General features: G+C 62.0%; 197 protein-coding genes, 3 tRNA genes, 1 rRNA gene, 1 other RNA gene and 4 pseudogenes (1 of these 206 cut by a window edge). 84 read left to right on the top strand and 122 right to left on the bottom strand.

The genetic code is table 11. The features are described 5' to 3' along the window. The 6 genes from DNK59_RS04250 to mreB form a co-directional block, all read right to left on the bottom strand. A protein-coding gene (locus tag DNK59_RS04250; protein ID WP_110722382.1) for a YhdP family protein crosses the window boundary here: on the bottom strand, positions 1-277 show its start. The gene continues 3,527 nt to the left of window position 1, outside the view; the window shows 277 of its 3,804 coding nt (coding positions 1-277); its start codon is at positions 275-277; its stop codon lies off the left edge, out of view. A 75-nt stretch (positions 278-352) separates the two neighbouring features. Beyond that, a complete protein-coding gene (gene rng, locus DNK59_RS04245; protein WP_060837539.1) occupies positions 353-1,810 on the bottom strand; it encodes a ribonuclease G in 1,458 nt (485 codons plus the stop codon). Between the two features lie 56 nt (positions 1,811-1,866). Then, positions 1,867-2,472: a nucleoside triphosphate pyrophosphatase gene (locus tag DNK59_RS04240; RefSeq protein WP_110722381.1), complete on the bottom strand. Its 606-nt coding sequence runs from the start codon at positions 2,470-2,472 to the stop codon at positions 1,867-1,869. A gap of 43 nt (positions 2,473-2,515) precedes the next feature. Next, on the bottom strand, positions 2,516-3,007 hold the full coding sequence (mreD, locus tag DNK59_RS04235) for a rod shape-determining protein MreD (RefSeq protein ID WP_016963426.1): 492 nt from the start codon (positions 3,005-3,007) through the stop codon (positions 2,516-2,518). Then, positions 3,007-4,080 carry a rod shape-determining protein MreC gene (gene mreC, locus DNK59_RS04230; protein ID WP_110722380.1) on the bottom strand — a complete coding sequence of 358 codons (1,074 nt, stop codon included), beginning with the start codon at positions 4,078-4,080 and terminating at the stop codon, positions 3,007-3,009. The genes mreD and mreC overlap by 1 nt, the downstream gene beginning before the upstream one ends. Before the next feature lie 142 nt (positions 4,081-4,222). Beyond that, on the bottom strand, positions 4,223-5,260 hold the full coding sequence (gene mreB / locus DNK59_RS04225; RefSeq protein ID WP_002555108.1) for a rod shape-determining protein MreB: 1,038 nt from the start codon (positions 5,258-5,260) through the stop codon (positions 4,223-4,225). 211 nt (positions 5,261-5,471) lie between these two features. On the opposite strand from mreB, the gene gatC reads away from it, so the two are divergent. From gatC to DNK59_RS04195, 6 genes are all read left to right on the top strand, one after another. Next, on the top strand, positions 5,472-5,759 hold the full coding sequence (gene gatC, locus DNK59_RS04220; protein WP_011059250.1) for an Asp-tRNA(Asn)/Glu-tRNA(Gln) amidotransferase subunit GatC: 288 nt from the start codon (positions 5,472-5,474) through the stop codon (positions 5,757-5,759). A gap of 16 nt (positions 5,760-5,775) precedes the next feature. Further along, complete coding sequence (gene gatA / locus DNK59_RS04215; protein WP_110722379.1) at positions 5,776-7,227, top strand: Asp-tRNA(Asn)/Glu-tRNA(Gln) amidotransferase subunit GatA; 1,452 nt, start codon at positions 5,776-5,778, stop codon at positions 7,225-7,227. Between the two features lie 10 nt (positions 7,228-7,237). Beyond that, the gene (gatB, locus tag DNK59_RS04210) at positions 7,238-8,683 is read left to right on the top strand and encodes an Asp-tRNA(Asn)/Glu-tRNA(Gln) amidotransferase subunit GatB (protein ID WP_092319606.1); all 1,446 of its coding nucleotides are present in this window, start codon (positions 7,238-7,240) and stop codon (positions 8,681-8,683) included. A 186-nt stretch (positions 8,684-8,869) separates the two neighbouring features. Beyond that, the gene (locus tag DNK59_RS04205) at positions 8,870-9,244 is read left to right on the top strand and encodes a septal ring lytic transglycosylase RlpA family protein (protein ID WP_110722378.1); all 375 of its coding nucleotides are present in this window, start codon (positions 8,870-8,872) and stop codon (positions 9,242-9,244) included. Between the two features lie 50 nt (positions 9,245-9,294). Continuing rightward, positions 9,295-10,356, top strand: coding sequence for a calcium/sodium antiporter (locus DNK59_RS04200; RefSeq protein ID WP_110722377.1), 1,062 nt, complete (start codon positions 9,295-9,297; stop codon positions 10,354-10,356). Next, on the top strand, positions 10,353-10,733 hold the full coding sequence (locus DNK59_RS04195) for a carboxymuconolactone decarboxylase family protein (protein WP_110722376.1): 381 nt from the start codon (positions 10,353-10,355) through the stop codon (positions 10,731-10,733). The genes DNK59_RS04200 and DNK59_RS04195 overlap by 4 nt, the downstream gene beginning before the upstream one ends. A gap of 68 nt (positions 10,734-10,801) precedes the next feature. Here DNK59_RS04195 and DNK59_RS04190 read toward each other — a convergent pair whose 3' ends face one another. Beyond that, entirely contained in the window at positions 10,802-11,743 is a 942-nt protein-coding gene (locus tag DNK59_RS04190; RefSeq protein ID WP_110722375.1) for an AEC family transporter, read from the bottom strand. A gap of 165 nt (positions 11,744-11,908) precedes the next feature. Between DNK59_RS04190 and DNK59_RS04185 the strand changes: the two genes are divergently transcribed. Further along, on the top strand, positions 11,909-13,549 hold the full coding sequence (locus tag DNK59_RS04185) for a phospholipase (protein ID WP_110722374.1): 1,641 nt from the start codon (positions 11,909-11,911) through the stop codon (positions 13,547-13,549). Positions 13,550-13,562: 13 nt separating this feature from the next. Then, positions 13,563-13,754, top strand: a complete 192-nt coding sequence (locus tag DNK59_RS04180; protein ID WP_110722373.1) for a hypothetical protein — start codon at positions 13,563-13,565, stop codon at positions 13,752-13,754. A gap of 145 nt (positions 13,755-13,899) precedes the next feature. Here the strand turns inward: DNK59_RS04180 and DNK59_RS04175 are convergent, their stop codons facing one another. The 3 genes from DNK59_RS04175 to DNK59_RS04165 all read right to left on the bottom strand — a co-directional run bounded on the left by DNK59_RS04175 (position 13,900) and on the right by DNK59_RS04165 (position 17,541). Then, positions 13,900-15,627, bottom strand: coding sequence for an ABC transporter ATP-binding protein/permease (locus DNK59_RS04175; protein WP_110722372.1), 1,728 nt, complete (start codon positions 15,625-15,627; stop codon positions 13,900-13,902). 98 nt (positions 15,628-15,725) lie between these two features. Then, positions 15,726-16,286: a response regulator transcription factor gene (locus DNK59_RS04170; protein WP_016968400.1), complete on the bottom strand. Its 561-nt coding sequence runs from the start codon at positions 16,284-16,286 to the stop codon at positions 15,726-15,728. Then, positions 16,279-17,541 carry an ATP-binding protein gene (locus DNK59_RS04165; protein WP_092319591.1) on the bottom strand — a complete coding sequence of 421 codons (1,263 nt, stop codon included), beginning with the start codon at positions 17,539-17,541 and terminating at the stop codon, positions 16,279-16,281. Before DNK59_RS04165 ends, DNK59_RS04170 begins: the two co-directional genes overlap by 8 nt. A gap of 230 nt (positions 17,542-17,771) precedes the next feature. On the opposite strand from DNK59_RS04165, the gene DNK59_RS04160 reads away from it, so the two are divergent. The 10 genes from DNK59_RS04160 to DNK59_RS04110 all read left to right on the top strand — a co-directional run bounded on the left by DNK59_RS04160 (position 17,772) and on the right by DNK59_RS04110 (position 30,798). Continuing rightward, positions 17,772-18,488, top strand: a complete 717-nt coding sequence (locus DNK59_RS04160) for an SIMPL domain-containing protein (protein ID WP_110722371.1) — start codon at positions 17,772-17,774, stop codon at positions 18,486-18,488. A gap of 193 nt (positions 18,489-18,681) precedes the next feature. Beyond that, positions 18,682-19,245, top strand: a complete 564-nt coding sequence (locus DNK59_RS04155) for a helix-turn-helix domain-containing protein (protein ID WP_092319587.1) — start codon at positions 18,682-18,684, stop codon at positions 19,243-19,245. Between the two features lie 814 nt (positions 19,246-20,059). Further along, complete coding sequence (locus DNK59_RS04145; protein WP_092319583.1) at positions 20,060-21,685, top strand: ABC transporter substrate-binding protein; 1,626 nt, start codon at positions 20,060-20,062, stop codon at positions 21,683-21,685. A gap of 308 nt (positions 21,686-21,993) precedes the next feature. Continuing rightward, a complete protein-coding gene (locus tag DNK59_RS04140; RefSeq protein WP_110722369.1) occupies positions 21,994-23,595 on the top strand; it encodes an ABC transporter substrate-binding protein in 1,602 nt (533 codons plus the stop codon). 166 nt (positions 23,596-23,761) lie between these two features. Then, positions 23,762-25,168 (top strand): OprD family porin, encoded by a 1,407-nt coding sequence (locus DNK59_RS04135; protein WP_092319579.1) that lies wholly within the window; start codon positions 23,762-23,764, stop codon positions 25,166-25,168. Between the two features lie 77 nt (positions 25,169-25,245). Then, positions 25,246-26,841 (top strand): ABC transporter substrate-binding protein, encoded by a 1,596-nt coding sequence (locus DNK59_RS04130; protein ID WP_110722368.1) that lies wholly within the window; start codon positions 25,246-25,248, stop codon positions 26,839-26,841. A 73-nt stretch (positions 26,842-26,914) separates the two neighbouring features. Then, entirely contained in the window at positions 26,915-27,925 is a 1,011-nt protein-coding gene (locus DNK59_RS04125; RefSeq protein ID WP_110722367.1) for an ABC transporter permease subunit, read from the top strand. A gap of 11 nt (positions 27,926-27,936) precedes the next feature. Further along, on the top strand, positions 27,937-28,848 hold the full coding sequence (locus DNK59_RS04120) for an ABC transporter permease subunit (RefSeq protein ID WP_016968408.1): 912 nt from the start codon (positions 27,937-27,939) through the stop codon (positions 28,846-28,848). 10 nt (positions 28,849-28,858) lie between these two features. Continuing rightward, positions 28,859-29,827: an ABC transporter ATP-binding protein gene (locus tag DNK59_RS04115; RefSeq protein ID WP_110722366.1), complete on the top strand. Its 969-nt coding sequence runs from the start codon at positions 28,859-28,861 to the stop codon at positions 29,825-29,827. Continuing rightward, the gene (locus tag DNK59_RS04110; protein WP_092319571.1) at positions 29,827-30,798 is read left to right on the top strand and encodes a peptide ABC transporter ATP-binding protein; all 972 of its coding nucleotides are present in this window, start codon (positions 29,827-29,829) and stop codon (positions 30,796-30,798) included. The genes DNK59_RS04115 and DNK59_RS04110 overlap by 1 nt, the downstream gene beginning before the upstream one ends. A 104-nt stretch (positions 30,799-30,902) precedes the next feature. Here the strand turns inward: DNK59_RS04110 and DNK59_RS04105 are convergent, their stop codons facing one another. Together DNK59_RS04105 and DNK59_RS04100 are read right to left on the bottom strand one after the other, a co-directional pair. Next, positions 30,903-31,145 carry a hypothetical protein gene (locus DNK59_RS04105; RefSeq protein WP_177431202.1) on the bottom strand — a complete coding sequence of 81 codons (243 nt, stop codon included), beginning with the start codon at positions 31,143-31,145 and terminating at the stop codon, positions 30,903-30,905. Positions 31,146-31,486: 341 nt separating this feature from the next. Further along, positions 31,487-33,070, bottom strand: a complete 1,584-nt coding sequence (locus tag DNK59_RS04100; protein ID WP_110722365.1) for a peptide chain release factor 3 — start codon at positions 33,068-33,070, stop codon at positions 31,487-31,489. Positions 33,071-33,419: 349 nt separating this feature from the next. Here DNK59_RS04100 and DNK59_RS04095 point away from each other — a divergent pair, with 349 nt between their 5' ends. The 5 genes from DNK59_RS04095 (at position 33,420) to DNK59_RS04075 (ending at position 38,719) form a co-directional block, all read left to right on the top strand. Next, positions 33,420-34,136, top strand: coding sequence for an ABC transporter permease (locus DNK59_RS04095; RefSeq protein ID WP_110722364.1), 717 nt, complete (start codon positions 33,420-33,422; stop codon positions 34,134-34,136). A gap of 24 nt (positions 34,137-34,160) precedes the next feature. Next, positions 34,161-35,057, top strand: a complete 897-nt coding sequence (locus DNK59_RS04090; RefSeq protein WP_110722363.1) for a glycine betaine ABC transporter substrate-binding protein — start codon at positions 34,161-34,163, stop codon at positions 35,055-35,057. 15 nt (positions 35,058-35,072) lie between these two features. Further along, positions 35,073-35,726: an ABC transporter permease gene (locus tag DNK59_RS04085; protein ID WP_110722362.1), complete on the top strand. Its 654-nt coding sequence runs from the start codon at positions 35,073-35,075 to the stop codon at positions 35,724-35,726. Continuing rightward, positions 35,723-36,880, top strand: coding sequence for a betaine/proline/choline family ABC transporter ATP-binding protein (locus DNK59_RS04080; protein WP_110722361.1), 1,158 nt, complete (start codon positions 35,723-35,725; stop codon positions 36,878-36,880). Before DNK59_RS04085 ends, DNK59_RS04080 begins: the two co-directional genes overlap by 4 nt. A 675-nt stretch (positions 36,881-37,555) precedes the next feature. After that, positions 37,556-38,719, top strand: a complete 1,164-nt coding sequence (locus DNK59_RS04075) for a type III PLP-dependent enzyme (RefSeq protein WP_103740907.1) — start codon at positions 37,556-37,558, stop codon at positions 38,717-38,719. 65 nt (positions 38,720-38,784) lie between these two features. Here DNK59_RS04075 and DNK59_RS04070 read toward each other — a convergent pair whose 3' ends face one another. The 4 genes from DNK59_RS04070 to DNK59_RS04055 form a co-directional block, all read right to left on the bottom strand. Continuing rightward, complete coding sequence (locus DNK59_RS04070; protein WP_256596291.1) at positions 38,785-39,384, bottom strand: fimbrial protein; 600 nt, start codon at positions 39,382-39,384, stop codon at positions 38,785-38,787. A 10-nt stretch (positions 39,385-39,394) separates the two neighbouring features. Beyond that, positions 39,395-41,767, bottom strand: a complete 2,373-nt coding sequence (locus tag DNK59_RS04065) for a fimbria/pilus outer membrane usher protein (RefSeq protein ID WP_256596290.1) — start codon at positions 41,765-41,767, stop codon at positions 39,395-39,397. Positions 41,768-41,810: 43 nt separating this feature from the next. Beyond that, on the bottom strand, positions 41,811-42,509 hold the full coding sequence (locus DNK59_RS04060) for a fimbria/pilus chaperone family protein (protein ID WP_110722359.1): 699 nt from the start codon (positions 42,507-42,509) through the stop codon (positions 41,811-41,813). A gap of 86 nt (positions 42,510-42,595) precedes the next feature. Beyond that, a complete protein-coding gene (locus DNK59_RS04055) occupies positions 42,596-43,258 on the bottom strand; it encodes a DUF1120 domain-containing protein (RefSeq protein WP_110722358.1) in 663 nt (220 codons plus the stop codon). Between the two features lie 699 nt (positions 43,259-43,957). On the opposite strand from DNK59_RS04055, the gene DNK59_RS04050 reads away from it, so the two are divergent. After that, positions 43,958-45,022, top strand: coding sequence for an IS630 family transposase (locus DNK59_RS04050; RefSeq protein WP_110722357.1), 1,065 nt, complete (start codon positions 43,958-43,960; stop codon positions 45,020-45,022). 164 nt (positions 45,023-45,186) lie between these two features. Here DNK59_RS04050 and DNK59_RS04045 read toward each other — a convergent pair whose 3' ends face one another. Together DNK59_RS04045 and DNK59_RS04040 are read right to left on the bottom strand one after the other, a co-directional pair. Beyond that, positions 45,187-45,975, bottom strand: coding sequence for a tetratricopeptide repeat protein (locus DNK59_RS04045; RefSeq protein ID WP_110722356.1), 789 nt, complete (start codon positions 45,973-45,975; stop codon positions 45,187-45,189). 3 nt (positions 45,976-45,978) lie between these two features. After that, complete coding sequence (locus tag DNK59_RS04040) at positions 45,979-46,659, bottom strand: Fe2+-dependent dioxygenase (RefSeq protein WP_110722355.1); 681 nt, start codon at positions 46,657-46,659, stop codon at positions 45,979-45,981. 207 nt (positions 46,660-46,866) lie between these two features. On the opposite strand from DNK59_RS04040, the gene DNK59_RS04035 reads away from it, so the two are divergent. Both DNK59_RS04035 and DNK59_RS04030 read left to right on the top strand, forming a co-directional pair. Next, entirely contained in the window at positions 46,867-49,122 is a 2,256-nt protein-coding gene (locus DNK59_RS04035) for a TonB-dependent siderophore receptor (protein WP_110722354.1), read from the top strand. Between the two features lie 156 nt (positions 49,123-49,278). Beyond that, entirely contained in the window at positions 49,279-51,810 is a 2,532-nt protein-coding gene (locus DNK59_RS04030) for a sulfite reductase flavoprotein subunit alpha (protein ID WP_110722353.1), read from the top strand. Positions 51,811-52,071: 261 nt separating this feature from the next. Here the strand turns inward: DNK59_RS04030 and DNK59_RS04025 are convergent, their stop codons facing one another. The 6 genes from DNK59_RS04025 to ptsP form a co-directional block, all read right to left on the bottom strand. Then, positions 52,072-52,452, bottom strand: coding sequence for a hypothetical protein (locus tag DNK59_RS04025; RefSeq protein ID WP_110722352.1), 381 nt, complete (start codon positions 52,450-52,452; stop codon positions 52,072-52,074). Positions 52,453-52,884: 432 nt separating this feature from the next. Next, the gene (locus DNK59_RS04020) at positions 52,885-54,426 is read right to left on the bottom strand and encodes an alkaline phosphatase (protein ID WP_110722351.1); all 1,542 of its coding nucleotides are present in this window, start codon (positions 54,424-54,426) and stop codon (positions 52,885-52,887) included. 219 nt (positions 54,427-54,645) lie between these two features. Then, positions 54,646-55,026, bottom strand: a complete 381-nt coding sequence (locus tag DNK59_RS04015; protein WP_110722496.1) for a hypothetical protein — start codon at positions 55,024-55,026, stop codon at positions 54,646-54,648. Between the two features lie 603 nt (positions 55,027-55,629). Beyond that, positions 55,630-57,375, bottom strand: coding sequence for a PTS fructose-like transporter subunit IIB (locus DNK59_RS04010; protein WP_110722350.1), 1,746 nt, complete (start codon positions 57,373-57,375; stop codon positions 55,630-55,632). 11 nt (positions 57,376-57,386) lie between these two features. Continuing rightward, entirely contained in the window at positions 57,387-58,328 is a 942-nt protein-coding gene (gene pfkB / locus DNK59_RS04005) for a 1-phosphofructokinase (protein ID WP_110722349.1), read from the bottom strand. After that, entirely contained in the window at positions 58,328-61,189 is a 2,862-nt protein-coding gene (ptsP, locus tag DNK59_RS04000) for a phosphoenolpyruvate--protein phosphotransferase (RefSeq protein WP_110722348.1), read from the bottom strand. Before ptsP ends, pfkB begins: the two co-directional genes overlap by 1 nt. A gap of 302 nt (positions 61,190-61,491) precedes the next feature. Here ptsP and cra point away from each other — a divergent pair, with 302 nt between their 5' ends. Together cra and DNK59_RS03990 are read left to right on the top strand one after the other, a co-directional pair. Next, the gene (gene cra / locus DNK59_RS03995) at positions 61,492-62,487 is read left to right on the top strand and encodes a catabolite repressor/activator (RefSeq protein WP_110722347.1); all 996 of its coding nucleotides are present in this window, start codon (positions 61,492-61,494) and stop codon (positions 62,485-62,487) included. Between the two features lie 3 nt (positions 62,488-62,490). Then, positions 62,491-63,282 (top strand): TatD family hydrolase, encoded by a 792-nt coding sequence (locus DNK59_RS03990; RefSeq protein ID WP_110722346.1) that lies wholly within the window; start codon positions 62,491-62,493, stop codon positions 63,280-63,282. Here the strand turns inward: DNK59_RS03990 and DNK59_RS03985 are convergent. The 6 genes and pseudogenes from DNK59_RS03985 to DNK59_RS03965 form a co-directional block, all read right to left on the bottom strand. Further along, positions 63,268-63,639 (bottom strand): hypothetical protein, encoded by a 372-nt coding sequence (locus DNK59_RS03985; protein ID WP_110722495.1) that lies wholly within the window; start codon positions 63,637-63,639, stop codon positions 63,268-63,270. The genes DNK59_RS03990 and DNK59_RS03985 overlap by 15 nt on opposite strands. 194 nt (positions 63,640-63,833) lie before the next feature. Next, complete coding sequence (locus DNK59_RS32395) at positions 63,834-64,538, bottom strand: methyl-accepting chemotaxis protein (protein ID WP_371920252.1); 705 nt, start codon at positions 64,536-64,538, stop codon at positions 63,834-63,836. Between the two features lie 153 nt (positions 64,539-64,691). Further along, a pseudogene (locus tag DNK59_RS32390) lies at positions 64,692-64,895 on the bottom strand (HAMP domain-containing protein); the annotation flags it as partial. 1,124 nt (positions 64,896-66,019) lie between these two features. Further along, positions 66,020-66,856, bottom strand: coding sequence for a regulatory signaling modulator protein AmpE (gene ampE / locus DNK59_RS03975; protein WP_092319534.1), 837 nt, complete (start codon positions 66,854-66,856; stop codon positions 66,020-66,022). After that, on the bottom strand, positions 66,853-67,413 hold the full coding sequence (ampD, locus tag DNK59_RS03970) for a 1,6-anhydro-N-acetylmuramyl-L-alanine amidase AmpD (protein WP_092319532.1): 561 nt from the start codon (positions 67,411-67,413) through the stop codon (positions 66,853-66,855). The genes ampE and ampD overlap by 4 nt, the downstream gene beginning before the upstream one ends. 63 nt (positions 67,414-67,476) lie before the next feature. Continuing rightward, positions 67,477-69,699 carry a DUF1631 domain-containing protein gene (locus tag DNK59_RS03965; protein ID WP_110722344.1) on the bottom strand — a complete coding sequence of 741 codons (2,223 nt, stop codon included), beginning with the start codon at positions 69,697-69,699 and terminating at the stop codon, positions 67,477-67,479. A 363-nt stretch (positions 69,700-70,062) separates the two neighbouring features. Between DNK59_RS03965 and nadC the strand changes: the two genes are divergently transcribed. Further along, positions 70,063-70,911, top strand: a complete 849-nt coding sequence (gene nadC, locus DNK59_RS03960) for a carboxylating nicotinate-nucleotide diphosphorylase (RefSeq protein ID WP_110722343.1) — start codon at positions 70,063-70,065, stop codon at positions 70,909-70,911. A gap of 40 nt (positions 70,912-70,951) precedes the next feature. Here nadC and DNK59_RS03955 read toward each other — a convergent pair whose 3' ends face one another. The 18 genes from DNK59_RS03955 to rlmE all read right to left on the bottom strand — a co-directional run bounded on the left by DNK59_RS03955 (position 70,952) and on the right by rlmE (position 87,796). Then, entirely contained in the window at positions 70,952-71,248 is a 297-nt protein-coding gene (locus DNK59_RS03955) for a DUF6388 family protein (protein WP_042942084.1), read from the bottom strand. Positions 71,249-71,517: 269 nt separating this feature from the next. Further along, on the bottom strand, positions 71,518-72,039 hold the full coding sequence (locus DNK59_RS03950; protein ID WP_110722494.1) for a hypothetical protein: 522 nt from the start codon (positions 72,037-72,039) through the stop codon (positions 71,518-71,520). A gap of 283 nt (positions 72,040-72,322) precedes the next feature. Continuing rightward, positions 72,323-72,398, bottom strand: a tRNA-Thr gene (locus tag DNK59_RS03945). 118 nt (positions 72,399-72,516) lie between these two features. After that, the gene (gene pnp / locus DNK59_RS03940; protein WP_110722342.1) at positions 72,517-74,622 is read right to left on the bottom strand and encodes a polyribonucleotide nucleotidyltransferase; all 2,106 of its coding nucleotides are present in this window, start codon (positions 74,620-74,622) and stop codon (positions 72,517-72,519) included. Between the two features lie 197 nt (positions 74,623-74,819). Beyond that, on the bottom strand, positions 74,820-75,089 hold the full coding sequence (gene rpsO / locus DNK59_RS03935) for a 30S ribosomal protein S15 (protein ID WP_011059205.1): 270 nt from the start codon (positions 75,087-75,089) through the stop codon (positions 74,820-74,822). A 115-nt stretch (positions 75,090-75,204) separates the two neighbouring features. Further along, complete coding sequence (gene truB / locus DNK59_RS03930) at positions 75,205-76,122, bottom strand: tRNA pseudouridine(55) synthase TruB (RefSeq protein WP_110722341.1); 918 nt, start codon at positions 76,120-76,122, stop codon at positions 75,205-75,207. Positions 76,123-76,125: 3 nt separating this feature from the next. Continuing rightward, a complete protein-coding gene (rbfA, locus tag DNK59_RS03925; protein ID WP_011059203.1) occupies positions 76,126-76,527 on the bottom strand; it encodes a 30S ribosome-binding factor RbfA in 402 nt (133 codons plus the stop codon). 159 nt (positions 76,528-76,686) lie between these two features. Further along, entirely contained in the window at positions 76,687-79,203 is a 2,517-nt protein-coding gene (gene infB, locus DNK59_RS03920; protein WP_060837489.1) for a translation initiation factor IF-2, read from the bottom strand. Between the two features lie 27 nt (positions 79,204-79,230). Further along, positions 79,231-80,712: a transcription termination factor NusA gene (gene nusA, locus DNK59_RS03915; protein ID WP_011059201.1), complete on the bottom strand. Its 1,482-nt coding sequence runs from the start codon at positions 80,710-80,712 to the stop codon at positions 79,231-79,233. A 47-nt stretch (positions 80,713-80,759) separates the two neighbouring features. Next, positions 80,760-81,218 (bottom strand): ribosome maturation factor RimP, encoded by a 459-nt coding sequence (gene rimP, locus DNK59_RS03910; RefSeq protein ID WP_041120545.1) that lies wholly within the window; start codon positions 81,216-81,218, stop codon positions 80,760-80,762. A gap of 130 nt (positions 81,219-81,348) precedes the next feature. Then, positions 81,349-81,425, bottom strand: a tRNA-Met gene (locus DNK59_RS03905). Between the two features lie 96 nt (positions 81,426-81,521). Further along, positions 81,522-81,607, bottom strand: a tRNA-Leu gene (locus DNK59_RS03900). A gap of 29 nt (positions 81,608-81,636) precedes the next feature. Further along, positions 81,637-82,020 carry a preprotein translocase subunit SecG gene (gene secG, locus DNK59_RS03895; protein ID WP_092319502.1) on the bottom strand — a complete coding sequence of 128 codons (384 nt, stop codon included), beginning with the start codon at positions 82,018-82,020 and terminating at the stop codon, positions 81,637-81,639. A gap of 4 nt (positions 82,021-82,024) precedes the next feature. After that, a complete protein-coding gene (tpiA, locus tag DNK59_RS03890; RefSeq protein WP_110722340.1) occupies positions 82,025-82,780 on the bottom strand; it encodes a triose-phosphate isomerase in 756 nt (251 codons plus the stop codon). A 66-nt stretch (positions 82,781-82,846) separates the two neighbouring features. Further along, positions 82,847-84,184, bottom strand: coding sequence for a phosphoglucosamine mutase (glmM, locus tag DNK59_RS03885; RefSeq protein ID WP_092319500.1), 1,338 nt, complete (start codon positions 84,182-84,184; stop codon positions 82,847-82,849). 16 nt (positions 84,185-84,200) lie between these two features. Next, the gene (folP, locus tag DNK59_RS03880) at positions 84,201-85,052 is read right to left on the bottom strand and encodes a dihydropteroate synthase (protein WP_110722339.1); all 852 of its coding nucleotides are present in this window, start codon (positions 85,050-85,052) and stop codon (positions 84,201-84,203) included. 8 nt (positions 85,053-85,060) lie between these two features. Continuing rightward, entirely contained in the window at positions 85,061-86,965 is a 1,905-nt protein-coding gene (ftsH, locus tag DNK59_RS03875) for an ATP-dependent zinc metalloprotease FtsH (RefSeq protein WP_092319496.1), read from the bottom strand. A gap of 201 nt (positions 86,966-87,166) precedes the next feature. Continuing rightward, complete coding sequence (rlmE, locus tag DNK59_RS03870) at positions 87,167-87,796, bottom strand: 23S rRNA (uridine(2552)-2'-O)-methyltransferase RlmE (RefSeq protein WP_016967229.1); 630 nt, start codon at positions 87,794-87,796, stop codon at positions 87,167-87,169. A gap of 105 nt (positions 87,797-87,901) precedes the next feature. Here rlmE and DNK59_RS03865 point away from each other — a divergent pair, with 105 nt between their 5' ends. Next, positions 87,902-88,210 carry a YhbY family RNA-binding protein gene (locus DNK59_RS03865; RefSeq protein ID WP_007920867.1) on the top strand — a complete coding sequence of 103 codons (309 nt, stop codon included), beginning with the start codon at positions 87,902-87,904 and terminating at the stop codon, positions 88,208-88,210. Between the two features lie 12 nt (positions 88,211-88,222). Here the strand turns inward: DNK59_RS03865 and DNK59_RS03860 are convergent, their stop codons facing one another. The 8 genes from DNK59_RS03860 to grpE form a co-directional block, all read right to left on the bottom strand. Continuing rightward, the gene (locus DNK59_RS03860) at positions 88,223-88,627 is read right to left on the bottom strand and encodes an MFS transporter (protein ID WP_092319494.1); all 405 of its coding nucleotides are present in this window, start codon (positions 88,625-88,627) and stop codon (positions 88,223-88,225) included. A gap of 28 nt (positions 88,628-88,655) precedes the next feature. Then, on the bottom strand, positions 88,656-89,132 hold the full coding sequence (greA, locus tag DNK59_RS03855) for a transcription elongation factor GreA (protein WP_060837484.1): 477 nt from the start codon (positions 89,130-89,132) through the stop codon (positions 88,656-88,658). After that, on the bottom strand, positions 89,129-92,350 hold the full coding sequence (carB, locus tag DNK59_RS03850; RefSeq protein ID WP_092319492.1) for a carbamoyl-phosphate synthase large subunit: 3,222 nt from the start codon (positions 92,348-92,350) through the stop codon (positions 89,129-89,131). The genes greA and carB overlap by 4 nt, the downstream gene beginning before the upstream one ends. Positions 92,351-92,480: 130 nt before the next feature. Further along, the gene (carA, locus tag DNK59_RS03845; RefSeq protein ID WP_110722338.1) at positions 92,481-93,617 is read right to left on the bottom strand and encodes a glutamine-hydrolyzing carbamoyl-phosphate synthase small subunit; all 1,137 of its coding nucleotides are present in this window, start codon (positions 93,615-93,617) and stop codon (positions 92,481-92,483) included. A 256-nt stretch (positions 93,618-93,873) separates the two neighbouring features. Beyond that, entirely contained in the window at positions 93,874-94,680 is an 807-nt protein-coding gene (gene dapB / locus DNK59_RS03840) for a 4-hydroxy-tetrahydrodipicolinate reductase (RefSeq protein WP_110722337.1), read from the bottom strand. Between the two features lie 10 nt (positions 94,681-94,690). Next, positions 94,691-95,815: a molecular chaperone DnaJ gene (dnaJ, locus tag DNK59_RS03835; protein WP_016967224.1), complete on the bottom strand. Its 1,125-nt coding sequence runs from the start codon at positions 95,813-95,815 to the stop codon at positions 94,691-94,693. Positions 95,816-96,137: 322 nt separating this feature from the next. Next, the gene (gene dnaK / locus DNK59_RS03830; protein WP_110722336.1) at positions 96,138-98,054 is read right to left on the bottom strand and encodes a molecular chaperone DnaK; all 1,917 of its coding nucleotides are present in this window, start codon (positions 98,052-98,054) and stop codon (positions 96,138-96,140) included. A gap of 102 nt (positions 98,055-98,156) precedes the next feature. Further along, on the bottom strand, positions 98,157-98,723 hold the full coding sequence (gene grpE / locus DNK59_RS03825; RefSeq protein WP_047301678.1) for a nucleotide exchange factor GrpE: 567 nt from the start codon (positions 98,721-98,723) through the stop codon (positions 98,157-98,159). A gap of 250 nt (positions 98,724-98,973) precedes the next feature. Here grpE and recN point away from each other — a divergent pair, with 250 nt between their 5' ends. Further along, complete coding sequence (gene recN / locus DNK59_RS03820; protein WP_092319484.1) at positions 98,974-100,647, top strand: DNA repair protein RecN; 1,674 nt, start codon at positions 98,974-98,976, stop codon at positions 100,645-100,647. Positions 100,648-100,741: 94 nt separating this feature from the next. Here the strand turns inward: recN and fur are convergent, their stop codons facing one another. Beyond that, positions 100,742-101,146, bottom strand: coding sequence for a ferric iron uptake transcriptional regulator (gene fur / locus DNK59_RS03815; protein ID WP_011059185.1), 405 nt, complete (start codon positions 101,144-101,146; stop codon positions 100,742-100,744). Positions 101,147-101,244: 98 nt separating this feature from the next. Here fur and DNK59_RS03810 point away from each other — a divergent pair, with 98 nt between their 5' ends. Beyond that, a complete protein-coding gene (locus DNK59_RS03810; RefSeq protein ID WP_060837477.1) occupies positions 101,245-101,772 on the top strand; it encodes an outer membrane protein assembly factor BamE in 528 nt (175 codons plus the stop codon). Positions 101,773-101,826: 54 nt separating this feature from the next. Here DNK59_RS03810 and DNK59_RS03805 read toward each other — a convergent pair whose 3' ends face one another. The 3 genes from DNK59_RS03805 to DNK59_RS03795 are packed head-to-tail and all read right to left on the bottom strand — an operon-like array spanning position 101,827 to position 103,979. Continuing rightward, positions 101,827-102,141 carry an RnfH family protein gene (locus DNK59_RS03805; RefSeq protein ID WP_110722335.1) on the bottom strand — a complete coding sequence of 105 codons (315 nt, stop codon included), beginning with the start codon at positions 102,139-102,141 and terminating at the stop codon, positions 101,827-101,829. Continuing rightward, positions 102,134-102,568: a type II toxin-antitoxin system RatA family toxin gene (locus DNK59_RS03800; protein WP_016967218.1), complete on the bottom strand. Its 435-nt coding sequence runs from the start codon at positions 102,566-102,568 to the stop codon at positions 102,134-102,136. The genes DNK59_RS03805 and DNK59_RS03800 overlap by 8 nt, the downstream gene beginning before the upstream one ends. Before the next feature lie 7 nt (positions 102,569-102,575). Beyond that, positions 102,576-103,979: a sodium-dependent transporter gene (locus DNK59_RS03795; RefSeq protein ID WP_110722493.1), complete on the bottom strand. Its 1,404-nt coding sequence runs from the start codon at positions 103,977-103,979 to the stop codon at positions 102,576-102,578. A 117-nt stretch (positions 103,980-104,096) separates the two neighbouring features. Between DNK59_RS03795 and smpB the strand changes: the two genes are divergently transcribed. Continuing rightward, on the top strand, positions 104,097-104,579 hold the full coding sequence (gene smpB, locus DNK59_RS03790; RefSeq protein ID WP_022642145.1) for an SsrA-binding protein SmpB: 483 nt from the start codon (positions 104,097-104,099) through the stop codon (positions 104,577-104,579). Between the two features lie 81 nt (positions 104,580-104,660). On the opposite strand, the gene DNK59_RS03785 is transcribed toward smpB, so the two are convergent. Next, positions 104,661-105,428 carry a GntR family transcriptional regulator gene (locus tag DNK59_RS03785; protein WP_092319477.1) on the bottom strand — a complete coding sequence of 256 codons (768 nt, stop codon included), beginning with the start codon at positions 105,426-105,428 and terminating at the stop codon, positions 104,661-104,663. Positions 105,429-105,689: 261 nt separating this feature from the next. On the opposite strand from DNK59_RS03785, the gene DNK59_RS03780 reads away from it, so the two are divergent. The 8 genes and pseudogenes from DNK59_RS03780 to DNK59_RS03745 form a co-directional block, all read left to right on the top strand. Next, the gene (locus DNK59_RS03780) at positions 105,690-107,384 is read left to right on the top strand and encodes a lactate permease LctP family transporter (protein ID WP_110722334.1); all 1,695 of its coding nucleotides are present in this window, start codon (positions 105,690-105,692) and stop codon (positions 107,382-107,384) included. Positions 107,385-107,525: 141 nt separating this feature from the next. Beyond that, on the top strand, positions 107,526-108,350 hold the full coding sequence (locus DNK59_RS03775) for a (Fe-S)-binding protein (protein WP_110722333.1): 825 nt from the start codon (positions 107,526-107,528) through the stop codon (positions 108,348-108,350). After that, positions 108,347-109,801 carry a LutB/LldF family L-lactate oxidation iron-sulfur protein gene (locus tag DNK59_RS03770; RefSeq protein ID WP_110722332.1) on the top strand — a complete coding sequence of 485 codons (1,455 nt, stop codon included), beginning with the start codon at positions 108,347-108,349 and terminating at the stop codon, positions 109,799-109,801. The genes DNK59_RS03775 and DNK59_RS03770 overlap by 4 nt, the downstream gene beginning before the upstream one ends. Beyond that, positions 109,801-110,472 carry a lactate utilization protein gene (locus DNK59_RS03765; protein WP_110722331.1) on the top strand — a complete coding sequence of 224 codons (672 nt, stop codon included), beginning with the start codon at positions 109,801-109,803 and terminating at the stop codon, positions 110,470-110,472. Before DNK59_RS03770 ends, DNK59_RS03765 begins: the two co-directional genes overlap by 1 nt. Beyond that, positions 110,469-113,279, top strand: a complete 2,811-nt coding sequence (locus DNK59_RS03760) for an FAD-binding and (Fe-S)-binding domain-containing protein (protein ID WP_110722330.1) — start codon at positions 110,469-110,471, stop codon at positions 113,277-113,279. The genes DNK59_RS03765 and DNK59_RS03760 overlap by 4 nt, the downstream gene beginning before the upstream one ends. Before the next feature lie 211 nt (positions 113,280-113,490). Next, a complete protein-coding gene (locus tag DNK59_RS03755) occupies positions 113,491-113,778 on the top strand; it encodes a hypothetical protein (RefSeq protein WP_110722329.1) in 288 nt (95 codons plus the stop codon). An 87-nt stretch (positions 113,779-113,865) separates the two neighbouring features. After that, positions 113,866-114,259, top strand: a transfer-messenger RNA (tmRNA) gene (gene ssrA / locus DNK59_RS03750). 212 nt (positions 114,260-114,471) lie between these two features. Next, positions 114,472-114,798 (top strand): annotated as a pseudogene (locus tag DNK59_RS03745) (tyrosine-type recombinase/integrase); the annotation flags it as partial. Positions 114,799-115,199: 401 nt separating this feature from the next. Here the strand turns inward: DNK59_RS03745 and DNK59_RS03740 are convergent. Genes DNK59_RS03740 through DNK59_RS03690 form a run of 11 tightly spaced genes read right to left on the bottom strand, consistent with a single transcriptional unit; the run spans position 115,200 to position 131,482 of the window. Further along, complete coding sequence (locus DNK59_RS03740) at positions 115,200-116,609, bottom strand: serine/threonine-protein kinase (RefSeq protein WP_218281267.1); 1,410 nt, start codon at positions 116,607-116,609, stop codon at positions 115,200-115,202. Between the two features lie 59 nt (positions 116,610-116,668). Further along, positions 116,669-117,247 (bottom strand): hypothetical protein, encoded by a 579-nt coding sequence (locus tag DNK59_RS03735; RefSeq protein WP_218281266.1) that lies wholly within the window; start codon positions 117,245-117,247, stop codon positions 116,669-116,671. Next, positions 117,240-118,925, bottom strand: a complete 1,686-nt coding sequence (locus DNK59_RS03730; RefSeq protein ID WP_110722327.1) for an ATP-binding protein — start codon at positions 118,923-118,925, stop codon at positions 117,240-117,242. Before DNK59_RS03730 ends, DNK59_RS03735 begins: the two co-directional genes overlap by 8 nt. Continuing rightward, positions 118,922-120,064, bottom strand: coding sequence for a hypothetical protein (locus tag DNK59_RS03725; RefSeq protein ID WP_110722326.1), 1,143 nt, complete (start codon positions 120,062-120,064; stop codon positions 118,922-118,924). Before DNK59_RS03725 ends, DNK59_RS03730 begins: the two co-directional genes overlap by 4 nt. 3 nt (positions 120,065-120,067) lie before the next feature. Next, a complete protein-coding gene (locus DNK59_RS03720) occupies positions 120,068-120,895 on the bottom strand; it encodes a hypothetical protein (protein WP_110722325.1) in 828 nt (275 codons plus the stop codon). Next, positions 120,892-125,178, bottom strand: coding sequence for a hypothetical protein (locus DNK59_RS03715; protein ID WP_110722324.1), 4,287 nt, complete (start codon positions 125,176-125,178; stop codon positions 120,892-120,894). The genes DNK59_RS03720 and DNK59_RS03715 overlap by 4 nt, the downstream gene beginning before the upstream one ends. Continuing rightward, a complete protein-coding gene (locus DNK59_RS03710; protein WP_110722323.1) occupies positions 125,175-126,485 on the bottom strand; it encodes a hypothetical protein in 1,311 nt (436 codons plus the stop codon). Before DNK59_RS03710 ends, DNK59_RS03715 begins: the two co-directional genes overlap by 4 nt. Next, positions 126,485-128,026, bottom strand: a complete 1,542-nt coding sequence (locus DNK59_RS03705) for a hypothetical protein (protein WP_146249880.1) — start codon at positions 128,024-128,026, stop codon at positions 126,485-126,487. Before DNK59_RS03705 ends, DNK59_RS03710 begins: the two co-directional genes overlap by 1 nt. After that, positions 128,026-130,149, bottom strand: a complete 2,124-nt coding sequence (locus tag DNK59_RS03700) for a class I SAM-dependent DNA methyltransferase (protein WP_110722321.1) — start codon at positions 130,147-130,149, stop codon at positions 128,026-128,028. The genes DNK59_RS03705 and DNK59_RS03700 overlap by 1 nt, the downstream gene beginning before the upstream one ends. Before the next feature lie 24 nt (positions 130,150-130,173). Continuing rightward, complete coding sequence (locus DNK59_RS03695) at positions 130,174-130,572, bottom strand: hypothetical protein (RefSeq protein WP_110722320.1); 399 nt, start codon at positions 130,570-130,572, stop codon at positions 130,174-130,176. After that, positions 130,565-131,482 carry a WYL domain-containing protein gene (locus tag DNK59_RS03690; protein WP_110722319.1) on the bottom strand — a complete coding sequence of 306 codons (918 nt, stop codon included), beginning with the start codon at positions 131,480-131,482 and terminating at the stop codon, positions 130,565-130,567. Before DNK59_RS03690 ends, DNK59_RS03695 begins: the two co-directional genes overlap by 8 nt. A gap of 989 nt (positions 131,483-132,471) precedes the next feature. Here DNK59_RS03690 and DNK59_RS03675 point away from each other — a divergent pair. Then, positions 132,472-132,858 carry a DUF3077 domain-containing protein gene (locus DNK59_RS03675; RefSeq protein ID WP_110722318.1) on the top strand — a complete coding sequence of 129 codons (387 nt, stop codon included), beginning with the start codon at positions 132,472-132,474 and terminating at the stop codon, positions 132,856-132,858. A gap of 50 nt (positions 132,859-132,908) precedes the next feature. On the opposite strand, the gene DNK59_RS03670 is transcribed toward DNK59_RS03675, so the two are convergent. The 9 genes from DNK59_RS03670 to DNK59_RS03630 all read right to left on the bottom strand — a co-directional run bounded on the left by DNK59_RS03670 (position 132,909) and on the right by DNK59_RS03630 (position 142,800). Continuing rightward, on the bottom strand, positions 132,909-133,088 hold the full coding sequence (locus DNK59_RS03670; RefSeq protein WP_256596289.1) for a hypothetical protein: 180 nt from the start codon (positions 133,086-133,088) through the stop codon (positions 132,909-132,911). Between the two features lie 30 nt (positions 133,089-133,118). After that, entirely contained in the window at positions 133,119-134,336 is a 1,218-nt protein-coding gene (locus DNK59_RS03665) for an O-antigen ligase (protein ID WP_256596288.1), read from the bottom strand. 14 nt (positions 134,337-134,350) lie between these two features. Beyond that, positions 134,351-135,133, bottom strand: a complete 783-nt coding sequence (locus DNK59_RS03660; protein WP_110722317.1) for a WecB/TagA/CpsF family glycosyltransferase — start codon at positions 135,131-135,133, stop codon at positions 134,351-134,353. Next, positions 135,114-136,406 carry a hypothetical protein gene (locus DNK59_RS03655; RefSeq protein WP_256596287.1) on the bottom strand — a complete coding sequence of 431 codons (1,293 nt, stop codon included), beginning with the start codon at positions 136,404-136,406 and terminating at the stop codon, positions 135,114-135,116. Before DNK59_RS03655 ends, DNK59_RS03660 begins: the two co-directional genes overlap by 20 nt. Then, positions 136,403-137,404: a class I SAM-dependent methyltransferase gene (locus DNK59_RS03650; protein WP_110722315.1), complete on the bottom strand. Its 1,002-nt coding sequence runs from the start codon at positions 137,402-137,404 to the stop codon at positions 136,403-136,405. Before DNK59_RS03650 ends, DNK59_RS03655 begins: the two co-directional genes overlap by 4 nt. Beyond that, positions 137,397-139,238, bottom strand: coding sequence for an asparagine synthase (glutamine-hydrolyzing) (gene asnB / locus DNK59_RS03645; RefSeq protein WP_110722314.1), 1,842 nt, complete (start codon positions 139,236-139,238; stop codon positions 137,397-137,399). Before asnB ends, DNK59_RS03650 begins: the two co-directional genes overlap by 8 nt. Positions 139,239-139,253: 15 nt before the next feature. Then, the gene (locus DNK59_RS03640) at positions 139,254-140,552 is read right to left on the bottom strand and encodes a hypothetical protein (RefSeq protein ID WP_146249988.1); all 1,299 of its coding nucleotides are present in this window, start codon (positions 140,550-140,552) and stop codon (positions 139,254-139,256) included. Positions 140,553-140,650: 98 nt separating this feature from the next. Then, positions 140,651-141,580: an NAD(P)-dependent oxidoreductase gene (locus DNK59_RS03635; protein WP_110722312.1), complete on the bottom strand. Its 930-nt coding sequence runs from the start codon at positions 141,578-141,580 to the stop codon at positions 140,651-140,653. Beyond that, positions 141,577-142,800, bottom strand: a complete 1,224-nt coding sequence (locus DNK59_RS03630; RefSeq protein WP_146249987.1) for a hypothetical protein — start codon at positions 142,798-142,800, stop codon at positions 141,577-141,579. Before DNK59_RS03630 ends, DNK59_RS03635 begins: the two co-directional genes overlap by 4 nt. 218 nt (positions 142,801-143,018) lie before the next feature. On the opposite strand from DNK59_RS03630, the gene DNK59_RS03625 reads away from it, so the two are divergent. Further along, on the top strand, positions 143,019-143,951 hold the full coding sequence (locus tag DNK59_RS03625) for a class I SAM-dependent methyltransferase (protein ID WP_110722310.1): 933 nt from the start codon (positions 143,019-143,021) through the stop codon (positions 143,949-143,951). On the opposite strand, the gene DNK59_RS32060 is transcribed toward DNK59_RS03625, so the two are convergent. Then, on the bottom strand, positions 143,881-145,182 hold the full coding sequence (locus DNK59_RS32060; protein ID WP_110722309.1) for a sugar transferase: 1,302 nt from the start codon (positions 145,180-145,182) through the stop codon (positions 143,881-143,883). The genes DNK59_RS03625 and DNK59_RS32060 overlap by 71 nt on opposite strands. Continuing rightward, entirely contained in the window at positions 145,182-146,342 is a 1,161-nt protein-coding gene (locus DNK59_RS03615) for a nucleotidyltransferase family protein (RefSeq protein WP_158288741.1), read from the bottom strand. The genes DNK59_RS32060 and DNK59_RS03615 overlap by 1 nt, the downstream gene beginning before the upstream one ends. A gap of 135 nt (positions 146,343-146,477) precedes the next feature. Between DNK59_RS03615 and DNK59_RS03610 the strand changes: the two genes are divergently transcribed. The 4 genes from DNK59_RS03610 to wecB all read left to right on the top strand — a co-directional run bounded on the left by DNK59_RS03610 (position 146,478) and on the right by wecB (position 152,357). Further along, positions 146,478-147,743 carry a hypothetical protein gene (locus DNK59_RS03610; protein ID WP_146249877.1) on the top strand — a complete coding sequence of 422 codons (1,266 nt, stop codon included), beginning with the start codon at positions 146,478-146,480 and terminating at the stop codon, positions 147,741-147,743. Then, positions 147,740-149,491 carry a glycosyltransferase gene (locus DNK59_RS03605; RefSeq protein WP_158288740.1) on the top strand — a complete coding sequence of 584 codons (1,752 nt, stop codon included), beginning with the start codon at positions 147,740-147,742 and terminating at the stop codon, positions 149,489-149,491. The genes DNK59_RS03610 and DNK59_RS03605 overlap by 4 nt, the downstream gene beginning before the upstream one ends. Before the next feature lie 92 nt (positions 149,492-149,583). Next, positions 149,584-151,272, top strand: coding sequence for an ATP-binding cassette domain-containing protein (locus DNK59_RS03600; protein WP_110722305.1), 1,689 nt, complete (start codon positions 149,584-149,586; stop codon positions 151,270-151,272). Beyond that, positions 151,263-152,357 (top strand): non-hydrolyzing UDP-N-acetylglucosamine 2-epimerase, encoded by a 1,095-nt coding sequence (gene wecB / locus DNK59_RS03595; RefSeq protein ID WP_110722304.1) that lies wholly within the window; start codon positions 151,263-151,265, stop codon positions 152,355-152,357. Before DNK59_RS03600 ends, wecB begins: the two co-directional genes overlap by 10 nt. Before the next feature lie 52 nt (positions 152,358-152,409). Here the strand turns inward: wecB and DNK59_RS03590 are convergent, their stop codons facing one another. Further along, the gene (locus DNK59_RS03590; RefSeq protein ID WP_158288739.1) at positions 152,410-153,126 is read right to left on the bottom strand and encodes a class I SAM-dependent methyltransferase; all 717 of its coding nucleotides are present in this window, start codon (positions 153,124-153,126) and stop codon (positions 152,410-152,412) included. 81 nt (positions 153,127-153,207) lie between these two features. On the opposite strand from DNK59_RS03590, the gene DNK59_RS03580 reads away from it, so the two are divergent. From DNK59_RS03580 to DNK59_RS03575, 3 genes are all read left to right on the top strand, one after another. Next, positions 153,208-153,957 (top strand): hypothetical protein, encoded by a 750-nt coding sequence (locus DNK59_RS03580; RefSeq protein WP_146249876.1) that lies wholly within the window; start codon positions 153,208-153,210, stop codon positions 153,955-153,957. A 68-nt stretch (positions 153,958-154,025) separates the two neighbouring features. Continuing rightward, positions 154,026-154,184, top strand: coding sequence for a hypothetical protein (locus tag DNK59_RS31775; protein WP_158288738.1), 159 nt, complete (start codon positions 154,026-154,028; stop codon positions 154,182-154,184). Between the two features lie 37 nt (positions 154,185-154,221). Further along, positions 154,222-156,180 (top strand): asparagine synthetase B, encoded by a 1,959-nt coding sequence (locus DNK59_RS03575; protein ID WP_110722300.1) that lies wholly within the window; start codon positions 154,222-154,224, stop codon positions 156,178-156,180. Here DNK59_RS03575 and DNK59_RS03570 read toward each other — a convergent pair. The 4 genes from DNK59_RS03570 to DNK59_RS03555 are packed head-to-tail and all read right to left on the bottom strand — an operon-like array spanning position 156,177 to position 158,674. Continuing rightward, on the bottom strand, positions 156,177-157,016 hold the full coding sequence (locus DNK59_RS03570) for a sulfotransferase domain-containing protein (RefSeq protein WP_110722299.1): 840 nt from the start codon (positions 157,014-157,016) through the stop codon (positions 156,177-156,179). The two genes, DNK59_RS03575 and DNK59_RS03570, sit on opposite strands and share 4 nt — an antisense overlap. After that, positions 157,013-157,969 (bottom strand): hypothetical protein, encoded by a 957-nt coding sequence (locus DNK59_RS03565; RefSeq protein WP_110722298.1) that lies wholly within the window; start codon positions 157,967-157,969, stop codon positions 157,013-157,015. Before DNK59_RS03565 ends, DNK59_RS03570 begins: the two co-directional genes overlap by 4 nt. Continuing rightward, positions 157,962-158,393 carry a lasso peptide biosynthesis B2 protein gene (locus DNK59_RS03560; protein WP_110722297.1) on the bottom strand — a complete coding sequence of 144 codons (432 nt, stop codon included), beginning with the start codon at positions 158,391-158,393 and terminating at the stop codon, positions 157,962-157,964. Before DNK59_RS03560 ends, DNK59_RS03565 begins: the two co-directional genes overlap by 8 nt. Then, a complete protein-coding gene (locus tag DNK59_RS03555) occupies positions 158,390-158,674 on the bottom strand; it encodes a PqqD family protein (protein ID WP_110722296.1) in 285 nt (94 codons plus the stop codon). Before DNK59_RS03555 ends, DNK59_RS03560 begins: the two co-directional genes overlap by 4 nt. A 204-nt stretch (positions 158,675-158,878) precedes the next feature. On the opposite strand from DNK59_RS03555, the pseudogene DNK59_RS03550 reads away from it, so the two are divergent. Beyond that, positions 158,879-159,225 (top strand): annotated as a pseudogene (locus tag DNK59_RS03550) (hypothetical protein). Positions 159,226-159,834: 609 nt separating this feature from the next. Here DNK59_RS03550 and DNK59_RS03545 read toward each other — a convergent pair. After that, positions 159,835-160,710, bottom strand: a complete 876-nt coding sequence (locus DNK59_RS03545) for a LysR family transcriptional regulator (RefSeq protein WP_110722295.1) — start codon at positions 160,708-160,710, stop codon at positions 159,835-159,837. A gap of 150 nt (positions 160,711-160,860) precedes the next feature. Between DNK59_RS03545 and DNK59_RS03540 the strand changes: the two genes are divergently transcribed. The 6 genes from DNK59_RS03540 (at position 160,861) to DNK59_RS03515 (ending at position 167,760) form a co-directional block, all read left to right on the top strand. Beyond that, positions 160,861-162,312 carry an aldehyde dehydrogenase family protein gene (locus DNK59_RS03540; RefSeq protein ID WP_110722294.1) on the top strand — a complete coding sequence of 484 codons (1,452 nt, stop codon included), beginning with the start codon at positions 160,861-160,863 and terminating at the stop codon, positions 162,310-162,312. After that, positions 162,309-163,358, top strand: a complete 1,050-nt coding sequence (locus DNK59_RS03535) for a membrane dipeptidase (protein WP_110722293.1) — start codon at positions 162,309-162,311, stop codon at positions 163,356-163,358. Before DNK59_RS03540 ends, DNK59_RS03535 begins: the two co-directional genes overlap by 4 nt. 122 nt (positions 163,359-163,480) lie before the next feature. Next, on the top strand, positions 163,481-165,040 hold the full coding sequence (locus DNK59_RS03530; protein WP_110722292.1) for a BCCT family transporter: 1,560 nt from the start codon (positions 163,481-163,483) through the stop codon (positions 165,038-165,040). Next, entirely contained in the window at positions 165,041-166,735 is a 1,695-nt protein-coding gene (locus tag DNK59_RS03525; RefSeq protein ID WP_110722291.1) for a hypothetical protein, read from the top strand. After that, positions 166,716-167,369: a DUF3726 domain-containing protein gene (locus tag DNK59_RS03520; RefSeq protein ID WP_110722290.1), complete on the top strand. Its 654-nt coding sequence runs from the start codon at positions 166,716-166,718 to the stop codon at positions 167,367-167,369. Before DNK59_RS03525 ends, DNK59_RS03520 begins: the two co-directional genes overlap by 20 nt. Before the next feature lie 31 nt (positions 167,370-167,400). Continuing rightward, positions 167,401-167,760, top strand: coding sequence for a RidA family protein (locus DNK59_RS03515; protein WP_177431201.1), 360 nt, complete (start codon positions 167,401-167,403; stop codon positions 167,758-167,760). A gap of 1 nt (position 167,761) precedes the next feature. Here DNK59_RS03515 and DNK59_RS03510 read toward each other — a convergent pair whose 3' ends face one another. The 3 genes from DNK59_RS03510 to DNK59_RS03500 all read right to left on the bottom strand — a co-directional run bounded on the left by DNK59_RS03510 (position 167,762) and on the right by DNK59_RS03500 (position 171,071). Beyond that, positions 167,762-168,241: a GNAT family N-acetyltransferase gene (locus tag DNK59_RS03510; protein WP_110722288.1), complete on the bottom strand. Its 480-nt coding sequence runs from the start codon at positions 168,239-168,241 to the stop codon at positions 167,762-167,764. 68 nt (positions 168,242-168,309) lie between these two features. Further along, positions 168,310-169,950, bottom strand: a complete 1,641-nt coding sequence (locus tag DNK59_RS03505) for a glycosyltransferase family 39 protein (RefSeq protein WP_110722287.1) — start codon at positions 169,948-169,950, stop codon at positions 168,310-168,312. 236 nt (positions 169,951-170,186) lie between these two features. Beyond that, the gene (locus tag DNK59_RS03500) at positions 170,187-171,071 is read right to left on the bottom strand and encodes an EamA family transporter (RefSeq protein WP_110722286.1); all 885 of its coding nucleotides are present in this window, start codon (positions 171,069-171,071) and stop codon (positions 170,187-170,189) included. A 115-nt stretch (positions 171,072-171,186) separates the two neighbouring features. On the opposite strand from DNK59_RS03500, the gene DNK59_RS03495 reads away from it, so the two are divergent. Continuing rightward, a complete protein-coding gene (locus tag DNK59_RS03495) occupies positions 171,187-171,969 on the top strand; it encodes a helix-turn-helix domain-containing protein (RefSeq protein ID WP_110722285.1) in 783 nt (260 codons plus the stop codon). Positions 171,970-171,995: 26 nt separating this feature from the next. Here the strand turns inward: DNK59_RS03495 and DNK59_RS03490 are convergent, their stop codons facing one another. Continuing rightward, positions 171,996-172,313: a hypothetical protein gene (locus DNK59_RS03490; RefSeq protein WP_016965022.1), complete on the bottom strand. Its 318-nt coding sequence runs from the start codon at positions 172,311-172,313 to the stop codon at positions 171,996-171,998. 366 nt (positions 172,314-172,679) lie between these two features. Here DNK59_RS03490 and DNK59_RS03485 point away from each other — a divergent pair, with 366 nt between their 5' ends. Then, complete coding sequence (locus DNK59_RS03485; protein ID WP_110722490.1) at positions 172,680-173,150, top strand: hypothetical protein; 471 nt, start codon at positions 172,680-172,682, stop codon at positions 173,148-173,150. An 88-nt stretch (positions 173,151-173,238) separates the two neighbouring features. After that, a complete protein-coding gene (locus DNK59_RS03480) occupies positions 173,239-173,727 on the top strand; it encodes a hypothetical protein (protein ID WP_177431200.1) in 489 nt (162 codons plus the stop codon). Positions 173,728-173,842: 115 nt separating this feature from the next. Here the strand turns inward: DNK59_RS03480 and DNK59_RS03475 are convergent, their stop codons facing one another. Then, positions 173,843-174,877, bottom strand: coding sequence for a zinc-binding alcohol dehydrogenase family protein (locus DNK59_RS03475; protein ID WP_110722283.1), 1,035 nt, complete (start codon positions 174,875-174,877; stop codon positions 173,843-173,845). A gap of 106 nt (positions 174,878-174,983) precedes the next feature. On the opposite strand from DNK59_RS03475, the gene DNK59_RS03470 reads away from it, so the two are divergent. Together DNK59_RS03470 and DNK59_RS03465 are read left to right on the top strand one after the other, a co-directional pair. Then, entirely contained in the window at positions 174,984-175,337 is a 354-nt protein-coding gene (locus DNK59_RS03470; protein ID WP_110722282.1) for a helix-turn-helix domain-containing protein, read from the top strand. Between the two features lie 237 nt (positions 175,338-175,574). Next, entirely contained in the window at positions 175,575-177,041 is a 1,467-nt protein-coding gene (locus tag DNK59_RS03465; RefSeq protein ID WP_110722281.1) for a glycosyltransferase family 39 protein, read from the top strand. Positions 177,042-177,096: 55 nt separating this feature from the next. On the opposite strand, the gene DNK59_RS03460 is transcribed toward DNK59_RS03465, so the two are convergent. Continuing rightward, positions 177,097-177,432 (bottom strand): hypothetical protein, encoded by a 336-nt coding sequence (locus DNK59_RS03460; protein ID WP_016965014.1) that lies wholly within the window; start codon positions 177,430-177,432, stop codon positions 177,097-177,099. A 183-nt stretch (positions 177,433-177,615) separates the two neighbouring features. On the opposite strand from DNK59_RS03460, the gene DNK59_RS32055 reads away from it, so the two are divergent. Continuing rightward, complete coding sequence (locus DNK59_RS32055; RefSeq protein ID WP_256596286.1) at positions 177,616-178,164, top strand: hypothetical protein; 549 nt, start codon at positions 177,616-177,618, stop codon at positions 178,162-178,164. Positions 178,165-178,249: 85 nt separating this feature from the next. After that, positions 178,250-178,708: a hypothetical protein gene (locus tag DNK59_RS03450; RefSeq protein WP_092319427.1), complete on the top strand. Its 459-nt coding sequence runs from the start codon at positions 178,250-178,252 to the stop codon at positions 178,706-178,708. A 42-nt stretch (positions 178,709-178,750) separates the two neighbouring features. On the opposite strand, the gene DNK59_RS03445 is transcribed toward DNK59_RS03450, so the two are convergent. Then, on the bottom strand, positions 178,751-179,308 hold the full coding sequence (locus tag DNK59_RS03445) for a pesticin C-terminus-like muramidase (protein WP_110722280.1): 558 nt from the start codon (positions 179,306-179,308) through the stop codon (positions 178,751-178,753). A 168-nt stretch (positions 179,309-179,476) separates the two neighbouring features. Here DNK59_RS03445 and DNK59_RS03440 point away from each other — a divergent pair, with 168 nt between their 5' ends. The 3 genes from DNK59_RS03440 to DNK59_RS03430 all read left to right on the top strand — a co-directional run bounded on the left by DNK59_RS03440 (position 179,477) and on the right by DNK59_RS03430 (position 181,255). Beyond that, positions 179,477-179,860: a transcriptional regulator gene (locus tag DNK59_RS03440; protein WP_102861053.1), complete on the top strand. Its 384-nt coding sequence runs from the start codon at positions 179,477-179,479 to the stop codon at positions 179,858-179,860. A gap of 82 nt (positions 179,861-179,942) precedes the next feature. Then, on the top strand, positions 179,943-180,602 hold the full coding sequence (locus DNK59_RS03435) for a DUF2589 domain-containing protein (RefSeq protein ID WP_016965009.1): 660 nt from the start codon (positions 179,943-179,945) through the stop codon (positions 180,600-180,602). 80 nt (positions 180,603-180,682) lie between these two features. Further along, positions 180,683-181,255 (top strand): DUF2589 domain-containing protein, encoded by a 573-nt coding sequence (locus tag DNK59_RS03430; protein WP_092319421.1) that lies wholly within the window; start codon positions 180,683-180,685, stop codon positions 181,253-181,255. A gap of 46 nt (positions 181,256-181,301) precedes the next feature. On the opposite strand, the gene DNK59_RS03425 is transcribed toward DNK59_RS03430, so the two are convergent. Then, positions 181,302-181,979, bottom strand: coding sequence for a histidine phosphatase family protein (locus DNK59_RS03425; protein WP_110722279.1), 678 nt, complete (start codon positions 181,977-181,979; stop codon positions 181,302-181,304). Positions 181,980-182,338: 359 nt separating this feature from the next. On the opposite strand from DNK59_RS03425, the pseudogene DNK59_RS32385 reads away from it, so the two are divergent. Beyond that, positions 182,339-183,352 (top strand): annotated as a pseudogene (locus DNK59_RS32385) (methyl-accepting chemotaxis protein); the annotation flags it as partial. A gap of 42 nt (positions 183,353-183,394) precedes the next feature. Continuing rightward, complete coding sequence (locus tag DNK59_RS32380; protein ID WP_371920251.1) at positions 183,395-184,258, top strand: methyl-accepting chemotaxis protein; 864 nt, start codon at positions 183,395-183,397, stop codon at positions 184,256-184,258. A 179-nt stretch (positions 184,259-184,437) separates the two neighbouring features. Here the strand turns inward: DNK59_RS32380 and DNK59_RS03415 are convergent, their stop codons facing one another. Next, positions 184,438-184,830, bottom strand: a complete 393-nt coding sequence (locus DNK59_RS03415) for a DUF3077 domain-containing protein (RefSeq protein WP_110722277.1) — start codon at positions 184,828-184,830, stop codon at positions 184,438-184,440. A 553-nt stretch (positions 184,831-185,383) separates the two neighbouring features. Between DNK59_RS03415 and DNK59_RS03410 the strand changes: the two genes are divergently transcribed. Beyond that, on the top strand, positions 185,384-186,412 hold the full coding sequence (locus DNK59_RS03410; protein ID WP_110722276.1) for an AraC family transcriptional regulator: 1,029 nt from the start codon (positions 185,384-185,386) through the stop codon (positions 186,410-186,412). Positions 186,413-186,418: 6 nt separating this feature from the next. Here DNK59_RS03410 and DNK59_RS03405 read toward each other — a convergent pair whose 3' ends face one another. The 8 genes from DNK59_RS03405 to DNK59_RS03370 all read right to left on the bottom strand — a co-directional run bounded on the left by DNK59_RS03405 (position 186,419) and on the right by DNK59_RS03370 (position 195,930). Then, positions 186,419-186,787 (bottom strand): glyoxalase superfamily protein, encoded by a 369-nt coding sequence (locus DNK59_RS03405; RefSeq protein WP_110722275.1) that lies wholly within the window; start codon positions 186,785-186,787, stop codon positions 186,419-186,421. Positions 186,788-186,903: 116 nt separating this feature from the next. Further along, on the bottom strand, positions 186,904-188,370 hold the full coding sequence (locus DNK59_RS03400; RefSeq protein ID WP_110722274.1) for an amidohydrolase family protein: 1,467 nt from the start codon (positions 188,368-188,370) through the stop codon (positions 186,904-186,906). Position 188,371: 1 nt separating this feature from the next. Next, positions 188,372-189,232, bottom strand: a complete 861-nt coding sequence (locus DNK59_RS03395; protein ID WP_110722273.1) for a MurR/RpiR family transcriptional regulator — start codon at positions 189,230-189,232, stop codon at positions 188,372-188,374. Next, positions 189,233-190,582, bottom strand: a complete 1,350-nt coding sequence (locus DNK59_RS03390; RefSeq protein WP_110722272.1) for a gluconate:H+ symporter — start codon at positions 190,580-190,582, stop codon at positions 189,233-189,235. It abuts the gene before it with no gap. 216 nt (positions 190,583-190,798) lie between these two features. Beyond that, positions 190,799-192,244, bottom strand: coding sequence for a SulP family inorganic anion transporter (locus tag DNK59_RS03385; RefSeq protein ID WP_110722271.1), 1,446 nt, complete (start codon positions 192,242-192,244; stop codon positions 190,799-190,801). A 212-nt stretch (positions 192,245-192,456) separates the two neighbouring features. Further along, positions 192,457-194,124: a gamma-glutamyltransferase gene (ggt, locus tag DNK59_RS03380; protein WP_110722270.1), complete on the bottom strand. Its 1,668-nt coding sequence runs from the start codon at positions 194,122-194,124 to the stop codon at positions 192,457-192,459. Positions 194,125-194,359: 235 nt separating this feature from the next. After that, positions 194,360-195,271, bottom strand: a complete 912-nt coding sequence (locus tag DNK59_RS03375; protein ID WP_110722269.1) for a LysR family transcriptional regulator — start codon at positions 195,269-195,271, stop codon at positions 194,360-194,362. A 68-nt stretch (positions 195,272-195,339) separates the two neighbouring features. Beyond that, positions 195,340-195,930 (bottom strand): NAD(P)H-dependent oxidoreductase, encoded by a 591-nt coding sequence (locus tag DNK59_RS03370; protein WP_092319399.1) that lies wholly within the window; start codon positions 195,928-195,930, stop codon positions 195,340-195,342. Positions 195,931-196,132: 202 nt separating this feature from the next. Here DNK59_RS03370 and DNK59_RS03365 point away from each other — a divergent pair, with 202 nt between their 5' ends. Next, positions 196,133-196,453 carry a putative quinol monooxygenase gene (locus DNK59_RS03365; RefSeq protein ID WP_371920249.1) on the top strand — a complete coding sequence of 107 codons (321 nt, stop codon included), beginning with the start codon at positions 196,133-196,135 and terminating at the stop codon, positions 196,451-196,453. Here DNK59_RS03365 and DNK59_RS03360 read toward each other — a convergent pair. Beyond that, the gene (locus DNK59_RS03360; protein WP_110722267.1) at positions 196,450-197,214 is read right to left on the bottom strand and encodes a sulfite exporter TauE/SafE family protein; all 765 of its coding nucleotides are present in this window, start codon (positions 197,212-197,214) and stop codon (positions 196,450-196,452) included. The genes DNK59_RS03365 and DNK59_RS03360 overlap by 4 nt on opposite strands. 239 nt (positions 197,215-197,453) lie before the next feature. Between DNK59_RS03360 and DNK59_RS03350 the strand changes: the two genes are divergently transcribed. From DNK59_RS03350 to DNK59_RS03340, 3 genes are all read left to right on the top strand, one after another. Beyond that, on the top strand, positions 197,454-198,335 hold the full coding sequence (locus DNK59_RS03350; RefSeq protein WP_110722266.1) for a LysR substrate-binding domain-containing protein: 882 nt from the start codon (positions 197,454-197,456) through the stop codon (positions 198,333-198,335). Positions 198,336-198,392: 57 nt separating this feature from the next. After that, a complete protein-coding gene (locus DNK59_RS03345; protein WP_110722265.1) occupies positions 198,393-198,968 on the top strand; it encodes an NAD(P)H-dependent oxidoreductase in 576 nt (191 codons plus the stop codon). Positions 198,969-199,032: 64 nt separating this feature from the next. Continuing rightward, positions 199,033-199,404, top strand: a complete 372-nt coding sequence (locus DNK59_RS03340) for a MerR family DNA-binding protein (RefSeq protein ID WP_110722264.1) — start codon at positions 199,033-199,035, stop codon at positions 199,402-199,404. Positions 199,405-199,425: 21 nt separating this feature from the next. Here the strand turns inward: DNK59_RS03340 and DNK59_RS03335 are convergent, their stop codons facing one another. Both DNK59_RS03335 and kynU read right to left on the bottom strand, forming a co-directional pair. Next, positions 199,426-200,829 carry an amino acid permease gene (locus DNK59_RS03335; RefSeq protein ID WP_092319387.1) on the bottom strand — a complete coding sequence of 468 codons (1,404 nt, stop codon included), beginning with the start codon at positions 200,827-200,829 and terminating at the stop codon, positions 199,426-199,428. A 110-nt stretch (positions 200,830-200,939) separates the two neighbouring features. Continuing rightward, positions 200,940-202,190, bottom strand: coding sequence for a kynureninase (gene kynU / locus DNK59_RS03330; RefSeq protein ID WP_110722263.1), 1,251 nt, complete (start codon positions 202,188-202,190; stop codon positions 200,940-200,942). Between the two features lie 187 nt (positions 202,191-202,377). Between kynU and DNK59_RS03325 the strand changes: the two genes are divergently transcribed. Then, complete coding sequence (locus tag DNK59_RS03325; RefSeq protein ID WP_092320574.1) at positions 202,378-202,851, top strand: Lrp/AsnC family transcriptional regulator; 474 nt, start codon at positions 202,378-202,380, stop codon at positions 202,849-202,851. A gap of 6 nt (positions 202,852-202,857) precedes the next feature. Here the strand turns inward: DNK59_RS03325 and DNK59_RS03320 are convergent, their stop codons facing one another. Further along, positions 202,858-203,871 carry a helix-turn-helix domain-containing protein gene (locus DNK59_RS03320; RefSeq protein WP_110722262.1) on the bottom strand — a complete coding sequence of 338 codons (1,014 nt, stop codon included), beginning with the start codon at positions 203,869-203,871 and terminating at the stop codon, positions 202,858-202,860. A 338-nt stretch (positions 203,872-204,209) separates the two neighbouring features. On the opposite strand from DNK59_RS03320, the gene antA reads away from it, so the two are divergent. The 5 genes from antA (at position 204,210) to DNK59_RS03295 (ending at position 210,014) form a co-directional block, all read left to right on the top strand. Then, positions 204,210-205,598, top strand: a complete 1,389-nt coding sequence (gene antA / locus DNK59_RS03315) for an anthranilate 1,2-dioxygenase large subunit (protein ID WP_092319381.1) — start codon at positions 204,210-204,212, stop codon at positions 205,596-205,598. A 2-nt stretch (positions 205,599-205,600) separates the two neighbouring features. Beyond that, entirely contained in the window at positions 205,601-206,092 is a 492-nt protein-coding gene (gene antB / locus DNK59_RS03310; protein ID WP_092319379.1) for an anthranilate 1,2-dioxygenase small subunit, read from the top strand. Positions 206,093-206,109: 17 nt separating this feature from the next. Further along, complete coding sequence (gene antC / locus DNK59_RS03305; RefSeq protein ID WP_110722261.1) at positions 206,110-207,132, top strand: anthranilate 1,2-dioxygenase electron transfer component AntC; 1,023 nt, start codon at positions 206,110-206,112, stop codon at positions 207,130-207,132. 78 nt (positions 207,133-207,210) lie between these two features. Further along, complete coding sequence (locus tag DNK59_RS03300) at positions 207,211-208,611, top strand: amino acid permease (RefSeq protein WP_016964421.1); 1,401 nt, start codon at positions 207,211-207,213, stop codon at positions 208,609-208,611. Positions 208,612-208,793: 182 nt separating this feature from the next. Then, positions 208,794-210,014 (top strand): benzoate/H(+) symporter BenE family transporter, encoded by a 1,221-nt coding sequence (locus tag DNK59_RS03295; protein ID WP_110722260.1) that lies wholly within the window; start codon positions 208,794-208,796, stop codon positions 210,012-210,014. Between the two features lies 1 nt (position 210,015). On the opposite strand, the gene DNK59_RS03290 is transcribed toward DNK59_RS03295, so the two are convergent. From DNK59_RS03290 to kynB, 3 genes are all read right to left on the bottom strand, one after another. Further along, positions 210,016-211,515: a PLP-dependent aminotransferase family protein gene (locus DNK59_RS03290; protein ID WP_110722259.1), complete on the bottom strand. Its 1,500-nt coding sequence runs from the start codon at positions 211,513-211,515 to the stop codon at positions 210,016-210,018. A gap of 187 nt (positions 211,516-211,702) precedes the next feature. After that, positions 211,703-212,554 carry a tryptophan 2,3-dioxygenase gene (gene kynA, locus DNK59_RS03285; protein WP_110722258.1) on the bottom strand — a complete coding sequence of 284 codons (852 nt, stop codon included), beginning with the start codon at positions 212,552-212,554 and terminating at the stop codon, positions 211,703-211,705. A gap of 106 nt (positions 212,555-212,660) precedes the next feature. Beyond that, positions 212,661-213,302, bottom strand: a complete 642-nt coding sequence (gene kynB / locus DNK59_RS03280; RefSeq protein ID WP_110722257.1) for an arylformamidase — start codon at positions 213,300-213,302, stop codon at positions 212,661-212,663. 262 nt (positions 213,303-213,564) lie between these two features. On the opposite strand from kynB, the gene DNK59_RS03275 reads away from it, so the two are divergent. The 3 genes from DNK59_RS03275 (at position 213,565) to DNK59_RS03265 (ending at position 215,034) form a co-directional block, all read left to right on the top strand. Then, a complete protein-coding gene (locus DNK59_RS03275) occupies positions 213,565-213,909 on the top strand; it encodes a cupin domain-containing protein (RefSeq protein WP_060837409.1) in 345 nt (114 codons plus the stop codon). 124 nt (positions 213,910-214,033) lie between these two features. Next, positions 214,034-214,519, top strand: coding sequence for an antitoxin Xre/MbcA/ParS toxin-binding domain-containing protein (locus DNK59_RS03270; protein WP_060837408.1), 486 nt, complete (start codon positions 214,034-214,036; stop codon positions 214,517-214,519). Further along, the gene (locus DNK59_RS03265) at positions 214,516-215,034 is read left to right on the top strand and encodes an RES family NAD+ phosphorylase (RefSeq protein WP_110722256.1); all 519 of its coding nucleotides are present in this window, start codon (positions 214,516-214,518) and stop codon (positions 215,032-215,034) included. The genes DNK59_RS03270 and DNK59_RS03265 overlap by 4 nt, the downstream gene beginning before the upstream one ends. A gap of 100 nt (positions 215,035-215,134) precedes the next feature. Here DNK59_RS03265 and mmsB read toward each other — a convergent pair whose 3' ends face one another. Then, the gene (gene mmsB, locus DNK59_RS03260) at positions 215,135-216,022 is read right to left on the bottom strand and encodes a 3-hydroxyisobutyrate dehydrogenase (protein ID WP_110722255.1); all 888 of its coding nucleotides are present in this window, start codon (positions 216,020-216,022) and stop codon (positions 215,135-215,137) included. 10 nt (positions 216,023-216,032) lie between these two features. Beyond that, a complete protein-coding gene (locus tag DNK59_RS03255; protein WP_110722254.1) occupies positions 216,033-217,559 on the bottom strand; it encodes a CoA-acylating methylmalonate-semialdehyde dehydrogenase in 1,527 nt (508 codons plus the stop codon). A 148-nt stretch (positions 217,560-217,707) separates the two neighbouring features. Here DNK59_RS03255 and DNK59_RS03250 point away from each other — a divergent pair, with 148 nt between their 5' ends. Then, entirely contained in the window at positions 217,708-218,658 is a 951-nt protein-coding gene (locus tag DNK59_RS03250) for a LysR family transcriptional regulator (protein ID WP_092319362.1), read from the top strand. A 66-nt stretch (positions 218,659-218,724) separates the two neighbouring features. Here the strand turns inward: DNK59_RS03250 and DNK59_RS03245 are convergent, their stop codons facing one another. From DNK59_RS03245 to rrf, 7 genes are all read right to left on the bottom strand, one after another. Continuing rightward, entirely contained in the window at positions 218,725-219,219 is a 495-nt protein-coding gene (locus DNK59_RS03245) for an OmpA family protein (protein ID WP_060841871.1), read from the bottom strand. A 14-nt stretch (positions 219,220-219,233) separates the two neighbouring features. Beyond that, positions 219,234-220,502, bottom strand: coding sequence for a diguanylate cyclase domain-containing protein (locus DNK59_RS03240; RefSeq protein ID WP_092319360.1), 1,269 nt, complete (start codon positions 220,500-220,502; stop codon positions 219,234-219,236). Further along, positions 220,499-221,080, bottom strand: coding sequence for a YfiR family protein (locus tag DNK59_RS03235; protein WP_110722253.1), 582 nt, complete (start codon positions 221,078-221,080; stop codon positions 220,499-220,501). Before DNK59_RS03235 ends, DNK59_RS03240 begins: the two co-directional genes overlap by 4 nt. A 116-nt stretch (positions 221,081-221,196) precedes the next feature. Next, complete coding sequence (recD, locus tag DNK59_RS03230) at positions 221,197-223,278, bottom strand: exodeoxyribonuclease V subunit alpha (RefSeq protein WP_110722252.1); 2,082 nt, start codon at positions 223,276-223,278, stop codon at positions 221,197-221,199. Continuing rightward, complete coding sequence (gene recB, locus DNK59_RS03225) at positions 223,275-226,964, bottom strand: exodeoxyribonuclease V subunit beta (protein ID WP_110722251.1); 3,690 nt, start codon at positions 226,962-226,964, stop codon at positions 223,275-223,277. Before recB ends, recD begins: the two co-directional genes overlap by 4 nt. Further along, entirely contained in the window at positions 226,961-230,413 is a 3,453-nt protein-coding gene (gene recC, locus DNK59_RS03220) for an exodeoxyribonuclease V subunit gamma (RefSeq protein WP_110722250.1), read from the bottom strand. Before recC ends, recB begins: the two co-directional genes overlap by 4 nt. A 165-nt stretch (positions 230,414-230,578) precedes the next feature. Further along, positions 230,579-230,686: ribosomal RNA gene (gene rrf / locus DNK59_RS03215) — 5S ribosomal RNA — on the bottom strand; the annotation flags it as partial.

Raw genomic sequence — 230,686 nt, 5'->3', positions numbered from 1 at the left:
GGTCCAGGCGCAGGGCATTGGCCCCGTCGCCCACCGTCACATCGTGGGCCAGCAGGATCGGTGACAAGCCGCTCCAACGCCCCTCCAGGCTGCCGATCTGCACCGGCAAGCCCACGGCCTGTTGCACCTTGGCTTCGACCTCGGCCTGGTACTCGGCCACCAACGGCGTCAGCTCCCGACCCAGACTGACGTACAGGGCAATCACCACCAACAGCAACGCGCAGAGGCCCAGGCCCCAGCGAGTCAGCGTGGCGAACAGACGGATCAGCCGCTCCATTTCAGTTGGCTCCCACGGCAAAAGTCATGCAAAAAGCTGAAGCCAGCCGTTTCCACTGAGGTAAGACACGGGGAATCAGAGCAGCACCACGTCGTATTGTTCCTGGGAATACATGGTTTCGACCTGGAACCTGATGGTCCGACCGATAAAACCTTCCAACTCCGCAACGTTGCCCGATTCTTCGTCCAGCAGACGATCCACCACTTTCTGATTGGCCAGCACTCGGTATCCTTCTGCCTGATAAGCCCGGGCCTCGCGGAGAATTTCGCGGAATATTTCGTAACAGATGGTTTCCGGGGTCTTCAGCTTGCCCCGCCCCTGACAACTGCTGCAGGGCTCGCAGAGCACTTGCTCCAGACTTTCCCGGGTACGCTTGCGGGTCATCTGCACCAGCCCCAGCTCGGTGATGCCGATGATGTTGGTCTTGGCGTGATCGCGCTCCAGCTGTTTTTCCAGGGTGCGCAGCACCTGGCGCTGGTGCTCTTCGTCTTCCATGTCGATGAAGTCGATGATGATGATCCCGCCCAGGTTGCGCAGGCGCAGTTGCCGGGCAATGGCGGTAGCGGCCTCGAGGTTGGTCTTGAAGATGGTTTCCTCAAGATTGCGATGACCGACAAAGGCACCAGTGTTGACGTCGATGGTGGTCATGGCTTCTGCCGGGTCCACCACCAGATAGCCACCGGACTTGAGCGGCACCTTGCGTTCGAGCGCCCTTTGCACTTCGTCCTCGACTCCGTACAGGTCGAAAATCGGCCGCTCGCCGGGATAGTGTTCCAGGCGGTCGGCAATTTCCGGCATCAGTTCGGCCACGAATTGCGTGGTTTTCTGGAAGGTTTCCCGGGAGTCGATGCGGATCTTCTCGATCTTCGGGTTCACCAGGTCACGCAGGGTGCGCAAGGCCAGGCCCAGGTCTTCATAGATCACATTGGGCGCGCCGATGGTCTTGATCTGCGCACCGATCTGATCCCACAGCCGGCGCAGGTAGCGGATGTCCATGAGGATCTCGTCGGCACCGGCCCCCTCGGCGGCGGTGCGCAGAATGAAGCCGCCCGCTTCCTTGATGCCCTCCTGGGCCACGCAGTCGCTGACCACCTGTTTCAGGCGCTCGCGCTCGGCCTCGTCCTCGATCTTCAGCGAGATGCCGACATGCGCGGTGCGGGGCATGTACACCAGATAGCGCGAGGGAATCGACAACTGGGTGGTCAGGCGCGCGCCCTTGGTGCCGATGGGATCCTTGGTCACCTGCACCACCAGGCTCTGCCCTTCATGGACCAGGGCGCTGATGCTTTCCACCGCCGTGCCTTCGCGGGTGGAGATTTCCGAGGCGTGGATGAATGCCGCGCGGTCCAGGCCAATGTCGACGAAGGCCGCCTGCATGCCGGGCAGAACCCGTACCACCTTGCCTTTGTAAATGTTGCCGACAATGCCACGGCGCTGGGTGCGCTCGACGTGAACCTCTTGCAGCACTCCGTTTTCGACCACCGCCACCCGCGATTCCATCGGCGTGATGTTGATCAGAATCTCTTCACTCATGGCAGTGTCTCGTTCAGGCGTGTTCATAGAAGGCCGTAGCTGTCTTACACGGCGCTTTAGCGCACTGGAAGGTTTTGCCAACAGGGTATGCCGAAATGGCCGAGCAATTCTGCGGTTTCGCATACCGGCAAGCCGACCACGGCGGAATAACTGCCATTGAGCCCTGCGACAAACACCGCTGCAAGTCCCTGGATCGCATAACCACCGGCTTTGTCCCGGGGTTCGCCGCTGGCCCAGTAGAGCGCCGCTTCGGCTGCCGAGATGGGACGAAAACGCACCAGGCTGCGCACCACTCGCGACTCGCAGCGCGAGCCGTCGAGCAGGGCTATGGCGGTCAACACTTCATGCTCGCGGCCGGACAACGCCATGAGCATTTCCTGGGCGTCGGCCTGGTCCCGCGGCTTGCCCAGGATCCGTCCATCGAGCACCACGGCGGTGTCGGCTCCCAGCACACAGGCCGGCGCCTGGGACTCGCTGCTGGTGATCAGGGCACGGCCGGCAGCCGCCTTGCCCCGAGCGAGGCGCTCGACATAGGCGGCCGCAGATTCGTCGGCCAGCGGCGTTTCATCGATGTCAGCGCTGATGGCGGTGAACGGCACGCCGATCTGGGTGAGCAGCTCACGTCGGCGGGGCGAACCGGAGGCGAGGTAAAGCGGATTCATCAAGACATCTCCCTGTCGAGGTGCGGGCCAATGCCTGACCGAATTAATTGATTTTGAAACGTCGACGCAAGCCACGCAGGCCAAAGCTGACCCACGGCCACAACAAGGCGCTGACCAGGGCTGGCAGCACCAGGGCCAGGGTTGGCTGGCGATTGCCGGTCAGGGCACTGAGCCAGAGCTGGACCAACTGCGCCAGACCGAAGATCACCAGAATCACCAGGCTTTGCTGCCACATCGGGAACATCCGCAGGCGCTGCTGCAAGGACAGCACGAGGAACGTGATCAGGGTCAGAATCAGTGCGTTCTGTCCCAGCAGGGTGCCGTAGAGCACGTCTTCCGCGAGCCCCAGGCACCAGGCCGTCACCATGCCGACCTTGTGCGGCAGGGCCAGGGCCCAGAAAGCCAGCAACAGGGCCAGCCACAACGGGCGCAGGACTTCCATGAATTGAGGCAGTGGCGACACGCTGAGCAACATGCCGATCAGGAACGTCAGCCAGACGATCCAGCCGTTTTGTGAATAGGGGGTGCCCGCCATTATTCTCTCCCTCCGGTGGTGGCCGGTGCTGCCGCCGCAGGCTTCACCACAGGTTTATGGACCGGTTTGGCCGGAGCACGGGCCGCAGGCTTGGCCGGAGTCACCGGCGCAGCAGGAGCCGCGCTGGCGGGTGCAGCAGCGTTCGCCGCCGGCTTGGGCACCGTGGCCGGCACCACCGGCGCCGCGCTGCCACCTTGCTGATCCTGGGCCTCCTGGGCCTGGGCCGCGTCGTTGGCTCGCTCCTCGGCAGTGCGCGGATCGCTGAACACCAGCAGCAGGTAGCGGCTGCGGTTCAACGCGGCAGTGGGCACCGCCCGCACGATGGCGAACGGCTGGCCGGAGTCGTGGATCACTTCCTTGACCGTGGCCACCGGATAGCCAGCCGGGAAACGCTGCCCGAGGCCGGAGCTGACCAGCAGGTCGCCTTCCTTTATATCCGCCGTGTCGGCCACATGCCGCAACTCCAGGCGCTCCGGATTGCCGGTGCCGCTGGCGATTGCGCGCAGGCCGTTGCGATTGACCTGTACCGGAATGCTGTGGGTGGTGTCGGTGAGCAGCAGGACGCGGGACGTGTAGGGCATCAACTCCACCACCTGGCCCATCAGGCCACGGGCATCGAGCACCGGCTGACCGAGAAAGACGCCATCGCGCTCACCTTTATTGATGATGATGCGGTGGGTGAAGGGGTTCGGGTCCATCCCGATCAACTCGGCCACTTCGACCTTCTCGTTGACCAGCGCCGAGGAGTTGAGCAACTCGCGCAGACGCACGTTCTGCTCGGTCAGGGCCGCTAGTTTTTGCATGCGCCCCTGCAGCAGTAGGTTCTCGGTCTTGAGTTTTTCGTTTTCAGCGACCAGTTCAGTACGACTGCCGAACTGACTGGCCACGCCCTGCCATAGCCGCTGCGGCAGGTCGGTGATCCAGTAGGACTGCATCAGCACCAGCGACATCTGGCTACGCACCGGCTTGAGCAGTGTGAAGCGGGCATCGACCACCATCAGTGCGACCGACAGCACGACCAGCACCAGGAGGCGCACGCCTAATGAGGGGCCCTTGGCGAAAAGCGGTTTAATAAGCCGCTCCTCCCAGGCAAATGTTGTGTTTATTCATACGGCATCAAACCGGCCTGGATGCAGATTGATAGAAGACAAACGCCACAGGCAGCACTGCAAAGTGCTGCCTGTGAGCGCAACAGCATAGATGCCCGCAGCGAAGTTATTCGCTGGAGAGCAGGTCCATGGTGTGTTTGTCCATCATTTCCAATGCACGGCCACCGCCGCGAGCAACACAGGTCAGCGGATCTTCGGCAACGATCACCGGCAGACCGGTTTCCTGTGCCAGCAGCTTGTCCAGATCACGCAGCAGGGCACCACCACCGGTCAGCACCAGGCCACGCTCGGCGATGTCCGAAGCCAGTTCCGGCGGCGATTGCTCCAGGGCGCTTTTCACCGCTTGAACGATGGTTGCCAGGGACTCTTGCAGAGCTTCCAGCACTTCGTTGGAGTTCAGGGTGAAGGCACGTGGCACGCCTTCAGCAAGGTTACGGCCGCGCACGTCGACTTCGCGCACTTCGCCGCCCGGGTAGGCGGTGCCGATTTCCTGCTTGATGCGCTCGGCGGTGGATTCGCCGATCAGGCTGCCGTAGTTGCGGCGCACGTAGGTGATGATCGCTTCGTCGAAACGGTCGCCGCCAACCCGCACGGATTCGGCGTAGACCACGCCGTTCAGGGAGATCAGGGCGATTTCAGTGGTACCGCCACCGATGTCCACGACCATCGAACCGCGAGCTTCTTCAACCGGCAGGCCGGCACCGATGGCGGCGGCCATAGGCTCTTCGATCAGGAACACTTCACGGGCACCGGCACCAAGGGCCGATTCACGGATGGCGCGACGTTCAACCTGGGTGGACTTGCATGGAACGCAGATCAGCACGCGAGGGCTGGGCTGCAGAAAGCTGTTTTCATGAACCTTGTTGATGAAGTACTGCAGCATCTTTTCGCAGACGCTGAAGTCGGCGATCACGCCGTCCTTCATCGGACGAATGGCGGCAATGTTGCCCGGAGTACGACCGAGCATGCGCTTGGCCTCAGTACCAACCGCGACAACACTTTTCTGATTACCGTGGGTCCGAATGGCCACAACCGATGGTTCATTCAGGACAATACCGCGCTCGCGCACGTAAATAAGGGTGTTGGCAGTGCCCAGGTCAATGGAAAGATCGCTGGAAAACATGCCACGCAGTTTCTTGAACATGGGAAAGGGACCCTAGGCAACGCGTGGGTAAAAAAGTGCGGCAAACTCTAACAACGACAGGGATTTTGGGCAAGGCGCCAATATGTTAAATTGGCCGCTTTTCTGTGCACCAAACCCCACAATCGCGGCCATAAGACCGTAGAAATGCGGTAGTGTTCCGACAATCTAACACGCGGACGAAATCCGTTTTTGTTTTCCACTGGAGAATCCCATGGCGCTTGAACGCTCCGACGTGGAAAAAATCGCTCATTTGGCCAGCATCAAGCTCAATGAAGGCGATCTTCCACACATCACCTCCGCCCTGAACAGCATTCTCGGGCTGGTGGATGAAATGCAGGCAGTCGATACCGACGGTATCGAGCCCCTGGCTCACCCTCTGGAAGCCAGCCAGCGCCTGCGCGCAGACGTTGTGACCGAGTCCAATCATCGCGAGGCTTATCAGTCCATCGCACCAGCGGTCGAAAGCGGCCTGTATCTGGTTCCGAAAGTCATCGACTAAAGGGAAAGAGCCTGCAATGCACCACATGACTCTGGCCGAGATCGCCCGCGGCCTCGCCGACAAGAAATTCTCTTCCGTAGAACTGACCCAGACCCTGCTGGCGCGTATCGCCCAGCTGGATCCGCAGATCAACAGCTTCATCAGCCTCACCCAGGACCTGGCCCTGAGCCAGGCCCAGGCCGCCGACACCCGTCGCGCCAACGGTGAGAGCGGTGCCCTGCTCGGCGCGCCGATCGCCCACAAGGATCTGTTCTGCACCCAGGGCATCCGCACCAGTTGCGGCTCGAAGATGCTCGACAATTTCAAGGCGCCCTACGACGCCACCGTGGTCGCCAAGCTGGCCGCCGCCGGGACCGTGACCCTGGGCAAGACCAACATGGACGAATTCGCCATGGGCTCGGCCAACGAGTCGAGCTGGTACGGCGCGGTGAAAAACCCGTGGAACCTGGAACACGTACCGGGTGGTTCGTCCGGCGGTTCCGCTGCGGCCGTTGCTGCGCGCCTGCTGCCAGCCGCCACCGCCACCGACACCGGCGGCTCGATCCGCCAACCGGCCGCCTTCACCAACCTCACCGGCCTGAAGCCGACCTACGGTCGCGTTTCCCGCTGGGGCATGATCGCCTACGCTTCCAGCCTCGATCAGGGTGGCCCGCTGGCACGCACCGCCGAAGACTGCGCAATCCTGCTGCAAGGCATGGCCGGCTTCGACCCGAACGACTCCACCAGCATCGATGAACCGGTGCCGGACTACAGCGCCAGCCTCAACGGTTCGCTGCAGGGCCTGCGCATCGGCGTGCCGAAGGAGTACTTCAGCGCCGGTCTCGACCCGCGCATCGCCGAGCTGATCCACACCAGCATCAAGGAGCTGGAAAAGCTCGGCGCGGTGATCAAGGAAATCAGCCTGCCGAACATGCAGCACGCCATCCCTGCGTACTACGTGATCGCCCCGGCGGAAGCCTCCTCCAACCTGTCGCGTTTCGACGGCGTGCGTTTCGGCTACCGCTGCGAGAACCCGGCCAATCTCGAAGACATGTACAAGCGCTCCCGCGGCGAAGGCTTCGGCAGCGAGGTGCAGCGCCGGATCATGGTCGGTGCCTATGCCCTGTCCGCCGGCTACTACGACGCCTACTACCTCAAGGCGCAGAAAATCCGTCGCCTGGTGAAGAACGACTTCATGGCCGCGTTCAAAGAGGTCGACATCATCCTCGGCCCGACCACGCCCAACCCGGCCTGGAAGCTCGGCGCCAAGAGCAGCGACCCGGTCGCTGAGTACCTGGAAGACGTCTACACCATCACCGCCAACCTCGCCGGCCTGCCGGGCCTGTCGATGCCGGCCGGTTTCGTCGACGGCTTGCCGGTCGGCGTGCAACTGCTCGCCCCGTATTTCCAGGAAGGCCGCTTGCTCAACGTTGCGCACCAGTATCAGTTGAACACTGACTGGCACACCCGCACCCCAACCGGCTTCTGAGGAGACACACATGCAATGGGAAGTCGTGATCGGGCTGGAGATTCATACCCAGCTCACCACTCAATCGAAGATTTTCTCCGGTAGCTCCACCGCCTTCGGTGCCGAGCCCAACACCCAGGCCAGCCTGGTCGACCTGGGCATGCCCGGCGTGCTGCCGGTGCTGAACCAGGAAGCGGTGCGCATGGCGGTGATGTTCGGCCTGGCGGTAGACGCCGAGATCGGCCAGCACAACGTGTTCGCCCGCAAGAACTACTTCTACCCGGACCTGCCCAAGGGCTACCAGATCAGCCAGATGGACCTGCCAATCGTCGGCAAGGGCCACCTGGACATCCCTCTGGAAGACGGCACCATGAAACGCGTCGGCATCACCCGCGCGCACCTGGAAGAAGACGCCGGCAAGAGCCTGCATGAAGAATTCAACGGTTCTACCGGCATCGACCTGAACCGTGCCGGCACGCCGCTGCTGGAAATCGTCTCCGAGCCGGACATGCGCAGCGCCAAGGAAGCCGTGGCCTACGTCAAGGCGATCCACGCCCTGGTGCGCTACCTGGGCATCTGCGACGGCAACATGGCCGAAGGCTCGCTGCGTTGCGACTGCAACGTTTCGGTCCGGCCTAAAGGCCAGGTCGAGTTCGGCACCCGCTGCGAGATCAAGAACGTCAACTCGTTCCGCTTTATCGAAAAGGCCATCAACACCGAGATTCGTCGCCAGATCGAGCTGATCGAAGACGGCGGCAAGGTGATCCAGCAGACCCGCCTGTACGACCCGAACAAGGACGAAACCCGTCCGATGCGCAGCAAGGAAGAAGCCAACGACTACCGTTACTTCCCCGATCCGGACCTGCTGCCGGTGGTCATCGAGGACTCCTTCCTCGACCAGGTGCGCGCCACCCTGCCCGAGCTGCCACCGCAGAAACGCGAGCGCTTCCAGGAGCAGTTCGGCCTCTCGGCCTACGACGCCAGCGTCCTGGCCACCAGCCGCGAACAGGCAGACTACTTCGAGAAAGTCGCGAGCATCGCCGGTGACGCCAAGCTCGCCGCCAACTGGGTCATGGTCGAGCTGGGCAGCCTGCTGAACAAGCAGGGCCTGGAAATCGACGAAGCCCCGGTTTCCGCCGAACAGCTGGGCGGGATGCTGCTGCGGATCAAGGACAACACCATCTCCGGCAAGATCGCCAAGACCGTGTTCGAAGCCATGGCCAATGGCGAGGGCACGGCGGACGAGATCATCGACAAGCGCGGCCTCAAGCAAGTCACCGACACCGGCGCGATCTCCGCCGTGCTGGACGAAATGCTCGCGGCCAACGCCGAACAGGTCGAACAATACCGCGCCGCCGATGAGGCCAAGCGCGGCAAGATGTTCGGCTTCTTCGTCGGCCAGGCGATGAAAGCCTCCAAAGGCAAGGCCAACCCGCAACAGGTCAACGAACTGCTGAAAAGCAAGCTCGAAGGCTGATCGCGGTTTAACCGCAAGCGGCCCGGGCCGCTTGCGTGTGACGAGGGAGCGGGCTCCCGTTCGGTCGCGCAGCAACGGCATACCGGCCGGCACCATTCCCCAAGGAACATCGCCGCCGGCTTGCGGTCTGCCAGACAGACCGGCGGGAGCTCGCTCCCTCGCCACATCAACCATCGGAGCCCCCGAATGAAGCGTCTGGTTGCCGCTAGCGCCCTGCTCGCTCTGCTCACCGGCTGCGCCACCAGCCACGTCATCGACCCTCGGGGCTATGACGAAACCGGCACGGCCTCCTACTACGGCGCTCGCCACCACGGCAATCGCACCGCCAGCGGCGAACCCTTCGACCAGAACGGCCTGACCGCCGCCCACCGCGAGCTGCCCTTCGGCACCCGGGTCCAAGTCACCAACCTGGGCAACGACAAGAGCGTCGTGGTCCGTATCAATGATCGTGGCCCGCACACCCGCGGCCGCCTGATCGACCTATCACGCGGCGCCGCGCAACAGCTGGACATGCTGCGCAGCGGTACCGCCAAAGTACGGGTCCAGGCCCTCAGCGACTGACCGACGGAGCCCAAGCCATTACCGCCTTTGCCGAACTGCCCCTGCTCAGCGTGATCCAGCTCATCAGCGGCCTGGTGATGCTGATCGCCGGTGCCGAACTGCTGGTGCGCGCGGCCGTGCGCTTGTCGGCGCGCCTGCGGGTGCGTCCACTGATCATGGGCCTGAGCATCGTCGCCTTCGGCAGCAGCGCGCCGCAGATGGCCATCAGCCTGCAGGCGACCCTGGCCGACAACACCGACATAGCCGTGGGCAGCGTGATCGGCAGCAGCATCTTCAACATCCTGGTGATCCTTGGCCTCTCGGCCTTGATCATTCCCCTGCGGGTGTCGCGACAGCTGGTGCGCCTGGATATCCCGCTGATGATCGGCGCCAGTGTGCTTGTGTTTGTCCTGGCCTATAACGAACGCCTGACACCCTCAGACGGCCTGATCCTGCTGGCGGCCCTGGTGCTCTATCTGGTTCTGCTGCTGCGCCAATCCAGGCACCCGGCGCGGCCGCTGCCTTGCGCCACCGGCCGCCGCGGCAGCGCCCCGCGCCTGAGCAGCATGTTGCTGGTGCTTCTCGGTCTGGGGCTGCTGGTGTTCGCCGGTCACCTGCTGCTGGGGGCGGCGGTCACCGTCGCCGACGACCTTGGCTTGTCGGAACGGGTCATGGGACTGACCGTGATCGCAATCAGTACCTCCCTGCCGCAACTGGCCACCTCGCTGCTCGCCGCCCTGCGGGGCCAGAGGGACATTGCCGTGGGCAACGTGATCGGCAGCAACCTGTTCAATCTGCTGGGCGTACTGGGCTTCACGGCGCTGGTCGCGCCGACTCCGCTCTCGGTTTCGCCCAATGCCCTGGACTTCGACCTGCCGGTACTGCTCAGCGTGGCCCTGCTGTGCCTGCCGGTGTTCTATTCGGGGTATCGCATAACCCGCGCCGAAGGCCTGCTGTTTCTCGGGCTGTACCTCGCCTACGGGCTGCACGTGGTGTCCTTCACCACCGGCATGCCGCTGGCCGGCAAGCTGGAACACTTGATGCTGTTTTTCGTCCTGCCAGCCTTGGTAGCGTTTCTGCTGTTCAGTTCGCTACGGGCCTGGCGCCGCCAACACAAGAGAGAAACGCCATGAGCGAGAACAAGAAAAGCGGACTGCAGATGCGTCGCCAGGTGATGGGCGATGCCTTCGTCGATCGCGCCCTGGGCAATGCCACCGAGTTCACCCAACCGCTGCAGGACTTCGTCAACGAGCACGCCTGGGGCGGGGTATGGAATCGTGAAGGGCTGCCGTTGAAAACCCGCAGCCTGATCACCCTGGCCACCCTGACCGCCTTGAAATGCCCGCAGGAGCTTAAAGGCCACGTGCGCGGCGCCCTGAACAATGGCTGCACCGTGGAAGAGATACGTGAAGCCTTGCTGCATTGCGCGGTGTATGCCGGAGTGCCGGCGGCCATCGATGCATTTCGCGCGGCCCAGGAAGTGATAGAGACCTATCAGCAAGCGCAGTGAACCCGTCATTTGCCGACACGCCGGCTCCTACCCTCGCCCTGTAGGAGCCGACTTGCCGGCGAACAGCCTCAGATCCAACCGCCCCACTGCAAGACAAAGATCCCAATGTTGGTGGTCACCGCCGCCATCACCGTGGTGATGACGATAATGGCCGCCGCCAGCTCATGATTGCCATTGGCCGCCCTGGCCATGACAAAGCTCGCCGCCGCGGTGGGGCTGCCAAAATACAGAAACAGAATCCCCAGCTCCGCACCACGAAAGCCGCATAGCCAGGCGCCGAAGGTCGCCAGCGTCGGCAAGCTCACCATCTTCAGCAGGCTGGAACTCATGGCCATCCGCCCGCTGTTGCGCAAGGCCGCCAGAGACAGCGTGCCGCCAATGCAGATCAACGCCAGAGGCAGGGACATCTGCGCCAGATAGCGGCCCGAGGTTTCCAGCCAGCCGGGCAGGCCGATCTGCCAATAGGCGAACGGCGCCGCCACCAGCACGCTGACGATCAACGGATTGCTGAATACGCTCTTGCAGATGCTCCAGGGATCGGACTTGATCACCGGGCTGTAGACCGCCAGGACAACGGTCGACAGGGTGTTGTAGAAGAGAATCACCAGCGCCGCGAGCAACGCCCCCAGGGAAATCCCGTAATCCCCGTACATGCTGGCCGCCAGGGCCAGACCGATGATCGCGTTGTTGCCGCGAAATGCCCCCTGGGTATAGATCCCCCGATCCTCCTTGGGACAGCGCCAGATCGCCCAGCACCAGGCCAGGACGAAACAGGCCAGGGTGGCCACGGAGAAGTAGATCAGCACCCCGGGTTTTAGCGAGGCATGCAGATCGGCGTGGACGATGCCGAGAAACAACAGCGCCGGCATGGTGACGTTGAACACCAGAGCCGACGCGGTATGGATGAAGTTGTCGTTGATCCAGCCAACGCGCTTGAGCACCAGCCCAAGAAACAACATGGCAAAGACCGGCGCGGTGATGCTCAGGGTTTCGAAGAAGATTGCCAGCATGCACGGGGGCCTTGAGCCTGTCGTTAGGGCGCTAATGATAATCCAATCGAGCAACGCCGTCGCAGTGGGCTGCTTGACGCCCGGTGATTTTCAATTATGCTGAAAAACAACTGTATATGCATACAGTAAATCCAGACATAAACATGACATCTCAAGGAGCTAGAAATGTCAGGAATCTCTGCACAGATGCAGCAACAGTCACAACCGGCGGGCCAGATCATTGCCGACCTGGATCGCCTGTTCAGTGAACAGGGGATCGCCATCACTGGCGATGGCGACCCCCTGGTGCTGACCGCCGACGGCCACCACACCGTCAAGTACCACCGCCCGCAAGACCTTCCCCAACCAGCGCGCAACGCCCGCAAGGCATTGCCGCAATTGCGTTTCGAGGGAGGCGAACACACCGCCATCGGTGACAGCACTCTGCTGCGCTTCGTCAAGGATGGCCCGACCATTCCCGCCTGGCAGGTGGAGCTGCACCTGCCCAACGGCCTGGCCCTGACCTACGGCCAGGTGGTGGCCCTGGGAGGCGACTTCTACGGCATTCCCGAGCGCCCCATCTGCGAAGGCGCCACCGCCGCCGAGCGGGTGCAGCGCTTCAACGCCGCCTTCAATTCCCTCGCGGTGCTGCCGGCGTCCAAGGACGAAGCCCGACAGATCCTGGCCGTGATGCAGAAGGAAGTTCTCGCCGCCAATCAGGCGATCCGCGATGGCAAACAGCCCCATGAAGCCTATGACGCCCTGGGCGATACCTTGTCCGAAGAGTGGAACCGGATTACCGGCGGCGGCAGCGTGGTATCCGCGCTGTTCCCCCTGGGCCGCTATCTGAAGCTGGCGGCCAACAACGCCGACCACTTTGGCGAGTGGGCCCTGGCGGCCTATGTCGCCGGGCATACCGCTGCCCTGCAACAGGCGGCTCTGGCGGGCAAAGCCGCGGACGACAAGCAACTGGAACTGGCCTACGCGATGAACGCCTTCGCCGACCACTTCCTCACCGACCTGTTTTCCGCCGGCCATGTCCGAGTACCGCGCAAGCAACTGGCCGCGGTAGTCACCCCCAGCGACCTGGGCTCGTTGATCACTCGCTTCATGCACGACGAAGACAGCAAGTTCGGCCTCAATGTCAGCAACGCCCTGGGCGAGCGCTGGCATGCCTACGGCGACAAGCGCTACTTCGACAGTGTCGATCACCGCAATCGCCAGCAAGTGAAACAGGCAGTACAGCGTTCGGCGGATGAGATCTTCGCCTGCTACCTGAGCGGCAACGTGCCGGCTGCCGGCAGCTATGGGGCGCTTCAGGTGCTGCCGGATCTGAACGCGGCGAAAACCGGCAATTTCTCGCCACTGTTCGTGATGAGCGGGGACAAAGTGCTGCGCCGCAGCGACGTCAACAACCTCAACGACAGCAAAACCATCGACAACTGGTGGGGCTGGAGCACCTACCTGCTGCTGAAGAACTACAGCCCGAACAAACCGGCGGGTTATCTGGACACCCCAAGTGCGGTGCCGTCGATCCTCGCCGACGGCTGGCAGAGCCACAGCCCCAGTGAGCCCAACTGGCTGCCAGGCCAGGCAGTGCGCTATGCCCTCAGCGAAACCAACGGCTTGAACGAGTCCTACATCGGCCCCTGGTCGGCCTATGTCGAACTGAGCGACAGCTTCCAACCCACCCTGGGCATCCCACCCGGCACCAGCAACAGCGGCGCCACCGGACGCAATGTATTCCGTCAGTTCCGCGGAGGCTCACCGGAGCTGATCGGCTCCATCGACAAGAACGCCAGCCGCTTCATCGATCGCAACGCCTGATAAGGACATCACCATGACTATCAACCTGAACCTGCAACTGGCCTCTGGCCAATCCCTGAAGGATGCACCACTGGAGCTGTTGCTCGACGGCGCGCCCATAGCCCGAGCGCGCGTGGATGAACGCGGCAACGTGACCTTCAACGCCAAACCGGGAACTGGCCAACTGGCCGTGCGTGTAGACCGCTCGATCCTGCCCCAGGCCTGATCGCTCCCTGTAGGAGCGGGCTTGCCCGCGAAACGGCCTCAGCGCCACGGCTACGCCATGAGCCTGGGGCCTGCGCCGCCCTGGCCGGCGGCGTGCGACGGGATTCGAGCGGCAGGGAGCCCCTGCCGCCTCGCCGGCAGCGCCCTCAAGCGGTGACAGCCTGCTCCCGCAGATGCCCCTGCTCGATGCGCACATGCCGCGGGTGGAAGCGCTTGAGACTGCTGCGGTGACCGACACTGACAATGCTCAAGCCCGGCAACTGATCGATCAGTGCCTGGTACAGGCTGGCCTCGTCTTCCTCATCCATGGCCGAAGTCGCCTCGTCCATGTACAGCCATTGCGGCGCATAGAGCAGCGCCCGGGCAAAGGCCAGACGTTGTTGTTCGCCCGGGGACAACATGCGTTGCCAGTGATTGCTTTCGTCCAGGCGCGCCACCAGATGCGGCAAGCGGCAGGTCTCCAGGACCTGTGCATAACGCTCCTGGGCATAGCTGTCGCCGGCTTGTGGATAACTCAAGGCGTCGCGCAGGCTGCCAATGGGCAGGTAGGGTTTCTGCGGCAGGAACAGGTAACGCTGATTGGGCAGCAGAATGCTGCCATGCCCCGCCGGCCATAAGCGTCCCATGGCGCGCAGCAGGGTGCTCTTGCCACTGCCGGAGCGGCCACTGAGCATCAACCGCTCGCCGGGATTCACGGTCATCTGGGCTCCAGCCAGCAGATGCCGGCCGTCTGCCAGGTCCAGGCTCAGGTCACGCACTTGCAATTGCTCGCCCTGATGCTGCACGTCAATCGCCGGCGGACACTCTTCGTTTTCGCTCATGGCCTGACGAAAGCTCAGCAGACGATCACAGGTGGCGCGCCAGGCGGCCAGGTCCGAATAGGCGCTGATGAACCAGCTGAAGTTCTCCTGGACGTTGCCGAAGGCCGAGTTGATCTGCATCAGCTCGCCCAGCTCGATCTTGCCGGCGAAATAGCGCGGCGCGGCCACGATGAACGGGAAGATGATCGCGATCTGACCGTAACCGGCGGTAAAGAAGGTCAGGCGCTTGGACACCTTCATGATGTCCCAGAAGTTGTGCCAGACCTTGCCGAAGCGGCTGCTCAGGCGCTGGTTTTCGTTATTCTCACCGTCATACAGGGCAATGCTCTCGGCGTTCTCCCGGACCCGCACCATGGAGAAACGCAGATCGGCTTCAAAACGCTGTTGCTGGTTGTTGAGGCTGATCAAGCGACGTCCGATCAAGTGGGTCAGCCAGCTGCCGACGGCGGCATACACCAGCGCACACCAGAACATGTAACCGGGAATGGTGTAGCCGAACACCTCGATGCTGCCGGACACGCCCCACAGAATGATCGAGAACGACACCAGGCTGACCACGTTGCGAATCAGCCCCAGGCCCAGGGACAAGGTATTGCTGGTGAAGCTGTTGAGGTCTTCGGAAATCCGCTGGTCCGGGTTGTCGGTGTAGCCGCCCTGCTCCAGCCGGTAGTAGTTCTTGTTGCCAAGCCAGCGGGCAAAGTGCCTTTCGGTCAGCCAGGCCCGCCAGCGGATGGTCAGCATCTGGGTCAGGTAGAGACGATAAACCGCCCCCAGAATGGCCACCGCGGCGATCCCGCAGAAATACAGGATCAGGCTCCAGAAAGCCGCCTCATCCTTCTTCTGCAAGGCGTTGTAGAAGTCCTTGTACCAACTGTTGATCCACACCGAGATGGCCACGCTGAACAGCGACAAGCCAATCACGGCAATCAGCAGCAACCAGGCCTTGCCCTTTTCCTCACTGCGCCAGTAAGGCGTGATCATGGCCCAGACCCGTCGGAAGAATTGACCGCGCACAGCGTCGTTGACCGCAGAGTATTCAGCGTTCTGATTCATCGTTGAGGCTCGATTGGAAGGAGGACAAGCATTGAGCCGATCTTAGTAGATCGGCTCGCTTTTTCACGATGTCCGGCGGACATTCGTTCAGTCGCGGTTCAGCGACGGACCGGGCGCTTCTGCAGTTTGCGCTGCAAGGTACGACGATGCATGCCCAGCGCGCGGGCCGTGGCGGAGATATTGCCTTCGTGCTCGGTCAGTACACGCTGAATGTGCTCCCATTGCAGGCGGTCCACGGACATCGGGTTTTCCGGCACCAGGGTGTCCAGGTCGGCGTGTTCGGAGAGCAGTGCAGCCAGCACATCGTCGGCGTCCGCCGGCTTGCACAGATAGTTGCAGGCGCCCCGCTTGATCGCCTCCACCGCTGTCGCAATGCTCGAGTAGCCGGTGAGGATCAGCACGCGCATTTCCGGATCCAGCTCCAGCAGCTTGGGCAACAGCACCAAACCGGAGTCGCCGTCCATCTTCAGGTCCAGCGCGGCGTAGTCCGGCAGATCCTGCTGGGCGATGCTCAGGCCCTCCTCGGCAGAACCCGCGGTACTGACGCGAAAACCCCGCCGGCTCATGGCCCGGGCCATGACCCGGGTAAAGGTGGCGTCATCGTCCACCAGCAACAGGTGCGGCAGTTCTTCGCCTTCGACTTGGATCTCTTCACTCATGGTCGTCTCCTCGGGCGGCACGAGGCAGGCGCAGCTCGGTGAGCGTTCCGCCTTCCTCATGACTGTAGAGTTTCACTGAGCCGCCAGCACGGGTCACGCTGGCCTTGCTCAAAAACAGGCCCAGGCCGAAGCCTTTGCCCTTGGTGGTAAAAAACGGCTTGCCGATCTGCTCGGCGATGGCCAAGGGTACTCCGGCGCCGTGGTCGCGAATACTGATGGTGAGGTTTTCCGCATCCCAGTCCAGGCGCACTTCCAGGCCTTCGGCACAGGCATCGGCTGCATTGTTCAACAGATTGAGCAAGGCCTGGGTCAGGTCCGGCGGCGGCGCCAGGCGCGGCACCGGCCCCTCTCCCAGCAGATGAAAACGGTAGCTGGCCTCAGGGCGCATCAGGTGCCAGCGATTCAAGGCTTCGTCCAGCCACTGGGTGACTTCCTGCATCTCCACCGCCAGACGGCGATTGGCCTCGGCGGCGCGCACCAACTGCTGCAGGGTTTCCTTGCACAGCTTGACCTGGTCCTGGAGCACGCTGAGATCATCCTGCAACAGCGGGTCGGGATGGTCCTGGCGCATCTCCTTGAGCAATACGCTCATGGTCGCCAGCGGCGTACCCAGCTCATGGGCGGCGCCGGCGGCCTGGGTCGCAACGGCCAGCAATTGCTGATCCCGCAATCCCTCTTCGCGGCGGATCGCCCGCAGCTCTTCCTGGCGGCGCAGCTCTTCGGCCATCCGTGCGGCGAAAAAAGTGATCACTGCTGCCGCCAGGGCAAAACTCAGCCACATGCCGTAGACCTGCAGGTTTTCCCGGGCGATGGGGAAGGTCTGCAAGGGATAGAAGCGGGCCAGCAGCAAGGTGTAGAGCGTCAGCGCAATGCCCGACAGCACCACCGAATAGCGCCAGGGCAGGGTCACTGCGGCGATCGTCAGGGGCACCAGGTAATAGGAGACGAAGGGGTTGGTTGAGCCCCCGGAGAAGTACAGCAGCACGCTGTGGATAAACAGGTCACAGGCCAGTTGCAGGGCATATTCCAGCTCCGTCACCGGCCACGAGGTGCGCAGGCGGATGGCCGTGAAGGCACAGAGCACCATGGAAAACATCAGCGTGACACCCAGCTGCAGCCAGGGCAGGGGCAACAGGTCGAACCAGTAGGCGAGCCCTACCGAACCTGCCTGAGCGGCCAGCACCAGGGTGCGGATGAAGGTCAGCCGCCAGAGATTCTGACGGGTGGCGGACAGCAATTTTAAGGGGGCGAGCATGAGCTCTCCTGATGAGCGCTCCAGGGCAATCGGCGGGAGTATAACCAAGCAGCCCCCGACCCAGGCAAAACTGCGGCAAAGCGTCACAGAAAAACAGTGGCAAGCTGCAGGCTTTCAGCTACAAGCGTAGTGGCTTGCCGCTTGCGGCTTGAAACTTGCCACTGCCTTACATGTCTGAAGGTTTCGCGCAGGTCGGGATCCACCCTGCGGACCGCACTCAAGGAGTTTCCATGCAGCATTTCAGTCGCAGCCTCGCCCTTCTGGCCCTCAGCGCCGGCACGCTCACCAGCCTGCCCGCCCTGGCCGCCGATGAACTGCACTACAACCAGATTTCCCTGCGCGCCGAAGTCAGCCAGGAAGTGGCCCGCGACCTGATGATCGTGACCCTCTACAGCGAATCGCAGAACAGCGACCCGGCCAAGCTCGCCACGGAAATCACCACCACCATGAACAAAGCCCTGGAGCAGGCCCGCCAGGTCAAGGACGTGACCCTGCGCCAGGGCAGCCGCAACAGCTACCCGATCTACGACGGCAAGGGCCAGAAGATCACCGGCTGGCGTGAGCGCGCCGAACTGCGCCTGGAAAGCTCCGACTTCGCCGCGCTGTCCAAGCTCACCGGTGAGCTGCTGGGCGACCTGAAAATGGGCGGCATGGACTTCGCCATCGCCGATCCGACCCGCAAGGCCAGCGAAGATGCCTTGCTCAAGGACGCGGTCAAGGCATTCAAGGCCCGCGCACAACTGGCCACCGATGCCCTGGGTGGCAAGGGCTACAAGATCGTCAACCTGAACCTCAACAGCAACGGTTATCCACAGCCCTACATGCGCGCGCCGATGATGATGAAGGCCGCCAGCATGGACTCGGCACCGGTCACTCCGGAAGTGGAAGCCGGCACCAGCCAGGTCAGCATGACCGCCGATGGCGCCATCGAAGTGCTGATGCCGTAACCTTTTCCCCGCCTCTTCCAGCGGCGATAACCTTCTGCAGAAAGGTTATCGCCGTTTTTCATTACCAACTATTTCAATCCGGACCCGGGGAACTCGGTTCGCAGATGTTAGAGTTGTGGCCCCGGCATGGGGCAGGTCAGATGTTACTGATGTCCGCCGGGTATACTGCGCCTTTCCTATAAGAGTCTCGTCAATGACCGCAGATCGCATCGGCGAACGCCTGCGTCGCTATCGCCGCGCCGCCAAGAAAACCTTGCGTCAGATCGCCAGTGAATCGGGACTGACCGCCAGTTTCCTCTCCCAGGCAGAACGTAACCTCACTGGGGTTTCCATCTCTTCCCTGGTCAACATTGCCAAGTCGCTGAACGTCCCCCTGAACGCCCTGTTCGACCAGCCGATTCAGGCGCAACCCGACTCCCACGACGGCAAGCGGGTGCGCTACACCATCGAGGGGCAGCCGCTCGCCTACGAGCGGCTGTCCAGCTCCTTTCCCGGCAACCTGATCAACGCGGTGAAGATGAACATACCGGTGGGCTATCAGTCGGAGCTGATCTCCCATGACGGCTCGGAGTTTTCCTATGTGCTTTCCGGGCAGATCGTCTACACCATCGAAGGTCAGCAATACCCACTCAGTCCCGGAGACTCGGTGCACTTCGACGCGACCAAGAGCCATTTCCTGGCCAATGCCGGCCATGGCCCGGCGGAAGTGCTGACCGTCACCACCATGGGCCTGTTCGACGATCATTCAGCGGCCTGAGCCAACTCCACAGCCCCCCATAGAACCGCACAAGCGGCCCTGTGCCGCAGAGAAATGTTAGTCAGGCTTAATTTTCGTTGACCACGATTTCAGCATGACTTAATTTCGGCATCGGCGAATCGACAATCAATCACATAACAAGCGATCGCCGTCGCCACACAGGGTCCATGGGGCTGGCTCAACGCCCCATAGCAAGGCGAATTGCCACGGCCCACAAGGCCAATCCTCAGATCTGCCCTAGAAGAAGAAAAAATGAGGTTTGCATGTGTAAGACCTTTGCGCTTCAGGTTTGGCGAACAACGAGGCTGACCCACCCCCGCGGACGGTCGAACGCCTCCAGCAAACTCCACAGTGACCACCTCACTGCGAGCCAAGACTCCCACACCGCCGACGATGCGCTGTTCCCCCGCCATCGCCTGCAAGGTCCCGGGCATCCGTCTCCCACGGCCTCCCCCAACCAGGCAAACGCCGTCATCCGCCCAAGCGAATGCGCCGAGCCCCCGTGTGCGCCAGCCAAGGCCCGGCGGCTGCGGCACAAGCCCCTCGGCGTCGGCGCCAGCGAAGTACCCATTGGAGGCACGGCCCGCCCTGCCCGCCCAAGAAAAAGGCAACGCATGCACCAGAAACAAGCCACGCAAACGGTCAAATGCGTCAAGTTTTATACAAATGCGTCATTCGTGTACGTTCGTTCCACTCTTTGAGACTTGTGACAGCCCCGCATCTTGCATTGGGTACGGGGCCTGCATAAGTATCGGCGGGTCGACTCACAAGGTCGCCCTCTACACCAAAAATGACAACAAATCATGAGGCCACCATGTTCAAGAAAGCAGTCCTTCCGTTTTTAGTCAGCGCCGGCTTGCTTGCCAGCGCCCCCTTCGCCCAGGCGGCAACTAACCTGGTGTTCTGCTCTGAAGGGAGCCCGGCCGGTTTCGACCCGGGCCAGTACACCACCGGAACCGACTTCGACGCCTCAGCCGAAACCCTGTACAACCGCCTCAGCCAGTTCGAGCGTGGCGGCACCGCCGTCATCCCGGGCCTGGCCACCAGTTGGGACATCTCGGACGACGGCCTGACCTACACCTTCCATCTGCGTGAAGGCGTCAAGTTCCACACCACGCCGTACTTCACCCCGACCCGCACCTTCAACGCCGACGACGTGCTGTTCACCTTCAACCGCATGCTCGACAAGGACATGCCGTTCCGTAAGGCCTACCCCACCGAATTCCCGTATTTCACCGACATGGGGATGGACACCAACATCACCAAGGTCGAGAAAATCGACGACAAGACCGTCAAGTTCACCCTCAAGACCGTGGACGCCGCGTTCATCCAGAACCTGGCCATGAGCTTCGCCTCCATCCAGTCCGCCGAGTACGCCGACAAGCTGCTCAAGGAAGGCAAGACCAGCGACATCAACCAGAAGCCGATCGGCACTGGCCCGTTCGTGTTCAAGAGCTACCAGAAAGACTCCAACATCCGCTACACCGGCAACAAGGACTACTGGAAGCCTGAAGACGTGAAGATCGACAACCTGATCTTCGCCATCACCACCGACCCGTCGGTACGTATTCAGAAGCTGAAGAAGAACGAATGCCAGGTGACCCTGTTCCCGCGTCCGGCCGACCTCAAGGCCCTCAAGGAAGACAAGGACCTGAAGATGCCTGAACAGGCAGGCTTCAACCTCGGCTACATCGCCTACAACGTGATGCCGGTGCTCAAGGGCCGTACCGACGCCAACCCGCTGGCCGACCTCAAGGTTCGCCAGGCGCTGGACATGGCCGTCAACAAGCCGCAGATCATTGACTCGGTGTACCAGGGCGCCGGCCAACTGGCGGTCAACGCCATGCCGCCGACCCAGTGGTCCTACGACACCAGCATCAAGGACGCCAAGTACGACCCCGAGAAAGCCAAGCAGTTGCTCAAGGAAGCCGGCATCAAGGAAGGCACCCAGATCACCCTGTGGGCCATGCCGGTACAGCGTCCCTACAACCCCAACGCCAAGCTGATGGCTGAAATGCTGCAGTCCGACTGGGCCAAGATCGGCCTCAAGGTCAACATCGTCAGCTACGAATGGGGCGAGTACATCAAACGTTCCAAAGGCGGCGAGAACCAGGCCATGATCATCGGCTGGAGCGGTGACAACGGTGACCCCGACAACTGGCTCGGTACCCTGTTCGGTTGCGATGCACTGAACGGCAACAACTTCTCGAAATGGTGCGACAAGCCTTACGACGCGCTGATCAAGCAAGCCAAGGCCACGTCGGATGTGGCCAAACGCACCGAGCTGTACAAGCAGGCGCAACACATCCTCAAAGACGCCGTTCCGATGACACCTATCGCACACTCGACGGTGTTCCAACCCATGCGCGCCAACGTGCAGGACTTCAAGATCAGCCCCTTCGGCTTGAACTCCTTCTACGGCGTCAGCATCGGCAAATAAGGTCTGGCAACGGCGGCGTCCCTGACGTCGCCGCTGCTTTACCGGCCCACGCAGTAAGCACCCGGCCCATCTTCGACACACCGCCTCGACAAAGAGCGGTCCCTCGAATTTAGAGCCGATTCTTACAGGGCTTTCAGGCACAGCGGATATACGCCCCGGCCTTCGACCCTTAACGTCGAGGCGAGGCAAGACTGCGTCTGTCAGCGGGCATTTGCTACAGCCATGGTTTGGCATCAATGACCTGTACAGGCTCCAGGAAGGAGCCATGGTCCATTGATCATCACAACAAAAAATGGAGATGGACGGTTATGCGGCATTCCCTGATTTTCTCGGCCCTGATAGGCGGCAGCCTGCTGGCCGCCAGCGCTACCGGCGGCGCCGCCGATCGCAGCCTGGTGTTCTGTTCCGAAGGCAGCCCGGCGGGCTTCGACACCGCGCAGTACACCACCGCCACCGACAACGACGCCGCCGAGCCGCTGTACAACCGCCTGGTGGAGTTCGAAAAAGGCGCCACCAACGTGCTGCCCGCCCTGGCCAAAAGCTGGGACATATCCGAAGACGGCCTCACCTACCGCTTTCATCTACGCGAAGGGGTGAAGTTCCACAATACGCCCTACTTCAAGCCAACCCGGGATCTCAACGCCGATGACGTGCTGTTCACCTTCAATCGCATGCTCGACGCCGGACATCCGTTCCGTAAGGCCTACCCGACGGAGTTTCCCTACTTCAACGGCATGAGCCTGGACAAGAACATCGCCAAGGTCGAGAAAACCGACCCGCTGACCGTGGTCATGACCCTCAATACCGTGGACGCGGCGTTCATCCAGAACCTGGCCATGAGCTTCGCCGCGATCCTCTCCGCCGAATACGCCGAGCAACTGCTCAAGGCCGGCACCCCTAGCCAGATCAACCAGCAGCCCATCGGCACCGGGCCGTTCGTGTTCCAGCGCTACCAGAAAGATTCACAGATCCGCTACGCCGCCAACCCGCACTACTGGGACCCGAGCCAGGTCAAACTCGACCGGTTGATCTTCGCCATCAACACCGATGCCTCGGTACGGGTGCAGAAACTGCGGGCCGGCGAATGCCAGGTGACCCTGCATCCGCGTCCCGCGGATATCGATGCGCTGAAAAACGATCCGAAACTGCAAGTCATCGAGAAGCCCGGCTTCAACCTCGGCTACATCGCCTACAACGTGCAGCACAAACCCTTCGACCGCCTCGAAGTGCGCCAGGCACTGGACATGGCGGTGAACAAGCAGAGCATTCTCAACGCCGTGTACCAGGGTGCCGGCCAGCTGGCGGTCAACGCCATGCCACCGACCCAGTGGTCCTACGACGAAACCATCAAGGATGCGGTCTACAACCCGGAAAAGGCCCGCGAACTGCTCAAGGCCGCCGGGGTCAAGGAAGGCACGGAAATCACCCTCTGGGCCATGCCCGTGCAGCGTCCGTACAACCCCAACGCCAAGCTGATGGCCGAAATGCTGCAGGCCGATTGGGCGAAGATCGGCCTCAAGGTGAAGATCGTCAGCTACGAATGGGGCGAGTACATCAAGCGCACCAAGAATGGCGAGCACGACATCAGCCTGATCGGCTGGACCGGAGACAACGGTGACCCGGACAACTGGCTGGGCACCCTGTACAGCTGTGATGCCATCGGCGGCAACAACTACTCCATGTGGTGCGACCCGCAGTACGACAAGCTGATCAAGCAAGCCAAGCTAGTGACCGACCGTCAACAACGCACCGAGCTCTACAAACAGGCCCAGCAGTTGCTCAAGCAGCAGGTGCCGATCACGCCGGTGGCCCACTCGACGATCAATCAGCCATTGAGCGCGAAAGTCGAGGGTTTCAAGGTCAGTCCTTTCGGCCGCAACACCTTCTCGGGTGTAAGCCTGGTCCCATAACCGATGAGCAAAAACCCTGGGGGCATTATTAGCCCCCATGCAGGCGCTTTGCCTGAATTAGGCGATCAAGCCCAGTGCAAACGTTTGCGATGCAGTGAATGAGTTCCAAAAACCAGCCGGCCGAAAAAAACCGGCATCTAAAAAAGAAAACAAAGGAGCTTCACCCATGAAACTGAGCAGCAGCGCATTGTTAGCCTTGGCTATCAGTAGCATCACCGCCACGGCCTATGCGGAGAACGTCAGCCAGGACTTCGTCCCGACTGTACAGAACAGCACCAATGCCCAGGCTGAAGCCAAGGGTTTCATCGAAGGGCAGAGCCTGTCGGGCACCACTCGCAACTGGTACGCCAACGAGCTGAAACGTCGCAATGATCGTTTTTCGTACAACCACAATGGCGTGGATACCTCGACTCCACGCCGGATCAACTGGGTCCAGGGCACCATCCTCAACTACAGCTCCGGCTTCACCGAAGGCACCGTGGGGGTCAGCACCGAAGTGGCGGCCTACAACGCCATTGCCCTAGATCGCGACCGCAAGGACATCGCCGGCAAGAACAACCGCACCCTGACCCATTCCGACGGCGACGCCGTGGGCCAGTGGAGCAAGCTCGGCCTGGCCAACGTCAAGTTCCGCGTATCCAACACCACCCTGACCGCCGGCCGGCAGAACTTCAGCACGCCGATCGTCGACGTCATCGGCAACCGTGCGCTGCCTTCGAGCTTTGAAGGGGTGAGCATCCACAGCGAAGAGTTCAACAACCTGTCGTTCGATGCCGGCACCTTTGACCGGGTATCGCCACGGACCGAACAGAGCCTGTCGAAATTCCGCTCCGAGTACACCAGCAACACCGCCGAAACCGACCGCGTGAGCATCGTCGGCCTCAACTACCAGCCGCTGAAAAGCCTGAAGACCAGCCTCTACGCCTCCAAGGTGGAAGATTTCTGGAACCAGTACTACTTCGGCGCCACCCACGAGCTGGGCGACAGCTCGGTGCTGAGCCTGACCACCGGCCTGAACTACTACAAGACCGTCGACACCGGCAAGAAAGAGATGGGCGAGATCGACAACGATACCTACTCCCTGTCGATGGGGCTGACCCACCAGGCCCACAGCCTGACCTTCTCGTACCAGGAAGTCAGCGGCAACGAGTACTTCGACTACCTGCACGAAACCAACGGCATCTACCTGGCCAACTCCCTGCTCTCGGACTTCAACGGCCCGAACGAGAAATCCTTCCAGATCGCCTACGGCCTGAACATGGCCGAATACGGCGTGCCCGGCCTCAAGTTCAACGTCTACCAGGCTCGCGGCTGGGGCATCGACGGTACCCACTACACCGGCAGCGCCTACGGCGGCATCAACTCCGAAGGCAAACTCTACGGCGTGAGGACCATGGATGGCGAAACCCACTACGAATACGGCATCGGCGCCTCCTACGCCGTGCAGAGCGGACCACTCAAAGCCACCGCGATCCGTGCTACCTACACCACGCACCGCGCCAGCAAGAACCAGGCAGACGGCAACATCAACGAATTCCGTCTGGTTACCACCATCCCGTTCAACATTCTCTAACCCACCAGTTGAAGGGCGGATTCATGACGAGTCCGCCAATCAAGCTAATCTGGTTCAATGATTGCAGAGGGTTCCTGATGAACATGCTTCCCCTGAAAGCGGCCATTGGCGCCGCCTTGCTGAGCGCCGCCCTCGGCGCCACAGCCAAACCCTTGGTGGTCTGTACCGAAGCCAGCCCGGAAGGCTTCGATATGGTCCAGTACACGACTGCAGTCACGGCCGACGCAGTGGCAGAAACCATCTTCAACCGTTTGGTCGACTTCAAGCCCGGCACCACTGACATCGAACCGGCCCTGGCCGACTCCTGGGACATCAGCCCGGATGGCCTGCAATACACCTTCCACCTGCGCAAGGGCGTCAAGTTCCACAGCACCGACTACTTCACCCCGACCCGCGACATGAACGCCGACGACGTACTCTGGAGCTTCCAACGCCAGATGGACCCGAAGCACCCCTGGCATGACAAGTCCAGCGTGGGCTTCCCCTACTTCGAAAGCATGGGCTTCAAGGAGCTGCTCAAAAGCGTCGAGAAGACTGACGAGCACACCGTGGTCTTCACCCTGACCCGCCGTGAAGCGCCGTTCCTGGCCGACATCGCCATGGCCTTCTCATCGATCTACCCGGCGGAATACGCCGACAAGCTGCTCAAGGAAGGCAAGACCTCTGAGCTCAACAGCAAGCCCATCGGCACTGGCCCGTTCATTTTCAACCGCTATGCCAAGGACGCCCAGGTACGCTTCAAGGCCAACCCGGACTACTTCCGCGGCAAGCCACCGGCCGACCCGCTGGTGCTGGCGATCACCACCGACAACAACGTGCGCCTGCAGAAGCTCAAAGCCAACGAGTGCCAGGTTGCCCTGTACCCCAAACCCGATGACATCCCCAGCATCAAGGCCGACGCCAACCTCAAGGTCGATGAACTGGCGGCCATGACCACCGGCTACATCGCCATGAACACCACCCGCAAATACATGAGCGACGTGCGGGTACGCAAAGCCATCGACATCGCCTTCGACAAGGAAGCCTACGTCAACAGTCTGTACGGCAAAGGCAATGCGCTGATCGGTACCGGCCCTTATCCGCCGACCCTGCTGGGCTTCAACAACAGCCTGAAGAATCCGCCCCGGGATCTGGACAAGGCCCGCGCCCTGCTCAAGGACGCCGGAGTGCCGGACGGCACGGTAATCACCCTGTTCACCCGCAACGGCGGTGGCCCGACCAACCCCAATCCCCTGCTGGGTGCGCAGATGATGCAGGCCGACCTGGCCAAGATCGGCCTCAAGCTCGAGATCCGCGTCATGGAATGGGGCGAGATGCTCAAGCGGGCGAAAAACGGCGAACACGATATGGTGTCGGCCGGCTGGGCGGGGGACAACGGCGACCCGGACAACTTCCTGACTCCGAACCTGAGTTGTGACGCGGCGAAAAACGGCGAAAACTACGCCCGCTGGTGCAACAAGGAGTTCCAGGAGCTGATCGACCAGGCCCGCGCCGACGCTGAACCTGCCAAGCGCGCCGCGCTCTATGAAAAGGCGCTGCTGGTTTTCCAACAGGACCAACCCTGGATTCCCATGGCCTATCCAAAAATGTTCACCGCCATGCGCAAGAACGTCGAGGGTTACCACCAGAGCCCCCTGACCACCAACAACTTCGCGACCACCCAAGTGAAGTGATAAGAAACGCCCGCCGCCCTTGACCCCAAGGGTGGCGGGTACGCCTAACCGGCTGATTGAGGTACTTCAGAAGATGTTTAGTTTTATTGCCCGCCGTGTGGGGTTGTTGATCCCCACCTTCTTCGGCATCACCTTGCTGACCTTCGCCTTGATACGCATGATTCCCGGCGACCCCGTGGAAGTCATGATGGGCGAGCGTCGGGTCGACCCCGAGATGCATGCCCAGGCAATGGAACGCCTTGGATTGAACAAGCCGCTGTACGCCCAGTACCTGGACTACATCGGCAAGCTGGCCCACGGTGACCTGGGTGAATCCCTGCGCACCCGTACCAGCGTGTGGAGCGAGTTCACCTCGCTGTTCCCCGCGACCCTGGAACTGTCCATGGCCGCCCTGCTGTTCGCCGGCATCATCGGGCTGCTGGCCGGGGTGATCGCCGCCTTGAAGCGAGGGTCATTGTTCGACCACGGGGTAATGGGCATCTCGCTTGCGGGCTATTCGATGCCGATCTTCTGGTGGGGCCTGATCCTAATCATGTTCTTCTCGGTGAGCCTGGGCTGGACCCCGGTGTCCGGGCGCATCGACCTGCTCTACGACATCGAGCCCAGAACCGGCTTCATGCTCATCGACACCCTGCTGGCCAAAGACACCGACGCCTTCTTCGACGCCCTGCATCACCTGATCCTGCCGGCCATCGTCCTGGGCACCATTCCCCTGGCGGTGATCGCGCGAATGACCCGTTCCTCGATGCTCGAAGTACTGCGCGAGGACTACATCCGTACCGCCAAGGCCAAGGGCCTGTCGCCGGCGCGAGTGGTATTCGTCCACGGCCTGCGCAACGCACTGATTCCGGTCCTGACCGTGGTCGGCCTGCAAGTCGGCACCCTGCTGGCCGGTGCGGTCCTGACCGAAACCATCTTTTCCTGGCCGGGCATCGGCAAGTGGCTGATCGAAGCCATCGGCGCCCGCGACTATCCCGTGGTGCAGAACGGCATCCTGCTGATCGCCTGCCTGGTGATCATGGTCAACTTCGTGGTGGACATCCTCTACGGCTTTGCCAACCCACGCATCCGTCATCAGCGCTGAGATCAAGACCCATGAGCACTCCAACTTCCTCAGTAGCAGTCGATCAAAGCCTGCTCTATCCGTCCGTGTACAAAGAATTCTGGCAGCACTTCTCCCGCAACAAGGGCGCGGTGGCCGGCCTGCTGTTCATGTTGCTGATCGTCTTCTGCGCGCTGTTCGCCCCCTGGGTGGCGCCGCACAACCCCAGCGAGCAATACCGCGACTTTCTGCTGACCCCACCGGCCTGGCTCGAAGGCGGGCAGATGCAATTCTTGCTGGGCACCGATGAACTGGGCCGCGATCTGCTGTCGCGCCTGATCCAGGGCTCGCGCCTGTCGCTGCTGATCGGCCTGTCGTCGGTAGTGATGTCGCTGATCCCGGGGATTCTCCTGGGGCTGTTCGCCGGGTTCTTCCCGCGTTTGCTGGGCCCTACCATCATGCGCCTGATGGACATCATGCTGGCCCTGCCCTCGCTGCTGCTGGCCGTGGCGATTGTCGCCATCCTCGGCCCGGGCCTGATCAACACCGTGATCGCCATTGCCGTGGTGTCCCTGCCCTCCTATGTGCGCCTGACCCGCGCCGCGGTGATGGGCGAGATCAACCGCGACTACGTAACTGCCGCGCGCCTGGCCGGTGCCGGCCTGCCGCGCCTGATGTTCATCACCGTGCTGCCCAACTGCATGGCGCCGCTGATCGTCCAGGCCACCCTGAGCTTCTCCTCGGCGATCCTCGACGCCGCCGCCCTGGGCTTCCTCGGCCTCGGCGTGCAACCGCCGACTCCGGAGTGGGGCACCATGCTGGCCTCGGCTCGCGACTACATCGAACGCGCCTGGTGGGTAGTGAGCCTGCCGGGACTGACCATTTTGCTCAGCGTGCTGGCAATCAACCTGATGGGCGACGGCCTGCGCGATGCGCTGGACCCGAAACTCAAGAACGCCGCCTGAGGAGATTCCCATGTCACTGCTCGAAATCAAGAATCTCAATGTCCGTTTCGGCGACGCCACGGCGGTGCCGGTGGTCGATGGCCTCGACCTCAAGGTCGACAAGGGCGAAGTGCTGGCCATTGTCGGCGAGTCCGGCTCCGGCAAGTCGGTGACCATGATGGCCCTGATGGGCCTGATCGAGCACCCCGGCATCGTCACCGCCGATGCCTTGAGCTTTGACGGTCGCGACATGCTCAAGCTCAGCGCCCGCCAGCGCCGGCAGATCGTCGGCAAGGACCTGGCCATGGTCTTCCAGGACCCGATGACCGCGCTGAACCCCAGCTACACCGTGGGCTTCCAGATCGAGGAAGTGCTGCGCCTGCACCTGAAGATGTCCGGCAAGGCCGCGCGCAAGCGTGCGATCGAACTACTGGAAAAAGTCGAGATTCCCGGCGCCGCCAGCCGCATGGACGCCTACCCGCACCAGCTGTCCGGCGGCATGAGCCAGCGGGTGGCGATCGCCATGGCGATTGCCGGCGAACCCAAGCTGCTGATTGCCGACGAACCCACCACCGCCCTGGACGTGACCATCCAGGCGCAGATCATGGACCTGCTGCTCAACCTGCAACAGGAACAGAACATGGGCCTGGTGCTGATCACCCACGACCTGGCCGTGGTCGCCGAAACCGCCCAGCGTGTCTGTGTGATGTACGCCGGGCAAGCCGTGGAAGTCGGCCAGGTGCCGCAGCTGTTCGACATCCCCGCCCACCCCTACAGCGAAGCGCTGCTGGCGGCGATTCCCGAGCACAGCCTGGGCGCCACTCGCCTGTCGACCCTGCCGGGCATCGTCCCCGGGCGCTATGACCGGCCCCTGGGTTGCCTGCTGTCGCCGCGTTGCCCCTACGCCCAGGACAACTGCCGCCAGCAGCGTCCAAGCCTTGATCCGCAAGCCGCCAGCCTGGTGCGCTGCTTCTACCCGCTGAATCAGGAGGTGGCGTAATGGCCGTCGTTCTTACCGCCCGCGACCTGACCCGTCACTACGAAGTGTCCCGAGGCCTGTTCAAGGGCCACGCCACCGTGCGCGCCCTCAATGGTGTGTCCTTTGAGCTGGAAGCCGGCAAGACCCTGGCCGTGGTCGGCGAGTCCGGCTGCGGCAAGTCCACCCTGGCCCGGGCCCTGACCCTGATCGAGGAGCCGTCCTCCGGCTCGCTGAAAATCGCCGGCCAGGAAGTCGCCGGCGCCGACAAGGCCCAGCGCAAGCAACTGCGCAAAGACGTGCAGATGGTGTTCCAAAGCCCTTATGCCTCGCTCAACCCGCGGCAGAAGATCGGCGACCAACTGGCCGAGCCGCTGTTGATCAACACCAAGCTGTCGGCCGCCGAACGCCGGGAGAAAGTCCAGGCGATGATGAAACAGGTGGGCCTGCGCCCCGAGCACTACCAGCGCTACCCGCACATGTTCTCCGGCGGCCAGCGTCAGCGCATCGCCCTGGCCCGGGCGATGATGCTGCAACCCAAGGTGCTGGTGGCGGACGAACCGACCTCGGCCCTGGACGTGTCGATCCAGGCCCAGGTACTGAACCTGTTCATGGACCTGCAGCAGGAATTCAACACCGCCTACGTGTTCATCTCCCACAACCTGGCAGTGGTGCGTCACGTCGCCGACCAGGTACTGGTGATGTACCTTGGCCGCCCCGTGGAAATGGGCCCCAAGGAGGACATCTACACCCGCCCTCTGCACCCCTACACCCAAGCGCTGCTGTCGGCGACCCCGACCATTCACCCGGACCCGGACAAGCCGAAGATCAAGATCGTCGGTGAATTGCCCAACCCACTGAACCCGCCGCCCGGCTGCGCCTTCCACAAACGCTGCCCCTACGCCACCGAGCTTTGCAGCACCCAAGAGCCGGCCCTGCGCCCGCTGGACAACCGGCAAGTGGCTTGCCACTACGCCGAGCAATTCGTGCTGTAGCGGCCATGAAAAAGGCGCTCCCGAATATCTCCGGGAGCGCCTGAACCTTGTTCGACCCGCCCCTGGCGACGGATTGCGCATCAGTCCGTCGCTGGGGGTTTCTTTTAGCCCTGGCTGTCGCCTTCACCGTCATCGGTGGTCTGGTCGTCATCGCCTGAACTGCCACCCTGGCCTTGATCGCCCGGCTCCGAGTCGGACTTGGCAAGCATCTGCACCGGTGCGCTATGGCTCGACTGATAGCCCGGCTCTTTCACCTGCATCAGGTTGTGAGCCCAGGCCGCCGAGGTTCCGAGCGACAGCATCACCAGCACTTTGATCAACAGCACAACGCGTTGGACAATTCTCATGGTCGATTCCATCCCTTCATAGGTGAATCTTCGAAGGCTGCGAGCCCTGCCTTACAGTGACCACAGCACTGTCTGAAACCTAGTCGCGATCCCCAAGCTTTTCCAGACACCCCGCTATCGATAGCCGAGCCGTCCAAGCCCTTCCGACTAACGGCGCGCCCTGAAATACACCACCCCCCGCAGGAGCCGGCTTGCCGGCGAAGAGGCCCGCAAGCCATGCACCACAGCGTCTGCCGCCTTCGCTGGCAAGCCAGCTCCTACGGGGCGGCAGCGGGCCAATCCTGCGCGCAACAAAAAGCCCCGCTGTCTGCACGGCGGGGCTTGGGGTGTCACAGGCGAACTTAGTGGTGTTCGCGGGTGGCGCGGAATTTCACGTCCGGCCAGCGCTCTTCCATCAGCGACAGGTTGACCCGGGTCGGCGCCAGGTAGGTCAGGTGACCACCGCCGTCCAGGGCCAGGTTTTCCACCGCCTTGTTGGAAAACTCCTCCAGCTTCTTCTTGTCGTCACAGCTGATCCAACGAGCCGACCACACGGTGATCGGCTCGTAGGCGCATTCGACCTTGTATTCTTCCTTCAGGCGGCTGGCCACCACATCGAACTGCAGCACACCGACGGCGCCAAGAATGATGTCGTTGCTGCGCTCGGGGAAGAACACCTGGGTCGCGCCCTCTTCGGCCAGCTGTTGCAGGCCCTGGCGCAACTGCTTGGACTTGAGCGGGTCCTTCAGGCGCACGCGGCGGAACAGCTCCGGGGCGAAGTGCGGGATACCAGTGAAACCCAGGGCCTCGCCTTCGGTGAAGGTGTCGCCGATCTGGATGGTGCCGTGGTTGTGCAGACCGATGATGTCGCCGGCGTAGGCTTCTTCCAGTTGCTCACGCTCGGAAGAGAAGAAGGTCAGGGCGTCGCCGATGCGCACGTCCTTGCCGGTGCGCACGTGGCGCATCTTCATGCCCTTCTCGTACTTGCCCGAGCAGATGCGCATGAAGGCAATACGGTCGCGGTGCTTGGGGTCCATGTTCGCCTGGATCTTGAACACGAAACCGCTGAACTTTTCTTCCTGGGGCGCCACGCTGCGCTCGTTGGCTGCACGGGGCAGCGGCAACGGCGCCCAGTCCACCACGGCGTCAAGCACGTGATCGACCCCGAAGTTGCCCAGGGCGGTACCGAAGAACACCGGGGTCAGCTGACCGTCGAGGAACTCCTGCTGGTTGAACTCGTGGCAGGCGCCCTGCACCAGCTCCAGCTGCTCGATGAAACGCTCGTACTCGTCACCCAAGTGGGCACGGGCTTCATCGGAATCGAGCTTCTCGATGATCTTGGTTTCGGTGCGTTCATGGCCGTGGCCGGGGGTGTAGACAATGATGTAGTCGCCCGCCAGGTGGTACACGCCCTTGAAGTCGCGGTAGCAGCCAATCGGCCAGGTGATCGGCGCAGCCTTGATCTTCAGCACCGCTTCGATTTCATCCAGCAGCTCGATCGGGTCGCGAATGTCGCGGTCGAGTTTGTTGATGAAGCTGACAATCGGCGTGTCCCGCAGGCGGCAGACGTCCATCAGGGCGATGGTCCGGGGCTCAACGCCCTTACCGCCGTCGAGCACCATCAATGCCGAGTCCACCGCGGTCAGGGTGCGGTAGGTGTCTTCCGAGAAGTCTTCGTGGCCCGGGGTGTCCAGCAGGTTGATCATGTGATCGCGATAGGGGAACTGCATGACCGACGTGGTGATGGAGATACCCCGCTGCTTCTCCATTTCCATCCAGTCGGAAGTGGCATGGCGGTCGGACTTACGCGATTTGACCGTACCGGCCACGGCAATGGCCTTGCCCATCAGCAACAGCTTCTCGGTGATGGTGGTCTTACCCGCATCCGGGTGGGAAATAATGGCGAAAGTGCGGCGTTTCGCGACTTCGGCGGCCTGTTGGGTCATGGGAAATCGCCTGGCGGTGATCAAAAAAGGGCGCAGATTATAGCCCAGACAAAGCCTTGCGGGCCACCGCTGCCCCCGTCGCCGAAGCCACCGCGCGGCAGATGAACGGTGGCTATATGCTGCCAATTATGGAACCTTTTAAAACCCGGAGACGTCCACTCCCCTGTCACGCACTGTCGTCAGGGGCTGAAATATCAGCAAGTTAGCTTGACGAAGCTGCGCTCATGGCTCGTTCACCCGCCGCTTTGCCGGCGCTCGACGAGCTGCTTTTCGCGCGCACTGTCCCGGCAGCCAGGAATGGCCCTGCCACACGGGAAAGTGCCCGCCGACCGACAAAAGGAGTCCGCCTGTGGCTATTCGCTATGGCAAAGGGCTGATAGGAGGGGTTGCGGTGATCGCCCTCCTGGCCCTGCTGGTCCACTGGATCGGCATCACGACGATCGAACACTACCGCGACGATCTACTGTTCTACCTGCAAGCTCATCTGTTCCTGGTCCTGGCGTCCATGCTCGCCGCACTGCTGGTGGGTATCCCCGCCGGCATCCTCCTCAGCCGCCCGAGCATGGTCGGACGCGCCGAACGCTTCATGCAAGTGTTCAACATCGGTAACACCGTCCCCCCTCTGGCCGTCCTGGCCATCGCCCTGGGGATTCTCGGCATCGGCAGCGGCCCGGCCATCTTCGCGCTGTTCCTCGCCTCCCTGCTGCCCATCGTGCGCAACACCTACGAAGGCCTGAAAAACGTCCAGGGTTCACTCAAGGAAGCTGCGGTCGGCATCGGCATGACCCCGCGCCAGGTGCTGTGGAAAGTCGAATTGCCCAATGCCGTGCCGATCATCATCGGTGGCGTGCGGGTAGCCCTGGCGATCAACGTCGGCACCGCGCCCCTGGCCTTCCTGATCGGCGCCAACAGCCTGGGCAGCCTGATCTTCCCCGGCATCGCCCTGAACAATCAGCCGCAATTGCTGCTCGGCGCCGCCTGTACCGCGCTGCTGGCCTTGCTCCTCGACGGTCTGGTCACCCTGGCCAGCCGCCTCTGGCTGGAACGTGGTCTGCGCCCGTCCTAAGTCCGTAAGCGCCAAGGAATGAACATGAAAAAAACAAGCCTGATACTCGGCTGCCTCCTGCTTTTCGCCGGGTGGGTGCAAGCCGCGGAAAAACCACTGATCCGCATCGGTGCCCGGGTCTTCACCGAACAGACCCTGCTGGCGGAAATCACCTCCCAATACCTGCGCAGCAAGGGTTACGACACCCGCGTCACCGGCGGCCTGGGCAGCAACCTGGCCCGCAGCGCCCAGGAAAGCGGGCAACTGGACCTGATCTGGGAATACACCGGGGTGTCGCTGGTGGCCTACAACCACATCGACGAGAAACTCGACAGCCAGCAGTCCTACGCCCGAGTCAAAGAACTCGACGCGAAAAAAGGCCTGGTCTGGCTCGCGCCGTCCAAGTTCAGCAATACCTACGCCCTGGCCCTGCCGGAGAACGTGGCCAAGGAACATCCCGAGATCAACAGCATCAGCGACCTGACCCGAGCCCTGGCTGAAGACGCCAAGGAGAACCGCCTGGTGGCCCTGGACACCGAGTTCGCCAACCGCTCCGACGGCCTGGCCGGCATGGTCAAGCTGTACGACATGAACCTGACCCGCAAGAACACCCGGCAGATGGATGCCGGCCTGGTCTACACCGCCCTGCGCAACGGCCAGGTGTTTGCCGGCCTGGTCTATACCACCGACGGTCGGCTCAACGCCTTCAAGCTCAAGCTGCTGGAGGACGACAAGCACTACTTCCCGGACTACACCGCAGCCCCCGTGGTGCGCCAGGCGTACCTCGACGCCCACCCGCAACTGGCCGCAGACCTCAAGCCGCTGGCGGCGCTGTTCGATGACGAAACCATGCGCCAGTTGAACGCACGGGTCGACGTCGATCACGAAAGCCCTTCCGCCGTGGCTGCAGATTTCCTGCGCCAGCATCCGCTCAACCACTGATAGAGAGGAGAAGACATGGAATTCTTGAACGCCTTTTCCCATCTCGATTGGGCCCAGGTCCTGCACCTGACCTGGCAGCACATCACCCTGGTGGGCATCGCCGTGACCCTGGCCATAGTCATCGGCGTGCCCCTGGGCATCCTGATGACCCGCTTCCCGGCCCTGGCCGGCCCGTTGCAGGCCAGCGCCACCGTGCTGCTGACCATTCCGTCCATCGCCCTGTTCGGCCTGCTGCTGCCGTTCTACTCCAAGTTCGGCCAGGGCCTGGGACCGCTGCCGGCCATCACTGCGGTGTTCCTCTATTCCCTGCTGCCGATCATGCGCAACACCTACCTGGCGCTGACCGGTGTCGAGCCGGGCATCCGCGAAGCCGCCCGCGGCATCGGCATGACCTTCGGCCAGCGCCTGCGCATGGTCGAGCTGCCGATCGCGGTGCCAGTGATCCTCGCCGGGGTGCGCACCGCCGTGGTGATGAACATCGGCGTCATGACCATCGCCGCCACCATCGGCGCCGGCGGCCTGGGCGTACTCATTCTTGCTTCCATCAGCCGCAGCGACATGTCGATGCTGATCGTCGGCGCGGTGCTGGTCAGTCTCCTGGCCATCTTCGCCGACCTGCTTCTGCAATGGCTGCAACGCTCGCTGACTCCAAAAGGACTGCTCAAATGATCGAACTTCAAAACCTGACCAAGACCTTCCAAAGCAACGGCAAGACCATCACCGCCGTTGACTCCGTAAGCCTGACCGTCAATGAAGGCGAGATCTGCGTGTTCCTCGGGCCGTCTGGCTGCGGCAAGAGCACCACCCTGAAGATGATCAACCGCCTGATCATGCCCACCTCGGGCAAGGTGCTGATCAACGGCGAAGACACCACCGACCTCGACGAAGTGACCCTGCGCCGCAACATCGGCTACGTGATCCAGCAGATCGGCCTGTTCCCCAACATGACCATCGAGGAAAACATCGTGGTGGTGCCGCGCCTGCTGGGCTGGGACAAGCAGAAATGCCACGACCGCGCCCGCGAGCTGATGAGCATGATCAAGCTCGAACCCAAGCAGTACCTGCATCGCTACCCACGGGAACTGTCCGGTGGCCAGCAACAGCGCATCGGGGTGATTCGCGCCCTGGCGGCGGACGCCCCGCTGCTGCTGATGGACGAACCCTTCGGCGCGGTGGACCCGATCAACCGCGAGATGATCCAGAACGAGTTCTTCGAGATGCAACGGGCGCTGAACAAGACCGTGATCATGGTCAGCCACGACATCGACGAAGCCATCAAGCTGGGGGACAAGATCGCCATCTTCCGCGCCGGCAAGCTGCTGCAGATCGACCACCCGGACACCCTGCTGGCGCACCCGGCAGACGATTTCGTCAGCAACTTCGTCGGCCAGGACAGCACCCTCAAGCGCCTGTTGCTGGTGAAGGCCGAAGACGCGGCGGACAACGCCCCGTCGGTGAGCCCGGAAACCCCGGTGGCCGAAGCCCTGGACCTGATGGACGAACACGACCGCCGCCATGTGGTGGTGACCTGCGCCGAGAACAAGGCCCTGGGCTATGTACGTCGTCGCGACCTATACCGTCAGACCGGCACCTGCGCCCAGTTCCTGCGCGAATTCAACGCCACCGCCGCCTACGACGAACACCTGCGGATCCTGCTGTCGCGCATGTACGAGTTCAACCGTTCGTGGCTGCCGGTGCTGGATGCCGAACGGGTGTTCCTGGGTGAGGTGACTCAGGAATCCATCGCCGCCTACCTGAGCTCCGGGCGTTCGCGGGGAATGAAGACCAATATCGTCTCGCCGGCTGAAACAGTGGTCGCCTGATCAATAAATAGCCAACAGCCAACCTGTGGCGAGGGAGCTTGCTCCCGCTGGGCCGCGAAGCGGCCCCTCTTGGCAAACAAGAGTGGAACTGCTGCGCAGCCCGGGGGAGCAAGCCCCCTCGCCACACGGTTTTTTGCCCGCCAACGCGCCGGAAAAAAATATCAACAGCCGCCACGGTCAAAGCTGTCCGGCGACACCTTCCGAAACAGCCAAAATCCCCCTCACACCATCCTCTCGCCGCTAACGTCGCCGATGTTGACGCTTTCATACTTACCGGCCAACTAGCACGCAAAAGCAGCGAACGTGCAGGTATTTTTAACACTGGCGAATTCTTCGGGAACATCTGTCCGTCATCTGTGTCGGCTACAAAGAGAGGTGTCGTTTACGCACGTCAGACAAGTGCAAAAACGCGACATTTTTTGTTGATCTCAGGCCCCTCACCGCCTAAAGTTCGCGCCGAACGTCCATGCTGGAAACGATCCATCCGGCTCAAGTACTGACGACGAGACAGCAAGGCCAAGGGCAGATTGCCCATGGCCTTTTTGCTTTCGGCGACATGCCTTGGGAAGTAGGCGAACCAAAGTGGGGATACGGAGGACGTTCACAAGGCTGCGCCTCACGGCACAGCCTTACACCCATTGATTAGCAACGTTTGCCATCAGGAGCTCCCAACGCATGTCGATTAACGTCGAAGACTATTTTGCGCGCGAAACCTTTCAAAAAATGAAGGCCTTCGCCGACAAGCAAGAAACCCCATTCGTGGTCATCGACACCCAGATGATCGCCCAGGCCTACGATGACCTGCGCGCCGGCTTCGAATTCGCCAAGGTCTACTACGCGGTCAAGGCCAACCCGGCCGTCGAGATCATCGACCTGCTGCACGAAAAAGGCTCCAGCTTCGACATCGCCTCGATCTACGAGCTGGACAAAGTGCTGAGCCGCGGCGTCAACCCGGCCAACATCAGCTACGGCAACACCATCAAGAAGTCCAAGGACATCCGCTACTTCTATGAGAAGGGCGTGCGTCTGTATGCCACCGACTCCGAAGCCGACCTGCGCAACATCGCCAAGGCCGCCCCGGGCTCGAAAGTCTATGTGCGCATCCTCACCGAAGGCTCCACCACCGCCGACTGGCCGCTGTCGCGCAAATTCGGCTGCCAGACCGACATGGCCATGGACCTGCTGATCCTCGCCCGCGACCTGGGCCTGGTGCCTTACGGCGTGTCGTTCCACGTGGGTTCGCAACAGCGCGACATCAGTGTCTGGGACGCAGCAATCGCCAAGGTCAAGGTGATCTTCGAACGCCTGAAAGAAGAAGACGGCATCGAACTCAAGCTGATCAACATGGGTGGCGGCTTCCCGGCCAACTACATCACCCGCACCAACAGCCTGGAAACCTACGCCGAGGAAATCATCCGCTTCCTCAAGGAAGACTTCGGCGACGACCTGCCGGAAATCATCCTCGAGCCGGGCCGTTCGCTGATCGCCAACGCCGGCATCCTGGTCAGCGAAGTGGTGCTGGTGGCGCGCAAATCCCGCACCGCCGTCGAGCGCTGGGTCTACACCGACGTGGGCAAATTCTCCGGCCTGATCGAAACCATGGACGAGTCCATCAAGTTCCCGATCTGGACCGAGAAGAAAGGTGAAGTGGAAGAAGTGGTGATCGCCGGCCCAACCTGCGACAGCGCCGACATCATGTACGAGAACTACAAGTACGGCCTGCCGCTGAACCTGGCCATCGGCGACCGCCTGTACTGGCTGTCCACCGGCGCCTACACCACCAGCTACAGCGCGGTGGAATTCAACGGCTTCCCGCCGCTGAAGGCCTTCTACGTTTAAAGGCAGCTGCAAGCTGTTAGCGACAAGCTGCAAGAAAAGCCCATGACCGGTCATGGGCTTTTTAGCTAATTGACCAGCGTCAGGGTCAAGGTCGATTCGCTGCGCTCCCAGTGGCTGACCCGTGTCTGCGCAGGTGACAACACCGGCTGTATCTCCAGGCGCGCGGTCAGTGTCCGGCCCTCGACCCACTGATCCCGCGCCACCGGGGCCAACTGTTGCCCTGCGATCAACACCAGCCCCTGACCAGAACCTGCGATCGCGCCTTCCGGCGTCGATGCCCGCAATTCCTGGGCGTGGCCGTCCACCTGCACGTCCAGCAGACGAAACCGGGTGAAACCGTCTTTTCCATAGCGCATCCCCCCCTGCTCACGACCGTCCCCCTGCACGAGCAGCTTGATGGCCCGGGCGTAGGGGCAGACAACGCTCAGACTCAGTGAGCGGATGCCAGGGCTCAGGCCCTGGCCCGGAATTTCCTGCAACTGCCCACGCGACATCACGCCAAAATCCACTACCGGATGACTGATCGTCATCGTGCAACGCGGGTCGGACGGCAACGGCGACGGCACCTGGCCTTGCTCGCCAGGCAAGGGCCCCAAGACTGTGGCATGGGCATAACCCGCAGCCATCAATAACCCCAGCGCCCATCGGCAAGCCAACACACTCATCCCCTTCTCCTTAACGGCACACTGCCGCTGCATTCTCATAAAAGCCCGACGCCTCGCCCCTCTCCGGCAGATCCATGGCCATCGTGCACAGGGTCTTGCCGGAGCTTTGCACCTCCAGCGCCATGCCCGGGCTTGCGTCCGGCACAAAGACACTGCCGTTCTGACCGACGACGGTCACCAGCTGTCCGGCCTCATCAAATACGCTGGCGCCATGGGGCACGGGCTGGCCGTTGTCCATGCTCGCCGCGACCAACACACGCCGCGTGCGCATCACCTCAAAATCCAAGCGGCCGATGGCGCCTTGGGCCATTTCGGTTTCCTGCCAGGCATTGCCGATATCGACGTTCTTGGCCAGGCTGCGGGTATCCACCTGGATGCTCGAACGACGGTAGCCATTGAGCGTCGGCAGCACCGCATAGCCCCGAGCGTCCGTCCACACGGGTCCCGAGGGTGTATCCAGCCGCACGCCCGGCTCCTCTCCCACCCGCGCAATGCCGAAGGTGTTGGCAACGCGGTAGGGCGACAGGGTCAATCCGTCTTCATGGAGCACCGCTGCGCCGCTGGCACGTACCGACCAGTTGCTGTAGTTGTCGCTGTCGCGGCCGAGGTTGATGCCGAGCTGGCTGACCGGGGTCACGACATCCAGGTTGCCGCCGACTGAGGTGCGGCGAGCGTTCAGGTCGCGATCACTGCTCAGACTCCACCCCCAGTCTTGGTGGGTACGGTCGTGGTAGCGAGCGCCGGCCCGGGTACTGCGGTTGACCCTACTCATATAGCTATGGAGATCGCGCCCTGCCCCCAGAGGCATGCTCAACGTAACGTGCAGGCGCTGATCCGACTGACCGCCAAAAGAACCGCTATTGCGCTCAAGGCTGACCCCCAGGTAGCCGTCGCCCAGCGGACGACTCCAACTGCTACGCAAATAATCACTGCGGCTCTGACCAGAAGTGGCGCGCGCCCAAGATAGGGAAAAACGGCCCAGGTCACCTGCCGACCAACTGACGCCGCTGCCCCACTGAAAACGGCCACGGCTGCCCACATCGCTTTCCGGGCCACGCTGCAAGGCATCGCTCAACTCGCGGTATCCGGCGCCGTACTGGCTGGCATTGAAGTTGATGCCCACCTGCTCGCTCAAGCTGTGGTTCAGCGTGGCCGACAGCAGCGTGCCACTGTTGCCATGCTCCACATCTTGAGCCAGGGAGGTCTGCAGGCCGAGGTGAGTCGGGCTCAGCAATTGGCTGTCCAGGCTCATTGATGCGGCGCGATAAGAGGTTGCGCCCAACACCCCGGCATTGAGGCTGGCGTACGGCGTCAACTGCCATCCCGTGGCTACCGTTCCTACTAAGGGGGACGCTCCATCCTGCTGGTCGAGCCGGCCAAGGCCGAACGAAAAGCCCGGCGCAACCAACGGCGAGCGCATCTGCAACAGGGAGGCCGGAACAGTAAACTGCTGCACCTGTCGATCGCTGCCCGTCAACGTGACCAGCAGATCGGAGCGGGTATTGAGCAAAGAAAACCCCTGCAAACGGAAAGGACCCGGCAACACCACAGTGCTATACACCAGCACGCCGGATTGACGAACCTCGACCACGGACTGTGTCTGCGCCACGCCCTCCACCAGGCCCGCGCCGCCCTCAGCGCTGGTCAGCGCCAACTCGGGGAACATCTGGAAACCCAGCACCTGACCCGTCCCGAACAGCGAGTTGGATAGGCTGACCTGACCGACCTGCAGCACTTTTTTAATCCCGGCAAAGCTACGCTGCGCATAGGCATTCTGATGGCTGATCTGATCCAGGCCATTGGAGCGGCTGAAGGTTTGGCGGCTACGCATGATCCAGTCACCGGCATTCATCCCCGCCTCGGTGCCGACTTGAGCAAAGCTGATCGCCCCGGCGCCTCCTGAAGACGTCATGTATTGGCTGTCATAGTTGAGCATCCCGGCCATGCCGCCGTGCTGCCAGTTGCCCGTCTCAGCGCTTGATGTACTGAGCGCCTCGGGGGGCACGACCAGGCTGAGCTTGCCCTCGCCCGGATCGGATAGCACTTGAGCCTCAGGCCAGGCGCGCAGCAGGTCGAAGCAGGCGATGCTCTGGGCATATCCGGGGGGCGACACCAGCCCGGCCTGACGTTGAAAGTCCCGGTTGGCACACAAGGCTCCCTCAGCATCGAAGCGTGCTTTGATCCGCCCCCGACTACTGCCGTTCACCGTCAGCACCACGCTGCTATCACCCGGCATGAAGCGCGGTGCATGACGAAACAGCTCGGAGATGCTGGCGTCCACCCCATGCACGCCGAGTAATCCGGTATCGAAGCTGAGATTGTCATAGTCGTCTTTGGCAGTGACGGCTCCGGCGGTGTTGATGCAGCCGGCGGCCCACGACACTAGGGAGATGCAACACAAAAGCCTGAAATGTTGAACGGTCACTTTATAGCGTCAACGGCGCTTCATAGCTGTCAACGGTAAAGCCCCAAGTGGTGGCCGGCGAAATGCGCACCGCGCCCGGCGTGCCGGTGGCGCCCTGCTTTTGAGCCTCCAGCGTCAGTTGCTGACCCGGCAACACGTAGCTGTGTGGCAACTGCCAGGTTGAGCCGTCTGGCAGGGTGCTCACACCTTGGCCGAGGCGAACCACATAGGGCGAAGGGTTGTTGACGCTCAGCACACCGGCCTTGAAGGACCAGACCAAGCGTTTCCACGGTGCTTCATCACGCGCCAGCCCCGCGGGACGAATGAGAACGGGCAGATTCTGGCGCACGTTCATGCGCATCAGACTCTCGCCCTTTTTCTGCGGGGGCACGCCTTCAAAGACCACGCGCTTGAGGCGCTCGGTTTTAAGCGGTGCCTGGCTGGTGAGCATGAAGCGCACACGCTGGGACTTGTCGGGCTCCACCCTGGCCGCCGGCGGCGTGACGCTCAGCAGCGCCTCTTTGTCCTCATCGATATCCAACAAGGAGGTCAACAGAAGAACCGGAAAGGCATCGGTGTTTTTCAGGTTGATGGCGCCTTCGCCATCACTTTCCTCAACGATAACCACTGAAGATTCGGGCAGAACGCCCGTGGCCTGGGCAGCGGCCGACACCAGCCACAGCGCGGTGCCTATGGCCGCGTAAAAAGCAGATAGGTTCATGCGTAGATCGTCCACATCGAGTATCACGATAACGGTCAAACACGACCGAAAAGAGACCGGGCGCAGAGGCCCGGTCGAGAGGACAGTTACAGGTAGACCAGCTCCAGGGTCGCCAGGCCGTCCAGCTGGATAGGCTTGGAAAGATCGAGTTCGGAGGCCTTGTTGATGTATGCCTGCGCGCTAATCGTGCCGCTCAGTGTGGTGAAGCTGACCGGCTGATTGCCGCCTGTGGTCCAGGACTGCATGGATCCATGGACTAAGTTGCCATCGACCGAGCCCCAAGTCTTGTCGTCATGCTGACGAATGGTTAGAACAGCAGTTCCATCAGCCGTCACATCGTTCAAAAACAGGTTATATCCACCTATCGCCTTACCGTTAGCCAGGCCCAAGCCAAACGCTGAACCAAGATCGCCAGGAGCATAAGCGATGTCCTGGGGACTCTGAAGCATCGCATCAAGCGCGGTTCCAGGACGGCCAGTCCGAGAGACAAGGGCAACCTTGGTGGGTGCGCTGCAGGTGATGGCTAACTGAACTTGTTTCTTGTCCAGGATGGTGTAGTCACTGGTTTTAAGAGACTGAGGAGTGATGATGCCGTAGTCCAGAGTACCCCCACCAGCCAGGCTAGGTTTACACGCAGAAGGCTGAATAGAACCGATAACTCTTACATCGACACTATCAGCCATAACAGCACCAGAAGTGGCTGCCAGAACAGCCAGCGCACAGGTAGTTTTTTTAATTGCCTTGATCATTGTAGTTCTCTTTCCGTAAATGCCCGACAAGCAGAATTGCCTAGGACACAGTGATAGATATTGCACAGAGCTCTGCTGTTTACTTCCATGTATCAGGTGATACGGGGCGCATCCTACTCCAAACATTTACTTGGATACGAGCGGCCAGAACGCTTTTAAGAATCACCTGAAAACTGAACAAGACAGCCATATCCGTTACCTCTTGCATCCCTCAAAGCAGAAGGTCTGCAGCATGTTATGCAGGGATAAAGAGCGCGAGACAGAATCATCAAAAACCTCGAAAAGCCGCGTACCTGATGGGCTACGGCATAAAATCCGTATTGAAACATGGAGTTTACTGAGCCGCACTTTCTGCTCATCACTCCTAGGTACGACGATCGTGCTAAGTTAAAAGCACGGGGATACCTACTTGCCGGAATCGGCAAAGAGACCCAACTTGCTTAATGAGTAAACATACTTACCAAACATACCAGCACACGAAACGAACAAACTCTCGCATTGAGCCCCACAACCTCTAGCTCACCCCTGGAACAACAACAAAAAAATGAAACGAACATTTGAAAACCTACAACTATTTCGATAACCAATAACAACATAAAATATCGTCTGAAGACCTTTTCAACGTCACGAATATTTAATTCATTTATCTAAAAGCCCGACAAACCGACTCAACTTCGACATCACGGAGCGATAGTTCACATGTCTAAACCAGCCGCCTCATTCGTATTAACGCTAGCCGACCAGGCCACATTACAAGGCTGGTCACGAATGGGTTCATTGGCCCAGCGTCTGGGAATGCGGGCCAAAATCCTGCTGTTGTTGGCTGATGGATTAACGCCCAAAGAAGTCAGCCAGCAACTCAGGGTCTCGGCGCCCATGGTGTTCAAATGGCGAAAGCGCTATCTGGAGGCCGGCCTTGAGGGTTTGAATGATCTGCCGCGAAGTGGTCAGCCCCGAAAGCTCAGCACTCAAAAAACCAGGGAGATTCTCACCTTGACCACCCAGCGCGTGCCTCGCGAGGCCGCGCACTGGAGCGTGCGCCTGATGGCCAAATACGCCGCCGTCACGACTTGGCAGGTGCGCCAGGTCTGGGCGGCTTCGGATCTGGAGCCCCATCGCTTGAAGACATTCAACATCAGCCAGAACCCGCACTTTGCCAACAGGGTCGTCGATATCGTCGGGCTTTACCTGAGCCCGCCAGACAACGCCATTGTGCTTTCAGTCGATAAGAAGTCGCAGATCCGTCCCCTGAGCCGCACGCAGACGATGCGCCCGCCTTGCCCTCAACTTGGGCGACGCTCGCCGGATAACAAGCGTCGCTTGTATGCCGTATTCGACCTCCTGACAGGCCAGGTGAACGATCGCCCCAGCCAACGCTACCGGAGCAAAGAACTGTTGGTTTTTCTGCGGCACATCGAGCGCTCCACGCCTGCGACGCTTGACCTGCATGTCGTCCTGGACAACGGCTCGATACACAAAACCCCAGCCATCAAGCACTGGCTGGAAAAGTATCCGCGTTTCAGGCTGCACGTCGCGCCGACCAGTGCCACGTGGCTCAACGCCGCGGAGGGCTGGATCTCGCAGTTGGAAAAACGCGTACCGTGCCGCACGGCCCTCACCAGCCTGGCCGAACTGGAGGCGGCTATTGGTCAGTTTGTCGACACTCACGATGAGCGTTCAGCCACGCCATTTCAGTGGCACAAAATGGCAGGGCCAACCAGCCGCGCGGTAAACCACGCCACACCGAGAGACCAAAAAGAATGAGCTGCCGGATTAACCGCTCGCAGGGCCATGCATTACTCGCCACCAACACGGCGCCGTAATCGCTGCTGCCCTGCCCCGGCGGCAGCGGACAATCAATTGCCTGAGTGCGGTCACGCAAAATGCTCATCGCCAGGATCGATTCAACGTGCGCCCGTTGTGCGCCTCTAGACCGGGCAGGCGGCAAGCCGCTGAATATCCTGCTCATCCCCCAGCTCCGCCGCCCGTCGATGATAGGCCTGGGCCAATTGGCGAATCTCGGGATGCCGGGCATCGAGCAAGGCAACACGGGCCACTCGCAGGAAATTCAGATTGCCGCCCGCCAGGGCCTGTTTCAGCCAATCCACCGCCTCGTCGATCCGCCCGGCATCGGCCAGTACCGCGGCATAGCTGAACTGTCCACGGAAATCTCCGCCCTCGGCTGAACGCCGATACCAGTCCCGCGCGGCTTCGGGGTCGGCCGGGCACACCAGCCCTTCCTCCAGGTAACGCCCCAGCAGGTTCATCGATTTGGCATGGCCAAGGTCCGCCGCGCGGCGGTAGCAGGCCAGGGCCAGGGCATGGTTCTGCACCACGCCACGGCCGGTGGCCAACAGGTTGGCGTAGTTGTACAGGCCCCAATCCAGCCCCGCTTCGGCGGCCAATCGATAGTGCCCGGCAGCGCGGGCGGCATCCGCCGGGCAGCCCCAGCCGTGTTCATGGCAGCGCCCGAGCATGTTGCGGGCCATCAGATGACCTCCTTGGGCGGCGATCTCGAACCAGCGCAAGGCCAGGGCCTGATCCTGCTGGATGCCGTGGCCGTCGAGGAGGATCTGCCCCAGCAGCGCCTGGGCTTCCACCAGGCCCTCGCCAGCGGCCACCAGGATCGCCTGGGCGGCGCGAGTCGGGCTCTCTTCGAGCATGGCGCTCAGTTGCGCGCCATCGAGGACTTCCTCGCGGCGAAGTTGAAAAGTCACGGCTTACACCTCGACCCAGCGACGCAGCAGGTTGTGGTAGCTGCCCGTCAGGCGGATCAATGAAGGGTGCTCGGGCACATCCCGGGTCAGTTCCTGGATCGCCCCGTCCATCTCGAACAGCAAGGCGCGCTGGCTGTCCTCGCGCACCAGGCTCTGGGTCCAGAAGAACGAGGCGTAGCGGGCGCCGCGGGTCACCGGGTTGACCTTGTGCAGGCTGGTGCCGGGGTACAGCACCAGGTCCCCCGCCGGCAGCTTGACCCGCTGCAGGCCATAGGTGTCCTGAATCTCCAGCTCGCCGCCGTCATAGTCCTCGGGGTCGCTGAAGAACAGGGTCGAAGACAGATCGGTGCGCACCCGCTCCGGGCTGCCCTTGGGCTGGCGCACGGCGTTGTCGATATGGAAGTCGAAACTGCCGCCGGCGGTGTAGCAGTTGATCAGCGGCGGGAACACCTTGTGCGGCAGGGCGGCGGACATGAACAGCGGGTTCTGCCACAAGCGTTCGAGCATCGCCGCACCGATTTCCTGAGCCAGCGGGTGGCCCTCGGGCAGTTGCAGGTTGTGCTTGGCCTTGGCCGACTGGTAACCGGCGGTGATCTTGCCATCCGCCCAGTCCGCCTGTTCCAGGGCTTCACGGATGCGCCCCACTTCATCACGGGTGAACACGCCGGGGATGTGCAGCAACATGGCCAGGTACCTGAGCAGCGAAAGGTCGTCAATGATATTGATTCTTATTGACTGTGTAAAACCCGGTGACGAATGAGCAGGTAAAAACCGTAAGGATAAATTGTAAAGATTGTAAATTCAGTGCGAATAGTAACGTTTCGCAATTGATAACGATTGTTTCTTTCCCCTATATTCCGCGACCTCAAATCCTTGGGGAGGGGAACCACCATGTCACGCCAACAACCACCATCCGCTGTCAGCTCACCGCGCCTGCTGGCCTCCGCCATTGGCGTAGCGCTCAGCGCCGGCTCTGCGGGCCATATGGTCCAGGCTGCTGAAGACACCCAGCAAAAGACCGCGGGCAAGGCCATTGCCCTGGATGCCACCAGCATTAGCGGTGAGGCCCAGGAGCAGACGTCTTACAAGGTCGACACCTCCTCGTCGAAAAAATACACCGCCCCGCTTCGGGAAACGCCGAAAAGCGTGACGGTGATTCCCCAGCAAGTGATGCGCGACACTGCCGCCACCAGCCTGGTGGATGCCCTGCGCACCACACCCGGGATTACCTTTGGCGCCGGTGAAGGCGGCAACCCGGCCGGTGACCGCCCGATCATTCGCGGCTTCAACGCCGAAAGCGACGTGTTCATCGACGGCATGCGCGACCCCGCTTCGCAAAGCCGGGAAATCTTCAACGTCGAATCCATCGAAGTCAGCAAGGGCCCTGGCTCGGCCTTTACCGGTGCTGGTTCCACCGGTGGCAGCCTGAACCTGATCTCCAAGACCGCCAAGCTGGGCAATTCCTACAACGGGGGGTTCACCTGGGGCTCGGACCAGACCAAACGCACTACCCTGGACCTCAACCAGCAGATGACCGACACCTCGGCCTTCCGCCTGAACCTGATGAAGCACGAGGCCAACGTGGCCGGTCGCGACGCCGTGGAAGTCAGCCGCTGGGGCGTGGCGCCCTCCTTCGCCTTCGGCCTGGGCACCGACACTCGGGTCACCGTGGGCTACTACCACCTCAACACCGACGACATCCCGGACTACGGCATCCCGTTGACCAACAGTGGCACCCGCCGCAGCAAGTACAACGTCGACAAACCGGTCAGCGTCAATCGTGACAACTTCTACGGCCTCACCGGCCGCGACTACCGCAAGACCAGCGAAGACAGCGGCACGATCAAGATCGAACACGACCTGAACGACAACCTGACCCTGTCCAACAGCTTCCGCCTGTCGCGCTCGACCCTGGACTACGTCGTCACCAACCCGGACGACAGCCGTGGCAACGTGGCCAACGGCACCGTCTATCGCAGCCCGAAAAGCCGCAACTCGACCTCCAAGGGCTGGACCAACCAGACCGACCTGAGCGCCAAGTTCGACACCGGCTTCATCGAGCACAGCCTGGTGACCGGTATCGAGTTCTCCTACGTGGATACCCACAACCGTGCCTACGACGTTACCTCGGCGGTCAGCGGCAGCACCTGTAACGCGGCCCTGATCGCCAATGGCGACTGCACCAGCCTCAACAACCCGACACCGGGCGCCGGCTGGAACGGCACCATCAAGGACAGCGCGGCCTACACCGATACCGACACCAAGACCGCTGCGGCCTACGTGTTCGACACCCTGAAGTTCAACGAGCAATGGTCGTTGAACCTGGGCCTGCGCTTTGATGACTACCAGACCCGCTCCAGTGGCTACGCCACCCGTGCCCCGGTGGGCGAGTTCGCCCGCGAAAACAACTCGCAGTTGTGGAACTACCAGATCGGCGTGGTCTACAAACCGCTGCCCAACGGCAGCGTCTACGCGGCCTACTCCACCTCCAGCAACCCGGCGGGCGAAACCAGCGGTAACGGCGGCCTGGACCTGGCGGCGAACAACAGCAGCCTGGACCCGGAAAAGAACCGCAACTATGAAGTGGGCACCAAGTGGGACTTCTTCGATGACGACCTGTCGTTGACCGCGGCCCTGTTCCGTACCGAGAAAACCAACGCGCGGATCAACGACCCGGATGGCGGCGCCACCCAGGTGCTGGACGGTGAGCAACGGGTCAACGGCCTGGAACTGACCTACAGCGGCAAGCTGACCCGCAACTGGAAGGTCTACGGCGGCTACACCTACATGGAAAGCGAAGTGGTCAAAACCACCCTGGCGGTGGACGAGGGCAACCACACCCCGAGCACGCCACGGAACAACTTCACCCTGTGGTCGACTTATGACCTGATCCCGGAACGCCTCACCGTCGGCGCCGGCGCCACCTTCGTCGATTCGCAGTTCGGCAACATCGCCAACTCGGTGGAGATCCCGTCCTACTGGCGCTACGACGCCATGGCCAGTTACAAGCTGACCAAGAACGTCGACCTGCAGCTCAACGTGCAGAACCTGACCGACAAGCGTTACTTCGACCAGGTGTTCCAGACCCACTACGCCCACGTTGCCGCCGGCCGTACCGCGCTGATGAGTGCCAACTTCCACTTCTGATCCCGCACGACACCCACCTGTGGCCCCGGCCACGGGCGCAAAAGCCCCACGCATCCGAGTGCCTGGGGCTTTTGCGTGTAAAAACGAATGCTTCTCGACAACACACGGCATAATGCGCGCCGTGTTTTCTCTCTCTGGACGAACAAGGCGAGTGACGTGTTGAAGAAAACCCTGTTCCAGCTGCACTGGTTCTTCGGCATCAGCGCGGGGCTGGTCCTGGCCCTGATGGGCATCACCGGGGCGACAGTGTCGTTCCAGGACGAGATCCTGCGCGCCCTCAATCCTTCGGCGCTGCAAGTCGACCCGCTCCCGGCCGGGGTGCTGCCGCCCGCCGAACTGGTGGACAAAATCCAGGCCGCCGCAGGCAAGAACGTGTCCATGCTCTGGGTGGAAACCGACAGCGACAACGCTGCGCGGGTATTCTTCACCCCGCCGCCGGGGGAGCGTCGCGGCCAGATGCGCTACTTCGATCCGTACACCGGCGAGCTCCTGGGTGACGCGGTCGGCCAGGACTTCTTCGGCTTCATGCTGCAACTGCACCGCTTCCTGGCCATCGGCGACACCGGCCGGCAGATCACCGGTGCCTGCACCCTGATCCTGATCTTCTTCTGCCTGTCCGGGCTGTACCTGCGCTGGCCGCGCCAGGTTGGCAACTGGCGAGTATGGCTGACCCTGGACTGGGCCAAGAAAGGCCGCGGCTTCAACTGGGACCTGCACGCGGTGTTCGGCACCTGGTGCCTGCTGTTCTACCTGCTGTTCGCCCTCACCGGCCTGTACTGGTCCTACGACTGGTATCGGGAAGGCCTGACCAAGCTGCTCTCCGACTCGCCACACAGTGAACGCCAGCGCGGTGGGCGCGGTGGCCCGCCGCCCAAGGGTCCGGCCCCGGTGGCGGACTACAACGCCCTGTGGAGCAGCATCTACAGCGCCGCCGGCAAGGACCTCAGCGCCTACAACATCCGCATGCCGCCGGTGGCCGGGCAGCCGGCGACGGTGTTCTACCTGCTTAAAGGTTCACCCCACGATCGCGCCCTGAACCAGCTGACCCTGGACCCCGTCACCGGGGTCATCAGCCGTCATGAGCGTTATGCCGAACAGAGCCTCAAGGCGCAGCTGCTCACCAGCGTCTACGCCTTGCACGTGGGCAGCTACTTCGGCCTGATCGGGCGCATCGTCCTGACCCTGGCCTCACTGAGCATGCCGCTGTTCTTCATCACCGGCTGGCTGCTGTACCTGGATCGCCGGCGCAAGAAGCGCCAGATCAAGGACGCACGCCAGGGCCTGGAAAGTGCCGCCAACGATGGTTCGGCGTGGCTGATCGGCTTCGCCAGCCAGAGCGGTTTTGCCGAACAACTGGCCTGGCAGACCGCCGGGCAACTGCAAAGCGCGGGGATCGCCGCCCGCGTCCTGCCCCTGGGCAACCTCGGTGAACAGGACTTGCGTAGTGCCCAGCGTGCGCTGTTCGTGGTCAGCACCTTTGGCGACGGCGAAGCCCCGGACAGTGCCCGCGGCTTCGAGCGCAAACTGCTGGGCCGCGAGCTGTCGCTGCCGAGCCTGGAATACGCCGTGCTTGGCCTGGGCGACCGCCAGTACCCGCACTTCTGCGGTTTTGCCCGGCGCCTGCACGACTGGCTGGCGAACCAGGGCGCCAGCACCCTGTTCGCCCCCATCGAAGTGGACAGCGGCGACAGCTACGCCCTGCGTCATTGGCAGCAGCAACTGGGGCAACTCACCGGCCATGCGCCGGTGGACCTGTGGCAGGCCCCGGCCTTCGACAACTGGACCTTGACCAGCCGCCGCCTGCTCAACCCCGAGAGCAGCGGCTCCGGGGTCTACCTGCTGCAACTGCAGGCCCCTAGCGCCAGCGGCTGGCTGGCCGGGGATCTGGTGGAAGTGATGCCGCGCAACAGCCGTGGCGCGGTGGCGGATTTCCTCGTGGGCCTGGGCCTCTCCGGCAGCACCCCGGTGCAACTGGATGGCCTGCAGGAAAGCCTCGAACAAGCCCTGGGCAGCCGCCAGCTCCCGGAAAACCGCGCCCATCTGATCGGCCTGCACGCCCAGGCCCTGGTGGACGCCCTGGTGCCCTTGAACATGCGCGAATACTCCATCGCCTCGATTGCCGCCGATGGTTGCCTGGAGTTGCTGGTACGTCAGGAATGCCACCCCGACGGCAGCCTGGGCATTGGTTCCGGCTGGCTCACCGAACATGTCGCGGTGGGTTCGAGCATCAGCCTGCGGGTGCGGCGCAACAGCGGCTTCCACCTGCCGGCCGAACCTCGCCCACTGATTCTGCTGGGCAACGGCACCGGGTTGGCGGGCCTGCGCAGCTTGCTCAAGGCACGCATCGCCGACGGCCAGCAACGCAACTGGCTGATCTTTGGCGAGCGCAACGCCGAGCATGATTTCTACTTCAAGGACGAACTGCAGGAATGGCGCACCCGTGGCGACCTGAGCCGCCTGGACCTGGCGTTCTCCCGGGACCAGGCCGAGAAGATCTACGTCCAGGACCGCCTGCGCCAAGCGGCCGACGAACTGAAGAAATGGCTGGCCGATGGCGCCGCGATCTACATCTGCGGCAGCTTGCAGGGCATGGCTTCGGGGGTCGACCAGGTGCTCGACGAGGTACTGGGCGCCGACCAGGTCGAACGCCTGATCGAACAGGGACGCTACCGCCGCGACGTCTACTGACAAAACCGCTGGCGCAGGGCGCTCTGTGCTGCAGGCGGCCTGCGAGCGCCAGCGTCGAAGGGCTGAAAAAAGGACTGTGGCGAGGGAGCTTGCTCCCGCTCGGCTGCGCAGCGGCCGTAACCCCTGAGTGCGAGGTCTGTCTGACAGGTTGCGATGGCTGGCCTTGGGCGCGCTGCGCGCGCCAGCGGGAGCAAGCTCCCTCGCCACAAGTCAGCAGCCTGCCAGTGCGAGCCCCTCGCCACAGTCGGTGCTTTGGCTGGCTCAACCGCCAGCGTGACGATTACCGTCGAGCAAGGCATCGACCACGCCACGGGCCATTTCCACCGAATGCACCAGGGACCAGATCAGCCCGCGCTCGATGCCACTGGCGTGTTCGGTGATCTCGTCGGACACCTCCTCGGCAGCCTTGAGCAGCATGGACACGTGGAGCAAAGCTTCTTCGGCACTGATGCCAGAGCGGACGCTGAAGGGCGAATCGGAGCCCGCAGGGCCCGCCGCCGTGGGCTTCAACTCATTGACCAACGAGCGGTTCAACGCATTGTTGGCCAGGGCATAACGAACCACTTCGTTGGCCAGATCGTGATCTGGATTACGACGGGAAACAGAATGGGAAACAGGCGGATCGGGGACGATCTTTTTCATGGTGTAGCTCCCGAGCAGTAGAGCCTTCCCCCATCGCTGCTAAACGAAAGGTGGCTGCTGGACGCGGGTTAGCAGACCAGGGCTCAGGAACCCGGCGCACCCGAAGGTGCCCCACGTACAGCCGCCATAACAAGCAGGCCAGAACAAGATCTGGCCAAGAAAGAGATAGCGCTTATACGTCTGAGACTTATCGAGCTGCTAAACCCGATCACTGAACATTCAGTGACTCCCCGAGCCTAGTGAGCCAAGTACCCAGCCGCAAGCGCCTGGGAGTTTCTCGGAAACCCCTTACAAAAGAAAGAGACTTGGCCGACTTTAGTCGCGGCCACGCTCTGAAAATTTCTGACAACAGAGGTTGATCCGCTCGCCCCCAAAAGGGCCGTTGCAGCTCCTTGACCACCTCGCCCCAGAACGCGCCCCGGTGCAGCTCGATCACACCGGCTGCAGTTTTTGCTCGTACACCGCCACACCATCCAGGTCCCGCAGGATCACCTTCAGCTCTGCCGTCTGCCCATCGATCTGCACTTCGCCAAAGAACTGGAAGCCGGCAAAGGGCGAAGTGTTCTGCGCCGGCGGCGCCTTCTGAAACACCACTTCCGGGCCGAAGGTCTTGTCCAGCCCATTGGGTCCGAAACTCCCGGCATTCAGCGGGCCGGCGACAAACTCCCAGAACGGCTCGAAATCCTGGAACGCCGCGCGATCCGGGTGGTAATGGTGGGCCGCGCAGTAATGCACATCCGCCGTCAGCCACACATGGTTGCGCACCTGATGCTTGCGCAGGTGCGCCAACAATTCGGCAATCTCCAGCTCACGCCCCTGGGCCGGTCCTGGGTCGCCGTTGGCAATCGCTTCCCAGCGCGCCACTCCCGGGCTGACCTCGCCATCCGGCACACCCAGGCCAATCGGCATGTCCGCCGCCACCACTTTCCACTGAGCCTGGGAATCCTTGAGTTCACGCTTGAGCCAGTCCAACTGCTCACGGCCCAGGAAGGGCTTCTCGCCCCCGAGGTTGTCATCGTTGGCCCCGCGATAACTGCGCATGTCCAGCACGAACACATCCAGCAACGGCCCATAACTGAGCTTGCGATAAATCCGCCCGCCGCCATCGGCGCTCTGCCGGCGCATCGGCGCATACTCCAGCCACGCCTGACGCGCGCGGCCCACCAGAGTCTGGATGTCCTTGACCACATAGCGCTCGTCCAACTGCTTGCCAGGCGACCAGTTGTTGACCACCTCGTGGTCGTCCCACTGCCAGATCTGCGGCACCTCGGCATTGAAGCGACGCAGGTTGTCGTCCATCAGGTTGTAGCGGTAATTGCCCCGGTACTCATCCAGGGTTTCGGCCACCTTGCTCTTGGCCTCGGTGGTGATATTGCGCCAGACGCGCCCGTCCTCCACGGTCAACTGCGCCGGCACCGGGCCGTCGGCGTAGATGGTGTCGCCGCTGTGGATAAAAAAGTCCGGCAAGCGCAGGCGCATGGCCTCATAGATACGCATGCCGCCGATGTCCGGGTTGATGCCGAAGCCCTGGCCCACCGTGTCGCCACTCCAGACAAAGCGGATATCCCGGCGTTGCGACGGCGCACTGCGCAAATGGCCGAACCACGGCTCACTGGCCGCACCGGATTGCGCGTCCTCGAAGGTCACCCGGTAGAAGATCGCCTGATCGGCCGGCAACCCGGTCAACTCCACCCGCGCCGTGAAATCCGTGCGCGCATCGGCCAGGGGCGAGATGAAACGCCGAGGGTTACTGAACATGCTTCGCGTGTCCCACTCCACCACCATCCGCGCCGGGCGATCGGTGCGGCTCCAGATCATCGCCTTGTCCCCCAGCAGATCCCCGGACTGCACCCCATCGGTGAGCTGCGGCCGATCCTTGACCGATGCAATCACCGCCGGTGCCAGACTCGGCAGCAACAGCCCCGCCCCGGCGATTTGCATGATCCGACGACGGCCGAGGTTGAACTCGCTCATGGTGACTCCCTGACAATGGTCAAAAGGCAACCTTAGTCAGGGGGGATGAAGGGGGTGTGACAGCACGGTGGCGAGGGAGCTTGCTCCCGCTCGGCTGCGCAGCGGCCGTAACTCCTGAATGCAGGAAATGCCTGACAGACGGCGGTGGCTGGCCATGGGCACGCTGCGCACGCCAGCGGGAGCAAGCTCCCTCGCCACAACAAGCGGCTAGCTACGCGCTCAACCGGGAGCGTGGCGATTGCCATCAAGCAAGGCATCGACCACGCCACGGGCCATTTCCACCGAATGCACCAGGGACCAGATCAAGCCACGCTCGATGCCGCTGGCCTGCTCGGTGATCTCGTCGGACACCTCTTCAGCGGCTTTGAGCAGCATGGAAACGTGGAGCAAGGCTTCCTCGGCGCTGATGCCGGGGCGGACGCTGAAGGGCGAGTCGATGCCCGCAGGACCCGCGGCGGTGGGGTGGAGAGCCGCGATCAACGAGCCGTTTATGCGGGGGTTGGCCAGTGCATGGCGAATGACTTCGTTGGCCAGATCGTGGCCTGGATTACGACGGGAAACAGAAAGGGAAACAGTTGGATCGGGGACGATCTTTTTTATGGTGTAGCTCCTTGGGGTGGAGCCACCACCTGACGCTGCTAAACGTAAGGTGGCAGCTGTACGCGGGTTAGCAGACCGGTCCAAGGAATCCGGCGCACCCAAGGGCGCCCCACGCACAGCCGCCATAACAGAACTCGGCAGGCCAAAAGCCAACCGGGACAGGGCAATACTTGCGTGTCTCGGAATCAGGCGGCTAAACCCGATCACTGAACATTCAGTGACGAACCGAACCTAGTGAGCCGAGTCCCCAGCCGCAAGCGCCAAGGAATGTCTCGGAAACGCCTTACAAAAGAAAGAGACTTGGCCGACCGTTACCACCACCAAAGGCTGAGATCGACCAAGATTCGGACGTAGGCTTACCAGCGTCCTTGAAATCGCCGCGTCTCCTGCGACGGAGTGCCGCCCAGAGCGTTCGCAGCCTGCGGTAGCGGCTACACCAAGCCGTGCCCTGTAGCCGCTGCTGAGCCTGCGAAGCTGCGAAAAGGACCGCAGGGCCTTGCTTGGCGATTTCCCGACGAACCTCTGCGCCCCGTCTCCTACGGAGCCGTTCGCAGCCTGCGGCAGCGGCTACAGGTGCGAATGTTGGGGGCCGTTGGCAACAGGTCAGGCCGCCTTGGCCGGTTCCAGAGCCAGTTCGACGCTTTCGGGCCGCTTCACCAGCGCATACACCACCGCCGTCAGCAAACTCCCCGCAACAATCGCCAGCAGGTACAGCAACGCATGGTTGATGGCATTCGGAATCAACATCACAAACAGGCCGCCATGAGGCGCCATCAGCTTGCAGCCGAAATACATCGACAAGGCCCCAGTCAGAGCACCACCGGCAATGCTCGCCGGAATCACCCGCAGCGGGTCCTTGGCGGCGAATGGAATCGCCCCTTCGGAGATAAAGCACAGACCCAATACCAGCGCCGCCTTGCCGGCCTCACGTTCGGTCTGGGCAAATTTGCGCCGGGCAATGAAGGTGGCAATCCCCAGGCCAATCGGCGGCACCATGCCCGCGGCCATGGTCGCGGCCATCGGCGCATAACTCTGGGAGGCCAGCAGCCCCACCGAGAATGCATAGGCCGCCTTGTTGATCGGCCCGCCCAGGTCGACGCACATCATCCCGCCCAGTAATACCCCCAGCAGAATGGCGTTGGTGGTGCCCATGCTGTCGAGGAAATGGGTCAGGGCTTCGAGCATGCCCGCCACCGGTTTGCCCACCACGTAGATCATCACCAGCCCGGTGAACAGGCTGGCCAGCAGCGGGATGATCAGGATCGGTTTCAGCGCCTCCAGGCTTTGTGGCAAGCGCGCATATTTGTTGATCGCCTTGGCCGCATAACCGGCAAGGAAGCCGGCGACGATGCCGCCGATGAAGCCCGCGCCCAGGGTGCTGGCGAGCATGCCGCCGATCATCCCCGGCGCCAGCCCCGGTCGGTCGGCGATGGAGTAGGCGATGTAACCGGCCAGCAGCGGCACCATCAACTTGAAGGCGGTCTCGCCGCCGATCTGCATCAGGGCCGCGGCCAGGGTGCCTTGCTCCTTGAAGGCGGTGATGCCGAAGACGAAGGACAGGGCAATCATCAGGCCGCCCGCCACCACCATCGGCAGCATGAACGACACCCCGGTCAGCAGGTGTTTGTAGACCCCGGTCTTTTCCTGCTTGGCCGGTGCCTGGGCGCCGGGAGCGGCGGTCTCCAGCTGGCCTTCGGCCAGGGCCTTGTTCAGGGTCGCCTCGGCTTGTTTCAGGGCCACGCCGGTGCCGCAGCGGTAGATGCGCTTGCCGGCAAAACGCTCGGTGGCCACTTCGATGTCCGCCGCCAGCAGCACCACGTCGGCGGCGGCGATGGCTTCGGCGCTCAGCGGGTTGCGCGCGCCCACCGAGCCCTGGGTTTCCACTTGCAGGTCGTAGCCCAGGCGCTTGGCGGTCTGCTGCAAGGCCTCGGCGGCCATGAAGGTGTGCGCCACGCCGGTCGGGCACGCGGTGATCGCCACCAGGCGCGGCGCACGTTTGCCGGCCTCGATCAGCGGCTCGGCACTGGCTTGGGCGGCGACATGGATCTGGGCCTCTTCGGCGCCGCGACGCAGCACGGCATCGACGTCCTGCAGGGCCTGGGACGGGGTGCTGCGGTACACCCGCTTGCCGACAAAACGCGACAGGTCCACAGGCCCGGTGCTGACCACCAGTACCCACTCGGCGGCTTCGATGGTAGTGGCCGAGAGTTGGCGTTCCGGGTGTGCGTCATCGTGCACTTCCACGCTGGTGCTCCAGCCCTGGCGCTGGGCCGCGGCGTCCAGCAGGCGGGCGCAGAGTACGCTGGTGACCATGCCGTTGGGGCAGGCGGTAATAATGGCTAACTTCATACGCAACCCTCTTATTGTTCTATGAGGGGGTGCACGCGCACCCCCTGCTCCAGCCGGGCCAGTTGGGCCCTGTCGCGGATGCCGAAACCGATCTGGGTCACGGCCATGGCGGCAATCGCCGTGGCGGTGCGCAGGGTCTGTTCGAACGGCTGGGCGCCGAGCAGGCCATGGAGCATGCCCGCCAGCAGTGAGTCGCCGGCGCCCACGGTGCTGACCACGCTGACCTTGGGCGGCAGGGCCTGCAGGGGCGGTGCGGCGCTGAACCAGTTGACGCCCTCGGCGCCGTGGGAAATCACCACGTGCTCGACGCCTTGGGCCAGCAGAAGACGCGCCGCCTCGGCCTGCACCGCCACGCCAAGCACCGGGCTGCCGAGCACGTCCGCCAGTTCCTCAGTGTTGGGCTTGATCAGCCAGGGCCCCGCCGCCAGACCGGCGCGCAAGGCGGCGCCGCTGGTGTCGAGGGCGACCTTCAGGCCCAGGCTTTTCAGGCGCAGCAACAGCGCCTGGAACCATTCGGGGCTGATGCCTCGCGGCAGGCTACCGGCCACCACCACTGCGTCATGCCCGGGCGCGATCTGCTCCAGACGCTCAAGCAAGGCCTGTTGCGCCGCCTCGCTGACCTCGGGCCCGAGGCCATTGATATCGGTGATGCGCCCGTCGTCTTCGGCCAGCTTGATGTTGCTGCGGGTGTCGCCGGGCACACGAATAAAGGCGTCGACAAAGCCGCGCTGGGCGAACAACGCGTCAAACGCCTGTGGATTGTTTTCCCCGAGAAAGCCACTGACGGTCAGTTGATGGCCGAGGTCGGCCAACACCTGGGCCACGTTCAGGCCCTTGCCCGCTGCGTGGCTGTGCAGGGCATTGCTGCGGTTGACTTCCCCGACCTCCAGGCGGGCCAGCTGCACCGTCAGGTCCAGTGCCGGGTTGAGGGTCAGGGTGAGAATCTTTGCCATTACATGGCCTCCACAAGGGCACGCACTTCGTGAGCGCTGCCGACGGCCAAAGCCTGTTGAGCAAGGGTTTGCGCCTGGGTCAGGCTGAGCTCGCGAATCCGCGCCTTGACCTCGGCGATGCTGCGTCCGGAGACGCTCAGTTCATCCACCCCCAGGCCTACCAGCACCGGCACCGCCAGCGGGTCTGCCGCCAGCTCGCCGCAGACACCCACCCATTTGCCGTGGGCATGGGCGGCACGCACGGTGATGTCGATCAGTTGCAGCACCGCCGGGTGCAGGCCGTCGGCCTGGGCCGACAAGGTCGGATGGCCACGGTCGATGGCCAGGGTGTATTGGGTCAGGTCGTTGGTACCGACGCTGAAGAAGTCCACTTCCTTGGCCAGCACCGGCGCCAGCAAGGCGGCGGACGGCACTTCGATCATGATTCCCAGTTGCAGGTCGGCCACCGGGATTTCCCGGCGCAGGCGTTCGGTCATGTCCCGGGCCTGGCGCCATTCTTCGACGCTGCCGACCATGGGGAACATGATCCGCAGCGGGCGGTTGTCCGCCGAGCGCAGCAGGGCGCGCAGTTGCGCTTCCATGATCAGCGGCCGTTGCAGGGTCAGGCGAATACCGCGCACGCCGAGGAAGGGGTTTTCTTCCTTGGCGATCGGCCAGTAAGGCAGTGGTTTGTCGCCGCCCACATCCAGGGTGCGCACCACCAGCGGCCGTCCGGCGAGGCCGTCGAGCACGCGGCGGTATTCGGCTTCCTGGGTGGCTTCGTCCGGGGCCTGGGGATGGGCCATGAAGATCAGTTCGGTGCGCAACAGGCCGATGCCTTCGGCGCCGTGTTCCACGGCGGCGGCGACCCCGGCGCTTTCACCGATATTGGCGAACACCTCGACGGCGTGACCGTCCGTGGTATGGGCCTGTTGATGGCGTTGCTCGGCGGCAGCCTTGAGCCGTTGCTCGCGAGTGTCACGCTCCTCGGCGGCCCGCTGCAGGGTGTGGCTATCGGCGTCGACATGCAGGCGGCCGCGCTGGCCGTCCAGCAGCAGGGGCGTGCCGGACTTGATCAGCAGCACGCTGGCGCCCGCGCCCACCAGGGCCGGAATGCCCAGAGCCCGAGCGACGATGGCGCTGTGGGCGGTGGCGCCGCCGCGGGCGGTAAGAATGCCGGCGACACGGGTCGGATCCAGGCGCGCGACGTCCGAGGGGCCGACTTCGTCCATCACCAGGATGTAAGGCTGGTCCGGCTCGGCCGGGGTTTCGATGCCGCACAGTTGCGCCAGCACCCGGCGGCCAATGTCCCGCAGGTCGGCGGCGCGTTCGGCGAGCAAGGCATCCTGCAGCGCTTCCTGTTGCTTGGCGGCGCTTTCGATCACGGTCATCCACGCAGCTTCAGCGCTTTCGCCCTGCTTGAGGCGAGTGTCCACTTCGTCGGTGAGCTCGGGGTCGTCGAGCATTTCCTGGTGGGTGATGAAGATCTCGCGAATGGCCTTGGCCTGGCTGCGCTGGACCAGCCCGTCGATGTCCTGGCGCACATCGGCCAGGGCCTGCTGCAGGCGCTGGCGCTCGCGGGCGGTGGACTCGCCCCGCAGCGGGTAGTCGATGGCTTGCTGGACCTGGATGTGGGCCGGGCCGATGGCGATGCCGGGGGCGGCGGCGATGGCCTGGATCAGGCTGCCGGAAGCCGGGGCGCTGATCGGCTCCACGACGTCCTGCGGCTCTTCCCGGGGAGCGCTGACCGCCGGCAATGGCTCGACGGCTTCGCCCAGGCCTTGCTCGATGGCCGCCAGCAATGCGGGCAAGGCATCGGCGGCAATGCTCGGCTCGGCGATCAGTTCCAGCACCTGGCCGCGCCGCGCGCCGAGGCTCAGCAGCTTGCTCAGGCTTTTTACCGAGACCGCCGAAGCCGCGCTATCGGCGATGCGGATGCGGATTTCGCCTTCGAAGTTCTTCGCCAACTGCGCCAGCTCCTTGGCCGGACGGGCATGCAGGCCGTGGGCGTTGGCCAGGGCGATACGGGCGCTGGGCCAGTCCGCCGGCAACTCACCGCCGAGCACTTCCAGCACCGCGCGGCTGCTGGTGGCGCGGCCCAATTCCTGGCCACGGCCTTCGATCAGCAGCGCGCACAGGCGCTCCAGCAGGGCCTGGTGGGCTTCCCCCAGGCTGGCCAGGCAGAACAGGCCGCTCAGAGGCTGGCCCAGGTAGCGGATGGGTTTGTCCGGGGTGACGAACGCCAGCCCTGGGCGCAACACGGTCTGCTCGCTGTGCAACCACCAAAGACCGTCGCCCAGGGGCAGCGCATCCACCTGTTGCAGCACCGCGGCAAAGCCGTTGCTCACGCATTCGGCCTGGCGCAGCAGGCGGGCACCACGCCAGACCAGTTCTTCGAAATCTTCCGCCGCCACTCCAAGGCCGATCATCTGCGCGTCCAGCGCCAGTTCCTGGGGGGCGCCCTGCAACAGCTTGAGCAGGGCCTCCGGGGAACTGGCGCGACGCAGGGCCTGGCCCAGGTCGGTTTCCCCCAGGGCGCGGGTCAACAGTTGCAGGAGTCGCAAATGCTCATCGGATTTGGCCGCAATGCCAATGGCCAGGTAGACAATCTGCCCGTCGCCCCAGTCCACGCCGTCGGGAAACTGCAAAAGGCGCACGCCGGTGGCAAACACCTGATCGCGAGTTTCCGGGGTGCCGTGGGGAATGGCGATGCCTTGGCCGAGAAAGGTCGAGCCCTGGGCTTCGCGGGCCTTGAGGCCAGCCAGGTAGCCCTCGGCCACCAGGCCGTCAGCCACCAGTTTATCGGCCAGCAAATGCAGCGCCGCGGACTTATCCACAGCCGTTTGGCCCATGGATATCTGCTCAACAGTGAGCTCGAGCATGGCTTCTCCTATTTAGCGCGGCAGGTGGCGGCGCTAGGTATTGTTTTAAGTAAGCAGCGTAGGCGTCTTTATGGCCACAAACGGGACTTGTTACCTGGCAGAGGTGTTTTTTCGTTTGTGATCTAGCCTAGAAAATACGCCTGCTGAAACGTTTAATCTAGCAAGTTTGCTAAGTTACTCGATAATCTCGTCGCCTTGAAGTCCTTCCGCTCGATGGCCGGTTCCGACGTTGGTCGCCTGCCCAGATCAGGTAGGATTGGCGAAAATGTCGGGGCAAGCACCAAAAACAAGGAAATCCCGGGTTGAAACTCAGTGATATCGCTCGCCTGGCCGGTGTGTCCGTCACCACCGCCAGTTACGTCATCAACGGCAAGGCCGAACAACAACGCATCAGCAACGCCACCGTGGAACGGGTGCGCGCGGTGGTGGAAGAACACGGCTTCACCCCCAATCCCCAGGCTGCCGGCCTGCGCAGCCGGCACACCCGGACCTTGGGGTTCATTCTTCCGGACCTGGAAAACCCCAGCTACGCGCGCATCGCCAAGCTGCTGGAACAAGGCGCCCGGGCCCGGGGTTATCAATTGCTGATCGCCAGCTCCGACGACGCGCCAGACAGCGAGCGGCAGTTGCTCCAGCTGTTTCGCGCGCGGCGTTGCGATGCGCTGTTCGTCGCCAGTTGCCTGCCGCCGGAAGACGACAGCTACCAGCAGTTGCAGGCCCAGGGTCTGCCGATCATCGCCATCGACCGGGTGATGCCGACCGAGCAGTTCTGCTCGGTGATCAGCGACGACCTGCAGGCCAGCCGGCAGTTGACCCAAAGCCTGCTTGAGCCCGAGCCCAAGCAGATCGTGCTGATTGGCGCCCGACCGGAGCTGAGCATCAGCCAGGAGCGCGCCGCCGGTTTTCGCCAGGCGCTGGAGGGCTTCGGCGGCGCGGTGCTGATCGAGCACGGCGAAGCCTTCAGCCGCGATTGCGGTCGCCAACTGATGGAAGAACTGCTGCAGCGCCTGGGTCATTTGCCGGACGCCCTGGTGACCACTTCCTATGTGCTGTTGCAGGGGGTGTTCGATGCCCTGCATGACTTCCCGCTCAAGTCCCGACCGCTACGCCTGGGCACCTTCGGCGATACCCAGTTGCTCGATTTCCTGCCGCTGCCAGTCAACGCCATGGCCCAGCAGCATCAACTGATTGCCGAAAAAGCCCTGCAACTGGCCCTGGCAGCGATTGAAGAGGGGCATTACCAACCCGGCGTCCAGGCCATCGCCCGGACCTTCAAACGGCGCATCCAACAGGGCTGAAGCGTGGAACTGATCGACAGCCACACCCATCTGGATTTTCCGGATTTCGACGACGACCGTGAGGCGCTGCTGGCCGACAGCCGCGTCCGGGGCGTCTCGCGCATGGTGGTGCTGGGGGTCTATCAGGCCAATTGGCAGCGGCTCTGGGACCTGGTGCAGAACGATGCCCGCTTGTATGCGGCCTTTGGCCTGCACCCGGTGTACCTGGAGGATCACCAGCCGCAGCATCTCCAGCAATTGCAGGACTGGCTGGCACGGCTGGCGGGGCATCCGCAGCTATGCGCGGTGGGCGAGATCGGCCTGGATTATTTTCTTGAACAACTGGACCGCGAGCGCCAGCAATCGCTGTTCGAGGCCCAGTTGCAGCTGGCGGCGGACTTTCACTTGCCCGCCCTGCTGCACGTGCGTCGTAGTCACGCCGCGGTGATCGCCACCCTGAAGCGCTTCAAGCTCAAGCGCGGCGGCATCATCCACGCCTTTGCCGGCAGCCGCGAGGAAGCCCGGGAATACCTCAAGCTGGGTTTCAAGCTGGGCCTGGGCGGCGCCGCCACCTGGCCCCAGGCCCTGCGCTTGCGCAAGGTGATCGCCGAGTTGCCCCTGGAGTCCGTGGTGCTGGAAACCGACTCGCCGGACATGGCCCCGGCCATGTTTCCCGGCCAGCGCAACAGCCCGCAGCATTTACCCGCCATTTGCGCCGCCCTGGCGCAGATCATCGGTATTGCTCCCGAGCAACTGGCCAGCGCCAGTACCCGCAATGCCTGCGAAGTGTTCGGCTGGCCTTCAGCCGGCCTGTAGCTGCAAGGGCCGGCGCAATCGCCGCCGGGCAATGCCCATCACCAGCAGGTAGCCCAGCAGCATCAGCGCTGAAAGGCTCAATTGCTGGGTCAGACTGACCAGTCCCAGCCACTCCAGCACCAGGGTCACCAACAGCAGTGTGGCGCACAGCACGAGCATCAGCGCCCGCAGCCCGGCCAGGCCGCCGAAGCGTTTGAGGCGCTTGATCTGCGCGGGGCAACTGAGCTTCAGGGGTTTGTGGCAATGGTTGCAGTTGAACGGCTCCTGCAATGCCATGGCGTTGAGCTGCCAGGGCTCAAGATCGAGCAGGGCCTGGCAATGGGCGCAGCGGCCGCGGATTCCAGAAGTTGCAGTCATCAGCACATTCCTCAGGGCCATGGGAGGGTCATGGCCGACGGGCGAGTCGCCCGACGTGGGACGCTCAAAAAAACCGACGCGCAGGAAAACAGCAAATCCGCCCAAGACAAAGACTTTAATTAATACAGTTTGTATGCAGGACGGCGGAGCACCATTGCACAAGGCGCCCCGCCGACGTTCGTTGTCGGCCGCCTCTAGACCCGGAAGGCGCCGATCAGTTGCTTGAGCTGCATCACTTGGGCCGAGAGCTGACGGCTGGCGTCCTCGGTCTGGTGCGCGCCCTCGGCGGTACGTTCGCCAGCGCGGTTGATCTCGACGATGTTCTGGTCGATGTCGTGGGCCACCGACGTCTGCTGCTCCACCGCGGCGGCAATCTGCTGGTTCTGGTCGACGATCATGCCCACCGCGCCGAGGATGTTTTCCAGGGCCTGCTGGACCTTTTCCGACTGGTCGACCGTACCGTTGGCCATGGCGTGGCTGCTGCCCATGGCCTTGACCGCCGCGCCGACACCGCCGTGCAGCTTGCCGATCATCTCCTCGATTTCCTCGGTGGACTGCTGGGTACGCTTGGCCAGGGTCCGCACTTCATCGGCCACCACGGCAAAACCCCGGCCCTGCTCGCCGGCACGCGCGGCCTCGATGGCCGCATTGAGCGCCAGCAGATTGGTCTGCTCGGCAATGCTCTTGATCACTTCCAGCACCCGGCTGATGGACTGGCTGTCGCTGGCCAACTGGTTGATCACCCGCACCGACTGATCGATCTCGCTGGCCAGGCGAGCGATGCTGCCCTGCTGCGACTCCACCAGGCCACGGCCGCTGATGGTTTCGTCGTTGACGCTGTGGGCGCTGCTGACCGCCGCCGCCGCGCTGCGGGCCACTTCCTGGGAGGTGGCGGACATCTGGTTCATGGCCGTGGCCACTTGTTCGATCTGACTGCGCTGGCCGGCCACTGCCTGGTTGCTCTGGGCCGAGACGCTTTCCACTTGCCCGGCCTGACGTTCGACTTCGCTGACGGTATCGCCGACCCGTTCGATCAGGTCGTGGATCTTGCGCACCGTGCCGTTGAACACACTGCCCAGCTCGCCCAGTTCATCACGACTGTGGGCAGTGAAGGTGACGGTCATGTCCCCCGCCGCCACCTTGTCCATCATCGCCCCCAGGCGCCGCAAGGTGGTGCGGGTCGAGGCGTAGAAGCCGCCGTACAGATAGACGATCGAGAGGAACACCAGGGCCAGGGCGGCCACCAGCAGCACCATGTGGCTGCGGTTCTGCGCCAGGCGCTTTTGCAGCTCGACATCGAGGAATTTCAGGGTGCCTTCGTTGAGTTGATAGGTCTGGGCCATCAGGCCGCTGATCTGGTCGTAGAAGCCCTGCCAGGGGGCATCCAGGGTATCGGCCATCACCACCTGTTCCTCGAACAGTTCACTGGCCTGCTTGAGGCTGCTCTTGCTGGCGCTGGCCAGGCTGTCCAGGGCGTCGTAGGCGGCACGGCTCGAACCCAGGGCGTCCTGCAGCTTGAGTCCGTACTCGGCCTGGAGCTTTTCGATCTGCACCAGCAGTTCGTCGAAGCGGGTGCTGGATGACGAGTTGAGAAAACCCTGGCCCAAGGAATAGGCGCCCATGGCCCGGCCTTCCCCGAGGGTCTGGGTGACTTGCGGGGTGACGCTGGTGATCAGCTCGCTAAGCTGGCGGATGTCGCCCTGGCCATCGCGGCTCAGGCCCGACTGGCTGGCGATGATCTGGCTGAACAACTGCGCGCTGCCCAGGAGCTTGCCGATCAACCCGCTCTTGTTCAGCAGCGAGCTTTCCGTCTGCTGGGCCTTGAAGGCCGCCACCAGCTCATCGCGCTTGGCGTTGAACACCTCGACCTGCTGTGGATCGACGGTGACCGCCTGCAGTGCCTGCAAGCGCTCCAGCACGGACTTTTCCAGGGCCTGGATCTTGCTTTCCAGGTCCCCCGCCTTGCCCGATTGTCCGAGACTGGCATTGATCTGCACCAGGTTGTTGAGCGTCTCCAGATCCCGGCGCAGGCTCAAACTGCTGCCCAGCAGGTCGAGGCTTTGCAGCTCGACCCGGGTGCCCTGGAACTCGCGGTAGGAATCGCGCACCAGGTAGAAGTTGGTCACCAGCATGGGCACAAAGAACAGCACGCTGATCAGGCTGAACTTCATGCCGAAGCTCAGGCGGTTCATCAGCGCGACAGCGGGATAGAGCAAGCTCTTCACAAAGAAGTCTCCCTTTTCTTTTATTTTTATTGGCAGGCAGGCGAAGGCAGCAGATAGCCACTATTCGGCGCTCCGTCTGTATAGCTCAATTTCGGGGGAGGTTTTGTAACTTAAAGTTAACCGCTGCGGATGAGGGAGCATGCTCCCTCATTCGTTCAGGCCAGGACGGTCCACAGCGCAAAACCGGCGTACCAGAGCACGGCGGCCCGCAGCAGCAGTTCCCAGATGCGGTCCAGGCTGTTGATGCCTTCGGGGCCGGTCAGGGGCGGCGGAATCTCGGCGGCCACCAGGCCGACCCGCTCCACCAGTTGCGCCGCGCTGATGTGCCAGTTGAGCAACTCGTGGAGCATCACCCGGCTCACGGCCACGAAGTTGCCCACCAGGGCGAAGCTCGCCGCCAGCAGGCGCACGGGCAACCAGTCGAAGGCATGGCGCAGTTGCGCCGCCCGTTCCACCAGAGGCGGATGCTTGCCGTGCTCGGCAGCCAGGGCCAGCAGGCGGTAGCTCAAGGCCGCCACCGGCCCCAGCAGGAAGTACCAGAAGATCACCACGAAGAAGCTCTGGAAGGCCTGCCACAGCAGATAGCCCTGCACCCGCTCCAGCAGTTGCTCGCCGCTGTCGGCGCCAATGTCCAGGTCACGCTTGGCGACATGCACTGCCGCTTGCAGGTCCTCGCGCCGCCAGGCGTCGCGAAACGGCCCGAGCCCCCCGAGCAGATCACCGCGCCCCAGGGCGTAGATCACCACCAGCAGATGCAGCGGCAACACCAGCAAGCCGTAGGCAAGCGGTTGCAGCACCAGCAACAGCAGACCGAGCAAGGCCACCGGCAGCAGCACCAGTATCAGCAACAGCCACCAGGGGTGTGCAGCCAGACGCGGGCTGGACTCCAGCTGCGCCAGCTTCTTCAGCCACCAGCCGTCACGCTGCACCCGCTGCCGCAAGGCCGAGAATTTCTCGACCCACACCGCCAGCAGCAACACCAGAAAACTCATTGTCCTTCCCCCTTTTCCAAGGCGGCACGATAGCGTGCCCAGTCGAAAGCCGGACCCGGGTCGGTCTTGCGCCCGGGCGCAATGTCGCTATGGCCACAGATCCGTTGTGTGGTGATGGCGCTGTATACAGCCTGTAATTGTTCGGTCAGGGCATTCAAGGAGCGGTACTGGGCCTCGGTGAACGGTAGCTCGTCGGTGCCTTCCAGTTCGATGCCGAGGGAAAAGTCGTTGCAGGTATCACGCCCCTCGAAGCTCGACACCCCCGCGTGCCATGCCCGGTCCAGACAAGAGACAAACTGGGTGACCGCGCCGTCACGTTCGATCAGGAAATGCGCCGACACGCGCAGATCGGCAATCCCGGCAAAATAGGGGTGCTCTGTGACATCAAGGCGATTCTGGAAGAATTCCTGGACCTTGCCGGTGCCGAACTGCCCCGGCGGCAGGCTGATGTTATGAATCACCAGCAAGGAGATTTCCCCCGCGGGACGTTCATTGAAATTGACTGACGGGCAGTGCCGCACGCCGTGACACCAACCCGTGGCAGGGTCCAGCCGCATACCGATTCCTTCAACTAGAGCCTTGAGTGGCCCAGTATGCCGCGTTACCCCCTCAGGTTGCGATCACTTGCCGTGATTGAGTCGCTGCAGATTGCCGATCACCGATTCCAGGGCCCGGTCGAACAGCAGGGTGTCGTCCAGAGCCCGCACCGCGCCGCGCTGGAACTCCAGGGCCAGGCCCATGCGCGTGCGCTCCAGAACCTTCATCCCGGTGCGGTTGACGAACACGTACTTGGCCACGGGATGGGGGACAATCGCCGCCAGTTTGCAGCGCAAGGTGGTGTCCTCCTCTTCCTGGAACTCGACCCAGGCTCCCAGCCGCAATTGATCGACCAGCAGCACGCTGGGGTCATTGGCCGGCAGAGCCAGGGGTGCAGCCTCCAGCGGTCCTTCTTCGGCAGAAGGCAGGACAATCTCCTGGGCGACCACGATCATTTGCGCAGGCTCGGCCAGCGAAGCGCTGCCGCGCAGTGGTGGCGCCAGGGCTTGGCGCTCGAATGCCTGGAGGTGCAGGGCCTCCAGCTGGCTGAAGAATTCACTGGTGGCAAAGGGATCGAACGCCGCACCGCTCAAGCCGTCACGCAGGCCCTTGAGCAGCCCCGGCACCCGCTCCAGCAAGCGCGTGGCGGTGTCCGCTTGCCGCTGGGGCTGCACACTCCAGATCAAGTCGTGCAAGGTGCGCTCGGCGGTCTGCCATTCGACCGAGCCCTCGCCGTGCCGGAGGCAATTGAGCAGCAACACCTGGCTCCAGGCATCGCGAACAAAATCCACCACCTTGTGCGGCAGTACCTTGCCCAGCAGCGCCTCATTGAGTGCCTGCTCGACCCGGCGCCGGGCCAGTTCCGCCTTGGCTCGCCCTTCCTCGGCGTCGCGGGTGCGCTGCTCCAGCAACTCGGCACGACGTCGTTCGTCGGCGGTAAAGGCGAGAAAGTCGGCCAGCAGTTCGGAGAAGATCGCTGGGTCGTCGCTGAACTCGCTCAGCAGGCGCTGCACCACTTGCTCGATGCGCAGGTACAGGCTGTCGCGCTGGTGGTCATCGCAACCGCCCCAGCCCATGGCCGCCGCGGCGATTTCATTGAGCAGGCGCCGGGCCGGGTGGTTGCCGCGACTGAAGAAGCTCTTGTCCAGCACCGCCACCTTGAGCATGGGAATCTGCAGGCGCCCGATCAGCGCCTTTAGGGAATCTGGCAGGTTGCGGTCATCGAGGATGCACTCGAAGAGCATGGCGATCAGGTTGATCACATCCTCGTCAGCCACGTCCACCACCCGCGACTTGCCGCTCTTGACGCTGACCCGGGTGAGCAGTTGCTCCAGTTGGTTGCGCAGGTCGAAATCTTCCTGGGCGCTGGGTGGCGGCACGTATTGCTGCAAGTGCGAGAGCATGCGCATCAGGTCGCGGGTGGAAATCGGCTGCGTCTCGGCGCTGGCTTCCAGGGTCGGCGCCACGCTGCCACGCACCTGTAGCAACAAGGTCTGCAAGGCCGCGAAAACTTCCTGCACGCTCTCGTCAAGCTGGCATTGGCTGGGCTTGGTGCCTTCGCCGGCCTGTGCCTGGGCTTCGACCCGGGCTCGGTCCGAGGCTCGACGCGCCGGTGCCGGCATCAGCTCCGGCAGAATGCCGGTGGCGATCAACAACTGGTTGGCTTCGCCATAAAGCAGCTCGGCATCGCTGAGCACGTAACGCTCGAACAGCTTGAGGATGATCAGCTTGACCTTGATTTCCACCCCCAGGCTGCGCCCGGCCTGCAGGAAATACTCGCAAAGCAGAGCCGGTCCCAGGGGATTCTCTGCATCGAGCAGGCGTCGGCCCAGCAGCACACTCAGGCGCGCCGTCAGTTGCCCGAGGGCGAAGCCGTCGCGGTTGAGGACCTTGGCCACCATGGCCTGCACCGCGACGTTCTTTTCCAGGTCATCCCGGGAGGGATCAAGGGACGGGTCATATGCCACCGCGTGGGGAATGACCAGGGCCGGGTCGTATTGCACCAGGCTGGCGAAGGCTTCGAAAAACTTCTCCAGGAACGCGCGCTCGATGCTCTTGCGCTTCAGGCGCAGGTCGCGCATGGCTTCGAACAGGGTGTTCTGCTCGACATTGTTCTGGGCGCGGTCGGCCATTTCGAACAGGGTGTCGTCGGCGTTATCGAACAGCTCCTGCAAACCGTGACGCAGTTGCTGGGCGGCTTTGTCACGAACCTGAAGCAGAATCACCGGCAGGCGGGCAAGCGGCGAAGCGTTCGCCTGATCTGTAGCTACCTTGTGCAAAGGCACTACATTCCCGTCGTTGTGCATCCAAGCCTCCTGGAAAGGTGTTTCTTCGGTTCGAGATCAAGATTCAGTCAAGCCGACGGCGCTCACAGTCGGTTCTCAGCGGAGGCAGGTGCACTCCACAGCACTTCGTTTAAGAGGGAGCCAAAGATACGTCAAAGCTATGACGTCAATTACAAGTCATATTATCTTGTAAAACTCCCCTCTTGCGCCAGCAGACTCTGCCACCTCTCCGGAAATAACCCCGATCCCGCCAAGAAAGTTCACGTAACTCCATCAGACAAAACGACGAAAGAGCGGTTCACCAGAGCCTCACCGGCACTTGCCGCCTTGGGTTCGCTGATCCCATGCCCCTATAATCGGCGCACCTTGATTGTGGAGCCCGTTATGCCGAATCTACGCCTCGCCGACCTGACCGCCGAAATCGAAGCCAACGTGCGCCGCGCGTTGCTGGAGGACATCGGCAGCGGCGACATTACCGCGCAATTGATCCCGGCCGAACGTCTGGCCAAGGCCACCATCATTACCCGCGAAGCCGCAGTGATCGCCGGCACAACCTGGGTCGATGCGGTGTTCCGCCAACTGGATCCACGGGTCGCCGTGCACTGGCAAGTGGCTGACGGCGAGCGAGTGGCGCCCAATCAGGCGCTGTTTCACCTCGAAGGACCGGCCCGGTCGCTGCTCACTGGCGAACGCAGCGCACTGAACTTCCTGCAACTGCTGTCCGGCGTGGCCACCCGCGCCCGCTATCTGGCCGACTTTGTCGCCGATACCCAGGTCAAGCTGCTGGATACCCGCAAGACCCTCCCAGGCTTGCGCCTGGCGCAGAAGTACGCGGTCACCTGTGGCGGCTGCCATAACCACCGCATCGGCCTGTATGACGCCTTCCTGATCAAGGAAAACCATATCGCGGCCTGCGGGGGCATCGCCCAGGCGATCAGCGCCGCCCACAAGATCGCCCCGGGCAAGCCGGTGGAAGTGGAAGTGGAAAGCCTTGAGGAGTTGAAGGAAGCGCTGGCAGCCGGAGCCGACATCATCATGCTCGACGAACTGAGCCTGGACGATATGCGCGAGGCCGTGCGCCTGAATGCCGGCAAGGCCAAGCTGGAAGCCAGTGGCGGGATCAATGAAAGCACCCTGCGGCCGATTGCCGAAACCGGGGTGGACTACATTTCCATCGGCGCCATTACCAAGGACGTGAAGGCTGTGGACCTGTCCATGCGCCTGAGCCTGTGATGGATGAAAAACGCCAGCCTGGATCAGGCTGGCGTTGGGCTCAATCGTCGATTTCGTTGAGCTGCAGATAGTCCTCGAGGTCCATGCCCAGCGCTTCAGCAACCTCCTGATGCACCTCCAGGCGCATGGCCTTCAGTTCCTCCGGTGTCTCGGCCACCAGATCGAGCACCAGTTCCCACGGCTCGATGCCGCGAGACTCTGCCTCGTCCTCAAACGCCCATTGCGCTTGCTGCTTCTGTTCTTCGGGGCTCAGGGCACTGATTTCCTCTTGCAAGGAAGGCGTGGCAGCCAGGTACCGTTCAAGCGCTACGTCGATTCTTGCCTCTTTAGGAATCATCTCGTTCTCTCTGATCATGGGAATGGAAGATGGATCTGGATCGTTGGGATCTCTCTGCCGCAAAAAATCGTCGTAAACGGCGATTTATCTGGCCTTCAGAACCATTCGGGATCATCTGAAAACAGCATGCTGGTACTCAGACAGCAACCGAATATAGGACCTTTGAGCGACGATTTATATGACCTGATGCACCCACGAGAGAAAAACCGGCGGATTTGCGGGCCATCACCACATACAGCCTCGCCAGAAACCTCAGGAAACACGGTTGCTCAGCCGGTCGTCGTGCCTTTTCTCAAGCAGACTCCTGCCTTGCCGAGTTCGAAAAATCTTCTGAGATTTTCCAGGATGTCGTACTTCTGAACGGCTCCATCGCGGGCAATATTCATTTCAGCCTTGGTCACCCACAAGTGTCCTTCCTTGCTTTGATTAGGAATAACGGAAAGTACGATATTAAATTTTGCAGCCTCAGGAGGTGTCACGGATTCCTTAGGCGCATAAAAATTAAAAGTCAGCTGGTTATCATCATCGGGTGAGGCGCTTTGCGCACTGACAACAGGTAGTCCAGTCTTCGAAGCCGTTGGAAAGTTGGCCAAGAACGATACGCTTCCACCCCGTACTTCTTTGGTTATCTCCAAATAATATTGTTCACGATCTTTCGTGTTTTCTGGGGTCGTGCACTCTTCACCCTCAGTTACAAAATACTGTCCCTCAAACTCATACGAAGGGGCTTTCTCACAGGCTGCCAGGACCAGCGACACTGCACCGATTAACGCCAACTTCCACTTCTTCACGCTGAACACTCCACCATTCCCGGGCGCCATTATGGGCAACATCGCTCACTCAACAAAAAAACCACAGCACCGCCCAACTGAATAGAACAGCTGCTCCTGATACTTGCAGAGCAAACCCTGACAACTATCAATAATGACTCATGGACACTAACCACGAACTCAATACAGGTTAAACCTGCCTGCCGGCGTTTCTCGGAGAAGTATCTTTCGAGGGCGCTCATTCAGCGCTAGACGGGCGTTGCTGGAGAGGCCGTACATTCGACAACCACTCCAAACTCGATTCTGGTGCCGGAGACAGGAATCGAACCTGCGACCTTCGCGTTACGAGTGCGCTGCTCTACCGACTGAGCTACACCGGCGTGGGCTAAAAACTAGCACCCGTACCCTGGACCAGCAACCAAGAAGCCTTACCGCAGATAGCAAAACGCCCCGAACCAGTCGGGGCGTCTGCTTGTTCAGCGTGAGGCTAAAGGACGATTAAACGCCCGAAGCCTTGGCCGCTGCCACGTCTTTGATGGACAGCTTGATACGGCCGCGGTTGTCCACGTCCAGTACCAGCACTTCCACTTCCTGACCTTCTTTCAGGATGTCGGTGACTTTCTCAACGCGAGCGTCGCTCAGCATGGAGATGTGCACCAGACCGTCCTTGCCCGGCAGGATGTTGACGAAGGCGCCGAAGTCGACGATGCGCTCAACCTTGCCGACGTAGATCTTGCCGATCTCGGCTTCCGCGGTGATGCCCAGAACGCGTTGACGCGCGGCCTCTGCAGCTTCCTTGGTTTCGCCGAAGATCTTGATCGAACCGTCGTCTTCGATGTCGATCGAAGCCTTGGTTTCTTCGCAGATCGCACGAATGGTGGCGCCGCCTTTACCGATGACGTCACGGATCTTGTCGGTGTCGATCTTCATCGCGATCATGGTCGGTGCGTTGGCCGACAGCTCGCTACGGGACTGACCGATGATCTGGTTCATCTGGCCGAGGATGTTCAGGCGAGCTTCCAGGGCCTGGCCCAGGGCGATCTCCATGATTTCTTCGGTGATGCCCTTGATCTTGATGTCCATCTGCAGCGCGGTTACGCCTTTGGCGGTACCGGCTACCTTGAAGTCCATGTCGCCCAGGTGGTCTTCGTCACCCAGGATGTCGGTCAGGACGGCGAACTTCTCGCCTTCTTTAACCAGGCCCATGGCGATACCGGCCACCGGTGCCTTCATTGGTACACCGGCGTCCATCAGGGCCAGGGAGGCACCGCACACGGAAGCCATGGAGCTGGAACCGTTGGATTCGGTGATTTCCGAGACTACGCGGATGGTGTAAGGGAACACGTCGGCGGCTGGCAGCATGGCCTGTACCGAACGACGGGCCAGACGACCGTGACCGATTTCACGACGACCCGCGCCGCCCATGCGACCACACTCGCCCACCGAGAACGGAGGGAAGTTGTAGTGCAGCATGAAGGGGTCTTTTTTCTCGCCTTCCAGGGTGTCCAGCAGTTGTGCGTCACGGGCAGTACCCAGGGTCGCAACCACCAGGGCCTGGGTTTCGCCACGGGTGAACAGGGCCGAACCGTGAGTCTTCGGCAGCACGCCAACTTCGATGTTCAAAGGACGCACGGTGCGGGTGTCACGACCGTCGATACGCGGCTTGCCGTTGACGATGTTTTCGCGAACGGTGCGGTATTCGATCTCGCCGAAAGCAGCTTTGACTTCGGCAGCCGAAGGCTGGCCTTCTTCACCGGACAGCTTGGCGACCACTTGGTCCTTAAGCTCGCCCAGGCGAGCGTAACGGTCGGCCTTGACGGTGATGGTGTAAGCCTGGGAGATGGCTTCGCCGAACTCGGCACGGATAGCGCCCAGCAGTTCGGTGGCTTCTGGGGCTGCAGCCCAGTCCCAGGTAGGTTTGGCAGCTTCGGCGGCCAGCTCTTTGACAGCCTTGATCACCGACTGGAATTCGTCGTGGGCGAACAGTACCGCGCCCAGCATCTGGTCTTCGGTCAGCTCTTTGGCTTCCGATTCAACCATCAGCACGGCTTCCTCGGTACCGGCCACGACCATGTCCAGGCTCGAAGCAGCCAGTTGCTCGTAGGTCGGGTTCAGCAGGTAGCCGGTGCTTTCGTGGAAAGCCACGCGAGCGGCGCCGATCGGACCGTCGAAAGGAATGCCGGAGATCGCCAGGGCAGCCGAGGTACCGATCATCGCAGCGATGTCCGGATCGGTCTTCTTGCTGGTGGAAACCACGGTGCAGACAACCTGCACTTCGTTCATGAAGCCTTCTGGGAACAGAGGGCGGATCGGACGGTCGATCAGACGCGAGGTCAGGGTTTCTTTCTCGGAAGGACGGCCTTCGCGCTTGAAGAAACCGCCAGGGATCTTACCGGCAGCGTAAGTCTTTTCCTGGTAGTGCACGGACAGAGGGAAGAAGCCCTTGCCTGGATCCGCTTGCTTGGCGCCCACCACGGTCACCAATACGCTGACGTCGTCGTCAACGGTGACCAGTACTGCGCCGGAAGCTTGACGGGCGATACGGCCAGTCTCGAGGGTTACGGTCGACTGACCGAACTGGAATTTTTTGATTACCGGGTTCACGGTGTCCTACCTTCTTTGTGGCTCTTGGGGAAACTTGCTTCTTGCGAAATTCTTGGGCAATGCGGGGAATCGGCCCAGCCTCTATTGTCCAGGTAAAACGGTGCAGCAGATAAAACTTGAGGCTGGGAGCCTGCCATACGCCGGCGGAAAAACCGCTGACGCATGGCAAACAACCAACCTCATAGCGCAATCGCTGATTAGCGACGCAGACCCAGACGACCGATCAGGGTGCTGTAACGGCTCAGGTCCTTGCCTTTCAGGTAGTCCAGCAGCTTACGACGCTGGTTTACCATGCGGATCAGGCCACGACGGGAGTGGTGGTCTTTACCGTTGGCTTTGAAGTGACCTTGCAGTTTGTTGATGTTGGCGGTCAGCAGTGCAACTTGCACTTCTGGCGAACCAGTGTCACCAACAGCTTGCTGGTAGTCGGTTACGATCTGAGCTTTTTCTTCAACGCTGAGTGCCATGTGGGCAATCCTTATATCAGGAAACTGTTCAAGAACAGTTTCAACAGGCCAGGGACAAATCCCTGTATCTATAAATGAGTAGTGACCGTGCCTGTTAACAGCCACCCTCGTCCGGTCATTCTGACCGAATCAGTCGACGCGGCGCGATGCGCCCGTCTTCGCTCACTTCACCGATACCGATGAAGCGACCGTTGTGATCTTGTACCCGCACCATGCCGAACTTCGGTGCATCCGGGGCCCGTACCGGCTGGCCATTGAGCCAGTAGAACGCGCTGTGTTCCGAGAACTGCAGCAGCGGCCAATCCAGCAGGCCGCTGTCCGATGGCATCAGGAAGCGATCTACCGCTTCGTTGCCGCCCTCGGCGTGCACTGCTTCAAGCTCTTCCAGGGTGACCGTCTGGGCCAGGCTGAAAGGTCCGGCCTGGGTCCGTCGCAGTTCTGCAACGTAAGCACCGCAGCCAAGTTTTTCACCGATATCTTCCACCAGGGTGCGGATATAGGTGCCTTTGCTGCAGTCCACCACCAGGCGCGCAGTGTCGCCTTCGAAGGCGAGTAATTCCAAGCGCGCAATAGTAACAGAACGCGGTTCACGCTCCACCACTTCCCCTGCACGAGCCAGTTTGTAGAGTGGCTGGCCATCACGCTTCAAGGCTGAGTACATCGGCGGTATCTGTTTGATTTCGCCGCGAAATTCCGGCAATACCGCTTCGATATCGGCACGACCAACGGTCACTTCACGGGTCTGCAAAACTTCGCCTTCAGCGTCCGCCGTGGTGGTGGTCTTGCCCAATTGCATCAGGGTTTCGTAACCCTTGTCGGAATCGAGCAGGTATTGCGAGAACTTGGTGGCCTCGCCAAAGCACAGCGGCAGAATACCAGTGGCCAGGGGATCGAGGCTGCCGGTATGACCGGCTTTCTCGGCATTGAGCAGCCAGCGGACTTTCTGCAGCGCCGCGTTGGAGGTGAAACCCAGGGGCTTGTCCAGAAGGATGATGCCGCTGACGTTACGACGGATACGCTTGACCTGAGCCACCGCTTACTCCTTGGCGTCTTCAGGGGCAGGCGCGTCGCCATGCTGGCTGTCTTCAGCCACGGCACGCTCGATCAGGGCCGACAGGTGTGCCCCGCGGGCCACGCTTTCGTCGTAATGGAAGTGCAGTTGCGGCACGCTGCGCAGCTTCATTTCCTTGGCCAGTTGCATGCGCAGGAAGCCTGCCGCCGAGTTCAGCACCTTGATGCTCTGGGCAATTTGTTCGGCGTTTTCCTGGCCCATCACGGTGATGAAAATCTTCGCGTGACCGACATCACGGCTGACTTCCACGGCGGTGATAGTCACCAGGCCGACGCGTGGATCCTTGACTTCGCGACGGATCAATTGCGCCAGTTCGCGCTGCATCTGATCACCGATGCGTTGGGTACGGCTGTATTCTTTTGCCATGTCTTGTTACCTGTTACTGCCTCACGGTGAAACCCGTGTGGTCTGAAAGCGGCAAACGCCCGGCCTGGCAGGAGCCAGACCGGGCGTTGCGTTTAGAGGCCGCTGGAAGCCCCGCGCACTTGCATGCGGCGGGCCACCAGGGCTCTTGAAGTGCGCGAGTTAGAGGCTGCGAGCAACCTGGACCTTCTCGAAGACTTCGATCTTGTCGCCGACTTTGACGTCGTTGTAGCTCTTCACGCCGATACCGCATTCCATGCCGGCACGCACTTCGGACGCGTCATCCTTGAAGCGGCGCAGGGATTCCAGCTCGCCTTCGAAGATAACGATGTCTTCACGCAGTACGCGGATTGGACGGTTACGGTGCACGACACCTTCGATGACCATGCAACCGGCGATCGCACCAAACTTCGGCGAGCGGAACACGTCGCGAACTTCGGCAACACCCAGGATGTTCTCCCGAACGTCGCTGCCCAACATACCGGTCAGGGCTTTCTTGACGTCTTCGATGATGTCGTAGATCACGTTGTAGTAACGCATATCCAGACCTTCCTGCTCGACGATCTTCCGAGCACCGGCATCGGCACGCACGTTGAAGCCGAACAGTACAGCGTTGGAGGCCAGTGCCAGGTTGGCATCGCTCTCGGTGATACCACCGACGCCGCCGCCCACTACGCGCACTTGCACTTCGTCGTTGCCCAGGCCGTTCAGAGCGCCTTGCAGAGCTTCCAGCGAACCACGGACGTCGGATTTGAGGACGATGTTGAGCGTCTTCTTCTCTTCCTGGCCCATGCTTTCGAAGATGTTTTCCAGCTTGCCGGCGTGAGCACGGGCCAGTTTGACCTCGCGGAACTTGCCTTGACGGAACAGAGCCACTTCACGGGCTTTCTTCTCGTCGGCCACTACGCTCATCTCGTCGCCAGCGTCCGGAGTACCGTCCAGGCCGAGGATCTCGACCGGAATGGAAGGACCGGCTTCCTTGATTGGCTTGCCGTTCTCGTCGAGCATGGCGCGCACGCGGCCATAGTTCGAGCCGACCAGCACCATGTCGCCTTGACGCAGCGTACCGTCCTGAACCAGCACGGTGGCTACCGGGCCACGGCCCTTGTCGAGACGGGATTCAACCACGACACCACGGCCAGGAGCCGAAGGAGTCGCCTTGAGTTCCAGTACTTCGGCTTGCAGCAGAACTGCTTCCAGCAGGTCGTCGACGCCGGTACCCATTTTCGCGGAGACCGGTACGAACGGCGTATCGCCACCCCAATCTTCCGAGGTCACGCCGTGAACCGAGAGTTCACTGCGGATACGGTCCAGATCGGCGCCCGGCTTGTCGATCTTGTTCACCGCCACCACCAGCGGAACGCCGGCAGCTTGTGCGTGCTGAACAGCTTCAACGGTCTGCGGCATCACGCCGTCGTCCGCTGCAACCACCAGGATCACGATGTCGGTGGCCTTGGCACCACGGGCACGCATGGCGGTAAACGCGGCGTGACCTGGGGTGTCGAGGAAGGTGACCATGCCGCGCTCGGTTTCTACGTGGTAGGCACCGATGTGCTGGGTAATGCCACCGGCTTCGCCCGCGGCCACTTTGGCGCGACGGATGTAGTCCAGCAACGAGGTCTTACCATGGTCAACGTGGCCCATTACGGTCACGACCGGCGCACGGGCAACCGCTTCACCTTCGAATTTCAGGGACTCGGCCAGGGAATCTTCCAGGGCGGTATCGCTGACCAGGGTCACTTTGTGGCCCAGTTCTTCAGCAACCAGCTGGGCAGTTTCCTGATCCAGAACCTGGTTGATGGTGGCTGGAGTACCCAGCTTGAACATGAACTTGATGACTTCGGCGGCCTTGACCGACATCTGCTGGGCCAACTCGCCCACGGTGATGGTCTCGCCGATCTGCACGTCACGTACCACTGGCCCGGTCGGGCTCTGGAAACCGTGAGCATTGCGTTTCTTCAGCTTGGCCTTGCCGCGACCACCACGACGGAAGCCATCGCTTTCTTCGTCGGTGGTACGTGGAGCAACACGCGGTGCCGGGGCCTTTTCCTTGACCGAAGCACGATGAGGAGCGTTTTTGCGCTCGCCATCGCCGCTGCGACGGTTGTCGTCGTTGCGGGATTTGTCCGGACGGCGCTGCTCGTCTTTCTTGCGCTCGGCCACGGGTGCCGGAGCGGCCACCGGTGCTTCTTGCACAGTTTCGACCACAGGCGCAGGTGCTGGGGCTGCGGCAGCTTGCGCAGCAACAGGCTCGGCAACCGGAGCAGGCTGGCGACGCGCTTCTTCTTCGGCGCGACGCTTGGCTTCTTCTTCAGCCTTTTGACGAGCAGCATTTTCTACTGCACGACGTTCTTCCAGTTCGCGTTGACGCTCGGCTTCGATTTCTTCCGGGCTGCGCTGCACGAAGACTTTCTTCTTGCGCACTTCAACGCTGATGCTCTTGCTGCCAGCCACACGCAGGGTGCTGGTGGTCTTGCGCTGCAAAGTGATCTTGCGTGGTTCTTCCACTTTCGCCTTGTGGCTGCTTTTCAGATGAGTCAGCAACGATTGCTTCTCACTGTCGCTCACATGTTCCTCGGCGGCGGTGTGCGGCAGACCTGCCTCACGCATCTGCTGCAGCAGGCGCTCTACCGGTGTTTTGACCTCATCGGCCAGTTGTTTCACCGTGACTTGCGTCATGCACTTCTCTCCTCAGGCCGCGCCTAATTACTCGAACCAGTGGGCTCGGGCGGCCATGATCAACTTGCCGGCACGATCATCGTCAATGCCGTCGATGTCGAGCAGGTCGTCAATAGACTGCTCGGCCAGGTCTTCGCGGGTAATTACGCCGCGCACCGCCAGTTCCATCGCCAAATCCTTGTCCATACCCTCAAGCGAGAGCAGGTCTTCGGCCGGATGGGCGTCTGCCAGCTTTTCCTCAGTAGCGATGGCTTTAGTCAACAAGCGATCCTTGGCCCGAGCGCGAAGCTCGTTGACGATGTCTTCGTCAAAGCCGTCGATGTTGAGCATTTCTTCCAGCGGTACGTAGGCAATCTCTTCCAGGCTGGTGAAGCCTTCATCAACCAGAACCTGTGCCAGTTCTTCATCGACTTCCAACTCGTCGATGAAATTGCGCAGGATGTCGCCGGTTTCTGCTTGCTGCTTGGCCTGGATGTCCGATTCGGTCATCACGTTCAGGGTCCAGCCAGTCAATTGGCTGGCCAGACGCACGTTCTGACCACCGCGACCAATGGCCTGAGCCAGGTTGTCTGCGCCAACGGCGATGTCCATGGCATGGGCATCTTCGTCAACGATAATTGCCGCGACCTCAGCCGGCGACATGGCATTGATCACGAACTGCGCCGGGTTCTCGTCCCACAGGACGATGTCCACACGCTCGCCGCCCAACTCGCCGGAAACGGCCTGGACGCGCGAACCGCGCATGCCAATGCACGCGCCCTGCGGGTCGATGCGCTTGTCTTTGGAGCGGACTGCGATCTTGGCGCGCGAACCCGGATCACGGGAAGCGGCCATGACTTCGATCAGGCCTTCGGCAATTTCCGGCACTTCGATACGGAACAGCTCGATCAGCATTTCCGGCGCGGTACGCGACAGGATCAGCTGCGGGCCGCGGTTCTCGGTGCGGATTTCCTTGAGCAGCGCGCGCAGACGCACGCCGACCCGGAAAGTCTCACGGGAGATGATGTCTTCACGGGCCAGCAACGCTTCGGCGTTGTTGCCCAGGTCAACGATCACGTTGTCACGTGTCACTTTTTTCACGGTGCCGGAGATGATTTCACCCAGGCGCTCGCGATAGGCATCAACTACCTGTGCGCGCTCGGCTTCGCGAACCTTCTGCACAATGACCTGCTTGGCGGTCTGGGCAGCGATGCGGCCGAACTCGATGGATTCGATTTTCTCTTCGATCACATCACCGACTTTGGCGTCGGGATGGGTTTCACGAGCCTTGCTCAACCAGGTCTCGACCGCTGGATCATCCAGATCGGCCTCTTCGACCACCGTCCAGCGACGGAAAGTCTCGTAGGAACCAGTGTGGCGATTGATTTCCACACGCAGGTCCACTTCGTCCTCAAAACGCTTTTTGGTAGCAGTGGCCAGAGCCAGCTCCAGCGCTTCAAAAATCACGCTTGCCGGTACACCCTTTTCATTGGATACCGACTCAACAACCAGCAGTACTTCTTTGCTCATCGTACGCCTCGCCTTTCGCAAGCCATTGGATCCGCGGGATCCGCGTCTCAGTCAAAACTGGGAATAATGTTGGCCTTGTCGATCATATCGATCGGCAACAGAAACTCGTGATCATCTACCTGCACCACGACGTCCTGCTCCTCCACCCCGCGGAGAAGGCCCTGAAAATTACGCCGACCTTCGAAGGGCGAGCGCAGCTTGATCTTCACTTGCTCACCGACATACTTGGCAAACTGTTCAAGGGTGAACAGCGGGCGTTCCATGCCAGGAGAGGAAACTTCAAGGGTGTATTCAACGGAGATCGGGTCTTCCACGTCGAGAACACCACTGATCTGACGGCTGACGATGGCGCAATCGTCCACCAACACGCCGCCTTCTTTATCGATATAAACGCGCAACAATGAGTGGCGACCCTGAGCCGAAAACTCAATACCCCAGCATTCATAGCCAAGGGCCACGACCACCGGGGCCAACAAGGCCTGCAACTGTTCTAGCTTGCTCGACACCTGAACCCCCTCGTGCATGCTTGTGCAAATAAAAAATGGGCGAAGCGCCCATCCCGGAAACGCCGTTGAATAGCGGCGCTGTAAAGTGTCCAGCTAACAAAAAGCCCCTGAAAAGGGGCTCCGCTAAAACTGGTTGCGGGGGCCGGATTTGAACCGACGACCTTCGGGTTATGAGCCCGACGAGCTACCAGACTGCTCCACCCCGCGACAAAGCTGGGGCGGAAGTATACGACCGATCCCTTTTTGGGTCAATGTAACCTTCCACCTACAAGAAAGCCCGCAACAGCGGGCTCTCCTGACAATTGGTACCGAGAAGGGGACTCGAACCCCTACACCCTATGGGCACAACCACCTCAAGGTTGCGTGTCTACCAATTCCACCACCTCGGCATAGACTACGTTACTGCGTGAAACTCTTCTTACTTCTGCTCTGGAGCTGGAGGTACGTCAGTCGCACTGTTGGCCGACTTTTGCTCTTGGAGCACCGGGACATCATCAGAAGCCGGTTTTTGCTTTGGTACTTCAAGTACTGCTGGATCTGGCAAACCTACTTGAGTCAGCTGATGAGCTTTCTCTTTAGCAAAGTAACCTAACCCCAAGCTGGTTATGAAGAAACCGGCGGCAAGTATAGCAGTAAACTTACTAAGAAAGGTAGAGGTTCCTTGGCTTCCGAACACAGTATTTGAAGCACCTGCACCGAAAGACGCGCCAGCATCGGCACCCTTACCCTGCTGCAGCAAAACCAGAGCAACTACGCCCAGGGCACCCAGCAGATGAAAAACGACTACGACTGTTTCCAGCATTTTTTCAGTTTCCCGCGGCGCGACAGATCGCACCGAACTCATCTGCATTCAGGGACGCTCCACCAATGAGCCCCCCATCGATATCCGGCATGCCGAACAGTTCGACCGCATTGGCCGCCTTCACGCTGCCGCCGTATAGAAGCCGCACTCCTCGTGCCACTTCAGAATTCTCTGCCGTCAACTGCGCGCGAATGGCTGCGTGCACATCCTGCGCTTGTTGCGGTGTTGCAGTCAGCCCGGTACCAATGGCCCAGACCGGCTCGTAGGCTATAACTGCATTGGCGAAAGCACCAACACCCAACTCTTCGATGATGCTGCCCAGCTGACGCCCGACAACCTCTAGAGTCTTACCAGCCTCGCGCTGCTCAAGGGTTTCCCCTACACACAGAACCGGCTTCAAACCACAGGCCTGCGCTGCTGCAAACTTGCGATTGAGCGTCGCGTCACGCTCGCCCATGATCAGGCGGCGCTCGGAGTGCCCAACCAGCACCAGGGAGCAACCTGCATCCACTAATTGACTCGGGGCGATTTCGCCCGTCAACGCACCTTGCATGGATTCCACCGCAGAGTTCTGCGCGCCGACCTGAATCGACTTGCCTTTCAAGCCATCAATCACTTGATTGATATACAAGCAAGGCGGGAATACCGCGACATCAACACCGCTTGGCAAGGCCAGATGACGAAGGCCATTGATCAGCTCAGCGACGCTGGCGCGGGTACCGTGCATCTTCCAGTTACCAGCTACCATAGGGCGACGCATGCTGTACCTCGTCGGTCAAAGTGGGCGCAGATGTTACCCAACCAAAACAACACTGGCAAGCCGAAATCAGGCAGAAACTTCAGCAACAAGCTTTGCCAGCTCGTCGGCGTAGGCTCGAACCTGCGCTTCATCGTCACCTTCGACCATGACACGCACCAACGGCTCAGTACCGGACTTGCGCAGCAAAACCCGGCCACGCCCCGCCATGGCGCTCGTGACGCGCTCGCAAGCCTCTTTCACAGCAGGATGCTCAACCGGACTGTCGCCGCCACCAAAACGGACATTGACCAGCACTTGCGGGCATTTGCGCAGCCCTTGTCGTGATTGCGCCAGGCTTTCTCCACGCGCCTTGAGCGCCATCAGCACCTGCAGCGCGGCGATGATCGCATCACCGGTGGTCGCGTGGCGGAAGCAAACGATATGGCCGGAATTCTCTCCACCCACCAACCAGTTACGCTCAAGCAGCTCAGCAATCACATAACGGTCGCCAACATTGGCTCGCACAAAAGGAATACCCAGATCCGCCAACGCCAACTCAAGACCGAGGTTACTCATGAGAGTACCGACCACGCCGCCCTGCAACTTGTCACGCTCATGCAGATCACGAGCGATGATGAACAACAACTCGTCACCATCAACGATCGCACCGGTCTGATCGACCATCAGCACCCGGTCACCATCACCGTCGAAGGCGATACCCAGATCCGCATGCTCAGCGAGAACCGCAGCCTGCAATTGCGCCATGTGAGTCGAACCGCAGTTCTCGTTGATGTTCAAGCCGTTAGGTTGCGCGCTAAGCACCGTTACTTGCGCACCCAACTCACGGAACACACTGGGCGCAACCTTGTAGGTAGCGCCGTGGGCGCAGTCCAGCACGATCTTCAAGCCAGCAAAGCTGGTACTGGAAGGCACGCTGCTCTTGCAGAACTCGATGTACCGCCCCGAGGCATCATTGATTCGCGACACTTTGCCGAGCTTGCTTGACTCCACAACAGTCATTGGAGCATCCAGCAACTCTTCGATCATCAGTTCCACTTCATCGGGTAGCTTGGTGCCTTCGCCCGAAAAGAATTTGATGCCATTGTCATCGTGAGGGTTGTGCGAAGCACTGATGACAATGCCCGCTTCGGCGTGAAAGGTGCGCGTCAGATAAGCGATCGCCGGCGTTGGCATCGGCCCCAACAACATCACATCCGCACCGGCGGCGGACAATCCAGCCTCCAGGGCCGACTCGAACATATAGCCAGAGATACGCGTGTCCTTGCCCACCAGTACACGGCAAGCACCCATGCTGCGGAAAGCCATGCCTGCCGCCCAGCCGAGCTTGAGCATGAAGTCTGGAGTAATGGGGTATTCGCCCACACGACCACGAATGCCGTCGGTGCCAAAGTATTTCTTCGTCATAAGTACTCCATCATTCTTATTCGGCGGATTCCACTGCCGCAATCATTCGCACCACATCCACCGTTTCAGCAACATCATGGACGCGGATAATCTTCGCGCCCTTGGTCACCGCCAGTGCTGCAAGTGCCAGACTGCCGTGCAATCGCTCGGCTACAGGTCGATTCAGGGACTGACCAATCATGCTCTTGCGCGACACCCCAACCAGCAGGGGGCGCCCAAGGGCATGCAAGGCCTCCATATGTTTGAACAGACTCAAGTTGTGCTGCAGGGTCTTGGCAAAACCAAAGCCCGGATCAAGGACAATCCGCTCAGCCTCGATCCCCGCCGACGCACACGCTGCCATCCGCTCAATCAAAAACGCACTCACCTCCCGAGTGACGTCCTGGTAATGCGGGCTGTCCTGCATATCGCCAGGCTCACCGAGCATATGCATCAGGCATACAGGCAAACCAGTAGCAGCCGCCGCATCCAGGGCACCATCACGGCGCAATGCGCGCACATCATTGATCAACCCTGCTCCCAGGCGAGCCGTTTCACGCATGACCGCCGGCGTCGAAGTATCAACGGAAATAACCACATCCAACTCGCGATTAATTCGCTCCACAACCGGTGCCACACGCTCCAACTCTTCCAGTGGCGATACCGCACGGGCACCCGGCCGCGTCGACTCGCCACCAATATCGATCAGCGTAGCACCCGCCAGGACCATGACCTCGGCGTGCCGCAAGGCGACATCCAGCTGACTGAAGCGACCGCCATCGGAGAAGGAATCAGGGGTTACATTGAGAATGCCCATGACATGCACACGGGCCAAATCAAGAACCCGGTTGCCGCAAGGCAACCGGGTAGAGGATGGGACAGAAGTCATTTAGAACCTTAGTGGTCGGCAGCAGGACCGCCAATGGGTGTTTCCGGACGTTCGTTTTGCACCACTGGAGGAGTAGTGCCCGAACCGCCCTCCCAATCACGAGGTTCACGTGGAGCGCGCCCGGCCATGATGTCGTCAATCTGGTCAGCATCGATGGTTTCGTACTTCATCAAGGCATCCGCCATGGCGTCCAGCTTGTCGCGGTTGTCGGTCAGGATCTGCTTGGCAGTGCCGTAGCACTGATCAATGATGCTGCGCACTTCAGAGTCGATCAGTTTCGCCGTTTCAGCGGACAGGCTGGCGTGCTGACTGCCTGCACTGCGCCCCAGGAATACTTCGCCCTCTTCTTCCGCGTACATCAACGGACCGAGCTTTTCGGATAGACCCCATTTGGTAACCATGTTCCGAGCGATCTGGCTCGCACGCATGATGTCGTTGGATGCCCCGGTGGTTACACCGTCAAAACCAAGAGTCATCTCTTCTGCGATACGGCCACCATAGAGCGAGCAGATCTGACTGATCAGGGCCCGCTTGGACAGGCTGTAACGGTCTTCTTCCGGCAGGAACATGGTGACACCCAACGCACGGCCGCGAGGAATGATCGAGACTTTGTAGACAGGATCATGCTCAGGCACGACTCGACCGACAATGGCGTGGCCTGCTTCGTGATAAGCGGTGTTCTGCTTTTCTTTCTCGGACATGACCATGGATTTGCGCTCAGCGCCCATCATGATCTTGTCCTTGGCCAGTTCAAACTCCTTCATTTCGACGATGCGCTTGCCGGCACGTGCAGCAAACAGCGAGGCTTCGTTGACCAGGTTGGCCAAGTCGGCACCGGAGAAACCCGGGGTGCCACGAGCGATCACCGCGGGTGCGACATCTTCACCCATTGGCACTTTGCGCATATGCACTTTGAGGATCTGTTCGCGACCACGAATGTCCGGCAGACCAACCACCACCTGCCGGTCGAAACGACCTGGACGCAGCAGTGCCGGGTCCAGTACATCAGGACGGTTGGTAGCAGCGATCACAATGATGCCATCGTTCATTTCAAAGCCGTCCATCTCAACCAGCAATTGGTTGAGAGTCTGCTCACGCTCATCATGACCGCCGCCCATGCCAGCACCACGATGACGACCGACCGCATCAATCTCGTCGATAAAGATGATGCAAGGCGCATGTTTCTTTGCCTGTTCGAACATATCGCGAACGCGGCTAGCACCCACACCAACAAACATCTCGACGAAGTCGGAACCGGAAATAGTGAAGAACGGAACCTTGGCCTCGCCAGCAATGGCCTTGGCCAGCAAAGTCTTACCGGTACCTGGCGGCCCCACCATCAGCACACCGCGAGGAATACGACCACCCAGACGCTGGAACTTGCCTGGGTCGCGAAGGAACTCAACCAACTCACCCACTTCTTCTTTCGCCTCGTCGCAACCAGCGACGTCAGCCAAAGTGGTCTTGACCTGATCTTCGGACAGCAGGCGTGCCTTGCTCTTGCCGAAGCTCATCGGCCCGCCCTTGCCTCCAGCACCACCCTGCATCTGGCGCATGAAGAACATGAACACTGCAATGATCACCAGGATAGGGAAGCTGGCGACCAGCAGTTGAGTCCAGATACTTTGTTGCTCTGGCTGCTTGCCCTCGACTACCACGTGGTTATCCACCAGATCGCCGATCAAACCATTGTCCTGGATTGCAGGACGGATGGTCTTGAAGCTGTCACCATCATTACGCTTGCCGGTAATCACGTAGCCATCAACCGCTACGCGCTCGACCTTGCCATCCTTAACTTGCTGGATGAAGTCGGAATAGTTGAGGGTCTGCGGCTCGTTAGGGCTGGAGAAGTTGTTCATCACCGTCACCAGGACGGCAGCGATGATCAACCACAGGATCAGATTCTTTGCCATGTCGTTCAATTAACTACCCTCTGAAGCAAGCTCCGCTACTGGCGCGCGCTTCGCATGATATTCACCGGCCTAACTTACTACATTACCTACAGCTCTGGCAGGCGCTGTCTGTAACCCTATGTGAAACTTAGACTACACAATATGCGCTTAATCTGACGGGGCGAAATACGAAAATCCTATCACCCCGGTCAAAAACCTTACTTACTCACTGCGACCCCGGAAGCCGCGCCCAAGCAGATACTGCTCTCGGGAACGGTCACGAGAAGACGTCGGCTTACGCATCTGCACTTTCTCGAACATCTGCCGAACGCTCTTGTGGTACTCGTCAAAGCCTTCACCCTGGAAGATTTTGATCAGAAAATCACCACCTGGACGTAGTACACGGCTAGCAAGATCTAGCGCCAATTCGCACAAAAACATCGCACGCGGCATATCCACAGCCGCTAACCCACTCATATTGGGGGCCATATCGGAAATCACAAGGTCGACTTCCGAATTTCCAACAGCCTCGAGAATCTGTGCCAGCACCGCATCCTCGGTGAAGTCCCCTTGAATAAAGGTCACATCGGGAATGCTGTCCATCTCCAGGATATCGGAAGCAATCAGTCGCCCCTGACCACCAATCAGACGACTGGTCACTTGCGACCAGCCACCCGGTGCAGCTCCCAGGTCGATAACACTCATACCAGGACGGATAAGGCGGTCCTTCTCCTGAATCTCCAGCAGCTTGTAGCTGGCACGAGAACGATACCCATCTTTTTGCGCCATTTTGACGAATGGGTCGTTGAAGTGCTCTTTCAGCCAGTTATGGCTTGTCTTGGAACGGGCCACGGGCCACCTCAAAAATAAAACGGGTCGTGATTAACTGGGCGGTCCCGGACTCGCTCGGGTAAACTGGCCGCCGCTTTTTACAAGATCAGACGCAGGGGTCAGATTATGCCGCTCACTCAAGAGCAGAAGAAACAGTACAAATCCATTGGCCACCATCTGAAACCAGTATTGACTGTGGCTGACAACGGTTTGACCGAAGGTGTGCTAGCCGAACTTGAACGCGCCTTGAGCGATCACGAGCTGATCAAGATCAAGCTCAATATCCTCGAGCGCGAGTCGCGCCTGGAAGCCATTGCCGAACTGTGCAAGGCCGGCAAAGCGGATCTGGTGCAAGTCATCGGCAAGATGGCGTTGATCTACCGCAAGAACGCCAAGGTAAACAAGCAATTGTCGAACGTCCATCGTTTCCACTGACGTCGACAAGGGTCAGGGGTGTGCCTGGCGCACCCTTGCACTCCATCCCGGCACTGGCTGCAACACCAAAACCAGGCCGGAAAACCCCAGAACCAGATAACTGAACAACTGCCAGCGCTGAGCCTCCGGCAGCAGAGTGCGTACAGTGAAATACATCCCGCACGCATACATCGCCATCAACAGCAGTTGCCCCCGAATATCCCGCCAAAGACTTTTCAGCCCTTCGGACTGAACCAGTACCGCCGCCTGCAGAATCAGGCATGCCGCCGAAAAACCCACCAACAGCGCACTGAGCAAGGTGGAAACTTCTTCGATCAGCAAAGGGGCAAGCCCAATCTGCCCCAGAGCGGGAAGCAAGCCGAGGTGCAACAACCATAAGCCGCCAACCCACAACATCTGGGTCAGCTGCCAAAGCATGGCGCCCGCTTGTAGCGGGCGCCTTCTTTCAGATGTGACGGACTTCGACAATCTCATACTCGATAACGCCGCCAGGCGTTTTGACCGCCACCACATCACCCTCTTCCTTGGCAATCAAGGCGCGAGCGATAGGCGAACCGACGGAGATTTTACCGAGCTTGATATCAGCCTCGTCCTCACCAACGATCTGGTAGGTGACACTTTCGTCGGTTTCGACGTTAGCGATCTCCACCGTGGTACCAAAGATCACCTTGCCGCTATGAGGGATGGTCGTGACATCAATGACCACCGAGTTCTGCAAGCGGCCTTCGATATCACGGATCCGCGCCTCGACCATACCCTGCTGCTCACGAGCAGCATGGTATTCGGCGTTTTCTTTCAAATCACCCAACTCACGGGCCGTACCGATGTCCTGGCTGAGCTTCGGACGCACGACCTTAGTCAGGTGAGCATGCTCTTCTTCCAAGGCGCGAGCGCCCTGGACGGTCATTGGGTATTTATTCATGCCTTCAATCCTGCGTGTAGATCCTGCAAGCGACGCACGGTCTTTTCCGGACCGAACTTCAACGCTTCGCAGATAGCTTCGCCAGCAGCAATGGTGGTAGTGCAGTAGATCTTGTGCTGCAAGGCGTTACGACGAATGGAATATGAGTCAGCGATAGACTGACGACCTTCGGTGGTGTTGATGATCAGGGTGACTTCGTCGTTCTTGATCATATCGACCACATGCGGACGACCTTCAGTCACCTTGTTCACCCGACGCACTTTCAGGCCAGCCGCCTCGATCACCTTGGCGGTGCCTGCAGTCGCAACCACTTCGAAGCCCAAGTTGATCAGATCACGAGCTACACCTGCAACCAGAGGTTTGTCGTCATTACGCACGCTGATGAATGCGGTACCGCCAGTTGGCAATACTTCGCTAGCGCCCATTTGAGCCTTGGCGAAGGCTTCGCCAAAGGTATCGCCGACACCCATCACTTCACCGGTGGATTTCATCTCTGGGCCAAGGATCGGGTCAACACCCGGGAACTTGGCAAAGGGGAACACCGCTTCCTTGACGCTATAGAAGTTCGGGATGATCTCCTTGGTGAAACCCAGCTCTTTCAGAGTCTTACCGGCCATCACACGGGCAGCGATCATTGCCAGCGAGACACCGATGCACTTGGATACGAAAGGCACGGTACGGGAGGCACGCGGGTTCACCTCGATCACGTAGATCTGCTCACCCTGCAGGGCCAGCTGAACGTTCATCAAACCGACCACACCCAGTTCCAAGGCCATTTTCTTGACCTGCTCACGCATCTCGTCCTGGATGTGCGCCGGCAGCGAGTACGGCGGCAGCGAGCACGCGGAGTCACCGGAGTGAACGCCGGCCTGCTCGATGTGCTGCATGATCGCGCCGATCACCACATCGGTGCCGTCGCAGACCGCATCAACGTCCATCTCGATGGCGCAGTTGAGGAAGTGATCCAGCAGCACCGGGCTGTCGTTGGACACTTGCACTGCTTCACGCAGATAGCGCTTGAGTTCTTCTTCCTCGTAGACGATTTCCATCGCCCGGCCACCCAGAACATAGGACGGACGCACCACCAACGGATAACCGATCTTGGTCGCGGCACGAATCGCTTCGTCTTCGCTGCGCACCGTGGCGTTCGGTGGCTGACGCAGATTCAGGCGCTCAACCATTTGCTGGAAACGCTCACGGTCTTCGGCACGGTCGATGGCGTCAGGACTGGTACCAATGATCGGCACGCCGGCCGCTTCCAAGGCACGAGCCAGTTTCAACGGAGTCTGGCCGCCGTACTGCACGATCACGCCTTTTGGCTTCTCGACGCGAACGATTTCCAGCACGTCTTCCAGGGTTACCGGCTCGAAGTACAGGCGATCAGAGGTGTCGTAGTCAGTGGAAACGGTTTCCGGGTTGCAGTTGACCATGATGGTTTCGTAACCATCATCGCGCAGCGCCAGTGCAGCGTGTACGCAGCAGTAGTCGAACTCGATACCCTGGCCGATACGGTTTGGACCGCCACCCAGGATCATGATCTTGTCACGGGTCGACGGCGCAGCCTCGCACTCTTCTTCATAAGTCGAGTACAGGTATGCGGTGTCAGTGGCGAACTCGGCAGCGCAGGTGTCGACGCGCTTGTAGACCGGGAACACTTCCAACTTCTGACGGTGAGTACGCAGGTTTTTCTCGGTCACACCCAGCAGCTTGGCCAGACGCTGATCAGAGAAGCCTTTGCGCTTGAGGCGGAACATCAGATCGCGATCGATGGCCGACAACCCCAGAGTCTTGACCTTCTCTTCTTCCTTGATCAGGTCTTCGATCTGCACCAGGAACCAAGGGTCGATCATGTTCATGCCGAAGATCTGCTCGACGGTCATGCCGGCACGGAAGGCATCAGCCACGTACCAGATACGCTCGGCGCCCGGCACGGTCAGTTCGCGCTTGAGCACGTTCATGCTTTCCGGATTGCTCAGGTCGAGCTTCGGATCCAGGCCGCAAACGCCTACTTCCAGGCCACGCAGGGCCTTCTGCAGGGATTCCTGGAAAGTCCGACCGATAGCCATGACTTCACCAACAGATTTCATCTGGGTAGTCAGGCGTGCGTCGGCCTTGGAGAACTTCTCGAAGGCGAAGCGTGGCAGCTTGGTCACGACGTAGTCGATGGACGGTTCGAAGGACGCCGGAGTCTTGCCGCCGGTGATGTCGTTGGACAGCTCATCCAGGGTGTAACCCACTGCCAGCTTGGCCGCGACCTTGGCGATCGGGAAGCCGGTAGCTTTCGAGGCCAGCGCCGAAGAACGGGACACCCGCGGGTTCATCTCGATAACGACCATGCGGCCAGTGTTCGGGCAGATGCCGAACTGAACGTTGGAGCCGCCGGTTTCCACGCCGATCTCGCGCAGGACCGCCAGGGAGGCGTTACGCAGGATCTGGTATTCCTTGTCGGTCAGGGTCTGCGCTGGAGCCACGGTGATCGAGTCACCGGTGTGCACGCCCATCGGGTCGAAGTTTTCGATGGAGCAGACGATGATGCAGTTGTCCTTCTTATCGCGGACCACTTCCATCTCGTACTCTTTCCAGCCGATCAGCGATTCGTCGATCAGCAGTTCCTTGGTCGGCGACAGGTCCAGACCACGGGCGCAGATTTCTTCGAACTCTTCACGGTTGTAGGCAATACCGCCGCCGGTGCCGCCCATGGTGAAGGACGGACGGATGATGCAAGGGAAGCCCAGCTTGTCGAGGACCGCATTGGCCTCTTCCATGCTGTGAGCGATACCGGAGCGCGGGCAGGCCAGACCGATGGACTTCATGGCGGCGTCAAAGCGCGAACGGTCTTCGGCCTTGTCGATGGTATCGGCGTTGGCACCGATCATCTCCACGCCGAATTTTTCCAGAACGCCTTCGCGCTCCAGGTCCAGAGCGCAGTTCAGCGCAGTCTGGCCACCCATGGTTGGCAGCAGCGCGTCAGGACGCTCTTTTTCGATGATCTTGGCAACGGTCTGCCACTTGATCGGCTCGATGTAGGTGGCGTCGGCCATGGCCGGGTCGGTCATGATGGTGGCCGGGTTGGAGTTCACCAGAATGACCCGGTAACCCTCTTCGCGCAGGGCCTTGCAGGCCTGGGCGCCGGAGTAATCGAATTCGCAGGCCTGGCCGATCACAATCGGGCCAGCGCCAAGAATCAGGATGCTTTTAATGTCTGTACGTTTTGGCATGGGTTGTCACTCAAATCCGCAGGTCAGTCGGCAAGCCGTCTTGAACACTCTCTGAGGCGCCTGAGGGGATTCCGCCGGACTCGCCGGGGCCACCCTCAAGCGCTGCTCGCTACACTTTCAAGGCGAACGCTTAGCGTCGCTTGGCCATCTCGTTGATGAAGCGGTCGAACAGCGGCGCTACATCGTTCGGGCCCGGGCTGGCTTCAGGGTGGCCCTGGAAGCTGAACGCGCTCTTGTCGGTACGCTCGATACCCTGCAAGGTGCCGTCGAACAGCGACTTGTGGATCGCCCGGACGTTACCCGGCAGCGTGGCTTCATCCACGGCAAAGCCGTGGTTCTGGCTGGTGATCATGACCACGCCGGTATCCAGGTCCTGGACCGGGTGGTTGGCACCGTGGTGGCCATGCCCCATCTTCAGGGTCTTGGCGCCGGAGGCCAGGGCCAGCAGTTGGTGCCCCAGGCAGATGCCGAATACCGGAATCTCGGTCTCGAGGACTTCCTTGATCGCCTTGATTGCGTAGTCGCAAGGCTCGGGATCACCAGGGCCGTTGGACAGGAACACGCCATCTGGATTGAGAGCCAGGACGTCGCTCGCCGGCGTCTGGGCAGGCACCACGGTCACGCGGCAGCCACGCTCGACCAACATGCGCAGAATGTTCAGCTTGACGCCGTAGTCGTAGGCAACCACGTGGTACGGCAGATCAGCGGCTTCGATGGTTGCGTGGCTGTCGGTCTTCAGATCCCAGACAGTCGAACGCCATTCGTAGCTTTGCTTGGTGCTGACGACTTTCGCCAGGTCCATGCCTTTCAGGCCCGGGAATCCACGGGCTGCTGCAATCGCCGCTTCTTCGGAGATGTTGTCACCGGCCATGATGCAGCCGTTCTGCGCGCCTTTCTCACGCAGGATGCGCGTCAGGCGACGGGTATCGATACCGGCGATCGCCACCACATTGTTGGCTTTCAGGTAATCAGACAGGGACAGGGTGTTACGCCAGTTGCTGGCCACCAGCGGCAGATCACGAATGACCAGGCCTGCCGACCAGACGCGGTCGGACTCGGCATCTTCCGGCGTGGTGCCGGTGTTGCCGATGTGGGGATAAGTCAGGGTAACGATTTGCTGGGCGTAGGAAGGATCGGTAAGGATTTCCTGATAGCCGGTCATTGCGGTGTTGAACACCACCTCACCAACGGTTTGACCGTCGGCTCCAATGGCTTCGCCACGAAAAATGCTGCCATCAGCAAGGGCGAGTATGGCTGGCTTAGTCAAGAAGACCTCCCGTAAATAGAGCCTGAAAGGGCGATCGCAGGTTGCAAAAAAGCGGAATGACGTATAGACACGTCACCCCGCTTCTTCGTCGAATTATCTGCGCGCTTTTAGTGGACACACTAAAGCTGTAGCTTACAGAAAAAGGCTTTTTCGGTCCACCGCTAATGAGCCCTAAAGGCAGAGGAATGCGACAGAACATCGCCTAGCGGTGCGAGGCGGGGTTGAAGGACAACCTCAACCCCACTTCAGATGCTTCTCAACGCAGATCCAGCACATCCTGCATGTCGTAAAGACCCGCCTCTCGACCATCCAGCCACAGGGCAGCACGTACCGCCCCCTTGGCGAACGTCATGCGACTGGAAGCCTTGTGAGTGATCTCCAGGCGCTCACCCTCGGTGGCGAACAACACCGTGTGATCCCCTACCACATCGCCGCCACGCACAGTGGCAAAGCCAATAGTTTCACGCTCACGCGCACCGGTATGACCTTCACGACCATAAACCGCCACCTGCTGCAGATCGCGCCCCAAGGCATTGGCGATCACTTCACCCATGCGCAGGGCCGTGCCCGACGGTGCATCGATCTTGTGTCGGTGATGGGCTTCGATGATTTCGATGTCCGCGTCATCACCCAGGACCCGCGCCGCCATATCCAGCAGCTTCAGCGACAGGTTGACCCCAACGCTGAAGTTGGCGGCGAAGACGATGGGAATATCCTTGCTCGCCTCGACCAGCAACTGCTTTTCCTTACCCCCAAGACCAGTGGTGCCAATCACCATGGCCTTGCCCGCCTTGCGGCAGAACGCCAGGTTCTTGAGCATCACCTCCGGCAAGGTAAAGTCGATCAGCACATCGAACTCATCAACGACTTTTTCCAGGCTGTCGGACATTGGCACGCCAAGACGCCCAAGAGACGCCAGCTCACCCGCATCCGCACCGACCAGCGAACTGCCCGGCCGAACGATCGCCGCCGTCAGACCGGAGAGCGGAGAGCGCAGCTGCACGGCCTCGACCAAAGTCTTGCCCATGCGCCCTGCGGCCCCCATCACAGCTATACGTCGCATGCCCTACTCCTTACAGGTCGCCGAAGAAGCGCTTGACGCCCTCGAACCAGCCAGTGGTTTTCGGCGAGTGAGAGTTATCACCATCCAGCGAACCACGCAGCTCTTCCAGCAACTCCCGCTGACGACGACTCAGATTCACCGGCGTCTCTACCGCTACCCGACACATCAGGTCGCCAGCACCGCCACCACGCACAGGAGCAACGCCCTTGCCGCGAATCCGGAACTGCTTGCCAGTCTGAGTCCCCTCGGGAATCTTCAGCTTGACCCGACCATCCAGGGTCGGAATCTCCAGCTCACCGCCCAACGCCGCATCGACGAAACTGATGGGCACTTCACAGAACAGATGCTTGCCGTCGCGCTGGAAGATCGCGTGCTCACGCACATTGATCACCACATAGAGGTCGCCGGTCGGACCACCCTGGGTTCCCGCCTCACCCTCACCGGAAAGACGAATACGATCCCCGGTATCGACACCGGCCGGCACTTTGACCGACAGCGTCTTGTACTCCTCGACACGACCCTCGCCGCGGCACGAATCGCACGGATCGGAAATGATCTTGCCCTGGCCATGGCAACGCGGGCAGGTCTGCTGCACCGAGAAGAAGCCCTGCTGCATGCGCACCTGACCAATGCCGCCGCAAGTCGGGCAAGTCACAGGTGACGAGCCTTTCTTGGCTCCCGAGCCATCGCAAGGCTTGCAATTGACCAGCGTCGGCACACGGATATTGACCGTGGTGCCACGCACCGCCTCTTCCAGATTCAGTTCCAGGGTGTAACGCAGATCGCTGCCGCGCTGCGCGCCGCCGCGGGAACCACCGCGACCACCACCGAAGAAATCACTGAACACATCACCGAAGATATCGGAGAAATTCTGACCACCGAAACCGGCACCGCCGCCGCCCATGCTAGGGTCGACACCGGCATGACCGTACTGGTCATACGCTGCACGCTTACTGGAATCGGACAGCACTTCGTAGGCCTCGTTGGCCTCCTTGAACATGTCCTCCGACGCTTTGTCGCCGGGATTACGATCCGGGTGATGCTTCATCGCCAGGCGGCGGTAAGCCTTTTTCAGCTCCGCTTCGCTGGAGCCGCGCTCCACACCCAACACTTCGTAATAGTCACGCTTTGCCATAAGTCTTTGCACTCTTAAGGACGTCCGGCAAACCCTCCTGAGCTCTGCCAAACTCGCTGAGCCCCAATACAGGCCCGGACCCAACTCACGTCAATTCAACGATCCTGGTCTTGGATAGACGACCCGATTGCAGGTCGACGACTGCGGTCGTCGCAACCGGAAAGCAGGAGCTTCTCCGACCCGACCGCCAGCGCACAAACGGAGGTTGTACGCCGTCAAAAATTCACTGACTCCAGACACGCCAACGCGGGAGCAAGCTCCCGCGCGGCGACATCCTACCAGTCACCGCCCAAAGGCAGTCAACCGGCCGACCAACAAGCTATTACTTGTGCTCTTTAACTTCTTCGAACTCTGCATCAACAACGTCATCGGCTTTTTCAGCGGACTCGGCGTGTGGGGCCGCGCCCTCTGCAGGCTGAGCCTGCTCGGCGTACATCTTCTGAGCAACCGGAGCCGAGACTTTCGACAGCTCTTCGACCTTGGCTTCGATGGCAGCCTTGTCGTCGCCTTTGACAGCGGCTTCCAGGGCAACCACGGCAGCTTCAATGGCCGTCTTTTCTTCTGCGGTGACTTTGTCACCGGCGTCGGCCACCATCTTGCGAGTCGAGTGCACCAGCGCATCACCCTGGTTACGGGCAGTGGCCAGCTCTTCGAACTTGCGATCCTCTTCCGAGTTGGCTTCAGCATCACGGATCATCTGCTGGATTTCTTCATCCGACAGACCGGAGTTGGCCTTGATCACGATCGACTGAGTCTTGCCGGTAGCCTTGTCCTTCGCACCTACGTGCAGAATGCCGTTGGCGTCGATGTCGAAGGTCACTTCGATCTGCGGCACGCCACGTGGAGCAGGTGGAATGTCGGTCAGGTCGAACTTGCCCAGGGACTTGTTCTGCGCCGCTTGCTTACGCTCGCCCTGCAGTACGTGAATGGTCACTGCGCCCTGGTTGTCATCGGCTGTCGAGAACACTTGCGATTTCTTGGTTGGAATCGTGGTGTTTTTCTCGATCAGCGCGGTCATCACGCCACCCATGGTTTCGATACCCAGGGTCAGCGGGCTAACGTCCAGCAGCAGCACGTCCTTCACGTCACCGGCCAGTACCGCACCCTGGATCGCAGCACCCATGGCGACCGCTTCGTCCGGGTTGACGTCCTTGCGAGCTTCTTTACCGAAGAAGTCGGTTACGGCTTTCTGCACCAGCGGCATACGGGTCTGGCCGCCGACCAGGATCACGTCGTTGATCGAGCCAACGTCGATACCGGCATCCTTCAGAGCAATACGGCAAGGCTCGATGGTGCGCTGAACCAGGTCTTCAACCAGCGACTCCAGCTTGGCGCGGGAGATCTTCACGTTCAGGTGCTTAGGACCGGTGGCATCTGCAGTGATGTACGGCAGGTTCACGTCGGTCTGCTGGCTCGAGGACAGCTCGATCTTGGCTTTTTCCGCAGCTTCTTTCAGGCGCTGCATGGCCAGCGGGTCACCCTTGAGGTTCATGCCGCTTTCTTTCTTGAACTCATCAACCAGGTAGTCGATCAGGCGGATGTCGAAGTCTTCACCACCAAGGAAAGTGTCACCGTTGGTAGCCAGCACTTCAAACTGATGCTCGCCATCAACTTCAGCGATCTCGATCACGGAAACGTCGAAAGTACCGCCACCCAGGTCGTAAACGATTACGGTGTGATCGCCCTTGGCCTTGTCCATGCCGTAGGCCAGCGCGGCTGCGGTTGGTTCGTTGATGATGCGCTTGACGTCCAGACCAGCGATCCGACCGGCGTCCTTGGTGGCTTGACGCTGGCTGTCGTTGAAGTAGGCCGGAACGGTGATGACCGCTTCGGTCACGGCTTCGCCGAGGTAGTCTTCGGCGGTTTTCTTCATTTTCTTGAGGATTTCAGCCGAGATCTGTGGCGGCGCCATTTTCTGGCCGTTCACTTCGACCCAAGCGTCGCTGTTGTCAGCCTTGACGATCTTGTAAGGGACCATCTGGATATCTTTCTGCACAACTTCTTCGTCAAAACGACGACCGATAAGACGCTTCACTGCGTACAGGGTGTTGTGCGGGTTGGTCACAGCCTGACGCTTGGCCGACTGACCTACCAGAATCTCGCCATCGTTGGCGTACGCGATGATCGACGGCGTAGTACGCGCGCCTTCGGCGTTTTCGATAACTTTTACGTTGCCGTTTTCAAGAATGGAGACGCACGAGTTGGTGGTCCCCAAGTCAATACCGATAATTTTGCCCATGTTAACTCTCCCGAAACTTTGGATTTGGATGCCGCAGCCGTGGTGGCAAACTGCGGTAGCACTTAAACGCTTGACTGATAAATGGGGGCTCTACAGCCGTTTTCAAGCCTTTTCGTCAATCGAAGGCGAAACCGGTGCAGGAACCTTGCTGACCACGACCATGGCCGGGCGCAGCAGGCGACCATTGAGCTGATAGCCCTTCTGGAACACCTTGAGAACACTGTTGGGCTCAACGTCCGCGCTTTCCTGCATGGCCATGGCCTGGTGCTGTTCAGCGTTGAACGGCTCGCCGTGCGGGTCGATGGCTTCCAACTGATAACGCTTGAGGGTGTCGTGGAACATCTTCAAGGTCAGCTCGATGCCTTCGCGCATCGGGCGGATGCTCTCGTCGTCCGGATTGGACAGCTCCAGGCCGCGCTCCAGACTGTCGATCACCGGTAGCAGGTCGCCGGCAAATTTTTCAAGAGCGAATTTATGAGCTTTTTCCACGTCCTGCTCGGCGCGGCGGCGGACGTTCTGCAGATCAGCTGCAACACGCAATGCCTGATCCTGCGCACCAGCCAGCTGCTCTTCGAGCACTTGTACACGAGCCGCCAGGTCTTCACCCGAAGCCTCGGGAGCCTGATTGGCGTCTAGATTTTGCGTATCCAGAGTCTGTTCGTCAGCCATGAAATTCTCCTTTCAATATCTTCAGTGAGCCAGGCCCACTCTTCTGCCCTGCTATATGGGGTCGCATTTTCAGGGTTCAAGCCCGCCACCCCAGCAAAAGTCATCAGCCGTCAGGAAATCCCAATAACAGTGATTACCCAACGCGCTAAAAAGGTGAGTCATCCAAGCGAATCAAGCTAAGGGAAAGCATTGTCAGCCCAAAACAAAACACTGTATAAATAACCAGACATTTAGCTTGGGAGCGGCCTTCATGCTGGTGCACCTGTCCGTACACAATTACGCCATCGTCGAACACCTGGATCTGGAGCTGGATCGCGGGATGAGCGTCATCACCGGCGAAACCGGCGCCGGCAAGTCGATCATGCTCGACGCACTCGGCCTGACCCTGGGCGACCGGGCCGACAGCGGCGTGGTACGACCAGGAGCCGACAAGGCCGACATCCTCGCGACCTTCGACCTGGCGGACATTCCCGAGGCCCGCACCTGGCTGGCCGAGCGCGACCTGGACAACGACGGCCCCTGCATCCTGCGCCGGGTCATCACCGCCGAAGGGCGCTCACGCGGCTATATCAATGGCACGCCCTGCCCGCTTGGCGACCTCAAGGCACTGGGCGAGTTGCTGATAGACATCCACAGCCAGCACGAACACCAGTCACTGCTCAAAACCGATACCCATCGACGCCTGCTGGATGAATATGCCGGCGCTACCGATCTTGCCCGCCAGGTACAACTGGCAGCCCAACGCTGGCGCCAGACCCGCCAGGAACTGGAGCGTCTGTCCAATTCCGGCGATGAGCAGCGCGCCCGCCATCAACTGCTGAGCTATCAGCTTGAAGAGCTGGAGAATCTCGGCCTGGGAGAAAACGAACTCGAAGAGCTGGAGCAGGAGCACAAGAACCTGACCAACGCCGAAACCCTGCTGGGCATCTGCCGCCAGGTGGTCGAACAATGCAGCGAAAGTGACTCCGGCAATGTTCTCAACGCCTTGACCGTCAGCCTCAACCGCCTGTCCAGCATCGGCAACTCGACAGGATCATTAGGCGAGGCCACCAATCTGCTGGCCAGCGCCCAGATCCAGGTGGAAGAGGCCGTGGGCGAATTGAATCGCTTCCTCGATCACTTCGATGCCGACCCGGCACGCCTGCAACAGCTGGAGGAACGCCTGGACTCCATCTATACCCTGGCACGCAAGCATCGCATCCAACCCTTCGAGCTGGCGGCCATGCAGCAAACCCTACTGGATGAAATCGAAACACTGGACGCCAACGACGAGAGTATCGAGCGCCTCGGCGAGGAGCTGCAGTCCTTCGCCCGTCACTATCAGGAGAAAGCCCAGGAACTGAGTCGTTTGCGGGAGCAGGCGGCCACCGGGCTGGCCAGCGCGGTAGAACTGGAAATTCAGCGCCTGGGCATGCCCGGCGGACGCTTCACGATCGAGCTGCGAGCCAACACCAGCGATGAGCTGCTGCCCAATGGCCTGGAACAGGTCGAACTCCTGGTCAGTGCCAACCCGGGACAACCGCTCAAGGCGTTGGCCAAGGTCGCCTCGGGCGGCGAACTGTCACGTATCAGCCTGGCGATCCAGGTGATCACGGCACAAACCTCAAGAGTTCCTACCCTGGTTTTCGACGAAGTCGACGTAGGAATCGGCGGCCCGACTGCCGAGATCGTCGGCCAGTTGCTGCGGCGCCTCGGCGAGCGCGGCCAGGTGTTGACCGTCACTCACTTGCCACAGGTGGCCGCCCAGGGGCATCAACATCTGTTCGTGCACAAGGTACGTGGCAACAACGCAACTCATACTGCGGTTTCCAAATTGGGCAAAAACGAAAGAGTCGAGGAAATTGCACGAATGCTGGGCGGTATCGATTTGACCAAGGAGTCCCTGGCCCACGCCAAGAAAATGGTGGTGACCACCAAGGCCTGAGGCCGGCACGCTTCCTTTATATAGGCACAAAACACGAAGGCGACCCTGAGGTCGCCTTCGATCGTTTCACGACTATGCCAGTCGTGTGAGAGGCTTACTTCTTCTTGCGCACATACAGCACAAGATTGTGATCCACCAACTCGAAACCGTGCTTTTCGACAATCGCCTTCTGAAGCTTTTCGATTTCCTCGTCGAAGAATTCGATCACTTCACCAGACTCCACGTTGACCATATGGTCGTGGTGACCGCCATCCGCCAGCTCGAATACAGCGTGACCGCCATCAAAATTGTGGCGCACCACCAGTCCGGCTGCTTCGAATTGAGTCAGTACACGGTAAACCGTGGCCAGGCCCACATCCTCGCCAGCTTCCATCAGCGCCTTGTAGACATCCTCAGCGCTCATGTGCCGCTGCTCGGTGGAATCGAGCATTTGTAGAATTTTGACTCGCGGCAGAGTCACTTTGAGGCCGGCTTTACGTAGTTCGCTATTTTCAACCATGGTCAGCTTTCTCGCCGATGCTGCTTCGCAGCTTCTCTTAATGCGGGTATGATCGGGGTTTACGTTGTCCCAGCCAAGATAGTGGAAGTCGCCCACCGATGCAAAACACCAAGCTCTTGCTAACCAGTTTCACATTCGTGGGACTGCTCGCACTCGCCGGTTGTTCATTCCCCGGGGTTTACAAAATCGACATCCAGCAGGGCAATGTCGTGACGCAGGACATGATAGACCAGTTGCGCCCGGGAATGACCCGACGGCAAGTAAGGTTTATCATGGGCAACCCTCTGTTGACCGACACGTTCCATGCCGATCGCTGGGATTATCTCTACAGCCTGCAACCTGGCGGCGGTGAACGCCAACAGGAACGCGTCAGCCTGATCTTCAATGGCAACGACCAACTGGTCAGCTTGGCCGGCGACTTCATGCCCGGCGTGAGCCGCGACGAAGCCCTGCTTGGTAAAGAGAGCGGCAACACCGTTACCGCACCTGCCGAGAACGCCGAGAAGCCCAAAGCCGAGAAGCCGGTCAAACCGGGCTCGCTGCTGGACCAGATCCAGAAAGACGTGGATGGCGTCAAAACCGTACCAGTGCCTATTCCTGAACCACTGGATACCTCTCCGCAATAATTTGTGGCGAATGAAAAAGCCCGGGCATGCCCGGGCTTTTTATTACCTGTGGGTTCACTGTCCGCGCTTACGCGCCTGAGCGGCCTTGGCGGCACGCAAACGCCGAACCTCTTTCGGATCCGCCAGCAGCGGACGATAGATTTCGATTCGGTCCCCTGCCTGAACCAAATGCTGCTCAGGGTTCATGACCTGCTTGCCGAAGATACCCACTGGACAGTTCGCCAGATCCAACTCGGCAAAATGCTCACCTATGGAAGAAGCCAGTAGCGCACCACGCAGCGTCGAGCCCTGGGGCACCCATACAGTGATCAGCAACTGACGATCGACTGCGGCATAAACCACCTCGACCGAGATCAGGGACTCAGCCATGCAGTTGTTTGGCCCGCTGACAGAACGCATCCACCAGGGTATTAGCCGCCTGGTTGAACAGCGGTCCTAATGTGGCCCGCACCAAAGGCCCCGCATAATCGAAAGACAGATCGAGACTGATCTTGCAGGCCTTCTCTCCCAGCGGCTTGAACACCCACAGACCATGCAATTGATTGAACGGCCCCTCTTCCAGGTTCATTTCGATCGACTGCCCCGGCACCAGGGTATTACAGGTCACAAAACGCTGACTCATGCCGCCCTTGGCCACTGCCAGGCTGGCACGCATCCGTTCCTCGCTGTTCTCCAGCACCTCGGCCGAAGAGCACCAGGGCAAAAACTCCGGGTAACGGGCCACATCATTGACCAGGTCATAAAGGAATTGCGCCGGATAAGGCAAAAGGGCCGAACGTTGAATATGGGTCGTCATGTGAGCTTCATTTCCACAACTGGGCGGCAAACACCACAAGAATGCCGACGGGCGCCACATAGCGCATCAAAAACAAGGCCAAGGTGAACAACAACGGACTGCGCAACGACAACTCATCACGAACAGCCTCACGGCCCATCACCCAACCTGCAAACACCACGAAGCACAAACCGCCAAGAGGCAACATGATCCGCGAGGTGAAAAAATCGATCACACCAAAGAAATCCAGACCGCCGGCCGCGCCCCATCGATAGAGATGAAAAACGCCGCCTTCGTTCACGAAAAACTTGGCCTGCTGCCAGATATTGAAGGAGAACACCGTCCCCAATCCCACGAACCAGCAACTGAACGCCAACCAGAACGTCACCCAGCCGCGGCGGATTTTAGTCCTCTCGACGAGATAAGCCACCATCGGTTCCAACAAGGAAATGGCCGAGCTCCAAGCAGCAATCGCCACCAGGATAAAGAACACTACGCCCATAAGCTGGCCGAACGCCACATTGCCGAAGGCGAACGGCAAGCTGATGAACATCAAGCCTGGCCCCTCACTGGGGTTCAGCCCGGCAGCGAACACAATGGGGAACAAGGCCATTCCCGCCACCAGGGAAACAAAGGTGTCCAGCAGCGCCACCCCCACCACAGTGCCGGACAGCGACGAATGCTTCGGCATATAGGCGCCGTAGATCATGATCGAGCCGACACCAACACTGAGGGAAAAGAACGCATGCCCCATGGCCGGCAACAGCCCATCCAGTAGTCGGTCCAGGCTGAAGTCGAACATGAAATGCAGGCCCTGCATGAAGTGCCCGGTGGTCATGCTGTAACCCAGCAGCACCAGCAACATCACGAACAGCAGCGGCATCATGACCCGCAAACTGCGCTCCAGCCCCGCCACTACCCCCTTGGCAATCACCCAGGCCGATAGCAGCATGAACAGCGTGTGCCAGAAGGTCAGGCGCCAAGGGTCGGACGTCACGGCAGAGAAATACGCCCCGACCTGGCCCGCCGTCACACCTTGGAAATCCCCTCGCCCCATGTCGATGATGTAGTCCAGGGACCAACCACCCACCACGCTATAAAAGGAAAGAATCAGCAGCGCCGTGATCATTCCGGCGAAAGCGCCCCAAGACCACCTGGCCGAATGCCCAGCCTCCAGGGCGAGCATCTTCAAGGCATTCGCCGGGCTTTGACGGGCGCGGCGGCCAATCAGGGTTTCCGCCAGCATCACCGGCAACCCGATCAGCGCAATGCACGCCAGAAACACCAGGACAAAGGCACCACCACCATAGACGCCGACCATGTAGGGGAATTTCCAGATGCTCCCCAGGCCCACGGCCGAACCAGTTGCAGCGAGTATAAAGACCCAGCGGCTTGCCCAGCCGCCGTGGACAGAGACCCTGTCTGTCGACATCGTTAACGCGCCCAACCGAAAAAAAAGAGCGCGCATTGTCCGGGATTCAATCAACCTGCTCAAGCACGCTGCGTCACCGTAGCCGAGGCGCGCGCAACTCCCTATAATGCCGCCCCTATGGCTAAACAGAAGAAACACCCAACAGGGACCATCGCGCAAAACAAAAAGGCGCGTCACGATTACTTCATCGAACATCGGTTCGAGGCTGGACTGGTCCTGGCCGGCTGGGAAGTAAAGAGTCTGCGGGCGGGCAAGGCGCAACTGGTGGACAGTTACGTGCTGCTCAAGGATGGCGAGGCCTGGCTGTTCGGCAGCCATTTCACCCCGCTGACCACCGCCAGCACCCACGTCATTGCCGACCCGACCCGCACGCGCAAGCTGCTGCTCAACCAGCGCGAGCTGGAGAAGCTGTTCGCCGCCGTGCAGCAGAAGGGTTACGCCTGCGTCTGCCTTTCGCTCTACTGGAGCAAGCACCTGGTCAAGTGTGAAATTGCACTGGGCAAGGGCAAGAAGGAATACGACAAGCGTCATACCGAACGCGAGCGCGATTCCGATCGTGAGTTGCAGCGTGCGGTGCGGACCAAGGGCAAGGAAGACTGATCTTCCTGCCTTGAAGTCGCTTTCGCCGGCAAGCCGGCTCCTACAACACCCAGGTAGGAGTCGGCTTGCCGGCGATTTGCATTACATGCCCTTGCGCCGTTCGGCCCGGGCCACTCGCTGCACTTCCTGACGCACTTCCTCGAGCACTTCCTGCACATAGAGAATGTGCCGGCTGGAAATCTCCCGCGCCTCTTCGGCACGCCCTTCGATAATCGCCAGGTACAGGTCGCGATGCTGACTGATCAGCATGTCGCGGGTTTCCGTGCGCTGTTTGTACATGCCACCGATGTTGGTCACCACGTTGCGCTTGAGCAAGTCGAACAAGCCGCGAATGGTGTGCAGCAACACCGCGTTATGGCTGGCCTCGGCAATCGCCAGGTGGAACTTGGCATCGGCCGCGCCTTCCTCGGTACGGCTGACATCATCGGCCCGGGAGTAGCAATCCTGCAGCTCCTCGAAGGCTTGAGTCAGCCGCTCGCGATCCACCGCCGTCGCCCGCAACGCCGCGTAATAAGCGCAGGACGCTTCCAGGGTGTGGCGAAACTCCAGCAGGTCGCGCTGAGCATCCGTGTTGTTTTCCAGCAGGTGCAGCAGCGGGTCGCTGAAGGTCGAGCCCAGTGATTCCACCACATAGTTGCCACCGCCCTGACGACTGATCAGCAAGCCCTTGGCCGTGAGCTTCTGGATCGCCTCGCGCAGTGATGGGCGGGACACACCAAACTGCTCCGCCAGTGCACGCTCGGCCGGCAGCCGCTCACCGGCCTTCAAGGTGCCTTCGAGAATCATCCCTTCCAGGCGCTCGACAATATCGTCGGACAAACGGCGCTGGCGTATCTGATCAAACCCCATAACTCACTCTCCACCCTCCCGACCCTTCGCCGGGGGGCTCTATTCTGGCCTATTCACAGCGTGCCAACACCTGGCAGAACGCAGCCATTTGTACCCATCAGATGGCCGCCATATAGCGCATTCGACAAAAGTTTCAGGGCGGCAAATTGACACACCGTGCACAAGGCTTTTACCCTAGCCAACAGCGATTGTAAATTGGTCTTACCAATTAACCAAGACGCTAGCAGTGCCTGACCAACAACAATTAGGGGCCACCCCATTATGCAAACCTGGCAACAGCTCTATAGCCCGCTTGGCAGCCTCGGCCTGTCCGCCCTCGCCGCCGTTATCCCGATCGTGTTCTTCTTCCTGGCTCTGGCCGTGTTCCGCCTCAAAGGACACGTCGCCGGGAGTATCACCCTGGCCTTGTCGATCCTGGTGGCGATCTTCGCCTTCAAGATGCCCGCCGACATGGCCTTCGCTGCCGCTGGCTATGGATTTGCCTACGGTCTGTGGCCCATCGCCTGGATCATTGTCGCCGCCGTGTTCCTCTACAAACTGACCGTGAAGAGCGGCCAGTTTGAAATCATCCGCAGCTCGGTGCTGTCGATCACCGACGACCAGCGCCTGCAGGTGCTGCTGATCGGCTTCTGCTTCGGCGCCTTCCTCGAAGGCGCGGCCGGCTTCGGCGCACCCGTGGCGATTACCGCCGCCCTGCTGGTGGGCCTGGGTTTCAACCCGCTGTACGCCGCCGGTCTGTGCCTGATCGCCAACACCGCGCCCGTGGCCTTCGGCGCCCTGGGGATTCCGATCATCGTCGCCGGCCAGGTGACCGGCATCGACGCCTTCAAGATCGGCGCCATGACCGGCCGCCAACTGCCGCTGCTGTCGCTGTTCGTGCCGTTCTGGCTGGTGTTCATGATGGACGGCCTGCGCGGCGTCAAGGAAACCTGGCCCGCCGCCCTGGTCGCCGGCCTGAGCTTTGCCGTGACCCAGTACTTCACCTCGAACTTCATCGGCCCGGAACTGCCGGACATCACCTCGGCCCTGGCCAGCCTGATCTCCCTGACCCTGTTCCTGAAGATCTGGCAGCCCAAGCGCACCGCTGGCGCGCAGATCGCCGGTGCCACCTCCAGCGCGGCCGTGACCGCCAGCGCCGGCGGCTTCGGTCAGCCCCGCAGCACCGTCGCTTCGCCCTACAGCCTGGGGCAGATCTTCAAGGCCTGGTCGCCGTTCCTGATTCTCACCGTGCTGGTGACCATCTGGACCCTCAAGCCCTTCAAGGCGATGTTCGCCGCCGGCGGCTCGATGTACGGCTGGGTATTCAACTTCGCCATCCCGCACCTGGATCAGCTGGTGATCAAGATGGCGCCGATCGTGACCACGCCGACCGCCATTCCGGCGGTGTTCAAGCTCGACCCGATCTCCGCCACCGGCACGGCGATTTTCTTCTCCGCGCTGATCTCCATGCTGGTGCTGAAGATCGACATCAAAACTGGTCTGACCACTTTAAAAGAGACCTTCTACGAGCTGCGCTGGCCGATCCTGTCCATCGGCATGGTGCTGGCGTTCGCCTTCGTCACCAACTACTCGGGCATGTCCTCGACCATGGCCCTGGTCCTGGCGGCCACCGGTGCGGCATTCCCGTTCTTCTCGCCGTTCCTGGGCTGGCTCGGGGTGTTCCTCACCGGTTCCGATACCTCGTCCAATGCCCTGTTCAGCTCGCTGCAGGCCACCACCGCGCACCAGATCGGGGTCAATGACACCCTGCTGGTGGCGGCCAACACCAGCGGCGGCGTGACCGGCAAGATGATCTCGCCACAATCGATCGCCGTGGCCTGCGCCGCCACCGGCCTGGTGGGCAAGGAATCGGACCTGTTCCGCTTCACCCTCAAGCACAGCCTGTTCTTTGCCACTATTGTCGGCCTGATCACCCTGGCCCAGGCCTACTGGTTCACCGGCATGCTGGTGCACTAAGCGACACCGAAAGAACCGACGCCGCCCTCACCCGCGGCGTCCGCATTCACCACCCGGTCTGCAAGGCTGCTGAAAGCTTGCTGGTTTATCTTTCAGCCGCCGCAACGGACGAATAACCGGGACCACCCGGAGACACGCCTGATGAGCGAGCTTTTCTACAACGCCGTGCCCAATGCGACCCGCGTCGCACCGCCGCTGGCCGAACCCCGGCAGTATCCCAGCGCGAAACCTGCGCGGGTCTACCTGTTCGGCACCTGTGTGGTCGACCTGTTCTATCCCGAAGCCGGGATGGATGCGATTCACCTGCTGGAGCGCGAAGGCATTCGCGTGGACTACCCGCAAGGGCAAAGCTGCTGCGGACAGCCGGCCTACACCTCGGGCTACACCGAGCAGGCGCGCACCGTGGCCCGCTCGCAACTGGCGCTGTTTGCCGGCGACTATCCGGTGGTGGTGCCGTCAGGCTCCTGCGCGGGCATGATCCGCGAGCACTACGCGGACTTGTTCAAGGACGAGCCCGAAACCCTGAAACAAGTGCAGGCGCTGGCCGCCCGCACCTACGAACTGGCCGAGTTCCTGCTGCACGTGTGCAAGGTGCAACTCAAGGACAGCGGCGCGCCGATCAAGGTGGCGCTGCACACCTCCTGCTCGGCCCGCCGGGAAATGAACACCCACCTGCACGGCCGTGAGTTGCTGTCACAGCTGAGCAATGTGGAACGGGTAGAACACAGCCACGAAAGCGAATGCTGTGGCTTTGGCGGGACTTTCAGCGTCCGAATGCCGGACATCTCCGGCGCCATGGTCGCGGACAAGACCCGGGCGCTGAAGGAATCCGGCGCGCATCAGGTACTGAGTGCCGACTGCGGCTGCCTGATGAACATCAACGGCGCCCTGGAAAAGCAACACGAGGCATTGCGCGGCCAGCACCTGGCGAGCTTCCTCTGGCAACGTACCGGAGGTGCACAATGAGCACCCCCGAGCTGATTCCGACCACGACGCTGTCGGACGATTTTCGCACCCGGGCCCACCAGGCACTGGGTGACCAACAACTGCGAAACAACTTTCGCAGTGCCATGGATTCACTCATGGCCAAGCGTGCGGCCTCGTTCAGTGATGCCCACGAAAGAGAACACCTGCGCGCCCTGGGCAACGCGATTCGCGCCCGGGCGTTGTCCAAGCTGCCCGACCTGCTCGAGCGCCTGGAACAGAACCTGACCCGCAACGGTGTGACTGTGCACTGGGCGGAAACGGTGGACGAAGCCAATGGCATCGTCCTCTCGATCATCCGCGCTCACGAGGCGCGGCAAGTGATCAAGGGCAAATCGATGGTCAGCGAAGAGATGGAAATGAACCATGTCCTCGCTGAACAAGGCATTGAATGCCTTGAGTCGGACATGGGCGAGTTCATCGTCCAGCTCGACCACGAGAAGCCTTCACACATCATTATGCCGGCGATCCACAAGAATGCCGGTCAGGTCGCGTCCTTGTTCCACGACAAACTCGGCGTGGAGTACACCAAGGACGTTGACCAACTCATTCAGATCGGTCGCAAGGTGTTGCGGCAGAAATTCTTCGAAGCCGATATCGGTGTCTCCGGCGTCAACTTCGCCGTGGCCGAGACCGGCACCCTGCTGCTGGTGGAAAACGAAGGCAACGGGCGCATGTCCACCACTGTGCCGCCAGTGCACATTGCCGTCACCGGGATCGAGAAAGTCGTCGAGAACCTGCGCGACGTGGTGCCGCTGCTGTCACTGCTGACCCGCTCGGCCCTCGGCCAGCCCATCACCACCTACGTCAACATGATCTCCGGCCCGCGCAAAGCGCATGAGCTGGACGGCCCCCAGGAAGTGCACCTGGTGCTGCTGGACAACGGCCGCAGCCAGGCCTTTGCCGACAGTGAACTGCGCCAGACCCTGAACTGCATCCGCTGCGGCGCCTGCATGAACCACTGCCCTGTCTACACCCGGATCGGCGGCCACACCTACGGCGAGGTCTACCCGGGACCGATCGGCAAGATCATCACCCCGCACATGGTTGGCCTGGCCAAGGTCCCGGATCACCCCAGCGCCTCGTCGCTGTGCGGTGCCTGTGGCGAAGTCTGCCCGGTGAAGATCCCGATCCCGGCGCTGCTGCGACGCCTGCGGGAAGAGAACGTCAAGGCTCCGGACAGCCCGCATCAAGTGATGCGCGGCCAGGGCAGCAAGTACTCGCGCAAGGAGCGTTTGATCTGGAACGCCTGGGCCCGCCTCAACAGCTCGCCGACCCTGTACCGCCTGTTCAGCCTGGCCGCCACCCGGCTACGCGCCCTGACCCCGAGCAAGGTCGGCCCCTGGACGCAGAACCACAGCGCGCCAAAACCCGCCGCCCGGTCGCTGCATGATCTGGCCCGTGAGCACCTGGACAAGCAGGGAGACCGCTGATGAGCGCGAAACACAAGATCCTCGCCAAGCTGCGCAACAGCCTGACCGGCACCACGCCGATTGTGGATAACTTCGACGAGGCGCTGGTCACCGAGCCTTACAGCTACACGGCGGAACAACGCATCCCGCAGCTGCGCAAACAGATGGAAGCGGTGCACACCGAAATCCACCTGAGCACCGGCGCCGATTACCCAGAGTTGCTCGCCCGCCTGCTGCAGGAGCGCCAGCTGCCCAGCCTGCTGATCGCCCCGAGCACGCCCCACGGCCAGCGGGTTACCCAGCACTGGGCCGAGCACCCGCAATTGCCGGCGCTCAAGGCCTACGACCGGCCGGTGGAAGAGTGGAAAGCCGAGCTGTTCAACGACACCCCGGCCAGCCTCACCGGCACCCTGGGCGCGATCGCCGCCACCGGCAGCCTGATCCTCTGGCCGACCCGGGAAGAACCGCGGCTGATGAGCCTGGTGCCGCCGGTGCATTTCGCCCTGCTCAAGGCCAGCGAGATCCGCGACAACTTCTATCAGGTGCAGCAACAGATGAACTGGGCCGCCGGCATGCCGACCAACGCGCTGCTGGTATCCGGCCCGTCGAAGACAGCTGATATCGAACAAGTCCTGGCTTACGGCGCCCACGGCCCGAAAGACCTGGTGGTGCTGATCCTGGAGGACCAATGAGCCTGCCAGCTGCTTTTCTGCGTGATGCCCAGCAACTGATTCCCCAGGAGCGGCGCTTCGACGATCCGCTCTCGACCCTGGCCTTCGGCACCGACGCCAGCTTCTACCGACTGATCCCCAAGCTGGTGATCCGCGTCGAGTCCGAAGATGAAGTGGTGGCCCTGCTCCAACTGGCCCAGCGCGACCGAGTGCCGGTGACCTTCCGCGCCGCCGGCACCAGCCTGTCCGGGCAGGCCATCAGCGACTCGGTGCTGATCGTTCTGGGGGATAACTGGAACGGCAAGGAAATTCGCCACCAGGGTTCGCAGATCCGCCTGCAACCCGGAGTGATCGGCGCTCAGGCCAATGCCTGGCTGGCGCCGTTCGGGCGCAAGATCGGCCCTGACCCGGCCTCGATCAACGCCTGCAAGATCGGCGGCATCGTCGCCAACAACGCCAGCGGCATGTGCTGCGGCACCGCGCAGAACACCTATCACACCCTGGCCGGCATCCGCCTGGTGCTGGCCGATGGCACCCGGCTGGACACCGAGGATGCCGCCAGCGTCGCGGCCTTCCGCGCCAGCCATGGCCCGCTGCTGGAGCGCCTGGCGGAACTGGGTCGTAGCACCCGCGCCAACAGCGAACTGGCGGCGAAGATCCGCCACAAATACCGGCTGAAAAACACCACCGGCCTGTCCCTCAATGCCCTGGTGGATTTCGACGAACCGCTGGATATCCTCAGCCACCTGCTGGTGGGTTCCGAGGGCACCCTGGGCTTTATCAGCGCGGTGACCTACGACACGGTGGTCGACCACCCGCACAAGGCCTCGGCGCTGATCGTCTTCCCCGATGTGGAAACCTGCTGCAACGCGGTGACCGTGCTCAAGAACCAGCCGGTGTCGGCGGTGGAACTGCTGGACCGCCGCAGCCTGCGTTCGGTGCAGGACAAGCCCGGCATGCCGGCCTTCGTCCAACAACTCTCGGCCAATGCCTGTGCACTGCTGATCGAATCCCGTGCCGCGTCCTTGTCGCTGCTGCACGAGCAACTGGCGCAGATCATGAATTCCCTGGCCGCCTTCCCGGTGGAAAAACAGGTGGACTTCACCGAAGACCCGCAGGAAAACGCCAAGCTCTGGGCGATCCGCAAGGACACCTTCCCGGCGGTGGGCGCGGTGCGCAAGACCGGCACCACGGTGATCATCGAAGACGTGACCTTCCCCGTGGAACAGCTGGCCATCGGCGTCAACCGCCTGATCGAGCTGTTCGACAAGCACCACTACGACGAAGCGATCCTGTTCGGCCACGCCCTGGAGGGCAACCTGCACTTCGTCTTCACCCAGGGCTTCAACAGCAGCGATGAAGTGAACCGCTACCAGGCGTTCATGGACGATGTGGCGCAACTGGTGGCGGTGGAATTCGGCGGCTCGCTGAAGGCCGAACACGGCACCGGACGCAACATGGCGCCCTTCGTCGAGCTGGAATGGGGCAGCGACGCCTACCAGCTGATGTGGCAGCTCAAGCGCCTGTTGGACCCCAACGGCATCCTCAACCCGGACGTGGTACTCAGCGAAGACCCGCAGATCCACCTGAAGAATCTCAAGCCGCTGCCGGCGGCCGACGAGATTGTGGATAAGTGCATCGAGTGCGGTTTCTGCGAGCCAGTGTGTCCGTCCAAGGGACTGACCCTGAGCCCGCGCCAGCGCATCGTCATCTGGCGCGACATCCAGGCACGCAAACGCGCCGGCATCGACACCTCCGAGCTGGAAGCGGCCTATCAGTACCAGGGCATCGACACCTGCGCCGCCACCGGCCTGTGCGCCCAGCGCTGCCCGGTGGGCATCAACACCGGTGAGCTGGTGAAGAAACTGCGCAGCGAGCACGCCACTCACAGCGGCACCGCCGACTGGCTCAGTTCGCACTTCGCCAGCACCTTGCAGGGCGCCCGCCTCACCCTGCACGTGGCCAATGGCGCACGCATGCTCTTGGGCGCGCCGCGCCTGAGCAAGCTGTCGGCGAGCCTGACGCGCCTGTCCAAAGGCCGGGTGCCGCAGTGGAACAACGCCATGCCGCAGCCAGAAAAGGTCATCCGTTTCAGCCCGGCGGTAAGCGATGCACGCCCTCGGGTGGTGTACCTGGCGGCCTGCGTGTCCCGCGTTATGGGGCCCGCGGCAGGCGACCAGGAACAAAGCTCACTCTACGAAAAAACCCGCGGCCTGCTGGAAAAGGCCGGCTATCAGGTAGTACTGCCGGACAACCTGGACAACCTCTGCTGCGGCCAGCCCTTCGCTTCCAAGGGCTACACCACCCAGGCCGAAGACAAGCGCCAGGAACTGATCGGCGCCCTGCTCCACGCCAGCCGTGGCGGCCTCGACCCGATCTACTGCGACACCAGCCCCTGCACCCTGCGCCTGGTGCAAGACCTGGGGGACGTGCGCCTGGACCTCTATGACCCGGTGCGCTTCATCCGCACCCACCTGCTGGAGCGCCTGGAATTCACCCCTCAGGAAGCGCCGATCGCCGTGCACGTCACCTGCAGCACCCAGCACCTGGGCGAAAGCCAGGCGCTGATCGAACTGGCCCGACGCTGCAGCAAACAGGTGGTGATTCCCGAAGGCATCCACTGCTGCGGCTTCGCCGGCGACAAGGGCTTCACCACGCCCGAGCTCAATGCCCACTCCCTGCGCAGCCTCAAGGACGCGGTGCAATATTGCAGCGAAGGCATCTCCACCAGCCGCACCTGTGAAATCGGCCTCAGCCAGCATGGCGGGATCGACTATCACGGGCTGGTGTACCTGGTGGACCGGGTGACCCGGGCCAAGACAGTCTGACCTAAGGGACGGCTTAACAAGGGGCGGATTCGCCCCTTTTTTGTGCCTGCTTGAACGCGATAACGGCGGCTGCGTTTGATCGCAAAAAAAACCGAACCCCGGCAGCCGATCAGGGTCCATTTTTCAGGCCCGCACTCAAAGGGCTTAGCCCCACTCGGCCGCCCGTCCTGTTGACCGGCAGCACCGAGCCCCTGCAATCAAGGAGATCACCATGAAGCGTTCCGCACTGGCTGGACTGTTCATTACCGTCGCGATGCTGGCCTCCCCGGTGTTTGCCGCCGGGCAAGAGGACCTGTGCCAGATCAACCTGCAAAAAATCAGAGACGCCAAGGTCAGCACCGAAGCCATGAGCTCGGACCTGAGCAGCGACATTCACGCCACGGTGCAGCAAGCCACCGCCGAGCACGCCAAAGGCACCGAGCAAGGCACCAAGAACTGCATCTCCCTGACCACCCAGGCGCTACAGCGCTTGCAGAACAACACCAAGGGCGATCAGTAGGCCGTTGCATTGGCCAACCTTCGGGTTGGCCTTCTGCGCTCGCTTAGCGTAGAATCCGTCCACCTGTTGGTAATGCACAACAGGTTCGGGGCCGTTTAGGATTCGACGCTGGTTGCGAAACTTTAGGTGCATGCCGAGTTGGTAACAGAACTCGTAAATCCACTGTTGCAACTTCCTATAGTTGCCAATGACGAAACCTACGGGGATTACGCTCTCGCTGCGTAAGCAGCCTTAGCCCTTCCCCCCTGGTACCTTCGGGTCCAGCAATCATCAGGGGATGTCTGTAAACCCAAAATGATTGTCATATAGAACAGAATCGCCGTGCAGTACGTTGTGGACGAAGCGGCTAAAACTTACACAACTCGCCCAAAGCACCCTGCCCGTCGGGTCGCTGAGGGTTAACTCAATAGACACGGCTAAGCATGTAGTACCGACAGCGGAGTACTGGCGGACGGGGGTTCAAATCCCCCCGGCTCCACCAACTCAACAAGAAAAGACGTCCTTGGACGTCTTTTTTTGTGCCTGAGATCCAGAAAATACGGGGCTTTTAGCGCTACAGCCATCAATTGGCGTCTATGTGCGTATACACTTTCGTGTATTCCAAGCTCTCATCTGATAATTTTTTGGAATATACCATCAGTGCCCAAGCCACGCGTCTTTCAGAACTCAAAGTCAAAGCCGCCAAGCCTAAAGAAAAGGACTACACGCTGCTTGATTGAATGGCAGGGCCACACCATGACTCGGCCAGCCGAGGCAACAACTACCCGCTGGGCAGATATCAACTTCGACAAGCGAATTTGGACGATCCCAGCGGAGCGCATGAAGAAACGTCGCACGCACATTATCCCGCTCACGGAGCAAGCACTTGCACTACTGGAAACGATCAAATCCTACAGTGAGCACCGGGAGTTCGCTTTCCCTGCAGACCGGAATTCTCGCGCCCATTACAATAGCCAGACCACCAACATGGCGCTGAAGCGCATGGATTTCGAAGGCCGTCAGGTAATAGAGAACCAGCGGGGTGGGATAGTGCGTGACGCGGACTCCATGGATTGTGGTTCGCGCAGGGTGCCAGTTAGCCAGCTTGCACGGTACGAAGCATCACGTCCCTCCCTCTCGCCGTCCTGCGAGGGGGATACGGGACTTTTCAGAAATAAGATGATCGAGCAGCTCAACCAGCCATATCGTTTTGCAAAATTCCACTGTCAGCCAAATGCGGGAACCAAGTGTCTAGAACATAGCGTGCGACACTGGAGTCAGCCCAGAAAAGCTCCTTACTAAGTCTCTACCTCTGGCTGGCAGCAGGCCGGTGATCAAGTCATCTTCTGCAGCCGTCCGATGGGCAAGTAAATCTTTCACCAAACGCCAGGGTATTTATTGCCCTCTAGCAGCGCATACACAGCATTATGTCTAACGAATTTTCACCATAGTCCTAGCCCCTGATAACGCAGCCGTTTCGCCATCAACTCGACAGAATTATTGGTTATGCGTAATGCGTGCTTCAAATACCCCACTGCGGCTGGGTAGTCACGCATTTGTTCACAAACCTGGATCAAGCGAATTAAAACGTGAGGCTTACTTGGGCACTTTCTATTGATTCTCTCAAGCGCTTCGCGTGCCTCGGAAAAGTTAGCATCCAAGCCAAATAAGGTCGCACATAAAAAATCAAGCTCTAACGATTCTCCATCCTGTCTCTCGGCATCTTGAATGAGATCTTTCGCAAAATTTGTTTTACGAAGCGTCAGGAATGCCTTAATGCCAAGCAACCGGATCAGCTTTTGATCGTCGTCATGCAAGTCGCCCTTGTACTCTCGATGGAATACTTCTTCAAACTCGAAAAGCCTGTTTGCGCGATAGAGGGCATTAAGCTGTTGCAGCAACGCAGCGGAATCGTGGGTACGGGCGAACTCCTCTTCCGCAACTCTTGCCGCCTTTAGGTAGTCTTTTGTCTCCAGAGACTCGACAACTGCCGTCGACCAATCAACCGAAGCCTGCCCGCCAAATGGCGTTATGGAATACTGAGGCGCGTCTAATTGTTGCTGCCTCGCCAGCTCAAAAGCACTGCGAAGCGAAGCAATATCGTGATATCGAGCGGAGGGGACCCTTTCCATGCACCTAAGGATTAAGGCGTCAACCATGGGTACGATGTTGGCGTTGATTTCGCTGGGGCGCTTAAATGGCGCATGACGACGCACTTGAGATGGCGTGTCGTGAGGGAGCCGTCCCGTTAGCAGTTGGTACAAGAGAACGCCGAGACTGTAGATGTCGCCTCTCAGCAAGTCATCAAAAGTCCCCTTACGTGAAACACTGTCGGAAAACTCTGGCGCAGCGTACAGAACAGTGCCACCGTTCTCTCTAGTTCGAACATAAATTTCTTCGGGCAGCGCGGAGCTCCCGAAGTCAGTCAACTTCACCAAATCTCCCGCACCCACGAGAATATTGTGCGGCTTGATATCGCCGTGTGAGATAGGTGTCGGCAAGGTCGCCAAAAAACCAACAGCGTCGAGCACCTGCTCGTAGATGTCGAACAGGCGCTCAAACGTGCTTCCAAAATTCTGACTTCTCTGCTCAAGCTTTTGGGCAAGACTTTGGCTCGGGAAGTATTCCATTTCGATGAAGAACCATTCGTTCTCCGGTGGAATTCTCCCCATATCGCAAATCCGAACAATATTGGGATGTGGATCTATTGTCAGTAGCTCTTTCCCTTCAGCCAGCAGACGATCATCCTTTGTCAGATCTTTAGGAATCTTCACTGCTACGATGGTACTGTCCGATAGCCTCTCCGCCCGCCATACCCAACCATGACTGCCGTCACCGAGGCATTCAAGCAAGAGATACCTATCCCCTAAGCGCTTATTAGTTCCCGGCAGAAAGTGTGCAGATTTTATGTTCACAACAACCTCTCACAGCGCATCTGTTTGAGAAGCAGCGTTCCACTGCACTCAATCTCAAAAATAAACCGGCTGAAAAGAACTGCTGTATTTCTAAGTGGCGGCACCTGCGCACCAACCGACGATTTGAAACCTTGCCGACATCGCTGTGCAAACACTTCTTTATTTGGCGCGGAGACAACTCCTTTGTTCCACGCCGAAAGGATTAGCACAGAGGGGGCATCACACCATCTCATCGATGCCTCCAATAAATTACAAAGCTTCTCGTCAAGCTTCTTTTGTCCCCGATCGGTACCATCGAACCGTTCAAACTCAATCAAGACATCAGGTGTGCGTTGTGTTCGACTAAACCAAATTGAGTCGGCCCGAATGTCTGCCCCATGCGTCATCGGCACCGGACATTCCGCCACCGCCATAAAGCCAAGCTGAGATCCAAGCTCATTCCAGGCACTGCAACCCAAGCTGTGCACCAATACATCCTCGTCACGAACGCCCCAGCTCGACAGCATGGGATAGCTGCGATCGACAAACTCCAGAGTGGACATTGCAGAACAAATGCGCGCCGGAAGGTCAGTCACCAAAGCTCCCCCAAACGCGCAGCACTTCAGGCGACTCACCACCGTGTATGAGTGCCTTGCCACCAACTTTAACTAGTAACGATGCCGGAATAGATCGACCACAGACCAAGGCCTCACCCGTTGATAAGTTTGGCAACTCATCCAGGTCGGCCTTACTTACCATGTCAGATGCTTTTGCAATAAATCGCTGGTCATCCGGGTTCTTCAGACGCATGGTGATCAAGGTATTGCACTGCGACGTCACGTCAGCATCGAGCTTGGATGGGCGCTGGCTAACGATGGCGAAACCAACACCGAACTTGCGACCTTCGCCGGCAATTTTCTTGATGATTCGATGGCTGACGGCATTTCCACCAGCTGGCGCGAAATTATGTCCTTCCTCATAAACCAGGAAACAAGGGCGTAGAGGATCTGTTTTGCTGGAGGCTGCGCGCAAGATTTCACTGGAAAGCAGTGCGCAGATTACCTGTTTGGCCGTATCACTCAGTCCTTGCAGATCGATCACAACGAGTCGCCCTTGCTTATTCGAAGGACGCCCGATCATTTTGTATATGTCGGTTGGAGCGGACATGGCAGCAGAGTAAAAGCTTTGCGCTTCGTTGAGCACCCGCGACAGCTTCATCGATGTCACAGCGGCACTGCGTCCATTCAATGCTTTGCCTTCTGCCTCGGAAAGGTCATCCCACTCACGCAACTCTTCGATACCATCTCCAAGAAGATGTCGAAGGCGATTGATGTCCCGCGGCTCGGTCTTGTCGGCTGTCCGCCAATAGCGCAACGCAACATCAAGCACCCTCTGTTGAGGTTCGGTCAGCCCGGGCAGAATTTCGGCCACATCATCCATTTCAAAGTGATCGAACTGCAGCGCAAGCTGGACGTTTTTGCCTGCGTACTTGTGTTTGAACGATTCATTTTGTGGCGTGTAAACATGGATGCCTGCTCCGGCTTCCTGCAATCGTTCCAAGGTTTCGCGAATTTTGGGTAGTGCCGCACGATCGCGTCCGTCTTCACTCTCCGCTAGACCTCCCGAGAAATTCAATTGCCCCTTCGCCAGGGCCTTTCCATACTCACCATGCGGATCAAAAACAACTACGGTTCCGTTGTTCAACGCTACCAATCGTTCAATGATGCGGCCAACGGTGTAGGACTTTCCCGATCCCGTCATCGCGAGTACGGCCATATGCTCAGTGACCAGCTTGTTTACGTCTAAAAAGACCGGCACCGTGTTATCGCCGCGCTCATAGCCAACCAGATTACCCAGGTGCAAACTGGTGTGTTCGTTGAACTCGTAGAAGTCGCTTAGAAATTGGAAATCCACCGTTTCAACGGCAGCACCCGGGTCTAGCGGGCGGCGTGGAATTTTTATCTGGCGAGAAATCGGATCGCGATAGCCGACCAGTTCGACGTTTGCGTAGAGGTTCTCGCCTGTGACACTGGCACCGGGAAGCAACTCAAGTTCAGTTACTCCATCACCAAATCCAGCGTTGAACAGCATATTGGTTCGGGAAATCCTGGTGACTCGCCCAAGCACCGGCACCACGCTTTCATCCGCGCGCTCCTGATGCATGATGCGGACAAACTCTCCACGACGAACGGAAAAGGAATCCTGAACCACCATAGTCAGCTGTGCCGCGTCGCCGGTGTTACCGACCAGCTTTCCAAGTACCTTGTGTTTCATGATTCAAACCCCTCATCGAGACCGGATAACCACGTGCTTTCCACGTCGTTACTCCGCAATGCTTCATTTAGCCCCTGCCGGTAGTAAGCAGAGAACTTTTCTAGAATATTGAGTTGCTGCCGACTGAGTAGCTGCGGTAGTGGCATGGATTTTTTCTGGCTTTGCATGTCCAGAATCATCAGTCGAGATGCCACGGTATCTAACAAGGCGGAATCCCAGTCCGACTCTTCGCCGGCCAATTGAGCCATCTTTATTTGACTTACACGCGCACTGCGGAAGTGAAAGCCGATAACGCCTTGGCTTACTTCACTAGCAGGTTCCATTCGGGAGCGATTTTCAGTCATCCGAAAAGCAATAGTTCGGGTGAAGTTGCCCAATATTCCATTGATAAAACGCGTATCACCAATGCCGCTCAGTCGAGCCTCTAGGCCTTCGAGCATGGCTGCCGATTCCGGTGCAAAACCATCATTGATCAAAATGTGCTTGCGGCCGTCTTCAGTTCGTAAGTCCTGACGAGCGATACTGACAATGGCAGAGAATCGCTCAGCCAGAATGCTAACGAGCACAGGACCTTCCGGATTCCATGGAAATAAAGCTTTCCGGTTTTTCTGCCAAAATTGTTCAATTACATCTCTGGTCTTTTCAAACTCGGCCCAGTGTCGTGCATTCCGCTTCAGAGGCACCATTTCCCGGTCAATGAACAACGGGGTGTCGATCAAAATCAAGTTGGCAGCACCACCCTGTTTTAACAGTCGCTCGACAAGGGAATAGCAGTGCCTCATCTCCACCAAGTCCAAGCGCTTTCTCTGGGCTTCGAAATCTATGTCGTCTAACTCTGATACTGAATCGGACCCAGCTGTGCCAATCTTATTGTCCTGAATGGTGAGATCTGTCCGCACAGCTGCGGATGCGTAGATAAAGCCCCCCAGAGCACGGTGAATGCATGAGTGACTCGCAATGCCTGAAACCGTGAGGTTGACGACAGCTGGCCGCTTGACACCCTTAATTAAGCCGGAATCCCGAAATATGGGGGCCACATGTTCAATATCACGAATTTGTTTGAGCAAACGCCCAGCACTGCCCGGTAATCCCAGCTGACTATCAATAGCCAATGCTTGCGCAAGAGTTTTTGCTTTCATTGGCTAGGCCTCATTTCTCAAGCTTTCGGCAAATGCCCAGTATCTACACCCCATCAGATAGACTAATCCCTGCTCAGTTAATCCATGTTCATTGATCAGCCCGGCATTTCTAAGGCGAACCATGCTTTCCGGCAAATCGAAGCTGGCCAAGTTCAACAGCGGCACGGCATATGTCTTCAACCTGCTTAGCATGCCCTCGGCTGTCGCGACATTGAATCCGTAGCAGCACACCAGCACTGTGAAATCCTCCGGGCGTATCGCATCATTTTCTTGGGGCTTTATTTCTTCGGTACTAACAGAGGGCAACCCACAATGCCGCTCAATATTGGTCAGAAATTCATGAACCAACGATGCCTGATCCAACAAACTGATGGACCAAAGCGGTAGCGTTGTGACAGCGATCAGGCCGCTATTGGAGTGCGCCTTCCAATAGCGTGTATGGTCGGTCAGTTCCCCCGGCGTCATTCCCCCTGTACAGGCGCCATCTATCCCACGCAGATTGAACGCCACCTCGCCCTCTAGCATGCTCGCAAGCGATGCCTGTTTGGCTGCTAGTGAATTGGACTGGGCCAACACAACCATCCAGTCCAGAAAATGAAAAATACTCCCTTCCTGGTATGGCGGCAGCAACAGCAGTGAACAACCGGGTTGGCGTACCCAGGCAGCACATTCCTCCTGAGTCTCTCTCGAGGCTTGCAAAGCTTCGCCTGTCATCAACACAAAACCGGTCTTCGGCAAGCCAAGCTGAGACGACTGGGAGATTCCCAGCAAGCTGGCCAAGAAACGCCCTCTGCGGTGTGCCTGCAATTCCGGAGTCAAATAAAGCTTCACGCATCCCCCCCGAAATAGAGCTTCATTTTCAGGATGCCCTTGGCCACCAAAGCCTCTTGAGCGGGTTGCGACAGTACTGGGCTTTTGCCCTCAGCTATCGCCTTCGCCAAATCTTGCCAGCTCGCGAAGTCAAGGCCTGTCCCGCTTAACAACTGAGTCGCTTTGGTTTCCCACTGCGTTTGCTGCACATCTATCGTCACATGCAGGTCATGCAAGGTGAGTGGAGATACGCTACTTAGGCTAATTGCCGCTGGCGCAGCTTCGCTGCAAGCACTGAACAGTGGCATCAGCACTGGAAGGTAGCGCTCATTGGTCTGACTCACCAAGGTTTCGCGATGCGACAGGATGGTGTTTTCAACCTTGCTGATGGCGCCACCAACGCTGTGCAACTGAGAGTGAATGGGGTTGAGCAAACGGTCAGGGATGTCGCGGATGGCACTGAACTGCCCCTTGCGTGCTTGCTCGCGAAACTTTTCACGCTCGTTCTTGGCCAAGTCAGCCAAGTCCTCAAACGCATCGCCAATCAACACCAGTTTTTGAGCGAGCGTTGCTAGCTCTTGTCCGTGTTCTGGCGCCGAGTAATCCGCTGGCATGGGCTCCAAAACGCGTGCGGCCTCTGCACATCGTGTTTGCAACTCCGCGAGGTACTCTGTGATCTCAATAAATTTTTTCTTGCCCGCTCGATAGCTACTGGCAATGCAGCCAAGGTTATCGGCCAGCCCCAAAGCCGTTCCATTCTCGATATTGACGCCCGCTTCCTCGGCGAGCAGACGCAGGCGGTCCGCCGCCTTGTCCAATTGAAGTGAGCGCAGGTAATGCAGCAAAGTGTCTGAACTAGCAGTACCCTCTGCCGCCGCAGTGCCGCTGGCGTTGTGTTGCTGCAAAGCCCCATCAAGAATGTTGGTCACCGTCTGTAGCGACAGGGTGAACAAGCTACGCGGGAACAAAGCCAGACTCTTTGCATCAGCTTCGATGTCGGTGATCAGATGATCGATGCCTTGCTTGATTTGAGTTGCCGCCTTCTCCACGTAATCTGCAAACAGCCGCGCCTGTTCGATGCGCTGATAGAGCGATTGGCTCTTATCGTCAAGGCGCAGGGTATTGATATTGCCCAAGGTGATATCAGGCACGCGCTCCGGTTTAACGCCCGCAACGCGCTGCAGCACTTCAAAGCGCCCGGCAAGCAGAGTGGGCATCTTGCGAGCAATAGCAGACAAATCATCGGTGCCTTGCAAAGCGAGCGCTTCTTCGCCGACCTTCAGCACCTCAAAGGCGGAGCGGGCCGCTTTGAGCAATTCGTGCGCTTCCACAGTTTCAGTGCCGATGGGTGACTTGCCCAAGGGTGCGAAGAGCCCAGGGATACGGTCATAGCCGAAAACACGCTCCAACTTGGCAACCACAGCCTTGTAGCCGTCGGCACCGTTGCCGTTAAACCAGTTCTGCGCCTCGTTGATGGCGTTATCCAATTTGGCCCTTGGCAGGCTTTGCCATTTGGCTATAGCAGCCGTGGCATCTTGCAGTTGCAACAAACTCAACTCCCCACACCACCACATCCAGTCATCGAACACGTTCTTGACTGTCGCACTAGTGTGTTGCAAGCAGCCCCAGTACCAGTCTCGCCTGGCCTTTTCCAGCGTCCACTCCTGCTTGATGGCCGGGTTCGCTATACGCGCCAAGAAGAAGGGCAACAATGCTTGTGCCTGCTGCGGGTTCGCTAAGTCGGCAAATAAGCCGGCATGCTCTTCCCTAGTAAAACCCAAGCTAAGCAACTTGCTTGGTAAGACCAAGCTTTGCATCAGCGATGCAACCTCTGCGGCGTCGATGCCGTGCCTGGCTTCCAAATCATCCAGACCGGAAAGGCTGGGCTCCTTGAACACAAACAAGGTCCAGGCCTGCAGCAGCAGATCGCGGTCCTGCGTGCTGATCTTGCCGGCAGGCTTGAGCGGCCAAGCAATCAAGCCGCGCTCATTCAAGCGGGCACGCCATTGATGGATCGCTTGATAGGCAAAGTCACGTAGAGCGTTGAGCTTGTTCTTGAACTTGCTGGTCAGTCGCGACTCATCCAGTACCAAGCCCTTGCACTGCTCGGGCAACAGGCCGATGCGCTCCAACTGGTCCACTTCGCTAGGGTTCAGGTAATAGAGCAATAGATCGTCTTTGAGCTCTTCTTCTACATCGCCCCGGTTGTACTGCTCCATCAAGTGGGTGGAAGCAGTGAAAGCCATTACCGGGAAGCGCCCTTCATCAGTACCGCGCGTTGCCGCCAATTGCTGCAGCCGGTCCAGCTCCTCACGGTTGTTCACCCAGGCAAACCACGCCAGATTGTCCGGGTGCAGCTTCAACCCCTCGCAATACAACAAGCCACCACGCTGGCCTGCGCCTTGCCCACGTGGGCTGGTTTGAATGTGCAGATTCTCTTTGTTGGAGAGACCCGTCTGTGCGTACTGCCAATTCTTGTCCAGCAAACGCATTAAACCCATCAGGCGTGCCGTCCAGCGCAGGCCCGGGTTGTGGCCGCTGGCCTGCAAGAAGGTCTTCATCGCAGCTTCGTGCACAGCCGCATCCGCCGGGTCGCGGAAGATCATCGAGTTGTGCTGCTGGTTGCGGTAGCGCAAGTCCAATCGCAGCAACATGGCTACGCTAGGGCCAATATGCGTGGCCTCTTCATTCGGAATGAACTGGTCGCAACCAATCAGCTTTTGCCAAAGGGCATCGGCGGCAAACTCCACGGCCGGGTGGTCGTAGAGCAAACTCAACAGATGCTTGAACTCTCCGCGCGATAGCGGCATCAGCAGCACATCTTTCTCGGCCTCATTGATGGCAAAGGTACGCAGGTTTTGCAGCAAGGCAGTGAGGCTGAGTGCCTGCTCGACAGCGGGGTACAGCCATTCGTCCTTTTCTCGCTTGAACTTGGCCTCTTCCAGCGCCTGGCGGCATTGGAGCGCGTCAAAAGGCATCTTGCGATACAGGCTGGCGACCGGCTCGCCATCCTCATTGGCCAGCTGCAACAGCTCTTTACAGCGCGCAGATGCGGCATCCAGTGATACAGGCAGTTGGCCGTACAGCAACGACTGCGCGATGGCGCGCAGATCGTGATCACCAGTCTTGATGCCCTCGATGGCGTGCTTGTCCAGCACATGCTCAGCGACACGGCCAGAGCTTTCTACTACCGCATCGAACAGCTCGCCCATATCGGTGACTTGCTTACCCACTGCCGCGTACTGAGCCAGCACCGCATCCACATTGGCCATGATCACGTTGAACCAACCAAAGTTGGCTCCGCTCATTGCGTAGGCGGCTTCAACCAGCCCTGTGGGGTAGTCGTGTGCCAACTTGCGCTCGACCTTGAGCTGGGCCACATAGTCAGACACATCGGCAAAGGCATTGTGCTCCAGCTCCACCAGCTCAAAACGGCGCGCGACGGATTGAATCTCCCGCAACTGCTGGCCCAGCAAGGGCGAGCACAAAGCCACATAACGCAGCCAAGGTAGCTTGCGTCGCGGGTCCTCCTCCTTGATGGCTTTGCCAATCAGACGGATGGCTTGGCCATCGAGGCGCTTGGCGTCGTCTTGCTCCAATCCAAAGGTGGCCGCCTCGGCCACGGTTTCCAGCTCATCCAGCACTACCAGCACATAGCCGATGCCAAATTTTTCCAGATAGCTGTAGGCAGCCTGCACCAGGCGCACGACTAAGCCCTCTTCTTCGTAGAGTGCCTCTTCAGAGTGGGCCTGATCCAGCTCTAGGCATTGCGCCAGCTGTTGAGGATCGAAGCCTGTCGGATTCAGACGATGCAGCGCCTGCTCGGCAATTTTGCTTTGAATCGAACCATCAAACTTGCCGGTCGCCAGCGGCAGCAGCGCCCTGTAAAGCCCAAAGCCAAACCAGTTGTCCGAGTTCTGGTAGTCAGAGGCGACTTGGGAGTATCGGATGTACAGCGCCAGGTACTTATCTTGCGTAGCCTGATCAAACAGCTTTTTATCTTCCAGCTGCGCACCGTCTTCGCGTACAAACCAGCCTTTGGAACAATCGTTGATCTGGGCTATCAGCTCATGCCCCAGACGCGATTTACCGCGCCCCCATTCCGCCTCGACCGCAAACACATGGGCAAAGTTGTCCGCCTCCTGATCCACCGTGTGGATGAAGGTGCGATAGCGTTTGAAGAAACGACTCTGGCCAACCAAGGGATCACGCGGCGGATAATCGGAAACACCGGTGGCTGCCCAGCTATGGAGACGGGCCAGGTCGACCATATCGGCGTCGGTAAGCTGATCGTTCTTATTCATGCAGTAGGTTCCCCCTGAACCACATACGCCGCCTCCGGTTCGCGGACGGAACGGTATTGATAGACTTTCTTGTAGTCCTGATACAGTGCCTCGGCAGCCAAGCGTGCGGCCTGCCACAGCAACTTGCCGGTGCGGTTGAACACCCGGCTCGCGGGCAGGCTGTAGCACTGATCAGAAAACTGCGGATGAATCTGGAACTGGCCTAGTTGGTTACTGGCACCGTCCTGATAACGCCAGACCGCGTGCTTGAGCAACAAGCCCACCAGAGGTGACAGTTGCGCATTCAATTCGGAAGCCGCGGGCTGCTGCGGAAAGCAGGCCACACCCAGCCTTGCCAGCATGCCCAACAGCAGGTCGGCCAGCGTGCCACAGCGCACCTCGTCGCCCTCAGTGCCAATCACTGTGACGGCAATTTCAGCAGGCGCAAAAGCGTTCTGACCTGCAGGCAGCTCCAGTAGTAAACCGCCGCGGTTTTCTGCGCGCCAGGCATCCTGCGCAAACACCAGCATGGCTAGCAGCAGCGCCCAGGGCTGAGCCAACACCCAGTTCATGGTGGTTTGGCCTTCTGGTATTGCAGGCAGCAAGCCACCCTGCAAGATCACGTGCTCATCGATGGCTGGCTTTTGACCGGCAAGATCCAGTACAACGGGCAATGCCAACAGTCGTCCCAGTACCCAATTCTGCTGCGCATGGATGCCGCTGGCGTCCACTTTGGGTAAGGGAGGGAGCGCATCGGCAAACGCGACCAACTGGGCGGCGACAGCCAGAATACGCATCAGTGCAGGCGTTGCTGCCGCCTGTTCAAAGCTCACGCCCAGCAAATCCCGCTCAAGCGCAGCGTAGGGGCTGGCATTGAGTCGCTCGCTTTCCATGGCCGCTTCCACCCAGGCAGCGGCTTGCCCCAAGCCAGATACCAGCTCGACCAGCGGTGAGCTCCCCTGCGCCGCCGATAGACCAGCCATCTCCCCCGCCTCTTTACAGCGCGCAGCGGCAATCGCCAGCCATACAAGGCGAACCTCAGACTGCTGTGCCAGGAGGGAACAGAGCAACTCGGCGTCAGACGCCAAGGCCGAGCGCACGGCCAGTAGGCGATGGCTGATAATCCAACCTTTGCTAGTGCCCAGATGACTCTCCGTCCCCTTACCATTACCTTGGTCGCTGGCCCCTTCTGCCTCTACCGGGTGAGCCAGGCTCCGCAGCAGCGCCGAGCTTTCACACTCATTACCAACGGCAACCATAAACCCCGTCGTGAGCAAGGCTCGTAGGCGCGGGATCAAGGCAACTGAAGTGGCATGGGGGCTGGTCATCAATCCCCCTTGGCCAGTGTGAGCAAGTAGTAAAGCTCGTCTAGATCGCTAAACAAGGCTGGGCCTTGGCCATCGACACCGTCAGCATTCAATCGGCTCAGAATAAAGCGATCCAATCGGTCGCTACCCGCTTGCAGTGCCTTTTCGGCAGTGAGCAATTCGGCTTCGGTGAGCTGGGCTTTAATTAGAGCTTCGACGAGGAGTTTTGCGGCAGTGGTCAGCCGCTGCGATAGCTTTATGGCGGCATTGACGCATCGAGCCTGTTCCCCGACATTTTTCTCAATTTCAGACTCATAGCGAGGAATAAGTAGGCGCCCGACAGACGGATAGTCCAAAGCATCGCGCGTCCCGCCAATTGCTAAGCGATCGACTTGATACTTAAGAAATCTTGAATTCAGTGCTGCACAAACATATCCAGGATCAACACCCTCTTTAATATTGAATCTGACAGAGTGCTGATTGATGTTAACCGGAAGATCTTCCTCGGTAACTAACGAAGCTGTACCGGGATAGCCTGTGATTGTAAGAATTATGTCGCCTGCCGAACAACGACTTCTTGCCAACTCTTCATCCACCAACGGATCGACATATACAGCATCAGACAAATCCAATCGCAGTGGCTTTACGTTTTGGACGCGGGCAAAGAGAACTCCCTTATCGAAATACTTCGCGCCTTTTGGGGTTGCGCCTCCCGCTATTTTTCTTACCCCAACCAATGCGCTCAATGGGTCTAAACGAGCACACTTATCCTTAGCGCGCTGAATAAGATCCAGCACTACTGGGTCGTACTGTTTGGGATTGATTCGATAGGAATCAAGATCTTCCTTTTTTGCCACCCAAGAGAATTTAGCTGGTATAGGATTTTTTACGAGGCCAGCAAAATGCTCGGCAATGCTGATGGATAGCGCATTCGCACAAGCTTGCAGCCGCTCAGCTTGGCGGACTTTGTCGCCGATGTATTTTTGGACGGCTGCGTTAAAGATAACCACCGGAATTGAGCGAACATGATCATTAACCATATTGATCTGGCCGGTGCTGCCCGCCACCCCTTGCTCAAGAGCACGCTCTCCCCACCAAGTCCTCAAGAATGCAGCGACGTATCCTTCGTCGTAGGCTTCCTTGATACCCAAACGGGCGATGTGCTGATTTGTAATTGGCAGATCGTCCCCGTAGTAAATCGAAACACGGCCAATACTTCCTGCACCGGTCAAGTTGATGAGCAAATCGCCTCGCTGAACTTGTACCTTCTCGAGATTGCTAATTCCTTTGACGTCAGCAAAATCGGCCGGTTCCAAATCAGCAAGCAGCTCGTTGACATTTTTCGTTTTCAAACACGGGTAGGTGCCGCCATACGCTGGGTGAGGTCCTGGGCTAATAACGTTCTTCACGAGGCTTTGCAAAGGCGCCCAAGGGAAGGACTTTATCTTCCTAATCGCTTGAGTAATTTCAGGCCGGTAAGACTGCGCCGACATGAGTAGACCAAGGTCACTTAGGGCCACTCGATTAATGTGGTGTGTTTCTCTACATTTATCTACAGACATCACTCCCCCCGCTTATAAGCGCCAACAATCTTATCGAGATCGTTCGGTACGCCGGCTGAGTAGTCCTCGATATTGTTTTTCACCACATAGCCCAGCGTCTCTGCCACCGCCATGAACACATCACCTTGGGGCTCAGGCAGGAACAGCTCGGCATGCTCAGAGCTGGCGTTGCGCTTTTGCAGGTAAAGCACCGAGGTCTTGGCTCCAGTGCCGGAGAGCTTGAAGGTGTCCGCCGGAAGGGAGAGCACCGCCTTGACAATAGCCTTGCCACCCACAAACTGGCCTGTTATTTCATCCTTCTTGCCCATGATGTAATCGCGCACATAGCGGTCGCCGGAGTTACAGAGCACACCGTCGGGCAACACGATCAGCAGGCGGCCACCAGGGCGCAGCAGTTGTAGGCAGCGATCGATAAACAGCACGGCAGGGTCGATGGTGGCGCCCACCGGTTTCCAGTTGCCTTTGCCATCGGGCTTGCTGCCCAGGGCTAAGCCGCTGATGGTGGGGAACAGGTTGTAGACCGCCTTTTTGCCGGTGGAGACATTGCGCAAATCGGTGCGGTAGCCTGCCCACTTGGGCGCACCATCGTCTTCCAGATAGAGATCGCCCGTGTTTTCCCACTTCATTTTGAGGTGGTCGTAGTAGGCCACATACTCATCGACTACTTTTGCCGTGGGACGGAAACCTCCCAAGACTTGCTCCATCTGGGCCTCGTAGCGCTCCTTGGATTCTTTGCCCTTCTTGTCGCTGGTGAACTTGGGCGTGCCGAACGGCGGATTGGTGCAGATCAAGTCAAAGCTGTTGGGTTTGAACGCCTTAGTGGTGAGCGAGTTGTCGGTGTAGAAAATCTTGGCCTTGGGTGCGCCTTGCAATGCCATGTTGACGCGGGCCAGCATGACCATGCGAGGTGCCGCATCGGCGCCGGTGAAGGCCGTCTCACGCAGGGTTTGCTTGAGCGCTTTTTTCTGCGCGTCGCTCATACCACCAAGGTGATCGACCACGCTTTCGATGTGGCTTAGCGCCACGGAGCCAAAGCCGAACGAACCACAGGTGGGGTCGCAAAAGCGGAAGGCACCAGCGGTGAGGCGTTCCATAGCGGCGTTGTCTTGCTGGATATCGTGCATGGCGATTTCCAGCATGGCCTGCTTGACCGGGTTCGGTGTGAGGTACACCCCCAGGCCACCTTTGGATTCAAAGTTGGCGCGCAAGAACACGTCGAACACCCGCCCCAGCAAATCGCCCGCCACATCGGCCAAGGTGCCCACTTCTTTACCAGCAATCATACGCCCCTGGTTGTTTGTTACCGGCCCAAGGTCTTGCATAGCTTCCAGCAAAGTGCGGTAGTTTTCCGGTTGCGTCAGTCGCAGGTGGGAGTCGCTGGGGAAGATGGCGTTGCGGGTACCGTCATCGCTGACAACTACGTAGTCTTCGTGTGCCTTAAAGGCTTCAAAGGCTGCCTTGATTTGCTCAACCGCCTTTGCACCGTGCTTGGCAACATAGCGATAGTCAAACACCTCGCGAAAGCGCTGGGTCTTGCCTTCGTGGTCGGTAAAGCTGAGCTCATCACCATGATGGACGCGGAAGGTTTCAAGGAATAGCAGCTTAGCCACTTCCTCGATGATGTCGTTCTTGTCGTTGACGCGATCCTTGACGGTCTGGAAGACCTGTTCATGGAAGGCGTCAAAGCGATGCATCAGACGGGTGTAGATACGCATCGACCAGCGGAAGGTCGGGTCTTTTTCCAGCTTTTCGTAGTTGCGAATTAGCTCGATGGAAGGCACCTCGTCCACCGAGTGGGTGCCATCACTGCCATCGACGCCGAACAGGCTGTAGCAGCGGGTGTTTTTGTCGTCTTGCAGATGGGCAAACACAGGCCAGTCCCCACTGACGCTGGCCAGCAGTTCGTAAGCCAGTTGATCCAACTTGTCTTCGCGGGAATAGTCCCAATGCCCGGGCTCCAGGGCGATCAGCAACACTGAGGGAGTCTGGTTGCCGTGGTCTTCTCCCCAGATCAGCCCGGCTTTGACGAAATCGTGATCGCTATTAAGCGGGGTGTGCTCGATGTAGTCGCTGTATTTGGCGCGGATGGCTTGGTAGCGATCCAGCGTTTGTTCGGTTGCCATGGGTTCTTCTGTCCTGTGTATCCATTAAGCCAGCTTGAGCAGCGGGCCTTTTAATTCGAGTCGAGCATCTTGGTGTGCTGCACTGCGCAGCATCGGCTCGGTGACCACCAAGCCTGTCGGCAATTTGCTGATGAGCTGGACCAAGGGCATGGGGCGGCCGGCCTTTTGTAGCAGCGCCACCATTTCGTCGGCCAGACTGGGGGCGGCATGGCCTAGCCCAGCATTGAGAGACCACGCTAGTTCACCACTGGGCAATTCACAGCGTTGCAGGGACGGCGTACAAGCCAGCCATAGGCTCAACTGTGCACGACTCCATCCCAGCTTGTGCCATTGCGTGCCGTGGTCCACCCACAATTGCTCCAGTGTGGTAGGGCCGGTTTTCATGCCCCGCCGAATGACGTCTAAAAGATCAAAGTTAGTCATGCAGCCCCTCGCCGATTGGGTGGGGTGTCGGGGCTCGATAACCTGGGGCAAGCGTTGCATTTGCAACGCCGTAAAGCGCCAGATGGTCCTTTAGCCAGAGCCGGTACTCATGCCCACGCAGGCTGTGGTCAGCAGAGCAGTCCACACTCCATCCCCGCAGAATGTATCCGGCTGTCGCGGCACGCAACTTCATCCGCAGAACACCGCCCTGCATGCTGTAGTCCATCTCGGTGATCTCTGGTCGAGGTTGATTCGGGTGTGGCACCAACTCCAGCTCGACGACCCGAGTCCATTGAATGTCTTGATAGCTCATCTCGTGGGCTGCAACTGGCCGCCCCTTGAGCACGACAGGGTTCTTGATCCGGGTGATGACGAAATCACGGAACTCCTGTGACTTTCGGTCAAAGGCGCGGACGTGCCAGCGCAGGCCGTTGTCGATGAGCGCAAACGGGACGACCTCCCGCTCAGTGCGCCCGCTGGAAATCGAGTGGTACTCAATGCTAAGCGGACATTCCTGGTGGATTGCCCGGGTCAAGCTCGCCAGCACATCCAGATCTGGGTAGGTGAGGCAAGACGGGCGCTCGCTGATCACCCAGGCGCTGATATGCATCGGCTCGCCGTCGCCGAAACCTTGAGTTAGCCACGACATTACTCGCCCTGGGGGAAAATTAAAGACCGGCCGGAAAGTCGTGCCCAGACCGTAAGCCTTTGCTTTGGTGTCGTAGTCGATGTTGCCGGGAGCGATCTCTTTGTACAGAGCCAAGTCCCGTGTGGCGGCGGCAGATTGGATGCCAAACCGCGACACTAAGCCCTGACGGCGAATCTCCCCCATGAAGCGTATGCTCAACTCCACAAACGCGAGACGGTCGCGTTGCGGTTGGGTCAAGTCGGCAAGTTGTGTTATTGACATCCTGACTAGCTCATCCAGTTCGGCAATTGTTGGTTCAGCTCAGTGCGAGGACATGTTAGTCACCCAACGGATCTAGTGTCGAGTCTTAATAATGCATATATTCGATGCATTATGATTACCATTTCGCGACTGGAATAGGCTAAATCATCCCCTTGCGGGGAGCCTGGGAGACGCGGTGAGTACCAGTCAGGGACAGGATGGGGCAAGAAATTGATCAAATGGGCAGACCGCACATCAGCGGCTTGTACACCGCGAATCTGCTTGGAAACATCAGAAGCCACCTGGCAGGACTTCAAGACTATGACGTCATGGTCCTTGAACTCATTCAGAAAGCGGAGTCGGTGGTTTTTGACGTCACCGATCAGGGGCTCGTTGTATTCAATAGCTGACGGCCTGGACAGGCCATGCGCCTTTCTTACCGAAGGTAACTATAAGTGTAACTACCACCGAATCACGGATGTCGGCAGCACTGGCAGGTCCAAGGCGCGGAAGTGGTGGATCTGTGCCGGCTCTCGCCTGATCAGGCGGCAAAGCTGCTTAAACGCATGAAAGACAAAGGCGCTCTGATACAGCAAGGTGAGCGACGCTGGGCGGTCTATAAGCTCGGCTAAAAATCCTATGAGCCGCTATGAGCCTGTATGAGCTCATACCCGCCTTGTAATGGTCTACTGAAGCAGCGTTAAGTCTCTTTCTATTGTGCGAACTTTCCTAGAAACTCCTAGCCGCTTGCGCCTACCCCCTCACCCTGGCTAGCCTCGATCCGTCACTGCAAATTCAGTGACCGGGTTTAGCAGCTCGACGTGTAACTAGGCGCATGGCGCCCCCATTACGTGGCGCTTTTTTTGGCTCCGCTTTATGGCGGCCGTGCGCAGGGCACCTTCGGGTGCGCCGGGTTCCTAGTACACCGGTCTGCTAACCTGCGAACGGCCGCCACCCTATCGTTTAGCAGCGACGGTGAAGGCTCCTATCTCTGTACTAGGAGTTACGCCATGAAAAAGCTCGTCCCCGATCCGCCCCTCACTGCTGCCCAGCGCGGCAGAAATCCCGAGCACGATCTGGCCAATCAGCAGATCCGGCAGCAACTGTCACTTCAGCCTGCCGATGCTTCTCTGATCCAGTCACTGCAGAAAACCATCAGTACCCCGGTCAGTCGCGATTCTCTGTTCTCGGTACGCAGCGGCATCAACGCCGAAGAAGCCCTGCTCCACGTCTCCCTGCTGCTCAAAAGCGCCGAAGAAGTCTCCGATGAAATCACCGAGCGCGGCAGCAGTATCGAGCGCGGTCTGATCTGGTCCCTGGTGCATTCGGTGGAGATGGCCCGGGCGGTGGTGGATGCCTTGCTCGATGGCAGTCGCCACAGGCCGTCGCTGAAGTAGCACGCCTCGCGAACGCACAGCGCGGCAGCACGACCTGCCGCGCTGTCTCCTCAAACAAACCGCCCCGCCCTGAGCACCTTCAAAAAGGTGTAAGACGCACGGTTCAAGGTCTCTCGCAGATCGCTGATAACGCTCACCAAGCGCACGATGCGCTGGTCTTCCAGGCGGAAGTTCAGTGGGTCGCCCGCTGTGGAGCGGCTCAGCAGTTCCGATAGCAGGGTCACGCTCATGCGCGTGACCGGCAACCTCGGTTTTGATCGCTACTGGGTCGTGGACGGCTCGACCAGTGGCCGCAGCCCCACGATCAACCCAATCGGCAACCACAGCACAACCCAATAAGGATTGGGCCGAGTGAACACGCTCGAGATATCCGAAACCATCGCCACCAGGGCGAACACCAAAGTCGCCAGGGCCACGCGCGCAGCAGGATCGGCACGCAAGCGCCACGCCTTGAAGAGCGCGGTGCCGAGCAACAGCACGAACAAGACAAAGCCGACAATCCCGTACTCGAACCACAGCTGCAAGTACAGACTGTGGGCGTGATGCACGATATCGCCCCAGGGATAGCGGTAGACCAAGCTGACGCCGGGCCCCTGGCCCAGAGCCCAGAACTCGGGCAGACGGGCCAGCCAGTTCAGCCAGATCGGACCGCGCTGGCTGGCGCCCAGAAACCATTCGTGCTCAACCCGCGACCAGAACACCGCCATCATCAGCAGTATCAACAGTGCACCGATCAGCAGCAGGACACGCGCACGCCGTTGCGGGCTGAGCAGTAGCAGGGTCAGGCTGCCCGCCAGGGTCGAGAACCAGGCACCACGCGAGAAGGTCAACAGCACATACACCAACAAACCTGCCAGGCCGACCAGTACAGGCAACCAGGCCCACGCCTTGAGTTCACGTTCCACCAGGACGCTGAGCAGCAGCACGGCGAAAATCCCGTAGTAAAGGCCCGCCGGGATGGGGTATGAGAAATCCGCGAAACCATGCCAGCCCAACTCTTGCAGCCGACCGGTGCTTCTGAGTACCTCGTAGGCCAGCGGCTTATCCAGAACGACAAACTGAACCATCAGTGTCAGCCAGGCAAAACAGCAGGCGAGCAGCACCGCGAGAGCCAGGGGGATTTCGATCACGCCCCGGCGGACCAGATGACCGACCACGAACACATAGAGCAAGATCAGCAACGCCACCTTCAGCGAGTAGCCAGGCGCCTTCCAAGAATCGTCAAAGCAGCTCCGTAGCACCACCCAGCCCAGCAGGGCCAGCAGTATCAGAGCGCTGGGTTGGCGCCACAAGGAGAGCGCAAACCGCTCGGCGATCAGCAGAATCAGCGCCGGTACGAACAGCAACAGGTAGACCTGCGTGGCTTGGCGACTGCCATCGTTATTGAATAGAAAACCGCTCAGTTGCACGAACAGGCCCAGGGCCAACAACGCAAGACCGGGTCGGGACAGCAGAGTACGCAAGGATTCACGAAGCATGACGGCTCCTGCTTTCAGCACTGGGCTCGGGTCTTGGCCCGCATCGCAAGCCTTATACGGGTAACGGCCAGCAACAGTAAGTAGATGCTGTTGCTACGCACGTAGCGCCAGAGCAGGCGACGAGGCTCCAGCACCAAGCGGAACAACCATTCCATGGCAATCTTCTGAACCCAGCGCGGCGCCCGAGGCAACTGGCCGGAGAGCACGTCGAACGAACCGCCCACCCCCATGCCCACCCGGACGCCCAGGTTCGGCCAATGGGTTTGCAGCAGCAATTCCTTTTTGGGGGAGCTGATGCCGATAAACAGGATATCCGCACCGCTGGCGCGGACCTCTTCAATCACCTTCGCTTCTTCGCTGGCCGTGAAGTAACCATTGCGCAGGCCGGCAATGCGCAAGCCGGGGTAGCGGGCCAGCAAACGCTCTGCCGTCGACTCGACCACCTCCTGGCGTGCTCCGAGCAGATACACCGAAGCACCGCTCTCGGCGGCCATTTCGCACAGCCGCCCCATCAGGTCGATACCCGCGCAGCGCGCTGGCGCCTCGATCCCCAGCGCCTTGAGTCCCAGGGCAATGCCCGCGCCATCGATATGGACACACTCCGCCTCGTGCAACGCCTGCATCAGGAATGGGGTGGCGCGTGCGTCGACCAGTTTGGCGACGTTGAGCCCCTCCAGGCGCAGGCGACGACCATCCGTGATGGCGTGCCGAGCCTGCTCGATCACCTCCTGCGGGCTGAGCAGGTCCAGAGGACATCCCAGAAACTCAATGCGGCGGCTATCCGGAGTGCTGTTCATTGAACATGGGCTCTATGGGGTCGCGAGTGGGCGAGGTGCTGCGCAGCGTGGCTCCGCAAAGCAGCCAGAAGGCGCCCGTGCCGGAGACGGTGAGCAAGTGCTCGGAACTGATCAAGGTGGTGGCCAGGCCCAGCGTCAACCAGAACATCGCCAGCAGCATGGGCTCAGGGTGCCGACGATAACGGTTCCACAAAGTCAGGGCCATGTTCAGGTAGAACCAGAGAAACAACAGGACAGCGGGCAGGCCCAACTGGAACGCAATACTGAAGATTGCCCCTTCGCCGCCTCCGATCAACGTCTGTTGCTGCTGGGCCGCCTGCGCGCCCTGGGCGCCGAGCCCGGCCCCCAGCAACAGCACCTTGGGCAGATCCAGCAGGTTTTTCTGCAACGCCTGCCAGTGGCCGATGGTTGAGCCATCCAGAAAATTGATGCTCATCTGCACGATGCCATAGGAGATCATCGCAATCCCCCCGCAGACGCCAGCGGCCACCAACCAGCGTATGGCGCGGTAACGGAACAGCGAGGTACCCGTGGCCAGGTAACCAATCAGCGCCAGACTGCCGGCGAGCATGGCGCCGCGCGTTCCCGACATCCAGATTCCCACGAACAGCAAACCACTGAGCAGCAGGCTGAGATAGCCAGCACGTCGCTCCGACCAGGCGATGGCAGCCACCGCCACTACCGCCAGGAACATGCCCTGCGCCAGGGGGGACGCCAGCAGACCCGCCGCCCGCCGTTGCAGGTCGACGCCGCCGTAGAAGTTCCATGGCAAGCCGCTTTCCCAATTGGCGCCCAACGCCATGCCCTTGATATCGCGCATGTAACGCGGATAGCCAAGGGTCTCGGTCCAAAACGTTGTGTGCTCCTGCTCCCAGGCGCCAAACAATGTGCTGGCAATACCCAGCAGCACCAGCAAGGCGACGCAACTGCGCAACTGTTCAGGGTGGCGCACGCAGTAGAAACCCAGCAGAAAAAACAGCACGGGAATCATCAGCGTGCCGTAGGAACCCAGCAAGATGCTCGGCGTCATGCTCGCCCGGTTGACCAGCAGGTAGCACAGCGCCAGGGCACTGTAGGCCACCAGCGGCAGCAACAGACGGCTCGGTAAACGAGTGCTGAGTAGACAGCAAGCGGCGAGCACCACCACCACTCCATCACGCAGGTTGCGCAGCAACCCCACGCCCGGCCAGGCACCGTCGCCATACAGCCAGGCACTGCCCAGGTCGCCCAGGTGCACCCAGAGGATGATCAGCAACACAATCCTGAACCTCATCGCCGTGCCTGCTCTGCACAGTGACGACGATGCTGCCGCCAGCGCTGCCATTCACCTAGCAAGCCCGGCCCCAGCCCACGCATGGCCATGGCTTTGAGCAGCGCCTTGATCCGGTCCCTGTACCCCCAGCCGACCCGTGAAATCCACTGATCGACAGCCTCCACCTGCTGTTGCGCTGCCGGCGCCACAGGCTGGCTGACCGGTGTCGTCGGGCGCAGCGCCTCCAGCCACAGCGTCCCCTCCAGCGCACCGACCGGATGGGCGCCGCAGTACAACACCTGCAGACCGGCCGCTTCGGCCAGGCGCCGCAGGCTGTCGGCACAGAAGTAACTCAGGTGCGCCGGATGGACGAACAAGCGGGTCTGCCAGTCGCTCATCAGGTCTGGCACCTCCAGCCACAGGCGCCCTCCATCGCGCAGTCTTTGCACGGCCTGCTCAAGAAAATCGCGGGGGTCGATCAGATGTTCGAGCACATGAAACGCCACCACCGCATCCAGGCTCTGTTCCGGCAGGGTTGCCAGGCTCTCGACAAAGCGCACCGATGCCTGCCCGAGCAGGGCCTGGCGTTGCGCAATGTCCGGTTCGCTGGCGCTCAACTGCAAATCGGCCCGTTGCTGCGCGGCCTGCCCGAGAAAGGCGCCGAAACCTGCGCCCATTTCGAACAGTTGCCCTTGCGGCGGCAGGCTCGCGTCAATCAGGGCAAAGCGTTTGCGCGCCACCTCGGCATCGCCACGCCAGGCAAAAAAGCGCGCCGTACTGCGCCAAGGGACTTCGGCAGGAAACAGGCGGCGATACGGGCCGGTATAAAAACGCTGCAGTCCGGCCGCGCTGAAACCGGGGGCCAGGTACACCGTGGCGCAATAGCCACAACGCATGAGGGCCTGTCCGGAATGGGCATAGACCTCCGGCCAGAAGTAGCGCTGTGCGACGCTGCTGCCACACACACGGCACTGGCCGGTATCGGCCGCCAAGCCCCAGCCGTGGAAGTGTTCAGGCATAGATGCTCCGGTACCAGAGCGCTACTGACAGTGCCAGCCACAGCGTGCTGTGACATTGCGGCCTGGCCAGGTGCCGGCGCAGCGCGTTCAGGTCGACAAAATCATTCAATTCCGGGGGCAGATCTTCCAGCAGCTCACGCCAGGGCAACTGCGGCACCAGGAACTGTTCGGCATGGCCGAATCCGGTACTTTTCGGCGTGCTCACCAGCCGATCCGGCAAGATTCCCTTGAACGCGTCGCGCAGCAGGGCCTTGGAGAGACCGGCCCCTATCCGCTCCAGGGCCGGCGTACGAAACGCCCGCTCGACCAGGCGATGGTCCATGAATGGACTACGCAGTTCGATGCCGGCACTCATGCTGTTACGGTCGGCCATGCGCAGTGCCATAGGCAACAGATTATCCAGCTGGTCCTCGCGTATGCGCTGTTCCAGAGGACTGGACATACGCTGGCGCACTAGCGCCAGACGCTGCTGCTGAGCCTCCCACAAACCGGCGCTCATCGCCCCGACACTGGGACGATGGCGGCGCAGTAGCGGCCCTAACAGCGCCAGTGGCAGGTCCCAGACCAGGCGGTTGAACAGCAAACCGACAGGAAACGTGCGCAGCCTCAAGCGATTGGCCACCTGTATCAGGTCCCCGGACCGGAGCGCGTCCCTGGCCGCCACCGAGTGATAACGGGCCGAGTAGCCGCCGAACAGCTCATCGGCTCCTTCGCCGGAGAGCACCACCTTGAACCCCTGCTCGGCGATGGCCCGGTAGGTTCTGAAACTGGCCAGCACCGAGGGCGTACTGAAGGGCTCGCCTTGTACCCTAATCAGACTCATCAGCTCATCCGCGGATGGGAGGGGGGCAAAGCGCAGCACGTGATGCCGGTCGCCATGGCCACCTTCGGCCATGAACAACGCGGCTCGCGCCGACTCGTCGAACCCGGCCTGCTCGGCATCGCGGTAGCCGTAGGTGAACGCCGCATCGAGCCGCTGCCGAGGCTGCTGGCTGGCGTTGAGCGCCACCTGGGTAATGATGGAGCTGTCCAGGCCGCCGGACAGCAGGCTGGCCACCGGCACATCCGCCTGCAGACGCAGGTGCACCGCGTCCTCCACCAACTCCCGCAGCTCCATACGGGACAGCGGCTCGGCACTGCCGGGTTCGGGCCACTGGTGATAGGGCACCTGACTGAATCGGCCAGTTCGGCTCATGCGCCCGACCACGCCAGGTGGAACGGCGCGCACACCCTGGAAGAAAGTGGCCGTGCCCTGTTCGGAAAAGCCCGTGATCAGGAAGTCGAACACCTTTTCAGGATTCGGGGCCGGATAACCGCCGAGCATCTGGGCAATGGCGCTGACCTCACTGGCCAGCACCATCTGCTGACCGTCGTGATGCAGGTACAGCGGTTTCACCCCCAGCCGGTCACGGCTATACACCAGGTCGCCACTGGGCGCATCCCAGACCACCACGGCCCACATGCCGTTGCAGCGGGAGAAAAGCCCCTCGCCCCAGACGCGCCAGCCGTGCAGCAACACCTCGGTATCCCCATCGGTCACGAAGACGCAGCCAAGCGCACGCAGCTCATCACGCAGCTCGACAAAGTTGTAGATCGCGCCGTTGAACACCAACGCCGTGCCAGTAATCGGGCACCGCATGGGCTGCTCGGCGGCGCTGCTGGTATCGAGGATGGCCAGGCGGCGGTGCCCGAGCAGCGTCGGTGGCGCCGTCTCGACCATCAGCAGCCCCTCGGCATCGGGGCCGCGACGGGCGAGGCTGGCCAATGCCCGACTCGCCCGTTGCTGCAGGTCGGCTGCCGCGCTCAGCGCGCGTACGGCGATCAGCCCGCACATGGCCGGTACTCATGCCTATTCATCCATCACCCCTGTGCGACGTAGTTCGAGATAGCAAGGGCGGCGGCCCAGCAAACCGATCAAGGCCGGGACCGCCAGCATGATGGCCAGTCCGGCGGCCCAGCTGGTTTGCGCCGCCGCGCAAATTGCCAACGCACCCGACAAGGCGAGCAGGCCCCAGCGTCCCGGGCGCAGCCTGAGCATGACCAGCAATACGCTCATCACCAACAACATACCCACAACCCTGGCCCACAACACGGACGCTGGCGCGTCGCTCCAGGCGGCCATGAGCTGCAGCACCGCGCTGGCACCTAGCCCCAGAAGGAACGGTCGCACAAACTGCCCTTCGCGACGCTCGCCAATAAGCAGCAGCACGAGAAAACCGCTGGAGGCGGACAGGCCCCAGGCCAACACCACCAAGCCTGCCAACGCCAGCCACTGACGTGACTCGATCGGCAGATCCAGACATTGCGCCAGTGTGCCCAGCAACAGCATGTTGACGGTCGCCCAAGCCAGCAACGAAGCCACCGCCACGATCCGCTGACGACCACCCGCGCTGCTGGCCTGGCCCAGCAACAGACGGGATAACTGGCCCTGTACGCCAGAAAGGCCACTCAAGACATGGTTCAGCAGCAGAAAGACCGGCATGAACCCGGGTACCAGGGGCGCCAGCAGAAAAGGCGTGAGCCGGTCATGCAAGGTGCCGGACACGCTTAATGCACACAGGTGCAGCGCCGCCCTCAATTGGCCTTTGCCCAATAACGGTAACCACAACAGCCGCTGACCGCTCATGGCGACATTGACCATGGCCTGGGTGAGATACCCCAGGCTTACCGCCAGCCCTGCGCTGGCAGCCGCTGACAGGGGCAGGCTGACGCTGACCGGCCACCACAGCAGCAACCCGGCCGGCCAGGCGATCTGCGCCGCCATCAGCCCGCGCAGACGCTGGCCGGCCGCGATCAGCGGGGCGGAAAAATTGAACAGCGCAAACAGGCTGGCGGGGGCGGCGCTGAACAGGTATTGCCGCCCGGCCGGGTCATCGCTGTAGAACACCCAGCCAGTCAAGGCAAGGCCCATCAACACCAGGGTCGCGAGCAACCGCTGCCCGAGCGCGCAACGCCAGGTCACCAGCCAGTGGCTGGCATGGCGGTCTTCTCGCAGGAACAACGAGGCGTAGCCCAGGTCGGCCAGAAAGATCAGGGTCAGCAGTAGCAGGTGCGCCAGGCCGACCACTGCGTAGGTGGTCGCTCCCAGCGACTTCAAGAGAACGATCTGGAACGTCAGGTTGGCCAGTTGACCGATGGCGAAGGTCACGGCCGCCAGCACAAACGATTGACTGAGGGACCCGCCGTTGGCTGCGGGCCCCTGTCGCTCTGGAGAAAAGGACGAGCGTGGTCGCGTCGGACCCACGCTTACCGCACCTGGTCCGGAAACACGACCAGGCGCAGGGCCTCGGCAAACGCCAGGCGGGGCTGCCAGCCCAGTAACTGCAAGGTACGGCGGGGATCGCCCAACTGACTGGGGCGGTCGCCCCGCCGTTGCCGGGCCGGGTCAACTTCCACCTTCACCTGCACGCCGACAATGGCACCGAGTTGCAGCACCAGTTGTTCGACGGAATGCTCCACCCCCGAACACAGATTGAACACGTCGAATGGCACGTCTGTTCGCGGGTCGTTCAACATGGCGATCAGGCCGCGGGCGATGTCATCGGCGTGCAGGTAGTCACGCCGGGGCGTCAGGTTGCCCAGGCGTATGCCGCCATCGCTGGATTGGCGCAATTGCTTGAGCACATCGGGGATCAGATGGGCGTTGGGGTCATCATGGCCCACCGCGTTGAAAATCCGCGCCACCCGGCCGATATGCCCGCCGCGGCCGCTCCAGAACTGCAACTGCTGCTCGTTGCAGTGCTTGGACAACGCGTAGTTGTCACAGGCTGCCAAGGGGCTGGACAGCTCCGACAGCGGCCCTTCCTGCCAAGCGTACACAGCGCCACTCGAGGCGATCACCACGCGACCGACCTGCGCCGCTTCAGCCGCGGCCAGCAGCCTTTCGGTGCCCACCACGTTGACGTCCAGGCAATGGGCGCGCTGATTCTCGCAGGTGGGAATGTGGTGCACCGCCGCCAGATGCAGGATGGCATCGGGACGCCAGGAGGCCAGCAGGTCGGCCAGTACCTGGGCATCGCGCAGGTCACCCTGGACCGACCGACTGGCCTCGGGCGGCATCGAAAGGCCGCTGGAGAGATTATCCAGCACCGCCACCTCACCGCCGGCCGCGCGCCATTGCCGAACGACGCGGCGCCCCAACATACCGGCACCGCCGGTCACCAATAAGCGCATCATGACCTTGACTCCAAAATCAGCCGGCTGCGAATCAGACGTGGCAGCCACAGCAGCACGCCGCGCTCTTTATACAGCGCGACATATAGCGCGAGCACGATGGACAGCGCCACGAACACCAGCACGAAGGCCGCGACGCCCATCATCAGCGGGTTGCGTTGCGGCACCGGCGCCGCGGAAATCGCCGAGCGTGTCTTGATGCCGATCGCTTGCTGGCGCGACTCGGCCAGGGTCAGCTTGAGGTTGATATCCTCGGCGGCTTCCCGGGCACTGGCATCCAGTTGTACAGCACTGGCAAGCAACTGTTCGCGGTTGCTCTTGAGCTTGTCGAGAATGACCTGCCCCGAGGTCGCGTTGCGGATCGTTTCGTCCATGCCGGCCAACAGTCGCTCGGTCCAGTCGAGCTTGTCCAGATCACGCTGGGCCGCTCGCGCCTTGGCCTGCAGCTCGGAAATCGTGCTTTCCAGGGCGACGATCTGCGGCAAGGGCGACAGGTACTTGCCACCACCGTCGCTGACCGAAAACAGCGTGCTGGTTTGCAGATGGCGCAGATCCGGGTAGCGCTCCAGCAACTGGCGCATGTCGGCAATGCGCTGGCGGCACTGTTCAATGTCGAACTCGGCCTTGAGCACATCCAGCTTGAGTTGCGGACGATGATCGAGGGCGGCCTGGCTGGTCCTTACCAAGTCGATCAGGCTGTTGGCCAGAAAAGCTTCGCGTACTTGTTGGGCAAGGGCATTGATGGTCAGGCTGGCCTGTTCCTCATCGGACACCCGCAGGGCGAACTCCAAGCCAAGCCCCGTGCTGTTCTGGATTTGCGCAACCGGAATATCCCGGGCGTCGTCCCGATTGAGGGAGGAGCGATAGCGCACGCTCTGGACCCAGTACTCGGGATTGAGCGCGCGGTTGCGCAACTGCAGGCGCTTGGTGCCGACGTCTGGCTGGTCGTCGCCGAAGGCGTGATCGACCCAGCGCTTGTCCCAGAGAAACGACTGCGCCTGCCGCCATTCTTCAAGCGTTACCTTCGGCACCTCGAGCAGCGCGGACACGCTATACAGCGGGCGACTGCCTACCCAGGCAGCCACGGCAAACGCCGCCAGCACCGCCAAGAGCAGCAGCAGGCGCCAAAACCGCCGATAGAACTGCAGGGCTCGCAGCGCCAGCTCCGCCAGCGAAATTTCGTCGTAAGGCCCGATAGGTCTTGCTGTGGGCGTTGTATGCATCATTCCAACCTGATGGGCCTGCCTGCACAAACGTGCGGGCGGTCTGCTAGTCACGGGGCAAAGTGCGAGAATTTGACACAGCGACCAGGCCGCTGCAATGCGCTGGAGGTGTTTGGTACAACCGATGAAGAGAGACAGGTCGTTACCATCGTCTTGCGGGCTGCTAGAGTGCTGCCTCTTTTACCGACTCCTTCGATTCAATGCAGGAACAGGCATAGATGGCATTTTCTCTGCTCAATCAGCTTCGTCAGATCAATCGGCATCTTGTCGAGCTTCCCTGCCCTGGCTGCGGGCAATACGATCCACAGCTTGTCTGGCGATATGACCGCTATTTTCTGCAAGTCAACCTGTCGACCTGCCGCCATTGCGGCCTGGTTTATCTGGCGCGCGGGATGCAGGGCGAAACCCAGGCGCGCTTCTACGGCCAGCTCTACCCCCGCCTCATGCGCCAACCACCCGCCAGCAAAGCGATGTGGAACTATCGGTTGATCGCAGGCTATCGTTTTAGCGAGATCAGCGCCGTGGTTGGCCAATGCCAATCAGTACTGGATATCGGTGCCGGCCTGGGGTTTTTCCTCGATGCCTGCCGCACCCACGGCTATGAACGCTACATGGGCCTGGAACCAGGCGGCCCTCAGCGTGATCATGCGGTACAGGTACTGGGCTTGGGCGAGCACGTTCGCCCAGAGGAGCTCGACGAACAGACGCATCTGCCGTTCGCACCGCATCTGGTGACACTGTTCCATGTTCTGGAGCATCTTCAGGAACCGGGCAAAGCACTGGCGCGGATCGCCAAGCTGATGGACCCGCAGGGCTGGCTGGTGATCGAGGTTCCGGATATCGGGGCCGACTGGCCCGAGCTGGGTCTGTTGCAGGTGCATGTTTCGCACCGCAGCTATTTCTCTGCGCAAACCCTTGAGGCGTTGTTGAACGCCAATGGGTTTCATGCCCACCACTGGCGCCAGGAAGCCCATGGAATCTACGAAGGCAATCTGCGCGTGTATGCACGGCTCAGCGCACCGGCGACACCTGCCGTCGCGCCGCCACCACCATCAGCGGGCAACATCCGCGCTCACATCCTCAAACAGATTCGGCCTCTGAGTCTGCGTAACGGCTATCCGCGGATGGCGTTGCGGCTGGCTCGTCTCTAGAGGGAGGCGGGACCGTTACACACTCCGGTTCACTGCGCCCATGGCCGCTGCGCAGTAGCGCCATGGGTGTGGCTAGCAGGATAAACAGATCCAGCCACAGCGACTGGCGCGCAATGTACTCGAGGTCATCGCGCACCCGTGAAGCCATGTCGGATACGGCGCGGGTTTCCCCTCGCCGACCACGGATCTGGGCAAGTCCGGTGATACCGGGCCTGGCAGCTTGCCGTGCGGTGTAGCCACTCACCTTGGCGCCGTAATGCAGGTCATGAGCGACCGCGTGGGGCCGTGGGCCAACCAGGGACATATCACCGCGCAACACGTTGATCAGCTGAGGTAGCTCATCGATACCCCAGTGACGCATCCACTTGCCGAGCGGCGTGACACGCGGATCATCCAGGCGCGCCTGGGGCGCCAGCAAGTCATTACCGGCGGCCACCCGCATGCTGCGAAACTTCAGCACGGTAATGATCGAACCCTGCAAGCCGAGGCGCTGCTGACGAAATAGCGCCGGCCCGCCGTCCTGCAGGCGAACGATCAGCGCGATCACCACCAGCAGCGGCGCACAGACGCTGAGCAGCATGGCCGCGCAGAGAAAATCGAACAAGCGCTTGGCCGCCGCAGCGCCTGGCGAAAAAGCATGCACATCCTGCATGGGCAGCGTGGGGCACCCGCTTTCCAGGCGCTGAGGCGGAGTTGCGTGCAGGCAGGCATCGAAAATCACCACCCGCTCTGACAACGACCGGCTTGGCTGCTGCGTGAGCAAACCCAGGGCGTCTTCATGCGACAAGCGAACCGCGCCCTGACCAGGCTGTTCCGTGAACCGGCCGACATGTTGACAAGCGCCAGCCAGCACGAGTCTGGGCGCGCCGGGACGCCAGGCCAGGACCCGATCATTGCCCACCTCAAGCAGGGCAAGCGCGATACTGGCCAACAACAGCCAGCCCAGCGCCCACGACACCGATAACGAATAGCCGAACAACCCCGCCAGCCCCGCCAGCACGCCCAGCCCCAGCAGCAGTTGCCCGATACCCGTGGCCAGGCGTTCGGCCACGCGATGGCGGGGACGTATCAGCACCCAGTCCAGCCCCATGAACTGCAGCCCGGCCACCAATGCCAGGCCCCAGGTGCCTGGCCAGCCCCCCTCGGAATCAACGACCCAGCCTGCCAACCAGGCACTGGTGGCAACGCTCAGGCCGCGAGCCAACAGACGCGAAAGCGGGATGGCAGACATCAAACTTCGTGCCCCCGCCGGCGCAATGCCAGCCGGAAAAGACGCACGAATGGATAGAGAAAGCTCAGTGCGCGTGGCAGTCCCAGCCACTGTTGGTCCTTTGCCGTTGGGCTCAACCAGCCCGCCAGCGCCTGCCAACGGGCCGGCAGCGTGTCCTGCAAGGCGATGTCCAGGCGCACGCGCTTGAACAGGCCCTGAGCCGTCGCCACCTGGTCATCGCTCAATGACCTGCGCAGCGCATCCAGTGCCAGCTCGACCATCTCCCGGCTTGCCCGGCAAGGCCGGCGCACCTGCTGCAGAGGCGCCGGAACCTGCAGGTCGAACAGCAGGGTCAGCAGGCTGAGGCAGGTATCCAGCATCGCGCAGGTGCCGCTGCGCTTCACCTGGCTGGCGAGCAGCTCAAGGTCCAGGTCGGCGCGCTGCAACAGTGCGTATATATCCATCAGCCAGATCAAGCGGCGAAAACAGTGCTGGTTGGCGTGGGCAATCAAATACGGCAGCGCATAGGCCGGCGCCAGGCAGGTGACGTCGGTGCCTTGCAGGTCAAGCACCTGGGTTATTCGCTGCGGTGCGTGGAGCAAATGCTGGTGACGCAGAAGGCGGCGGTGCAGTTCGAGGCGCGGCTGCTGCTCGTGCACCAGTACCAGTTCATGGGTGGCATCGGGCAGGGGCCACTGTTGATCAGGGGCCATGTGATAGCCCATGTCCCGCAATACACCCAGGGCCTCGGGCCACTGCTCGGCCGGCAGCAGCACATCCAGGTCCAGACCGCCCCGTGCGCCGAGATTGCCGTAGGCCTGCACCGCCAGCGCCGGCCCTTTGAGCGCCAGCGGCTGCAGGCCTCGCGCGGCAAATACCGCGACCAGGCGCTTGAGCCCGGCCCCCAGCGCCAGGGCCCGTATGGCAATGCGCTGGCGTTCGATATTCAGCGCTGTCATGCAAATGGGGGGCACGCTTTGCACCCTGTCGGACTGCAATAGGCCCGCTACCCCATGGTGGCGGATGAACCGGCAAAGGGCGGGTACGGCGGGAGCAGTGAACGGCTGCTCGAACCCCATCAAGAACAAGGTTGCCAGCAGCAGTTCGGCGCCGTCGCCATGGATGTCATCGGCGTTCTGCCCGGCGGCACTGGCAGTAAAATGAGCATGAGGTAAGGCCATAACGGGCATGTATCCAGTGCACTACTCAAGCGGCTGAGGTAGTTGGCAACTCAGCCGCCTAGCTGTAGCGTGGCGAGCATCAGATAAATCGGATATTACCCCATGAAGTTATCCGACTGGCTACGAGATTCTTCCATGGAGTACGTTGAATACATGCGTCAGCAGTTTGGCTCGGATGCGGCAGATGTTCGCCACGAACTGTTCTTCCTGCACGCCGGAAGAAGCCAGATCGCGGCCGGGCTTCGTGCCCTGGCAGCCCTGCTGCGTGATTCCTGGCTATTGCTCAGGTGCGCGAGCGCCGGCCTCAGTGCGCAGGGGCACAAGCAAGCCATCCTGTTGACCACTCTGGCAGGGGCGAGTGGCTGGAGCACCCTGCAGCGGACACTGCCCGCCCTGGCAGCGGCGGGCTACACGCCGCTGGTGGTGTTGCACCCACGCTTGGCCATCGATGATATCTCCCCCGCCCTGCCCTGCATCCGACCCGCGCGCCCCGGCTTGCAGGATTGGCGCTCGGCCTTGCGCGTGTTCATCGCCACGCTGAGGCAAGCGCAGCCGCTGCTGCTTGCCAGTTGCCTGGCCCGCCGTGTGCTCTGGTCCGCCAGCTTGCGGCGTACCCTGGCAGGCAGCCGTGGCGTCGTGCTGTTGCACAACGATTTCGATCTGATGAGCCGCGCCGCGATTGGCCAGGGGCTGACCAGCATCTGCGTGCAACACGGCATTGCCACGGATGAGTTCTTCCCGACCCAGGCCGACTGCTACCTGGTATGGGGAGACGCCAGCCGTCAGGTGTTCGAGGCCAACGGCACCCCGAGCGCGCAGTTGGTCGAGGACGCATTGGGCCGGGGTAAGCGCTCGGAGCAGGCTGCGCACGCCCCGGAAGGCATTGCCCTGCTCTCGCAAACCCATGCCCGGATACTGGGCGAAGGCATTGGCGAAGCCCTGGCAAGCTTTGCCCATGCGCTACTGCAAATCGCTCCGGATGCGCGCATTCTGCTGCACCCCCAGGAGGACCAGCCCTACAGCGGTGCTGCCGCACGCGCCAGTCGCCGCCCACCGCACCCGGAGCTGCAACCCCGGGCCGCCATACCGCAGTTGGTGGTGGGTTACTGTTCCACTGCCATGCTGGAGGCCGCGCTGGCCGGGCATTGGGTGGTGGCGTTGCAGCTGGAATTGCCGGGGAATCTCGCGGTACGCCAGGCAATGGCGGCGCCTTTGCAGGCCGCGACAGCCAAGCAAGTGACCAGCCTCTACCAGCGCCTGCGTGATGACCCGGCCTTTCGCCAGGCCACCGGACAGGCCCAGGCCCAATGGTTGCGCAGCCACTTTGCCAGGCAAACCAGCGGGCTTGCCGGCTTGCTGCAACGGCTCGGGCAGCCGGCAACGCTGGAGTCCGTGGCATGACCATCCGGGTACTGCATGTCAGCAAGGAGTTCGAACCCCTATCCAGCGGCGTGGCCCGTCATATCCAGGGGCTGGCGACGGCGATACAGGCCGATGACAGTGCCCGCATCACCATCCTTGCCCCACGGGTCGACGTGGCCAGCGGCGGGCTCGACGTTCGCCAGGGGGGGTATCGAAGCCTCTGGTCCGCCCTGGCCGAGCACGACCTCGTGCATGTGCATGGCGCCCGTACCCCAATTGCCGCATTCGCCGCCCTGCTGGCCGTCGTCCGTGGCCGGCCGCTGGTGTACACCCCGCACTGTTACTACGACACGGGCTCCAGGTGGCGGCTTCTGCTCAAGCGCCTGTGGGACAGCAGCGTCGAACGCCTGATGGTGCGTGCCGCCAGCGCCGTGGTGCTACTGCACAAGGGCTGGGAGGCCGACCTTGCCCGACGCGGCTTGCGGCCCACGCGGGTGCTGATCATTCCCAACTGCATTGATGATCACCGCCAGCCTGCTGTCGCCAACCCGGCGCCGCTGGAGGGGGCGCCGGCCTTGCTGTCCATCGGGCGCCTGGATCCAGTCAAGCGCCTCGATGATGTGATTGCTGCACTGAAAACGCCCCCACTGACCCAGGCCGTTCTGCACATCGTCGGTCAAGGCAGTGATCGCGCGCGCCTGGAAACCTTGACGGCACAATGGGGCCTGTCCTCGCGCGTGCGCTTTCATGGCTGGCAGGACGACACCGTTAGCCAACAGATGATGGCCGGTTGCAAGGCAATGGTGCTGGCTTCCGAACGCGAAGGCATGCCGACGGTCATCATTGAGGCGTTGCTGGCCGGCGTGCCCATCGCCTGCTCGGATATCGAGGGCTGCCGTGCCATCACCGATGCCGTCGGCTGGAGCGGCGTGTTCGCCTTGGGCGACACCCAGGCCCTGGGCACCTGTGCCGCCCAGTGCGCGCAGAGCCAGGTGCCGCACCGCGTGGTAGAGGCCGTTCGCCAGGGCTTCACCTGGCAGCGCAAAGCCGCCGAGCTGCTGGCCTTCTACCAGCAGGCCGCGCGGCGGTCGCGCCCTAACGGCTGGATGAGACGGCTGGCGCGCCATTTGACCGACTACGACAACCCGCGTGCGCTCGGCACGCGGCTGCGCACCCGGCGAATCGCGCCACTACGGGACATGATCGAGCAAGCCTACGCCCGTCATGGCCATGTCAACCTGCTGGATGTAGGTGGCACCCAGAGCTATTGGAACATCCTGCCGGCGTCCTACCTGGCCTCACGCCGCGTGTCCATCACGCTGCTCAACACCACGCCGGTCCGCCAGCCCCTAGGGCCGCCATTCAACGCACTGTGCGCCGATGGCTGTGACCTGAGCCAGTTCGAGAACGGTGCCTTCCATATCGTGCATTCCAACTCCGTGATCGAGCATGTGGGCGGTCCGCAGCGGGCTGAACGTTTTGCCCGAGAGCTGGTGCGCGTCGCCGAACGCTACTTTGTCCAGACACCCGATTTCTGGTGCCCACTGGAACCGCACTGCATGACGCCGTTTTTTCACTGGCTGCCGCGTCGCCTCAGGGTCGGGCTGGTACGCCAATTAGCACTGGGGCACTGGCAACGCGCCGCGAACCACGAACACGCCGAGTTCATTGTCGATAGCGCTCGTCTGCTGACCCGCCGACAGATGCAGACCTTGTTTCCCAGTGCCCGCATCATCCGCGAACGAATCCTCGGCGTGCCCAAATCCTTGATTGCCGTAAGCCCATGAAACTTTTGAAACACTTTGCACTGTTCGACCTTCCACCACGGGCACTGGCCTTCGTCAGACGCTGTGGCGCCAGCACGTCCAGTCTTGTGTCGATGCTGGCGCTGCTGCTGGGCAAGGCCGCCATCGATACGCTCTGTGCGCTGCTGGTGGCGATCCTGTTGGGCTCGTTGCTGCCGACGGGACGCACGTCCTCCGGCTGGTATGCGCAGCTTGAAACGCAGTGGTCAGCGTTTGCCGGTAGCGGCGTATCCGCGCTGCCGCTGCTGGTGGTGGCCCTGGTGCTGGGCAAGGGGGTGCTGGCGCCGCTGCTGTCTGCCGCGCGCAGCCGGCTGATCGACGCCTGGACGCTGATGATCTCGTTGAGCATTTTCCGCAACGAGCTGAGCCGCCCCGTTGCCCAGCTCTCAAACACAACGGCGCAGGGCAGCAATGTGGCCGTCAACTATATGGCGCCAAGAATCGTCATAGGCACCCTCTTGCCCAGCCTGGAGCTGCTCACCGAAGCGTTGGTGGTCGCTCTGTTGCTCTGCGTGTTGCTGGCCCTGGAGCCTCTGGCGACGGCGATACTGCTCGGTGCATTGCTGCTGGCCGCCGGCGTCGGCGGCGCCCTGTCGGTGTTGCTCAACGACATCAGGGAAACGCGCAGAGGCGAAAGCCAGGTGCTGATGCAGCGCTGGGTCGCCGACAGCATGGCCTGTCTGCGCGAAATACGCCTGTACGGCCGTGTACAGGCCGTGCTGGAGCGCTATTACCCGGCGGCCAAACGCTTCGCCCACGCCATGGCCCGGGAACGCACGCTGATGGAGGTCCAGTCCCCCGTCATGGAGCTGTTTTTCCTGATGATGCTGGTGCTGTGCGTGCTGGTAGCCAGCAAGGGAAGCGGGCAGACGGACCTGCATGCAATGGCCTTGTTTTCAGCCGTGGGCTTGCGTTTGCTGCCAGGCTTTCGGCGGGTGCTGTTCAGCCTGCAGACGCTGCGCTTATCACGCCCGTATTTTGAGGAGTTGACCTCGCCCGACTCGCCCTCCAAAACACCCGCGGCGACCGCCCTGCAGCAGATGGCAGCGGCTCGCGCCCCACTCCAGCCAGTGCTGCTGTGCGAGGCACTGGAGTACCGCTACCCCCAGGCCAGCCAGGCGGTTATCCACAACCTGAACTTGAGCATCGCCCCAGGGGAGTGGTTGGGCCTGGTCGGCGAATCGGGCGTGGGCAAATCGACCTTGGTGGATGTACTGATTGGTGAACTGCAGCCCTGCCACGGCTCGCTGCAATGGCTCGATCTGCCGGCCGAGCGCCGGACCACAGGTTATGCCGCCTCTGGTACCACGCTGATTCCAGGCACGCTGCGCGACAACCTGGCGTTTCTGGGCGGCAGTACAGAGCCGGCACTCAGCGAGGCGCTGGCCATTGCCGGCTTGGACGCCCTGCTGAACCGCCTCCCACAAGGCCTGGACACCCCAGTGGAAGCGTTCGAGCAGCAGCTATCGAGCGGCGAGCGGCAACGCATCGGGCTTGCTCGCGCGGTTGTCCATGCTCAGGTACTGCTGATTCTGGACGAGGCCACGGCAGCCCTTGACCAACTGAGCGAGAGCCGCTTTCTGCAAGCGCTGCGCGCCGCCAGGCCCGAGCTTGCCGTGGTGCTGATCACCCACCGCCTCACCGCCTTGCGCCATACCGACCGTAACGTGCGGATGGCCAACGGTGCGCTCACGGCGTTCAATTGTGCACCCGAGCCTGATCCGACTATCGACTTTGCAGAGCGCTCCCCGTCATGCATCTAGCGTTTGTATTGGGCACGCGCCCAGAAATCATCAAGCTTTCCTCGCTGATGGGTGCCTGCATTGAGCACGGAATCCGCTATACGTTGATCCACACCAACCAGCACTACGACGCGACCATGGACAGGCTGTTCTTCGAAGAGCTCGAGCTGCCACTCGCGCATTTCAATCTAGGGGTGGGGTCTGATGTCGCGGGCTCGCAAGTGGCGCGCATGGTCATGGGGATCGAACCGGTACTGCAGGCCGTGAAGCCGGACTATGTGATTGTCCAGGGCGACACCAACAGTTCGTTGGCCGGAGGGCTCGCAGCGCGCAAGGTCGGTATCCCGATTGTCCATGTCGAGGCTGGTTTACGCAGTTTCGACCCGTCCATGCCGGAAGAAACCAATCGGATCCAGCTGGACCAAATGTCCGACTTCTGGTTTTGCCCCTCGCCACTGCAAGTCGAGCTACTGGCCAATGAGGGCATCCAGGGCGCCAATGTGCACATCACCGGCAACACCGGCAACGATGCCACCCTGCGCTATGCGCCAATCTCCCGGGCACGCTCGGGAATCCTGGAAAGCCTGGGGGTGCAAGCCGAAGGCTACCTGCTGCTGACCTGTCACCGGCCTTCCAACACCGATGATCTGGCGCATTTCGCCAAACTGATCAACGCCGTGCAGCGCTTGGCTGAAGCTCGCGACAGGCCAGTGATTTTCCCCGTCCACCCACGACTGGGCCTGGAGCACCGGAAAATCATCGACAGCTCATCGCCCATGAAGACCACTGGCCCACTTGGCTATATCGACATGCTGGCCTTGCTCCAAGGCGCCGATCTGGTACTGACCGACAGTGGCGGCCTGCAGGAAGAGGCCTGCGTGCTGCAGCGCCGCTGCCTGGTGCTGCGAGCCAATACCGAACGTCCGGAAAGCCTGGACAGCGGTGGCTCCAGGCTGGCGCCCGTGGTGACGGAAAACAGTTTGGTCGATGCCGCAGATGAGCTGCGCCATTCACCCGTCAACTGGAGCAATCCATTTGGCGACGGTCAGGCCGGGCAACGAATCTTGCAGATATTGCGCGATGACTTCGGCACAAGCCGGGCATAGCGCCAGTGGGGACGCCCGCAGCGCCCCCTCCAGGTCGGGGCTGCGATAAGCGCTACGGCGCCACGCTCGATGAGGCAAGGTGGGCTGGCCGCTTGCGGTAGATGCCGTCGTCCCCCGGTACACCGGGCAGCAAGCGGTCGTCCCGTCCGTAGATCGGCGAACCCAGCGCCGCCTCGCCGCGCAGGCACTCGAACAGACCCGCCGCGCCCGTGTCGCCGAAACGGAAATTGGCGTGGCGGATCACCAGCAAGCCACCCGGCTTGAGCACCCGGGCCAGGTCGCCCAGCGCGCGATCAAAGTCGGCGAAGCGAATCCAGGCAGAACAATCGGTGGGGCTCCCCCCCAGCGCGCCATGGCGGAACACGGCCATCGCCATCACCAGGTCATAGCTGGCGCTCGGCTCCAGCGCCACATCACCCGCACAGGCGAAGCTCAGGCGCGGCTCTCGTCCCTCACGCTGCCATCGCGCCCGGCACCGGCCAATACGGCCAGCGTCGATATCCACGCCACGGATATGGGCCTGTCGAAAATAGCGAGCCAGGCTGAACACTTCCTCGCCGGTAGAGCAGCCGAAAGACAAGAGGCGCGTTTGCGCAGTGTCTGCCAGTGCCTGGCGAATCGACTGGAACAACTCGGGGTAGCGATCTTCTCGCGTCGTGCCGTATGGCTGAAACAAGCCTTGTGGACGCCGTCGTATCAGGAGTGCGGATCTCCGTCGCTCGCCGCCGCGCAAAACCTGCACCATGAAACGCAGCCATTCGTGAAACAACTCAAGACTCCTCATTTCGCTTTACCGTAATCTCCACGACAAGGAAACTGTCCACCAACAAACGATGCGGAGCGGGTTACCTTGGCCACCACAAGCACGGACTTTCTGAACCTCAAATTAGGTAAGTCCACTATTGGGCAAAATCTCCTGATCGCGCGCGAAAGAGGCGATGTAGTCCTGCATGAAGATGGCACCTGGGAACTGTCGCGTACTGTCCAATTGAATGAAACCTGGGTAGTTGGTCCCATCCGCACACCCTTCCCCTGCGGGAAACTCCTCGGCTTCCTGTTCCGTCAGGCCTACGGTAAAGCGGCCGTCCCGGTGGGCTGCCGCCACTGCTTCAAGGTACAGATACGCCCAGCCACCTTGGAACAGCTGATTGCGACCCAGAAGATCGCGCATGACCTACCCTATGCCTACAAGGCCGGTGCCAGCCTGAATGCACGCTACCAGGCCGGTCCCTACCGAGTCCTGTTCCATCTGGATGGACTGCAGAATGCCCGCGAAGCTTACCAGCAGGTACTTGAAAAAGTACTCGATACACCTGAGCTTGGCGCCAACGTCTCGGTCAGCATAAAGCGTGGCTGCTCCGAATATGAGATCCACTGCGGCCCTTCAAACGAATTCACCTTCAGCGATGATCTCGCCGCCGCCGAGCTGGAGTTGCTCAAGCGACTGCGTCAGCCTGCTGCGCCAAAGCCGAAGCAGCAAACGCTGACGATGATGAATTGGATACAGATTGCCTATCAGTTGGGTGACGAAAGCTACAAGAAATTCACCCTGGGCAAACCTCTGTACCCCGAACCTGTCTGCTACTCTGCACAACCGTAGCCAATCCCCAATTGCCAAAATATGAGCAGTTGATATAGCTTGAGCACCGCACTTACAGGAGCAAGAAAATGGCCGAACAAGACACCAACGAATCCAACGAGATCGAGTCCCAACGTAAAGCCTGGGAGAAGCCGGAACTCATTGAAGTCTCCATATCGGATGTGACTTCATCTATCTTCGCCACAAGCGGCAATGACGGTACGGTTGGCTTTTCGAACGTCTCTTGACCGGTATGCTCCGTCACTGTAAATCCCTGGCTCATCAATGAGCGCATTTGCCGGTCTGCTTTCCGCTCAGGCCATACCTGCGGAACTACCTGAGCATTTTGCATCCGCACTGGATGCGCCAGGGCTCGAGCAACCACGTCACTGGTCCCACCCGGGCCTTCACTTCACCCACCGTCTACGTATAACAGCCCCGGAAGATCGTCAGGATCATCAGCCCGCACTTCGGCATGATGTCCCTCTGGTGTTGGTATTTGACGGTTACCTGATCAATCGCGTCGAGCTGATAGAGGCTCTGGCACTGCCCAGGGAAGCACGGGATTGGGCCGACAGCAGCATTGCCTTTGAAGCGATGGCGCGCTGGGGAGAATTCGGTCCCGAGCGCATGCTCGGGGATTTTGCGCTAGTGGCGTGGAATCTTGCTGATCATAGTCTGCTGCTCGCACGTGACGCAGTGGGTCAGCGCCCTCTGTATTACCACGAGGGAGACGGACTCTTTGCGTTCGCCACCAACCCTGCTGCCCTGCTGGCAGTTCCCGGCATTGATCGCGAGCTGGACGAAGACTACTTCGTCGCACAGCTGTCGGACTTGCCCGTGGCCGAAAACGGCACACATTACAAGCATCTGCGCCTCCTGCCTGCCGGCTCGGTGGCCATTTTGCGCTCGGGCAGACTCAAGCAGCGTTTCTACTGGACGCCTGAACAACGAACCGAACTGCGCCTGCCCAGGGAAGAGGAATACGTCGAGGCAGCACGGGAATTGTTCGAGCGCGCGGTCAAAGACTGCCTGAGGATCGAGGGCCCTGCATTTTCCTCCCTCACCGGAGGACTGGACTCCTCCGCCGTGTCGGTGACGGCCGTGAAACACCTGCCAGGCAACGCCTTGACCACCATCACCTGCCTGCCCGATGCCGGTCAACAGCCGCCGGATTCAGATCACCACTTCATGAGCGAACGACGCTATGTAGCGAGCATCTGCGAACAGACACCCGGACTGCAGCCACTGTTTTTCAACGCTCCAGTGCAACATCGATGGGATACCGACTGGCTAGGGATGTTCCAGCTGACAGGCGCCCCTTGGCGAAATGTGATGAACCTGGCCTGGATGGGCTCCGCCCGGGATCACATCAGGCAGCAAGGAGGACGTGTACTGCTGGTCGGAGCGCTCGGCAATGTGACCTTGTCCTGGGATGGACAAGGCACCCTTACCGGCTTGATGAGGGAGGGTCGCTGGCTGAAGGCCTTTCAGGAATCATTCGCCCTGGCCCGTACGAGCGGACACAACGCTACCGTTGCGCGCCAGATATGGCGCTCCACCCTGGCCCCGTTTGCGCCAGACATCGTTCAGCGGTGGAAAGCAAAACTGCATGCCGGGTCGAGCGCTTTCGAGTGGGGGCATCAATCTCCCATTGAGCCGGCGATAAAGGCACGTATTCGAACCGAAGAGGGCGCCAGGCGCCGCAAGCAAATGGCCTCCATGGCGAGTTGGCAACTACGCCAGGAATGGTTCAGGGAGCGCCAGTCGGCACTGCAGGCATCGGGACTTGTGCGTGCCCTGCATGGCTTCGAGGTTCGCGACCCGATGGCTGACCGGCGCTTGCTGGAGTTCTGCTTTTCACTGCCCGACAGCCTCTACCTGCAAGGTGGCATAACTCGTCTCCTCGCCCGCCGAGTCACTGCCGACCGCCTGCCTGGCGAGGTGGTCAACAACCGCAAACGCGGCATGCAATGCCCTGAATACCTCCATCGGATGAGTATGATGCGCCCATTTCTAGGCGAGAGACTCGAAGAGCTGGAGGCTTCCCCCCTGGCCCAACGCTTGCTCGACCTCAAACGCATGAGGAGCCTGCTCTCGAACTGGCCAGACCGATCAGCGAGCCCGGAGCACCTGACCCTTCTGCACCGAGGCCTGCACTTTGGTGCCTTCCTGCGCTGGGTCGAAACAGGCTGCCAACTCCAGGGTCAACCTGCTTCGGCTAGCCCCCCAAGCCCTCGCTAGCAATAAGCAAGACGCGCTCTAAGCGGCTCGGAGGCCTCTTCAATACGGCGTAGCTGTGCCTCGTTCAATCGCTCACGCCACCCTCCGGCACGCCCCTCTCGGAAGAAGCGCGCGGCGCGTTGCGGCCGCTCATTGAAGCCATGGCTGGCCTCCGCAGCCTGCAGCCGGTCGAAGCGAGTGGCATCCAGGGCTTGCTCCAGGCGTTCGTCATCCAATGGCCAGCCACAATATTTGATGACACCGGCAAAGCTTTCCCAGGGCTTGGCCAACATGTCTTCATAACGAAGAAGCAAAGGGCTCCAGGGCGCGGGCAGATCGATCCAGCTCAGCACGTGCTGGCTCCAACTCCCCAGTCGTTGCGGTAGCTGATCCTTGAGTCCGAGCTTTTGGTCACACAGGATGGCGCGCTCGTCGAGGAGGATGTCGATCGCCCTATCCACACTCAAACCGAGATGCCCGGCCAGCGACAACGCCACATCCCGCGGGTCGCGCACGATATAGATCGCACCCAGGGTGCTGCTGGCTGGGAACAGCGGCTCCTCCCCTGGAGTCAATTGCCAGGCGTCATGCACCTTATTGAACAACGGCTCGCGCGCCTCTGCGGCTTGCAGCTCATACATGCGCGGACGCAAGGTCATCAGTTCATCCGGCAGCAAATCAGACGAGGCCACACCCAGAAGCTCGTCGAAGCGGCGACGACTGCTGGCAATCGGAGCAAAGTTCTGTTTCTGCGATAAGTCTGGCGTCGATCCGCCCAGGCGATAACTGTTGAGGACCAGGCGCAGCCAAGTGTTACCAGACTTGGGGTAGGACGCCAGCCAGTAAAAGCCACTCATGCCTGATGGCTCGTCCCGGCGTGAAACGCCACGATGCGCTGAACAAGTTCATCCAGATGTTCGAAGCCAGAAAGCTGCCGAACCAGAACATGCCGCGCAACGCCAGCCGCCAATCGCGTTACCTGCGAAAAGTGGGCGCCCTTACCAACGGCAACCGTCATGAGGATCCGCTCCTGATACAGGGCCTTGGAGAACCGAACCGAGGCCGGTAAACCGCCCACCTCTTCCAGCCCCGCATGCCTGGCATCCTCGACTCGCTCAAGGTGGTACAGCGCAGCCAGCTTCAAAGGAGCGCCTACGGCGAAGTGCTCGGCACCCAAGCCGACGGAGAATTTGTCCATGCCCTGGCGTACGCGCTCTGCGTCCACCATGCCATGGCCAAACTGGCTCATTGCATCCTGCCAGAGCTTGACCCTGGGGAAGGTTGGCAACGCGACGGCACCTCGCTCCGGGTCGAGGCTCAAGACGGTGACATCGTCCGCCAGAATCGAGTAACCCTGTCGCATGAAGGCCGATGCCAGGGTCGATTTACCGGTTCCAGAAGGTGCCGTGAAGGCAACCGCGACATCCCCCTGGGGAGAAGGCAATTTCACGCAACAGGCATGCAAAGGTAGGACGGCACGGCGCTGGCAAACAATTGCAAACACGGTGCCGAACAGGAATGTCCTTACCGCCGGGATGTCCGCCGGGAGGTTGGGTTGTACCCGAATCGTGCGGCCATCGGGCGCTATACGGTAGGTCGCAACGGACTCGATCGCGAAACGACAGGTTCCATCAGCGCCCATTTGCAGAACGGGGCCGTCGTACTGAAGGTCCGGCAGTTGTGCCTCGACCGCGCCGAGTTCGATATGCAAGTCGATCGGAGCCTGTAGATCCCCTGTCCAGGGCAATAGCTCCGGCAACGGCAAATCACTGCGCACACGCCAGCCGCACAGATAAAAATCGTCATGCATGGTCTGACACCTGATCTTGCTGCCGCAGAGCGCGAACATTGCCAATATTCTCCGCCCCGCAAACGATCCCACCGTCTTGCCCAGGCAATACCAGCCAGGCATGCGCGCCTATGGATTCACCTTCTCGACGTACCCCCAGGCACAATACGGAACGTCTCCCGCGCAGGCGCAACATGCAGGCAGCCACCAACGCCTGGCGCAAACAAAGAGGTTTCCAGGGAAGGCGCCTGGCCGCGACGGTCACCGCGTCTCCCACCGCACGAGCCATCGGCGACAAGACAGGATTCAAATCAGAAGATGCCGGCTCAATGCGAGCCCCACTCAACCGCAGCAAAAAGCGCCACGAAAACAGACGATCCAGGACAGGCGTGAGCGAAAAAAACAGGGCGGCTTCGACAACGCGAAGACGGTGAGCGTTGATCAAGCCTGAACCTCAATGAGTTCACGACTCGCCAGCTTGCCAAGCAGCTCCATGACATCCTGACGAATCACCTGGATATCTCCGTCGTACTCGGCAACCAGTGCCTCACACAAGGCCTCCACCTGCACAGGCGAGGCGAGGCGCTCCCAAATATCGCTGGCCACGGAGTTGAGACCGAAGTAATGCCACTGGGACACGCTCATCAGCACCAGTTCTCCACCGATTTCGGCGGCGAGCACGCTAGCATTCCTGAAAACAGTCGCCTGTGCCGTGATATCGCTCATTCCTAGCTCCGTCGCCCCAGTCAAACGCCGCTCATAATGCCGAGCCTTCCATGGATCTACAAGCCCGCAGACTGGCCGATTCAGGGTGTGTCAACACTGGCCACTGCAGGCCTGGCCCGCACTCGACATTCCAGCCACCTCAACAGCAAGTACATCCGACTGGCCGACTGCCGCAGAACCTACTTTTCCCACAAAATCGGCCGATTGCAGCCTACTAGGCTCGCTCCTCAGCCTGACGCTCTCCTGCGCAATGCCAGAAGCCCTGAATCAGACCAAACCAACAAAGAGTTGCTTCAGAAACTGGCTCTTCGGCCTACCGGCACACCACAGGCATCCCAGTTAACAAGGAGTCATAGTTTGCCATCCGGGAAACCCTGCTCCACGTCTTTCTTCTGCTAAAAAGCGCCAAAGAGGATTCCGATGAAATCACCAAGCGCGGCAGCGGCATTGAGTGCAGTTTGATCTGGTCCCAGGTGCACTCGGTAGAGATGGCCCGAGCGCTGGTGGATACCTTGCTCGAAAGCAGCCGCCACACGCCACCGGTGAAGTAACACGCCTCGCGGCAGCGCCGATGAACTTTGACATTGGATGAAAGCGAAAAACCCCGTCGCCTCGCCTGCTGCAAGCTTTTGCTCCAGCTTTAACCGCGTCCTTCGCAAAGGCCGGCCTAGCACTGGGAAAAGCTACCCAGCAAAAAGGGACTTTTTGTGAACAGTAACTTAACTTTTGAAAAGCCGGCCATGACGTCGGCGGAACACGTCATGGCTGACGAGGCGCTGCACTTTGCTCGCAGGCATAAGAAAAAAATCGCAAAACGCCTTGTTCATAAGGACCAGTACCCAACTGAAGAGTCACAGGTTTCGGCTTTTATGGCCGGCTCGCCTGGTGCGGAAAACCCTTTTGCCGACTTCATTCGCAACGCAAAGTCCGAGCAGAAGAAGCGCGCCTGTACCGAAGTTCTGAGCGAAGCGACCAAGCAGCGGAACCTCATCATGGCGCAACAGAAGCGAAACGATGCTGATTCGGCACAGCAACGGAATATCCGGCTTATCTGCCGCAACCTCATAGACGCGAGCTTGCTCGCGAATCTACCCATAGCCCACATTCAACCAGCGAACCCGCGTGACTGTTCATTATCGACACGCTTCGTGCGGCCCACTTCAAACAAACCGCCCCGCCCTAAGCGCCTTCAAGAAGGTATAGGACGCATGGTTCAACGTCTCTCGCGGGGCGCTGATCACGCTCACCGAGCGCACGATGCGCTGGTCTTCCAGGCGCAGGAAATTCAGCTGGTCCCCCGCCGCCGAACGGCTCAGCAGCTCCGGTAGCAGGGTCACGCCCATGCCTTGGGCCACCAGGGCCAGCAAGGAGGTGGTGTTTCTGACGCTGAGGGTCGAGTGGTCGCGGATGTGCCGGAACTCGGCGGCGTTGATCTCGGCGCCCAGGCCGCTGTTGATAAAGGTCTGCCCGTCCAGGTCGCTCCAGCGCAGCGGGCGGGTCAGACGGTTGAGGGGGTTGTCGCTGTTGCAGACCACGCAGAAGGCGTCGGAAAACAGAAAGTCCTGGTCGATGTTGGGAATGCTCGCCGGCACGGTGGCGATGCCAATATCCACGTCACCGCTGAGCACTGCCTGCACCACGCGGGCGGAATCCATGTCGCGGATATCCAGGTGGAACTGCGGATGCTGTTCATGGAACTGCTTGAGCAGCGGCGGCAGCAGGGTGATGGCGAAGGACGGCACCGCCGCTACGCGCACCAGGCCGGTGTCGGCCTTGGCGTAGGTCTTGATAGTGCTGACGGTGCGGTCGAAATGTGCCAGTTCGCGCTGGGCTTCCTGCAGCACGAAACGCCCCAGGGGGCTGAGCTGGTTCTTGCGTTCACCTTCGAACAGCGCGCCGCCCAATTCTTCTTCCAGTTGCTTGAGCGAGAGCGACACCGCCGCCGGTGTGCGGTGCAGGCGCTGGGCGGCCTGGGTCAGGCTCTGGCTGGTGGCCACCGCGACGAAAAACTGCAAATTGGAGATCTTGATGCTCATGGCGGCGCGTCCTGCTGGCAAAGACAAGCTTAAATTTTACTTAAATAACCTTAAAATTTATTAGATTTACTTAATACAAGGCCGACTCATAATCCTCCCAGAACCGCACAAAGGCAACGCCCCGCCTGGCGTGCCGCCCTGGAGGATTTCATGAGCGACCACCATCACAACTACAACGCCGGCCAATGGCTCAAGGGCGCCAGCGAGATCGAGAACCGCAACCCGTCGGACACCCGCGACCTGATCGGCCTCTACGCCCAGGCCTCCCGGGCGCAGTTGGACACTGCCATTGCCGCCGCCAGCGAGGCCCAGCAAATCTGGGCCCGCAGCGGCATCGAGCAACGCTACAAGGTGCTGATGACCATCGGTCAGGAGCTGATGCAGCGCTCCGCGGAAATCGGCAGGACCCTGTCCCGGGAAGAAGGCAAGCCGATGGCCGAGGGCGCCGGCGAGGTGTACCGCGCCGGGCAGTTCTTCACCTACTACGCCGCGGAAACCCTGCGCCAGTTGGGGCAGACCGCCGACTCGGTGCGCGACGGCATCGAGATCGATATCCGCCGTGAACCCATCGGCGTGGTGGCGATCATTTCGCCGTGGAATTTCCCCATGGCCACCGCCTGCTGGAAGATCGCCCCGGCCCTGGCCTTCGGCAACGCCGTGGTGTGGAAGCCGGCCAACCTGACCCCGGCCAGCGCGGTGATGCTCAGCCAGATCATCGCCCGCCAGGACTTGCCCAAGGGCCTGTTCAACCTGGTGATGGGCGCCGGTTCCGAGATCGGCCAGGCGCTGATCGAGCACCCGGGCATCAGCGCCATTTCCTTCACCGGTTCGGTGGACGTGGGCAAGGGCATCGCCGCCTCGGCCGCCGCCAACCTGACCAAGGTGCAGCTGGAAATGGGCTCGAAAAACGCCCTGGCGGTGATGGACGACGCCGACCTCGACTTGGCGGTGAGTTGCGCGGTGAATGGCGCCTTTGGCGGCACCGGGCAGAAGTGCACCGCGTCCTCGCGGCTGATCGTGCATGAAGGCATCCACGATGCCTTCGTGGAAAAACTGCTGGCAGCAACCCAGGCGCTCAAGGTCGGCCATGCCCTGGAGGCCGGCACCCAGATCGGCCCGGTGGCCAGCGCCGCACAATTGGAGGCCAACCTGGCGAACCTGCAACTGGGCCAGCAGGAAGGCGCCGAACTGCTCACCGGCGGCCAGCGCCTGGAGCTGGAAAGCCCCGGTTACTACCAGGCACCGGCGCTGTTCATTGGCGGCAGCAACGCCATGCGCATCAACCGCGAAGAGCTGTTCGCACCCATCGCCTGCGTGATCAAGGCCGGCAGCTACGAAGAGGCCCTGAGCCTGGTCAACGACACCCGCTTCGGCCTCACCGCCGGCATCATGACCCGCTCCCTGGCCCGCGCCAGCCACTTCCGCCGCCATGCCCGGGTCGGCTGCGTGATGGTCAACCTGCCCACCGCCGGCACCGACTACCACGTGCCTTTCGGCGGCCGTGGCGACTCCAGCTACGGCCCGCGCGAGCAGGGGCGTTCGGCGGTGGAGTTCTACACCCACGTGAAGACCGGCTACATCGCCGCGGGGGCGCCACTATGAGCCTGCCCCAGACCTTCGCCAGCCGCGGCCCGCGCATCGATGCCATGCAGTACGACAACTGGTCGGAAAAGATCTTCCAGCAGATGCGCGAAGGCGGCGTCGATGCCGTACACGTGACCATCGCCTACCACGAGACCTTCCGCGAAATGGTGGCCAATATCGAAGCCTGGAACCGCAGGTTCCAGCGCTACTCGCACCTGATCCTGCACGGCAAGTGGGCCAGCGACATTGCCCTGGCGCGGCAGACCGGGCGCACGGCGATCTTCTTCGGCTTCCAGAACCCCTCGCCCATCGAGGACGACATCGGCCTGGTGGAAGTGGTGCACAGTCTCGGCGCGCGCTTCATGCAGTTGACCTACAACAACCAGTCGCTGCTGGCCACCGGTTGCTATGAACAGGAAGACCCGGGCCTGACCCGCATGGGCAAGCAGGTGGTGCGGGAGATGAACCGGGTCGGCCTGGTGGTGGACATGTCCCACTCCGCCGAACGCTCGACCCTACAAGCCATCGAGCACTCCGAGCGCCCGATCGCCATCACCCACGCCAACCCGGCGTTCTGGCACACGGCGCTGCGCAACAAGTCCAACACCGTGCTCAAGGCCCTGGGCCAGAGCGGCGGCATGTTCGGTTTCTCGCTGTACCCGCACCACCTCAAGGACAAGAGCGCCTGCAGCGTGCAGAGCTTCTGCGAGATGATCGCGCGCACCGCCGAGCTGATGGGCGTCGAGCACCTGGGCCTGGGTTCCGACCTGTGCCAGGACCAGCCCAACAGCGTGGTGGACTGGATGCGCGTCGGCCGCTGGACCCTGGACGTCGACTACGGCGAAGGCTCCAAGGCGCAGCCGGGCTTCCCCGACCAGCCGGCCTGGTTCCGCGACAACCGCGACTTCCACAACATCGAGTCGGGCCTGCACGGCGTGGGTTTCAACGCCCAGGAAGTGGCCGCGATCATGGGCGGCAACTGGCTGCGCTTCTTCGAGAACAATTTTGTTCCGGCCAAGGCCCAGGCAGGTGCCGCCGTCCACTGTCACGAGATCGCGGTCTGAGGCCCCCGACTGTTTCCCGATTGTCCTGACGTCCGGCCTGAACAAGGTCATCGCCACGCACTAACAACAAAAAATGCGCCCATAACAATTATTAGCGATCGACAACGCAACACGGAGGCACCATGGAAATTCCGAGCGAAATCAACGCGGGGATCAACACCCGCGCGCTGGGCAGCCGCGCCGCTGGAACCCTCGACTGGTCGATTTTCTGGATCAGCGGAGGCTTCTTCCTGCTGTTCCTGATCATTGCCCTCATAGACCTGAACACCCTGTCCAGCCTGATTGGCAGCGCCTTCACCTGGAGCACCCGGTTCTTTGGCCTGTACTGGCAGGTACTGATGCTGGCCACCTTCGGCGCCAGCCTGTACATCGGCTACACGCGCCTGGGCCGGGTGCGCCTGGGTGGCGTCGGACAAACCCCGAGCATCAGCACCGTCAATTGGGTGTCGATGATCATGTGCGCCCTGCTGGCCGGCGGCGGCGCCTTCTGGGCCGCCGCCGAACCGATGATGCACTTCATCAACCCGCCACCGTATTTTGCCGCCGCAGCCAAGACCGACGGCGCCGCCGTCGCCGCGCTGTCGCAATCGTTCCTGCACTGGGGCTTCATGGCCTGGGCGGTGCTCGGCAGCCTGCTGACCGTGGTCTACATGTACCTGCACCACGAAAAGAACCTGCCGCTGATGCCGCGCACCCTGCTCTATCCGCTGCTGGGCGAGCGTGCCCTGAAGGGCCCGATCGCGGTGTTCGCCGACGCCTCGGCGATCATCGCGGTAGTGGCCGGCACCATCGGTCCGGTGGGTTTTCTCGGCCTGCAGATCGCCTTCGTCCTGCACTCGGTGTGGGGCGTGCCCAACACCATCATGGTCCAGGCCATGGTGATTCTCTCGGTGACGGTGATCTACACCCTGTCCTGCGTGGTGGGCCTGGGCGGCCTGCGTCTGGTGAGCAAGGTTCATGTGTGGCTGATGCTGGGCCTGGCGGCGTTCCTGTTCATCTGTGGCCCGACCCTGTTCCTCAGCGAGACCTTCGCCCAGAGCCTGGCGGTGCACGTCACCCACTTCTTCCAGACCGCCCTGTACCGCGACGACAGCGCCTGGCTCAACAGCTGGACGCTGTTCTACTGGGGCTGGTTCATCGGTTACGCGCCGATGATGGGCATCTATGTGGCCAAGGTCTCTCGCGGGCGCAGCATCCGTGAGGTGATCACCCTGATGTCGGTGGCTGCACCGCTGATCACCATGCTCTGGTTCACCCTGGTGGGCGGCACCGGAATGGGTGTTGAATTGCAGACAGCGGGCAAGGTCATCAGCCACGGCGTGCAACCCGAAGCGCTGCTGCTCGGCGTGGCCCAGTCGATGCCCCTGCCGAACCTGATTTCCGCGCTGTTCCTGTTCCTGAGTTTCTTTTCGGTGGTCACCAGCGCCGGCTCCATGTCCTACACCGTGGCCATGGCCATCAGCAGCGACCACGACGAATCCCCAGCCTGGCTGCGGGTGTTCTGGGGCGTCGGCATGGGCTTGGTGGGGGCGACCCTGATCACCCTCGGCGAGGGCGGCATCAGTGCCCTGCAATCCTTTATCGTGATTACCGCGGTGCCGGTGTCATTGCTGATTCTGCCGGCGGTATGGGACGCGATCCGCATCGCCCGGCAGATGGCCCGTGATCAGGGGGTGCTCTGAATGAACCTGCGACCACCCGCCAGCGTCATGAAGGCGGCGCGCCTGGGGGCCTTCCACCAGTCCCGGCTGTCGTTCATGCGCCAGTTGCTGCGCCGGCTCAAGGCAGAAAACTGGCAGTTCCAGCGCCCGCTGTGGACCCTCGACAGCCAGGGCGTGGGCCGTGCGGTGTACACCGCCACCGGCCCGCAGCGCAGCTACAGCCTGGTGGCCTTCGCCCATGACCTGGACCCGGCACTGCGCTCGGACCGGGTCATCGCCACCGCCTGGGATGCCACCTTCGCCCTGTTCGACGGCATCCCCGACGCCGCTGACCTGGACCGCCTGGAGGCCAATGTGCCGAAGCAGGAAGCCGGGCGCATTTCCTCCCGCGAGCTGTGCATGGCCCGGGCCAACCGCTCGGTGCGGCTGTTCGAGCATGTGGTCGAGGCCCTGGCCGCCGGCCGCCAGCCGCAGCGCGAGTTCATCGATGAAGTCGGCTACCTGATGCGCACCACCGCGGTCTACGGCAGCGGCAAGTTCGGCGCCGCCGACCGTGAAAGCATCGCCCAGCGGCCGGAGCTGGCGGCACCGTTCCAGGCGGAAATGCTCACCGTGTTCCTGATCCGCGCCTTCACCCTGGACCTGGTGGAACACCTGGCCCAGGCCCGCGCGCCCCAGCAGGCGGTGACCCTGGAACCGCAACTGCGCCGGCGCTTGGGCATCGGCAACTCCACGGGGCTGGGCATGGCGCCGTTCCTGCTGAACCATCCGGTGCTCTTGAACAACTGGGTGCAGGCCCGGGAAACCGCCCTGCAACGGGTACGCGCCGTGCGCCAGCCATCGGTTGCGGAGCGCCAGCAGTTCGCCGAATTCCTCGCCCGGGCCCAAGCCGGCATCGGCCACTGGCACTCCGAGCACGAACTGCAACACGGCCGCATCCTGCAACTGCAAAGCGACCTGCAGCGCCTGGAACACCGTCTCGCCAGCGGCATCCTGGAACAGGATTCCCCCTGGGACGAACTCTATCGCTGGGCCGAAGGCGCGCTGTCGCTGGAGGCCCAGGAATGCCTGGTGTCGCTGCTGCTGGAGCCTTACGGGCACCTGGTGGACGAGCTGGGCGCCGGCATGCAGGCCGATGAGCAGGCCAGCTTCAGCGTCGACGGCAGCATGAGCATCGGCCGCCTGCGACAGATACTCGATGAGCACTACTCCTGGGTCGCGGCCATCGACTTTTCCAGCGAAGCCAGCCGCGCGCTGTTCTGGTACGTCTCCGAGGAAAAGCTCGAACCGCGGATCGGCCAGCGCTTTTCCGAGCCCGGGCAAGACCTGGAACAGCCCCTGGCAGTGGCCCGGGACATCGCCCAGTTGCAGGCCGCGCTGCCGGGCTGGGACGACTCGCAAAGCGTCGCCAGCTTCCTGCTGCGACACCCGGAACACCGCCACAGCCTGCGCCGGGTGCAACTGGCCCCAGCGTTCCCCTACGCCGACATCCAGGACAACCTGATCGACCAGGCGCTGCTGCCCATCGACCTGCTGCGCTGCAAGCTGTCGTTCTTCGGCGCCACCCACTTCGACCCGCGCTCGGATCGCTGGGTACGCATCACCCTGTACAAGAACGCGCCCTTCCCCCATGAGCTGGGGCAGGTGGCCGCGGATGACTGGTCCTACCCCAACCTCGACAGCCAGGAGCAACGCCGTGCATGCCTCGTTGAATGAAATCGAAAGCCTGTGCAAGAAAGCCGCCCGCGGTGCCGGGCTGTCCTGGGGCCTGGCCGAGGAAGCCGGCAAGGCCGCGCGCTGGCTCTCGGCCCACGGCCTCGACGGGCCCGGCTTGCTGGCCATGCAACTGCGACAGAATGACGGCTGCGCCTACCAGCAACTGGCCCCGGATGTCAGCGCCGAGCCCTGGCAGGTGCCGGGGCATGCCCTGTGCCCGCTGATCGCCGGGGCGACCCTGAGCGACCACGCCTACCTGCTGCGCAGCAACGGCCGCATCGAACTCCGGCAGGTGGCGCACCCGCAACTGCTGCTGCCCTTTGCCAGCGCCACCGCGCGCCAGCTCGGCCTGTGGCTGGAACTGTCCTGGAACGGCTGCTGCCTGAAGTTTTCACCCTCAGGCGAAGCCTGGCTGGTACGTGCGCAGCACCTCGGCGCCGCCACAGCCGCCCAGGTGCGCTGCGCTCGCGTGGCCCCTGGCGGCACCCTCGGCAAGCCTCTGGCGGGCAGCATTCCGGACCTGGGCGACAGCCCCCAGCACGACCTCGATCACCTCGCCGCCCGCACCTATGTGCCGGCCTCCGAAGCCTCGCGCCTGCTGGGCGCCGGGGCCGGCCTGAGCGACAACAACTGACCTTTCCATCCTTGAACCCACGGACCTCGACATGACCTCATCCCTCCAGCGAATCGGCACCACCGCGCGTTTCAGCCAAATCGTCATCCACAACCGGACCGTCTACCTGGCAGGCCAGGTTTCACAATTGACCGAAGGAGACATCCGCGCCCAGACGCAGGACGTGCTGCAACAGATCGACGCCCTGCTGGCCAAGGCCGGCACCGACAAGGGCCGCCTGCTCAGCGCGCAGATCTGGCTCAAGGACATGGCCGACTACCCGGCCATGAACCTGCTCTGGGATGCCTGGCTCGAAGGTGTCCAGGCACCCGTGCGGGTTTGCGTGCAGGCGCCCATGGCCAAGCCGCACTACCGCATCGAAGTGTTGGTGATTGCTGCGCAACCGGCCTGAATCAGCTCAGCCCTGACCCTGTCTCGGCGGCCACCAGCGCCCGCTCCATGATCAGCGTCAGCTCCTCGCCCTCGTAATGCTCGCGTACCCGGACATACCCCAGGCGTGCATAGAAGCCTTCGGCAGTGACCGCCGAGGGCACCACCAGCGAGGCCAGCCCCGCCTGCAACGCCGCCTGCTCGACCGCGGCCATCAGTTGCCGGCCCAGGCCATGGCCGTGGTAGGCCGGATCAACGAACACCGAACGCACCGCGCGCCCGTCGAGGCTGGCGGTGCCCAGCAGTTTCCCGTCCACCAGGGCGACGAACATTTGCCGACGCCGCATCAGTTGCAGGACGGCGTCCGGGGTAAAGCTGTCTTGCACCCGCTCGATGACACTGGCGGGATAGTCCTGGGCATTGCTGGTGAGCAAGGCCGCCAGGATCACCCGGCTGATTTGCGCGGCATCGGCCTGCAAGGCCGGACGAATTTGACACTCCATGACCACTCCCTGGTTTCAGCACTGACGGTCCTGGCGAAAATACGGCGCGCCCGGCCAGCCGCCAAGCTTCATTGCAACTGAAACACCAGGCAAGGATTGTCATTCAACCGCCCTTCATACACCGGCTGCTGGTTTTCCAGCGAGGTGCCCTGGAGCTTCTCTCGATCCTTGCGCGCCACGATCACCCATGAACCGTGGGGCAGTGCGTCCAGCTCTCCGGGGGCGTCGCCGCGAACGAACAGCGGCTGCTCGTCGTAGTCCAGGTTCATCATGTAGCGCACGGCCCAGGTGTCCTGGCCCAGGTTGAAGAACACCAGGGGCCCGTGTTCGGCCGCGCGCAGTTGCTCCACATCACGGACAAAACCCTGGGTGTCGAATTGCCGGTCCTTGGCCGGGTCCACCACCGCTACCAGTAGCGTCCATTGCGCCGCCAGGGCCAGGGCGCTGAGCAGCACCAGGCGCCGCCCGAAGCTGCCCCGGGTGTGGCGCCAGCAGTACAGCGCCAGCAGTTGCAGCACGACGAAAATGCAGATCAGCAGCGGCATCGACACCGGCGGCCAGTAGCCGTGCTTGTGCCAGCTGTGTTTGAGCACGAACAGCACCAGGATGCACAGCCCCGGCAGCACACCCACCAGCCACAGGTAGGCACTGCGCACCTTGCTCATCCGGCCCCGGACCATGAGCAGGCCGTAGGCGGCCACCGCGGCGAACATCGGCACCATGGGCAGGATGTAGTAAGCGCGCTTGAAGTGCGGCACCGACAGCCCCAGCAAGATCATCAGGCCGCAAGCGCCGAGCCGCAGTACCAGGCGCAGTTGCGGGTCGACATGGCGCCGGAACACTTGGCTGCGCAGCATCCACAGGGTTACCAGGGCCAAGGGCACCACCGGGAAATAACGGTACAGCGCCAGCTGGAAGTAGAAGTAGAACGGCTCGCCACTTTCATCCAGGCGCCCGCTCACCTGCATGTTGTAGACCTGATGGACAAAGGCCTCGCCGCCGCTGACATGGGCCAGTTGCATCAACAGCCACCAACAGCCGGCCAGTACCAGCAGGCCGCCGCAGCCGTAGCCGAGCACGCGCTTGAACAAAGTGCGGCGCGCCTCCTGGGTACGGCTGTCGCCCAGCAGCCAGTAGGTGCAGACCACGCCACAGACCTCCACCAGCCCCAGTGGCCCGCGAATGGCGAAGGCCAGGGCGAACAACGGCAGCACCAGCAATGGCCGCAGCCGCGAGCCGCGCTGTTCGCCGCTGTGCAGCAGGTAGAAGGCTCCCAGGCACAGCAGCGAGATCATCTGGTCCAGGCACACCGAGCGGGACTTGTCCAACAGCTGGCTGGTCAGCGCCGTCAGCAGCACCGCCAACAGCGCCCAGGTGCGGCCCATGGGCGCCAGCAGGCGGTACAGCAGCGCCAGGACCCCGGCCGAAGCCAAGGCGGTGGGCAGGATATTGGCCAGGTGATTGGGGGCGCCGAAGAGCTGGGCGAACAGGTAGCTGAAATAGGTCGCTGTGCCCGGGTAATCCGGATACGGCTGGCCGTAAGTGGTGGGGAACAGGCTCGGCCCGTGGCGGAACATTTCCTGCAGGAACAGCGCCCAGCGCCCGTCGAAACCCTGGGGCTGCTGGTCCCAGATGCCAAAGGTGAACAGCAGCAGGGCCGCCAGGTAGATACCCCAGGACTCAATCCCGAAACGCGTTTCTCGAACCATCTTCGCCCCGTCAGAAAGTGCCGTGCCATGGGCCCGGCGTAAGGCTGGACATGGTGCGCGCGCACCCACTGAACGGTGACTGAACGAGAATAAAAAAACCGCCTGCGCCGCCGACTGTCGCCGCTGCCGAGCCCGCGAGGCGGCGAAAAGGCCAGCAGGGCCTTGCCTGACGGTTTCCAGGCAAACCTCTGATGACCGCAAGCCCCCTGCGTCTGATGCGCAGCCTGCGGCAGCGGCTACAGGGAGCGACGTCCCAAGCTCGAAAACCGGCGCCAGTCGAACTGCCCCACCGCCAGCGCCAACAGGATCAGGCCCATGGAAATCCCGTCATCGATGCCCACTGGCTGCTCCAGGATCAGCACCGACCCGGCCATGCCGAACACCGGAATCAGCAACGACAGGGGCGCCACCCGCGAGACCGGATACTCGCGCAGCAACAGGTTCCAGCCCCAGTAACAGAAGTGCGTTGCCACATAGACCTGGAACATCAGCGACAGCAGCGCGCCGACGGACACCTGCCCGGCCAGTTGCAGAAACGGCGCACTTCCATGGCTCAACCAGGTCAGTGCCAGCAGGGGCAACGGCGCGAACAGGCTGGCCCAGACCACGAAGGCGAACACCTCCCGCACCCCGCAGCGCTTGATGATGACGTTGCCCACACTCCAGCTGAAGGCGCTCACCAGCAGCAAGGCGTAACCCAGGCTGGTGGCGTGCCCGGGGCTAGCGCCGATGATCCGCAACAACCCCCACAGCGCAATGGCCGTGGCCAGAACCTGCTGCCAGCGCAGGCGCTCGCCGAACAGCAACACGCCCCAGCCCAGGGAGAAAAAGGCGCTGAACTGGATCAACAGCGAAGCCGTGCCCGGCGCAACGCCCTGATCGATTCCCAGGTTGATCAGGGCCCACATGGCCACGCCGAAAATCAGCCCGTAGGCCGCCAGCCAGCCAAACCCCACTTGCGGGCGCGGCACCAGGAATACCCAGGGCAACGCCGCGAGGGTGAAACGCAGGGCGGTGAGCAGCAACGGATCGATAGTCGCCAGCCCTAGCTTGGTTATGGGGAAGTTCAGGCCCCACAAGGCCGTTACCAGAAGGGCCAGGAACAGGTGTTTTTTCTGCATGTCGTGCGGTCCAGGAAAGGCGGCCGCGAGCAAATCCCCGGCCGGGGCCGAACTATCGCTGCAGCCCGTCATGGCCCGCTTGCAGTATCAGGTCAACTATCAGTAGATTCGGGCCATGCAGCCTATCGCTATCGACCCTTACGACAATACCCCTCGGGATGTGGTGGTCAGTGCCATCGACTACCCCGACGGCCTGTACTTCGCCGAGCACCAACACCGCCGCGGGCAGTTCGCCTATGCCGCCACCGGCGTGATCAGCGTCTTTACCGCGCAGGGCAACTGGGTGGTGCCACCACAACGGGCGATCTGGGTGCCGGCCGGGGTGACTCACGCCATGCACATGAGCGGCCCGGTGACCATGCTCAACACCTATGTGCGTGCCCGGGCGGCAAAGCGCCTGGGCTTGCCGGAGCAGTGCCAGGTACGGGAAGTGTCCGAGTTGCTGCGCCAACTGCTGCTGCGGGCCATGCACCTGCCTGCGCTGTACGCCAGGGATGGCATGCAGGGGCAGTTGATGAACCTGCTGCTGCATGAAGTCGCCAGCATGCCGGCCTTGACCCTCAATGCCCCGCTGCCGAACGAGCCGCGGTTGGCCAGGGTCTGTCGCGAGCTGCTGGAACAGCCGTCGCTGGAGTTGGGGATCGATGCCATCGCCGAGCGCGCGGCAATGAGCCGTCGCACCTTCACCCGGCTGTTTCGCCAGCACACCGGCATCAGTTTCGTCGAATGGCGCCAGCAGGCCTGCCTGTTGGCGGCCGTGGTGCGCCTGGGCCAGGGCGAGGCGGTAACCCGGGTCGCCAGCGACCTGGGCTACAGCAGCCCGAGTGCCTTCAGCAGTGTATTTCGCAAGGTCCTGGGCGAGACGCCCAGCCGCTACTTTGCCCGGGCCCGGGTCTGAATGACCCGAGCCTGAGCGACGCCGCGCTACAGGAACACGGCGGACAACATCCCCAGCGCCCCAAGGCAGCAGCCGATCAAGGCACCACGCCCGGGGGCCTGCTGGAACAGTGCCCAGATCACCAGCGGCTCCAGGAGCAGCAGTGACGTCACCGACACCACGGTGATGATCCAGATATCGCCCACCGCCACATAACCCAGCCAGTAGGCCGCCAGCAGGCAGATACCGCCCAGGCACATGATCAGTACCGGCAGCGCCAGTTCGGCACCGGAGGTGTTGCCGGAATGGGCCAGCCGCGCCACCACCACCTCACTGTAGATGGCGCAGAACTCGCCCAGCACCATCAGCCCTACAGCAGAAACTCCGAGTAATTCTTTGGACATGTAACAAACCCCTTGGTATTGAGAGCCCGATTTTTCAGCTCCCAGGCATTGATCGCTCCGCTGACGGAGCCTGTATCTCGATGCGCAGGGGTACGGGGCAACTCGGTCATAGTCAGGAACTTGAACATGTCCATCTCCTTCTGGGTGGGTGAGGCAAACCAGGCCCGTGAACCGTCGACGGGCCGCTGCCTGTATAAGGGATTTGCGCCCCCGGCGTCATCCGCCACGGGCATTGACCGCGAAAAAAACACGCAAACTCCACAATCAAAAGGCCTGCCTGCCGATAGCCTGGGTCCGGTCATCCTCAGCCTGAAGCCCGAGCCCAGCATGTCCCAAGCGCGCCAATCCGTTCGCACCCTGAACCGCGGTCACTGGATCGCCACCTACTTCATCGGCGTCACCGGGCTGGCCCTGGCCCTGATGCTGGTGCTCAACCTGATGCTGCTGAGCAGCAGCCAGAATCCGTGGCAAATGCTGCTCGACTCCCTGTCGTTCAGCGTGGCGGTGCTGCTGGTGGGCCTGGTGCTGATTACCCTGATCGCCGCCTTGCCGTGCATCCTGTTCTTCTGGCTGGCCCAGCGCTATTCCTGGCGTCAGCTGTGGATCTACCTGGTGAGCGGAGCCCTGGCGGCGCAGTTGGCCATTCCCGTGATGACCAAGCTGCTCCCCGAACTCTTCAACCTGCCGTACGGCGTCAGCCCTGTGCTGCACTATTTACAGCAGGCCTCGATGTTCGGCGGCTGCGGGGTGTTTCTGGGGGGGCTGTTCTGGTGGCGCAGCGGCCGTCACCTGCGCTGAACCGAGCCTTTATTCACCACCGGCCCGGCGCCAGGGAATGCCTCCCCTGGCCAAAGCCAAAGCAGCCACCCATATAGCGATCCTTGCCATGTCCAGAAAATCCCCATCCCATCGCAGCGTGCAACCGGAAGACTGGTTTGCCGCCTACTTCATCGGCGCCACCGCCCTGGCCACGGTCCTGGCCTTGCTGCTGATGCTGCTGATGCTGGCCGGCGCCGGCGCGTTGAACGGCGACATCATTCTGCAGACGCTGTTCGTCGGCCTGGTGACCCTGGTCGTCAGTGGCGTGCTGATCGGCATTCTCACGGCGCTGCCCTGCGCGCTGTTCTTCTGGCTGGCCCAGCGCTTTGCCTGGCGCAACGTGCTGATCTACCTGTTCAGCGGCGCCCTGGCCGCCATGCCGACCATCCCTGTGGTCGCCAGCCTGGCTCCCTCCAGCTTCTATACCGACCGCGACGAGGATCAACCGCTACCCGACGGTTTGCCGCGCTACCTGCCGCTGGCGCCATTGTTCGGCTGCTCGGGGGCTTTTCTGGGGCTGGTTTTCTGGTGGCGCAGCGGCCGTCACCTGCGCTGATCAGCGCCCCTGCACCCCACCCCCGTCGGAGCCGGCTTGCCGGCGAAGAGGCGCTCCAGTCCTTCGCCAGCCTTGATCACGCCTGCTCCCAAGCCAGCGCCGACCCAGCCGGCGTCTACAACGAGGCGCTGGGCTGCTCCTCACGGGCCACTACCACCTTGCCCGACAGGCCGCCCTGCTCCACACGGGCATGGGCCCGGCGCAGACTGTCGGCGTTGAAGGGGCTGATGACTTCATTCAGGGTGCTGCGAATCACGCCCTGGTCCAGCAACTGCGCCAGCCGATTGAGGATGTGGTGCTGCTCGATCATGTCCGGGGTCTGAAACAACGCCCGGGTGAACACCATCTCCCAGTGCAGGGACACGCTCTTGGCCTTGAGCGGCAGCGCATCGAAGAAGTCGTGATCGTCGATCAGCGCGAGATGGCCGTGGGGCGCGATGATTTCGCTCAGCTCGGCATAGTGCCGTGCCGTGTGGGTCAGGGCGGCGATATGGCTCAGCGGCGGCAGGTCGAGGGCGGCCACTTGCGGCACCAGCGAGCGAGAATGATCCAGCACCTGATGGGCCCCCAGGTCCAGGCACCACTGGCGGCTGTCCGGCCGCGAGGCGGTGGCGATCACCGTCATTCCGGTCAGCTGGCGCGCCAGTTGGATCAGCACCGAGCCCACGCCACCGGCGCCGCCGACAATCAGCAGCGTACCCCGCCGAGACAGATCGCCGGGCACCCGGCCCAGGCGCTCGAAGAGCAACTGCCATGCCGTCAGCCCGGTCAGCGGCATGGCCGCCGCCTGGGCAAAGGACAAACGCTCGGGCTTGTGCCCCACCAGGCGTTCATCGACCCGGTGCAGCTCGGCATTGGCGCCATCGCGGGTGAAGGTGCCGGCGTAGAACACCGCATCCCCGTGAGTGAACAGGGTCACCGCGCTGCCCACGGCGCGGACCACGCCACTGGCGTCCCAGCCCAAAGTCCGCACGTGCTCGGGCACCCTGACCTTGCCGGCGCGGACCTTGGTGTCCAGCGGGTTGACCGACACCGCCTCGACCGCCACCAGCAGGTCATGGGGTTCGAGTACGGGTTCGGCCTGGTCCAGGTCGTAAAGGGCTTGGGGATCGGACAGCGACGAGCCTTTGAGGTAGGCGATGGCCTTCATTGCAGAGCTTCCTTGGCGTTGGAAAGCGCCCACTTAAATCCCTCATGCCCTGCTCGCACAAGTAGGGTACTTTTGCGTACCTGCTACGCAAAAGGACCGTCAGGCGATGAAAAACAAACACTACCAGGACATTCCGGGCTGCCCGGTGGAGGTCACCCTGGACCTGATCGACGGCCGCTGGAAAGGCGTGATCCTGCATCAGTTGCTGGCCAACGAGTTCCTCCGTTTCAACGAGCTGCAACGTCGCCTGCCGGGGATCTCCCAGCGTCTGCTGACCAAGCAACTGCGCGACCTGGAAGGCGCCGGCCTGGTCTTGCGCACGGTGTACGCCGAAGTGCCGCCACGGGTCGAATACCGCCTGAGCGGGGAAGGCCGCTCGCTACAACCGGTGATCGAGGCGCTGTCCGCCTGGGGCCATGGGCGCATCCAGCGCCGCCGGCAGGAAGCCGCCCTCCTGTAGCCCTCATTGAAGTGGCCATCGAGATCAGCGCGCTGGGCATTGGCTACCCCCTCTACGAGCAGCTGTTCCCGCACGCCGTGGCCGCCTACCTGAACGCCCCGGGATGACTGGGCCGCGCTCACAAAAACCGACTATTTCCTCCTACATGTTCACAATTTGTTAAGACTTGCCTCCGTATACTTTGCCGCTTGCCCGCAGCCTTCCGGCTGCGCCTCTTGACCTGCCGGCGCACCACTCATGTCCCGACCCGCTCCGCTGTTGTTCCTGCTGACCTGCCTGCTGTTCTTCTTCGCCCTGGGCAATCACCAGTTGCAAGGCTCCACCGAAGCCCGGGTGGCCGGGATCGCCATGGAAATGCACCTGGATGACGACTGGGTCACGCCGCGCCTGTTCGGCACGCCGTTCCTGGAGAAACCACCGCTGAGCCTGTGGCTCGACGCCAGTGCCATCCGCGCCTTCGGCGGCACGCCCCTGGCGGTGCGCCTGGCCTCGGCCTTTGCCGGGCTGTTCAGCGTGATGCTGCTGTACGCCATGCTGCGCCGTTTTGGCCGCCCGGCCACCCTGGCGGCTGTGGCGGGCTTGATGCTGGCGACCATGGCCAGTTACTGGAGCAACGTGCGCGGCGTGGGTGAGGATGCCCTGCTCAGCCTCGGGGTGACCCTGGCGCTGCTGGCGTTCTTTCAGGCCCAGCGCCGTCAGGCCGAACAGCAACCGGCGCTGCTGGCCTGGCTGGCCTTCGCCGTGGGTATCGCCATCGCCACCCTGAGCAAGGGGGTGCTGGGCCTGGCCATGCCGGGGGTGGTGATCTTCGCCTACCTGCTGGCCGACAGCCTGATCGAGAAACGCTTCAGCTTCAGCCAGTGGCTGCGCCCCGGATTGCTGACCCTGCTGGGCCTGGTGCCGCTGATGATCTGGCTGTACATGCTCTACCAGCGCGGCGGCCTGCAAGCCCTGGGCGAAGTGCTGTGGACCAACAGCGTCGGGCGCTTCGACGGCTCCTTTGTCGAGGCCGGGCACTACGAGCCCTTCTATTACTACCTGGCCAAGCTGCCCCAGGCCTTCCTGCCGTGGAACATCCTGGTCTACCTGGGCCTGTGGCACTTTCGCAAGACCCTGGTGCAGAACCGCTACTTGCTGTTCTTCAGCCTCTGGTTGCTGGCGCAGTTCACCCTGCTGTGCCTGGCCTCCAGCAAGCGCACGGTGTACCTGATGTCCCTGACCCCGGCAGCGGCGGTGCTGGCGGCCGAGTACGGGGCGGTGCTGTACCAGCGCCTCGCGCAGCGGGCCCAGGGAGCGGGGTTCTGGAGTGTGGTGGGGCGCCGGCGTCGGGCCCTGGCCATCGCCATCATGAGCCTGATGGTTTGCGCCTACCTGGCGAACGCCCAATGGGCCGCGCCCCGGGCCGACCGTGAACTGTCCTTCGTCCCGGTGACCGACCAGATCATGGCGCTGCAGGCCAGCGGGCATCAGCTGGCGCTGTATCAGGCCAACGAGCGCATTGCCGGGGCCAGCGTGTTCTACACCCAGAGCCTGCTCAAGGACCTGCAGACCGAAGCGCAGTTGCAGGCCTTTCTTGCCGAATCGCCGCAGCATGTGGCCCTCATCGGCGGCGACCAGACGCCCAAGCCGCCGTTGCAGATCCTCAAGACCATCATGGTCAGCCGCCAGGCCTACCACTTCGTCAGCCTCGCGCCGGGCCAGTGACCCACCAATGAAAACGGCACCTGAATCAGGTGCCGTTTGTCTATCCGGGCGAGGCTTACTGAGGGTTCTTCAGCTTGACCACATCGCCGGAAACCTTGGTGGTGTAGCCGCTCAGGACCCAGGCCCAGAACCAGTTTTCCTGGATTTGGGTATTGATCAGCGCATCGCCGCCCTTGGCCTTGATCGCCGCGGTCTGCGCGCGGACGAAACGGCTGTTCTGCTGGATCGGGATCACTCCGAACAACATGATGCCGGTGGCGGTCGCTTCACTGTGACCGATGACGGTGTACTGGCTGCTGTCCAACTGCTGGGTTTTCATCGGGGTGCCGGTGCAGCCCGCAAGAACCAGACCGAGACAGGCAGAGGCAACGACTTTGCTGATGTGTTTCAAGGCTTAACTCCATGAAAAAAACATCCGGGATTCATTTCCCGGGCGCGGCACTTTACCCGCGGGGGGGAAAAATGCCCATCCCGAGACAGGCTCCCCTTGAATCCTTTCCCGCTGATACCCGCTCACCGCCCTTGAAACCATGACTCCTGCCCATTGACGGGCATTTCCCAAAAGGAGTCAGTCATGACCATCACCGTTACCAGCACCACCCTGGACCAGGCCGTCGCCCAGAAGCGCTTCGACGATGCCTGCCGCTATCTGCGCCAATCCGACCTGGCCAACTTCCTGATCGACGAACTGATTGCCGTCAAGGAAGAGCTGATCGTGGAAGTCACCAACTCGTCGGCACCAGACAAGACCGATCGCTGGATTCCCCCAGCCACCAGTTCCACCACCTCCGCCGGGCGCGTGGTGTGGAACCTCAAGTCCCAGGTGTACGCCATCGAGAAAAAATACAAGCAGCCAGACCTGAGCAATTTCCAGAAATTCCTCGCGCTGTTCAGCAGCGACCGGGTCGAGCGGCTGTCCCCGGCCCTGGTGCTGATGCATGAGCTGGGGCACGCCTGCCAGTTCCTCACCAACAAGGCGGAGTTCCGCAAGCAACTGGCGAACAAGAACATCCTCGAAGTGGAAAACATCAACGTCAACGCCATCGAAAACACCGTGGCCAAGGAGCTGACGGCAAAAAACAACAAGGAAGGCCTGCGCTGGGACTACCTCGACGCCCGCTAAGCCTTGCCCTCCGGCGGCGCCCCGTCGCCGGAGGATTTCCCTGTGTTCGTCTCAGGCCTGTGCGGCCTGGAAAAGGAGTTGCCCCATGTTGATTCTGCGTTCACTGATCATCGCCCTGAGCCTGCTGGCCAGCGCCGCCCACGCCCTGGAAACCACCGGTCTGCCGCCCGCCACCCTCAAGGCCTACGCCGCCACCCTGAGTAGCGTCGCCGGCAGCAGCCAGTGGCAACAACTGTGGAAGCGCTCCAGGGACCAGGGCGCGTTCAATGCCCAGGGGGAGCAGCCGCGCTTTACCGTGTCCCAGGACAAACTGCCGGACATGGCGCGCAGCACCCTGAGCAATGCCACCAGCGTGACCGCGCAAAACACTACCCAAGCGCTGTACCGCTATGAATTCTCCACGGCCATCGGCCAGGCCCGGGGCAAGTCCCTGAATGCCATCTGCCTGCTGGTGGACTGGCGTTCACTACCCAGCGGCACGCGCCCCGAGGACACCAGCCACATGGGCAATGCGAGCCTGCTGCAAACCTACCCCTGCCCCTGATCCCGGCCAGCCGCCCAGGTCCGGGACCTGGGCGGCTACCGCTCATGAACCCAGCTGCGAGTTCAGCAGGTCGGCCTCCTTGCGCCGGCGAGTGCCATAGCTGTCGCCAAAGTTGCGCAGGTTGGCCAGGGCACTCTTCCAGTCGCGGGCCACCACCTGGGCCCAGAAGTTCGGTGTGCGAGTGGCCAGGTTGCCGTACTGAAAGGCCACCGAGGCGATCACCGTCTGCATCGGCGCCGGCAACTGGGCGAAATCCACCCCGCTGGCCTGGGTGTAGGCCGCTGCCAGCCGATCGACGAAGGGCGCCTTGTAGGCCTCGTCGATCAGCTCGGCCTCGTCGCTGCTGATGCTCAGGGGTTGGCCATCGAGAAACTGCTTGGCCTTGAGCCCCGTCAGCCCCAGGTAGGGCGTCAACCGCCGCACCAGATCCGCCGGCAGGTTCAGCGCCTGCAAGTCCTGAACCCCGCGCTGGCCCAGGTCGAACCCGGTGCCCACCGTGACTCCGCTCTTGCTGTTGGCTGCATCGGGCACGTAACCACGGGTCATGGCCCCGCCTTCGAGGGCGGCGATGAAACTGAAATCAATCGCATAACGTGACATGGATATTTCCTCCACCAGTTGAAGAAAATCCAGTGCACCACCCGCGACCGATACAACATCAGGATGTAATAGTTCCTCTTCATAGGGGGGAAATTTCCCACTGAACAACGGACGAGACACCTCCTTAGGATCAAGCCAGCGTTATCCATAATTCCAAGGAGGTACCAAATGGACGTGAAAGACCTCAGTCTCATTGATATTCGCCAACTCCCCCACTCGCTCCAGGCCCTCATCGATTGCATCGGCCTGGAGAACGCCTACCGCCTGACCCGGGAATACGGCGGCCGCCCCAAGTACATTCCCAAGCACGCCGAACGCACCTCGCTGGCCCTGATCCTGCCACCCGACGCCCTCAACGCCCTGATCGAACGCTTCGCCGGGCTGGCCCTGGAAATCCCCAAGGCCGATCACTTCTGCCGGCAGATCCGCAACCAGCACATCCAGCTGGAGAGTCTCGGCGGCATTTCCCGCAGTGTGCTGGCGGACAAGTACGGCCTGAGCCTGCGGCAGATCGGCAATATCCGTCGCCTGGAGGCCAACACACACCGGTAATCGCTTCCCGCTGAATGAGCCGCCACGGCTTTCTTAAGGTGCAGGGGCGCATCCCGCGCATCCCAGAACAAGGAGCTAGACCATGGCAGATATTGATAAGGGCTTGATCGGCGGCGTGATTGCCGCGCTGCCCCTGGACAAGATGATCACCGGTCCGCTGATGGCAATGATCCAGGCGCAAGTCGCCGCGAGCAAAGCCTATGCGGACTTCCTCATGGGCGTGTGCATCAAGGACGGCCAGGCGGTATCGGTGCAGTTCGACTACGACGAAACCCTGGTGGATGAACAGGGCGTCTACAAGGGCACGGTGAAGAAATCGATGCGCATTCCGCTGCTGGCGGCCATCAGTCACCCCAACATCACCATCGAGGAAGGCTCCATCGAGTTCGAGCTGACCATCAGCCAGATGGCCGAGGACACCAGCAGCACCGAAGCCTCCGGCAGTTTCGAGGCGAAGCTGGGCTGGGGCCCGTTCAGTGTTTCGGTCAAGGGCGCGGCGAGCCACAAATCCACCCAGACCCGCAAGACCGACACCCGCGCGCGCTACGCCATCAGCACCAAGATCGTCCGCCAGGACCCACCGGAAGCCCTGATGCGCGTCATCGACTTCCTCACCGACGCGGCCACCAAGCCCGTGCGGCTGCCGAGCACTCAACCGACCGACCCGGACAAGCTGCCAACCGCTAACACGCTGGCAATGCCGGACGCCCCGGCCGAGAAGAAAACCGGCACCGGCGGTTGATCCACGCGGCACCTTCGCCCCAGCAACCCGCCCCGCCTTCACGGCGGGGCACTTCAGCCACCGAACAAGGAGCGTGATCCATGGCGTTTTTTTCCCGCAGCAAGGAGCCCATGTCGGCCAGCGACCTGAGCCACATCACCCGGGGCATGCACCAGGCCGCCGCCGCCACTCACAACCTGATCGCCCAGCAGTACATCAAGCTGTTCGACCAGTTCTTCGATTACAACGTCAACGACCTGGGCACGCCGATGAAGGCCAAGATGGTCGAGGTGGCGCTCAACGATGACCACGTCATCAACGTGCCGCTGATTGCACTGGTTTCGCCCAAGGGCCTGGCCCTGCACAAGATGACCGTCGACCTGTCGGTGCGCATGCAGGCCACCGAGCTGCAGAAGGCCAGCCACGACCTGGAGAATGGCGAGCTGCAAAGCGAGAAGTTTTTCGTCACCTTCGGCAGCGGCAAGCGTGATGGCCAGGAACGCGACCCGGACGAAGTGCAGATCAGCATGGAGTTTCGCGACTGCCAGCCGCCGGAAGCGATCCAGCGCCTGATCGAAGAGTTCACCAACCTGATCAGCCCGCAACGCATCAATGAAGGCCCGGCAGCCGCCGCTGGCAGTGCGCCCGCCGACCCGGACTTGCTGGCCCCTTGAGCCCGGGGCCCGCCCGGCTGACCGCGGCGGTCAGCCCGAAGGCGCCTCAAGGCTTGAGGTTCACCGAACGCCAGTCGCTGGCCTCGATCATGCCAAGCATCTTCGGCGCGCCATTGAGGGTATCGGTGGTGATGAACAGGGAAGCGCCGTAGCCCAGGGTCGGGGTCGCCAGATTCAGCTCCGTTTCCAGTTCATCCATGCATTCACTGTGGGTCACCAGCACAAGATTGCGCCCGGGCACCTTGTGCGCCAGCACGTCGCGCAACAGATTGCCCTTGCAGTTGTACAGCCAGCCATCGCCACTGCTGACCTTGCTGAACATGTACCCCGCGGTCTGCGCGGTGCGGGTCATGGGGCTGTTGTAGATGTCGGTGCGCTCCAGGCCCAAGTGCTCGAATCGCGCGCCGATGGCCACCGCCACTTCCCGGGCACGATCGGTAATGCCATCGGCGGGCCCCCGGCCAGGGGCGCTGGGACGGGCGCAGCGCTCTACATGCCGCACCAGGACAATGGTGTCGCCCTTGGCCCAGCTGCTGGTCATGGCCCGGACCCCGGCCACGTTGTCATGCGCCAGGTCGGGCACCGCCGCCGGACGCCACCAGAACAGGCACAGCGCAAACAGCAACAGAATCGCCAGCAGCAGGACCAGGCGGTTCTTGTAGCGCGTCAGGCCGCTCACCGTGAATGAGCGTTTGACCGGCGGCAAAGCGAGTCTTGTGGCCACTGTCCAACCGCCCCTATGAGAATGATTCGATGTGTTGAGCAACTCGCCATCAGGCTAGCGCGTGCTGATGACAATCGAGCGCCGTCGAATACCGGCGGCATCGACTCGTCGGACTCTAGGGCGGCAAGCGTGGGTCGCGAGTGAAATGAATGTGAAAAAAAGCTCAACGGACCGGCGGTGATCCCGCAAAATGACCGTCCATCGCATCAAGCATTGTCCTGGGACAATACCGACGAAATCGTTTCAGCTATGGGCCGTTCCGCCGATACACCCCCTACAAAACACCTTGCTGGTCACCAACAACAACAATCTTCCAGCCAACTCAAGATCAAGAAGAGCTACGTTCCTGGAGGAATTCAATGAGTAGTTGGTTTGCCAACATCAGCGTCAACCTTAAGCTGGGCCTGGGTTTCGGCCTGGTCCTGGCCCTGACCACCGTCCTTGCACTGACCGGCTGGACCAGCCTGGGCAGCCTGATCGACCGCAGCAACTGGATGAGCGACATCACCCAGCTCAACAGCGGCCTGACCAAACTGCGCGTCACCCGCCTGCAGTACATGCTGGCCAACGGCGACGAAACCGCCGCCCAGGGCGTGCAGAACACCCTCGACGATTTCAGCGCGCAGCAGAAAAAGCTTCTGGCCTCGTTCCAGAGCCCGGACAACATCAAGCTCCTGCAAGGCCTGGGCGCGACCATCAGCGCCTACCAGGATTCGCTGAACAAGATGCGCAACGCCTACCGCACCGGCGACGCCGCGCGCCTGGCAATGAACCAGAACGCCGAACGCGCCAATGACCTGATCAACGGGATCTACACCTGGGTCAAGCAGCGCCCGCTGAGCGACGAGCGCTTCGAACAGTTCCAGGCCATCACCCAGGCCAAGGAAGCCTTCCAGCTGGCCCGCTATGAAGTGCGTGGCTACGTCACCACCAACAACCCGGATACCGAACAAAAGGCCTTTACCCAGCTCAATGCGGCGATTACCGAACTCGGCCAGCTCAATGCGCACTTCGGCAGCACCCAGCGCGAAGCCCTGCAACAGCTGGAAAGCGCCCTGAGCGGCTACCGCAGTTCGCTGCAGGCCTTCAAGCTGGCCTTCAGCGATGCCGTGCAGGCGCGCAAGGAAATGACCGACCAGGGCGCCGACATCGTCAGCCGCAGCGACGCCCTGTACCAGATCCAGCTGGACCGCCGCGACATCGAAAGTGCCCAGGCCCGCAGCCTGCAATTGATCAGCACCCTGCTGGCGCTGCTGGTCGGCGTACTGGCCGCCGTGATCATCACCCGGCAGATCACCCGTCCCCTGCAGGAAACCCTGGCCGTGGTCGAGCGCATTGCCTCCGGCGACCTGACCGAGAACCTGCGGGTCACCCGGCGCGACGAACTGGGCGTGCTGCAACAGGGCATCGCGCGCATGGGCGTGACCCTGCGCGAGCTGATCGGCGGTATCCGCGACGGCGTGACCCAGATCGCCAGCGCCGCCGAGGAACTGTCGGCCGTGACCGAGGAAACCAGCGCCGGGGTCAACAGCCAGAAGGTCGAAACCGACCAGGTGGCCACCGCCATGCACGAGATGACCGCCACCGTGCAGGAAGTCGCGCGCAATGCCGAAGAGGCCTCCCAGGCCGCAGCCGCCGCCGACGGCGAAGCCCGCCAGGGCGACAAGGTAGTGGCCCAGGCCATCGAGCAGATCGAGCGCCTGGCCAGCGAAGTGGTGCGCTCCACCGACGCCATGACCGTGCTGCAACAGGAAAGCGACAAGATCGGCAGCGTCATGGATGTGATCAAGGCCGTAGCCGAACAGACCAACCTGCTGGCGCTCAACGCCGCCATCGAAGCCGCCCGTGCCGGTGAGGCCGGGCGTGGTTTTGCCGTGGTCGCCGACGAAGTGCGGGCCCTGGCCCAGCGTACCCAGAAGTCCACCGAAGAGATCGAGGAACTGGTGGCCGGCCTGCAGAACGGCACCCAGCAAGTGGCCACGGTGATGAACAACAGCCGCAGCCTGACCGACAGCAGCGTCGAGCTGACCCGCAAGGCCGGCGCCTCGCTGGAAAGCATCACCCGCACCGTGTCCAACATCCAGTCGATGAACCAGCAGATCGCCGCGGCCGCCGAACAGCAGAGCGCCGTGGCCGAAGAGATCAGCCGCAGCATCATCAACGTGCGCGACGTGTCCGAACAGACCGCCGCCGCCAGCGACGAAACCGCGGCCTCCAGCGTTGAACTGGCGCGCCTGGGCGGCCAGTTGCAGATGATGGTCAGCCACTTCCGCGTCTGATTCGCCCCCCGCGGCCGCCCCCCCCTTGAACCAGGGTGGCGGCCACACGCGGGTTGGTAGACCGGTACTCCAGACAACCGGCGCACGCAAGATGCCCCGCGCATGGACGCCATAACATGTCGGCATTGCGCTTTTTGCTGGCACGACAGCTTGCCAGCGAAAGGCGCAACACCGTCGCCCTACCTCACCGGTCTGGCCACACCATCCAACAGCGCATCCACTACCGCCCGCGCCATCTCCACCGAATGAATCATCGACCAGATCAGCCCACGCTCGATGCCGCTGGCACTGGTGATTTCGTCGGCGGTTTCTTCGGCGCACTTGAGCAGCAATGAAACGTGCTGCAGTGCTTCTTCGGCATTGAAGCCCTCACGTACCGAGAACAGCGGACGGCCATTGCCATCCCGGCAGCCAAAGCCAGTGCTGCCGGTGGCGGTGAAATGCTCATGCAGAGGGGCCGAGAGAGGTTCGGCTTTCAGTGCCTGAAGCAAGGTTTTGTTGGGCACTTCCAGTGCGGTGATCAACTCACGGCTGGGTTGCAGAACAGGTGGATCGGGAACGATCTTCTTCATGATCAGCGGCTCCTTTTTATGAAAGCCGCCAGCATCACTTGCAGATGATGGGTGGCGGCTACGTGCGAGCCTGCAAGACCAGGAAGAAGCAAACCCGGTAGATCCGAAGATCTCCCGCACGTAGCCACCATAAATCGAACTGAACAATCAGTGATCCTGAGTGGACGTGGACATTCGCTTCTTGTGCGGGCTTGCAGACCCGATCGCTGGTTTTGCCAACGACGGACGCAGACTAGCCCCGGACAATTGGAAGGTTCAAGCCACTCGAACAGCTGAAATGTAACGGGGGGATTCTCGCGGAAATGCCCTACAAATCAAAGCGAAAATCCGCCATCAGTGGCGAACCTTGTCGCGCGGTGGTTAGGGGAATAGGCGGCGCGCCCTTCGCTGGCAAACCAGCTCCTACAGAGCGGTGTTCAGCCACTCTGGAGCCGGTTTGACCGGCAAAAGGCGCCAATCCCTGGCGCCGAGCATTTACACCCGTCAGGGTTTGCCCTTACCTTTCCCGGTCTTCGTCCTGCTGTCCGAAGGATCAGTCACCAGGAATACCTCGATGCCCAGCCTCGGTTTTACCTCGGTCCCACCCCTGCTCAAATACCTGCTCTATGCCGAGCAGTTGGGTATTGCCAGCGAGCCGGCACTGACAGCGGCCGGGCTTACGGCCGCGCAGTTGAACGACACCAGCCTGCGCCTGCCGCTGGAGGTGCATGAGCGGCTGCTGGACTACCTCTGCCAGCAGTCCGGCGATCCGCTGTTCGGGCTGAATTCGGCACGCTTCGTCAAACCCAGCTCCTGGAACGTGCTGGGCTACATCACCATGAACTGCGCGACCCTGGGCGAAGCCATGGGCCGCATCATGCCGTTCGAGAAGCTGGTGGGCGACATGGGCACCAGCCGGGCCGAGGTGGCGGGCGATCAGGTGCGGCTGATCTGGAACTGCCGCCATCAGCGCCCGGACATTCGCCGGCACCTGGTGGAAAACGTCCTGGCTTCCTGGCTGTTGTATGCGCGCTGGATCGCCGACTCGCAGTTGTCGCCCAGCGCGGTGTGGTTCGAGCACGCCCTGCCGGATCAGGCCGAGGCCGCGCAGTACGAGGCGTTATTTGGCTGTCCGGTACTGTTCCGGCAGGCTTGCTCGGCGCTGGTGGCGCCACTGGACTACCTGCAGTTGCCACTGCGTCAGGCCGATGCGCGGCTGCTCAAGACCCTGGAGGAACATGCCCAGGCGATGATGGCGTCCCTGGGCGATGCGCCCCTGGCGTTGCAGGTGCAGAACCTGTTACGCCAGTTGCTCAAGGACGGCCTGCCGCGCAAGGAGCAGGTGGCGGAGCAGTTGCAGATGTCGGAACGCACCCTGCAGCGCCAGCTGCAACAGGCCGGCACCTCCTACCAGCAGATTCTCGATGACTTGCGCCAGGAGTTGGCCGAGCACCACCTGCGCCACAGCGCCCTGTCGATCCAGGCCATCGCCGATTGCCTGGGCTACAGCGAATCCCGCTCCTTTCACCGCAGCTTCAAGAACCGCACCGGGCTGACCCCGGGGCAATTCCGTCAGGCCACGCTGAGCACCGGCAAGGCCTGAGCGCCCTCAGACGCAAATGGCGTTGGTGAACACCAGGCGATTGCCGAATGGATCGCTGACGCTCATGTCCTGGCTGCCCCAGGGCATGGCCTGGATCTGCGGATGGGAGAAACGGTAGTCCTTGGCCAGCAATTGCTGCTGGAAGGCTTCCAGCTCGTCGGTTTCGATCCGCAGCGCCGCACCCGGGCTGCAATCGCCGTGATGCTCGGACAGATGCAGCACGCATTCGCCCCGGGACACCTGCATGTACAGCGGAAAGTCATCCTCGAAGCGATGCTGCCAATCCAGGTTGAACCCCAGGAAGTCGAGGTAAAACTCCCGGGCCTTGGCTTCATCGAAGATCCGCAGGATGGGGGTGGTTTTGCCAAAGCTCATTGCGCGACTCCCTGACCGAATTAAGCCGCCTGTACCGGCGGTGCTTCCCAGCACTTCGGCGCCACCCAGGGATTCTTTAATAGCACCGCGCCATCACTGTGACGAAGATCAAAGAATCAGCCCGCGCGACTGAAGCCCTGACGCAAATCCCCCTCCCGTGGCAGGAAGCGCCCGGCGCGCTGACCGTTGGCCCGGCCCTGGGCATAACTGCACACCCCGTTGACCCACACCCCATCGATCCCTTGCGCCGCTTGCTGCGGGTGCTTGAAATCGGCGACGTCGCGCACCCGCGCCGGATCGAACAGCACCAGATCGGCCCAATGCCCTTGGCGAATCTCGCCGCGCTGCTGCAGGCCGAAACGCGCGGCGGAAAGCCCGGTCATCTTGTGCACCGCGGTGTGCAGCGGGAACAGCCCCAGGTCGCGACTGAAGTGGCCCAGCACCCGGGGAAAGGCGCCCCACAGGCGCGGGTGGGGGAACGGGTCTTCCGGCAGGCCATCGGAGCCGATCATCGACAGCGGATGGGCGAGGATGCGCCGCACATCGCCTTCATCCATGCCGTAGTACACCGCCCCCGCCGGTTGCAGGCGCTCGGCGGCGGCCAGCAGGCTGACACCCCATTCGCTGGCAATTTCGCTCAGGTCACGCCCGCCCTGTTCCGGATGCGGCGTCGACCAGGTGATGGTGATGGGGTAGGCATCGGTGACCTGTTTCAGGTCCAGGGTCGAGGAACTGGCGGCGTAGGGGTAGCAGTCGCAGCCCACCGGATGATCCTCGGCCGCCTGTTCCAGAGCCGCCAGCAGTTGCGGGCTGCGCCCCCAGTTGCCGGCCCCGGCGCATTTGAGATGGGAAACGATCACCGGGGCCCGGGCCGCGCGACCGATCAGGAAGGCCTCATCCATGGCCTCCAGCACCGGCTCGAACTCACTGCGCAGGTGGGTGGTGTACACCGCGCCGAATGCCGTCAGTTCCTGGGCCAGTTGCAGCACTTCATCGGTGTCGGCGCTAAACGCACTGGCGTAGGCCAGCCCGCTGGACAGGCCGAGGGCGCCGTCTTCCAGGCTGTCGCGCAGTTGCTCGCGCATGGCCGCGATCTCGGCGGTACTGGCGGTGCGATAAAGGTCCGCCAGCTGATTGCTGCGCAGCGCCGTGTGCCCCACCAGGGCGGCGACGTTGACCGCCGGGTGCGCCTCATCCACCGCCGCGCGGTAGTCGCGAAAACGCGGATAGACAAACATGCCGCGCTCGCCCAGCAGGTTCATCGGGTCCGGCGGGTCGCCCTTGAGGCTCACCGGCGCGGCGCTGATTCCACAGTTGCCGACGATCACCGTGGTCACGCCCTGACTGAGCTTGGGCAACATCTGCGGCTGACGGATCACCACCGTGTCGTCGTGGGTGTGCACGTCGATGAACCCCGGGGCCAGTACCCGCCCGGCGGCATCGATATCGACCTCGGCAGTGGCCGTGGACAGATCGCCGATGCAGGCGATGCGGCCGTCGAGGATCGCCAGGTCGGCGGGGTAACCCGGGCGGTCGCTGCCGTCGATGATCAGGGCGTTGCGGATCAGCGTGTCGTAGCGCATGTCAGTCTCCCAGGGGCAGGCAGTCTTCGCCGCCACGGTAATGGTCCAGGGCCAGCTTGATCCGCCGCAGGCGCTCCTGGTTGTCGTCCGGCTGGGCCAGGGCCAGCTCGGTGGCCAGCACGTCGATGGCCAGCAGCATGCCGTAGCGGGCGGCGGTGGGTTTGTAGATGAACGGGGTTTCGGCGCTGTGCAGGGGCAGCAGCACATCTGCCAGTTGCGCCAGGGGCGAGTCGGGCAAGGTGATGGCCAGGATACCCGCGCCATAAGTGCGCGCCAGGGTCACCGCCTCCAGCAACTCGGGGGTGATGCCGGTCAGGGAACAGGCGATCACTGCGTTTTGCGGCCCCAGGGCGGCGGCGGTGACCCGCATCATCACCGGGTCGTGACAAGCGGCGATGGGGTAGCCCAGGCGCACCAGGCGCACCTGCAGTTCACCGCTGCACAGGGTCGAGCAGCCGCCGCTGCCGAAGGCGTGAATCATCCGCGCCCGCCCCAGCAAGCGCACCGCGTCGGCGAACTGCGCCTGGGTGAAACCAGCCAGGTGCCGATGCAGCACGGACTCGATGTCGCCGACGATCTGCCGGTAGAAACCGGACTGTTCGGGCGTACTGCCCGGGTCGAGAAAGCGGCTGCCGACGCCGCTGGCCTGGGCCAGTTGCAGGCGCAGTTGACGCAGATCGCGGCAGCCGACGCTGCGGGCAAACCGCGACAGGGTGGCGGCGCTGACTTCGGCGCGCTGGGCCAGTTGGTCGAGGCTGGCCGAGGCGCCAAAGCCGACGTCGTCCAGCAGCAGACGGGCGACCCGCTGCTCCCCGGCGCTGAAGTCATTCAGCCCCGCACGGATCTTGTAAAGAATGTCCATCTACAGCAGCTCCGCGAGTCCCAGGGTCAGGCCGAAGGCGATCAGCGAAATCAGCGTCTCCAGCACGGTCCAGGTCTTGAAGGTTTGAGTGACGGTCATATTGAAGTATTCCTTCACCAGCCAGAAGCCACCGTCATTGACGTGGGACAGAATCACCGAGCCGGCGCCGGTGGCGATCACCAGCAATTCCGGGTGCGGGTAGCCAAGGCCAACGGCCACCGGCGCCACCACTCCCGAGGCGGTGGTCAGGGCCACGGTGGCGGAGCCGGTGGCGACCCGCATCAGCACCGCGAACAGCCAGCCCATCCACAGCGGCGACAGCTGGAATTCATGGGCCAGGCCGACGATCTGCTCGGTGACCCCGGAGTCGATCAGAATCCGATTCAGGCCGCCCCCGGCCCCCACCAGCAGGGTGATGCCGGCCGTGGGCGCCAGGCATTCGTTGGTGAACTTGAGGATCGACTCGCGATTGATGCCCTGTGCCAGCCCCAGGGTCCAGAAACTCACCAGGGTCGCCACCAGCAGGGCGATCACCGAGTTGCCGATGAACAGCAGGAACTGATTGAGCCCGGTGCCCGGCTCGGCCAGCAAGTTGGCCCAGCCGCCGATCAGCATCAGCACCACCGGCAGCAGGATGGTGGCCATGGTCAGGCCGAAGCTCGGCAGGCGCGGGCGCGGCTCGCGGGCGATGAACTGACGCTCCAGGGGGTTCTCCGCGGGCAGGTGGATGTGCGGCACGATGAACCGGGCATACACCGGACCGGCGATGATGGCCGTGGGCACACCGATCAGGATCGCGTACAGCAGGGTCTGCCCCACCGAAGCCTGATAGGCCTGCACCGCCAGCATCGCTCCCGGGTGCGGCGGCACCAGGGCATGGACCACCGACAGCCCGGCGACCATGGGCAGGCCCACCATCAACAGCGATACCCCAACCCGCCGTGCCACGGTGAAGGCGATGGGGATCAGCAGCACAAAGCCCACTTCGAAAAACAGCGGCAGGCCCACCAGGAAGGCAATGCAGACCATGGCCCAGTGCGCGTTGCGCTCGCCGAAACGCTCGATCAGGGTCCGTGCCACTTGTTCGGCACCGCCGGATTCGGCCATCAGCTTGCCGAGCATGGTGCCCAGGGCCACCACCAGGGCAATGTGGCCCAGGGTCTTGCCGACCCCGGCTTCATAGGCGCTCACCACGCCGGACGGCGGCATGCCGGCCATCAGCGCCAGGCCGACGGACACCAGGGTGATGACGATAAAGGGATTGAGTCGGTAGCGGGCGATCAGCACGATCAACGCAATGATGGCGACTGCGGCGTAGCCCAGCAGCCAAAAACCCGATGCAGGAGCCATGGGACCCTCCTTGAAGACAGCGTCACTTCGAATGGTTGTGAAACGCTTTAATCACTTAAGGAGGCGGGTTTCAAACCCAATGAAACTAATTTTCGTAAAGAGGCAGGCTTTGTCGCGAACAGCTAAGCAAAAGTGCGAGTGATGAAAATCAGTGGTGGGTATTTTCACTCCCCGATGACGGCAAAACGGGCGAGCATTCTCCCTCGCCCGCGGGCCTCAGTCGTGTTGCACCCGGGCCCGCTTCAGCAGCTTCTTGCAACGCTGCGACAGGTGCAGCACCCGCAGCTGCTTGCCGGCCTTGGCATAGCGCTCACGCAGGGTTTTCAGGGCGGCGATGGCCGAGTAGTCGACAAAGCTCAGGTGACGGCAGTCAACGGTCACATGTTGCGGGTCATTCGCCGGGTCGAACTGGTTGAGAAACGGCGTGGTTGAGGCGAAGAACAGGGTGCCGTGCAGGTGATAGTGCTTGCTGCCGTCGGCCTCCAGGTGTGCGTCGGCGTAAAGCTCGCGGGCCTGTTGCCAGGCGAAGTTGAGGGCGGCGATCACGATGCCGCAGAACACCGCCATGGCCAGGTCGGTGAAGACTGTGATCACGGTCACCGCGATGATCACCAGCACATCGTTGCGCGGCACCTTGTTGAGCACCCGCAGTGACGCCCAGGCAAAGGTCTGCTGCGACACCACGAACATCACCCCCACCAGCGCCGCCAGCGGAATGCGCTCGATCAGCGGCGACAGAAACAGCACGAAAAGCAGGATCAGCCCCCCCGCCACCACGCCGGACAAACGCCCCCGACCACCGGAGCTGAGGTTGATCACGGTCTGGCCGATCATCGCGCAGCCGCCCATGCCGCCGAACATCCCCGAAACCATGTTGGCCACGCCCAGGGCCGCGCATTCGCGGTCCGGGTAACCTCGGCTCTCGGTGATTTCGTCGGTCAGGTTCAGGGTCAGCAGGGTTTCCAGCAGGCCGACCATGGCCATCAAAAACGCGTAGGGCGCGATGATGCCCAGGGTTTCCAGGCTCCAGGGCACCTGGGGCCGCGCCAGGCTTGGCAGACCACCGGCGATGTGGGCCATGTCCCCCAGGGTGCGGGTCGGCAGGCCCAGCAGATAGACCAGCGCGCCGACCCCGAGGATCGCCACCAGGGCCGGTGGCACCGCCCGGGTCAGGCGTGGCAGCAGGTAGACAATGGCCATGGTCAGCGCCACCAGCCCGGCCATCAGGTACAGCGGCGGGCCGCTGAGCCAGTGTTCACCACTCTTGAAATGCTCCAGTTGAGCCAGGGCAATGACGATCGCCAGGCCGTTGACGAAGCCCAGCATCACCGGGTGCGGCACCATGCGCACCAGCTTGCCCAGGCGCAACAGGCCAAAGGCGAGCATGATCAGCCCGCCCAGCAACACCGTGGCCAGCAGGTACTGCACCCCGTGCTGCACCACCAGGGCGACGATCACCACCGCCATGGAACCGGCGGCACCGGAGATCATCCCGGGACGACCGCCGAACAGCGCGGTCAGGGTGCAGATGAAGAACGCGCCATACAGGCCCATCAACGGGTTGAGATGGGCCACCAGGGCGAAGGCGATGCATTCGGGGAGCAACGCGAAGGAGGTGGTGAGTCCGGCCAGGACATCGGCGCGCAGACGTTTTGCTTTCATGGTTGACCTGATAGACGGACCGGCGAACGCGGTCCTGGGAAGAGCACAAAGGAGGCGGGGAATGTTACGGAATCGAGGCGCCGCCGACCAGCCGGCCGTCGGCGCCTGCACAACGAATGTCGGAGCTGGCTTGCCAGCGAAGACGATTTCGCGGCTTGCGCAAGACCCGGAGGCCTCTTCGCCGGCAAGCCGGCTCCTACAGGGGACAGCGGTTACCGGACGACTTTGCCGACACCACGGCCGCGGGGGTCGGAGGCGGTTTCAAGCGCGCGGCCATTGACCCGGATCGCCTGGATATCGCCCATCTCCCAGCCCTGGTCCTCCAGGGTGTAGCCCATGTTTTTCAACTCGTCGGCGACCTTGCCGGTCAGCGGCGCATAGGCGTCGTAGTAGATCGTGTCCTTGGGCAGCAGTTGGTGATGCACGCGCTGGGCGGCCACGGCTTTCTCCAGCGGCAGGTGGTAGTCATAGAGGTTGTTCAGCACCTGGAAGATCGAGGTGAAGATCCGCGAACCACCGGGGGTGCCCAGTACCAGGGTGACCTTGCCATCGCGGGTCACCAGGCTCGGGCTCATGGACGACAGCATGCGCTTGCCGGGAGCAATGGCGTTGGCATCGCCGCCGACCACGCCGAAAGCGTTGGCCACGCCGGGCTTGGCGCTGAAGTCGTCCATTTCGTCGTTGAGCAAAAAGCCCGCGCCCTTGACCACCACGCCACTGCCGTAGTCCCAGTTCAGGGTGTAGGTGTTGCTCACCGCGTTGCCCTGGGCATCGACGATGGAGAAGTGGGTGGTCTGGTGCCGCTCAAGCCCGGGACGCACCTTCTCGGTGGCCGAGATGGCATTGGGGTTGACCTCGGCGGCGCGTTTTTTCAGGTAGGCCGGGTCGGTCAGTTGCTTGACCGGCACTTCGGAAAACGCCGGGTCGCCCAGGTAGTCGGCGCGGTCGGCGAACACGCGTTTTTCGATTTCCGCCAGCAAGTGGATGTACTTGGCCGAGTTCAGCTCGACGCCCTTGAAGTCCGCCGCGCGTTCTTCCTTGATGCTGATCAGCTGCGCCAGGGCCACTCCGCCGGAGCTGGGTGGCGGCGCGGTGTACAGGGTGTTGCCACGGAAGTTGACCTGCAGCGGCTGGCGCCACTGAACCTTGTAGTCCTGCAGGTCTTGCTTGGTGATCAGGCCCTTGTCGGCCTGCATCTGGGCCACCAGCAAGTCGGCGGTCTTGCCGCTGTAGAACTCCTTGGCGCCCTGGTCGGCAATGCGTTCCAAGGTCGCGGCCAGCTCCGGCTGACGGAAGGTTTCACCCGGCTTCATGCTGCCGAAGTAGTCGCCGAAGTTGGTGCTGCCATTGAACAGCTTCAACGCATCCTCGCGGTACTGGTACTGCTTGTCCGCCACCTTGAAACCGTTCTTCGCATAACCCACGGCCGGAGTGATCAACTCGCTCCACGGCAACTTGCCGAACTTCTGATGCGCCTCCCACAGCCCCATCACGGTGCCCGGCACCCCGGCGGCGCGGGCGCCCACCAGGCTCAGGTTCTCGATCACCTCGCCCTTTTCGTTCAGGTACATGTCCCGGGTCGCGGCCTTGGGCGCGGTTTCCCGGTAGTCGAGGAAGTAGGGTTTGCCGTCGATGAACATCGTCATGAACCCGCCGCCACCGATGTTGCCGGCTTCGGGGTAGGTCACCGCCAGGGTGAACGCGGTGGCCACCGCCGCATCCACCGCGTTGCCGCCCTTCTTCAGGATCTGCGCCGCAACATCGGCGCCGTACTGGTTGGGCGCCGCCACCGCGCCGCCTTCCAGGGCCGCGGCAAAGGCCGAACCGCTGGCGGCGATGGCGGCTGCCAGGGTCAGGGTCTTGAACAACAGAATGCGCATGAGGTCCTTCCTTTTCTTGTTATTGAACGGCAAGAACCTTAGGCCCGAGACGCGGGTTTGAGCAATCGGCAATCGTGGCACGAACGTCCCAAGCCTGAGCCATGGATAACCGTAGGAGCTGGCTTGCCAGCGAAGGCGATCTCGGGACTGACGCCAAATCCGCAGGCCCCCTTGGCCGGCAAGCCGGCTCCTACAAGGGATAGCTTGATTCAGGCGGGGTATCGGCGCGGGACCTTCAGCCCTGAAATTCGGCGTGGGCGTAAGCGGCCAGCTTGCCCTGGATGAAGTCCAGGAAGCACTGGATGCGCAGGGCCAGTTGCGAGTTGCGGTAGTACACCGCGTTGATCGGCTGGCGATAGCCGCTGTTGAACGAGGCCAGCAGCGGTTGCAGGCGCCCGGCGCGGATGTCGTCGATGGTCATGAAATGCGACAGGCAGGCAATGCCCTGCCCTTCCAGTGCCAGGTGGCGCAAGGTTTCGCCGCTGGAGGCACTGATGCCTGGCTGGATCGGCCAGCGGTCGCCGTGCCCATGGCGCAACGGCCAGTGGTTGAGGGTTTCGGTCTGGGTGAAACCGAGCAGGGTGTGTCCGGCCAGTTCCGCCACGCTCTGCGGCGTGCCGTGGCGGGCCAGGTAATCCGGGCTGGCCAGAATATGCAGCGGACTGCAGCCCAGGGAGCGGGCATGCAAGGTCGAATCCGCCAGCACGCCGATGCGGATGGCGATGTCGGTGCTTTGTTCCAGCAGGTCGATGATCAGGTCGTTGCTGTTGAGCTCCAGCTGGATATCCGGGTACAGCCGGCGGAACTCGGCCACGTGGGGAACGATGGCGTGGAGCATGAAGGGCGAGGCGGCGTTGATTCGCAAACGCCCGGAAGGAGTGCGCTGGCGCGAGGACAGGCGTTCTTCGAGCTCGTCCATCTGATCGAGAATGCGCTTGGCCTGCTCGAAGAAATAGCGCCCCTCTTCGGTCAGGTCCATGCGCCGGGTGGTGCGGTTGATCAGCGTGGTGTCGAGCTTGGCCTCCAGCCGCGACAAGCTGCGGCTGACTGCCGAAGGGGTCTGGGCCAACTGTTCGGCAGCAGCGGAAATCGAGCCGCACTCGATGACGCAGACGAAGACTTGCAACTCGTCGGATCGGGCTTTCACAGGAGTCCTCAGGCGGCGCGGGGGCAGAACGCCCCGCTGAATTTCAAGGCACTCAATAGTAGCCGGATTCAGCCTGGGAGATTGAACACCGCCTTGAGGTGCTGCGCATAACGCTGCACATCGCCTTCGATGTTCGGGCGCTTCATCACATCGACGCAGAGGAAGGTCGGTAAACCGCTCATGCCAAGGAACTGGTTGGCCTTGTGGAACGGGAAGTAGACCGCGTCCACGCCCTTGGCTTCGAAGAAGTCGCTCGGGTCGTCGAAGGCTTGCTGCGGTGCATTCCAGGTCAGCGAGAGCATATACTGCTTGCCCTGGATCAGGCCGCCGCTGCCGTATTTCTGCGAGGCGTCGGAACGGGTCCGGCCATCGCTGGCGTAGAGGCTGCCGTGGCCTTGGGTAAAGACTTCGTCGATGTATTTCTTGACGATCCACGGCGCGCCCATCCACCAGCCGGGCATCTGGTAGATGATCACGTCGGCCCAGAGAAACTTCGCCACTTCTTCCTGGATGTCATAGCCCTCGTCGATCTGGGTGACCTTGACCTCGACCCCGCCACGGTCGAACACCGCCAGCGCCGTGTCGTGCAGGGTGGCGTTGTAGCGGCCATCGGAGTGGGCAAATTGCTTGGCGCCATTGAGCAGCAGTACTTTTTTCATGATCCGGCCTCATCGGGGACAACCCATCGCGCATTGGCAGCGGCGGGCTGTGAAGGTTGCAAACGATGGCGGCAGGTTAATCAGCCAGGGAGCGGAGAATAAGCCCAGGTTGCTCAAAATACATTTGACCAAAACGCACGAATCACCAGCAGATATTTGCCCTAGGATTTGCGCCACCTCCCCGTCAATGAGTGCTTTGCACATGCCCCAGGCCTTTATCCTCCACGCCAAGACCCGCCCCGAACGCGCCGACGCCTTCCAGGCGTTCTTCCTCAGCCATGTCGCCGCCAGCCGCGCCGAAGCCGGCTGCATCGAGTACCACATGCTGCGGGACCGGGAAGACCCGAGCCTGTTCATCTTCTACGAGGTCTGGGCCTCCCAGGCGGCGCTGGACACCCACTCCAGCCTGCCGCACATGCAGCAGTTCCTTGAGGCCCGCATGGATTACCTGCAGCGCGACTTCGAGATCCGCGCCATCGACATGCTCAGCCCGGCCGCGGCAGGCCCCGAGCACAAGATCTAGCCGCTGATCAGCAGATGCCCGCCCAACAGGCCAAGGCCGATGAAAAACCCTCGCTTGAACAGCAAGGCACTGATGCGCTGGCGCAACCATTGCCCCAGCCACATGCCCAGCAGCGCCGGGGCCAGGGTCAGCATTGAAGCCCCCAATTCGGCCCCGCCCAGGGTGCCACGCCACAGCAGGCCGGCGGCCAGGGCCAGGGTCGACACGCTGAACGACAGGCCCAGGGCCTGCACCAGTTGTTCCTTGTTCAAACCCAGGGCCTGCAGATAGGGCACCGCCGGAATCACGAACACCCCGGTGGCCGAGGTGATCACCCCGGTGACCAACCCGCACAACGGCGCCAGCCAGCGCTCCTGGGCCGGCGACACCCGCAGGGTCGGCAGCAGCAGGCCGCTCAGGGCATACAGCAGCAACGCCGCGCCCAACCCCCGCACCACCCAATGCCCGCCCTCGATGCCCAGCCACAGGGCACCGGCGCCAGTGCCGGCGAAGATCGCCAGCAGCATCGGCCACAGACGCTTGAGCAAGGCGCGCAGGTGCCCGCCAACGGCCAGTTGCCAGAGGTTGGTCAGGGTCGACGGAATGATCAGCAAGGCCGCAGCCTGCGCCGGAGCCATAGCCAGCCCCAATAACCCCATGGCAATGGTGGGCAGGCCGAGGCCGATCACGCCCTTGACCATGCCGGCCAGCAAAAACGTGCCGATGACCAGCAAAGAAAGGGCCATTCCGAGATTCTGGTAAAACGCGAGTGAGCTGTTCATGGGCCTATCCTGCGCCCTGCACGCCGCGTTGAAAATCTGCCATATATTGAGCCAGCCTCTTGCCCAGCAATAGGCACATGCAACAACCTATCGCCCGTCGATGCCGTAGGAGCTGGCTTGCCAGCGAAGGCGCGCTCAGGCCCGAGGCAAAATCCGAAGGCCTCTTCGCCGGCAAGCCGGCTCCTACAAAAACATCTGCACGGCCTCCGTAAGAGACCCCGTTCGCCGAGGAATGCCCCATGCACTTCGACCTGATCGACCTGCGGCTGTACCTGAATATTCTGGAGGCCGGCAATATCACCGCCGGGGCCGCTCGCAGCCACTTGTCGCTGGCCGCCGCCAGCGCTCGGATCCGCGCCATGGAAGCCTCGCAGGGCATCGAGTTGCTTGAGCGCGGGCGGCGTGGCATCAGCCCGACAGCCGCCGGCAAGGCCCTGGCCCAGCACGCGCGGACGCTGCTGTTGTACGCCGAGCACCTGCAACAGGACCTCGGCGAATACGCCAGGGGGGTCAAGGGCCAGGTCCGCCTGTTGTGCAACACCACCGCCCTCAGCGAGTACCTGCCGGAGCTGCTGGCGGACTTCCTGCGCAGACATCCACAGGTCGATATCGAGCTGCAGGAACTGCCCAGCCAGCGCATCACCCACGCCCTGCGCCAGGGCGCGGCGGACCTGGGGATCGTCTCCGACGCGGTGGACACCCAGGGCCTGATGACCCGGGCATTTCGCGACGATCCACTGGTACTGGTGATGCCTGCGGACCACCCCTTGAGCACCCAGCCGGCCCCCAGCTTCAGCGACAGCCTGGCCCACGACTATGTCGGCCTGGCCAGCCACAGCGCCCTGGCGGTGTACCTGGAGGAGCAAGCGCTGCACCTGGGCCGGCGCATGCAATTGCGCATCCGCGCCGAGGGTTTCGACGCGCAGCTGCGCATGGTCGCCCGTGGCGCCGGGCTGGCGTTGGTGCCCCTGGCCGCCCTGCAGCGCAACCATCATCTGCCACTGCACAGCCGCCCCTTGGACGAGGCCTGGGCCCGACGCCGGCTATTGCTGTGCGCCCGTGATTTCGAGGCCCTGCCGCTGTATGCACAGGGCTTGTGTCGCGCGCTGCTGGAACCTTGACTCTCCCCTTAGGGGCAGACTTTAGCCTTGGGGTTTATTCCTCAAGGACCACGGCAAATGAGCAAACGCATCCTGGTGATTCTCGGACACCCCTCCGGCCACAGCCTGTGCGCGGCATTGAGCGAGCGCTACGTGAAGGCGGCGCAGGAGGCCGGGCATGAGGTGCGCCAGCTCAGGCTCGGCGACCTGCACTTCGACCCGGTGCTGCATGAAGGCTACCGGCAGATCCAGCCCCTGGAAGAAGACTTGCGCCAGGCCCAGGCCGACATCCTCTGGGCCGAGCACCTGACCTGGGTCTTTCCCATCTGGTGGGGCGGGATTCCGGCGCTGTTGAAAGGTTTTATCGACCGCGTGCTGCTGCCGGGCTTTGCCTTCAAGTACCGCCCCGGCAAGGCCTTTCCCGAACAATTGCTCAAGGGCCGCACCGCCCACCTGATGGTGACCATGGACACCCCGCCCTGGTATTTCCGCTGGTTCTACCGCATGCCCGGCCTGCAGCAGATGCGCCGCACCACCCTGGACTTCTGCGGCATCAAGCCCTTGCGCACCCTGACCTTTGGCCCGGTGCTGGACGCCAGCGAAGCGCGCAAGGCGGATTGGCTGATGCAGGCGCAGTGCCTTGCCAGGCAGTGAAAGCGCCGGATAATGCGCAACGCCGTCCACCGCCGGACGGCCCGGTACTGGAAAAGGAGCCTTCATGTACATCGGCCAAGCCGCGCAACTGTCCGGAACCACGGTCAAGAGCATCCGTCATTACGAAGCCATCGGCCTGTTGCCCGAAGCGCCACGCCAGGGTCGCTACCGCCTCTATGACACGCAGAGCGTCGAGCAGCTGATGTTCATCAAGTGCGCGCAGCAGCTGGGTTTCAAGCTCAAGGAATTGCAGCAGGTGTTCGCCACGCACCAGGGCCAGGCCTTTCCCTGGGACCGCGCCCAGGCCGCCCTGGCGCAAAAGAGGCGCGAGCTGCAACAGCAGATCGATGACTTGCAGCAGTTGCAGGGCCGGCTCGAAGTCTTCGAAACCCGCCTGCAACAGGCCCGCGAGGAATGCCCCCTGGACAGCCTCTAGGGCGACCCGGGGGGCACGGCCTCAGACCTCGGACAACCCGGCCACCGTTCTCGGCTTACGAAAGCACAGGTAGTAGACCAGGGTCAGCAACAGCAGGAAGGGCACCCCGAACACCAGGGTCATCTTGAAGGCCTCGGTGAAGAAGGTGGTGATCATCACCGCCGCCATCAGCACCAGCCCCAGCAGGGTGCTGTAGGGAAACAGGCGCATGCGGAACGACAGCTGCTGCTCGCCGTGGCGCTGGTGATAGCGGCGGAAGCAGTAGTGGGTGAGGAAGATCATGAACCAGGTGAAGATCGCGCCGAACATCGAGATCGCCATCATCAGGGTGAACGAGCTTTCCGGGTACAGCACGTTGACTAGGGTCGCCAGGGCGATGCCGGAGCTGGACAGCAGCAGGGCATTGAGCGGAATCCCGCTCTTGCTCAAGGCCCCCATGGACTTGGGCGCATAACCGGCGCGGGACAGGCTGAACATCATCCGTGTGGTGATGTACAGCTGGCTGTTCATCGCCGACAGCGCGGCGATCAGGATCACGAAGTTCATCACCCCGGTGGCCCCGGGAATGCCGATGGTCTGCATCACCGTGACGAATGGGCTCTGGGCCTTGCCGGCCTGGACCCAAGGCACGATGGCCAGCATCAGCGCCAGGGTCAGCAGGTAGAACACCACCAGGCGCACGATGGTCGCGCGAAAGGCCTGCTTCACCGCGCGCTGCGGGTCCTTGGCCTCCCCCGCCGCCACCGCGATCATTTCCACGCTCAGGTAGCTGAAGATCGACACGATTACCGCGATCCACATGCCCTCGAAACCGTTGGGGAAAAAGCCGCCGTGGGCGCTGTAGTTGTGTAGCCCGTACTCGGGGTTGCCGGAGCCGAACACGACGTACACCGCCAGGATGATGAAGCCGACGATGGCGGCGATCTTGATGGTGGAGAACCAGTATTCGAAGTTGCCGAAGGTCTTCACGCTGATGGCGTTGAGCAGGATCAGCACGCTGGAGAAGGAGATGATCCACACCCATTCCGGAACGTTGGCGAACCAGTACTTCATGTACATGGCAATGGCCGTGACCTCGGCGCCCACCGCCAGGACGATGGCCGCCCAGTAGGCGTAGCGCACCAGGAACCCGGCAAGCGGGCTGACGTAGAACTCGGCATAGGCGCCGAAGGAGCCGGAGGTGGAATGGGCCACGGTCATTTCCGCCAGGCAGCCCATCAGGATCAGGGTGATCAACGCCCCGATGGCGTAGCTCAGCAGCACGCTGGGGCCGGCATAACCGATGGCATAGGCGCTGCCCATGAACAGCCCGGTGCCAATGGCCCCGCCGATGGCGATCATGCTCATCTGGCCGGCGGTCAGCTGGCGCCGCAGGCCGTGCTCGCGATTGGAAATCGCTTCGAAACCCTTGTTGGAGGTGGTCACTTTGAGTGCCTCTTTATTGTTGTGTGCACGTATCAATCGTTGTGACGGCCCGTCCTTGTGCCGCTGGCCCTGATCGCCGCCAGTGGCGGCGATCAGGGAGTGAAGCCGACTCAGGTCACGCTGTGACGCACCTGAAACTGCGCCTGGGCCCAGGTTTTTTCATCGAGGATTTCACCGAGGATCTGCACCGCGTCCCAGACTTCGCTGAAGCGGGTGTACAGCGGGGTGAAGCCGAAACGCATGATCCGCGGCTCGCGGTAGTCACCGATTACGCCACGGGCGATCAGGGCCTGGATCACCGCGTAGCCTTCGGGGTGCTCGAAGCTCACGTGGCTGCCGCGCTTGGCGTGATCGCGCGGGGTCACCAGCTTCAAGTCGTGGCCGGCGCAGCGCTGCTCCACCAGTTCGATGAACAGGTCGGTCAAGGCCAGGGACTTGCGCCGCAGGCTCTGCATGTCGGTCTGTTCGAAGACTTCCAGGCCGCACTCGACCATGGCCAGGGAGGTGATCGGCTGGGTGCCGCACAGGTAGCGCGCGATGCCGCTGGCGGGCTCGTACTGGGTGGCCATGTCGAACTGCCGGGCATGGCCGAACCAGCCGGACAGCGGCTGGGTCACCAGATCGCACAGGGCCGGCGCGACCCAGGCGAAGGCTTGCGAGCCGGGGCCGCCATTGAGGTATTTGTAGGTGCAGCCGATGGCGTAATCGGCGCCGCTGCGATTCAACTCCACCGGCACCGCGCCGGCCGAATGGGCCAGGTCCCAGAGGCTCAGGGCGCCAGCCTCGTGGATCAGCGAGGTCACGGCCTGCATGTCGTGCATGTAGCCGGTCTTGTAGTTGACGTGGGTGAGCATCACCACCGCCGTGTCCTGGTCGATGGCCGCCGGTAGTTGGTCCGGGCTGTCCACCAGGCGCAGGGAATAGCCCTGCTCAAGCATCCGGGTCAGGCCTTCGGCAATGTACAGGTCGGTGGGAAAGTTGCTGCTTTCGGAGACGATCACCCGCCGCTCGGGAGCGCGTTCGGCCTGGACCTGCAGGGCCGCGCTGAGCACCTTGAACAGGTTGATGGAGGTGGTGTCGGTGATCACCACTTCACCGCTGTTGGCGCCGATCAGCGGGGCCAGGCGATCACCCAGGCGCTGGGGCAGGTCACGCCAGCCGGCGCTGTTCCAGCTGCGGATCAGGCCATCGCCCCACTCCTGCTCGATCACTTGCCGGGCCCGCTCCAGGGACGCCACGGGGCGGGCACCCAGGGAGTTGCCATCCAGGTAGATAACGCCCTCGGGCAAGGCGAACTGTTGGCGCAGCGGCGCCAGTGGGTCCTGTTCATCGAGACGCAGGCAGTGGTTTTTATCGATCATTGGAAGTCCTGTCTTGGTCAAGGTCATGCCCGCCAGCGCGAGCCGGGCACGGGGTCTGGGCGACCCGCAAACTCAGGAAATAATGGACGAAGCCCGCTAGAATTTTCGTGCAAAGTGCAGCGCGTTACCGTACTACTCTCGAATAAAATTCTAATCCTCCAATAAAAAACGCGGATTTATGCCAGCCATGACCCTCGACTCCACCGACCTGCGCATCCTCTACTTCCTGCAACAGGATGGACGTATCAGCAACCAGGAACTGGCGGAGAAAGTCGCCCTTTCACCCTCCGCCTGCCTGCGCCGCCTGCGCATGCTCGAAGGCGACGGGATCATCAGCGGCTACCGCGCCCAGCTCAATGCCGAGCGCCTGGGGATCGAGCTGGAAGCCATCGTCCACGTGTCCCTGCGCCAGGACGTGGAAGGCTGGCACGAGACGTTCATCGGCAAGGTCCAGCAATGGCCGGAAGTGGTGGCCGCCTACGTGATCACCGGCGCCAGCAACTACGTGCTGCGGGTGCGGGCGCGCAACCTCAAGCACTTCTCGGATTTCATCGTCAATCACCTGAACCGCGCCTCGGGGGTCACCGACATCCGCTCGGAAATCGTCCTGCAGAAGATCAAGGAGCAGGATGGCCTGCTGGATCTGGTGCTGCGCAAGTAACCCGGCCTAGAAACCTGCCGGGCGCCGTGCCGGGTGGCGCTGCGCGGTGGCGCTGGGCGCCTCGTCGAACAGCTTGCGGTACTCCGCGGAAAACCGCCCCAGGTGGGTAAAGCCCCAGGCCAGGGCAATCTCGGAAATATTGCGCGCCGCGCCGTGTTCGAGAATGTCCTGGCGCACGCCGTTGAGCCGATGGCGCTTGAGGTAGGCCATGGGCGACAGGGCGAAGTACTTGCGAAAGGCCTCGAACAGCTTGAAGCGCGAGACACCGGTGGCGGCCTCCAGGTCCTCCAGGTGCACCGCTTCACGGGCATGCTCATGCAGGTACTGGCGAGCTCGCACCAGGTAATGCGGCAGCTTGACCCCGAGCATGGCCCGTAGCTCGCTGGAATAGTTGTTGGGCTGGGCCAGGATCAGGCCCTTGATCAGGGAGCTTTCGATTTCCCGGGTGAAGGCCAGCTGTTCATAGAGCTCGTTGCCCTGGGTCAGTTCGCCGATGAAGTGCTGGGCCATGCGCCACCAGGCCGCGGTGGCCCCCTGCCGCGCGTCCATCGCCGCTTCGAAGCGCAGCGGCTGCTCCACCGGACGTTGCAGCAGGGCCTCCAGGGCTTCGCTCATGGCCGGTCGGGAAATCACCACCTGCAGCTTGCGGCAGTCGCCGGAAATGGCCAGCACCTGGCTTTCGTTGGGGGCGATGATCACTCCCTGGTCAGGGTCCGAATGCAGCAGCCGACCGTCCTTGCTCAGTTCCTGCTCGCCGCACAGGGGCAGGCTCAGGCTGTAGCTGCTGAAGCGCTCGGTGTCTTCGATATCGACGGTCACATCGGTGCCGTACTCGATGATGCCCAGGGTCGTGGAGCGTGACCTGAGCACGTTGGCACTGTGGTGAAAACGGATCCGTTCCGGGGTCGCGGTTACCAGGCGATGCGGACCACAGATGCCCGACATCCAGCTCCTGGCCCCTTCGAGGTCATAGCGATCGATACGAATCTCGCGAAACAGCCCATCAGCCTTGCTATTCATCACGGCGCACCCACGGCAATTTTTATTCAGCGCGCTCTGACGGCGCGTCTTGTGTGACAGGGCAAGTTTTGCGCCAGTCGGCAACGCTGCCAACCCAGTGGATAGCAATCGCCCACTAAGTGGATAACCCGCCCCCATCGTCCTCATCTGGCTGGGCTCACAGTAGCCGATCGGTGCCCCGCGATGCAGCCGTCGATCGCTTATCCGCCCGATTGTGGGTAGAGGCTACCCAGGCAATTTTATGGATGGCCTTGGCCGACTAAGCGGATAGCCACCGGCGCCCCGCACTCTCTCTAATGACGGCACCCGATTGACCTGAATAAAAAAGGTACCGACTCATGAGTGGTGCAAGAAGCGTCGAACAGTGGCAGGACTTCATCCACGGCTGCCTGGATTTTCGCCCCGCGGACGGCGTGTTCCGTATCGCCCGGGAGATGTTCACCGAGCCCGAGCTGTTCGATCTGGAGATGGAACTGATCTTCGAGAAGAACTGGATCTACGCCTGTCACGAAAGCGAACTGCCCAACAACCACGACTTCATCACCATGCGCGCCGGGCGCCAGCCGATGATCATCACCCGCGACGGCGAGGGCCGGCTCAACGCCCTGATCAATGCCTGCCAGCACCGCGGCACCACCCTGACCCGGGTCGGCAAGGGCAACCAGTCGACCTTCACCTGCCCATTCCACGCCTGGTGCTACAAGAGCGACGGGCGCCTGGTGAAGGTCAAGGCCCCGGGGGAATACGACGAAGGCTTCGACAAGGCCACCCGCGGCTTGAAGAAAGCCCGCATCGACAGCTACAAGGGCTTTGTCTTCATCAGCCTGGACGTGGCCGCCGACAACAGCCTGGAAGACTTCCTCGGTGATGCGCGGATTTTCTTCGACATGATGGTCGCCCAGTCGCCCAACGGTGAACTGGAGGTGCTGCCGGGCAAGTCCGCCTACACCTACGACGGCAACTGGAAGCTGCAGAACGAGAACGGCCTGGACGGTTATCACGTCAGCACCGTGCACTACAACTACGTGGCCACGGTGCAGCACCGCCAGCAGGTCAACCGCGACAACGGCAGCGGCAGCAGCGCCACCCTGGACTACAGCAAGCTCGGCGCCGGCGACGCCAGCACCGACGACGGCTGGTTCGCCTTCAACAACGGCCACAGCGTGCTGTTCAGCGAGATGCCCAACCCGGCGGTGCGTTCCGGCTACGCCAGCATCATGCCGCGCCTGGTGGCCGAACATGGCCAGGCCAAGGCCGAGTGGATGATGCACCGCCTGCGCAACCTGAACATCTACCCCAGCCTGTTCTTTCTCGACCAGATCAGCTCGCAGCTGCGGATCATCCGTCCCATCGCCTGGAACAAGACCGAGATCATCAGCCAATGCATCGGGGTCAAGGGCGAGAGCGACGCCGACCGGGAAAACCGCATCCGCCAGTTCGAGGACTTCTTCAACGTCTCGGGCATGGGCACGCCGGATGACCTGGTGGAATTCCGCGAGGCCCAACGCGGCTTCCAGGGGCGCCTGGAGCGCTGGAGCGATGTTTCGCGCGGCCATCACCGCTGGGCCACCGGCCCCACCGCCAACAGCGAGAACCTGGGCATCCAGCCGGCCATGACCGGCACCGAGATCACCCACGAGGGGCTGTACGTCAACCAGCACCGCAACTGGCAGAAATTCCTCCTCGACGGCTTGCAGCGCCAGCCCCTGAAACTGCGTGAGGTATGAACATGAATGCGCAACTGCAGTACCAGATCGAGCAATTCTTCTATCGCAAGTGCGAACTGTGCGACGCCCAGGACTGGGACGCCTACCTGCAGCTGTTCGCCGTGGACAGCGAGTTCCACCTGCCGCAGTGGGACTCGGAACACGTCTACACCCGGGACCCGAAACGCGAGATGTCGCTGATCTACTACGCCAACCGTTCGGGGCTCGAAGACCGGGTGTTCCGCCTGCGTACCGGCAAGGCGGCCTCGACCATTCCCATGCCGCGCACCCTGCACCTGGTCAGCAACCTGCGCATCGCCGAGGGCGACAACGGCCATCTGCAGGTGCGCCTGAACTGGCACACGCTGTTCTATCGCCTGGCCACCTCCGAGGACTTCTACGGTCACGCCACCTATGACCTCAAGCCCGACGGCGACAGTTGGCTGATCCAGCGCAAGCACGTGCTGCTGCTCAACGACACGATCAACTCGGTGCTCGATTTCTATCACCTCTGACCCACGGAAGTTCTCCCATGACGCACAAGGTCGCGTTCAGCTTTGCCGACGGCAAGACCCTGTTCTTCCCGGTTCAGGCCAATGAAATACTGCTCGACGCCGCCCTGCGCAACGGCATCAAGATCCCCCTGGACTGCCGCGAAGGGGTTTGCGGCACCTGCCAGGGCCGTTGCGAGTCGGGCCTGTACAGCCAGGACTATGTGGACGAGGAAGCCCTCTCGCCCCAGGACCTGGAGCAGCGCAAGATGCTCACCTGCCAGACCCGGGTGCAGTCGGATGCGGCGTTCTATTTCGACTTCGATTCCAGCCTGTGCCACAGCGCCGATCCGCTGCGGCGCACAGGCTCGGTGATCGACGTGCGCCAGGTGTCGGACAGCACCGCGATCCTGCACCTGGACCTGGGCCGCAGCCAAGCACCACTGGAGTTTCTCCCCGGCCAGTACGCGCGCCTGCGGATTCCCGGCACCGACAGCAGCCGGGCCTACTCCTTCGCCAACCGGCCGGGGGCGGACAACCAGTTGCAGTTCCTGATCCGCCTGCTGCCCGACGGGGTGATGAGCAACTACATTCGCCAGCGCTGCCTGGTGGGCGACAGCATCGAGCTGGAGGCGCCGCTGGGGGCGTTCTACCTGCGCCAGATCAGCCGGCCACTGCTGCTGGTGGCCGGCGGCACCGGGCTGTCGGCGCTGCTGGCGATGCTCGAACAGATCGTCGAGCAGGGCTGCCAGCAACCGGTGCACCTGTATTACGGCGTGCGCCAGAGTGCCGATCTGTGCGAACTGACGCGCATCCGGGCCCTGGGCGAGCGCCTGCCGGCATTCCGCTTCACCCCGGTGATCAGCGACGCCGACCCGGATTGGCCGGGCAAGCGCGGCTACATCACCGAGCATCTGGACAGCAGCGAGCTGCGCGACAACGACAGCGACCTGTACGTGTGCGGACCGCCACCGATGGTCGATTCGATCCGAATCTGGCTGCAAGAACAGCAACTTAACCGCGTCCAACTGTATTACGAGCGGTTTACCGAGAGTAATATCTGATCCGTCAGCATTTAGCCGCGATCGGTCCCATTCACCCTGGGATCTGTCCTGATAACAACTAGAAGAGAGCGCACATTAGTGGATCAAACCTTGCAACAAGGTGAACTCAAGCGTGGCTTGAAGAATCGCCATATTCAGTTGATCGCCCTGGGCGGGGCGATCGGCACCGGACTCTTCCTCGGTTCGGCCGGGGTACTCAAGTCCGCCGGACCCTCGATGATCCTCGGCTATGCGATTGCCGGCTTCATTGCCTTCCTGATCATGCGCCAGTTGGGAGAAATGATCGTCGAGGAGCCGGTGGCCGGTTCCTTCAGCCACTTCGCCCACAAGTACTGGGGTGGTTATTTCGGCTTTCTCGCGGGCTGGAACTACTGGGTGCTGTATGTCCTGGTGGGCATGGCCGAGCTCACCGCGGTGGGCAAGTACGTGCAGTTCTGGTGGCCGGAAATCCCCACCTGGGTCAGCGCGGCGGTGTTCTTCGTGCTGGTCAACCTGATCAACATGATGAATGTGAAGTTTTTCGGTGAAGCCGAGTTCTGGTTCGCCATCATCAAGGTGGTGGCCATCGTCGGCATGATCGTCCTCGGTTGCTACATGCTGTTCAGCGGTAGCGGCGGTAGCCAGGCCTCGGTGAGCAACCTCTGGTCCCACGGCGGTTTCTTCCCCAACGGCGGCACCGGCCTGCTGATGGCCATGGCCTTCATCATGTTCTCCTTCGGCGGCCTGGAGCTGGTGGGCATCACCGCCGCCGAAGCCGCCGAGCCGCGCAAGGTGATCCCCAAGGCCATCAATCAGGTGGTGTACCGGGTGCTGATCTTCTACGTCGGCGCCCTGGCGGTGCTGCTGTCGCTGTACCCGTGGGACGAACTGCTGGTGAGCCTGAATGCCGGCGGCGACGCCTACAGCAGCAGCCCCTTCGTGAAGATCTTCTCGCTGATCGGCAGTGACGCGGCGGCGCAGATCCTCAACTTCGTGGTCCTGACCGCGGCGCTGTCGGTGTACAACAGCGGCGTGTACTGCAACAGCCGCATGCTCTTCGGCCTGGCCGAACAGGGCGACGCCCCCAAGGCGCTGATGAAGCTCAACAAGCAAGGCGTGCCGATCCTGGCCCTGGGCATCTCCGCCCTGATCACCCTGCTCTGCGTACTGGTCAACTACCTGGCGCCCCACGAAGCGCTGGAGTTGCTGTTCGCCCTGGTGGTGGCCGCGCTGATGATCAACTGGGCACTGATCAGCCTGACCCACCTGCGTTTTCGCAAGGCCATGGCCGAGCAGAACGTGGTGCCGTCGTTCAAGGCGTTCTGGTCGCCATTGAGCAACTACCTGTGCCTGGCCTTCATGCTGATGATCGTCGGCGTGATGTGGATGATCCCAGGCATCCGCGCCTCGGTGTATGCGATTCCGGTGTGGGTCCTGGTGATCTGGGGTTTCTACCGCCTGAGCCATGCGCGCAAGGCCGGGCAACCCGCGCTGCACTAAGCCTCACGCAGGCAACACCCGCAAGCCCGGCCTGATCAAGGCCGGGCTTTTTTGTCGGCGGCGCAAAAGCGGTCTGCCGATAACGACAAATGCGGCCTGAAGCAACAGTCCACCCAATCCCTAGAATCGACGTCCTCCCGGCACCCGAGCCTGGGAGCCTGTTTCTGGATGGAGAGCGGCTGATGAACAGAACGACGACAAGCCTGCGCTGGAGCGATGTTTTCTCGCCCAGCGTGGCGGCGCTGATTTCAGTGCTGGTGAACTACGGCGGAACCTTTGTCCTGGTGTTCCAGGCCGCCGAACTGGCACGGCTGTCACCGGCCCAGACCGCGTCCTGGGTCTGGGCGGTGTCGGTGGGCGTGGGGCTTTCCGGGCTGTGGCTGAGCCTGCGGTACAGAGCACCGATCATCACCGCCTGGTCCACCCCCGGCGCGGCCTTCCTGGCCACGGTGATGCCCTCCACGCCCTACGCCGAGGTGATCGGCGCCTATCTGATCTCGGCCCTGGGCTTCATGCTGCTGGGGGCCACCGGGGCCTTCGACAGGCTGGTACGGATGATCCCCAAGGGCATTGCCGCCGGTCTGCTGGCGGGCATTCTGTTGCAATTCGGGATCAACGCCTTTGGCGGCGCCAGCGCCGACCCGCTGCTGGTGATCGTGCTGCTGGTGTCCTACGCCCTGCTGCGGCGTTTCACCTCGCGCTTTGCCGTGGTGGGCATCCTGGTGATAGGCCTGGGGCTGCTCATCGCACAGCAGCGGATCGACTTTTCAGCCGTGCACCTGAGCCTGGCCGTACCCCTCTTCACGGCGCCGCAGTTCTCCCTGCAGGCCTTGCTGGGGGTGGCCTTGCCGCTGTTCGTCATCACCCTTACCGGCCAGTACATGCCCGGCATGCTGGTGCTGCGCAATGACGGCTACGCTACCAGCGCCAACCCGCTGCTCACGGTCACCGGCCTGGGTTCGCTGCTGATGGCCCCCTTCGGCGCCCACGCCTTCAACGTGGCGGCGATTACCGCGGCGATCTGCACCGGCAAGGACGCCCACCCGGACCCGAAAAAACGCTACATCGCCGGTGTCGCCTGCGGGCTGTTCTACCTCCTGGTGGGCACCTTCGGCGTGACCCTGGCCAGCCTGTTCATGGTGCTGCCCAAGACCTTTGTCAGCACCCTGGCGGGCCTGGCGCTATTGGGGGCCATCGGCGGCAGCCTGGCCAATGCGATGGCCGACGCGGCCACCCGGGAAACCGCGCTGATCACCTTCCTCGCCACGGCGGCCAACGTCACCCTGCTCGGGGTCGGCGGCGCCTTCTGGGGGCTGGTGGCCGGCTTGACTGCGCACCTGCTGATTCACGGCCGGGCCCATCCCCTCGCTGGCCGCGCCGCTACCCCTGAAAGCCAGCGTTGAGCTAAGTCTTGCGCAGGGCCACGGCCAGGCGTGCCAGGGTGGTTTCGATTTCATGGGCGCTCAGCGAGGCGTAGCCCAGCAACCAGCCCTGCCGTTTCGGCTCGCTGGCATAGAGCCGGCTGAGCCCGGGCAACTGGATGCCGGCCCGGGCGGCCCGTTGCTGGGTCAGTTCCTCGCTCCAGCCGGGCTCCAGCAGGCAAGGAATCTGCAACCCGCCCGGTGGCGGCAAGGCCACGGCAATGCCCTGCAAATGCCGCCCGATGGCATCGAGCATGACTTGCCGGCGCCCGGCGTAGAGCTTGCGCATGGCCCGCACATGGGCGTTGTAGTGGCCCTCCTCCATGAACCGCGCCAGGGTCAACTGGAGGATCTGCGGCGTGTGGCCATCCATGATGCTGCGGGCCGCACTGAAGGCGCCCACCAGCTCATCGGGCAGGGCCATGTAGCCCATGCGCAAGCCGGGGTAGAGGGTCTTGCTGAAGGTGCCGACGTAGAGCGTGCGCTGATAAGGGTCTAGGCCCTGGACACAGGCGGTGGGCAGGCCGTCGTAATGGAACTCGCTGTCGTAGTCGTCCTCGATGATCCACTTGCCGTGCTCGGCGGCCCAGCGGGTCAGCTCCAGGCGCCGCTCCAGGGACAGGGTGACGCCGCTGGGGTACTGGTGCGAGGGCGTTACATAGACGCATTGGCCGCCACTGCGGTCGGCCCGCAGCAGGTCGGTGCGAATGCCCTGGGCGTCGACATCGATGGGATTGATCCAGGCCTCGGCGGCCTCGAAGGCCTTGCGAGCGCCGAAGTAGCCGGGGTTCTCCATCAGGATCGGCTTGCCGGCATCCACCAGCAGCTGGGCACAGAGGTACAGCGCCTGCCGGGTACTGCTCAGCACCAGGATCTGCTCGGCACGCACCTTGGCCCCGCGCTCCAGGTTCAGGTAGGCGGCGATGGCCTGGCGCAGCGGCTCGGCGCCTTGCGGGTCACCATGCAGCAGCACGTTGCCGCGGTACTCCTTGAGCACTTGGCGTTGCAGGCGCTCCCAGACATCCAGGGGAAAACTGCGGGTTTCCGGCAAGCCTGTGGCAAATGCGCTCACCGCTTGCTGGTCGGTGACGCCACCGCGCTCGACCAGCAGCCGGCCCCGCCGGCTCAGGCCCGAGCCCGGTTCCCGGGCGCTGGGGGGCTGCTCCTGCAAACGCAGGCGACGCCGGGCGGCACCGCGCAACTGGGCACCGATGTTTTCACAGACGTAGCTCCCCGAACCTTCGCGACGCACGATGAAACCGTCGCGCTGCAACTGCACATAGGCGTTCTCCACCGTATCCCGGGACACCGCGAGCGACTTGGCCAGGCCACGGGTCGCCGGCAGTTTCACCCCTGGACCCAGAGCACCGTCGAGGATCAGCCCGCGCAAGGCCCGCTGGATCCGCTGGTGCAGGTCCAGGGGCGCGAACTGCGGATCGTTGAGGCGCATGTTGAGGGTTTCAAGCTCGAAGGTCCGAGACATGTGGTCTGCCTGCTCAAATGAAAGTGGCGCACAAGAGGCGACCACTTTAGCTGCACAGCGGCCCTCGCGTCAGCTGCTGCAACCTTCGCTGCCGGCGAACGGAGAATGTGGCAATCGGCACGCCCTGCAAAAACGGCGCGCCCCCAAGGTGGGGACGCGCCGTTTTTTATTTAAGTGAACAGGGCGATCAAAGCGAGGAGCGCACTCGCCACAGTTCGGGGAACAGCACGGTGTCGAGCATCTTGCGCAGGTAGCCGACGCCTTCGGTACCGCCGGTGCCGGGCTGGAAGCCGATGATGCGTTCGACGGTAGTCACGTGGCGGAAGCGCCACTGGCGGAACGAGTCTTCCAGGTCGATGAATTTTTCCGCCAGCTGATACAGGTCCCAATAGGCCGAAGGGTTGGCGTACACCTCGCGCCAGGCCACCTCCACCGACGGGTCATGCTGGGTCGTGGTGGTGCTCTGCAACGCCAGGCGCGCAGGATCGATACTCAAGCCACTGCGGGCCATCAGGGCAATCGCTTCGTCATACATGGACGGGGTGGCAATCGACTCTTCCAAAGACTGCAGCAGCTCCGGGCGGTGAGCATGGGGCCGCAGCAGGGCCGCACTCTTGTTGCCGAGGATGAATTCGATTTCCCGGTACTGGAACGACTGGAAGCCAGAAGACTGGCCCAGGTAGGGGCGGATCGACTTGTACTCGGAGGGCGTCATGGTCGCCAGCACCGCCCAGGCGTGCACCAGCTGGTCGAAGATCCGCGACACCCGCGCCAGCATCTTGAACGCCGGAGGCAACTGGCCCTGGCGCACCTGCTCGCGGGCGGCCTTGAGCTCATGCAGCATCAGCTTCATCCACAGCTCCGAGGTCTGGTGCTGGATGATGAACAGCATCTCGTTGTGGTCCGGCGACAGCGGGTGCTGGGCGCTGAGGATGCGCCCCAGGTCCAGGTAGTCGCCGTAGCTCATGGAGTCGGAGAAATTCAGCTCGGCGTTATGCCATTCATCCGGTGGGTTGCTTGAAAAAGGACATTGGCTCATGGCGTGGGCTCCTCGCCTCAGGCAGCGGTTGCCACCCGCAGGCTGCGCAACCCGGACTCGGGGAGCACAACGGCGCGGACGGCCAGCTGTGTATTTATTGTAGGAATCAATCAGCCAGGGGGCGCAGGATCGCCCGCACCGGACTGGCGTCCAGGTGAGCGAAGCGCAGTGGCAGGGCAATCAGTTCGTAGTCGCCTTCGGCCACCTCATCCAGGACGATCCCCTCAAGGATCGCCATGCCGTGGCGAGCCACGGCGTTGTGGGCCTCCATGGTCTTGGACTGCTGGGGGTCGAGGGACGGGGTGTCGATGCCGATCAGGCGCACGCCGAGGCTGGCGAGCAGCTCGACGGTGGCCGGAGCGACGGCGGTGAAGTCCGGGTCCCAGGTGCTCAGCGGCGCCTGTGGATAAGTGCGCAGCAAGACTCGCGCTGGCAGGTTGTCCAGGCGCCCGAGCAAGGCTTCGGGCTGCACCAGGGCGCCGCTGTCCAGGCAATGCAGGACCCGGCACGGGCCCATGTAGACATCCAGCGGCACCTCGCCGATGGGCAGGCCATCCGGCCGGTAATGCAGGGGCGCGTCGACATGGGCGCCGGTGTGGGGCGACAGGGTCACCCGCCCGACATTCACCGGGCACTCGGGCCCGAACTGCCAGACGCGCTCCTCCTGGAACGGTGTATCTCCCGGCCAGGTCGGGGTCGCGGTACTCAAGGGCGGGCTGATGTCCCACCAACGTGGTGTCTTTTCCATTCGTGCGGCTCTCGGTCACTCCGGACTGAATGATACGAGCGATACCGCTGAAGATTCTTGCGAAATAACTCGGTACTCGTCAGATATTTCGCAAATCCTGCTAATAAAGCGAGCTTCGCCAACCGAATCTTGCAACCCCTTCAGCCCCTTTCGGGCCGCCCCGGCAGCGCTTCTGGATACCCCGAGGTCGAGAACAGACATCCCCCGCCATGCCGGGCGCTATAGGGTGCGTCTTCAGTTCTCTGCCCGCTAGGAGCACAGCATGTCGCAACCCATTACCGTTCTGCGCGATACCCATCCGCTGCCCGTTCTCGATGCCTGCAAGTGGGAAAAGCTCGCCGGCGACCCACACACCGTCAACCTCAACGCCTACACCAGCGAGGACGGCAGCAAGATCATGGGCACCTGGATCTGCACCCCGGGCAAATGGCGGGTGGCCTACGAAAAGTGGGAGTACTGCCACTTCCAGGAAGGCTACTGCGTGATCACCCCGGACGGCCACGATCCCATCCACCTGCGTGCCGGCGATATCTTCGTGGTGGAACCGGGGATGAAAGGCACCTGGGAAGTGCTCGAAACCGTGCGCAAGTACTTCGTGTTCGCCTGACCCCTGAACACCCGCCGGGAGCCCGCGCAATCCGGGCTCCTCTGGCATGGCGGCCATTCAACTCAACGCGCCTTGCCAAATGTCTATATAATCCCTGCCAAATGGCAATGGCAGGAGTAGACCCATGGTTGCGCTGACAGACACCGGCCTCACCCCCAAGCGGCGGGGCAAGCTGGTATTGAAAGAACAGTCTTCGGACATCCTCCTGGGTGGCCGGGCACGCTTTGACGACCGCATCTCGATCTATCGGCTGACCGAGGAAGGCATCCCGCTGACGGCGATCATCAAGTTCGTCTCCTCGGTGCCCATGCTCAAGGACGAACAGGTCCTGGCCAAGATCATCGGCCTCTCCGAACGCACCCTGCACCGCCGCCTGAAAACCCCGGACGAGCCCCTGAATCCGGAGCAGAGCGCCCGTGCGGTGCGCTTTGCCCAGGTGCTGGCCAAGGCCCAGGAGATCTTCGGCAGCAGCGAAGAGGCACAGGACTGGATGGCCAAGCCGGTAATGGGCCTCGATGGCCACAAACCGGTGGACCTGCTGACCAACCCCATCGGCTTCGAACTGGTGGACGAGTTCCTCACCCGCCTGGAATACGGGGTCTATCAGTGATCAGTGCCCCCGGCAGCAACGCGATTCACTTCTGGCGACTGGACGCCGCCCGACACGCCGACAGCTGGGACAGTGGCATCGGCGCCGAGCTGTGCGGTGGTCGCTGGAACTCCAAAGGGGTCAAGGCCGTGTATGGCAGCGCAGACCCCGCCACGGCGATTCTCGAAGTGGCGGTGCACAAGGGCTTTGCCGCCCTGGACAGCGTGCCCCACGTGCTCACCGGCGCCCTGATCCAGGACCCGTCGGCCATCTACCGGATCGATGAACACAGCATTCCCAACCCCAACTGGCTGGTGCCGGGGATTCCCAGCGCCGGTCAGCAGAAGTTTGCCGACCAGTTGCTGGCCGACCATCCGTTCGTGCTGGTGCCTTCCTCGGTGTCGCGCCACAGCTGGAACATCCTGATCAATCCGTTGCTGGCCAAAGGGTTGTACCAGGTGGTGATCCAGGAGCGCTTCGGCCTCGACACACGCCTCAACCCTCCCCCGCGCAGCGTGTCCGGCCGTCCGAACTGAGCCGACAAAAAAAGCGGGAACCGGCCCGACGCAGGTTCCCGCAAATGCCCCGGCTGAAGGGGCTGCGTTCAATGGGATGGAGCGGCCCGGAGGCGCTGCATCATTGCGGTTTGCGGTAGCTGTTGACGATGGCCGAGAAGTCCTTGCCGCCCTCCCCGCGCAGGCTCATGGCCTGGTACAGCTGCTGGGCCACGGCGCCGAGCACCACCGGCTGATGCGCCTGGCGCGCGGCTTCGGTGGCCAGCCCCAGGTCCTTGAGCATCAGCTCGGCACCAAAGCCGCCGGTGTAGCCGCGGGATGCCGGAGCGGTTTCAATCACCCCCGGCCACGGGTTGTAGGTATCGGAACTCCAGCAACGGCCGGTGGAGCTGTTGATGATCCCCGCCAACACCTGGGTGTCGATACCCAGGGCATCGCCCAGGGCCATGGCTTCGCTGACGCCGATCATCGAGATGCCCAGCAGCAGGTTGTTGCAGATCTTGGCGATCTGCCCGGTGCCTACTTCGCCGCAATGCACAATGTTGCGGCCCATCTGCGCCAGCACCGGTTGCAGGGTGGCGAACAGCTCGGCGCTGGCGCCGACCATGAACGTCAGGGTCCCGGCCTGAGCGCCGCCAGTACCACCCGACACCGGCGCATCGGCCATGGCCACGCCTTGCCTCGCGGCAGCGGCGGCCACCTCGCGGGCGGTCTGCGGATCGATGGTGCTGCAATCCACTGCCGGTACGCCGCCGGCGATCCCCGCCAGCACCCCGTCTTCACCCAGCCACACACTGCGTACATGAGCCGCGGCGGGAAGCATGGTGATCACCAGCTCGGCGCCTTCGGCGGCGGCCTTGGGCGAGGTACTGATGCGCCCGCCCAGTTGCGCCAGCTCCGCCAGCACGCTCTGGTTGAGGTCGAACAGGTTCAACTGATGCCCGGCCTTGATCAGGTTGCGGGCCATGGGCGCGCCCATGTTGCCCAGGCCGATAAATGCAATGTTCATGTCAGGCTCCTCAACGCAGGCTGATGGTGGTGTTCACACCGTCGTTGACGCTGTCGTCGTCGAACCAGCGGGCGGTGACGGTCTTGGTCTGAGTGTAGAACTGCACCACTTGCTTGCCGTAAGGGCCCAGGTCGCCGAGCTTGGAGCCGCGGGAACCGGTGAAGCTGAAGAACGGCACCGGCACCGGAATCGGGATGTTGATGCCGACCTGGCCGACGTCGATTTCGCTCTGGAACTTGCGCGCCGCCGCGCCGCTCTGGGTGAACAGGCCGGTGCCGTTACCGAAGGGGTTGGCGTTGACCAGGGCGATGGCCTGATCCAGGGTGTCGACCTCCAGCACCACCAGCACCGGGCCGAAGATTTCCTGGGTGTAGATCTGCATGTCGGTGGTCACCCCGGAGAACAGGGTCGGGCCGATGAAGTTGCCCTGCTCGTAGCCTGGGACCTGGATGTCGCGGCCATCGAGCTCCAGCTTGGCGCCTTCTTTCACACCGCTTTCGATCAGCTCCAGAATCCGCGCCTTGGCGCGCTTGGACACGACCGGGCCGACATCGGTGCCCGGCTCGCTGCCGGCGTTGACCTTGAGCTTCTGCGCCAGGGCCTTGAGGTCTGGCAGCCATTGTTTCGAGGCGCCCACCAGCACCACCACCGAGGTGGCCATGCAGCGCTGACCCGCCGCGCCGAAACCGGCGCCCACCAGGGCGTTGAGGGTCTGTTCGCGGTTGGCGTCGGGCAGCACCACGGCGTGGTTCTTGGCGCCCATCATCGATTGCACGCGTTTGCCGTGCTTGCCCGCCAGGTCATAGACGTGAGTGCCGACCGCGGTCGAACCGACGAAGGACACCGCCTTGATGTCCTTGTGGGTGCACAGCGCATCCACCACGTCCTTGCCACCGTGCACCACGTTGAGCACGCCGGCCGGCACCCCGGCTTCCACCGCCAGCTCCACCAGCAGCATGGTGGACATCGGGTCCTGCTCGGAAGGCTTGAGGACGAAGGTGTTGCCGCAGGCGATGGCCATCGGGAACATCCACAGCGGAATCATCGCCGGGAAGTTGAACGGGGTGATCCCGGCGCATACGCCGATCGGCTGGCGCAGGGTGTAGGTGTCCACGCCGCCGGCCACGTTTTCGGCGAACTCGCCCATTTGCAGGGTGCCGATGGAGCAGGCATGTTCCACCACTTCCAGACCACGGAAGATATCGCCCTCGGCGTCGGCGAGGGTCTTGCCCTGTTCGGCGCTGAGGACGGCGGCAATGCGCTTGGAATGTTCACGGATCAAGGCCTGGAGCTTGAGCATGATGCGCATCCGCGCGCCGATCGGGGTCAGTTTCCAGGTCTGGAAGGCGCGCTGGGCAGCGGCAATCGCGGCGTCGACTTCAGCGGCGGTGGCAAAGGGCACCTTGGCCAGCACTTCCTGGGTCGCCGGGTTGACGATGTCATGCCATTCCTGGCTCTGGGACTGGACCCATTCACCGTCGATCAGCAGTTTGACCTGTTGCAGGGTGGTGCCGTCGGGCTTGAGGGATGCGTTCATGGGGTCTCCTGACTTCTTGAGTTCTTATGCAGGGAACCAAGGCGGGCAAGCGCCTTGAAAGAGGGGCTGTCGCGAGTTGGTGTCGGACGGTTTTTGGAGTATAGATGTGCAAATACCTAATAAGAACGCACATAAAAACCGGTCCATCATGCAAAAAAACATCACCTCGCTAAGCACCCTGAACTGGGACGACCTGAAGTTTTTTCTCGAAGTGGCGCGCACTCGCAAGGCCAGCAGCGCGGCCAAGCGCCTGGCGGTGGACTACACCACGGTGTCGCGGCGCATCGGTTCGCTGGAAACCGCCCTGGGCACCCTGCTGTTCGAAAAGTCCCGCACCAACGGCTTTGTTCTCACCGCTGAAGGGCAGCGTCTGCTGGGTTACGCGGAGTCGATCGAGAGCACCCTGCACATGGCCTGCGAGCAGGTCTCGGGCTCCGGGGTGGCGTTGTCCGGGCATGTGCGCATGGGCTGCACCGAAGGCTTCGGCAGCTTCTTCATCACCCCGCAGTTGAGCCATTTCCTCGACGCCTACCCGGCGATCTCGGTGGATATCCTGCCGCTGCCGCACTTCATCAGCCTGTCCAAGCGCGAGGCGGACATCGTCATCGCCCTGGAGCGCCCGGAGCACGGCCCCTACGTGTGCTGCAAGCTGTGCGACTATCGCCTGCAACTGTACGCCACCCAGGAATACCTCGACCGTCACCCACCGATCCGCCGCCCCAGCGATCTGGGTGAGCATCAATTCATCAGCTACGTGGATGACCTGGCCTTCAGTTCCGAGCTGCTGTACCTGGCCAATGTGGTGCCCGGGGCCAGCGCCAACCTGCGCAGCACCAGCGTCATTGCCCAGTACGTGGCGGCGCAGCAAGGTCGCTCCCTGGCGATCCTGCCGTGCTTCCTGGCAGCCCAGGACCCGCGGCTGCTGCCGGTATTGCCCAAGGAGATCAACCTGACCCGGCAGTTCTGGATGTACTGCCGGGAGGATCTGAGAAAGTTGAAGCGGATCACTCTGTTGTGGGACTACATCCGCGAGGTGACCGAACAGAATCAGCCGCTGCTCATGGGAGACAGTCGCAGCATGCTGTTCGCCGCGCCCTAGCCCTCATCGGACCCGAAGGCCAAACCGCCCCGGGTCCGTCGCGGCCGCAAGGGCGCAGGTCGCCGATCAGTCGGCGATCACCACGATCGACACCCGGCGGTTTTCGGTGCGCCCGGCCGCGGTGCTGTTGGAGGCCACCGGCTCGCTGCTGCCCAGGCCGCGCAGCTGGATGTTTTCTTCACGCATGCCGACCTGGGTCAGCACCTTGACCACGCTCTTGGCCCGGCGCACGGACAGCTGAACGTTATAGGCTTCCTTGCCCGAAGCATCGGTGTGGCCGTCGACCCGGACCTTCTGGATATCGACGCTGAGCAAGGCCTTGCCGATGCGCTGGACGATCTCGGTGCTGGCCTGGTTCAAGGTTTCCACATCGCTGCCAAACAGCACCTTGCCCGACAGGCCGAAGGCCCAGCCTTCATCCGTCAGTTCGAAGCCCTCCTGTTTCAGTACCGCGATCTGTTTCGGGGTCAGCCCCTTGGGCGGCACGCTCTGGCAGCCAGCCAGGGCCAGCAGAGCCATGAATACCAGGGTGCTGAACAGTCGAACCGAACGTTGCGTCATTGAGAACAAGGGTATTAGCTCCTGTTTTGAACCTGAACGATTGGGGGCTCCGCCCCCACGGTGTGTTGCCCGCCTCGCGAACCGCGCTTGGCTTGGTACATGGCCTCATCGGCAGCATTCAACAGGCTGCCGGGGGTCAGGCCATGATCCGGGTACACGGCTATGCCGATGCTCAGCGACGTCATGATCGACAGATTGCCGGGCAGCTGGATCGGCATTTCCATGCTGTTGATGATTTTGTCAGCAATGCGCTGGGCGTCTTCGACCCGGTGCAGCGGCGTCAGCAGCACGGCGAATTCATCCCCGCCCAGGCGCGCGACCAGATCTTCCTCACGCAGTTGCGCGCGAATCCGCGTGGCCACCGCTACCAGCACCGCATCGCCGGCGGCGTGGCCGAAGTTGTCGTTGATCTCCTTGAAGCGATCGCTGTCGAGAAACAGTACCGCCATGCGCTCGTTGAGCTTGCTGGCGCTGCGCAGCGCGCGGATCAGCCGGCCCTCGAAAAACGCCCGGTTGGGCAAGCCGGTCAGGCTGTCGTGACTGGCCTGGTGCGCCAGGGTTTCATTCTCGCTTTGCAGATGGGTCTGCCAGGCTTCCAGCTCATCGAGCAGGGCATTGAAGTCATTGCCCAGGTTGTCCAGCTCGGCGATTTGCGCAGGCGGCACCCGCTGATCGAACGCTCGCTCGCGCCGGGCCGCGTGGGCCACTTCCGCCAGGCTGCGCAAGGGGCCGGTGATGCCCCGCAGTTGCCGGCGCGCCAGGTACAGCGATACCCAGGCACTCAGCGCGGTGCACAGCACGATGCCCACCAGGCCGCTGAACAGGAAGCGCAACAGGCTGCCGCCATGGCCGGTGACATTGACCGTGCCGACTTCGCGGTTCTGATGCAGGATCGGCAAGCTGATGGGCTTTTCCAGGAACGCGCTGGCGACGTGCATTTCCAGATTGGTCAGCAGGCCGCTCTCCGGGCGTTGCCAACTGGCCAGCAGGCGGCCCTGGGTGTCGTAGACCTTGGCATCGGCCACCTCTTCGGTGGAGGCGATCAGGGCCAGGGCCTCGGTGGCCACCACACTGTCGTTGAACACCACCGCGGCTTCCACGGTGTAGCTGATGGACCGGGCGATCAGGTGCAGGTTGTGATCGGCATAGACCCGCAACGCCAGGACCCCGAGAAAGGTCAGGGACAGGCTGGCCATGCAGATCGCCAACAGGGCGACGATCAGGTGGCCGCGACCGATGACCGACCGCAGTGTGGGGCGGGCCTTGGACTTGAACCCTTTCATGGGGCCGCCGGACGACGACGAGACAATTGCAGCACGCTGGGATGAATCTTCACCCCACTGCGGGCCACTGAGTCCAGATTGACCTCGAACGACACTTGATCGTCGCTGACCCGCAGGCAGAACAGGCTGCCCACGGTGCACTGGTCGCCGCCCTCGCTGATGCTCAGCACGGGCTGGCCGATCAGCGAGTTGAACAGCCGGTTACGCTCCTCGGTGCTCAGTTTTCCGACGTACACCGAGTCGCACTCGCCAGCCAGGGCCGGACTGCTGGCCAGCAACCGGCGCACCAGCACCGGGCGGCCGGTGGCCTGTGTCGTGCCCTTGAGCAGGTCATCGGTGTATTCGGTGGGCCCCACCACGCACAAGCGCAGCTGCGCGGGCTCCACCGGCCACCGCGCGTAGCTGAGGATACCCAGTACCACTTGCGTCACCGCCTTGGCCCGCTGCTCGGCCAGGCTGGTCGGGGTTGAAGGCTCTGACTGCGCCACGGCGCACAGACTGAACAGGCAAAGAAGGGTCGACAGTACAAACTGTCTCCACCGCAAACTGCGCTCTGTCCTCAAGACAGCCACGTCCATGCAGGGATTCTCGTTGAATTTCACGGAAATGATGCCGCAACGATAGCACAGCGCGGGAAAATGCCGCGAGGCCGGCGCCCCGGAACGGTGCTGGCTACCAGACTGAGACATCCGCGTCAGTCCAGCTCCAGCATCAACCCGCTGAGGCGTTTGACCTTGCGCCGCACCGCCTCTTCGAACACCCCGGCGCGGGGCTCGATCAGGCTGAACCAGTCCTTGGCCCGAGTGATGCCGGTGTAGATCAGCTCCTTGGTCAGCACCGGGTTCAGGGCATCAGGCAGGATCAGCGCGGTATGGGCGAACTCCGAGCCCTGGGACTTGTGCACCGTCATGGCATAGACCGTCTCCACGTCGTTGAGCCGGCTCGGCAGTACCAGACGCACACCGCCCTGGCCATCGTTGCGCGGGAAGGCGACCCGCAACACCTGGCGCCCCGGCTCCTGGCCCTGCGCTTCCGGCAGTTTCAGAGCGATGCCGATATCGCCGTTCATCAGCCCCAGGCCATAGTCGTTGCGGGTCATCAGCACCGGACGGCCTTCGTACCACTGCTGGTCGCTGTCGATCAGCCGGGCCTTGAACAGCGCCTGGGTGATACGCAGGTTCAGGCCTTCGACACCCCAGGGCCCCTTGCGCACCGCGCAGAGCAACTGGAAACGATCAAAGGCCAGCAGCACATTGCGCGCCCATTCGGTCCAGCGCCGGTCTTCCAGGGGCGTGTCGGCGGCGGGACGCTGACTGCGCAGCACATTCAGGTAATGCCGGTAGCCTTGCGGTCCCTCGCCATGGCCTTCCAGCAACAGGCGCTCCAGCGCCCGATCCTGCTCGCCCTTGAGGCTCAGGCCATACAGGTCGGCATGGCTGCGGGCCGCCAGCAGGCGCCGGGCCTCGTCGGCCTGTTGCTGATTGACCCAACGCGCCAGCTGGCCAATGCCGCTGCCTTCGCCGAAACGCCGGGAGTGACGCAGCATCACCACCTGCTGCGCCAAGGGATGCTGGTGCCCGGTGTCTTCCTGCAAGCCGCTGGCTCCGAGCTGTTCACCGCTGACCGCTTCCAGCCAGGCGCGCGTCTGCGGGTTGTACCAGCCGGCCTCGGCATCGCGGCACAGGTCCCCGAGCACGGCCCCCGCCTCCACCGATGCCAACTGGTCCTTGTCCCCCAGCAGCACCAGACGCGCGTGGATAGGCAAGGCGTCCAGCAGGTTGGCCATCATTTCCAGGTCGATCATCGAGGCTTCGTCCACCACCAGCACATCCAGAGGCAGGCGGTTGCCGGCGTGATGGCGGAAATGCCGGGTGCCCGGACGATTGCCCAGCAAACGGTGCACCGTGGTCACCTCGCTGGGGATCTTCTCGCGCACTTCGTCGGCCACCGACAGGGAGCGCACCTGCAGGCTGATGGATTCGGTCAGGCGCGCCGCGGCCTTGCCGGTGGGCGCCGCCAGACGAATGCGCAGCGGTTTGCGGGCCTCCACCGCCGGGCCCTGGAGCAGGGCCAGCAAGCGCACCACCGTGGTGGTCTTGCCGGTACCGGGGCCGCCGGTGATGATGCTGAAGGCGCCGCGGGTGGCCAGGGCGCACGCCAGTTTCTGCCAGTCGATGGGCCCCGCCGCCTTGGCTGGACCAAACAAGCCGTCGAGGCGCGCCGCGAGGTTGTCCGGGGTGGCTTCGGTCAACGCCAGGCGTTGGCGCAGGGCGTTGTCGATACGCCGTTCATAGGCCCAGTAGCGCCGCAGGTACAGGCGCTTGCCGGACAGCACCAACGGCCGCTGGCGGGACGCATCCCCCTGATCCGCCGCCAGGGCCACCAGCCGGCTGCCGGCCAGGACTTTGCACCACTGGGCGCCTTCCAGCCCCGCCAGGACCTGAGAAGGCAGCACCGGGGCACCGCTTTGCGAATCCCCTTCCGGTGGCAGGGACAGGGCGAAATCCGGCTCCTTGAGGGTTTCGAACAGGTCCAGGCAGACATGCCCATGCCCCAACTGGTGACTGGTCAGGGCCGCGGCCATCAGCACCAGCGGATCGCAGCCCGGGTCCAGCTCATGGAGAAAACCGACGAAGGCCTTGTCCAGGGAACGCAGCCAGCCGCGCTCGACCCAGCGCTCAAGCAACAGCAGCAGGTCCTGGGCATGGGTCAGGGGGGCCAGGTCGAACGGCGCATCCGGCGCCTCGGTCGAGGGGGCGAACAGGTCCGGGGTCATAGCAGCACCCCCTGCTCCCAGGCGGGCTCGGCCTTGGGCGGCTCGGGCTGGCCCTGGAACATGCGGTCCAGACGTTCGATCAATTGCCGTGGCGGCCGGGCGAAATACGCGCCCTGGCTCGCCGAGCGACTGCCGCGCAGGAACAGGTACAGGGCACCGCCGATGTGCCGGTCGTAGTCGTAGTCCGCCAGCCGGGCCTTGAGCTGGCGGTGCAGGGCCAGCAGGTACAGCACGTATTGCAGGTCGTAGCGGTTGTCGAGAATCGATTGTTCCATGGCCTGCTCGGTGTAGGCGGCGTCGTCCACGCCCAGCCAGTTGGATTTGTAGTCGGCCACGTAATAGCGGCTCTGATGTTCGAACGTCAGGTCGATAAAGCCCTTGAACATGCCGTTGAGCAGCACCGGCTCGGCGGTGACCCGCGCCGCGCCCTGGTGGGTCAGCTCACGCACCTGCTGGTCCAGCTTGAGGACGTCGACCTTGTGGCTGGCGAACCAGAACTCCATTTCGACCCGGTACTGGGTGAGTTGTCCCAGCACCACCGGCGGCTGTCCGAGCCCCACCGGCAAGGGGGCTTGCAGCAGGTGCTGCAGCCAGTCGCTGAGGGTCGGGATCCAGCCCTGCCAGCCGCGACGATTGCAACGGCGGGCGATGGCGTCCGCGATCTGCTCCGGGGTTGCGGCAAAGCCCTCCTCCCCGGCCCACTCCAGCAGACCATGGAGGAAGGTGCCGGGGTTCGGGCCCCGGGGAAAACGATGGATATCGCCACCACTGGCGGCGACTTCACGCGGGGCTTCGGGGTCCAGCCGCTCATCATCGAAGAGTTTCTGCGCCTGGGGGTTTTCCGGGGCTTCGCTGCCGCCGCCCAGGGTGTCGCTGATGCGCAGGGCGCTGTAGGAAGCGATCCACCAGTTCTCCGCCACACGACGAACCGGGATCAGCGGTTCCAGGAGCGCGGCGTCATTGCGTGGCGGATGAAAACGCTGCTCGTCGGCGGCCGGCAGCTCGCCAACGCCGATGGCATCACAGCCTTGCTGCACATCCAGCAACCAGCGCAGCAGCCCCTTGGACTCGTCAAGCCGGGCACCACCGCCCAGCAGGTAGCCCAGGGCCGAGAGGTGCAGCACCGAGCTGTTGTGATTGCCGCGCTTGAGGTCGGCCACACCCAGCCAGCAGGCATGCTGGGCCCGGGTCAGGGCTACGTAGAGCAGCCGCAGGTCCTCTGCCAGGCGCTCTTCGTCCGCTTGCGCGATCAGCTCCGGGGTCGGTCGCAGGCTGACTTGAGGCTTGCCTGCGCCATCGTGGTAATGCAGGGGCAGGCGGCTGCCATCCACCGGTTTGGTTGAGCAGATAAAGGGCAGGAACACCAAGGGATACTCCAGGCCCTTGGACTTGTGGATGGTCACCACCTTGACCAGTTGCTCGTCGCTTTCCAGGCGCAGGATCTGCTCCTCCGCGGCCTGCCCGGACAGCGCCAGATGCTCGGCCAGATGGCGGATCAGGGCTTGCTCGCCGTCCAGTTCCGCGGCGTTCTGTTGCAGCAGCTCGGACAGGTGCAACAGGTTGGTCAGCACTCGCTCGCCATCGCTGCGGGCCATCAGCGCCTGGGGCAGCTGGAAGTCGTGAAGCAGGCGGCGCAGCATCGGCAGCACGCCCTGGCTGCGCCAGATCGCCCGGTATCCGCGAAACTGCATGACCCGGGCTTCCCAGGCCAGCTCGTCCTGGTTCAGGCGCTCCAGTTCCACCAGGGACAGGTTCAGGGTCAAGGAGGCCAGGGCGGCCCGCAGCGGACGCTCCACATCCGGCTCGGCACAGGCCTTGAGCCACACCAGCAGGTCCCGGGCTTCCTGGGCGGCGAACACCGAATCCTTGTCCGACAGGTACACACTGCGCACCCCGCGGGCGGCCAGTTCAGCGCGGATCGCCTGGGCCTCCTTGCCGTCGCGGACCAGGATGGCGATATCCGCCGGCAACAGCCCCTTGAGGGGTTGCTGCTCGCGGACAAAACCGCTGCGGCCCTGCTGGCCGCCATTGAGCAGCTCGACGATCGCACTGGCACACGCCGCCGCCTGCTGCTGACGATACTGGGCCCCGGACAGTGGCTGCTCGGCAGGCAGATGCCAGAAGTTCAGCGCCGGCAGCGCTTGACCGTCGACCTGCAGATGCTCCTTGCGCCCCTGGGCCGCCACCGCCAGGAACGGCACCGGGTTCTGGCCGTCGTCTTCGCGAAACAGAAAGGCCCCGCGCCCCTGCGGACGCTGTTCGGCCTGCTGGAACACATGGTTGACCGCGCTGACCATGGCCTGGCTGGAACGGAAGTTGGTGCCCAACGTGTGCAGGCGTCCGGTGGTGGCCTGGCGGGCCCGCAGGTAGGTGTAGATATCGGCGCCACGGAAGGCGTAGATCGCCTGCTTGGGGTCGCCGATCAGAAACAATCCGGTCTCGGGATCGTTGGCCTCGATGCGGTAGATGCTTTCGAAGATCCGGTACTGCACCGGGTCGGTGTCCTGGAACTCGTCGATCAGGGCCACCGGGAACTGCTCGCGGATCATGGTCGCCAGGCGCTCGCCGCCATCGCTGTGCAGGGCGCTGTCCAGACGCAGCAGCATGTCGTCGAAGCCCATCTCGGCACGGCGGCGCTTCTCTTCTTCAAAGCGCTCACCGACCCACTGCGCGGCGTGCTGCAGGACCGCAGCGTCGGGGCTGGGCAACGCTTCGAGGCTGGCCTTGAGCCCGGCCATGGCCTCAAGCGCCGGGTGCTGTGGCGCCTCTCCCTTCCAGGCCTCGCTCATGCCGTCCGGGGTCAGGCGGGTGAAGCCGGTGCCGATGTCCAACTGTTCAACGGACTCGTCTTCGGCCCAGGCGCTGATCTTTTCAAACCAGGGTTCGAAGAAACGCGCCTGCAGCTTGCGGCCATCGACGCTCTTGCTGGCCACACCTTGCAGGCAGATATCCCGCAACTCCCCCGCCCACAGCCGCCAGGGTGCCTTGAGTTGCACCAGGGCTTCCCGGCGTTCCTGCAGGCAGGCCTCGATCAACTCGCCGGGCGTCTGGGCGGAGGGCTCACGATGCTCGCTGCCAAACAGCGCGCGGACCCGCGGCAGCAGTTGGGCCGGGCCAACCCAGTGGGCGCGCACCCAGTTCAGCGCATCGCCCTGCATCGGGTAGCAGAACAGCCGCCAGTAATCGCGCAGTACCTGCCCCAACAGATCGCTGTGGTCGGTTTCCAGGGTCTGGGTGAACAGACTGCCGCTGTCGAAGGCGTGCTCGCGGAGCATGCGTTGACACCAGCTGTGGATGGTAGAGACGGCGGCCTCGTCCATCCATTGCGCGGCGATGTCCAGGCGATTGGCGCAGGCGGCCCACTGTTCGGCGGGGTATTGCTCGCGCAGCTCGACGATCAGGCTGTCGGGGGCACTGATTTCGTCGCGAAAGAATCGCGCGGCCTCTGCCAGGCGGGTACGGATGCGCTCGCGCAGCTCCTTGGTCGCGGCGTCGGTGAAGGTCACCACCAGAATCTGCGGCGGCAGCAGTTCGCGGCCAAAACCTGCGGACTCGCCGCCATGGCCCAGCACCAGGCGCAGGTACAGCGCGGAGATGGTGAAGGTCTTGCCGGTGCCGGCGCTGGCTTCGATCAGTTGGCTGCCGCGCAGGGGAAAGGCCAGGGCCAGAGGGGCTTGTTGACTCATTGCACAGCCTCCTCGCCGAGGGCGGAACGCCAGGGGGCGTCCAGCAGGGGACGATAGAGCGTTTCGGCCCAGCCGCTGAACGTCTCATCGGCGATCAGCGCGTTGTAATCGGCAAATTGCCGGGCCAGGGCCGGAGTCTCCCGGCGCTCGCCCTCGCTGTTCTGGCCGTCACCATCGTAGGTCTTGCGGGCGGCAGCGCCGGCTTTGTCCGGATCGCTCTGCCCGAGCCAGGCAAAGGCGGTCTTGACCGCCACCGGCAGCGGCTGGCGCATGCCCGCCTGCCAGGCCAGCAGCAGATTGCCGAGAATCGTCCGTGCCTGTTGCAGCTCAAGCGGCGAAAGCAACAGGCTGTCATCACTGGCCACCAGCGCGGTGGTCAGGGAGTAGCCGCTAGCGCAGGCCAACAGGTGATTGATCCAGGGTTTGATCAGCCGGTGCCATTTGCGGGTCTTGATCGAGCCGATGCCATTGGCAATGGTGGTCACCGCCAACAGCCCGCCATCTGCCCGCTGATGCAGGCTGCTCAACCAGCCCTCCACACGCACGCCCTGGAGCTCCAGGCTGACCGGCAAGGCGCTGGTCAGCGGTGTCGGCCACAGGTCCAGCAGTTGCCGGTAGCGCTGCAACAGGTCCGGCAACGGCTCCATCAGCTCGCGTTGCAGGCACTCGCCAAAACCGGCCATGGGCAGCAGGCCGCTGGCTTGCAGCCGCTGCGCCTGGGCCTGCAGGGCCTGCTCCGGATGGGCGGCATCGCTCAGTGCCGCTTCCAGCAGACTGTCACTGAGGCTGTAGCGTTGCAGGGCGTCGAGGACGAAGGGCTCCTCGTCCGCCAGGGGCGCGTCCATGGCCTCGAAGAACACCTTGAGCCGCTGGCTGAAAAAGTGCCGTACCGGGTGCCGCAGAAAATCCTGCAGCTGCGCCAGGCTCAGGGGTTCATCCTGGATATAGGGCTCAAGGGGCTGGACGGGCATGGCGGGCTCGTGTGCCTGGTGCAGGACCTGCCACTCCCGGGCATAGCTGAACAGTGTGTCGCTGTCGTGGAAGTAGCGGGCACTGAAGGGCTGCAGCGGGTGCTCCTGGGTCAGGGCTTCGAGCAGCGATGCCTGTTCGTCCACCAGCCGCCAGCCGCCGGCCAGGTGATCGCGCAGTTGGCCGATCAGCACCGAGGCGGGCCGTTCGCTGTTGTCGCGAATACTGCGGCCGACCCAACTGATGTACAGCTGGTCCCGGGCCGAGAGCAGGGCTTCGAGCAGCAGGTAGCGGTCATCCTCACGCCGTGAACGGTCGCCGGGGCGGTAGTCGCTGCCCATCAGGTCGAAGTCCAGTGGCGGCTGGGCACGCGGGTAATCGCCGTCGTTCATGCCCAAAAGGCACACCAGCTTGAAGGGGATGGCGCGCATCGGCATCAGGGTGCAGAAGTTCACCGCGCCGGCGAGAAAGCGCTGGGACAGGCGGCCCTGATCCAGGCCGGCCAGCCAGGCTTCGCGCACCACGGTCAGGGGCAACTGATCTTGCAGGCCGACGGATTCGCAGGTTTCCAGCCAGGTTTCCCGCAGGTCCTCAAGCTGGCCCAACAGGTAGTCGTCGTGCTCGGTTGCGGCCAGGAAGAACAGCTCCAGCAACTGCTGCAGGCGCTCGCCCCATTGCGCGGGTACCGCCGGTTCGATGAGCTGCTGGTAGGCCATCTGCAAGGCATCCAGCAGAGCCACCAAGGGACCGATCAGCGCCGCATCCAGGCCGCCAATCTCGTCATAGGGCTCAATGCCGTCGCAGGCAGCGGAGCGACCGACGGCGTACCCCAGGAGCATGCGCCGCAGACCGAAGCGCCAGCTGTTTTGCTCAAGCTCCTGGGGTAGCCCCAGTTCCGCCCGTTGCTCAGCATTCATGCCCCAGCGAATACCGGCCCCCTCGATCCAGCGATGCAAGGTCGGCAGGTCGGCTTCGTCGACACCAAAGCGGGCGCGCAACGCAGGCACATCAAGCAGGTCGAGGATCTCGCTGACCGGAAAGCGGCTGTCCGGCAGTTTCAGCAGGTGCTCGACGGCAATCAGCAGCGGGTCGCGGCCACGCTGGCCCTGGTCGGTGAGGGTGAAGGGGATGAAGCGGCGGTCATCTCGTTCCAACTGGCCGAATACCGCGCGGATGTGCGGGGCGTAGCTGTCGATGTCCGGCACCATGACGATCACGTCCCGGGGGCGCAGGTCGGGTTCGGCACTGAAGCGCGCCAACAGCTGGTCGTGGAGGATTTCCACTTCCCGTTGCGCGCTGTGGGCAATGTGAAAACGGATCGACTGATCCTGCTGCAAATCGACGGTGGGCCAGCGTTCGCGGGTTTCCTCGAGGGGGCGCAGTTCGAGGATGTCGTCCTGCAACTGCTGGAGCATGGTGCGCGGCTCGCTCTCGCTGAACAGGTCGATGCGACCGTCGCGAAACGCTGCGCGATAGCTGTTGGGATCGTCGTAGCTGTCCAGCAAGTTGATGTAGTCCCGGCCCTGTTTGCCCCAGGCAGCCAGCAGCGGATGGGCGTGCTGGTGCAGGGTTTGCGGATCCAGGGCCAGGGGCATGCCGGCTTTGCGCGCCTGACGTTTGTATTGATGGCGCAGCAGATCCTTGTCGGCGACGATATCCGCCCAATGGTGACGGCAGGGGTTGTGCACACAGAGCAGGACCTGGCTGAAACGCGCCAGTCCGGCCAAGGCTTCGAGGGCTTGGGCCGGCAACGAGGAAATGCCGAAAACGATCACCCGGGATGGCAAACCCACGGGGGCCTGGTCCAGGCTGTTGATCCGCTCGATAAAGCGTTGGTGGACTCCGGCTCGACTCTGGGCCATGCCCTCGGTGCCGACATCCACCAGCAGGGCCCGCCACAGTTCGGCTTGCCAGCAGTTGGCTGGGGTCAGGGCCTTGGCTTCGCCGCGAACGTTGCGCAATTGATGGCGCCCTGCTGACCAGTCTTCCAGCCAGTCGGCTCGATAGACCTGATATTGGTCGAACAGGTCCGCCAGGCGCTCGGCCAGTTGGTAGCGTTTACGCAGATCGCTGTCGTGGGTCAGGAAACGTTGCAAGGGCTCGAAGTGGGGCTCGTCGATCAGCTCTGGCAGCAGGCGCATCAGACGCCAGGTCAGCGGGGCTTTATCCAGTAAGGATTTTGGCGGGATTTCGTCTCGGCCCAGGACCTGGCGGTAGAGCTGCCACATGAAGCTCCCGGGCAATTGCACATCGATCGCCGCAGCAATGCCGCAGCCGCCGGAGTCATCGTCCTCGGGGTCTTCGGCCAGGGCCAGCTTCAGCCATTGGGCGATGCCATTGCTCTGTACCAGGGCGATTTCATTTTCCAGGGGAGCCAGTGGGTAACGCCGCATCCAGCTGACCACCAGACTGCGCAACTCGTCCAGGCGGTTACCATGAACCACCATAAAACCGGGGGTGAGGGACGAGGCGTCCGGCATAAAGGCTTCCTTGGAGAATGCAAAAAGCTAGGCCGGAACCTTAGCACTGTCGCGTGGCGCTGGCAGCCGTAAGCACACAAGCGTGGCCAGCCCTAGCAGCGCAACTTTTCCGCCGCGCAAAAACAAAACCCCAACTGCTTTCGCAATTGGGGTTTCGGAATTTAATCTTGACGATGACCTACTCTCACATGGGGAAACCCCACACTACCATCGGCGATGCATCGTTTCACTTCTGAGTTCGGGATGGGATCAGGTGGTTCCAACGCTCTATGG

The organism is Pseudomonas sp. TKO26 (genome assembly GCF_003225665.1).
In the GTDB taxonomy this organism is placed as follows: domain Bacteria; phylum Pseudomonadota; class Gammaproteobacteria; order Pseudomonadales; family Pseudomonadaceae; genus Aquipseudomonas; species Aquipseudomonas saponiphila.
The sequence above is the reverse complement of the archived record's forward strand: the minus strand, read 5'-3'. Positions and strand labels throughout refer to the sequence as shown.

Coding starts and splice junctions, on each gene's coding strand:
- greA (WP_060837484.1), bottom strand. CDS start 89,132: ATGAATAAATACCCAATGACCGTCCAGGGCGCTCGCGCCTTGGAAGAA.
- DNK59_RS03795 (WP_110722493.1), bottom strand. CDS start 103,979: ATGTCGACAGACAGGGTCTCTGTCCACGGCGGCTGGGCAAGCCGCTGG.
- DNK59_RS03985 (WP_110722495.1), bottom strand. CDS start 63,639: ATGACTGCAACTTCTGGAATCCGCGGCCGCTGCGCCCATTGCCAGGCC.
- DNK59_RS03665 (WP_256596288.1), bottom strand. CDS start 134,336: ATGCTTCGTGAATCCTTGCGTACTCTGCTGTCCCGACCCGGTCTTGCG.
- DNK59_RS03535 (WP_110722293.1), top strand. CDS start 162,309: ATGAGCCTGCCCCAGACCTTCGCCAGCCGCGGCCCGCGCATCGATGCC.
- dapB (WP_110722337.1), bottom strand. CDS start 94,680: ATGCGACGTATAGCTGTGATGGGGGCCGCAGGGCGCATGGGCAAGACT.
- recD (WP_110722252.1), bottom strand. CDS start 223,278: ATGACCCCGGACCTGTTCGCCCCCTCGACCGAGGCGCCGGATGCGCCG.
- kynA (WP_110722258.1), bottom strand. CDS start 212,554: ATGAGCCAATGTCCTTTTTCAAGCAACCCACCGGATGAATGGCATAAC.
- DNK59_RS03630 (WP_146249987.1), bottom strand. CDS start 142,800: ATGCATACAACGCCCACAGCAAGACCTATCGGGCCTTACGACGAAATT.
- tpiA (WP_110722340.1), bottom strand. CDS start 82,780: ATGCGTCGCCCTATGGTAGCTGGTAACTGGAAGATGCACGGTACCCGC.
- antA (WP_092319381.1), top strand. CDS start 204,210: ATGAGTGGTGCAAGAAGCGTCGAACAGTGGCAGGACTTCATCCACGGC.
- DNK59_RS03235 (WP_110722253.1), bottom strand. CDS start 221,080: ATGGACGTGGCTGTCTTGAGGACAGAGCGCAGTTTGCGGTGGAGACAG.
- DNK59_RS03965 (WP_110722344.1), bottom strand. CDS start 69,699: ATGCACAACGACGGGAATGTAGTGCCTTTGCACAAGGTAGCTACAGAT.
- DNK59_RS03400 (WP_110722274.1), bottom strand. CDS start 188,370: ATGCGCTACGACACGCTGATCCGCAACGCCCTGATCATCGACGGCAGC.
- DNK59_RS03390 (WP_110722272.1), bottom strand. CDS start 190,582: ATGGCTCCTGCATCGGGTTTTTGGCTGCTGGGCTACGCCGCAGTCGCC.
- DNK59_RS03350 (WP_110722266.1), top strand. CDS start 197,454: ATGCACTTCGACCTGATCGACCTGCGGCTGTACCTGAATATTCTGGAG.
- DNK59_RS03765 (WP_110722331.1), top strand. CDS start 109,801: ATGAGCGCGAAACACAAGATCCTCGCCAAGCTGCGCAACAGCCTGACC.
- DNK59_RS03370 (WP_092319399.1), bottom strand. CDS start 195,930: ATGAAAAAAGTACTGCTGCTCAATGGCGCCAAGCAATTTGCCCACTCC.
- DNK59_RS03290 (WP_110722259.1), bottom strand. CDS start 211,515: ATGTCTCGGACCTTCGAGCTTGAAACCCTCAACATGCGCCTCAACGAT.
- DNK59_RS03515 (WP_177431201.1), top strand. CDS start 167,401: ATGACCTCATCCCTCCAGCGAATCGGCACCACCGCGCGTTTCAGCCAA.
- DNK59_RS03360 (WP_110722267.1), bottom strand. CDS start 197,214: ATGAACAGCTCACTCGCGTTTTACCAGAATCTCGGAATGGCCCTTTCT.
- DNK59_RS04090 (WP_110722363.1), top strand. CDS start 34,161: ATGAAAAAAACAAGCCTGATACTCGGCTGCCTCCTGCTTTTCGCCGGG.
- DNK59_RS03480 (WP_177431200.1), top strand. CDS start 173,239: ATGTCCAGAAAATCCCCATCCCATCGCAGCGTGCAACCGGAAGACTGG.
- DNK59_RS03430 (WP_092319421.1), top strand. CDS start 180,683: ATGGCGTTTTTTTCCCGCAGCAAGGAGCCCATGTCGGCCAGCGACCTG.
- wecB (WP_110722304.1), top strand. CDS start 151,263: ATGCATCTAGCGTTTGTATTGGGCACGCGCCCAGAAATCATCAAGCTT.
- DNK59_RS04025 (WP_110722352.1), bottom strand. CDS start 52,452: ATGAAAAAGATCGTCCCCGATCCGCCTGTTTCCCATTCTGTTTCCCGT.
- gatA (WP_110722379.1), top strand. CDS start 5,776: ATGCACCACATGACTCTGGCCGAGATCGCCCGCGGCCTCGCCGACAAG.
- ggt (WP_110722270.1), bottom strand. CDS start 194,124: ATGCGCATTCTGTTGTTCAAGACCCTGACCCTGGCAGCCGCCATCGCC.
- DNK59_RS03525 (WP_110722291.1), top strand. CDS start 165,041: ATGAACCTGCGACCACCCGCCAGCGTCATGAAGGCGGCGCGCCTGGGG.
- mmsB (WP_110722255.1), bottom strand. CDS start 216,022: ATGAACATTGCATTTATCGGCCTGGGCAACATGGGCGCGCCCATGGCC.
- DNK59_RS03245 (WP_060841871.1), bottom strand. CDS start 219,219: ATGACGCAACGTTCGGTTCGACTGTTCAGCACCCTGGTATTCATGGCT.
- DNK59_RS04155 (WP_092319587.1), top strand. CDS start 18,682: ATGACCGCAGATCGCATCGGCGAACGCCTGCGTCGCTATCGCCGCGCC.
- DNK59_RS03340 (WP_110722264.1), top strand. CDS start 199,033: ATGTACATCGGCCAAGCCGCGCAACTGTCCGGAACCACGGTCAAGAGC.
- nadC (WP_110722343.1), top strand. CDS start 70,063: ATGCCGAATCTACGCCTCGCCGACCTGACCGCCGAAATCGAAGCCAAC.
- DNK59_RS03565 (WP_110722298.1), bottom strand. CDS start 157,969: ATGCATGACGATTTTTATCTGTGCGGCTGGCGTGTGCGCAGTGATTTG.
- DNK59_RS03610 (WP_146249877.1), top strand. CDS start 146,478: ATGGAGTACGTTGAATACATGCGTCAGCAGTTTGGCTCGGATGCGGCA.
- DNK59_RS03955 (WP_042942084.1), bottom strand. CDS start 71,248: ATGATTCCTAAAGAGGCAAGAATCGACGTAGCGCTTGAACGGTACCTG.
- DNK59_RS03570 (WP_110722299.1), bottom strand. CDS start 157,016: ATGAGTGGCTTTTACTGGCTGGCGTCCTACCCCAAGTCTGGTAACACT.
- DNK59_RS03450 (WP_092319427.1), top strand. CDS start 178,250: ATGTTGATTCTGCGTTCACTGATCATCGCCCTGAGCCTGCTGGCCAGC.
- asnB (WP_110722314.1), bottom strand. CDS start 139,238: ATGTGCGGGCTGATCGCCGTACGCGCGCTGAGCGCGGCAGCCGACCTG.
- DNK59_RS03415 (WP_110722277.1), bottom strand. CDS start 184,830: ATGAAGAAGATCGTTCCCGATCCACCTGTTCTGCAACCCAGCCGTGAG.
- DNK59_RS04180 (WP_110722373.1), top strand. CDS start 13,563: ATGACTATCAACCTGAACCTGCAACTGGCCTCTGGCCAATCCCTGAAG.
- DNK59_RS04080 (WP_110722361.1), top strand. CDS start 35,723: ATGATCGAACTTCAAAACCTGACCAAGACCTTCCAAAGCAACGGCAAG.
- DNK59_RS03555 (WP_110722296.1), bottom strand. CDS start 158,674: ATGAGCGATATCACGGCACAGGCGACTGTTTTCAGGAATGCTAGCGTG.
- DNK59_RS03670 (WP_256596289.1), bottom strand. CDS start 133,088: ATGAGCGTGACCCTGCTATCGGAACTGCTGAGCCGCTCCACAGCGGGC.
- DNK59_RS04125 (WP_110722367.1), top strand. CDS start 26,915: ATGTTTAGTTTTATTGCCCGCCGTGTGGGGTTGTTGATCCCCACCTTC.
- recC (WP_110722250.1), bottom strand. CDS start 230,413: ATGCCGGACGCCTCGTCCCTCACCCCCGGTTTTATGGTGGTTCATGGT.
- DNK59_RS03710 (WP_110722323.1), bottom strand. CDS start 126,485: ATGACCAGCCCCCATGCCACTTCAGTTGCCTTGATCCCGCGCCTACGA.
- DNK59_RS04055 (WP_110722358.1), bottom strand. CDS start 43,258: ATGATCAAGGCAATTAAAAAAACTACCTGTGCGCTGGCTGTTCTGGCA.
- DNK59_RS04140 (WP_110722369.1), top strand. CDS start 21,994: ATGCGGCATTCCCTGATTTTCTCGGCCCTGATAGGCGGCAGCCTGCTG.
- DNK59_RS03495 (WP_110722285.1), top strand. CDS start 171,187: ATGCAGCCTATCGCTATCGACCCTTACGACAATACCCCTCGGGATGTG.
- infB (WP_060837489.1), bottom strand. CDS start 79,203: ATGACGCAAGTCACGGTGAAACAACTGGCCGATGAGGTCAAAACACCG.
- DNK59_RS04165 (WP_092319591.1), bottom strand. CDS start 17,541: ATGCTCGCCCCCTTAAAATTGCTGTCCGCCACCCGTCAGAATCTCTGG.
- rbfA (WP_011059203.1), bottom strand. CDS start 76,527: ATGGCAAAAGAATACAGCCGTACCCAACGCATCGGTGATCAGATGCAG.
- DNK59_RS03465 (WP_110722281.1), top strand. CDS start 175,575: ATGTCCCGACCCGCTCCGCTGTTGTTCCTGCTGACCTGCCTGCTGTTC.
- DNK59_RS03385 (WP_110722271.1), bottom strand. CDS start 192,244: ATGAAAGCAAAACGTCTGCGCGCCGATGTCCTGGCCGGACTCACCACC.
- DNK59_RS03705 (WP_146249880.1), bottom strand. CDS start 128,026: ATGTCTGTAGATAAATGTAGAGAAACACACCACATTAATCGAGTGGCC.
- dnaJ (WP_016967224.1), bottom strand. CDS start 95,815: ATGGCAAAGCGTGACTATTACGAAGTGTTGGGTGTGGAGCGCGGCTCC.
- rpsO (WP_011059205.1), bottom strand. CDS start 75,089: ATGGCACTCAGCGTTGAAGAAAAAGCTCAGATCGTAACCGACTACCAG.
- fur (WP_011059185.1), bottom strand. CDS start 101,146: ATGGTTGAAAATAGCGAACTACGTAAAGCCGGCCTCAAAGTGACTCTG.
- DNK59_RS04035 (WP_110722354.1), top strand. CDS start 46,867: ATGTCACGCCAACAACCACCATCCGCTGTCAGCTCACCGCGCCTGCTG.
- DNK59_RS03810 (WP_060837477.1), top strand. CDS start 101,245: ATGCAAAACACCAAGCTCTTGCTAACCAGTTTCACATTCGTGGGACTG.
- gatC (WP_011059250.1), top strand. CDS start 5,472: ATGGCGCTTGAACGCTCCGACGTGGAAAAAATCGCTCATTTGGCCAGC.
- DNK59_RS03655 (WP_256596287.1), bottom strand. CDS start 136,406: ATGAGGTTCAGGATTGTGTTGCTGATCATCCTCTGGGTGCACCTGGGC.
- DNK59_RS04075 (WP_103740907.1), top strand. CDS start 37,556: ATGTCGATTAACGTCGAAGACTATTTTGCGCGCGAAACCTTTCAAAAA.
- DNK59_RS04175 (WP_110722372.1), bottom strand. CDS start 15,627: ATGAATCAGAACGCTGAATACTCTGCGGTCAACGACGCTGTGCGCGGT.
- DNK59_RS03240 (WP_092319360.1), bottom strand. CDS start 220,502: ATGAAAGGGTTCAAGTCCAAGGCCCGCCCCACACTGCGGTCGGTCATC.
- pfkB (WP_110722349.1), bottom strand. CDS start 58,328: ATGGCAAAGATTCTCACCCTGACCCTCAACCCGGCACTGGACCTGACG.
- DNK59_RS03695 (WP_110722320.1), bottom strand. CDS start 130,572: ATGACTAACTTTGATCTTTTAGACGTCATTCGGCGGGGCATGAAAACC.
- DNK59_RS03755 (WP_110722329.1), top strand. CDS start 113,491: ATGAAGCGTTCCGCACTGGCTGGACTGTTCATTACCGTCGCGATGCTG.
- DNK59_RS04060 (WP_110722359.1), bottom strand. CDS start 42,509: ATGAACCTATCTGCTTTTTACGCGGCCATAGGCACCGCGCTGTGGCTG.
- DNK59_RS03615 (WP_158288741.1), bottom strand. CDS start 146,342: ATGGCCTTACCTCATGCTCATTTTACTGCCAGTGCCGCCGGGCAGAAC.
- DNK59_RS03605 (WP_158288740.1), top strand. CDS start 147,740: ATGACCATCCGGGTACTGCATGTCAGCAAGGAGTTCGAACCCCTATCC.
- DNK59_RS04105 (WP_177431202.1), bottom strand. CDS start 31,145: ATGAGAATTGTCCAACGCGTTGTGCTGTTGATCAAAGTGCTGGTGATG.
- DNK59_RS04020 (WP_110722351.1), bottom strand. CDS start 54,426: ATGAGCGAGTTCAACCTCGGCCGTCGTCGGATCATGCAAATCGCCGGG.
- DNK59_RS04040 (WP_110722355.1), bottom strand. CDS start 46,659: ATGTTGCTGCACATCCCCGGCGTGTTCACCCGTGATGAAGTGGGGCGC.
- DNK59_RS03435 (WP_016965009.1), top strand. CDS start 179,943: ATGGCAGATATTGATAAGGGCTTGATCGGCGGCGTGATTGCCGCGCTG.
- DNK59_RS32395 (WP_371920252.1), bottom strand. CDS start 64,538: ATGTCCGCCACCTCCCAGGAAGTGGCCCGCAGCGCGGCGGCGGCGGTC.
- DNK59_RS04240 (WP_110722381.1), bottom strand. CDS start 2,472: ATGAATCCGCTTTACCTCGCCTCCGGTTCGCCCCGCCGACGTGAGCTG.
- DNK59_RS03575 (WP_110722300.1), top strand. CDS start 154,222: ATGAGCGCATTTGCCGGTCTGCTTTCCGCTCAGGCCATACCTGCGGAA.
- DNK59_RS04010 (WP_110722350.1), bottom strand. CDS start 57,375: ATGAAGTTAGCCATTATTACCGCCTGCCCCAACGGCATGGTCACCAGC.
- DNK59_RS03785 (WP_092319477.1), bottom strand. CDS start 105,428: ATGGGGTTTGATCAGATACGCCAGCGCCGTTTGTCCGACGATATTGTC.
- kynU (WP_110722263.1), bottom strand. CDS start 202,190: ATGATCGATAAAAACCACTGCCTGCGTCTCGATGAACAGGACCCACTG.
- DNK59_RS04070 (WP_256596291.1), bottom strand. CDS start 39,384: ATGAGTGTGTTGGCTTGCCGATGGGCGCTGGGGTTATTGATGGCTGCG.
- DNK59_RS03395 (WP_110722273.1), bottom strand. CDS start 189,232: ATGGACATTCTTTACAAGATCCGTGCGGGGCTGAATGACTTCAGCGCC.
- secG (WP_092319502.1), bottom strand. CDS start 82,020: ATGCTGGAAACAGTCGTAGTCGTTTTTCATCTGCTGGGTGCCCTGGGC.
- DNK59_RS03500 (WP_110722286.1), bottom strand. CDS start 171,071: ATGCAGAAAAAACACCTGTTCCTGGCCCTTCTGGTAACGGCCTTGTGG.
- DNK59_RS04050 (WP_110722357.1), top strand. CDS start 43,958: ATGTCTAAACCAGCCGCCTCATTCGTATTAACGCTAGCCGACCAGGCC.
- DNK59_RS04195 (WP_110722376.1), top strand. CDS start 10,353: ATGAGCGAGAACAAGAAAAGCGGACTGCAGATGCGTCGCCAGGTGATG.
- nusA (WP_011059201.1), bottom strand. CDS start 80,712: ATGAGCAAAGAAGTACTGCTGGTTGTTGAGTCGGTATCCAATGAAAAG.
- DNK59_RS03860 (WP_092319494.1), bottom strand. CDS start 88,627: ATGCTTTGGCAGCTGACCCAGATGTTGTGGGTTGGCGGCTTATGGTTG.
- DNK59_RS32380 (WP_371920251.1), top strand. CDS start 183,395: ATGGGCGTGACCCTGCGCGAGCTGATCGGCGGTATCCGCGACGGCGTG.
- ampE (WP_092319534.1), bottom strand. CDS start 66,856: ATGAGTTTTCTGGTGTTGCTGCTGGCGGTGTGGGTCGAGAAATTCTCG.
- DNK59_RS03770 (WP_110722332.1), top strand. CDS start 108,347: ATGAGCACCCCCGAGCTGATTCCGACCACGACGCTGTCGGACGATTTT.
- carB (WP_092319492.1), bottom strand. CDS start 92,350: ATGCCAAAACGTACAGACATTAAAAGCATCCTGATTCTTGGCGCTGGC.
- DNK59_RS04170 (WP_016968400.1), bottom strand. CDS start 16,286: ATGAGTGAAGAGATCCAAGTCGAAGGCGAAGAACTGCCGCACCTGTTG.
- DNK59_RS03775 (WP_110722333.1), top strand. CDS start 107,526: ATGAGCGAGCTTTTCTACAACGCCGTGCCCAATGCGACCCGCGTCGCA.
- DNK59_RS03250 (WP_092319362.1), top strand. CDS start 217,708: ATGCAAAAAAACATCACCTCGCTAAGCACCCTGAACTGGGACGACCTG.
- DNK59_RS04130 (WP_110722368.1), top strand. CDS start 25,246: ATGAACATGCTTCCCCTGAAAGCGGCCATTGGCGCCGCCTTGCTGAGC.
- recB (WP_110722251.1), bottom strand. CDS start 226,964: ATGAGTCAACAAGCCCCTCTGGCCCTGGCCTTTCCCCTGCGCGGCAGC.
- kynB (WP_110722257.1), bottom strand. CDS start 213,302: ATGGAAAAGACACCACGTTGGTGGGACATCAGCCCGCCCTTGAGTACC.
- DNK59_RS03660 (WP_110722317.1), bottom strand. CDS start 135,133: ATGAACAGCACTCCGGATAGCCGCCGCATTGAGTTTCTGGGATGTCCT.
- DNK59_RS03625 (WP_110722310.1), top strand. CDS start 143,019: ATGGCATTTTCTCTGCTCAATCAGCTTCGTCAGATCAATCGGCATCTT.
- DNK59_RS03440 (WP_102861053.1), top strand. CDS start 179,477: ATGGACGTGAAAGACCTCAGTCTCATTGATATTCGCCAACTCCCCCAC.
- DNK59_RS03545 (WP_110722295.1), bottom strand. CDS start 160,710: ATGAGCATCAAGATCTCCAATTTGCAGTTTTTCGTCGCGGTGGCCACC.
- DNK59_RS32055 (WP_256596286.1), top strand. CDS start 177,616: ATGACCATCACCGTTACCAGCACCACCCTGGACCAGGCCGTCGCCCAG.
- DNK59_RS03295 (WP_110722260.1), top strand. CDS start 208,794: ATGAACAGAACGACGACAAGCCTGCGCTGGAGCGATGTTTTCTCGCCC.
- DNK59_RS03320 (WP_110722262.1), bottom strand. CDS start 203,871: ATGAATAGCAAGGCTGATGGGCTGTTTCGCGAGATTCGTATCGATCGC.
- DNK59_RS03700 (WP_110722321.1), bottom strand. CDS start 130,149: ATGGCAACCGAACAAACGCTGGATCGCTACCAAGCCATCCGCGCCAAA.
- DNK59_RS04085 (WP_110722362.1), top strand. CDS start 35,073: ATGGAATTCTTGAACGCCTTTTCCCATCTCGATTGGGCCCAGGTCCTG.
- DNK59_RS03490 (WP_016965022.1), bottom strand. CDS start 172,313: ATGGTGCTGGGCGAGTTCTGCGCCATCTACAGTGAGGTGGTGGTGGCG.
- DNK59_RS03505 (WP_110722287.1), bottom strand. CDS start 169,950: ATGGTTCGAGAAACGCGTTTCGGGATTGAGTCCTGGGGTATCTACCTG.
- ftsH (WP_092319496.1), bottom strand. CDS start 86,965: ATGGCAAAGAATCTGATCCTGTGGTTGATCATCGCTGCCGTCCTGGTG.
- DNK59_RS03865 (WP_007920867.1), top strand. CDS start 87,902: ATGCCGCTCACTCAAGAGCAGAAGAAACAGTACAAATCCATTGGCCAC.
- DNK59_RS32060 (WP_110722309.1), bottom strand. CDS start 145,182: ATGTCTGCCATCCCGCTTTCGCGTCTGTTGGCTCGCGGCCTGAGCGTT.
- glmM (WP_092319500.1), bottom strand. CDS start 84,184: ATGACGAAGAAATACTTTGGCACCGACGGCATTCGTGGTCGTGTGGGC.
- DNK59_RS04100 (WP_110722365.1), bottom strand. CDS start 33,070: ATGACCCAACAGGCCGCCGAAGTCGCGAAACGCCGCACTTTCGCCATT.
- DNK59_RS04135 (WP_092319579.1), top strand. CDS start 23,762: ATGAAACTGAGCAGCAGCGCATTGTTAGCCTTGGCTATCAGTAGCATC.
- DNK59_RS03730 (WP_110722327.1), bottom strand. CDS start 118,925: ATGAAACACAAGGTACTTGGAAAGCTGGTCGGTAACACCGGCGACGCG.
- DNK59_RS04145 (WP_092319583.1), top strand. CDS start 20,060: ATGTTCAAGAAAGCAGTCCTTCCGTTTTTAGTCAGCGCCGGCTTGCTT.
- DNK59_RS03255 (WP_110722254.1), bottom strand. CDS start 217,559: ATGAACGCATCCCTCAAGCCCGACGGCACCACCCTGCAACAGGTCAAA.
- folP (WP_110722339.1), bottom strand. CDS start 85,052: ATGACTTCTGTCCCATCCTCTACCCGGTTGCCTTGCGGCAACCGGGTT.
- DNK59_RS03600 (WP_110722305.1), top strand. CDS start 149,584: ATGCTGGCGCTGCTGCTGGGCAAGGCCGCCATCGATACGCTCTGTGCG.
- DNK59_RS03270 (WP_060837408.1), top strand. CDS start 214,034: ATGGTTGCGCTGACAGACACCGGCCTCACCCCCAAGCGGCGGGGCAAG.
- DNK59_RS03470 (WP_110722282.1), top strand. CDS start 174,984: ATGAAAAACAAACACTACCAGGACATTCCGGGCTGCCCGGTGGAGGTC.
- DNK59_RS03725 (WP_110722326.1), bottom strand. CDS start 120,064: ATGAAAGCAAAAACTCTTGCGCAAGCATTGGCTATTGATAGTCAGCTG.
- DNK59_RS04120 (WP_016968408.1), top strand. CDS start 27,937: ATGAGCACTCCAACTTCCTCAGTAGCAGTCGATCAAAGCCTGCTCTAT.
- DNK59_RS31775 (WP_158288738.1), top strand. CDS start 154,026: ATGGCCGAACAAGACACCAACGAATCCAACGAGATCGAGTCCCAACGT.
- DNK59_RS03650 (WP_110722315.1), bottom strand. CDS start 137,404: ATGCCTGAACACTTCCACGGCTGGGGCTTGGCGGCCGATACCGGCCAG.
- ampD (WP_092319532.1), bottom strand. CDS start 67,413: ATGCGGCTGGACCCTGCCACGGGTTGGTGTCACGGCGTGCGGCACTGC.
- mreD (WP_016963426.1), bottom strand. CDS start 3,007: ATGGCGGGCACCCCCTATTCACAAAACGGCTGGATCGTCTGGCTGACG.
- DNK59_RS03365 (WP_371920249.1), top strand. CDS start 196,133: ATGCCCCAGGCCTTTATCCTCCACGCCAAGACCCGCCCCGAACGCGCC.
- DNK59_RS03675 (WP_110722318.1), top strand. CDS start 132,472: ATGAAAAAGCTCGTCCCCGATCCGCCCCTCACTGCTGCCCAGCGCGGC.
- gatB (WP_092319606.1), top strand. CDS start 7,238: ATGCAATGGGAAGTCGTGATCGGGCTGGAGATTCATACCCAGCTCACC.
- DNK59_RS03760 (WP_110722330.1), top strand. CDS start 110,469: ATGAGCCTGCCAGCTGCTTTTCTGCGTGATGCCCAGCAACTGATTCCC.
- DNK59_RS04160 (WP_110722371.1), top strand. CDS start 17,772: ATGCAGCATTTCAGTCGCAGCCTCGCCCTTCTGGCCCTCAGCGCCGGC.
- DNK59_RS03690 (WP_110722319.1), bottom strand. CDS start 131,482: ATGTCAATAACACAACTTGCCGACTTGACCCAACCGCAACGCGACCGT.
- DNK59_RS03410 (WP_110722276.1), top strand. CDS start 185,384: ATGCCCAGCCTCGGTTTTACCTCGGTCCCACCCCTGCTCAAATACCTG.
- antC (WP_110722261.1), top strand. CDS start 206,110: ATGACGCACAAGGTCGCGTTCAGCTTTGCCGACGGCAAGACCCTGTTC.
- DNK59_RS03325 (WP_092320574.1), top strand. CDS start 202,378: ATGACCCTCGACTCCACCGACCTGCGCATCCTCTACTTCCTGCAACAG.
- DNK59_RS03475 (WP_110722283.1), bottom strand. CDS start 174,877: ATGAAGGCCATCGCCTACCTCAAAGGCTCGTCGCTGTCCGATCCCCAA.
- DNK59_RS03485 (WP_110722490.1), top strand. CDS start 172,680: ATGTCCCAAGCGCGCCAATCCGTTCGCACCCTGAACCGCGGTCACTGG.
- DNK59_RS04115 (WP_110722366.1), top strand. CDS start 28,859: ATGTCACTGCTCGAAATCAAGAATCTCAATGTCCGTTTCGGCGACGCC.
- DNK59_RS03530 (WP_110722292.1), top strand. CDS start 163,481: ATGGAAATTCCGAGCGAAATCAACGCGGGGATCAACACCCGCGCGCTG.
- DNK59_RS04110 (WP_092319571.1), top strand. CDS start 29,827: ATGGCCGTCGTTCTTACCGCCCGCGACCTGACCCGTCACTACGAAGTG.
- DNK59_RS03540 (WP_110722294.1), top strand. CDS start 160,861: ATGAGCGACCACCATCACAACTACAACGCCGGCCAATGGCTCAAGGGC.
- ptsP (WP_110722348.1), bottom strand. CDS start 61,189: ATGCTCGAGCTCACTGTTGAGCAGATATCCATGGGCCAAACGGCTGTG.
- DNK59_RS03800 (WP_016967218.1), bottom strand. CDS start 102,568: ATGACGACCCATATTCAACGTTCGGCCCTTTTGCCTTATCCGGCGCAA.
- mreB (WP_002555108.1), bottom strand. CDS start 5,260: ATGTTCAAGAAACTGCGTGGCATGTTTTCCAGCGATCTTTCCATTGAC.
- recN (WP_092319484.1), top strand. CDS start 98,974: ATGCTGGTGCACCTGTCCGTACACAATTACGCCATCGTCGAACACCTG.
- DNK59_RS03345 (WP_110722265.1), top strand. CDS start 198,393: ATGAGCAAACGCATCCTGGTGATTCTCGGACACCCCTCCGGCCACAGC.
- grpE (WP_047301678.1), bottom strand. CDS start 98,723: ATGGCTGACGAACAGACTCTGGATACGCAAAATCTAGACGCCAATCAG.
- smpB (WP_022642145.1), top strand. CDS start 104,097: ATGGCTAAACAGAAGAAACACCCAACAGGGACCATCGCGCAAAACAAA.
- DNK59_RS03635 (WP_110722312.1), bottom strand. CDS start 141,580: ATGATGCGCTTATTGGTGACCGGCGGTGCCGGTATGTTGGGGCGCCGC.
- DNK59_RS03405 (WP_110722275.1), bottom strand. CDS start 186,787: ATGAGCTTTGGCAAAACCACCCCCATCCTGCGGATCTTCGATGAAGCC.
- DNK59_RS03780 (WP_110722334.1), top strand. CDS start 105,690: ATGCAAACCTGGCAACAGCTCTATAGCCCGCTTGGCAGCCTCGGCCTG.
- DNK59_RS03510 (WP_110722288.1), bottom strand. CDS start 168,241: ATGGAGTGTCAAATTCGTCCGGCCTTGCAGGCCGATGCCGCGCAAATC.
- dnaK (WP_110722336.1), bottom strand. CDS start 98,054: ATGGGCAAAATTATCGGTATTGACTTGGGGACCACCAACTCGTGCGTC.
- antB (WP_092319379.1), top strand. CDS start 205,601: ATGAATGCGCAACTGCAGTACCAGATCGAGCAATTCTTCTATCGCAAG.
- DNK59_RS03445 (WP_110722280.1), bottom strand. CDS start 179,308: ATGTCACGTTATGCGATTGATTTCAGTTTCATCGCCGCCCTCGAAGGC.
- DNK59_RS04185 (WP_110722374.1), top strand. CDS start 11,909: ATGTCAGGAATCTCTGCACAGATGCAGCAACAGTCACAACCGGCGGGC.
- DNK59_RS03275 (WP_060837409.1), top strand. CDS start 213,565: ATGTCGCAACCCATTACCGTTCTGCGCGATACCCATCCGCTGCCCGTT.
- rng (WP_060837539.1), bottom strand. CDS start 1,810: ATGAGTGAAGAGATTCTGATCAACATCACGCCGATGGAATCGCGGGTG.
- DNK59_RS04205 (WP_110722378.1), top strand. CDS start 8,870: ATGAAGCGTCTGGTTGCCGCTAGCGCCCTGCTCGCTCTGCTCACCGGC.
- DNK59_RS03805 (WP_110722335.1), bottom strand. CDS start 102,141: ATGGCTGAGTCCCTGATCTCGGTCGAGGTGGTTTATGCCGCAGTCGAT.
- DNK59_RS04190 (WP_110722375.1), bottom strand. CDS start 11,743: ATGCTGGCAATCTTCTTCGAAACCCTGAGCATCACCGCGCCGGTCTTT.
- DNK59_RS03715 (WP_110722324.1), bottom strand. CDS start 125,178: ATGAATAAGAACGATCAGCTTACCGACGCCGATATGGTCGACCTGGCC.